This is a genomic window from Sporolactobacillus pectinivorans (genome assembly GCF_002802965.1).
Classification (GTDB): Bacteria; Bacillota; Bacilli; order Bacillales; family Sporolactobacillaceae; genus Sporolactobacillus; species Sporolactobacillus pectinivorans.
On the sequence record NZ_NXGA01000001.1, the window covers coordinates 1,117,786 to 1,348,471 of the forward strand.

Consider the following 230,686-nt stretch of genomic DNA (forward strand, 5'->3'; position numbering starts at 1 on the left):
TTTCGATGAGTTATTTCCGCATCATTTGGAAAGGATTCATAATACTTCAAGTCCACTGGATGAGAGAAGAATTGCAGCATCCTGCCTTATCTCTTTTGGATGCATTGACATTATAGTTGTTTCAGAACGAAGCCATGAGAAGCCCTGAACTGGCCAGTAACGGATTGGATGGGGACAATAACCTAACGGAATGAGACATAATCTTACCCGAATCGGGCACAACTCAGTTTAATCCGGACAAAACGAGAAAACATCGGCTCCACTATCACCAGGAAGGGAGTAAGGAATAAAATAAAAGCGAATATTGACAAAGAATAGTTATCATGTTTTAATTGTCATTAATCCTCTCGGAAGGGAAAATGACCGATGAAACACTGGCAAATGGCTCAATCATACTATTATAGCTTTTATTACTTTAGGTAGCGTTCGTATCCGGCCCTGGATACGGACGGAAACTTTCGTTTGTATCTAGAGTTGGAAAGCTATAATGGCCTGACCAACTAGGTATGAGATAATAAATCTAATTGGCTGCCATTACAATCCAGATTGCGCAATTCTTTATTTAACGATAGCAACCAGTCAGATTTAATGATCTGACTGGTTATTTTTTTAATCATTTTTTTAGCTTTATTAAACTTGTCTTTTGCTTTTCGCTCCATGCGCTTGCTGATCCGTAAGCCTCTGTGTACGGGGTCGCGCTTGGCTCGCTGTTCCGCAGGAGTCTCGCACCATCCGCTATCGACAAAGGAGCAACATCAACATCGAGCTTTAACATAGCCATATTTTAAAAAGGGGAGTAGAAAGGATGACAAAATCAAACAGGATCAGGCTAAGTTTCGTTTTATATCTGAATTATTTTGTTCATGGAATGGGATTATTAATCCTGACTCAAAATATGAAGGCTTTAGGCAATGTCTGGGGGACGCCATTAGCAACTGTTTCTTATGTAATTTCCGGTGTCGGGATTGGCCGGCTGCTGGCATACTATCTGCTTGGCAGTCTGTCAGACAGATACGGTCGAAAAAGTTTTGTATACGTGGGGATGCTGAGTTACCTGATCTTTTTTATTGGTATCATTCTAACTAAGGATTTCAGAGTAGCGTACTTATTAGCCATTTTGGCAGGGGTAGCCAATTCAGCACTTGATTCCGGCACGTATCCGACATTTCTGGAAATGAGCAGGGAAAATGGGGCGGCCAATATCCTGATTAAAGCCGCGATGTCCATTGGAGAATTTGTGCTGCCAATTTTCGTTGGTCTCAATGAAAATTTAGGCGGTTGGTATGGTTCAATCTTTATTATTGCCAGTGCAGTTTTGCTGATTAATTTTTTGCTGCTCAGTCGGACACAATTTCCCAAGCAAACGAGTTACGAAAAGCAAATCAGTCACCGTCTGATGAGTGGGAGTAAAATTTCAGGATCACGGATCAGTTTAATAGCCATCCTATCCGTTTATGGTTATACTTCCATGGCACTTATGATTCTTTATACTCAGTGGATCACTCTTTATGGAACGGATATTTTACACATGAATAACATGGAAGCTCACTTTCTGTTATCGCTCTACAGCATCGGTTCTATTGTTGGGGTACTGTTGATTTTCTTTATACTTAATCGTTCACTGATTAATGAAGTTAAATTAATCGTTGGTCTGAACAGTCTATCGTTATTCGTACTTCTAATCATTTGCTTTTCAGCCAACCATTTATTGATCAGCATTTGTTCATTTGTCTTTGGTATCACGGCTGCCGGCGGAATCATGCAAGTTGGTCTGAATATTTTTATTTCTCTATTTCCGCAGGCCAAGGGCCGTGTTACAGGAATCTATTTCTCATTCGGCAGCATTGCATCATTCACTGTACCGATTATTACCGGCAGGCTGTCTGAAATAAGTACAGCAACTGCACTGCGTGCCGACATTATCGTTGCTCTTGTTTCATTTGTTATATGGGCTATCGGCCAAAGATTAATGGCCGCTTCCACTGAGCCTTCAGGCTGCCAGAAAGAACGTAATCAGATTAATTTTATTGACTACTGGATCCTTAAATTACTGCAATGGCGTTTCAAATTAATCAGAACCATCGGTATTAAAAAAATGAACCAGAACGGCTCGATTTTTGATCCGGAACGTGAAAAACAGATTATGACAAAGATTGACCGCCAGATTGCGGATGCCGAGAACGTGAGTTATTACCAGGCTATTTACCAGACCATTTTAGCGAGTTCGAAGGAATATCAATCCCAGATACAAGAGAAAGGAAGAATCAGATGATTTACTTAACTGCAGGAGAATCACATGGACCGGAATTAACCGGGCTAATTGAAGGCTTTCCGGCCGGATTGAAATTATCGGTTGATCAAATAAATCACAAATTGAGAGAAAGACAAAGTGGTTATGGCCGCGGCTATCGCCAAAAAATTGAAAAAGATCAGGTAAAAATTACTTCCGGTGTGCGCCATGGTATCACTCTGGGATCCCCAATCACTTTACGGATTACAAACCTGGATCACGCTCACTGGAGTGAAATTATGGATCCTGTCAATGAACCTGATCAGGAAAATATTTTACGGCAAGTAAAGAATCCACGCCCGGGTCACGCTGATCTAGTTGGTGGCATGAAATATGGTCACCGGGATTTGCGCAATGTATTGGAACGTTCATCAGCACGCGAAACGGCTATGCGGGTAGCCATTGGTGCTGTTTGTATTCAGCTGCTGAATCAGCTGGGTATTCAAATTGCCGGATATGTACAAAAAGTAGGATCCATTGATGCTGATGCCGATCGATTATTATCACCCGGCCGGATTGAAGAGAAAATCAGCCAAAATGATTTGCGGATTGTTGAACAAGATAAAGTCCAGCCCATCCATGAGTTAATTGATCAGACGAAAAAGGACGGAGATACTTTAGGAGGCATCGTTCGGGTCGTTGTGCAAAATGTACCTGCCGGCCTGGGAAGCTATGTCAGTTGGAATGAAAAACTGGACGCCAGAATTGCAGCTGCTGTAGTAGGGGTCAACGCTTTTAAAGGTGTTGAATTTGGCGATGGTTTTAGTATGAGCGCCAAACCTGGCAGTCAGGTGATGGATCAAATCTACTGGGATCAGGATAAAGGCTGGTATCGCGGCAGCGACCATCTTGGTGGATTTGAAGGCGGCATGACTAATGGCATGCCAATCATTGTAAATGCTGCCATGAAGCCGATTCCCACTCTCTATAAACCATTACACAGTGTCGCTATTGACACGAAAAAAGAGCATAAAGCGAGCGTGGAACGTTCAGACGTTACAGCTATTGTTCCGGCTTCACTAGTGATTGAAGCTGTTGTTGCGATCGAACTGTGCCAGGCTATTTTAGATACTTTCGATAGCAGCAGCATGGAACGTTTGAAGAAACAATATCGCGATTATTGTAAAGAGATTAAAAACTATTAGAAGGTGTTCAAAAGGTCAGCAAATGATAAGCGGTGGTGAATCTCTTCATTGGCTGAAGCAGAGAAGGATCCCCCGGCCATTTTTCCCGGACTATCCGAACATCTCCTATTAAGGAGGCCTGTCCGTGATTATTCATACCCTTGGACCTGAAGCAACGGATAGCAATAGTGCCGCGCAGTATTATCTGCGGAAAAAAAAAGGTGTTAATCACATTGTGCTTCATGACTGTTTTGAAGCAATTATTAGCCATTTGAATGACTATCAGCGGGACTATTTGATCATTCCTGCTGCTTTCAAGTCTTTTCGCAATCACATGGATTGGGCCGATCTTCATTATGCCTATTTGGGCCGCCTGGAGCTCATCAACTGTTTTCGTCACCCTCTTAATCAGCTTGTTATCATCCGGCGGCTGACGGCAATCCATAATATTGCCTATACTCATCCGGCTACGGCAACATTGCTGAAAAGTTATTTGCAGGCCATTCATAGCCACGCGGTGATTGAGTATACAGACAGTAAGTATTTGGCGTATCAAAAATATAAGACGACTCAAGCGCATTTTGTCTTAACCAATCTCCAAAATGTTCAATTAAGTGCTGATGAAAAAATCGAACGTACCTACGCGCCCGATATGGTCTGGTGTGTTTATCAAATCTTAAATACGGCGAATCAGGTGAATATAAATTGAAAACATTAAAAACGAACATTCAAAAGGGACTGCACGGTGAACTGAGCGTACCGGGCGATAAAAGCATCTCCCATCGCAGCATCATTCTGGGTGCCATTAGTGCCGGCGAGACTGAAATTACTCATTTTCTTACATCAGAGGATTGCTTAACTACCATTCAGGCTTTTCTGGATATGGGGGTCAACATTGAACGCCAGCATGATCATGTCTTGGTGCATGGGGCTCGGATGAACGGACTGCGTCAACCGAAGCATCCCTTAAACATGGGGAATTCCGGAACGACAACGCGACTATTATTGGGATTATTAAGTGGGCAAAACTTCACTGCTGGGTTAATGGGTGATCGGTCATTAAGCAAAAGGCCTATGAGACGGGTAACCGAACCGCTCGCCCAGGCAGGAGCGCGATTCAAGGTCACTGGAAACGGATTATTGCCTATTACTATCTATGGCTCCCCTGATCTTAGCACCTTCAACTACCGGCTTCCGGTTGCCAGCGCCCAAGTTAAAAGTGCCTTGATTTTAGCTGCATTACAGGCCGACGGTGTTTCAACGATCGTTGAGAAACAACAAACCAGAAATCACACCGAATTAATGTTAAAGGCATTTGGCGGTGAGATTGAACAGCAAGGTTTAACAATCACAGTAACTGGAAAACCACATCTGATTGGCCAGAATATCACGATTCCTGGCGATATGTCATCGGCGGCTTTTTTTATCGCTGCGGCTACTTTACTGCCTAATAGTGCGATCAGGCTCAAAAACGTAGGCCTGAATCCTACCCGTATCGGTTTTTTAGACGTTCTAAAAAGAATGGGCGCGGACATTACAATTCAAAATAACGTGAATCACGCTGAAGCTTCCGGAGAGCTTTTGGTACGAAGGTCTGTGCTGCATGCGGTTCATCTTTCAAGTCGGGATATTCCAAGTGTGATCGATGAATTGCCGCTCATTGCCTTACTGGCAACTCAGGCTCGGGGAACAACTGAAATTACCGGGGCCGAAGAGTTGCGGGTCAAGGAAACGGATCGAATTGCGGTAGTTACTGCGGAATTGCAAAAACTGGGTGCGGACATTACCGAGTTACCTGATGGTATGGTTATTAACGGACCGACCCCATTGGAACCAAGGAGAACGGATGTCGTTGATACGCACGGCGACCATCGGATCGGGATGATGCTGAGTGTGGCTGCTCTGTTAACCAGAAGTGAACTGAAACTGGCCAATGAAACGGCGATTAATATCTCCTACCCGGATTTCTTCATTGATCTTGACCGGTTGATAGCGGCGAAAAGGTCCGTGATCTTATGAAAACGATCGTTATTGATGGCCTGGGGTTAATTGGCGGCTCGACCGCTTTAGCGATCCGGCAAAAATGGCCGGATCATCAAATCTTTGCTGTCGACGTCAATGATATCGCGTTAGAGTTTGCACAAAGTCACGGGCTGGTCGACGGTGGATTTGATCGAATACAGGATATTGCAGCCACGGCCGACTTCATTATTTTAGCAGCTCCCGTCAGCATTATTCTAGAGCATATGGAACAGTTGGCAGAAATGCAGCTAAAGCCGGATGTCATAGTGACCGATGTCGGCAGCACCAAACGACAAGTCATGGCCAAAGCGAAAATTTTAACAGATCAGGGCATCATTTTTATTGGAGGCCATCCGATGGCCGGTTCACACAAAACAACAGTTCTTGCAGCCAGAGCAGACTTATTTCAAAGTGCCTATTATTTTTTGATTTCTGATACGATCACGGATCAGCAACACCGGAGTGCAATTAAGAGTTTACAGTCACTATTATCCGGCCTAGATGTCAAATGGCAGCTGATTTCAGCACTGCAGCATGACAGAGTTGTAGCCCTAATCAGCCATTTGCCGCATATCATTGCTTCCGGATTAGTCAACATGTCGCAAGATGAATTGAGTCATTCACCATTATCTTTGAAACTGGCTGCGGGCGGTTTCCGGAGTATCACCAGAATAGCATCTTCCGATCCGGAGATGTGGACTGATATTCTATTAAGTAACAGTAATACTATCGGCGATAAAATCGAACACTTTGTCCGAATACTGCAGCAAGTCAGGCAAGCTATAGCTCAATCGGACCGCGATGCGATTTGGAATTATTTTTACAGTGCTAAAATCACAAGGGACAGTATAAATACTCAGGCGGGCAGGCACGTCCCGAATTTCTACGATTTATTTATCAACATTCCCGATCAGGTGGGGGCAATTGCTAAAGTCACTCATATTTTAGAAGAAGCAAAAATTAATTTGATTAATATTCATATTTTAGAAATCCGAGAAGAAACGGATGGGGTTTTGCAGCTATCTTTTTCAAATCAAAAAGATTTAATTGATGCAAAGGGTGAATTACAGCGGCGCGGACTGTCAGTAGTAGGGGGTGATTAAATGGCTAATATAGTACTGGTTGGCTTTATGGGCAGCGGCAAAACAACAATCGGGCGTTTATTAGCCGATTTCATTCACTGTCCCCATCTTGACTTGGACCATATCATTATCGAAGATTCAGGCCAATCGATTAACCAGATCTTCGCAGAACAGGGGGAAAAATATTTCCGCGAATTGGAATCAAAGACCCTTGTGTCAGCACTTTGCCGGGATGGGATTTTATCAACAGGTGGCGGCACACTGATCAGCCCAATCAATCGTCGCGTGTTAAATCAATCCGGTATTCCCGTTATTTTTTTAAAAACCTCTCCGAAAGTTATTCTGGAACGGCTGCAGGGTGATCAGACGAGACCTTTGGCTCGGGCGCTGGACGAAAAAAAGTTAATCGCGCTTTGTCAGGAACGGGATCGTTACTATGAACGATCTGCCGATATTAAAATTATCACTGACCAAAAAGCACCATTGGAAATTGTTCACGAGATCATAGAGAAAATCGGCGTCTACTTTTTGAACAGAATAAATATAGCCGAAAAATAAAATGTTTTTAACTCCATGCGTTATTATGCCGGTTCAAGTACAATTGATGAGTTTCTATGCTGTTTGACGCGGAACATGAATAAAACCCACTTTTTCATAGTGGGTTTAGTTCGTTTACGGTTTTTAAAAAGCGAATGGACAAATCAGTTATTTTTCATCAAATGCCACACAGGAAATCTCCAGCCTGGCACCCTTCGGCAGCGCGCAGATCTGCACCGCAGATCGGGCAGGGAGAACGCCTCCTTTGAAATATTCCCCGTAGACCTGATTGACTGCGGCAAAATCTTCGATATCGGTGAGAAAGACTGTCGCGCTGACGACATCGGGGAAACCGAGTCCGGCTTCTTCCAGAATGGCACTGATATTTTTGAAGATTCGTCCTGCCTGGGTTTTGATATCTCCCTCAACAATCGTACCTGTTGCCGTATCGAGTGGAATCTGTCCGGAAACAAAAATAAATCCGCCTGCGCCGACTGCCTGAGAGTAGGGGCCGACCGCCTGCGGTGCCTCTGATGTTGCGATTTGTTTTTTCATCATTTTCCACCTCATTTTTATCATTCAGCAAGAAACAACTGTTTTATTTGTCTCCTATTTTAGCACAGAGGTGCAGTATTGAAGAGAAAAAAAGAAGAGGATGAGAAATATGTGTCCCCATTTCGGAATCCCAGCCCCTACATATAAAGTGTAGGAGGTGATCATGATGGCAAACAGTACGATTGCGGCATCCGCATTTGTCTTAACGTTTGACGGCGGGAAGGATGGAAAGGGCAATCCTATTCTTCTGACCAAAGCTTTCCGCAATATCAAGCCTGCTGCGTCTTATGGCGCATTGCTGGCTATTGCCGGCAAACTGGCGCCGCTGCAGCAGCACCCGCTGGTTTCAGTCGAACGCAATGACACATCTGAAATCACTGCCTGATCAAAGAAATGATGGCAGAAAATTTCTTGGGAAAGGGGGATGGCCTATGAAAACACTCAATCTCGTATTTTTAAATGAGCAGGGTAAGAGTGTCACACTTTCGGTTAACGATCCGGTTGAACCTGCTGATCCGGCAGCTGTTAAGAGCGCCATGCAGGAAATTCTCGCGCAAAATGTGTTTATTTCTACCGGTGGTTTGCTGACTCAGATCAAGTCGGCCCGAATCTCTGAAAATAACGCTACACCGATTCCGGTCGACTGATCTGCGAAAAAATGAATGATGCGGAGCCGAAGGGAAAAGATCAATCATTCCCTTCGGCTCTTTTGCCATCAGAATCATCCGGCAAATCTGAAACTATTCTATGAAAGGAGACGGACCAGATGGACGTATGGCTTCCGATCATCAGGGATGTGGGCTTTCCGGCAGTCGTCACATTTTTTCTTCTCTACAGGATTGAAGGAAAACTGGATGAACTGATCCAGTCGGTTAGAGCACTCCCTGTCAGTCAGACGGCTGAGCGGGCAGATGACCGCTCGCTTCCGAAAATGAAAAAACAGGGATAACCTTTCAAACATCCGGTCCCTATCACCGGATGTTTTTCAGATATTTTTTAATGGATTCGAAAAAATGATTCTAATGAACGACAGAGCCATGGTAAAATGATTTCATACAGTTCAATGATCCTCAATCTTCAGAAAATGAAGTGAATCCCAGCGTTGAAGAACCTCGTGATCTTTGCCATCAGTTCAATCATTATTTTGATCGGCAGTATACTCGCAGCCCATCTGCGGATGAGAAATGAAGCAAAAACTGTTCAGATCTGCGGCTAAAGAAGGCTAGCCGCGGATTCGATGGTGCAGCCGGATTTGATGGAAAGGCATCTCACATTTATCACGATGAAAAAAGAGAAAGGCTGCTACAGACGCGAGTGAAGAACAGGAAACGGGTCGAAAACCTGCCACCACACCAAGGGCGATTAATAATCAGTGAAACAGCCATGGATCTGCCGTCACAGTGATGGCCAAAACAAATCCAAGTAAAAAGAGTGACACTTCAGTGAAAGATAAAGAAAATTCTACAGCCCCCGTTGCGGGTGGTATAACCGGGCCTGTGGTTGCGCAGACAAAACTTGCCTCCCGGACGCAGCAGATTGTTATCGTTGCGGCCTCCGGGAGCAACGCGCGTGTTACATTCTGGGAGAAGAGCGGAGGGACGTGGCGTGAACGGCTTTCCGCAAACGGGTACGTCGGGTCAAATGGCGTTGGCGCAACCAAAGAAGGAAGGTGCACAACACCCTATGGCGCTTACTTGCTTGGCCCGGCATTTGGAACGGAAAATCCAGGCACGTCACTTCCTTTCAGGCTGATTACACCGCAATCGTGGTGGGTAGAGGACAGCAAAAGTCTCAATTATAATACATGGCAGGAAGGCACACATTTTAACGCGCCAAGCGAGCATCTGGCCGATTATCCGGTTCAGTACCATTACGGAGTGGTTATCAACTATAATACAGCGCGAACACCTTATGCCGGGTCCGGTTTCTTTCTCCATTGCGACAACGGAGGCCCGACTGCGGGCTGCGTCTCCATCCCAACGGCGCAGATGCGCCAGTTGATGCAGATGCTCCGACCGGGCGCTTATATTGTTAATGTGAACAGTGAACGGGAGATCAGGAATTTCTGAAAATCTCCTGCTTTTTTACGGTTTATCTGATACATCAGCCCGTTCAGAAGCAGGTGTTGACGGACAATAAAGATGTTTCATTTTGATGTTGCACAGTAGAACACGTACTGCATCAATTATAAATATCCTTTCATTCTGATTACTGTACCATCACATTTGTCTTTAACTGTTTTCATCCCATTTTTCAAGTAGAATGAGAGTACTCGAACATTGCTTGGAGAAACCCGGAGGTGGTATTCCTTTACTCCGTACCCCTTAAAAAATTTCATCGAATACTGATGAAGTTCATCTGCTATTCCAAGTCCTCTTTTTTCAGGAATCAAGTAGTATAGATTTACATGACCTATTTTTTTTTCGCCATACTCGCGAATTGTGAGTTCAAGTTGACCAATAGGTTGCCCATCTTCAAGAGCCAGAACAAACCCACCAGGAAATTGAACTGATTTTTCTTTGACCCAAACTTCTCATCCGTTCCAAAACTAACGTTAAATGGTAAGCGTCAAATAATGGACACCTTTTCATGAATCAAGCGGTCATGCGATAATACCTCTGTCCATTAATCGAAGAGGATGATCCATGATACGAGCGGAGTTACATGAGTTCTCGCTGCCGTTCCAAAAAAATGAAAAACATCCTCTTAAGAGGACGCCTTCTTTTCTTGAAAAAAATATTGTAAGACTTGTTTACTTTATTGTCACTATAACAGTAAAAACAATAGTAAATATAAACGCAATTATTATTGATGCACGATACTGATATTTTTTAGTTAAAAATCTTTTACCAAAAGTAATAAGTAAAAGAGATATAAACCCTTGCACAAGAGCAATACAAATAATAAAAATATAACTTATAAATGGCTCAAATTTAAAATAAGTCGGAGACTCTTGAAAGATGGGAAGTTTAAATATAAACGGCAAAGATATTATAACAAGCAAATTCATTATTAGCACACCAATTGGTGATCTAACTAATAATGTGAACACACCGTACGCAAATACATAAACCACAATACCTGTAGTCAATGTTTTAGCATCGTATATATAAGCCTGAAATACACACCATGCATATAAAATAGCCACTACTAAATCATAGAACAGAGAGTTTCTTAATCTTTGAGAGTTAATTAATATCCCTCCCTTCTTTTATATATATAATAAATTATTAAAAATTCATTGTATACATATATTGTGTAATTGTAATATTTTTTTTTTTCGAATTTTTTTGACAATGTATGCACGTGATGATATACTTAAATTTGTAATATCTGTTGTTTTTTTACATAAAAACATAAACAAGAGGTGATTTAACCGTTTCTTACGTCTTTCAATTTAAACCTCGGGAGGTATTTTTGTGAAAGTAAAATCTAGTATTCTTAAAATATTTTTTAGTATTATGGTACTAACAGGGGTTTGGGGAACATATTCAAATTTTTCTGCTCACGCTCAAACAACCATACAACAAAATAATAGAGCAATAGTATTAGAATGGTCCCAAAAACATAATGTATCAGATGAATTTGCTGTACAAAATTCATTAAGTCTCATCTCTCCAAATTACATCCCAGGTAGTAGACAAGCCTATTATCCAAGGACAAACATACCTTGTAAACCAGGGGACATATTAATTACTAATCAGACAAGCTCTTCTGGTCTTACTGGTCACTCTGCCATTGTACTAGATATTCAAGGTGACGTTGCTGAAATTAAAGGATTAGGATATCACCCTCAATTTACATCACAATCCGATTTTTGGTCTACCAATAAATATAAGGTAATGGTTAAGCGTTATCCCAATGCTACAGATAGACAAAATGCTGCAAACTGGGCTACAAATTGGGTAAATAATCACCCTAGTGAAAAATATAAAATATACAGTATATGGATTACAAATCCATCTTATGGCACTTATTGCTCTAAAATAGTTTGGGATGCATTTTATTTCGGAAATAATCATAAAGTCATATTGAACTACTCCATGGGGTCAAGCTATTATTATGATATATGTGCACCATATGACCTTTCTGGTGATTCTTCAATGACTACAATGGTTAACTTTATGAAATGAATCTTCTCTGAATAAAATAAATTACTAAATATTTCTCTTTCCTGTCTGACAATTTTGGATAAAAAACATGCGATCACCGGGAATTTTTTCCTTTAGGAAATCATTCTCAGTGATCGCATGTTCAATGCCAAGAGGGTTCGGGTGCAATGAGTTCGTCAACTCCTAAATTCCTTCCGCTATCGATCTTTTGTTTTCTATACAGTTTGGTTGATTCACACATCCCACGTGAAGAGGGCAACCTCGTCCATTTTGCTTCGTTCTCCTAAGTACTTATTACCGGCAAAAACAAATCCACGCTCACGTTAAATGAATCTCTTCGAAATAACACAGTGTAATTTTTATGCAAACTAATATTAATAGGTTCAAAATGCATACGTGAAAGCCTCCTCTTCAATAATATGATTAATGTTTACTGCGCATCATCCGTCTACTGTTCAATATGGGCCGTTTATTGCTGATAATTTTAAACAACTTTATTTTGTAATGGAGTAATTTTACAGTATAGGAATGCAGCTTCATTTCTTCATTATTAAACAACTTTATTGTCACTGTACAACAGGTGCACCTTGATTCTTCTGACAGTTTAAGTTTTGTCACAGGGTGTGTGACAAAGTTAACATTAGTAGTTGTTGTTTCGTACGAAGGGGAGTCACTATAATAAAAGTGAAGGTAGAATGATCAGTCAATAAGGCGCCGACCCGTGAAATGTAAGCGCATACTATTTTGCCTTCCGCATAATAACATAACTTCTATTGTTGAGGAGGCGGAATTAAATGTCTGAAGGAAAAAGTCTAAAACTTGGAGTACAGAAGTTCGGCAATTTTCTCAGTTCGATGATCATGCCAAATATCGGCGCCTTTATTGCGTGGGGACTCATTACCGCGCTGTTTATTCCGGCAGGCTGGTGGCCAAATCAGGCACTGAGCGGACTTGTCAGCCCAATGGTTACCTACTTGCTGCCGATATTGATTGGCTATACAGGCGGCAAGCTGGTTTTTGGCAATCGCGGCGCTGTCGTCGGCGCGATTGCGACTGCCGGAGCCATTATCGGCACCAATATCCCGATGTTTTTAGGCGCAATGATTATGGGCCCTCTTGGTGCCTATCTGATTAAGAAATTTGATCAATTAGTCGACGGAAAAGTTAAACCCGGTTTCGAAATGCTCGTTGACAACTTCTCGGCAGGCATTCTCGGAGGGCTGCTGGCAGTTATCGCTTTTCTCGTCATCGGTCCGACAGTCGATGTAGTCAGCAAGGCGCTGGCAACCGGTGTCGAATGGCTGATCCATGCGGATCTTCTGCCGCTTGCCAGTCTGTTCATTGAACCAGGGAAAGTGCTTTTCCTGAACAATGCAATTAACCATGGTGTTCTGACACCGATTGGGATTGAGCAGGCCAGACAATATGGAAAATCGGTTCTCTTCCTGCTTGAAGCCAATCCGGGGCCGGGAATGGGTGTCCTGCTGGCCTATTGCTTCTTTGGCAAAGGAAATGCAAAAAAGACCGCTCCTGGAGCAGCAATCATTCATTTCATTGGCGGCATTCATGAAATCTATTTTCCATACGTATTAATGAAACCGCTCTTGTTGATTGCTACTATTATCGGCGGTATGAGCGGTGTATTCACGTTGATTACGTTAAAAGGCGGCTTAGTCGGACCGGCTTCACCAGGCACCATCATTGCCGTACTCGCGATGACACCTAAGTCCTTCACCAGTTTTACAGCAAACATCGCCGACGTACTGATTTCGATGACCGTTTCTTTCCTGATCGCTTCTTTTATACTTAAAGTGGATAAGAGCGGCAATGAGGATCTTGAAGGCGCTACGAAAAAAATGGAGGCACTGAAGGGGAAGAAAAGCAGTGTTTCCGGTGTGCTGGTCGGTGCAAGAGAATTCGACCCTGCCAAAGTTAAAAAAATTATTTTCGCCTGTGATGCAGGTATGGGCTCAAGTGCGATGGGGGCGTCGCTTCTGAAGAAGAAAGTTAAGGCAGCGGGGCTGAACATTTATGTTACCAACGCCGCGGTCAGTTCGATCCCAAAGGATGCTCAGATTGTCGTAACCCAGTCAGAGCTGACACCGCGGGCGAGAGATCATGCTCCGGAGGCCTATCACGTGTCCGTGGATAATTTCCTGACCAGCCCGGCTTATGATGAACTGATTGATCAGCTGAAGCACGGGGAAAAAATTCAGGCAGAAAAAGCGATTGAAAGCGAAGATATTTTTGAAGATGAGAAAATACTGAAAAAAGAAAATATATTCCTGAAAAAATCTTTCTCAAATAAAGAAGAAGCGATCCGTTTTGCCGGTCAGGCGCTTGTTGACAGCGGCTATGTTAACCCGTCTTATGTTGATGGTATGTTGGCGCGCGATCAGGATATGTCCACCTATATGGGCAATGAGATCGCGATCCCTCATGGAACAGAGAACGACAAAAAGGATGTTATCGCTTCGGGTATTGTGATTGTCCAGATACCGGGCGGCGTCGACTTTGACGGAAATAAAGTGCGCCTGCTGTTCGGTATTGCCGGTAAAAACAACGGCCACCTGACCATCCTTTCCAAGATCGCTGTTGTTTGCGCTGAAATGGACAATGTCAACCAAATGGTTGGCGCCCAGTCTGCAAATGAATTACTGGCAGTCATCAACCAGACAATCAAGCAACATGCGTGAAGGCGGGCGGTCCTCCACAGGAATCAAGTCAGAATAAGGAAAAAAGGAAATGGGCTGAGATTATGTTTATTACCAATAGAGAAAAAACCATAATCGAACTGCTGATCAAAACCGGCGGCAGGCATACCTCATTATCCATAGCTACCTATCTGCAGGTCAGTGTGCGTACGGTTCATCGCGACCTGAAAAAAATAGAGAAAACACTGAATCACTTTGACCTCAGACTGGTACAGAAAGACAACGACAGCCTTCATATTGAGGGACCGGACAAAGCCGTTTTCAGCCTGGCGCAAACGTTGTCAAAGCTTGAGCCGCTGGATCTTTCCATGAAAGAGCGAAAACTCTTGCTATTGCTTCAATTGTCAAAAACAAATGAACCGGTTAAAACGGGTCCGCTGGCCAAGGACCTCGGTATTTCGGTCACCACGATGCAGACCTATCTGGATGATCTGGCAGACTGGATTGAAGATTTTGAGGTCACGATCAACAGGAAACGAGGCGTCGGTATTCTTCTGGATGGTTCCGAAAGTGCCAAACGGAAAGCACTCGCCAATTTCTACCTCCTTTTTTTTAATGAAGAGATGATTGAAGCTATTTTTCAACTTTCCAGGCCTATACCCGCGGAAGAACGGCAAATTCTTCATTATTTCAAACAGGATTATCTGTGGGAAATCGATCAGGCGATCAAGCAAAATATCGGTTCCATGTACACTGAATTAGCAGACAGCGACTATGTCGGATTTCTGATCCAGTTCTGCATCACTGTGCAGAGATATGAATCGGGATTTGCCCTGGAAAACAGTCTTCTGATCGATCCACCCGGATCTGGACAACAAGAAGGCCTTCCTATCGTTGAAAAAATCAGCCAGATTATCAGTAAACATCTGTCCGTTGAGCTGCCGGAGCCGGAAAAGAATTTTCTGGCGATGATTCTTAAGGGTTCCAGACTTCAGAATGCTGAATCGGTCTATTTTGACAGTGTGATCACAGGAAGAACGATCAAAAAACTGATTTTGCAGATTTCAAAACAATTGAATGTTGACTTGACGGGTGACTTTTCCCTATTCCAGGGCTTAATGGCACATCTCGAACCGTCTTTGTTCCGGATTAGAAAGAACTTAGCAGCTTACAATCCGCTGACGGAGCAGGTGAAGGCGCAGTATCCTGCCTTGTTCGCCGTAATGGCCAACTGCCTGAAACAGGTTTTTACAAATATCGATTTCCCGGATGATGAAATCGCCTATGTTGTCCTCCATTTTGAATCGGCTCTGGAGCAGAGAAGGCAAGATGAAGAGGTACGCGTACTTGTTGTCTGCCCGACGGGAATCGGTGCATCCAAGATGCTGGCCACTCGGCTGAATAAGGAATTTCCTGAATTCTCATCGGTGTCGATCGCTTCAATCAGTGCCATGCATCAAACGGATCTGACAACCTATGATCTGATCCTGTCGACGGTACATCTGCCGAAGCAAAGCATTCCGTGCGTCTTTGTCAATCCGCTTCTGAGCAAAGAAAACATAGAGGATATTCATTCTGTGCTGCAGAGCTTGACATCTCGCAGGAAAACGATGCCTACCGCTTTTTCCGGAACCGCCGGGTCTGATGTACAGCAGAGTCCGAAAAATCATGCATCTTCATTGAAAAGATTTCTTGATGAGCTTGACCTTGTCCGTTTGTCGATTCAGGAGATTCTGGATCATTTTTCAGTGCAGCCAATGCAGCACGCTGAAAAGATGCAAGAAGTGATTCGATCAGCCACCGATCATCTTTTCAATCAATCTCTCGTTGGCGATCCGGATACGGTATATCAGAAATTAATCGCCCGTGAAAAACTGGCGGGGCTGGCCATTCCAGACACGAATATGGCGCTGTTTCATTGCACGGACCCATCAATTCAAACGATTATTTTTCAGATTGTCCATTCGGATTGCCAATTTGTAATGAGGGGAATGGATGGGTCGAAACTGGCTGTCAGTAATTTTTTGATTTTACTGGCACCCGAGCCGATGGATACGGTTCGCCGGGAAGTAATTGGAACCATCAGCTCCTCATTTGTCGAAGACAGGGAGAGCACACTGATTTTTGCTTCGGCTAATGAAAAAATCATTCATTCAAAGTTGGAAGATATTTTCTATAGATTTTTAGTAAATAAATTTTCGAAGGACTGATCAATAATGAAAACCGTTATACATTTTGGAGCAGGTAATATTGGAAGGGGTTTCATCGGCGGACTGTTTGCTGAATCCGGTTATCATGTAACGTTTGTTGATATCGCCGACCCGATCATCAATGCACTGAATGAGAAGAGCGCTTATCGTGTCAGAACGGCTTCCGAGCCTCAGCAGATCTTTGAAATCCACAATGTCTCCGGCATCAATAACAAAGAGCATCCGGACGAAGTTGTTGAAGCAATTAAAGATGCTACATTTATCACGACAGCGATTGGTCCGAAAGTATTGTCATTTATTGCGCCACTGATCGCACAGGGATTGTCGGAGCGGCTGAAAATATCCGATGAAAAGGTTTATGTGATCGCCTGTGAGAATCAGATTAATGCAACCGATTTGTTGAAAAATGATATTCTCGAATATCTGGATCAGGAAACGGTGCGGAAATTAACGGGCAGAGTCTATTTTCTGAATTCAGCGGTCGACCGGATCGTTCCTCTGCAGCATAATGAAGAACTGCTGGACGTATTGGTTGAAGACTATCATGAATGGATCGTTGAGTCTTCCACTCCGATACCGGAAGTCAAAGGCATGCAGACAGTTTCCGATCTTGCTCCTTACATTGAGAGAAAACTCTTCACGGTTAATACGGGTCATGCGGTGACAGCTTATCTGGGTTATCTGGCCGGAAAAAAGAAAATTCATGAAGTGCTGCACGATCCGGACATTTATCAGGATGTCAAAGGGGCGATCAAAGAAACCGGTGCCTATCTGATCAAACGATACGGATTCGAGCCTTCCGTCCATGAAAAATACGTTGAAAAGATTCTGCATCGTTTCCAGAATCCAATGCTTAACGACGACGTGACGCGTGTCGGCCGTTCACCGCTTCGCAAACTAGGCCCTCAGGACCGTTTGATCAAACCGTCCGTCGAAGCGGAGAAGTTCGGTTTATCATTCAATTATCTGGCGAAAGCGATCGCAGCCTGTCTCAGATTTGATGTGAAGACGGACAGCGAAGCCGTTGAATTACAGCAGAAGCTACGCGAAAGTGGAGTAACCGGTGTCCTTCTCGACGTCTGCGGTCTTGAAAAAGATGATCCGATCACATTGGCTGTTGCCGGTCAGTTTGAACAGGTAAAAGCGGCTAATCAATAATCAGTATGAAAAAGAAAAAATGCAGATAATAAACTGTACCTTGGTAAGCAGACACTAAAAAAATCTGCCATCTAAGGTACTTTTACGTATTATGTATTGTGTATCAGATAAAGCGAGAAAAAAGAGAATTCCTTCTGCAAAATCAAGACAATGGGATCAGTTCCTGTATAGTGAGGGCTTCCGGTGACGTTCCAAAATGTTTACTGTCGTGATTCAGAAGGAAATGGATATAAAAATCCGGTTTTCTTATTCACAAAGACTCTCTGCTTCTTTTACTAGAATCCCCCCTTAAATTTACCCGATGCCCAAATAGAAGACGCTGAGAAGCCAGCAGTTCAACGGATGAAGGCACAAAAAAGATAAAAAGTACAAATAAGAGACGCCCGATAAGCGTCTTTTATTCTGTGTTTTACGTGAACCACGCAACTTTTTTGCGGTAAGCACGCAAAAAGTTTACGGTGAAAAAAAGCAGAAAAGTGTTATAACTAACTATGGACATGTTATGTATGCTTGTTTTAATGACGTTTATTTTGACGAAACAACTACCTATGTCATATAATCCGGCGATAGATTCAGCGGTATCGCAGTGAAGCATGGTGTCACCGTTTCACAACTACAGTCATGAAATAATATTGCAGACTCTAGATATAATGCGGAGCAAGTATTGGTCGTTTAATTTTAGAAGATTACAGATGCCTGGGGAAGGGATACAAATGAAAAAGATCTTAATTATGTTGGTCGGTGTTCTGGTTGTGATTGGCGGACTATTATTCCTATTCAATTACAATCAGAGCTCGCCGCGTGGACATTCAGAAACAGCCTCCTCCCAAAAAGTTGAAGTTGCATCACGTCATAAGAGTGCAGCAGCAAGTTCAGCTTCCAGTTCATCAGCGGCGACGAATGTGCCGGCAAGTTCAAGCCTTTCGCCAGCAAGCAGTTCATCCATATCAACCGGTTCTAGCCAGCCGGCAAGTAGCAGCTCATCAACGTCTGTGGGCTTAACGAGTACTAATACGAGTTCAAGTTCAGGTACTGTCGGTCAAGTAGTGAATAGGCCGCAGGGTGCTTGGGTCAAAACCTTTGAGAAAAATTTTTACCGAGAGTATCATCTAACGCCCAGCCGTTACGTTTATTTTGGCGATGGTATTTGGGGTGTCTGGGTTAAAGAATTCGACACGGGGTATTTTCCAGAAGTGACGGTTGACCAAAAGGGCACGATCAACCCGGCTTCGAAGCCGCAGGGCGCTTGGGTAAAAACTTTTGAGAAAGATTTGTACCGCGGTTATCATGTAACGCCTGATCGCTACGTTTATATTGGCAGAGGTTATTGGGAAGTTTGGGTTAAAGGAATTAATACGGGTGAGTATCCCTATGTGACGGTGAACCAATACACGGGTAACTTTCACGGATAATAACTACAACATTACGTATTAACAAAGAAGTCCCTTTAATTTAATATCCTGAGATAGGCTCTCCTCTTTTGTTACTGCGAGCCTTTTTTTACAGATACTAACATGCGCAGCTTGCCCGCATCCTCCGCAAAAATTTAGTGGAGACATATAAACAACTAGGTTTTACCCATGGAAAATCTATACAAAACCAGAGAATGAAAAAGATCAAAACGTGAGTAAAAAGGGAACTTAACCCAGTTTGTTCACCTAATGATATTGCCGAAATCATTCGCTATTTCATTGATGACGATGATCAAAAGGGGAAAGGGTCATACATTATTTCAATTTGGTAGTCAATTTTAAATGAATAATCGGGTAATTTCAAAAGCTCGATGTGGTATTACTGAGTTAAGATGGAACTGTGGAATAATAACCTCTTTTTTGTAATGGATAAAAAATCATTTGAAGAGGGGATGACGGATTGATTGAAAGTTCCAGTGCTAAAAAGTGGAATTTAGATCTTTAGCCTTAAACTATTACTGCTTTTAATAAGCTACTTAGAATAATTAACGGGGGTTTTTTATGAAACGTATCGTTCCTTTATTGGGTGTGTTTCTTTTATTTGTCTTCGTCTCTGGGTGCGGTTCACACGCATTTAACGCTGAGTCGATGGATGCCGCTGGTGCAACAAGTTCATCCTCTAAAACAACTGGTACGAGTCATTCGTCATCTAAAAAAATGAATACACTGGATCGTTCAACGAGTGCGGGAAATACTGATAAAGATCAGAGTGCAGAAGGTCATTCATCTGGCACGAGTAATGTTTATATTTCTAGTAGCACTGAAGCTATAAACTACTTGCGGCATCAACTAAAATATGATAATGACAATGATATATTGTTTAGTGCCATGGATGGATCGCTGAATACAGATAAAAGAGGAGCATATTACACGATAGGATTAGTCTCTAAGTCTATGAGAGAACAGGGGGGTTCCGGAACATTAGGACTTTATAAAGTCTATCAAAATGGTGTATATGTTTTAATCAATCCGAGCGATGATCCGGAAAGTCATTCGAATTCTGCCGCGGGCAGCTTCCATATTTCCAACGGTACAGAAGCTGAAAAGTACTTAAGACATATTTTAAATGATGATAACAATGAAACTATAGTGTTTGACGATATGGGAGGTTCTCTAAGTAAGAGCAACAACGGATATGGTTCGTTTTATACGATTAGGATAATCGATAAGTCGAAGTTAGATAATGGGAAGAACGGTATGATCGGTATCTATAGGGTCTATGAAGCTGGAACATGCATCCCTCAAAAATGAACTTATAATTATAAAACATGGGATGATGGACGGACTACTGATTTATCTTTAGCAGGTATATATTTATATTTTGGGAAATGCTTAAGCCCGATAGCCCTTACACGCCACTCTTTGAGTGCTGTTGTTAAGGGCTTTAAAAAAATAAAACATATACATGTCCAAAGTGAAAGAACAGTGACAGATCCTGAGACGGAACGGTAAAATGTGAGCACCGGATATCGGTATGCTCATCGGAGAAGGGATTTTTGTCGTCGAGTCGTGCGCCCAACTTCAAAAAATAGAGGTGAAGACCGATGAAAAACGGCTGTGTTTCATAAACTGAGCAATGACGAATCTAGAAGAAAAAGGAGCTAAAAACGCTTCTTTAAAACTGTCTAAAAAAGTGATCGATACAAATGTGCACAGGTTTATTGACAGTTTCGTTCACATCAATAAATTAAATAAGCAATGGGATCAGTTACTTATCAATCCAGAACATATGCTACGGCCAGTCGGTTTAATGTTCTCAAATACTTTGAGGATAAAAGCCTGTGCATACAGCGACAGCTGTCAAAGATACGTAATATATTTAGTGGATCGTCAACTTTTTATAGCGAGTAAGAAAATTTTTAAAAGCCAGTGCAGCCGGGCTCATGTAATGATTCTTCAGATAGGCGAGGTAAATCATTCGTGCCGGTATTTTGTTGGTGATCTTCAGAATCTTCACATCAAATGTAGCCAAAGCTTTGATTTTCGGTATGATAGCAATACCGTAGTTGATTGAGACTAGTCCGGCCATCGCCAGGTCTTCTTCAACGATGCAGGCCATTTTCGGATGAATATGTAACGCTTTAAGCGTGTCGTGAATCAGAGGGTAGAGCCCGCTGCTCTTGCTGAAAAATACATAGGGGTAGGGCAAAGTCTGTTCCAGGTCGACCTGGTCAAATCTGGCCAGCGGATGGTTCTTTGCTGTAATCAGAACCAGTTCTTCCTTGTAAACCGGAATAAACGAAATTTCCGGATGATCCGGAACATAGGAGCAGATAGCCAGTTCACAGGATTCATCGGTCACTTTTTGTAGCACGTTATGGGTTGTCCCCTGATAAAAATTGAAACGGACTTGCCGCTGCTCTTCCCTTCCGGAAAACTGACCAACCATTTCCGGGACGAAGGAGGCACCCATTGTATAGATAAAAGCCAGTTCGATGATTCCGGAATGCGGATCGATTAAATTTTCAAGAGTCATTTTTCCCTTCTGAAGTTCACCCAATGCGTTCTGAACGTAAGGAAGAAAAATTTTCCCATATTTTGTTAAACGGATATTGCGGCCCTGCTTTTCAAACAGGAGGACGCCCAGCTCATGCTCAAGCAGCGCAATCGCGTGACTGAGTGTCGGCTGTGAGATGCTCAGCCGTTCGGAGGAATTTGTATAATGCTCTGTTTCAGCAAGATCCAGGAAGTAATAGAGTTGTTTTAAATTCATGATGAAACACCTCTGAAGAATATAATTGGTTAGCACGAAACTATAGAAAAAAGCTATAAATATTAACTGATAATTTTATTGTAATCAATGTAAGCGGATTCTACAATAAGTTTGTGAAGTAAATATCATAGTTTGTGAGTCAGGGAAAAAGAAGAATGTCTTAATATTGATTAATTTGTGAAATAAATAACAAAGAATTCCAGCAGTATTGGAAAGGGAGACAGATGATGGCAGATTATCCGATGTTATTCAAGCCGCTTATAATCAAAAGGATGACGATCAAAAATCGGATCGTTATGTCGCCGATGGGAACCAATTTTGCTAAACTCGATGGCAGTATGAGTGACGATCATCTTTCATATTACAAGGATCGCGCAAGGGGAGGCACTGGACTGATCATTCTTGAAAATGTCTGTTTGGATTTTCCGATGGGGTCTAACGGCACTACTCAGCTGAGGATGGACAACGACCAGTTTATCCCGGGCCTTTATAAATTTACGGAAACAATGCATGCTTATGGTGCCTGTGTTTCTGTGCAGATTAACCATGCCGGAGCTTCCGCCTATCCTGGCCGATTGAACGGCATCCAACCCGTTTCAGCATCGACTATCCCTTCAAAATCCGGGGGCGCCGTTCCACGATCACTGACGAAAGACGAGATACTGGAGATCGTTAAAAAGTATGGTGAAGCGGCACATCGCGCGCAGCGGGCCGGATTTGACTGTATCGAAATTCATGCCGGCCACTCCTACCTGCTCAGTCAGTTCTTGTCCCCCGTATACAATCAACGGACGGATGAATTTGGTGGAAACCCGGAGAATCGCTCCCGTTTCACGCGGCTGGTTATCAATGAAGTCCGTCGGCAGGTTGGCCCTCATTTTCCAATCGCACTGCGTTTCGGTGCTGAAGAGTTCGTCGAGGGAGGCAATACGTTGGAAGATACGCTGGAGCTGCTGGAATTTCTGACTGATGAAATTGACATTTTGAATGTATCTGCAGCACTGAATGATTCGATCCAATATCAGATCGATGAGATGTCGCTTGAAGACGGCTGGCGCGCGTACATGGCCGAAGCAGTTAAAAAAAAATTTAACAAAATCACCGTCACATCCGGAAATATACGGACACCGGGCATTGCCGAGAAGATTATTGAAAGTGGGCAGGCAGATCTGATCGCGATCGGACGTGGACTGCTGGCTGAACCCTACTGGGTCAATAAAGTCCGGTACGGGCAGGAAATGCTGATGAGAAAATGCATTTCATGCAATATCGGCTGCGCGGATAATAGAATCGCCCAGTCGAAACCCATTCGCTGCACGATTAATCCGGATCTGATCCACGGCGATGATTATAAACAATATCAGGTCAGCCGTCCAGTGCGCGTGACGGTGATCGGCGGCGGGACGGCAGGACTGGAGGCCGCATGCACGGCGGCGGAAGTCGGCTGTGATGTCCATTTGTTTGAGGCAAAGAGCTATCTCGGCGGACTGGCACGCGAGATTTCGAGATTGCCGGATAAGCGGCGTATCGCTGATTTTCCGGATTACCTGGAGAAAAGGGCGGATCGTTTGCCTAACCTGACAGTCTCATTGAATACTAGGGCTGATCTCGAAGCCATTAAACAGACCCGGCCGGACATTGTGGTCACCGCGAGCGGTGCAAAACCGCTTCTTCCGCCAATTCCCGGGTTGCATGAAGAATTAGGGAAAAACGACCGACATATATTCTCTGTTTTTGATCTTCTGGCCGACCTTCCGAAATTCAGCCTGTTCGAAGGCAAGACCATCGTTATTGTCGGAGGAGGCGCTGTCGGCCTGGATGTTGCTGAATATTTTGCAAAGCGCGGTGCAGGATCGGTATCAATTATTGAAATGCTGCCTGTGCTGGGGAAAGATCTCGATCTGGTCACGCGTGTGTCAATGATGGCGATGCTTGAAAAATACAAAGTGAATCAGCACAAGGAAACCGCACTGGTTAAAGTGAAGGCCGATCATTTCAATGTGAAAAAAGGTTCGGAGGAGACACAGATTCCATTTGACTATGGTTTTATCTGCTTGGGAATGCGTTCTTTCAACCCCTTGGCTGATGAACTGGGAACCTACTGCCGCGGAAATAGAATTGAATCTGTCACGATAGGCGACAGCAAAGCGGCACGCAGGCTGATTAACGGAACGAGAGAGGCAAGAGACATCCTTAAAACGATCAAAAAGGTCGACGCTCTGAAAACCGGTTCTCCTGTTGCAATCTGAATGGTCCAAAGATATAGTTATCCGTCCGTTCCACTTGCAGTTTTTATAAATTCACTGAAAATTATTTGAAGGGAAGATGCATCATGGCTGAAAGAATTAGTGGACACACCGAATTGATTGGACTGATTGCTACGCCGATCCGGCATAGCCTGTCACCGATTATGCACAATGAAGCTTTTGCAAAGCTGGGCCTTGATTACGTCTATCTGGCTTTCGAAGTCAATAATCAGGAGCTTCCTGATGTTGTCAAGGGATTCCGCGCGCTCAAACTACGGGGATGGAACGTATCGATGCCGAACAAGCGGCTGATCGGTAAATATCTGGATCAGCTGACACCGGCTGCCCAGCTGGTTGGTGCGGTTAATACGGTAGTCAATGACAATGGTGTTCTGACGGGAGATATTACTGACGGAACAGGCTACATGAGAAATCTGAAAGAAAACGGGGTCGATATTATTGGCAAAAAAATAACCATTGCCGGTGGAGGTGGAGCGGCAACCGCCATCTGCGTTCAGGCTGCGCTGGACGGGGTAAAAGAAATATCGATTTTCAATCGCAAAGACGAATTTTATGAGAATGCGCAAAACACGGTCGAGAAAATCAATACAAAAACTTCCTGCCATGCTCAGTTGTTCGATCTGGCCGATCAGGATCGACTGCGTGCAGAGATAGCTGGCAGTGTGCTGTTTGGCAACGCAACAGGTGTTGGCATGAAACCTCTTGAAGGACAGAGTGTTATTACAGATCTATCCATGCTGCGATCCAACCTGATTGTGACAGACGTTGTTTATAGTCCGAGACAATCAAAATTGCTCCATATTGCCGAAGCGCAGGGTTGCCGTTTTTTCAACGGGCTGGGCATGATGCTGTGGCAGGGGGCGCGCGCGTTTGAAATCTGGACCGGAAAACAAATGCCTGTCGACTACATCCGTTCGCTCCCATTCCTTGCCGGTGACGATTCGAAACAGTCTGCGTCAACGGCCAAATGATCTGTTATATGAGGTTACATTGCTGGAAAACATGTGAAATAAATCACAAAATATGCGATGGATTTGAATAAGAGTCCGGTAAGTTATTCGGAGAAAAGCATTACAGATTTCAGAGCTGAATAAGAACGGATGCTTTTTCAGTACATCCTCCGTTAAAAATTTGATCATTTAAAAAAGGGGTTGTCTCGGATGAAAAACAAATATGTGCCGACTGCGCTAGGTCTGTATATCAATTATTTTGTCCACGGCATGGGTGTCATTATACTGGCTCAGAATATGGATGCGCTGGCGAAACAATGGAACACAAATATCGGCGGGGTAGCGATTGTCATATCTGCACTTGGTATCGGGCGCCTGATCGTTCTGTTTGTTTCAGGGGTGCTCTCCGACAAGTTCGGGCGCAAACCGTTTGTCTACCTAGGACTGATCACATATATTAGCTTTTTTATCGGTATTCTGATCAGTCCGAATATTGCCGTGGCCTATATTTTCGGTATTCTTGCCGGAATAGCCAATTCTTTTCTGGACTGCGGAACCTATCCAGCACTGATGGAATCCTTTCCGGTATCGGCTTCGACAGCGAATATCATGCTTAAAGCCTTTATTTCCGGCGGACAGTTTCTTCTTCCGCTGATTATCAGCTTTTTTGTTGCCGCCCACATCTGGTTCGGTTGGTCGTTCCTAATCGCCGCCATCATTCTTATAGCCAACGCATTCTATCTTTTCAAACGCCCATTCCCGCTCATGTATTCGGCTGAGGATGCATCTGGCTTTGAAAAAAATGAGACGCATGACCATTTAATCGGCAAACCCAAGTTCTGGCTGGAGGGCATCTGCTTCTGCCTTTACGGCTATGTTTCACAAGCAACCTTCTATCTGGTCAGCCAGTGGCTGACCAAGTATGGCAGCAGTGTGGCGGGCATGGGTGACACCCCGTCACGTGTTTTGATGAGCTATTATGCGATTGGCTCGATTATCTGTGTTTTTGTGACTGCGGTTCTAGTAAAAAAATTTCATACGATCTTTTTTCTGGTCGGCTATACGTTTGTTTCAATGGCCGCACTCATTATCCTGGTCCTTTTCCCATCCCCGCTTGTCTGCATTCTCTTCTCATTTGTCATCGGCTATTCTGCTGCGGGTGGCGTGATGCAGCTGGCATTGGTGCTGATGGCCGAAGTCTTTCCGCGCGGCAAGGGAACGATCACCGGGACTTTCTATACTCTGGGGAGCATCGCCTCATTTACAATTCCACTGATCACAGGAAGGCTCTCAAATACAAGTATCGCAAGCATTATGATATTTGATGCTTGGATTGCGGCAGCAGGATTTGTACTTGCGCTGATCATCGCTTACCGGTATCGTAAAGTGGTGCGCATTGCAGCGACGACAGAAGTGGAAGCCTCATAATAAAAAAAGAAGCTGTTTTATGGCGCACCGAACCGGGAGGCGAGAAAGATGGAACGAAGAAATAGTTATTTGTTTTCAGCACTTTGCTGCTACACGATTTATTTTGCTTTTGGTATGGCCTATATCATCCTTGCGCAAAATATGACATTTTTGCAGCATCAGTTTCATACCGATTCTGCTGGTGTGAGCTTTATGATCGCAGCTTTTGGTTTTGGCAGGCTGTGCACAGTTTTTATTGATGGCATTCTTGTCGACAGGATTGGCCGCAAGCGCATGATTATGATCGGTTGTATTTTCATGGCACTGTTTCTTTTTGGCATTCCGCTTGCTCCCAGCTACTATGCGGCATTGTGCATCGCCATTCTGGGCGGGTTGTCCATTGCCTGCCTAGATACGGGCACTTATCCGTCGTTAATGGAATTTTTTCCAAAGTATGGCGGTTCTTCAACTGTCGTTCTCAAGGCCATCATTTCTCTCGGCTCTGCGCTGCTCCCGCTGGTTATTATTTTTCTCAGCAGGAATGGGCTTTTTTACGGACTGTCTTTCTTCCTGCCGGCTCTGATCTATGTTATTGCTTTTCTGCTGCTGACAAAGGCTCCTTTTCCGAAAAAAGAATCGGCAATTGTCTCGGGAGAAATTCCTCCCCATGCCCGTTTCAAAGGGAAGCCGAAGCTCTGGCTCGAAGGTTTGGCCTTTATCCTGATCGGTTTTACAGCTCCCGGACTCTTGTATATTATGGGTACTTGGCTGCCCACTTACGGGCAGAGCGTTATTGGAATGGGTCTTGACAGTTCGCTGAAGCTGGTCAGTTATTATAACATCGGTGCCATTATCTCAGTGGTTTTTCTGGCACTGCTGCTGATGAAGATCATCAGGCCGGTAACCATTCTGGCTGCTTTTCCGGTGGCGTCATTTCTGGCCACCGTATTATTCATGTTTTCACGGTCCGCCGTCCTGGCTGCCGTTTCCGCTTTTTTGATCGGCGTGTTCACAGCAGGAGTTTTTCAACTCTGCATCGCAGTGTTCTGCGAGTTTTTCTGGAATCGGAAAGGAACAGTCACCGGAGCAATTGATACAGCGACCGGCATTGCTCAGGCAGGCATTCCGTTTATAACCGGTGTCATCATCCGCTATTCGGATATACAAGGCGTGTTTGTCTTCTCACTTTGTGTTAATGGGCTCGGCATTCTGCTTGGGCTCTTTGTAAATTATCGCTATCGCAAACTGATTGCCCGTTCGGAGGATGAACCGGTTCAGGCAAACTCTGTGGCAAAATAAATTTCTGTGCAGGCGGAGAAGGGAGAGATGAAAATGAAAACGGTTAAAATTAAAAATGTGGAACTGGGCACGGGCATTCCGAAAATTGCTATACCGATTGTTGGCAGAAATTTGGAGGAACTGCGCCGGGAAATCGGCCTGCTGAAAGAACTGCCTGTCGATATTATTGAATGGCGCGCGGATTATCTTGACGCGGCAAATCGCTATGATGAAGTTAAGCGAATGGCTGCTGAGCTTAGAAGGATGCTGCCGGATCAACCCATCCTGTTTACCTTCCGGACATTGCAGGAAGGCGGAGAAAAAAAGATCAGTCCCGAATATTATGTGGCTCTGAATCATGAATTGATCAAAAGCGGATTGGTTGATCTAGTGGACGTTGAACGTTCCAGCGGCAATGAAACGGTGCGTGAAATTGTCGGAACGGCGCACCGCTATGGCACAAAAGTAATTATGTCGAGCCACGATTTCCATCAGACACCGAGTACGGAAGTTATTGTCAAACGGCTTTGCGAGATGCAGGAACAAGGTGCGGATATTTCGAAAATGGCTGTCATGCCGAAAACGGCAAACGATGTTCTGACATTGCTGAAGGCAACAGAACTGATGAACACAACCTTCGCCGACCGTCCGTTTATTACCATGTCGATGTCCGGAAAGGGTGTGATCAGCCGGTTGACCGGAGAACTCTTCGGGTCTGCACTGACTTTCGGATCCGCTGAGAAGGCCTCTGCACCGGGACAGATCAGGGCCGATAAACTGGCGGAACTCCTGAATTTTTTTCATGAACAGCAGGGGCATTAAAAAGGTTGAAACAAAAAAGCGGCTGAACTTATGATTCAGCCTTTTTTTTTGCATATATCCGATCCGGCCTCTGATCAACCAAGGCAGAGTCATTTATCAAAACGATATTGGTTTATGCTATAGTAGTGATGTGAAGTCGTGCATAATGCTGAACGAAGAGGGCTATTTATCGGATCAAAACTAACAGTATCTTTCAGCTTTTTTGACTGGAATGAGTGGAGGGTTGTCCATGGTTAATTATCACTTGAAAAATTTGATTTTGGAAGTGGTGGACAGGCAGTTGGCAGATAATGACCCTGAATGCACGCAGCAAACCTTAAAACGGTTAATGAAGGAAGGCTGCAGCAGGCAACGTGCAATAGAGATGATTGGTGGCGTGATTGCAGAAGAAATCTATAGACTGTCAAAAAATAAAGAAATATTCAATGAAGAACGATTTGCAGCCGGACTGGCAAAGTTATCTGATAACGAATAATCCAGGTACTGAATTCAGTCACTTTCCCGATTGTCTGAAAAAGAGAATAGGGAGATTCTCAATATATAAGGGCTTTAGTGTGATGACCAATCTGTCAAACGACTGAGGATTATCTGGTTTATTCAGCGCTGGAAGTGGCGAAGGTCCCCCTTTCACTGATCTTGGGGGCTATCCCGTGTAAAACAGAACTTCATTCGATAAAAGCAATTGCAGATCGGAACAATATGATCTGCTGTGGCACGAGGTGAATAAAAGGGCCTGAAATCTTTGATACAACAAGGATTTCGGGCTTTTGTATCGTTACTCCATCTGTTTTGTGAACGGGATTAGCAGGTAAAGGGTTGATTTAAAAGCACTTTGGATGATTTAAAGACGTTCCAACAAGGTTAAAAAGAGTTTGGATGGTGACGAGAAGATGCAAAGCAACATATTCTATACTCCTCTCCTTAGTATAAGCCGACCAATATCTTCTCTTACAGAATTCTCGAGTTGAACTTCAATGTCTGAGGGGTTCGCTCCGAATTTCATAATGGAACAGTCATAATAGGGTATTCGAAACAAACAAGCGGATGCTTGCTTAATTGTCCAGCTTGCAAATAGGCAGGTTCGGAACATGCACACAAATATAATGGGGCAAATGCAATGAGCAGACAATTTTGGTGGATGCGCACGCTAAAATTGTCTGCTTTTCAAATAATTGGATTCAATTGTTAAATCTTTTTTGACGCGATTAATAATTCATGCCTTTGAATTTTGTCCTTAAGCCGAGGATTATCTGCGATCAGCAACATAAAGATGGCTTCAATCGCCGTGACTGCGGATACTCTGGAAAAAAAATATTCTGACATAAAAATAGTACCCCTGCTGGCTGTAACCACATTATAGTCAGATAACGCGGCAAGGGGTGAACTATTATTATTAGTCAGGGCCATGACCTTTACATGATTCTTTTTCGCAATTTCGACTAATTGAATGAGCTGCCGGGATTCTCCTGAGTTAGAGATGACGATAACCACATCTGAATCAGTTAAGTTTAAAGTCTGCCCCATGGCAACTTCCCAGGAAGAAGCGGTAAACGCCAACCTCCCGATCTGATTAAACTTAAAACAAGCATCCAGAGCTACAGGAAACGTATTGCCTTCAGCCATAATCTGAATTAACCGGGCATCTTTAATGAGTTGAATGATGCTTTTCATCATTGTTTTATCAAAGCCCTCTAAAGTTGCCCGAATCTCATTTCCTTTATCGTTCATGAGTCTGTCTAATGTTTTGTCTTGACTATCCAGAGAGTCACCATCTTGAGACTCAACACTAGTTAATGAACTTTGTGCTAATAAAACTTTTAAATGATGAAACCCATTCAGATCGATTCTTTTGCAAAAACGTGATATGGATGCTTCACTGACGTTAGCTCGATGGGCTAGCTGTGAAATGGTCGCGTTGATCACAAACTGAGGGTCGTTGATCATTAAATCCACTATTTTTTTTTCGGATTTAGAAAAATGACCTAAATTTGAATAGATTCTATTGACAAATTCTTTAATATCAGATTCCATGCTGTGGTCCCTTTTTAATATTCGGTACGATCAAACGGGTATTTCATGCCCCATTGATTCCGTACATTGGTTAAGATATCCATGACATCCACGGATAATGCGAATTCGCCGTCATCATGGCCCTGTTCAATATATCTTTGCATATCCTGAACTTCGTATTGCAGGGCAAGGGATTCGTCTCCCGCAGTTAACACTTCATGCGTTTCAGTATGTGCATCTTTCGTATAGGTGATCTCGGCTTTTGTGGCCCGCGGATAATTGGAAATTTCAATGTATCCCTCAGTGCCAGAAATAACCCCGCGTTTGGGCTGCTTTGCACGCATCGACAAGGCCATAACCGCTAATTGATCATCCAGATTTTTTAAGATAATGCCTGATTGTTCATCCACCCCTGTTTCAAAATATTTGACGGTTGTCAGAATATTCGTGGGTTGCGTTTTTAAAAATGAACGCGCAAAGGCTGTAGCATAGCCACCGATGTCTAATAAGGCACCGCCAGCTAAATCTTTGTTAAAGAAGCGATTCTTGACATCGTAATCTTTTAAGCTGCCAAAATTGACCTGCACGAGATTAATATCGCCGAGTTCTCCGGAATTTATCAGCTGTTTTACTTTTTTATACAGCGGCATGTGTAATAACGTGAAGCCTTCTGTCACAATCAATCCTTTTTTATCAGCCAGTTCCTTTACTTTATTTAATTGTTGCGAATTGACCGTGATCGCTTTCTCGGCAAAAACATTCTTGTTTGCCTGTAGCGTTTTCATAATATAGCCATAGTGAAAATTATGCGGCGTTGCGATATAGATCACATCGACATTGGGATCTTTAAGTAAATCGTCAGGATTAGAGAACGTGCGCTGAATATTCTTTTCTTTGCTGAATGCCTGTAAGGCGGCTTCATTCACATCAGCTACGGCATAAATTTCTCCATTAACAGCATTTAACGCGTCAGCCATTTCGTGTGCGATCCATCCCGTGCCAATCATGCCCCAGTTATACTTTTTCATCATTTTCATCCTCTCATTAATTAAAATTTTATTTGAATCTGCCTAACCAATTTTAGAGACTAAATCTTTAAAGAGTGAGTAACTAAGAGCCTAACCTCCTTGCTGTCCTAAAATGAAAATTAATTCAACTTTTTAATTTCCTTTGAAACTAACTTCAATATAATCGTTCGAACCTTTTTTGTCAATAGAAATGAGACAGCAAAAAAAACAGCACTCATTGTTCTTTACAGAGGTGCAATATTAAAAAAGCCGTATATATTAAATAATCAGTTCTGATTGGAACACAATTACAGCGTTTCCAGCAATTTTAACTGTAACAGGCTCTGCCTGGTGTATATGAACTTCAATTTCTATAATGCCTGCTCGGCCAATTTTCTCGCCTTGCTTAGCTTTAAATGTAAATAATGAATCATTATGTTTAACCAGTTGATGATGGACAAGATAGGCTCCCAAAGGACCATTTGCATTACCCGTTACGGGATCTTCGTTAATTCCAATAGCCGGAGCAAACATTCTCCCATGAACCAATATATCCTGATCATCAGAATCAAGAGTGTAAACATAAAAACCATTGCATTTTATCACTTCGCTCAGTCTAGCCAGACGATCATAATTTGGTTTCAGCCGGTTTAAAATGTACTGATTTTTAATACCAATCATGACTTTGGAATGACCGGTTGACACAATCTCAATAGGATGGCCTTTTAATAATTCTCCTTTTGTAATACCTAAGGCTGATAAAATGACTTCTTTATTTTTTCCGTCAATGAATGGCCCGAATTCGATTTTTCCCTGGGTCATAACGATCTTATAGTCATTTTCTTTTTTTAATATCTCAACAGGTAAAATACCTGCCCCAATTTTATGGTATATTCTTGAAGTATCCAGTTTATTTTCCAAAGCCCGTGCATAGTGAGCGGCTATTGTGGCATGTCCACATGAAGGGACCTCTTTAAGAGGGGTAAAAAAACGAATGTAGGCTTCATAGGCGTCATTATCCGATGAAAATATAAACGCTGTTTCGGAATTATTTAGCTCACGAGCGATCCTTTGCATATCGTCTTCGGATAATCCATCGGCATTGGTTATGACTCCGGCCGGGTTTCCTTTAAATTGATCTTTCGTGAAGGAATCGATCTGATATAAATGGTATTTTTTCATGTTCTTCTCCCATCTTTCATTGTGAAATATAATCGTTTCAATAATGCTATATACTCATTATAGGTAAGCCAAAAAAGGGTACAAGTACGCACTTTTTGATAAGTCACTAACTGATTAGAAAGAGAGAGAAAGAATGGGCAAAAATTTTCTGAAAACATTTCCAAATCAGAATAAAAGGCAGAAAGACTTTCAATGTTCTATCGGGTTTACAATGACAGTAATAGGAAGTAAATGGAGAGCGATCATTTTATGGCATGTTTTGAAATCGCAGCCAATAAGATACGGGCAGCTCAAAAAATCAATTTCTAAGATCAGCCATAAGGTCTTAGCTCAAGAACTGCGTCATCTTGAAATGGATGGATTAATTGAGAGAATTGCATATGCAACAATTCCACCGAAAGTTGAATACATTCCAACGCCAAGAGGTAAATCATTGGAAAATATCCTTCAGGAATTATGTATTTGGGGGAAAAAATACTTTTAATAGTACAAATTATTAGCCTCTTAACTGTAAAATACGGGTTGCACAAAGCATCATCATACAACCTTCATGGATACTACAGAGGAACAGAGCAGAGCGGGGGTACAGTTGTGCGGGGCCAACTACGGAACAGAGCTATTCCCATTACAACCGATTTAGGGATATCTGAAGGATTTTTCATGAACCTTCGTCTTCAGGTATCAATGCTCAATCAGTCCATCCGCATTATGTTTAAAAGTAGCATAGGGTAACCAATGGTACAGTAAAACAATTGAAAAACTTATTGCTTTTCAATCGTCAGATGATAAATATGATAAAATAATGCTTCAGATATTTCAAAATGCCCATAGCGCAATCGTGAGCGAACGTCTTTCCATTCATTATATTGATTCAGTTCACTCAATGGTACTTCTCTAATAGAATTTCTATACTGTACATCTTTTCTATATGGGTGGAAATACAGTGACATTTCTACCTGATAGACTTCATCATTTATTATCATTCCACATGCCACTATTTTTTGGTAAGGTTCTTTGGATCTCATTTCTTTTTTCGGGGAGTAGTAAAGTAACTGATCACCAGATTTCATTCTGGAAAGCGGTGCTTTTTTACCATGACAGAGTTGACAAAAGCCTTCTTTTACACCACGCATCACATGGTCTTTAGAAGCCACACCAATCCAATATCTAGTCATTTTCTTCACCTCGAAGTAGTTCTTTTAATAAAGCATGAAAATGCTTTTCCTCTTTTCCTAATGTCAAAAAAAACTTTGCATCAATTTCTTCGACTATTGGAAGAGCTAAAGTGAGTATTTCATGCCCTTTATCAGTTAGATTAACCCATTTAGCTCGGGTGTCTTGGGAAGAAGTAGTACGTAGAATCCATTTTTTCTTCTCAAGATTCTTCAATATAGTAGAGACTGTCATCACATCCATATCTGCATTTTGGGCAACAAGAATTTGTGTCACTTCTTTTTGCTTTTGCAGTAGGTATCCAAGTGAAGCTAAAACAACATATTGAGGGTGAGTTAATCCTAATGTTTGTAATTGACTTTTAATTTGACGGTGCCACAAATTGTAAACGCGAATAAATAAAAAACCGATAGATGCTTCCGCATCTTCATGAAATCGCGATGGAAATGAATTCATTTGTAAGCATCTCTTAAGGCGAAGATAGAATGAGGAACATCTGCAAATACTTGTTGTAAAAAAGTTAGTTGTTCCTCTGCGTCCTCACCTGAGGAACTGATGAATTCTACAGAATGCCGAATAATTGTATAAGAATCCAGAGGGATTAACTCATGATTAAAATATAAATCTCCTATACCTGGTATAGCCGTTTTATCACAAAAGCTCCGGTTATCGGTCACTTCCACTAATTCATATTTTATTGGTGGTTGTCCTTCAAGGATCATCTCTCCACTGGATCCCGTAATAAAAGGACCTCCTAGCGAAATATGTTGAAGATCTTCCTCCCATTTGTACCAGTTTTCAATATTCGAATAGAGTGGCCAAATTTTTTCTGGTGCTAAGTTTGTTTTTAACTCAAAATCTAATTTCATTAAGTATACCTTCTTTCCTTTACTAAGTATAGTTATAATATAAGTACTTATATTATGTTTGTCAATATTTATATTATTGTATCGAAAAATCATCGCTGTCTTTACACTTGTACTGTACAATAACTGTAAAATCATGTATATAAAGAATCTGGTTGGAAAATTCTACAAATAGGATTTCAGTGGAAAGAGGCACTTTTTCTATTTGATTTTAGTAATCGAAGGAAAACGGGGCACGCCGGAAAAACGTCAGGGGGGAGATTTTATTGCTGCTTTCAACACTATTAGCACAGTCCAAAAAACCTGAGGGATGGCTGGGAAGAATAATGATGAGACTTTGGAATAAAGCTTATTTTTCAATGGCTAAATGGGGCCTTGGGTTTGTTAATATACCTCAAAAAGGAGCAATACTTGATGTAGGCGTGGGGAATGGGCTTACAACAAAATATATCGCTCAGAATGCCCCTTCAAGTCTTGTAATGGGCATTGATATTTCTGAAACAGCAATAACAATAGCAAGAAAAAATAATGCTGCTGATAATATCTCCTTTTCAGTGATGAGTGTAGACAATATGTCATTCCAAGATAATAGTTTTGATTTAATCACCGCATTTCAGACACACTTTCATTGGCCCTCATATATACGTGGATTAGAGGAGATTTATCGCGTTTTAAAATGCAATGGGCAAGTGATAATTGCTTGTGAAAAAGTGAAACTTAATTATTTTATGAGCAACGATAGAAATGGGGAATATACACAAAGAGTTGCGAAAAATATCGGTTTTCATAAGTTCGGCAAATATTATTATCTGGGTTGGCTATGCTATTATTTAGTAAAATAGAACTTTACTGCTACCCTGTAACAAATTCCTAATCAAGATTGATAACTGCGTCAGTCAACTCAGTATATTCATACAAACTTTGAACACTAAATGGGATCTGCAAAGACGGTTCGGATGAGTACATCCGAACCGTCTCTTTTCATGAGGGTATTCGAGCAGTATCAATCAGTTATGGCATAGCAAACACGCACTGCGCAACATAAAGAACATTAATCTAAAGTTATTTTACTATCAAAAAAAGTGTAAGTATCTGTTCTCACGTTCATTAGAACTCACTAACCTAAATTTGCAGTTAGTCAACACCTTAATCGACCCAATATTCGTTTTGAGAACATTGGCAACGATACCTTTACAGTTCAGATATTCGCTCGCCCACTCCATCAATGCTTTTAAGGATTCCGTCATAAGCCCTTTTTTTCGATGATTAGATGAAATACTGTACCCGACTTCTGAACAACCTTTTTCATCCGGTAATCCTTTATAACCGATAAAAACGATCCCGTTTTCTGTTTTCTTATCGATGATCAGCCAATACGTATACCAAGGATGAATGTCTTTATTGATGCCGCGCATTTTCTTGATTTTTTTCGCTATGGCTAATTGTACTGAATCAAGAATTGCTTCAGATTCAATAGGGGTAGCAAGATTATGCATTTCGTTTCCATTGATGAGTAAAAGCTCATTCAGTGACAATGCTTTGAGAAACAATCTCTCTGACTCCAATTTTACCTCGTTCAATCTGTTCCCCCCATTTTATGATCAGCGCCTCATTTGACAACGACCGCTGCCACTTTCGTAACTATGATTATTGCGCAGTAATCCATCAATTCTGCAACGAAATTATTTCCCCATTATAACTGATTCCGGGGTATCTGAATGGATTTTTCATGAACCTTTCTGTTCGGGGTATACCAGGGTCAAGATCTTGGACAAAAAAAGTTTAGTAAATTTAGTTTCGTTACAAAAATGGACTAAAACTATGGTCGTGTTATTTACAATCGTTGCTGTTGAAATCTCTTAGCAGTGCAATAAACATTTCCAGTTGGCTGTCACTCCATTTTGAAATGTGTTTATAAAAAATAGATTCTTTCTCTTTTAAAGCATTTATAGTTTTTTGCCTTCCAAGTTCAGTCAGAGATAACAGTACCCCTCGACGATCATCTGGAGGTGTTTCACTTTTCACATAGGCCAATCGTTTTAGATGACTGACAAGCCGGCTGACGGAACTGCGATCCATAGCTGTTGATTCCGCTAAAACTGTAGCACTGGTTGGACCAAATGAAAAAAGCCAACGAATAATGAGAAAAGCTGCGGGCTGTAAAGTTGAATCGAAACGTGCTGCAGTTCTGACATTGAGTGCATGTGAAGCACTAATAAGTGCATTTAGTTGTTTGCCGAGACTCAGCTCCAACTGTTGCCTGCTAGTATTTTTGTATTGAGAATCCTCCATAATTCACCTCAGTATATGTGACATAGTGTTTGACATATATCAATCAAAAACGTATAGTTGATATATGCCAATTATATGTCACCTGTCAAGCTAATGAAACAGTGACAATGTAGTGTCTAGACATCTTATATGGATTAATAACAATTATGCGAGGAGAATTACTATGCAGACTGACCCAATTGTTGTAATCACCGGTGCCACAAGTGGACTTGGACAACTTGTTGCGCTTGAATTAGCAAAGCGCGGTACTCATCTCGTCCTGACAGCTAGGAACAGAAATAGAGCTGAAGCAACTAAAAAATTGTTAAAAGATAGTGCATCAAAAGCAGAGGTAGACTTTTTTTTCGGAGACCTTTCATTGATGGAAGATGTAAGAAGAATTGGAAATGAGATTAAAGCCTCATATCCAAAAATTGATGCATTAGTGAATAATGCAGGATTACATGCATTTGAGCAGCGAATAACCTCAGAAGGCTTTGCGGAAATGACAGCAGTCAACTACTTGGCACCATGGTTATTGACACATACATTAAGGCAATCTTTAATAACATCAGGAAATGCAAGGATTGTCAATGTTGCATCTGAAGCTTCACGCAACCATGGTAAACTTAAATTGCCCGATGATTTAACAAATATGTCTAATTTTACTTCCAGAGGTTCATCTGCGCTTTATGGAAAAACTAAACTGCTTAATATTATGTTTACGGGGGAACTTGCACGCCAATTATCTAAAACTGGAGTCACTGTTAATGCACTTAACCCTGGTTTTAATGTTACAAGTCTTGGACGGGAACTTAGATTTGCTTCCACACTTGAACATATATTGAATTTTTTGCATATCGGCGATCCACGCAGAGGAGCTGATATTATTATTCGTTTAGTTGTAGCGTCGCAATATCAAGGAGTAACTGGTGGTTATTTCAACGTTGGGACAGGAAAATCCATTGTACCTATATACCCTGGCGGTGATATTCCTTTACAAAATCAATTGTGGAATGATACCAAAGAGTTATTACAGCAACGAGGCTTTATGGAATGATATAAACAAGCAATTAAACTCCTCCATGCTAAAACATGTGGATTCGGTCATAAACTCTGTGACTTAAAATCGCCATTTAAAATTGAAGTTTTTCTCCTGATTTGAAGGGAAGTGATTGGGCTGTCGTCCAATATATTTTTGGGGGGTATCCTCTTTTAGAACGTGCTGTCCGTGCGATCAATTTAGCATTTAACTCGTTTTCGCTAGATACATTCTAGATATGAAGTAAAAGACAAAATCTGAAATGATTGGACAGGAAGAGTTCACCTCTATCCGGGATTTTCATTTTTTCCCAGATTTAATCCAATAAACTTTATCTTTTTTCTCAGGCGGATGAAGTGGTTAGGGTACCAATCAGAATATCGTCTCTTTTGGGGTAACATGAAGCCTCTGTCAGGAGAGCAAACGGAATGAATGGCTGCACGAGCAAACTATTTTATTCATTGTTTCTCAATCAAACGGAGTGTGATAAAAATCGACGATGCTTAGCATTCTCCTTTATAAGAATGGTCGGGTTATTAATTTTTTATGGTCTTTGAGTTTAGCTGCTTTTTTTGTTCACTAAGGTTGTCCCGATTTTGCAGGATTTCTAACTGATTTTGTCGAAGTAATTTCCAAGAGTTTTGGAGGAAATCTCCAGTAAAAATCCTTGCATTGGGAGGATGAATTGCATGAAAAAAGATGTTGAAAATGAACTGGCACCAGAAATTTTACAGAGGAAAAGCGTCTCCCATTGGAACGGGGAAAAATGTTCAGAGGAGATATGGGACTTGCTCATTGAGGCGGCACGCTTAGCACCTTCATCATGGAATCATCAGCCTGCGCGGTATATTATCATTAAAGATGAGAAGAATATTCGAGCTCTCTCCCAATGTCTTCATCGTACAAATCAATGGGTTTCGGATGCTTCCGGATTAATCGTTCAAGTAGCTAAACAGGAAGATGATGATCGTACGGACGGCAAAGACTACTATTTGTACGATTGCGGTCTGGCAATGATGAGCCTTATCTATCAGGCACAAATCATGGGTCTGATGTGCAGACAGATGATTGGGTGGGATGAACGGCAGGTAAAGCAACGATTGGACATACCGGAACCTTATCGAGTGGTTGTCATCACTGCGCTGGGTTTTCCCTCTAAATCGGGTTTCCGGTCGACCGTACAGGATTTGAAACGGAATCTGACACAACAGAATAGAAGATACAAGGTGAATCAAGTTTTCTTCCGGGAAAAATGGAATGGGAAAACCAACCATGAATCGCATTGCGAATATGCTCCATCTTTCCTTTTATCACCCTCTACAAGGAAAAAGGTTCAACATGTTCGATTTTACACAGATATTATAGGCCTACTCGTCATCTACACGTTAGTCAATTCTTTCCGTTATCCGTTCAATGGATCATATCTATTTATACAATATTCGCTTGGGTTACGATTTTAACGATCGATCCTTCAAGGTTCCCCGATGCCGCAGCAACAAGACAAAATCAAAGAGAATCCTGGATTTATTTTTTCAGATATATTCTTTTATATGGCATTGTTTTTGGCGCCGTCTGGTATTTAGATAAGTCTCATGCGCTTAAGGCGCCAACTATCGGTAGTGCAGTCCAATTAATCGTCTTAGCATGCATGATAGAACTTTTTTATCGAAATATCTTACAAGTTAAGTTGAGGCAGTTTGGTTTCCCAGTCTATTTGTCGGTCACAATACAAAGCTTCTTTTTTTCCATACCTTTCTATATTTCCAATCATTCACTCGTAACTGCATTAGGTGCATTCATTATCGGGCTTATTAACGGACATATCGTGTACAAAACTCGGAGTATGTACCCGAATTTCATCACAACTATAGCATGGTTAATTTTTTTCCCAATTTACGGTTGACAGTAACACACGAACTACGCAATTACATTTGAAATTTTCATAATCCTATTGACAAATATGCTGAATAAATTATGATGACAGTATCAATTAAAAAGGTGGTGTCTGTTTGTCGGTTCTTTTATAAGATTATTGGAGATTACAATGAATTGCAGTGAGCGGTGAAAATCACCGTATTATTTGTTGTGCCCAAATCGTCTTATAGAGAACAGATAAGCGGATACTTGTTTGATTCGGAAGCAAGTGCGTTTATTTTGGGACGTGCTTGCTTCTTTTTCTGTAAATCGCGTTTTGGGCAAGAAGGGAAAGACTTAAAATGAAAAACTATCTTGATGCTGAATACTTAAAACAAAATATGATGGGACCGAACTCTGTAAAAATGTTAGCAGAACTTGTCCAGGGTTTAAAATTAGAAAATGCTACGCGAATATTGGACCTTGGCTGCGGTAGAGGATTAACTTCAATGTATCTTGCAGATAATTTTCCTGCGCCCATATTTGCTATGGATTTATGGATTTCTGCTTCAGAAAACAATAAAAGATTTCAAGAACTGGGTATGGAGAATAAAGTCATACCCATTCACGCAGATGCAACTTGTCCACCTTTTGCTGATGAATATTTTGATGCTGTGGTCAGCGTAGATTCCTATCATTATTTTGGCCGAGATGAGCAATATTTGGATTGTCATTTGGCCCCGCTTGTCAAAAAAGGCGGTGTAATAGCCTTGTGTTTCCCTGGACTTAAAAAAGAGCTGAGTATGGTACCTAAAGAGATGTCGTTATCTTGGACGTCTGAGGATATAGACACATGGCATAGTTGCACATGGTGGAAGGAAATGCTCTCACACTCTAAAATGATTGAAATTGTATCAATTTCAGAAATGAATTGTTTTGAAGAATGCTGGAAGGATTGGCTCTCAAGCGATAATCCTTACGCGGTTTCAGATCGTCGTGCAATGGAGGCCGGTGCAGGAAAATATATGAATTTCATTTCCGTTGTCTGTCGTCGAGTCTGACAAAATAAATTTATTATTATACGTTTGGACAGATGAGGCTGAGTCAATTAATCGACTGATGGACGACCTCATCTTTTTTGTCCATGGTGAGTCACAATTATCTGAATGATGAACAATTGCTGTTAACTAACAATAAAGATGTTAAATTATGAATAAAATCGTTTAAAATTACAATAAAGTTGTTTCATTTTGATGCTGTACAGTAATACACGGACTGTGAAGTTAATATAAAGGTGATGCAAGAGATATTTGCATCCTTTTCATCAAATGCAATTGTCCATTGCTCGTGTTCTTGTTATCTTCTCGGTAAGATGAGAGATGGGAGAGATATTATGACTATTGGTGAGAGGTTACAAAATCAGAGGAAAAAGCTTGGCTATACCCAACAAGAGATAGCAGGCAAGCTCCATGTATCCAGGCAGACCATTTCCAATTGGGAAGTGGGCAAGAACTATCCTGATCTGCAGAGCATTGTTGATCTTAGTGATATTTATAATATTTCTCTCGATCTGTTACTGAAAGGGGACGAAAATGTCATGGAGAAACTTAAACATGATACTGATGTTGTGAAGGCGAATCGTTTAGTGGCTACTTCAAATTTTATCGGTATTATACTCGCGTTATCTTTAATTCTTATCGGAGGTGTAGAAAGAATCGCTTTTGGAAACTGGATTATCCTGATACCGAGTGCCTTGATATTATTAAGCATTGGTAGTTTTTTCACGAAGGTTAAGTCGAACGCTGGTTTAAACATTTCCTGTTTAATCATAGGCATTGTTTATCTTCTGCTTGAATTTTTTACTTACATTGTTTAAATATCGATCAAAAAGCAATCAAAAAAAGCAGCGATCATGAGTAATCGTTGTTTTTACTTTTTGCAGTATCCGTCTACTTTTCGTTATAAGCTATTCATTAATGACGTTTTTAAACAACTTTATTTTTATAATGGCACAATTTTACGGCGAGGAATATGGTTTCACGGTCTCGTTATTAAACAACTTTATTGTCACTGTACAACTACATCACTTATGTTCTGAGAAGAAGTGTCACGGTTAATTATTATGATAATCGTACAGGCGCAAAGATTAGGGGTACAAAGACTTATGTTCTCCATCAAAACGATGCGTAAGGTGATAACGGTAAAACTTCGATTATAGCAATGCCTTGGGTTCGAATCATCAGTATGGATACAAGTACAATAAGAACAACAAGTTGACCTTCAGCATTTCCAACAAGTTTAAGGTTGCAGGAGATACAGCGGACTTGTGGAGTGAGGCTCCTTCAGTATATGGGACAAGTGGGAACAATGTCACCGTATTGATGGACAATGCATCTCAATCAGGGTATGCGAAGTCTGGAGACTACACTCAGTCAGATAGCTATCACTTCCCACAGGTTTATTCAGAACATGAAACGGGAGCCCTACATGCATCGAATCCGAGTGGTCAGTATGTCGATGGCGGACACGATTTCTACGCAACGATTTGGGTGGATCTGGCGAAGTATCCGGTGAATTATCAGTCAACTGCGATGGGCGTGAATGAGGTTTCAGTCGATCTTCAGGATTCATGGAATATTTACGCACAGATGTTTCTAACAATGGATTCAGAGACCAACAAGGCGAATCCGGGAGTCACAAACGCTGCTGATAAGTATGATGAGATCCTCTTTGAACCGGTTGATACAACGAACCCATTCCCTAATGGGGTACCAGCTGGGTGGAGTAATGCGGATGTTCAGGCTTTGAAGAGTGAAAAGCCTTTTAACTAAATAGGGGTATTTTAAACGGCACGAGCCCTTCAGAGGCACGCCGCTCGTTTTTTAGGAAGATGATCCTAATTCCCTTGAGTATGCTTCACTTTCCTTCCCATCATCCGTAATTCCCTGATAACCGCTCATTTGATGAAAGAGCGTCCACCCCAGCTGGAATCCCCGAATGAAGCTATCCAACGAAACTTCCCTTAATTGGAGATTCGTCTCATCCGTAAAATGGAGCACAGTAACGAAATCTTCCTTGTTCAGATGGCCTTTCAAAGCCTGATAATTTTCTTCAATCCGCTTGGCCCGTGGGGTATTTTTGGGTATCTTATAAAACTGCTGGTACAGTTTTTCAAGTGTATCATCCATTTGAACTCACCTCCCAGTGACACACAGTACCACAGGAGAGGCGATCTATCTATCAATTTCTAATGAGGTAATCAGTTGTTTTGTTGCACAATAGGGTCGAACTATGCAACAGAGCTAATAAAATTACCAAGGTATTATCGTCAGTTTATCCCACTTACAACGCCATTTTTCTGCCTTTTTCTCATATATCTCTTTTGTAATCATTTTTTTGTTTGGTCTAATGACCATAGAAAATAAATCATCAAGTTGATAAGGCGCATAGATGACGTAAGAGTCGTTCCCCTCCTTCCTGATGCCCAGGGAAGTGGCGGTAGTTGGCCAGCTATCAATTGCATTCTCTAAAGAAGTATATGGCTCAATTTGAAAACCAAATTTTTGTTTATACCAGAGATGAACACGTGCTTCATTTTTGACATCCAGTTTGAATGGGAATTCCCCTAGTTTCTCAATGAGCAGTTTTCGATATTTTTCCTCGTTCTCGATCGCTGTGTTTGTATCATCAAAATATACAACATCAACATCCGAAATCCCGTATGTAAGTGGATATTCCGATAGATCATTCCAAACTGTATCAGCAATACAGCCTGCCCCAATATAATAATCTCTTGGCAAGTCTGACTGTTGACAGACCTTCAGTAATTTTACAAGCGGTTCACTATTATTAATAATCTCAACCATTTGTTTCTCTAGATGTTCCAAATGTTCCCCTCCTTGCTGCACAGATTCGTCAACCACGCAACAGAACTATTTCCCCCTATAACTGATTCCGGAGAATTTAAATTGACTTTTCATCGGGTATCGTGGTTATCAGTTTATTACATTTTTTTTCATCGATCTGCATTTATTTTTCAAAATGGCTCGGAGCATCCGACCACGCTGGTCATTATTTCCTCAACCCTTAATCTCCAGCCATTTCCTCCCGATTCTGTAATGTTCGGCTTCTCTATCTGTCATTGAGCTTATTTCCTCTGTATTCGCTGAAAATTTTGGGAACAGTGCCTTCCTTTGAAGAATTGTTTGTCTCGCCTGAAAGCCTCAAGAAATTGATTGAAAAAGTTCGAAGACATAGAGAGTCGTTGTTCTCAGACTTTTCCTCTATTTAAGTTTTCTGTAGGATCTTCAGATAGTTCCATAATTTTTAATAACAAATACCAAGTTGTTAGTGATTAGAGTATTAATCAGAATAGTGTTCGGATATATCAAAGAGACGGTCCAGATGAGTGAGCAACACATCTGAGCCGTCTCTTTGGGGTATCTTGGGAACATTAATCAGCTATGATGCAGCAAAAACGGGCTGCGAAGTTCATATAATCATTTCAAAATTTTTTACATATACAGCATTTCCAGTAACTTCAACATCATAAGAAGTACCACTTTTTGAGATGTTTACCATAACCCGACCATCTTTTTTAATTTCATTTCCTTGTTCGATGATAAGATTTAAAGATGTATCAAAGTTATTTTTTTTAATATATTTAGCGTAAAATGCCCCCATTACGCCTGAAGCAGTACCCGTAACAGGGTCTTCTGTAGTACCTGAATAGGGTGAAGAAAAGTGTCTGCCATGCATATCTGCAAGAAAATCAAACGTTTTCAAGCAAAAAGGATGAATCGATGCTCGTGGTTCTTCTTTTAATAGAGATGGGAACGATGCGTTTTCTGGTTTCATTTTCTTAAAATCAGAAAGTTGATGGATCGGAACCAAAAGAGTCCAAGTCCCTGTACTCCCGTAAACGATGGGAAGATTGTCGTCAATATCGCTCTCATTTAATCCGATTAAATTTGCGAGGTCCTTCTTAGAACCCTTAAATTCTTTAAATTGTGGGGCAGCTTGTTGCATTGTAATGGTTATTTCATTATTTGCACTTGAATTAACTCTTATTGGCAAAATTCCTGCCATGGTTTCAACAGTTATTTCTTTGTTATCACCTAACATTCCTCTCGTTTTTAATGCATATAGGGTTGCAATAGTTGCATGTCCACAAAGACTCATTTCTTGACCTGGTGTAAAGTAACGTAGCTTGAGGTCAGCAACTGCAGATTTTAGGACAAATGCTGTTTCATTAAAACCCACTTTATGGGCAATGTTGTGCATCTCTTCTTCTGTCAGATTATCACTTTCAAAAACGATACCCGCTGGATTACCTTTATTGGCTTCTTTAGTAAATGCATCATAATGATAAACTTTTATTGATTTCATTTTTATAGCCCCTCTGCAAATGTTATTCCTAGAGGTTAAACTAGGAAGAAATCACTCAGGTTAAAAGGCACTAAACGATTTAAAATTATAGTAAACTATCCAATTTTTTTAATAATCCGTCATAGTGTCTCAGTGTATTTTTATCTTCCACTTTTTCACCGGATTGATAAAATGTAATTAATCCGGTTCCTCCACCAATTTGATGACGTGTTTCTAGTGTTCTTTTCAAATTCATTGCGGTTCCCATACTGCCATCGATAATATTTGTACCTTTTGGAAATGATTTCTCGATGATATCCTTAAAAAACGGAAAATGAGTACACCCCAGGACAACAGTACCGTACTGGTTCAAATCAAAAGGTTTCAGCTGCTCTTTTAAATAAGGTACAATCTGTTCTTCTTGAAAGTTAAAGGCTTCAGCAAAAGTAATGAGTTCCGGTAGCGGGAGACCATCAACAATATCATTCTTATCGATACGTTCAACCAGATGATGATACTTTTCTTCCTTAAGTGTCAACCTTGTTGCCAAAACCAGTACTTTTTTATTTTCTGTCTCACTCTCCAAAACAGCGGGTTTGACAGCAGGTTCAATGCCGATAATTGGAAATGAATAATTCAGTCGCAAATCTTCAATAGCTGCACTGGTCGCCGTATTGCATGCGACAACCAGTGCTTTAATATCATGACCAATCAGAAAATCAACTGCTTGGAAAATGTATTTTTTCAAAATTTCTTTGGACTTTTCACCGTAGGGGAGATGTGTTGTGTCAGCATAATAAATGTAATCTTCATTTGGCAATAATTTAATAGTCTGATGAAGAACTGTCATTCCACCTATACCAGAATCGAATACAGCTATTTTCATGAATGTCACTTTCTTTATATAAATTTGTTATTCATAGAGCTCAATTATATCACCTTTTAATTGCCCAGTATCCGTCAACGACGCAACAGAACTATTTCCCTCATTATAACGGATTCCGGGGTATCTGGATGGCTTTTCATTAACCATTCTGTTCGGGTATCGCAGTTTATCAGTCTATTTGCATTTTATCTTTTTTCCATCGATCTGCCTTTATTTTTCAAAATGGCCTGGCCTATGCAGCAATGCCGGGTTTTTCTTTCTCAACCTTTAATCTCCAGCCACATACTTTTAATCCCGTTACTTCCGGCTTCTTGATGGGCCACCGAGCTTATTTCTTCTGTATTCGCTGAAAACTTTGGGAACAGAGCCTCCCTTTGAAGAATTGTTCGTCTCGCCTGAAATCCTCAAGAAGTTCATCCCAAAAGCGCTCAGACCTCATTTGATGAAGTGGAGACAGGATAGCGTATCCGACATTCAGTTTCCCTTTTTCTCGCTGTGGGGTAGCCCATTCAGACCGCGCGCTTGGTGCGGTCGATGTTCTTTCCAAGGCTCATTCTTGAAATCCGTGCTGCACAAAAAGTGAAAGAAAATAATGCTTGATTCCGGACAGATCGCCTTCGCACCTGTCCGGTTTTTCACGTTTTCGTCCTTCAGTTTGCATCCATTAACTTCAGGACAGGGAGCGGTATTTATTCGGCAGCCGTGGATTCCAGCATGGTCAGTGGTTTTTGAAGGCCGTTATCTTTTGTCCTCGCAAAAAAGTGGAGGACAGAAAGTCAGTCATGAGGACAGACGGAAACCGGCTCTTCACAAACTTTTTCTGAATTTGAGGAGGTTTTCAAGATGAATTTTTACCAGCAATGTCAAAACAGCTATCGGCGATTGAAGCAATCCGAGGACTCGCAGGAGAAACGCGAAGGGCTCCGCACGATGGAAGCATTCCATGCCTATTTTCATGAGGGAACCTATACCCGTTTTCAGGACAAGCAAGTGGTTCTTGAAGATTGGAATCAACCTTTGTCTGAGGCAGCCCGAAAACTGGGGGTTCCAGATAAATCCTTAAACTGGGCACGGGCTCAGATCGTAAAGGATCTGGAAAACAAGCTCACCATGCATTTTTTGGAGGATCTCAAGGCGGAAGACTGGGTATCCGTCCAAGACCGGCTGTACCTGGCGGAGCGATTCTCTTTTAACATCGCCTATTTTGATCGACTGCTCATGACTTCATCCAGAAATCAATTCTACCGATGCGGCCAGAATTCGGGACACGGGCTCACCGTTGCGGATTGTGGGAAAGAGCTTCTGATGGTAAAGCACCTGTCCTGTCAGGAAGTGACGGAGACCTACAAACTATTGAGCTTTAAGGGTAAGACACGACTCGCTTATTTAATCAAGGTCATCACCGGAATCCGGGGATCACGCGCAGAACGCCATCAAATCGCTCAGTATTTCCGGCACAGTGATCGGAACAGTTCAACGAAAGGCAAGGGACAGGGGCATGAAAAGCCGTTCACGGATCAGGACTTGAATGACAGCAAAAGGAACGGTAACATGCACCTATCCCAAGGGTGAAGGGGATGCATTCAGTCATGACGAAAAAGGATTTAAAAGCCATCGGCTACTTTACGGACTACCAAGTTTCTGAGCTCATCCATCGGATTAAAAATAAAATAAAGGGAAAATTGCCACTGTACACCAACAAACGGCTTGGATTTGCTCCGACAATCGAGGTGTCATGCTGTCTATTTGGGGTATCCGATGATCCGGAGGATCCGGTCGCCGAATTCCATCAGCGTCTGATTGATTTGCCAGAGTTGACGGAGGAACTTCATTCTCGAAGCATCGCCAGGCAGATTATTCGAGAGGCACAGAAAGAAATGGTGAAAAAAGGCTGTGATTTTTATCGAAATGTTCGGCACTGGATTGTCCCACGGGCAGCAGTCGATCAAATCTTATTCGGAAATTCAAAGGAGGAGCATTAAATGCGCAAATACGATTTCCCCGATCTAATTATACAAAATGGCCATTATTCATTTACAGCGAGTCTGGGTAACGATCCCAAAACTGGGAAGAGAATCCAAAAACGACGGAGTGGGTTTCGTACGCAACGCGAGGCGGAAGCCGCTTATCGAAAACTGAAGGCGGATTGGGAGGCTCAACAGGCCGAGAGGGAAAAGGAGACAGCCGGGACTTCGCTGACCTTCGGCCAGTTTGTCACAGATGATTTTTTGCCCATGTATTCGGGCAGCGTTCGGCCGCAGACTTATCGTGGCCGTGTAGCGATGATTGACAAAAACTTTCAGCTTCTTTGGCATTTTCAACTCAACCGGATCTCGCCCCAGGACATCCTCAACTGGCGGCGGCAGTGCCAACGGTCCGGGTTTTCCAGCGACTATGTCCGGAAGATCTATGGACTGTGTGAGCGGATCTTCGCCATGGCGGTGAAGATCCATCTGATTCCTACGAATCCGGCGGCGATCCTGAAAGACTTTAAAATCAAACATGACGAGCCGGCGACGCTTCATTTTTGGACGCTGTCCGATTTTCAGAAGGTGGCCGATTCCTTTTCCCACGCCAAAATGCAGGACGAGTGGGGATTAACAATTCTTTTCTTTATGTTCATCTCTGCGCTCAGAATTGGGGAATGTCAGGCGCTGGAATGGAGTGATATCGACTTCTCCAATCACTATGTCGCTGTCAATAAAACATTGATTTACCGCAATGCGCATGACTTTCAGGCAACCCCACCGAAAACCAAGGCTTCGGTGCGTAAGGTCGCTCTGAGCCGTGATTGTCTCGCCCAGCTGAAACGCTGGCAGGAGCGCCAGAAACAAAGCCTGGGCGATTGCCGGTATGTCTTTTCCACCACAGGGATACCAATGAACCGCAATGCCGTAGAGAAACTGATCCGGCGTAAGGCCGAAGAGGTCGGGGTGCCTAGAATTCGGGTCCATGACCTGCGGCATTCTAGCGCGAGCTTATTGATTCATCAGAAGGCCGATCCCTTGCTTATCCGTGACCGTTTGGGACATTCCGATGTGAAGATCACGCTAGGAATCTATGGACACCTGTATCCGAACCGGGATCAAGAGGTGGCAGAGGATTTGGACGGACTGGTCCAACTGTCAGCCAGTGAAAAAAAGAATCGATTCAGCAATCCGACAAGAAACAGACAAAAAAAGAGGGCAACCGGAGCGACGGATCAGCGATAGATCGACCGACCTCGGAAAGCTGAAAAATCGGATCGTGACACACGCGTGACATTGTCAGTGACATTTTTATAGAGAAAGAGCCCGAAAGCCTTGGTAAATCAAAGCCTTCGGGCTCTTATGTGATTACCCCATCTGGATTCGAACCAGAACATCGCGGCCCCAGAAACCGCTGCCTTACCGTTTGGCCATGGGGTAATGAATCAGAACAAGAAATAGTATACCCAGTAATTTATGAATATGCAAGGGGTTGTATTAAAGTAAAAAGAATCGCCATGTTCTAAATTTTTACATAATTAAAAGAAACATTCTGTACATCCGTTCGGGGGAGATTCTGAATGAGATATCAGCTGGACAGATTCAGGACGGTTTCAATCATAGCTACATTAATCGTATGAGGTAAAATTGTTCAAAACGGCACAATGAAGAATTAAAGGCAAGAGAATAGATATGGGCAACCAGCCGGAAACGATTAATAGCTATCACGTATGCCAAAACAAACATAACCTCAAAGATGTCACGATATATATTCTGTACTTTTGCCGTACACTTGATCAGTAACAATCCCGGAATCTGTGCTGGATGAACCGTCGACCGGCCTCCATGTCCATGATATTGAAATTCTGATCTGCGTACTTGACCGTTTGATCGCTCAGGACTCAACGATCATCATTGATCATGATCCGGATTTGATAGCAAACAGCGATTATGATATCGACCTTGGGCCGGGCGACGGACCTTCAGGAGGTCGGATTGTCGCCGCATCGTGGCAGCTCGCCGGCAATCCTGAAAGCTTGACCGGCAGATATCTTTCCGGACGCGGCAGAATATGAAACTTATTGAACAGTGGAAGGATTTAGTGGCATAATAAAAGTTACTAGATTATTGGTGATCGAGTTGTTGATCAATTATCATTCAGGGAGAGATGAACATGCATTTGGTTTTATTATCCGGCGGTTCGGGCAAAAGGCTCTGGCCGCTGTCCAATGATGCGCGCTCCAAACAGTTTCTGCGCGTACTTGAAGATCGTCAGGATCATCTCTCGTCGATGGTTCAGCGCGTTTTTGGTCAGCTGAATACCATTGGGCTTGGCGGATCGACCGTAGTAGCGACGGGAAAGGCCCAGGTTGAAATGCTGCAGGATCAGCTCGGCACAGACGTGCCGCTGATTGTTGAGCCGGAGCGGCGGGACACTTTTCCGGCTATCGCTCTTGCTGCAGCATATCTTTACTCTGCCAGGGGCGCTGATCTTGATGAGGTCGTGGCTGTGTTGCCAGTTGATCCTTATGTCGAAGCGGCATTCTTCAGGCGCATCCTGGATTTGCAGACACTGCTGAGTGATACGGGGGCAGATTTGGCACTGATGGGAGTCAAGCCGACTTATCCTTCTGAAAAATACGGCTACATCGTTCCGGACAAAAGCGTCAACGAAGGATACATCAAAGTCGATCATTTTACTGAAAAACCTAAAGAAGAGCGTGCAAAGCAGCTGATTGAACAGTCGGCGCTGTGGAACTGTGGCGTTTTCGCATTCCGGCTTAACTATATTATTTCTAAACTTGAAGACCTTGGCTTACCCTTGAATTATGAAGAACTGTCGCAGCAGTTTTCAAAACTTCCGAAGATCAGTTTTGACTATGCGGTTGTTGAGAAGGCGAAAAATATTGTCGCTTTGCCCTACGAGGGGTTCTGGAAGGACCTTGGCACGTGGAACACGCTGACCGAAGAGATGGCCACCCACCAGATCGGCACAGGTATTATCAGCAAGGATTCCCAAAATACGCATCTGATCAACGAACTTGATCTTCCGGTGACCGTGCTCGGCGTCTCCAACGCTGTGGTCGCAGTCAGCCCGGACGGTATTCTCGTTTCCGACAAAGAGCAAAGCCCGCGGATTAAGGAAGTTATGAACGGATTTGACCAGCGCCCGATGTACGAGGAGCGGCACTGGGGGGCCTACCGCGTGCTCGACTATACAAGTTACTCGAAAAACAATGAAGAAGTACTGACAAAAAAAATCAACATCAAACTTGGCCGGAATCTCAGCTATCATTGCCATCATCTGCGCAAGGAGGTCTGGACAATCATCAAAGGACGCGGGCGTTATGCAGAAAATGGCGTCATTCGCTCGATCAAACCCGGTGATGTTGTCATTGTCCCCGCTGAAACGATGCACGCGATCATTGCCGACGAATCGATGGAATTGATCGAAGTCCAGTTGGGGAGCCAGCTGATCGAAGAGGACATCAAGCGTAAATATTTGACATGGGAAGATATTGAAAAAAACTGCTCATCAGTGAGAAGCTGAGTGCAGCATGAAATCCGGGTGCAGAATAGAATACTGGCACTCGGATTTTGCTATTCCATTCAACTTTTTAATGTTTCGGCAGGTTGTAACTCAATTCGAAGCAACTTGCGGAATGGTCGAGATTTTTCATCTCGTTAACGCTTAAGGATGTTAATTCGGCAGAGGATTCTTTTTTTTAGCGAGCTGCTGCTATTAGAGTGCGTTGTTTTCCCGGTCTTTTTGTCCGACAAAAATTTTGTGTTAAAATGGCACTATACAGCACGGAAGAAAATGACAGAAGGAAGGATCAACTGTATGAGTCAGAAAGTTAATGTCCCACCGGATAAGGACGACTTCCTCCGGGATTTGTCGTCACTGCTGGCCGTTAAAAGTACAAAAGACGCGGCAGCAACAAAAGAGGGTGCACCATTCGGGCCGGGGCCGCTCGCAGCGCTTAACCACATGCTGGAGCTTGCTCAAAAAGACGGTTTCCGCACGAAAAATCTCCAGGGCTATGCCGGATACATCGAATATGGGCCGGAAGATGCATCCGATTATATTGCGGTGCTGGGCCACGTTGATGTTGTTCCGGCGACCGGCAAGTGGGCACATGACCCTTTTACAGCGCATATAGAAAACGGCACACTGTTTGCGCGTGGCGCAATTGATGACAAGGGACCGACAATGGCTGCTTACTATGCTTTGAAATCATTGAGAGCATCGGAGCTGCCGATCAAAAACAGGATCCGTCTTATTATCGGTACAGATGAAGAAAGCGGCTGCGCCTGCCTGGTCAAATATAACGAACTGGAACCGATGTCGCTGTTCGGTTTCTCACCGGACGCTGAATTTCCACTGATTTTTGCTGAAAAAGGCCGGATTCACGTACAGTTTGATATTCCGGATAAAGGCAGCGAGGCTGCAGTACGGCTGGATACTTTTTATTCCGGCGAAAGAATCAATATGGTACCGGATCATGCGTATGCTGTACTGTCAGGGACTGAAGCGGAAAAGTGGACGAATCAGGCTCAAAAATTGCTTCAGGAAAAGAAGATCGTTTTTTCTGCTGAAAAAGAGGGTGCAGGTGTGAAATTGACGGTCAAAGGTCAGTCTGCGCACGGATCTGAGCCGGCGGGCGGCATCAATGCCGCTTTCCTGCTCGCCTCCGTTTTGAAGGACGTTCCTTTTTCCTCATCAGAAAAGGCGTTTATCGCCTTCCTCGCCGATACGCTGAACAATGACTTCGGCGGCAATCGGCTCGGCATTGCATTCCATGACGATATTTCAGGCGAACTGACTGTCAATGCCGGTCTGTCCCGCTTCAGCAGCAAAAAGGGCGGTTCCGTATCTTTGGATATCCGCTGCCCGATCAAGGCCGATCTCAGACAGATCACTGAAAAACTGACCTCAGCCGCGGAAGAACTCGGCTTTTCCATCGGCGAGCTTGGGACGAGCAAACCGCTTTACATGGATCCGAACCACCCGGGTGTCCGGATTCTGAAGAAAGTGTATGAAGATCATATGGGGTTGAAGGACGTTAAACTGATGACATCCGGCGGCGGTACATATGCACAGTATCTTGACGCCGGTGTTGCATTTGGCGCCTGCATGCCCGATTATCCGTATACCGGTCACCAGGTGGATGAGCACGTCAAAGTAGACGATCTGCTGCTGGCCTCGAAAATCTATGCCGATGCGATGTATGAATTGGGTAATCTGGAAAAATAAACGCCGGATCAGCCAATGAGGCCGATTAAATAGATTAGAGACAGAATGGCGGTTTGACGTAGTGACGGAAGTCGAATATATTGTTTGTAAAAGCTTTGCTTTCGGGAGAGATGAAAATGGGTAAAAAACCGGTCATTGGTGTAACTACCGGATTTGCCAAAAGAAATGAATTTTCGCAAGGGCCATATGTTCATCAGGATTACGAACAGTCCCTGTTCCTGACGGGTGCGGTACCCGTGCTGCTGCCTGTCGCTCCCGATGGACTGACCGATCATTACCTTGATCTGTGTGACGGGATTATTTTCAGCGGCGGCGGCGATGTTGATCCGCGTTTCTACGATGAACCGCCCTCTCCGTATATAGAGCCCTTTGATATTACAAGGGATCGGTTTGAAATCCTGCTGATGAAAAAAGCCGTTGAAGCAGGTAAACCCATCCTTTGCATCTGCCGCGGTATGCAGGTGCTAAATGTGGCCTTCGGAGGGACGCTGGTTCAGGATCTGGGCACAGAATGGAAACATCCGATTCAGCATGATCAAAAAATTGCCCGGATGAAGACAAGCCACAGTGTGCAGTTGCTTCATGGCAACCGCCTTTCCCAATTGCTGGAAGGCCAGGACTCGCTGTATGTCAACAGCCTCCATCATCAGGCGGTCAAGGAGCTGGCTCCCGGCTTTCGGGCAGCCGCCCTTGCACCTGACGGAGTGGTTGAAGCAATGGAACACGAAGCGAATGACCGCATTATAAGCGTTCAGTGGCATCCCGAATCGATGGCGGCGGGCGGTGATTCGCTGATGCGGCATCTGTTCCAATTTTTTGTGGTGCAATGCAGCTTGAGCGGAGAAAAAATGAGCTGATCAATGAACCGGAGTGGAGCATGTCTTCACTCCGGTTTTTTAGCCGTTACCTTTTGGACAGATTATCATTTACTATAAATAAAACAATCATTTGTTTTAAAGTGCAACTTGTTAAAAAAAAAAGCCGTGAACTGGTTACTTTTTTCAGTGGAACCTGATAGAATGTGATTATCGTCGAAGGACGGTCATATATTACGAAAAAGGCAAATGGGGTTCTTTTGCCCTGAAGTTTTCCGACGAGATCGATTGGATGCAATTTTATGTCCGGCGATGTATAACAGAGACGGGTGAGGTCATAGAACCGCGGGTGACAGGTCCGGCTAACGATGTTGATGATGGAAATAAACCATATATTTTGGAGGCTTAATTAACTGATGGCAAAAGGATTGGTCTGGCTGCTTGTGTCGGTGCTGCTGAACGCGTTTGGAAATGCTTTGACAGTTAAGGCTGCTCTTGGCTCTGCGCCATGGACGGCCGCAAGCCTGAATCTGTCTTCAGCGTTTGGAATCACTGTTGGCCAGGCATTGATTATCGTTGGCTTTATTGTACTGGTTGTGGATGATTTTCTGCGCGGACGCAGGAGTTTGTTGAAAGACTTTTTTAATTTTCTCTATGTCCTGACATTTGGCTACATGATCGATGCCTGGCTGCTCCTGATGCAGCATCTGGCCATGAACGGATTCATTCTGAGAGTTGCTGTATGTGTCCTTGGTATTATGTGCATCGGCTGCGCGCTGTCGATTTATTTCCGCGTCAATCTTGTCCTGCATCCTTTTGATGACCTGATGAAGATTCTCCGTGAGAAGTTTTTTCACGGGAACGTGGTGCTCGCCCAGCGTGTTTCGCTCGGTATTCCGCTTGCTGTCGGCCTGTCAATCGGTTTGGTACGCCACCAACTGATCGGCATCAGCGTTGGGACTGCGGTCAGCTTCCTCTGCATGGGTTACTTTATTTTAATGTTCGACAAGATTCTTAAACTGCACCTTGATCGGAAATGGCGTTTCAGACTGTCTGCGCAGCGTCACGGACACCATGTGCATGGTGTTTTGCACGCTCATTCAAAAGCGTGAAGCTGCTGATTGTCGGATCTATGCTTGACTTTTTATGAAAAACTGTTAATAATTAGAACAATAGATCAAAAGCGATGAAGAGAAGAAGTAGAGAGTGCAGTTTTTTCGCAGAGAGCTCCGACTGGTGAGAAGGAGCAAAAACAAACCCTCGAACATGGCCTCAGAGCTGCGCGGCTGAAAGTCAGTGATAAACTGCAGTAAGTCGTGACAAGTCAGGTTCTTGTTACAAAAACCAAAGTATAAGAACTGCCAGTCAGTTCCGTACTTGTTGAGACCGGCAATGTGAGTTGTCGGTGAATAAAGGTGGTAACACGAATCCAAACCTCGTCCTTAATATTAAGGACGGGGTTTTTTACTGTTCAGGAATAAAACATTTAAAAAGAGAACGGGCGGCTGCCCGAGACAAAAACAGAAGAAAAGGTGAAGGGTATGAAAAAAGCATTGGTTTTTCAGACGGATTTCGGATTAGTGGACGGTGCGGTTTGCGCTATGTATGGTGTAGCCAACACGGTGGATCCAAAGCTTCAAGTTTATGACCTGACCCATGATATTCCTCAATATAATATTTGGGAAGCATCTTATAGACTGCGCCAGACGATCAACTATTGGCCGGAAGGGACCGTATTTGTTTCGGTCGTCGATCCGGGTGTCGGATCCACACGCCGTAGTGTCGTTGCAAAGACCGACCGCAATCAATACATCATTACACCGGATAACGGGACGCTGACGCATATCAAGAAAGGGTCGGGGATCACCCATGTACACGTCTTTGATGAAAAAGCCAACAAGCTTCCAAGTGCGGGCGAATCTTACACTTTTTACGGCAGGGATATTTACGCTTATACAGGTGCACGTCTGGCGGCCGGACTGATTGATTTTGACAGCTTCGGTGAAGAGGCACCTGTGAAAACGATTGTGGATCTGCCTATCATTCCCTCATATAGAGAAGGCAGCCGCGTGGTCGGTATGATCGATGTGCTTGATGTCCGGTTCGGCAATCTCTGGAGCAATATTGATCATAAGCTTTTTCATCAGCTGGACGTAAGACACGGTGATAGGCTGGAGGTAAGCATCAGGAATGACACACGCAATGTTTATGAAAACACCGTGGTTTTTGCCCGCTCCTTTGCCTCGGTCGCCATCGGTGAACCGGTCATTTATATCAACTCGCTGGAAAATGTCGGCATCGCAATTAATCAGGGCTCCTTTGCGAAGGCGTACAGTATCGGGACAGGCAGCAACTGGCATATTTCGTTTAAAAAATTGTGAGAAAAATAATCGCTTTGAAAAGGAGGTGGTGCCATTCAGTTTTTAGAAGGAAATTTATTCTAGTTCCGTTCTGTTGTACATGTACAATATTTCTGGCTGATTATTTTTTATTGTTTTCAGAACTTATTCTTACATTTATCCGGTTTGGAGGAGAGTAGACATGAAAAAAGACTTATTAAGCATCCGCACGATTGTTGCTATTGGTGTTGGCGCCGCAATCTTTATTGTTCTTCGTTATATTTCTATTCCGGTCGGTATTGTTCCGAACACAACGCTGCAGCTTAACTATGTTTTTCTGGCGTTGATTGCAGCGCTTTACGGACCGGTTGCCGGCGGGTTAATTGGGCTGATTGGGCATTCAATCGGTGACGCACTTCAATATGGGTCCGTCTGGTGGAGCTGGGTCATTGTCTCCACACTTGTCGGTGTCGGATTTGGGCTGCTGTGGAGAAAATTGAAAATTTCAGAAGGCATTTTCGGATGGAAATCCATCGTTCTTTTTAATGCTGTGCAGATTCTTACTCAAGCAATCGGCTGGTTCCTAATCGCGCCGCTGGGCGATATTACGATTTATGGTGAACCGGCAAACAAAGTTTTTCTTCAAGGAATTGTTGCCGGTATTCTTGATATTATTACTGTTGGAATTCTCGGAACTTTGTTAATCTGGATCTATGCGAAAACCCAGACTAAAAAGGGAAGCTTGAAAAAAGAGTAAGTACTGCTATGCGAAAGGAAACTCATGAGCAAAGCGATCGTTTCGTTTGAACATTTCAGCTATAAATATAATAGTCAGGAAAGTCCGACTCTGATAGATATCAATCTGAAGATCCATGTGGGGGAGAAGGTGCTGATAACCGGGCCTTCCGGTTCGGGAAAGAGTACACTCGGCTACTGTATCAATGGACTGATTCCAGAGGCCTTTAAGGGAGAAACCGATGGATCTGTCAAAGTGTCCGGACATGAAACAAAAGCTTTGGGTATTTTTGATCTGTCAAAGATCGTCGGGACAGTTCTTCAGGATACCGATGCGCAATTCATCGGGCTGACGGTCGGAGAGGATATTGCTTTCGCGCTCGAGAATGACGAAGTGCCGCTGCCCGAAATGAAAAATCGGGTGTTACTGGCCGCAAAGCGGGTTGGCATGGAAAACTTTCTGGAGCAGTCGCCGCATGAGCTTTCGGGTGGCCAGAAACAGCGCGTTACCATGGCAGGCGTACTTGTTGATCCAGTGCGTGTCCTGCTTTTTGATGAACCGCTGGCCAATCTCGATCCGGCCTCCGGAGCACAAACGATGCAGCTCATTGACCGTATTAACAAAGAAAGCGGTCTGACCGTTATTATTGTTGAACACCGGCTGGAAGAAGTGCTGCAGATCAATCCCGACCGGATTATTGTCATGGCGGATGGCCGCATCGTCGCCGATGAACCGCCGGATCGACTGCTCTCAACTGACGTGCTGCAGCAGAACGGTATACGTGAACCTCTGTATCTATCGGCCGTGAAACGGTCAGGGGTGACAGTGACTCCTGACCTGCATCCGGCTGGTCTTGATCGGATGGAGATGGATAAGATCAGAGAGCCATTGAAACAATGGCTGAGTAAGACGATCCCGGACACTGAGCCAAATCAGTCGACAGAAATTCTGAATCTGGATCATCTCTCTTTTCATTACAGCACCGGCAACAACGTTCTCAAGGATGTCTCGTTCTCAGTCAAAAAGGGCGAGCGCGTTGCGATTGTCGGCAAAAACGGTGCCGGCAAGTCGACGCTGACAAAGCTTCTTTGTGGTCTGGAACGTCCTGATAGCGGCACATTGTCTTTTTTCGGCACGGATATGGGTGAATGGACAATTAAAGAACGTTCGCAGCATATTGGCCTGGTCATGCAGGATCCAAATCAGATGCTCTCGCAGCAAATGATTTTTGAAGAAGTGGCTCTTGGGCTGCGCATCCGCGGCATCGAACCGGATGAGATCAGGTGGCGAGTTCATGAAACTTTGAAAATCTGCGGCCTTTATCCTTACCGTAATTGGCCTGTTTCCGCTCTCAGTTTCGGTCAAAAGAAGCGTGTGACGATCGCATCGATACTTGTCCTTCGACCGGAAGTTATCATTCTGGACGAACCAACAGCAGGACAGGACTACTACCATTATACAGAAATCATGAATTTTCTGGATAGGCTGAACGAGCAGGGTATGACGATTCTCATGATCACACACGATATGCATCTGATGCTTGAATACACGGACCGTGCGATCGTGATGGCGGACGGAGCCAAGATTGCCGATGAGCTTCCGTCAGAACTTTTGTCCGACCAGACAATTGCAGAGCGGGCGAACCTGAGAACGACATCGCTTTTCGGGTTGGCAGAACGGGCGGGTATCCCGGATCCGGCCGCGTTTGTTGAACACTTTATCCTCAGTGAAAGAGAGGAGCGGTCTCATCATGAAAGTGCAGATGCTCAGCTACATTGACCGGCCGACCCCGATCCACAGGATGACCGGCGCCTCCAAGATGATCTGTTTTCTAATCTGGTCGATAATCGGGATGAGTACTTATGATACGTGGATACTGATCTTCATGGTGATCACAGGGCTTGCTGTTTTTAAATTGTCAAAAATCCGGTTCCGTGAAATTTCGTTCGTACTGGCTTTTATCCTAATTTTTCTGTTGCTTAATGACCTGGCAATCTATGGATTTTCACCGCAACAGGGCGTGCTGATCTATGGAACCCGGCATGTTATGCTGCAGCTGCCCGGATACTATTCTCTGACTTTGGAGCAGCTGTTTTATGAGTTTAATATCAGTTTAAAATATTTTTCGATGATTCCATTCGCACTTCTATTTATTGTTACAACACAGCCGAGTGAGTTTGCGGCTTCGCTAAATAAAATCGGCGTCAGTTACCGAATTGCGTATTCTGTTGCGATCACGCTCCGCTACATTCCTGACATTCAACGTGATTATTATGAAATCGCTCAGGCACAGCAGGCGAGAGGCATCGATCTTTCAAAAAAAGCAAAGATCGGCAACAGGATCAAAAATGCGGCAGCTATTATTCTTCCACTGGTTTTTTCCAGCCTCGGACGAATTGAAACGATCAGCAACGGAATGGAGCTGCGCGGTTTTGGGAAAAAAAAGAAACGGACGTGGTACAGTGCCCGGCCGTTTGCACTCCGGGATTATCTGGGTATCGGCTTTTCAGCTGCTCTGTTGATTCTCTCAGTTGTTCTGATGGTGCTCCGCAGCAGCCGCTATTACAATCCCTTTCAGTAATAAAAAGATCCTTTCTTTTTTTGGGGAAGGGATCTTTTTACGTCCGAACAATCAGACTGAGTATTTGTGTCGCACCTGTACCGTCAAGCTAAATATCCGCATTATCTATCCGCCGCGCACGATCATGACAAAAAATTAGAAACAAAGCTATATTCTGTTGCCACTTTAGACAATATCGAGCGGCACTTTATGTTCCGGGCGCGGAAAAGCACGATCGAGCGCCTGCTGTTCCTCGCTGGACAAGACTACGGCTGCGGCCTCTGCATTTTCGATCACGTGGGTGAGCTGCCCGGCTTTTGGAATTGCAATGACACCGTCTGATTCTGCCTGGTGGATACACCAGGCGAGCAGGAGCTGAAGTGGTGAAATTTGGTGTGCAGCGGCAATCCGGTTCACTGACGAATCCGAAACGAGACGGCGCTTGAGTGATCCGGCTTCGGCGAGCGGACAATAGGCCATAATAGGCATTTGGTGCGCACGCTGCCAGGGAAGAAGGTCCACTTCAATGCCGCGGGAGCCAAGGTGGTAAAGCACCTGATTAACAGCGCAGTTTTCACCATCAGGCCTGCCCAACAAGTATTTCATATCATCGTTGTCAAAATTTGAGACACCCCAGCGCAGGATTTTGCCGCTTTTTTTCAATGCCTGCATGCCCTTAATCGTTTCCTCGATTGGTATGGTACCTTTCCAGTGCAAGAGATACAGATCAAGATGATCGGTGTCCAGACGACGGAGACTATTTTCACAGGCTTCTTCCAGATCCTTCCGACTCCCGTGGCTCGGCAGTGCTTTACTGACGAGAAAAATCTGATCCCTCTGATCGCTTCACCGACGACATTCTCTGATTTTCCATACCCGTACAGTTCTGCGGTGTCGATTAAGGTCATACCAAGACGGACCCCGAGTCTCAATGATTCAACCTCTGCCTGACGCTTTGACGGATCGTCACCCATGTGCCAAGTCCCCTGACCGATCGCTGGTATACGCGTCCCGTCGGCCAGTGTCACAGTGCGGCCAAGTACCGCTTTCCTGATTTTTTCTACCTCATCTTTATTGATCTGAACCATCAGCCCTCATCTCCTGATAAATTTTTTCACTGAACTGGACCGGAAAAGGAAGCTGCTCATGAAACGGTTGAGTATTGGAATGTGCCTGTCAAATCTTCTCCCAGCGTATATGAGTTACTGATACCTGTTAATCCATTTCAGGCCCTCTCTCCGGCTGAGCGGCATCAGTTTGTGCGAACGAATAAACTGTTTGACGGTCTCCGGCGCTGTTTTTGAATATTCGCGCAGTGCCCAGCTGATTGCTTTCTGGAGGAAAAACTCATCTGAATGCGCATGGATCATAATATAACGGAAGAGCCGATCTTCATCAGTATCAGTTTTGTACTTAAGCTGAAAAAGAAGGGCTGTCCGGTTCAGCCAGATATTACGGTCCGCTATCCATTTCTCGGCATGCGTAACTATCAGCCTTTTCAGCATTGGAACATGCTCTGCATCCAGATTTTTTCCTAGTTTCCCCAAGAGATCAAGGCCGGCCTGCTGATATTCACGTTGAGGAAACGCCCACAGTGCAGCCATTACTTCAGGCAGTCGCTCAAAGTCCGGAAGCCCGTTATCTGATAAAAATTTCTTGAACAGCGCACGCCGCAGAGGTGTTTGGATACCTAAAAAAGCGAACTGATTACGCATATAGCGTGTCATCGGTCCGGCAAGATCCGGATTTTGGTTTTCTTCAAACAGCTGAACCAGAGGCTTGAGATAATCCGGCATCAGTCTTCCACCTTTTCCAAAGATTTTTTGCATACATATCGGCTGCAAAATGGGTGCGGCACCCGAATGGAGCATTTTCCGGCGAATCAATTTATTGATAGCCAGCTTTTTGCCGGCAGCACGGCTGGTTGAATAACAGAAATCTGCCTGATTTTATAGCCACCGGGTTTCGAAATTCTGCTGTTTCATGCATAATTAGAGTATAGCCCGTTTTTTAGATTACGAGAATCATTCGGGGCTTTTGCGTAAGGAGTCTGTCCATTCATGGTACCTGCCTGGTTAAAAAAAATATGCCGCTCGGATTATTTTAAGGTTTTTCTGCTCTGTCTTCTGACTTCAGGGTTGATGTTTCTGCCCTCAATTATAGCTAACAAGGGATTGTTTTCACTAGTTGGTGATTTTAATTATCAGCAGATACCTTTCAACATATTAAGCAACCGCGCAATCAAAAGCGGCGATATTTTTTGGAATTGGTACACGGATCTTGGGAGCAGTTTTATCGGGTCTTATAGTTTCTATACACTGGGCAGTCCGTTCTTCTGGCTCAGCCTGATCTTTCCTCCGTTTGCCTTTCCTTATATCGTTGGTCCGCTATTCATGCTGAAATTCTGTGTAGCGGGGCTGACGTCATACGCCTATATCCGCCGTTATGTGAAAAACGGAAATTATGCGATCATCGGTGCACTGCTTTACGCTTTCTCGGGATTTTCCGATGTCAATCTGATGTTCAACCATTTTCAGGACGTGATCGCGTTCTTCCCGCTGCTGCTTCTCGGGCTGGACCGGCTGGTTGCTGATAAAAAATCCGGTTGGTTTGCCTTGGCAGTCGCACTCAATGCCACTGTGAACTTCTTTTTTTTCATGGGCGAAATTGTTTTTCTGATCCTGTATTTCTGCATCCGTTTCCTGACTGAGGATTTTAGAAAAACGATCCGCAGGCTGCCTGTTGTGATTTGGGAAGGGGCGCTCGGAGTCGGTATGGCCTGTTTCCTTTTCTTCCCCGCCGTACTTTTCACACTCCAGAATCCCCGTCTGGATTCGTTCCTTTACGGACCGAGTGCGTTAACTTTTGACGGCGCCCGATACCTGGAAATCGTTAAGGCTTTTCTGATGCCGGCCGATATTATGCCTTATCAGTCGGTTATTTTTCCTTCCGATTTTACATCGAGCGGTGCCTATCTGCCGCTGTTCGGACCGGCAGCTGTTGTCAGCTTTATGCTCTGGAAAAGGAAAAGTTGGATGAGCCGGATGATGCTTGCTGCGGCGGTCATGGCTTGTGTTCCGCTGCTGAACAGCCTGTTCTACATGCTGAATGCGTCATACTATGCGCGCTGGTTTTACATGCCGGTGCTGATCATGGCGCTGATGACAGCCGTTGTTCTAGAAAAAAGGCAGGAAGTGAAAATCAAAAACGGCATTCTGGTCACCGGGGTGGCGAGTGCGCTCCTTGCCGCGTTTCTTCTGTTCTATCCGTGGAGTTTGAGCGAAAAAAATGCTGTTTTCCATCTTGACCTTTTTCTTTTCTATCTGCTCATGACAGCAGCCGGTTTGGCTGCTGCCTACTTTCTCGTCTGCCGTTTTAAAAATTTCAGGCACTGGATGCTGGTCACGATGGCGGCTGTTGGCTTTTTTTCGTCAGGATTGGGACTGTTTTACATTTCCGTTATCCATTCAGTTTATAATTACCAGGGGCCTCAGGAAACGTATAATACTGTTGTAAAAAGCGGGCAGATGCTGAAAAAAGTGCTTCCGAAGAGCGAAGATTACCGAATCGGCATCAGTGACGGCGGGTGGAATCTGCCGATGGTCTCCGGAACGCCGACAGTAAACTCATTTACAAGCATGGTTAACGGGTCTATTTTTCAATTCTATCAATCAATCGGCTCTCCGCGTGATGTGAAAACAGTGATTCCCGATGGTGCCGACGGGCTTAAACCGCTGCTCTCTGAACGTTTTTATATTGATACAGTGCGGCATACGGACATGCCGCTCTATGCTCAATTCAATAACGGGACGAACACTATTTATGTCTATGAAAATCAAAATGTCCTTCCGATTGGTTTTACATATGATAACTATATGACGGAAGCGCAGTTCAACAGCATTCCCGTGGAGAACAGGAATTTTGCCATGCTTAAAGCAGTTGTCTTATCCGGCAGTGAAGTGAAGCATGCCCGGAAAGTATTAAAGCCGATTTCCGATATGCAGCTCTATGAGATGAGCGGACAAAGTATCCGCCAGAGTGTTGCGGCACGGGGACGGGAATCTTCCAGCTATTTTCATCATGATAACCGAGGATTTACCTCCAAAATAAAAGCGGATCGGGCAAAATACGCATTTTTCAGCGTGCCTTATGACAAAGGTTGGAGTGCCGCAGTCAACGGCAAACCTGTCACGATTCTAAATACAGACGGATTTATGATTGTTCCTGTGAATAAAGGGAATAATTTGATTCGTTTTACTTATCACACGCCGGGTCTTGTGCAGGGATTGTTCTTGACCCTGCTTTCCGGTTCCTGCTTCTTGCTCTGGGTGTTCCGCGGTCAATTATTATTCAGACGAAAAATGACCCCGCCGGTTACCGGAAAAGATGAAGAAATTCAAACCTCTAAAATATAAACAAATGATTCTGCAGCTCAGCTGCAGATTATTTTTGAATTATTGGCATGAAACTTTCTTTTTTTTCATAAAATGCTTTAGCGATTAAACGCGTTCTATCGACAAAATAAAAAATTATTGATAAAATAGCAAACACAGGCCTTTCAGGCGATCAAAAAATAGAGACTGCAAACAGAAGGATGGAGAGTGTTGAAACTTGGTTGAAAAGAAAACAGAGAAAATCACCACGAAAATATTTGTTAACAATGTGCTGACGGGGCTGGCGATGGGTATCGTCGCCGGGCTGATCCCGTCGGCGCTGCTCAGTGAAATCTGCAAGGCGCTGCTGACCCGGATGCCGGTTTTTGGGAGCATTCTGCAGATTGTGACGACGATAACGGTTGCCGTGCCGCTCCTGATCGGTGCGGCGGTCGCTTACAGATTCGGGCTGAAACCGATTCCCCTTGTCGCTGTCGCTTCAGCAACATTCATCGGTTCCGGTGTATTGAAATTTACGCCGCAGGGCATCACTGCCGTTCCGATCGGCGACCTGATCAATGCGCTGATCACAGTTAGCCTGGCCGTTGGTCTGGTTTTGCTGATCGGCGACAGACTGAAAGCTTTTGCTCCGCTGCTTTTGCCGACCATTGTCTGTGTCGTCGCCGGAGGCATTGGGCTCGCTATTTTGCCTTATGTGCGGACGATTACGTTGGGTATCGGGCACGTTGTTGACAGTTATTTCGCTTTGGCGCCGGTTCTGATGGGGCTCCTTGTCGCTGTCAGCTTTTCAATACTGATTGTGTCGCCCATTTCAACCGTTGCGGTCGCAACCGCAATCAGTATGCATGGCGTGGCTTCCGGAGCCGGGAACCTCGGCGTCGTAGCTGCGGCTGTCGGGATGTTTATCGGCGGGCTGCATGTCAATCCGATAGGCCTTTCGCTTTCAGCGCTGCTCGGCACACCGAAAATTATGATCGCAGCGATTATCCGAAAACCGAAAATTGTGGTTCCGATCATGCTGAATGCAGCGCTGCTCGGGATCTTTGGTGTACTGTTTCAGATCAAGGGGACACCGATCAGCGCCGGGTTCGGATTTTCAGGGCTGGTCGGTCCGATCAATGCAGTAAAATTTATGCCGGGCGGTCCGACCGTTGCCAATCTGATGATCATTGGTCTGGTGTTCATTGTCCTGCCTTTTGCTGCCGGAATTTTCTTTGAGTGGTTCTGCCGTAAAGTCCTGCACCTCTACAAAGCCGAAGATTACGGAACACAGGGCTGAACCAGGGATCAAAATTAACTATTATTTACACAGGTCGTTAACTGAGAAAACTCGGTTTTTTATTGCTGAGATGAATCAGTGTCTCGGGCGACCCCCGTTGTAAAAAGGTGCTATAAAATTAATAATTAGCGAAAATCATGCGAACAAATAGCTTGAACAAGGGTTTGGAGCGAGCCTTGGGAAAAAGTTGTGACCTCTACTTCTTAGTTAAAAGACTAAGAAGCAAGTAAGCAACGTTCCTGGAAGCTCGGTACTTAAGTGCCGATGTAGTTCACTTTCACTGACCGCGGAGAAACCTTCCCGGTCTTTAAATTTGAAAACTTTTTGAACGACAGGGACAAAAAGGTCCGTTTATTCAGATTTTTTCTGAAATGATCTTTGTATTATCAGATATTTTATGTATAATTATTTTTGTAAACGATTAAATAAGGCCTATTAGCATAAAACACAAGCCTCATCTTCCCTCTTCTGAAGAAAGTTCCCTTGAGTCCCCATTGTCCGAACGAAATTCAATCATCTTATCAATCGGTCTGCTGCAGCTCTATTTTCGATCGAAAATGTTGATCCTGTGCCGCACCGGCTGAACAATACATCCGTTCCTGTTTCCATGAGAGGCCGAACGGAAATCATTCACCCACATAACCCATTGTAAAGGAGCAAAAAGATGGAAAAAGTGAACCAGTACATGATCAGGCAGGAGACGATGGCGCTATTGCCCCGTGATGCCGAAGACGGAAGCCTGCAAACTTATGTCATTGAAGAAGACCGCGTGATGATTGTTTCAAAGACACCGTTTGAAATCATTCAGAATTCATGCAGCTATTTCGGCGTGACTTATGCCGGCAGAAAGCGGGGCGCGGTGTCAATGGGTTATAAAAGCATGCCTCCGATCTGCATTTGCAGCGAGCTGGGTATTTATTTTTTCCCGCTGATGTCTGAAACGAACCGGAGCTGCATCTGGCTTTCTCATTCGCATATTGAAAACTGGCAGAATCTTGAGAAGAAAGGTGTGCTGGTACATCTGACCCATGGACGGATGATCAAAATGCCGTTCAACGTCAATGTTTTTAGAATAAAAGTAATGCGAACGGCGCAATATCGCCATCAGATGCGTGTGCGGGTGGCGCAGCCTCACGCTTTTATCAGCAAGGAACCTGTCTCCAAAGCATATCTGTCCGGTGAACTCATGGTGAATGAACGGGGCACGTACTTTGTCGGCCCGGCCCAGGAGAGTGGCGAGGCATAATCACGCCTCCATTCAAGGCGCGTTGCTTCGGTAAAATTTAAAAGATGGCCATGTTAAAGTTCAATGCTGGTTTCGCCACGCCGTTGATTGGAACGGAAGGTGCGCGACCCCCGCGGGAACAGTGAGCGCATGGAGCGAGAATCAATGGACTAGTTTAACAAAAAAAATACAAGGCAAGAACCTGATTAAGCCAGCCTGAACGGCCGAATGTTACCCGTGACAGGCTGGTTTTTCACTCTGTTGGTTGACACAAAACTCTTTAATCTCTTGATTTTTCTGGGCATTTGTTTAGAATTTTTATAAGAGAGCAATCGTTTAGTTACATATCAATACGATATTTTTCCCGGTTGATGGGATGATGCCCGTTTGTTCCTATAAACTTTAACCGAACTGATCGATCAGAGCAGGAGTTTCATGCGGCGGTGGTTTTCTCAGATCTCCGGTCTATAAACAAACTATTAATTTCCTCTGTTATAGATAATGTGCGCTCATTCTTCAATTGAAATGGATCTATGCCAATGACGAAATTACAAAAGAACGAAAAGGGCGGGCGCCGTGCGATGATTCGTATTATGGATCGGGTGATGCTTCCAGGCAATAATGTTTCAGCAGCTTTAAAAATTTCTCTGGTGGGAATCATTTATCTGTTGGCGGAGGGGCTGATTATGTTCCGCTCAGCCGACTGGTTTCTTGTCTGTGTCCTAATGCAGGGGCAGATGCTCATTTCCGTTTATCTGGCGCTGCGTTACATCCGGTCCGGATACATGGCTGCCCTCGGGTTAAATATCGTCGCCGTCATTCAGGAAATTCATCTGGTGATGATCAACCGGCCGAATGCAAGTTTTTTTTTCATATTTTACATAGACATCATTTTGGCGATATCCCTGATTACTTATTATGCCATGCGCAGCCATAAAATTTATCAGGAAGCACTTCGGCAGAAGGAGGAGATTTCTGTAGCATACTACCGGGCAGCGGTCTCCGAAGAACAGCTCTGGAAGAAAAACCGGGAGCTTGAATCCTCAAATCAGGTCATTAACCGGGACAAACAGGAGATGTACAGGCTGGCCAATATCGATCCGCTGACTCAGCTTCCGAACCGGCGGATGCTTCAGAGAAGGCTGGATGAAATAGGAAAAGAGGCGAAAGAACAAAACCGTTCGTTTGCTCTTGTCTTCATTGATCTTGACAACTTTAAAAATGTTAATGATACACTGGGCCATCAGGCCGGCGATGAACTGATTCGTTACATGGCCTTCAACCTTAGCAGACTGACACATACTGCCGACATGCTCGGGCATTTTGGGGGGGACGAGTTTGTACTGATTATTCGGCGCGCTCTTCAAAAAGAGGAAATTATGTCCTATATCCGCAGATTGGCTGCCATGCTGAAAAAACCGGCAGTTCTTGGTAACATGAAAATTGCTGTCAGTGCAAGCTTTGGCATCGCTATGTTCCCGCAGGATTCCCCCCATGTTTCTGAACTGCTGAGGTTTGCCGACTCGGCGATGTATCAATCCAAAAGGGATGGCAAGAACCGGATCCGTTTTTTTGAAAAATCGCTGCTTGACGACTTGATGAATGAAACAAAACTGGTCCAAGGTTTGAAATCTGCTATTCAAAACCGGGAGTTGTATCTTGTTTTACAGCCGCAGTATTTTGCGGAAGGTGGGGAGCTCAGGGGATTTGAAGTGTTAATCCGATGGAAATCCCTGAAATTTGGCTTTGTTTCACCGACGAGGTTTGTTCGGCTTGCCGAGAAAAACGGAATGATTCTGCAGATCGGCGAATGGGCGTTGAAACAAACATGTCTCATGATGAAAAATCTTGAGAGACAATATGGCTGCAGTGTTAAGCTTGCAGTCAATGTGTCAGCTGTCCAGGCGATGGAACCGGACTTTGTGGGGACTGTGGCCAGAATTCTGAATGAAACAGGATTTGATCCCCATCATCTGGAAATTGAAATCACAGAAACCGCCTTCTCCAACTCAATGAATCCGGTCCACCAGATGATCGCCGGACTTCATGAGCTGGGAGTCGTTGTTGCACTGGATGACTTTGGAACAGGATATTCATCACTCAGCTATCTTCAACAGCTGCCGTTCGATCTTGTGAAGATTGATAAAACGTTTATAGACAAAATTGGCCTTGATCTTCAAAGTAATCAGTTTGTCAGCACGATTATTTCCATGGTGCATCAGATGAATATCCCTGTCCTTGCCGAAGGCGTAGAGACTGAGCAACAGCGGGATTTTCTCAGACTTAAAAACTGTGACTTGATTCAGGGTTACCTTTATGGCAAACCAATGTCGGTCAGTTCAGTCCGCGAATTGTTGGACCGCCTTAAAAATAAGGCCACAAAGAAGTCGATTGATCAGAATTTTTCAGCTAAAAAGGACTGACTCGGGGCAGATTAAGGACATGTTGCCAAACTTTCATTACTTTGACATATTGGCTGCGTTTGCAAGACGAACCCGTCTCAATCCTTTTTGCTATACTGAATCTGTAATATAACAGATTGGAAAAAGGAGAATTATTGTATGACAAAACGATTCCTTTTTTTATCGGATTTTGATGGCACACTTTCAGAGAAAGATTTTTTCCATGTCATTATTGATCGTCATTTTCAAAAAGAGAGCGAGAAACTCTATGCGGATTGGGATAATAAAGTCATGACCGATCTGGAGTATCTGAGCCGTCTGTTTGGGTCAATCGGGCGGGATGAAGCCGGTATTGACGAGGATATCGATCAGATTCCGTTCGATCCGGATGCGAAAAGAGTGATTGAACATGTCCGGAAACTGGGCGGTGACTTTATTGTGATCAGCGCGGGCACCGATTATTACATCAAGCGGCTATTTAACCGCTACGGCATCCATGACGTGCCGATTATTTCTAACCCGGGTGAGTACAGGGATCGCGGTATCCGTCTGAATGTCGATCCTGCCGGACGCTATTATTCAAAACTGTATGGCATTGATAAGGAAAAAGTAGCGCACGATCTCATGAAGGATTACGATACAGTCTTTTTTGCCGGAGACAGCCTTCCAGATCTGAAAGCGGCGCTGCTTGCTGATACGATTTTTGCAAAAGGAAAATTACAGGGGCTGCTGGACAGCGAAAACCGGAGCTATGTTCCAATCTGCAGTTTTGCCGACATTGAAAATTATTTAGTCAGCCATGAGGAGGCATTAGAAAATGGCAGCCGATAACCATCAGATTGTCGTTCCGACGTTGCTTGATGTGAGAAAGGGAAATTTATCGGAAATCGGCCAGCTGCTTGGCCGTCATAACTTCAAGAAAGTGGTTGTTTTCTTCGGCCAGGGATTAACAGATCTTTTGGGCGATAAGGTTTTTCAGTCATTGAAGAAAAGCAGTATCGATGTGCTGAAGACCGCTGAAATCACTGATATTGACATTGACGATGTGGTCGATCATGCTTTTCAGCTGCCTTTTCAGACGGAAGCCGTCATTGGAATTGGAGGGGGAAAGGCGCTGGATGCGGCAAAGTATACAGCTTTGCTTAGAAAATGGCCGTTCATCAGTATTCCGACATCGATGTCAAATGATGGTTTTTCCAGTTCCAATACATCGCTGACCATCCACGGACGCCGGATATCAGTTCACGCCAAGATGCCTTACGGGATTCTCATTGATATTGACGTGATCAAGAGTGCACCGGAATGCTTTATTTATTCCGGTGTCGGTGATCTGGTTTCGAAAATTACCGCTGCCGAGGACTGGATTTTTGAGGAAAAAAACGGAAAGACGAGAGTGGATGATTGCGCGCTGATGCTGTCAAAGAAAGCGGTAAACAGTTTTGTACGTACCGATTTCGGCACGATCAAGGATGATCTCTTCCTGAAAGAACTGGCGGATTCGCTGACTATGGCCGGCATTTCGATGGAAATTGCAGGCAGCAGCGCACCGACAAGCGGCAGCGAACATCTGATGTCGCATGCACTGGATACGTATTCGAAGCATCCACAGCTGCATGGTGTCCAGGTGGGCATTGCAAGCTACCTGATGAGCAAAGTGCAGAATCATCGCTTTGAACGAATTACGAAAGTGCTGAAAGGCACCGGTTTCTTTGATTTTGCCAAAACAGTTGGCATGACAACAGATGATTTTGACTTGGCGATTGACAAAGCCCCGGAAATGAAACCGATGCGTTACACTTATCTCCATGTTCAGAATTATCGCGATCTGGCGCATAAAATTTTGCATGAGGATCCGATCCTTCAGGACGTTTTGAAATAAAAATGAATCTGTATTTGTTAGGTCTACGGGTGCATTGCAGAAAATCCCAATGCAGGGTATAATTTTCATTGGATCACTTGAGTTGAACAAAATGAAAGTCAGACTGGAGCTTTTTTTATGGTAATGTCAAAACATGGTGTGGCAGGAAAAAGAATCTGAAGCAGGCCTTTTCGGCTGTTTGGCTTTTTCGGTTACCATGGCGAGACGTTATCATGCTGAAATCAGTGACTTTTGAAAGTCTGCTGTGAGAGCATGTTTCATTGTGCCGGATCAGCAGGCTTTTTTGTGCCTTGCTGGTCCCCTTGAATAAAGAAACGGGGGCGTTTGATGATGAAATGGCGCGACTGGGATATCAACCTTAAAGTCCGTTTAATTGGGGAAGGCGTTTTTAATTTGCTGTTCTGGATGTTCTTCCCGTTTATGGCCATTTATTTTTCTGATCATTTTGGACAGCAGGCAGCGGGCCTGTTGCTTATTCTGTCGCAATTGTTCGGCACGGTGCTCGGTCTGTTTGGGGGCTATTGTGCTGACCACTTCGGCCGTAAGCGAATGATGATTTTCTCTGCTGCCGGCCAGGCAGTGTGCTTTGTCTTTTTTGCGCTTGCCAATTCCCCATGGCTTGTGTCTCCGATGTTGACATTTATCAGCTTTTCACTGCTCGGCCTGTTCGGGCAGCTGTACTGGCCGGCCAGCAGCGCGATGATTGCCGATGTTGTACCGGAAGAGCACCGTGCCGGAGTGTTTGCCATTTTTTATACATCGATCAACGTGACTGTAGTCATCGGCCCGCTTTTGGGCGGCATATTTTTCTTCAACTACCGCTTCTTCTTCCTGACAATCTGCTCAATTGTAAGTTTCATTCTTCTCTGGGTTTTGCAGCGGTGGATTCACGAAACGGTTCCGCTTACAGTCGATCAGCATCAACATCAGGAAGCAACTGGAAACTGGATTTTTTATCTGAAACAGCAGATGAGGGATTATGGCGTTATTTTCAGAGACCGTATTTTTCTGCTCTACATTCTAGCGGGGGTGCTCGTTGCGCAGACTTTCATGCAGCTTGATCTGCTGATCGCTGTCTATACGACAAATCAGGTGCCACGCCAGCTATTGACTTTTTTTGGCAATTTCTCGTTCGATCTGGACGGAAAAAATCTGTTCAGTGCGATGGTATCGTTGAATGGGCTTTGTGTCGCATTGTTTACTGTGATTGTAACGAAATGGATGACAAAGTTTAGAGAAGGCGGCGTCTTTATGGGGTCGGCATTATGTTATGGCGTCGCGATGATTCTAATGGGCTCGACCGTTAACATCTGGCTGCTGTTTTTTGGTATTGTGATGTTCTCCTGGGCGGAGCTGATGACTGTCGGCGTACAAGACAGTTTCGTAGCAAAGCTGGCACCGGAAGATTTGCGCGGACAGTATTTTGCAGCTTCCGGATTACGCTTTTCTCTCGGGCGGACGATTGCGCCGATCGCCATACCAATGACCGTCTGGCTCGGCTATTCCTGGACGTTCACGATACTCGGCATGGTTGCTTTTATGGGTATGGGCCTCTATGGCATTCTGTTTTCTATGTTTTATCGGAAACAACATTTTGTGACCTTGAATGAATGATTTTTATAGACTAAGGAAGAGTGGCAGCTGCCACTCTTCCTTTTCGTTCATCAATTGAAAAAAAGCTTGATCCATTTCTTACAAAAATAATCAGATAATTCTGATGTTTAAAGATGTATTTTTTATGTGCTATCCCTGAAAAGGTCAAACAATTTGGCACCATGACAGTTGGAATCTGCTATAATAGGCTCTGTTAGAAAGCGTTTGCAACAAATTTACTCAAATTCTTATGACTTGGAAGTGATCGGATGTATTTGGGAGGAATAGAAGCAGGAGGGACAAAATTCGTCTGTGCCGTAGGTGACGAGAACGGGAATGTTCTTGCCAGGGAAAGAATTGCTACAACAGATACAAAAACCACTCTAAGCGGAGTTGTTGATTTTTTTAAAAATTTTAAAATCGAGGGACTGGGTATCGGTTCATTTGGACCGGTCGATTTGAACCGTGAGAGTCCGACGTACGGATATATTACATCCACGCCAAAGCAGGGCTGGACCAACTATCCGCTGGTTCAGACAATGGAAGAGGCACTGCATGTACCGGTCGGTCTGACAACGGATGTAAATGCAGCTGCGCTTGGGGAATTATACAATGGCGCGGCAAAGGGGCTGGATGGATGCCTTTATATTACAGTCGGAACGGGCATTGGTGCCGGCCTTGTTTCCCAAAATCGCTTGCTGCAGGGACTTTCCCATCCGGAAATGGGGCATATTTTACTGCGCCGTCATCCGGACGATGATTTTGAAGGCATCTGTCCCTATCACCATGACTGTCTTGAGGGTCTGGCATCCGGCCCGGCGCTGGAGGCACGATGGGGAAAGCCGGCAAATGAATTGCCGGTGACCCACAAAGCATGGGAAATAGAAGCAGACTATCTGGCTCAGGCACTCATGCAGTATGTGCTGATTGTTTCTCCGAAAAAAATCATCATCGGCGGCGGTGTGATGAAACAGACGCAACTCTTCCCGAAGATCCGCGAAAAACTGCAAAAACTCCTTGCCGGATACATCGACCTTTCAGAGGTTAAAGAGAAGATTGATGAGTACATTATTCCACCGGCACTCGGAGACAATGCCGGGATTACCGGAGCATTGATCCTGGGCAGTCAGGTTTTGAAAAATAAGGGTATTTCGCAGTTCTAAAGATTAAAAAATGATTTTCAAAAAGGTTATCACTGCTTATATGAAATATACCTAAGTTCCTGCCTGAAAACAGGATCTTAGGTTTTTTAATAGTTCTCAAATTCGCCGAAAACTGCTTCAGGACACTTCTGATTTTTTGCAGGTATCATATTTGTGTTTTTTTCGGCCATTCACCGGTAAATTCGGATTCATCATAACTGAAGAAGCTGTTCAGATAATCCTTGTGGCTGTCGAAAAAAAGCTGATCGGCGACAGCAGATGCGATGGCGGGCAGACTGTATTTCATGCCCGAAAGTGCCGAGGCTGAGAGACCGCAGCTGACCATCGCCGAATAGTTAAAGGCAAAAAGGCCGTGCAGAAGCTTTTTCCCCTCTTCGTCACAGCCCAGCAGTGCAAAGCCGGAGCTCATGTAAGGGTGGGCGTCGAGCACAGGATTGGCAATCCCGGTTGGGGCTTTGTAACGGTCTTTCCAGCGGGCAATATGGCTTTCAACAAGTTTTAGCTCAGAGCGCAGCGCAGGATCGGTGCGCAGTCCGGTGCTGATAATCAGAAAATCGTAGCTGAATGTGCCCTGTGGCGTCGTCACGCGTGCACGGCCATCAGCTGCCTTGACATCAAGCCATGGTGATCTAAGATGAAGATAAAACTCCGGCCATGAAGAAGCACGTTTGAAAATATCATTGGTGGGCGGCTGATTGAGTTTGAAAAAATGGGCCATGACCGCATATTTTTCCGCATCATTCAATGTATGGAAGTGCTCGATTATTCCGGAGAGCTCCATCTGACGGATTGGGTTGATGCATTGGATTGCCTTGCGCCGGACAAAAACATGGACTTCCATTGCGCCTTTCTTCAGGGCGTAATTAGCATTGTCGAAGGCTGAAGCGCCACCGCCGAGAACGGCGATTTTCTTTCCTTTTAATGCATCGAAGTCAATCATTTCTGAAGTGTGGGCATAAAGCCGCTTCGGAAGTTTGTCTCTGATCATCGGCGGCACATACCATTGTCCGCCGCCCTGAATCCCGGTCGCCAGAATAACTTTGCGGGCCAGTAGTATATCTGTCGGCATTCCCTCTCCTGAAACATGCAGGCGATAGAGTCCATCTTCGGAAGGCTCGATCAAATTCAACTTCACTTTATTTCGGAGTGGCAGGTTGAGGACTTTACGATACCAGCGCAGATAATTCATCCAGTCACCGCGCGGGATTTTATCAAGTGTTTCCCAACCTTGCTGCCCGAATTGAGCCTCCCACCATGAACGGAATGTCAGAGAAGGGATACCGAAATCGATGGACGTCAGCTGTTTTGGCGTTCTAAGTGTTACCATACGGGCATAAGTGACCCACGGTCCTTCTTTACCTTCCTCATTTTCATCGATGATCAGAATATTAGAGATACGCTCACGCAGGAGGCCGAAAGCAATACCCAGGCCGCATTGTCCACCGCCAACAATGATCGCATCATAGACGTGGCCATCAGGGTGATGGATCGGGCGGATCCAGTCCGGACTGTCCACGACCAGGTAAGAGAGGTCTTTTTTTACACGTTCATTTAAAGCTTCCAGGCTCATACCTATGCAGCTCCTTTGATGTGGCATCCGATAACATCATTTCTATTAATCCTATCGTTTCTTCAGAAGCAGATCAATAATAAAATATCTAAATTTTCTTATTTTAGCTATACAAAGTCACCATGAATTATTCAACATTCAAAAATTGCTCAATATGCTCGGATTACAGTGGACAAATTCACCAAAACCAACGGGCTTTTTTGTTATAAATGTTCATGTCGGAATCGAAAGAAATGAGTTATTCTATAATTATTATGTCGGAAATATGGTCTTATAAATATCTAAAAATTATGATAATGGAGATGGAAAAATGGAACAGAGCCGATTTGGTGCCTTTATAAAGGATGATATGAATATAGAACCAGTTGGAAGCGGGATTCTTGATCATTTGCACTTTGCCGTCAAGGATGTTTTCGCAGTGCAAGGACATACGAACAGTGCAGGGAATCCGGAGTGGGAAAAGACCCATCAGCCTGCAGTCAAAAACGCCTGGACCATCGACAGGCTACTTGGAAACGGAGCAACGCTGCGCGGGATGACGGTTACCGATGAACTGATGTACAGCCTGAAGGGTGACAACGTCCATTTTCCGCCGACGATCAATCCCCGCCTCCCGGATTGTTTTACCGGAGGTTCATCAAGTGGTTCGGCGGTGGCTGTAGCAGGCAGGCTGACTGACTTTGCTATCGGTACAGATACAGGTGGATCGATCCGCATTCCTTCATCATATTGCGGCCTTTTTGGCATGCGGCCGACGCATGGAGTAATTTCCCTAGACGGCGTTATTCCTCTGGCACCCAGCTACGATACGGTCGGCTGGATAGCAGAAAATGCAGAGATTCTAGAGGCGGTGGGCAAATGTCTGCTACCCGGACAGGAGATGTATCCTTTCCGGCATTTTTATAAGTTGAGAGAAACGTGGAAGCTGCTTACATCGTCATCAGTCACATCGATTTTAAGAAGGGCTGTCTCCCGGATTTTTCAAGATACGCCGGTTCAGGACTGCCCTTTGCCATATAGCACACTTCCGGAACTCGTGGAAACCTTCCGCATGATTCAAGGCTGGGAGGCCTGGAAGTTGCATGGCCGTTGGATCGAAGAAAACGTTCCCCAATTCGGTCCCGACATTGCCGGTCGTTTTGAAGCAGCATCAAAAATAAAACAGGATGAGGCTTATCAACGTGCAGTGGAGATCAAAGCGCAGTTCGGCCGGGAGATGAGCAACTTTCTTGGCCAGGACGGTCTGCTGATCTTACCGACGACCTACGGATCGGCACCGAAACGTAGCGCTTCTGTCGAGGAAGCTGAAAAAGTGCGTGCACAGACGATGAAACTGACATGCATAGCCGGGGTTTCTGGTCTGCCTCAGATTACGGTTCCTCTCATCGATCACGATCATCCGGTGGGGCTCTCTTTTATTTCCGGGCGCGGAACAGACAGACAGTTACTGACATTTGTCCGCAACATTTCGGAAAAAACGTCCAAAAGCTAATATGCTGTCCAGTCCGTTCAGGATGGTTGTATAATCGACAAAAGATTCAAAAAATGTTTCAATAGAGTAAAGATGTTTGATCATTTTTTTACAGAGGCGCAGATCATCATGAAAGTTTCCGAGCTTTTCCAGATATCCCAGTTCCATGAGTTCAAACTTGCTGCCGGTGAAATGGGGACTGACAGGGAGGTGCGCAATGTGAATATGATGGATGCTCCGGATATCATCGACTACCTGAAGCCTGATGACTTGCTGATTACGACCGGCTATCATCTGCAGCATAATCCGCGGTTTTTTTATCAGCTGGTGGAACAGATGGCTGAGCGAGGATGTGCTGCACTAGGCATTAAAACCCGCCGTTTCATCGGCGGCATACCTGCCGAGGTTATCGAGCTGGCCAATAAACTTTCCTTTCCTCTGATTGATCTGCCCAACAGCCTGGCGCTGGTTGATATTGTCAATCAGACACTGACGATGATACTGGATGCAAGAACGAAGGAACTTCAGTTTGCCATCGATACTCATCAGCAGTTTACAAGGCATATCATGAGTGGGGAGAGTATCGGACGCCTACTCAAGCGGTTGTCCGACATGATCGGTTTTCCGGCCGTCCTTCTTGACTCCTACTTTAAAATTATAGATGCACCCGCTCATGAACAGACAGGTTCGAAAATTACAGTGCATCTGCCTGCAGTCGAACAGGCATTTTTTCAGCAGCAGAACGCCGGTTATTCATCCTTTTCCATCGTTGATACGCATCAGACCCTCTCTCTGTTCGTCCTTTATACTTATAAAAAGAAGCGGTACTTTCTTCTGATTGGCGGTTTTGTTCCGCAGACCGACCGATTGCTGACCTTGACCGTGGAACAGGCTTTGAATGTCCTTGCCTTTGAATTAATGAAAGATGAAGCATTAAAACAGTCCGACCGCAAAGTGCGCGATGCTTTCTTTTCAAACTTGGTGCTTGGGTCTTTCTCGACGGAAGAAGAAATTATCAGCCGGGCAAAAGAATTCGGGTTTAAGGACGGCCGGACGTTGGTCTGTATTGCCGGTGAACTTGATACGGTCAAAGAACCGATCAGTTTTATTCATTTTCAGATGGAGACGAATGATATCTATGAATATCTGGAAGGAGAAATCAGCACGCTGCCGTTTCCCGGGCATTTGTTTGTCAAGGACCATATTTGTGTCCTGATTGTTGAAATGATGACTTCTCAGGAGAACGGTTACCGGTTTCTGAAGCCTTATCTGCAGAAATTACAGGACCGGGTCAGGCATTTCTTTCCGCAGACGCTCTCCTTTGGGTTGAGCAATATTTTCAACGATTTGCCGGGAATTCCCGATGCATATCAGGAAGCCGTCGATGCTCTTCACGCCGGAATGCAGATCGGCCGCCGGTCATTCATTCAGGCCTATCAGGCACGGGGGATCGTTGATCTTCTGCACCGGATTCCGGCAGAAGATCTGCGCAAACTCTATCAGGAAACCCTGCAAAGTCTTGCCTTTCCCCAAAAAGAAGAAAACCAGGATCTGCTGCATACACTCTATGTTTATCTTGAATCAAACTGTCAGATTTCGGAAACAGCCAAGAAATTGTATGTCCACCGCAACACAGTCATTTACAGGATTGATAAATGCGAGCATATACTAGGAAGAGATCTGAAGGATCCGGACACGACTTTCCAGCTTCGCTTTGCACTGAGGCTTAAACCTTTGATTGACAATTCAGAAGGGATTTCAGACAGACGGAAACAGTAAGCGTGATATCACCCTGCGAATCCCTGATGAGGAGGAACTTTGGTGAACATTGAAATTTTGAATGAAGCAGATACTGAGCTGTTTGTTGAGGAATTAGACGGAATTTTTGAACATTCTCCATGGATTGCCCGTGAAGTTGTTGAAAAAAGACCTTTTTCCTCTGTTGATAACCTGTTTCAAACGTTGGCAAAGGTCGTCATGTCTTCTACGCAAGAACAGAAGGAAGCACTGATCAACGCTCACCCCCGTCTTGGCGGATCCGGTAAGCTGACAGAGCGTTCGGGCAGTGAACAGCAGCAGGCAGGACTCCATAATCTGAAGAAAAAAGAAGCTGCAGCGCTTGCCAAATTAAATGCCGAATACGAGCAGCTTTTTGATTTTCCGTTTATCATGGTCATCCGCGGCAGGAGCAAACAAGAAATTTATTCGGCGATGGAAAAAAGGTTGAAAAACAGCCAACAGAAAGAATTTGAAATCGCACTCGATGAGATTTTAAAGATTGCCCGTCTCCGTCTGGATGACTTATTTAAATCGGAATAAGCTGATCCGGAAAGAACAGACGGAATCGGGCGGCGGAAGGGGTATGTTCATGAAAGGACTGACCACGCACATTCTCGATTTGGCAAAGGGCAGGCCGGCGGCGAATGTTCGGATCGATGTGTTCGAAGCCGATGGGGCATCAATAAGATATATACGGAGCTGCACAACAAATCGGGATGGACGGCCGGATGATCCGCTGATCGAGGGATCGGCACTTCATGAAGGGACTTATGAATTGCATGTACATATCGGTGACTATTTCAAAAATTCAGGAAACGGTCCAAACAGTTTTTTTCTGGATGTCATCCCGGTTCGCTTCAGCATTGCTGACGGCTATGAGGGCTGCCATGTGCCGCTGCTTGTTTCCCCATTCGGTTATCAGATTTATCGCGGAAGCTGAACATTGATCATCAGGAAAAGAATTGCAGCGAATGAATCTTCTCATTCACGGCAATTCTTCTTTTGTAAAAATATTCTTCTGTTTCCGGTTCACCGCGCGACGCTCACTTTTACAAAATTGGTTGGATATTTTTTGATTAAGCGACACAGGGTTTTCAGGACTTGGCGGCGCTTGTTTCCGCCATTAACTGCTTGGACAGATGGGTGGCGTTTTCTTCTTCAGTGCGGCGCCCGGCATTAAAGATAAGATTCAGAATAAGGGCGGTAAAGCTGCCGGAGACAATGCCATTGTTGGTCAGGATCTGTATGAGTTTCGGGAACTTTGCAAATAAATCGGGCTGGACGGTGACGCCGAGGCCGACACCGACAGAGCAGGCGATGACTAGCAGATTTTCCTGACGCGAGAAATCAGTTTTGCCCAGCATCCGGACCCCGGAAGCAATGACCATACCGAACATGGCCAGCGTCGCGCCGCCGATCACAGCATTCGGAATTAATATCGTTACTGCTCCGATTTTCGGGATCAGGCCGAGCAGAACAAGCATGATGCCGCAGACAATAGTGACTGCTCTGGTTTTTACACGCGTCATCTGGACGAGACCGACATTCTGTGAAAAAGTGGTGTACGGGAAAGCATTGAACAGTCCACCAACCAGAATTGCCAGTCCTTCGGCGCGATAGCCGTGCTGCATCGCTCTCTCGCCAATCGGCTGCCCGCAGATTTCGCTCAGTGCCAGATAGACACCGGTCGTTTCGATCATGCTGACAATACCCACAATCGACATCGCAACAATCGCATCAGCATGGAATGTTGGCATCCCGAAGCTGAACGGATGGATCAGACTGAACCAGGCTGATCCGCTGACCGATGAAAAGTCGACCAAACCCATAAAATAGCCAGCAACAGTCCCGATAACGATACTCAGCAGTATGGAAATTGCCTGCATAAATCCTTTGAAAAAGCGGTTCATGAGTATGATCAGAACGAGTACACCGAAACCAAGTGTCAAATTCTGCACGCTGCCGAATCCTTTGGCTCCAACACCGCCGCCCAGATTGCTGACGGCGACCGGGATCAGCGTGATGCCGATGATCATAACGATCGATCCGACAACAACCGGCGGAAAAAGACTGGCAATTTTACCGAAAAATGTGGAAAAAATCAGCACCACCAGCCCGGCAACCAGAATTGCTCCACAGATTCCGGGCATCCCGTAGGACTTGCCGATGATCATCATTGGCGATACAGCGATAAAAGTACAGCCCATTACAATCGGGAGGCCGATCCCGAAAAAGCGGTTTTTCCAAGCCTGAAGCAATGTGGCGACACCGCAGGCTGCCAAATCGATCGACACAAGTAACGCAAGTTCCGTTCCTTTCAAACCGACCGCCCCGCCGACAATCAGTGGAACAATCACAGCTCCTCCATACATTGCCAGCATGTGCTGAATGCCAAGAGATAAAATCTTTCCGTATTTATGCATCGTTTCCATAGTTTTCACACTCCCATTTTTTGTATTATAGAGCATTATCACATGATCGGTATGAAATTCTGACTCAGCTGGCTTCGCCCTTCTCCTTTAAAGGGGTGCCATTGAAAGGCGTATTGCTCATTTTAATTGATTCGCTTGGGCAGCCTTCGAATGCATCGACGACATCGTCAAGGCATTCTTCAGGAATAGCCGCTGTTCCTTGATTGTCATCGAGCAGAACATGCGAAGTTCCGTCATCGTCATAACCAAAGATATCCGGAGCTGCACAACCGCATGCCCCGCAGGCAATGCAAGTATCCTTATCGACGATCACATATTTCATCAGGCTTCATCTCCTTATCTCGTCACCTTTAAGGTAGAAAGTCAATGATCATGTTTAGCTTGTATAGTGCTTTCCAAGGCCCATTTCTTTCAGCAATTTCCGGTAAGCGATCGATGTTTTGTCCGCCATAATGTGTGCTTCCGCCTGAAGGTCAAGAGGCAGTTCTTCCGGTTTCTGATTTTCAACCATTTCCCGGTCTTCATTAAAAATTTTCAGGTTGAAAGCGCAGGCATCCTCAATTGAGAGCTCTTTGTCGAAATTCTGGGCAATCGGACAGAAAAGCCTCGTTTTTCTCGCAGAAATCGGGCTGGCAGCATTCAATATCCAGAGCAGTTTATCATCCGGAAAATGAACGATCAGCCTAGCCGCGAGCGGCGAGTAGATGTCATATTCCCGCAGCCATTTGAAACCGGCCGGTGACGGATCCTTCATGCCCTTAGGATAGTTGCTGACCGTACTAAGATAGTCCGTGTGCAGTCCGCCGTCTGTCCTGGTGACTTTGTAACTCGGAACAAATGCATTGTTTCGGTCGGCGAAAGTGTCCGTGTGCACCCAGGCAAAATGGGCGACATCCAGAAACCCTTCTACCTGCCGGCCTGCCGATCCATTAATGTCGACAACCGGAGCCAGAAAAGAGATATAGCCCTCATTTTCCCAGGCAGGCAGCGGCGGGATTTTTTCTTCTTCGCCGGTGAGTGTTGTCCAGATCAGTCCGTAGCGCTCGACAGCGGGAAAGACCGTCAGGCAGAGACGCGGTGAAATCTTTGCTCCCGGATGAGCGGGGATGGAAACGCATTGTCCGTCTGAGGCATAGCTGAATCCGTGGTACGGACAGACAATATGATCATTTTCAACCCATCCCATGCTCAATGGTGTTCCCCGATGGATGCAGAGATCACGTGCCACTACCGGTTTACTATTCGCGCGGTAGACAACTAGTTCCACATCGAGCAGTTTGAGGGCAAGCGGTTTGTCGGTCACCTCTTCGCTTCTCGCTACCGGATACCAATACTGGGCCAACACATTCCAGTCTTCCGGGGTGAATGTGCAGTCCGTCGGATAAGGCGCACTCCTTTTGGTAAATACCATAGACATAGCGATTCCCCCTTTAATATTCATTTGATTCTTAAAAAGTTTATAATAAATCTGAAAATAACTGAACTAAAATGTTAGATGTTCTTACAATAACCAGCCTTTTTTGTAGCTAAAGTTCATGGACTGGTTTTCCTTTGTATGATTTGTCAAAAGTGTGAACATCGAGACGGACGACCACGATCGTTCTTCGTGCCTTATTCCTTATCACTGAATTCTTATTTAGGCGGATATGGTAAATCCGGGAAATTCTTAGCCATTATGACTAATGTATCAAAAGAAAATTAGATCATTTGCTGATGGTGTGGAAAGGTGAATTTGTTAGAATGATAATGTTCCTATCGGTGTTTGTTAGATGATCTAACAGGTAAAGAGGGAGAAAAGCGATGATCGATCAAGTCCCAACGACAATAAAAAATGAACTTCACGATTTAATCGAATGGCTGGCTGCTTTCGGAAAAACCGGACATGGCGGTGTCACCAGGCTGCTGTATGATACGGACTGGCAGAAAGCGCAGCATGCACTGAAGTATAAGATGGAAGAGATGGGCTTTAATACCCGCTTTGATGATGTAGGCAATCTGTTCGGCTGTATCAGGGGTACCGAAAATGAAGAGAAGGGGATATTGACCGGTTCCCATGTTGATACTGTTGTAGACGGAGGAAAATATGACGGTGCCTATGGCATCCTTGCTTCGATGATTGCTACGGCACGTCTCTTTCATCAATATGGTGCACCAAGAAAGACCATTGAAGTTGTATCGCTTTGCGAGGAAGAAGGTAGCCGGTTCCCCTTGTCATTCTGGGGATCAGGCAATATCACAGGAAAGTATCATGCGCAAGATGCGACAAGACTGGCCGACCATTCCGGAATGTCTCTGACAGATGCGATGCATGGTGCCGGTTTTGGCATAGGAAATTATCCGGATGCATTCAGAAACGACATCGCCTGTTTTCTGGAGATACATATCGAACAGGGAAGAACACTTGAGCTGGGGAAAAAAACATGGGCTCCCGTTAGCCATATCGTCGGGCAGCGGCGGTACACCATCTCTTTGACGGGAGAAAGCAATCATGCTGGTACGACACCGATGAACCAACGGCGGGATGCAGTCTATGCTGCTGCATTAATGGTATCTCATGTGATCAAAATGGCCGGTGAGCAGCAAAACGGATTGGTCGCCACGGTCGGGAGGATTGAAGCAGATCCGAATGTCGCAAACGTGATCTCAGGGAAATGCCGATTTTCATTGGATATCCGCCATCACGAAGTTAGTGTGCTCGACCGATTCAGCGAGGAAACCCTTGCTTTTTGCAAAGAAACGGCGGACAAAGCAGGAATACAGATCCAAATTAATAAATGGATGGATGTGCCGCCTGTGAAGCTGGATCAGAAGTTGATGGAAATGAATCTGAAACTGGCTGAAGACGCTGGAATTCCCTTCAGAAAAATGGTCAGCGGAGCCGGACATGATTCACAGGTATTCGGCACCTTTTGTCCGACTGCGCTGATGTTTGTTCCCAGCCATTTGGGTGTCAGCCATTCGCCGGCCGAGTATACGGGCCTTGATGAGTTGACCATCGGTGTGCATATGCTGATGAAGATGCTCTATCATCTGGCTTATGCTCCTGAAAAAAATAACGGAAAGTGTGAGTACGAATGACGGAAAATGTTGCAAGTTCATGGAAATTATCCGTTCCGCCGCGCACGATCATGACACCGGGTCCGGTTGAAGTCGATCCCCGCGTGCTGCGCGCCATGTCAATGCCGATTCTCGGACAGTTTGATTCTGCTTTTACAGCCATTATGAACGAAGTCATGGAGATGCTGCGGGAAGTTTTTCAGACTAAGAATCATTGGGCATACCCGATTGACGGCACATCCCGCGCCGGCACGGAGGCATTGCTGGCGGCTCTGATTGAACCGGGAGAGAAGATGCTTGTGCCTGTCTTTGGCCGTTTTGGTGATCTGTTTGTGGAAATCGGCGAACGTTATGGTGCTGAAATCCATACGATGTCCTGTCCATGGGGAACCGTGTTTGATCCGGAAGAAATCATTTCTGAAATAGAAGAAGTCCATCCGAAAATCGTGGCACTGGTTCATGGAGAGACCTCGACGGGAAGGATGCAGCCGCTGGATGCTGTCGGCCGCGCCTGCCGTGAGATGGGTGTGCTGCTTGTAGTCGATGCAGTCGCAACATTCTGTGGAGTGGACATCAAACCGGACGAGTGGTGTATCGATGCAGTGATCGGCGGCGCGCAGAAATGTCTTTCAATCCCGTCCGGTATTGTGCCGATCACCTACAATGAACGCGTCGAAAAAGAGATTTTGAAGCGCAAAAAAGTGGAACGCGGAATTGCAACCGATGCCGATAGAAAAAAAGCGGAGGGCCATCTGCCGATCCGCAGCAATTATTTCGATCTTGGTCAGCTGCAGGATTACTGGAGTGAGCGCCGGCTCAATCATCATACGGAAGCGACGTCGATGGAGTACGCATTGCACGAAGGCTTGCATTTGGTCCTTGAAGAGGGGCTTCAGAACCGCTTCGCCCGCCATAAATTGAATGCGGAAGCCTTGAAGGCCGGTATTGAAGGCATGGGGCTTGAACTTTTCGGCGATCCTTCCTGCGTAATGCCGACAGTGACCTGTGTCAGTGTGCCGGAACATGTCGACGCTGACGAAGTCCGCAATGTTCTGCTCAAACAATTTGGTATTGAAATTGCCGGCTCTTTCGGTTCGCTGCAGGGGAAAATCTGGCGGATCGGCACGATGGGTTACGGCTGCAGGCAGGATCATGTTTTGGCTGTGCTCGCCGGGCTTGAGGCTTCGTTGATCCGGTGTGGTGCAACGGTCAATCGCGGTGATGGCCTGCAGGCGGCAATGGACGTTTATGATCAGAATTCCGTTAAATGAGGGGATTAAAAGTAATAGAATTCAGCTGATTTTCTTACCTCTTTGACTAATACCTGCTGCTGGATGCTTCAAACAAAATATGCGAAAGGGTGCGACCAACATGTCTTTCGACCTTCTAATAAAAAACGGGTGCGCTGTATTGAAAGATGAAGTTAGAAAAGTGGACATCGGGATTAAAAAAGGCAAAATCGCGGCAATTGGTGATGCACTGACTGAACAGGCAGAGGAAGTGATTGATGCAGAAGGGCAAACCATTTTTCCAGGCATGATTGACGTCCATGTCCATTTTGATGAACCTGGGCGCACGGACTGGGAAGGCTTTGAGACGGGTTCTTCAATGTTGGCAGCAGGGGGATGCACGACCTATTTTGATATGCCGCTGAACGGGATTCCCTCTACTGTTGATAAAAAAGCACTTATTGAAAAAGTAAAAATCGGAGAAGACGCATCACATATTGATTTCGGACTGTGGGGAGGATTGGTGCCGGGCAATATCAGAGACCTTGAAGGGCTGCATGATTCCGGTGCTGTTGGATTCAAAGCTTTCCTCTCGCCTTCAGGAAATCCTTATTTTGAATCGGTTGACGATCATTCGCTGCTAGCAGGCATGAGACGAATTGCTTCGCTTGGAGGTATTCTCGCACTCCATGCGGAAAGCGCGCCGATCGTTACTTTTCTACAACAGGAAAAAGAAGCGCAAGGGCTAACCGGTTGCGATGATTACGCCGAATCCCGGCCGCCCCTGGCCGAAGCAGAAGCTGTCTCACGGGCACTGATGTTTGCCGAGCTGACCGGCTGTCGGCTGCATTTTGTCCATATCAGCACAACGGAAGCGGTAGATCTGATACAGCATGCGAAAAAGAGAGGGCAGGATGTCACGCTTGAAACGTGTGCCCATTATCTGCTATATAATCACGCTGATTTTTGCCGTCTGGGTGTAATCGGGAAATGTGCACCGCCGCTGCGCTCGGAATCCGAACGTTTCGGGTTGGTTGATAAACTGATTCACAATGAGATTGATATGGTGACTTCCGATCACTCGCCATGCGAATGGAAAGACAAACAGAAGGACAATTTGTTCGATGCCTGGGGCGGGATCAGCGGCGGCCAGTTCACGCTGTTGAGTGTCATCGAAATCGCACTGAAACATCACATCCCGTTGACCAAGGTGGCTGACTGGACGGCCGGGCACCCGGCCGAACGTTTCGGAATGGCTCCCGAAAAAGGTAAAATTCTTCAGGGCACGGACGCGGATCTGGCCATTGTTGATCTCCGTAAACCTGAAAAAGTAACGAAAGAACGCTTATTTCAAAAAAACAAGTTTAGTTTATATGTCGGGCATACTTTTCCATCCAGTATTCAAACGACAATTAACCGCGGCGTGATTGTCTATTCTGATGAAAAGATCAATACAGCGGCACGTGGGGAATGGTGCAGGCCTAAAATCTTAAACGTGTACCATTAAAAAATTGAATGCGATCAAAACACGAATGATAGGATAGAATGATGAAAATTTAATGGTCCCATACCCGGGCTTTTATCCGGGTATGGGATTTTGTCATGTTTTCTGACAACAGGAGATAAATTAATTTCAAATATTGGTTAATCTAATGAATTGCATCGATTCATTTTGGCTGTTTTGAACAATGACAAAAGTAACTATCAGAATTAATATTAAATTTGTAATGAATAGTCACATATTTTGTTAGTATTTCAGACATAGCTATCCGGAGGAGGCTGAAATCATTAAAAGTAGCTGATACAGCACAATGGCTAGGATATCATATGTATTTGAGTAGGTTCAGCGTTCTATTACTTTGTATAGGATATTCCAAAAGATCCGCCGTTTACGATTATAATAATCAAAAAATTGCGAATGAAGGAAGGGATTTACCATGGAAAGTGGCAATCATGATATTTTTACCGGCACGATTGAAAATGGAAGTGAACATCTGTACAACAAAGATCTGGCACCTGCAACAGAACGTCACTGGAGCGTTTACAGCCTGTTTTCAATGTGGATGTCGGATGTACATAGTATCGGGACTTATACTTTTGCCGCAGGTTTGTTTTTCCTGGGTTTGACTGGCTGGCAGGTTCTGATTGCCGAAATAATCGGCGCATTTGCTGTTTTCTTCCTGGCGAATATGACCGGTACGGCAGGAACAAAATTGGGCGTTCCGTATCCTGTTCTGTCCCGCATTTCGTTCGGTGTCTTTGGGGGTAATGTACCTGCAATGATTCGAGGGTTTATCGCTGTTTTCTGGTATGGCATTCAGACCTATCTGTCCTCCGTAGCCGTTGTAGCCATCCTTCTTCTGGTCTTTCCAGGCATGAAAGGTATGATGGGAACGACTTTTCTCGGGCTGTCTCTGCCGGGATGGATTGGGTTCTTATTTCTTTGGCTCCTGCAATTTTTAATTTTTCGTTATGGAATGGAATTCATCCGTAAGTTTGACAATTTCTGCGGGCCCGCAGTCTATGTGATGATGCTGATTATGATTGCCTGGATCGCCGTGAAGGCAGGCGGTAAAATCAACATCGGGATCAGTCCGGTTCGCGTCGCACCCGGCCAGGCCATTTTTCAGTTTTTCAGTGCAATCTCTCTGGTCATCGCTTATTTTTCTACGATTATGCTCAATGTCAGCGACTTTACCCGCTTTTCACCGTCCACAAAAACGACGAAGCTGGGGAATTTCTGGGGGCTGCCCATTAACTTTACTGCGTTCTCACTTGCCAGCGTCATTATTACTGCCGGAACGATCACAGTGTTTGGAAAAGCGATCACTGATCCTGTTTTGCTGATTCAAAAGGTGAATAATCCCTTCTTTTTGGTCGTGGGTGCGATTGTCTTCATTATCGCGACAATGGGGGTCAATATTGTGGCCAACCTTGTTTCACCTGCTTATGATTTTGCCAATGCCGCCCCCAAGCATATTGATTTTCGGCGCGGTGCCATGATCACATCCATTCTCGCCGTTGTGGTCATGCCGTGGAAAATCTACGGCAGCCCGGTGGCCGTTAACTATTTTCTGGGCGGACTCGGTGCTTTTCTTGGCCCCATCTTTGCTATCATCGTTGTTGATTTCTATCTCATCAAACGGGGAAAAGTCAATGTCAAATCCCTGTATCAGGTGGGCAGTGATCATGATTACTGGTACAAGAACGGGTACAATATGAAAGCATTTATTGCATTTATGATCGGTATTATTGTTACAGTTCCTCTTGCCCTTGTCCCGGCATTCTCGATTGTATCGCCGTTCTCATGGCCAATCGGTGTCGCTATTACCGGTATCGTTTATGGCTCGCTTATGCGCCGTGAACAGGTAGTAGTGCAAACAGAACCGGGTACACCAACGATTCAGTAGCTCGATAAATTTTCAAACAGCCTGTTCCTGGTTTTATCAGCGGCAGGCTGTTTTGCTATACTTGCCCCTCCTTTCCCTAAGTGATCCGAGTAATCATGCACCGCGGACGCACTGATATAGTGAGACGTTTTTTTAGATCACATTTAAGCAGCATCGGGTATGTGAACAAAGAAATAGCATGTAGTGGCAACGCTTTCAACTAAAGCATGCTATAATGGGAAAGGAAACTTATAGAAGAACGGGAGAAGTGAGCATGATGGACAGGACACCACTTTTTTTGCAGCCGGCGCTGCATGAAAAAATCTGGGGTGGAAAGAAACTGCGCGATTTGTTCGGCTATGATATTCCAAGTGAAACAACGGGCGAATGCTGGGGTATTTCAGCACATCCGAACGGACCTGCAGCGATAAAAAACGGTGCACTTGCCGGAAAAACTTTAGCCGAGGCGTGGGCGGAGCACCGCGAGCTTTTTGACAATTATAAAGGCGACGATTTTCCTTTACTGACCAAGATTCTTGATGCACAGACCGATCTGTCGGTTCAGGTGCATCCGGACGACGCTTATGCTCAAGCGAAGGAGCATGTTCCCTTTGGCAAAACCGAGTGCTGGTACATTATCGATTGCGATGAAGGATCAGAAATCGTATACGGGCATACAGCCCAGACACGCGAAGCTTTCCGCCAGGACGTTGCGGAGAAAAAATGGGACAGCCTGCTGCGCCGCGTCAAGGTAAAGCCGGGAGACTTTTTCTACGTCCCGAGCGGCACAATCCACGCAATCTGCGGCGGCTGCCTGATTCTTGAGACGCAGCAAAGCTCCGATACAACCTATCGCGTTTATGATTATGACCGTCCGGGGGGCGACGGGAAGCCGCGCCCGCTCCATATCCGCCAGTCGATTGAATGTGCCAATTGTCCGCACGTTGATCCTGAGCTGACCTATCACATCCATCAGGAAGCGCAGGCCAAGTTTACCGAGCTGCTCCGCGAAAGTCTCTTTACCGTTTCACACTGGGAAATTCGCGGGCATGCGGACCCGATTAAGAAAAACTGGCCATTCCTGTTGATGAGTGTTCTGGACGGCGAAGGTGCACTGGCTATCGGCAGCAAGCGGTACACTTTGAAAAAGGGCGATCATCTGGTTGTGCCTTCCACGGTAGGAGAACTGGTATTGGATGGTGCACTGGATCTGATTGTTTCGAATCCTGTCTAAGTAAGTGCCTGACTATAAACTAATTCCCACGGTTTCAGAATTACAATTTGCACGTGAAAAATGGGGAAAAAAGAAACGATAAAACGGGTTCCCGTTTACTGAGCACCCTTTACCCTAATTGAGGCCGTGCTGCCAGACTGCGGGAAGCGGCTGGTAGACTGAACAAATTCTGTTCAAGTAACCTGAAAAATCAGTACTAAGCGCTCAGATTGATCACATCGGACCACGAAAATATGCTCAAACAAATCCCCTGGAGAGTCAGTTAACAGTCCAGGGGATTTTCAATGGCACGCACCGAATTATTTCTTCAGTAAAGCGTAAATTGCAGCGAAATCGTACTCTCCTTCGCCTTGCTGTTTAACAAGGCCATAAAGTGATTTGACCAGGTTGGAAATCGGCAGTGCAAAGTTGTGTGCATAAGCTTCTTCCGAGGCAAGTTCCATATCTTTGTAGATGCTGCTGACTTTGAAATCCGCATTTTCAAAATCCTGATCCATGATTTTCTTCTGTTTGAAATGAAGAATCGGTGCAGCGGTCGGTCCGGAAAGGAGAGACTGGATCAGCGCTTCCTTTTCCAGACCAAGGCTTTCACCGAACGCAACGGCTTCCGAGAAAGCTGCGACCGTCTGGCCGAGCATTAGATTATTAACCAGTTTCATGGCTGTACCGCTGCCGTTCGCTCCTTTATGCTGTACAGATTTGCCCATAATATTGAGCAGCGGGCGTACTGTTTCTACGTCTTTGGCGTCGCCGCCGACAAAGAAAATCAGTTCGCCATTTTCGGCAGGAGCTGTCGACCCTGCAACCGGCGCGTCAAGAAAATGTATCCCTTTGTCAGAGGCCGCTTGGGCCAGTTTAATGGAGTGGGCGGGATTGATCGTGCTGCTGTCGACCCAGAGACTGCCGGGTTTCAGGCCATTCAATAATCCGTCTTCACCATAAGCGACCGCGTCGACAGCCTGCGGGGTGGCAAGCATCGTAAAAATAATGTCTGCCTGTTCGCCGACCGTACGCGGTGACTCGGCCCACTTGGCCCCCTTTTCAATCAGTGGATTGGCCTTGGACTTCGTCCGATTATAAACGACCAGCGATTCCCCGGCATTCTGCAGGCGGCCGGCCATCCGGCTGCCCATAATTCCGATTCCGATAAATCCAATCATCTGTTGTCTCCTCTTTTCACAGAACTCTCTTTTCAGCAAGAAAACATCCATTGCCAGCATAGCACAATATGCTCTGCAATCGAAAAAAACTGCTTGCCAAGTTAAGTTCGGTGAGCATACAAAGCTGACACCATCATGCTATAATAAAAAAGTTATAATGAAGAGCGGATACGGAGGTTTTTTCGTGATTAATATCATTGCAACCGCTGAGTCTGAGGAGCAGGCTGAGGCACTCTTGGATGCAGGTGTCGACACGCTTTATGTTGGCGGGCATCCGTTTGGGCTTCGCCTGCCGCGCGCGCTGGCACTTGATCAAATCGGAACCATCGTGCAAATGGCTCATGCGCGGGGGAAAAAGGTGATCGTTGCCTGCAATGCCTTGATGCATAACGAACAGATAGAAAAACTGGAGATGTATCTGTCGCAGTTGGCTGAAATGGGGGCAGACGCGATTACGGCAGGCGATCCCGGAGCTATTTTTGTTCTGGAGAAGCTGACCCTTCCCCTCCCTTATATTTACGATGCAGAAACACTGGTCACCTCTGCCGAACAGATCGAGTTTTGGCTGCAGCGGGGGGCCACCGGAGCTGTCGCTGCGCGGGAGCTGACCTTGACCGAGCTGGAAAAGATACAGAGCAAACTGGACAGACCGGTTGAAGTGTTGGCATACGGACCGACCTGCATTCACCAGTCCGGACGGCCGCTTCTGACTAATTATTATCATTACGCGGATCTGGATGAGCAATCGGACAATGACCGTGGGCTTTATCTCCGCGATCCGAAGAATCCAGACAGCCGGTATCCGATTTTTGAGGATGAAGACGGAACCCATATTTTTTCAACAGAAGACCTGTCCCTGATGGGTGAACTCCAAAGACTTTTTGACCATGGGCTCCATACGTGGAAATTGGATGGTGTACTGCTGCATGATGAGCGTTTCGTTGATATTGCCGCACTGTTTGTTGAGGCAAAAAAAGCGCTTGAATCCGGGACATTTGAATCTGCCGGGTTCAGCAACAGGCTTCGGGCATTGCAGCCTCAGTCGCGGCCGCTTGGCACAGGATTTTATCTGAAAAATCCAGATGACGTAAAATAGTCAGTTTATCAGTGAACTGATTATCGAAAGGATAACATGATGCGAAAAATAATGAATAAACCTGAAGTGCTGGCCCCGGCCGGCAATCTGGAAAAACTGAAAATGGCGATCCGCTATGGCGCCGATGCAGTTTATATCGGGGGACAGGCTTACGGTCTGCGTTCGCGCGCTGGTAATTTTTCTTATGATGAGATGCGCGAGGGCGTTGCTTTTGCGCACAGCCGCGGGGCCAAAGTATACGTTGCCGCAAATATGGTGACTCATGAAGGTGACGCGGAAGGCGCCGGTGATTTTTTCAAAACGTTAAAAGATATTGGCGTCGACGCTGTCATCATTTCTGATCCGGCGATGATTACGATCTGTTTTTCCGCCGCACCGGGACTGCCGATCCACCTGTCCACTCAGGCATCGGCGACGAACTACAAAACACTGGAGTTCTGGAAAAGTGTCGGCCTGGAACGGGTTGTGCTCGCACGTGAAGTAGGCATTGAAGAAATCCGTGAAATGCGGCGCCACACGGATATCGAAATTGAAGCGTTTGTCCACGGTGCGATGTGCATCGCGTATTCCGGGCGCTGCACGTTGTCAAACCATATGGTCAACCGCGATGCAAACCGCGGTGGATGCGCTCAGTCATGCCGCTGGAAGTATGATCTGTTTGAAATGGGTGGTACGGCGGCAAAGACTCTGATCCCCGAGGGTGCCGAACCTTTTTCAATGAGCGCTGTCGACCTGTCGATGCTGCGTCATCTCCCGGATATGATCGAAGCAGGAGTGAACAGTCTGAAAATTGAAGGACGCATGAAGTCGATCCATTATGTGTCGACCGTATCGAACGTTTACCGTACAGCAGTTGACGCGTATTGTGACGATCCTGATCATTTCACATTCGATCCGGCATGGGAAGATGAAATCTGGAAAGTCGCTCAGCGTGATCTGTCAACCGGTTTCTACTATCATGTGCCGACTGAAAAAGAGCAGCTGTTCGGCAAGCCGCGTAAAATTCCGAAGTACACGTTTGCCGCTCAGGTGATGAGCTATAATCCGGAAACAAAAATCGCTACACTGCAGCAACGCAATAACTTTGGCGTCGGTGAAGAAGTTGAATTCTACGGACCGGGTTTTGCGTATTTCAAACAGACCGTCCGCGATCTCTGGAACGAGGACGGTGAACCGATCGACCGCGCGCCGAACCCGATGATGACGGTAACGATGACCGTTGACCAGCCGGTTGAACCCTACTTTTTAATGAGAAAGAAATAAAGATAATACAAGGCCTCCATTGCTGTCCGGCAATGGAGGCTGTTTTTACACTTTAAGAAAGTATAAAATTTCAAGGATTAAAGTGTAAGTGCAACTANGGCTGTTTTTTTAAGAAAGTATAAAATTTCAAGGATTAAAGTGTAAGTGCAACTAGGCCTCTGGCATTGCCTAAAGGCTTGCCAATCGGCAAGTTTTCTTTAACTGTTGTTCACTATTTTCTGGTTCCGGATATCTCACTTCGCTTATCGAAAGTTGCGTATCGAATATCCTCCAATGGAGAGCAGACGTAAAATTCTCGCTGAAAAATCGCTATTTATGTGATCTCGTTCACAATTTGTCAAGGCCGGACCTTGAAATATTCTGATAAAAGAACTAAATTGTAATTAGCAGTCAAGCTCTGTCGGCGGCCAGTTTGCTTGTAAACGAGCCCCATGGATCAATCTTTCAGAAAATTGAAATCACTGAGTTAAGAAATTTAATTTATCAGTTTGAAACTAAACTGATAAGCTTTTATCAGTTAAATTCCGATGGTTTAAGTCGTCCATAACCTATGGGAACGGGATTCTGCCTTGGGCACTTTTTTATTCTGCCAAAGTGACCCATCACGAAACCGTTCTTCAAACAGCGCAGCATTCAATAGATTTTCTGATTGAAAAAATGACGGCTCCAGAGGGGCATTTGCGGCCAATCGGCAATCACAGCTGGTGCACGCATCGGCAACGAAGCCACTGGGATCAACAGCCGGTGGAAATCATGGCACTGGCTGCTGAAGAAGCAGCAAAGTCCCTGGAACCGAGCGATGTTTATGCTGACGTTATTGGAAAATGCCACGGCTGGTTCCACGGGGAAAATGATCTGCATCTGCCAATGGCTGATCCTGATCACGGCGGCGGCTATGATGGACTGGAAAGGGCAGGATCAACCACAACCAGGGTGCGGAATCGACGCTGGCCTATCTGCTTACTGAGCTGATTTATGCGAGAAATACGAGACAAAAAGATCAGTCGTTCTAACAAAAGAATCAGTCTTCACGGAAAATAATCGGTCGTTCTAACGAAAGAATCAGTCTTCACGAAAAACAATCAGCCATTGCGGTTCATTGGATTTTATTAGCTAAATGACACACCTCACTGCTGTTCCACGCAGCTCAGCATGACTCTGTATTTCTGTCTTTTATCATTCGAAAAATTGTCACGGGTTCATTGATTATCTGAAAATATGTAAGCGCATTACTAACTGCTTGAAAGTTGATCTTTTATAATAGAGATGAGCAGAATTATTATAGGAGGATTGAGAAGATGCAGTATGTCGATGTTGCAGAGGGTCTTAAGTTTTCTAAGGTGATTGCCGGCACCATGAGGGCAGCGCATGAAGGTCTGAGCGGCAAAAAAATGGCTGATTTTGTGAATCGCTGTCTGGATGCCGGAGTGACGACTTTTGATCATGCCGACATTTATGGATACTTTGAGAGCAGCCGTCTGTTTGGCGAAGCGGTGCTCAAAGACAATCCGTCATTGCGTGATAAGATCCAGGTCGTTACGAAATTCAACATCATCCTGCCCCGTGAGGAAAATGGTTATGCCCACTACTATGATTCATCAGTTAAGCACTTAAATGAATCGCTGAACAAATCGCTTGAAGTACTGCACACCGATTATGTTGATGTGCTGCTGATTCATCGCCTGGATCCGCTGCTGAATCCGAAAGCGCTCGCGGAAGGACTGGACGATCTGATTAAGCAAGGAAAGGTCAGGCACATCGGTATTTCGAATGCCAGTTATACTTATTTTGAAATGGTCAGCAAATATGTCAAAACGCCGCTTGTTACGAATCAGGTTGAAGTCAGCACGCTCTACACCGATACTTTTTTCAACGGTGTGATGGACAGCGCGCTGATCCACGATATTCCGGTCATGGCTTGGTCCCCGCTCGCCGGCGGTGCCCTGTTTCATCCGAAAACGGGTCAGCAATTCCGCGTCCGTGAAATTCTCGGACAAATGGCGAAAAAATATGAGGCTGATTCCATTGATAAAATCGCTTATGCCTTCATTAATAAACTTCCGGCTACGATCTGCCCGGTTGTCGGTTCGACCAAATTCGAACGCCTCCAATCAGCCATTGATGCTCAGAGTGTTGAGCTGACAAATAAAGATTGGTTCAAGATCCTCGAAGTATCGCGCGGGAAGGAAGTATTATAAGCTTTCGGCATAGTTCTTCAATGGATTCGTTTTATAAACATCATATGATATAAGCTTGTTTCCATCCATCCGTTCAGGCGTTTCGTACGTGGGACGGATTATTTTTTTGTCCTGTTCAGCTTTTGGACCCTCGTCCTTTTAATCAGTGATCCCCGAAGATATTTGGTTCTCCTGCCAATATCATTTTTTGACTAATTCCATGAGCTAGCATTAAAAAAACAGTGAAAAATTATAAAATTGTCTGCCAAACCGGAGATATGCAGCTTTCCGGCAGCCTGCCGGGTAAAACACCGGAATCTAATTCTTTGTCCCATGGCCGTCAACTATTATATGGACGCTTTTTATATCCTCATTCTCAGTCACAACTTCTTATCCTTCCGATGAATCTTCCATCAACGTAACCATGGACAGTTCAAAAAAGTACAAACTGATTTCTTCCGGGAAAATTCCCTTCAAATGGGACGTTTCTCATAGTTAAGTGTGTTTTCTCTATATGCTTTGAGATCATTGAAAGAGCGAAAGAAGGGTGTAGTATAAAACATGTAAGCGATACCAACGTTGGATTTAAAGCTATGCATAGTGCAACATATTGTCTGATGCTGTGAGAAAGCCATGCTACTCAAAAGATAACAGGGAGGTGATTCCTTTGATGCAAAAGATTCAACGCTTTGGCGGAGCGATGTTTACACCGGTTTTGCTCTTTACGTTTTCCGGAATCATTCTGGCGATATCGATTATGCTGACAAACCCATTGATCCTTGGAGGCATAGCCGCTCCCGGAACGCTTTGGACGCAGTTCTGGACACTGATTGAAAACGGCGGCTGGACGGTATTTAATCAGATGGAATTGCTGTTCGTTGTCGGTCTTCCGCTTGGCCTTGCCAAGGAAGCGAACGGACGGGCGGCAATGGAGTCGCTCATTACGTATTTGACGTTTAACTATTTTATCAACAGTATTCTGACCTTCTGGGGAAAGACATTTGGCGTTAATTTCTCTGTGGATATCAGCCAGCAGGCTGCCGGGACCGGATTAAAAATGATCGCCGGTATTAAAACGCTTGATACAAGTGTTTTAGGGGCGATCGTGATTTCAGCAGTTGTTGTCTGGATCCATAACAAGTATTTTAATAAAAAGCTGCCCGATTGGCTCGGTGTTTTTCAAGGATCCGCATTTGTCGTCATTATTGGGTTCTTCTTAATGGTTCCGATTGCCTTTTTAACCTGCTGGATCTGGCCCATTGTGCAGAGGGGCATTTCTTCTCTGCAAGGTTTTATGACGGCATCCGGTTTCATCGGTGTTTGGGTTTATGCTTTTCTGGAACGCGTTTTGATCCCAACAGGGCTTCATCATTTTATTTACATCCCGTTTATTTATGGGCCTGCTGCAGTTCCGGGGGGAACGATGAAATACTGGCTGGCTCATCTCCAGGAGTTCTCGCATTCGACTAAGCCGCTCAAGGTATTGTTCCCGCAAGGTGGTTTTGATCTGTTTGGAAATGATAAAATCTTCCCACCCATTGGGATTGCGGCAGCATTTTATGTAACGGCAAAAAAAGAAAAAAGAAAGCAGGTTCTCGCCTTACTGATTCCGGCTGGCTTAACTGCAATCCTGGCTGGTATCACTGAACCATTTGAATTTTCATTTCTGTTTGTTGCGCCGGTCCTGTTCGTCATTCACGCCATTCTGTGCGCAACAATGGAGACAACGATGTACCTGTTTGGTGTCGTTGGAGATATGCAGGATGGATTGATCGGAATTATGTCCAAAAACTGGCTGCCATTGTTCGCAAATCATTGGTCGACTTACCTGACTCAGATCATCATCGGTCTGATTTTCACAGTTATCTACTTTTTCTTATTCCGCTTCCTGATTCTCAAGTTTAATTTTGCGACACCCGGCCGTGAAGCTGACGATACCGATGCAAAGCTTTATACAAAAGCTGATTACAAGAAAAAAAAGGAACGTGAAGGATTCACGGAAAACAATCAATATACTGAATCCGCAGCCACTTATCTCGATGCACTGGGCGGTTATGACAATATCGAGGATGTCACAAACTGTGCAACCCGTCTTCGTGTAACAGTCAAGAATGAAAAAAGCGTACTGCCCGACGCGGCGTTTAAAGCTGGGGGAGCACATGGCGTTGTCAGACACGGCAAAGCATTCCAGGTCATTGTCGGATTGTCTGTTCCGCAGGTTCGTGAGGCTTTTGAAAGATTGATGAAACAAGGAATTAAATAATATAACTTGGAGGGATTTATAATGAAGAAATTTTCAATTGTGATTGCAGGAGGCGGCAGCACCTATACCCCGGGAATTGTCATGACGCTGCTGAATCATCTGGACAAATTTCCAATCCGTCAGCTTAAATTTTACGATAATGACGGTGAACGTCAGAAAGTGATTGCCGATGCATGTGAAGTGATTATCAGGGAGAAAGCGCCCGAGATCAAGTTCCTGGCGACTACGGATCCGGAACAGGGATTTACCGATGTGGATTTCGTTATGGCCCAGATTCGCGTCGGCAAATATGCGATGCGCGACAAAGACGAGAAGATTCCGTTGAAATATGGTGTTATCGGACAGGAAACCTGCGGGCCTGGCGGTATCGCCTATGGCCTTCGTTCAATTGGCGGCGTGCTCGAAATTCTCGATTACATGGAAAAATATTCGCCGAATGCATGGATGCTGAATTACTCGAACCCGGCATCGATCGTTGCAGAAGCAACCCGCCGCCTGAGACCGAACTCGAAAATCCTCAACATCTGCGACATGCCGGTCGGCATTCAGGAACGTATGGCAGCGATCGTCGGACTGAAGCAGTACAATGATCTGGAGGTTCGTTATTTTGGTTTGAACCACTTCGGCTGGTGGACGGCAATCCGTGACAAACAGGGCAATGATCTGATGCCGAAACTGCGTGAGTATGTTTCACAGCACGGTTATCTGCTTTCGGATAAAGAAGAAGTTAGCACGCAGCCGAGCTGGAAAGCGACATTCGGGATGGCGCAAAATACTTTTGCGCTTGATCCTGAGCGTTTCCCGAATACGTACCTGCAGTACTATCTGTATACAAAATACGAAGCCGACCACATGAACCCGGACTATACACGCACTGATGAAGTCAGGGACGGGCGTGAAAAATTTGTGTTCAGTGAATGCCGGCGAATCGCAGCCAATCAGTCCATCGAAGGACTAAAATTCACTCCAGACGAACACTCGAATTACATTGTCGATCTGTCGCGGGCCATTGCTTACAATACGCATGAACGGATGCTTGTTATTATTGAAAACGACGGAGCAGTTTCCAACTTTGAACCGGCAGCAATGGTCGAAGTGCCTTGTATCGTGGGCTCGAATGGTCCGGAACGCCTGGCCATGGGCAAGATCCCGCGTTTCCAGAAGGGGTTCCTGGAACAGCAGGTTGCGGTAGAAAAACTGGCAGTGGATGCATGGGTTGAACATTCCTATCTGAAACTGTGGCAGGCACTGACCCTTTCACATACGGTTCCAGATGCGAATGTTGCGAAAAAGATTCTGGACGATCTGATTGTGGCTAACAAGGAATTCTGGCCGGAACTGAAAAAAGATAAGAAAGAAGCAGAAGCGGAACTGAGCTTAAGCTGATTGTCATTTAACCATGACCCTGCTATTATTTTCAGTAGCAGGGTCATGGGCTATCAGAAACTTTTAAGCACTTGATTGGGTGTTCATGCATCCACTTATTTAGCACAAGTGCCGACAGTCCATTATCCTCTAAGAAGTCCTGCAGATGATTGCAGTTGGTAATTGCAATCATTTGTGAAAGCCTTTTCTTTATGCCGCTGGGTGACTTTTCCGGATAAGGAGTGTTGGCATTTGAAAATGGAAATGTTGATCAACAAATACTATGAACAACTGAATGAGAATGATTTGTCCACGTTGCACTATATCATTGAAAATAAGAAGAAGTGTTCCGAGCTGAGCATTACGGATTTAGCAAACAGCTGCAATATCTCAAAGTCCTCCGTTTTGCGTACGGCCCAGAAGTTAGGTTTTTCAGGATTCAGCGAATTTAAATATTCCCTGAAACTTGATATAGATCCGGAGGCAGGAAAATCGAAAAGTTATTTTCAGCAGACGATGGTCAACGTTAGGCGCACAATGGACTTTTTTGAAAAAGCAGATCTGTTACCCATTTATGAAAAGATAAAATTTGCGGATCATATTTACGCCTATGGCACAGGATGGGCGCAGCGCAATGCGATTGCCGAATTGAAGCGCAACTTCCTGAATTGCGGCAGAATGATCAATAATATAGAAGCTAAGCGTGAACTGGATATGGGTATTGGCTTTTTGAATGAACGCGATTTATTGATCATTATATCGTTGAGCGGTGATATTTCCGATATTATTGAAGCTATTCGCCTGCTCAGCGTTAAAAAAGTGCCCGTCCTGTCGATCACGAATGCTAATTTTGACCATAATGAACTGGCCAGTCTTGTGCCATACAATCTGTACTACCATTCCACAATGTATCCGTTGAAAAATAAACATCAAATAAAGGAAGATCCGATATCACTGGTCACCTTGTCTTTTTTATGTGAGGCTTTGTTTTTTGGCTATCTCTTTCAATATCCGGATAACAAAGAGGGAAGGGAGTGATTCTCTTGAGAAATATGCTGAGAACCGTGCTAACAGGCGGGCTTTCCGTCAGACGCATTTATCAGTTATTGACTGTTTTTACACTTCTGATTCCGGTTGTCTATGGAGCCTATCTTGTTGTTACAATGGCAAGACAGAACCTGTCCTTCAATACTTTACTGATCAGTCATCCGCTTTATTCTGTGATGTTTCTGGTCGTTCTGCTTGATGTGATCTGGAGTTATCTGATGTTTGTCGTCTCTGATGATTTCACTTCTCCGGAGGGCCGGAAATATATCTACGGTCTGCTGTTTCTGATGGCTGTTTCACAGCTTGCTATTGGCAATATTGTAATCGCTATCATGGCCGGATTTATTCTAGTTAACATGAATGGCACTCTGAGACAGGCGCTGGCACTGGCCACTTTCAAAAGACACAGGCTGTACAGTTTCTTTGCTGTCGGACTGGTATTCTTGTCTGCACTTTGCTGTTATGCGCTGATTCGCATCACTTTTTTTGTCTGAGTCCCACAGCGTTTGAAAAGTTGAAGGAGGCATTTGGAAATGTTCGGAAAACTATTTCAAAAACAAGCTATTAAAGAAGAAAAAATCTACGCACCGATTTCGGGAAAGTCTATGGTTATGACCGATGTCCCTGATCCCGTCTTTGCCGAAAAAATGATGGGTGAAGGCATGGCTGTCAATCCGGATATCCGGACACATACAATAGTCGCTCCGGTCGATGGTGAAGTGATCCAGCTCGCATCAACGAAACACGCATTTGGCATACGTTCAAAATTGGGCGAGGAAATTCTGGTGCATATCGGACTGGATACGGTGGAACTGAACGGATCGGGCTTTCAGGATCATGTTAAGGTCGGAGATCATGTCAAGGCCGGCCAGCCGATTATGGAAGTGGATTTTGATTTCATCAGTCAACAAGGCAAAGGCACAGTTGTACCGATTGTGATCACGAACAGTGCAGAAGACAGGTTCACGTTCGACTGGTCAAGTCCGGCCGACGTGGCCGCGGGTCAGACGGTGCTGTTCACTTCTTCATTGAAATGATGCGATTTTGGTGCCTATGCGAGCGGCTGCCTGATGTCTTCCTCCGGATCTATCAGCCATTACAGCCGAGTGAAAAGTGAACTAGAAATAGAAAAAAGCTGTCCAAAAGCCAAATTTGATCGGCTATGGACAGCTTTTCCTTATAGGAGCATTAATAAATCACGATTCTCTGATTTTTTGTATATGAAAAATTCAAATATGGGCAATATCTCCAGCGACTTATCCGAGACCATTTTCACAAATTCTTATCCATATTAAAGGTCAGTTTCGACAGAGACATGGAATCCATCGACAATTGCTGCAGAAGTTCACGCGTTTTGCTGAGCGCCAGTTCAGCATTGCGCGCGCTCGCTTCTGTTAAAATACTGGAAATGCGCTCTTTATCCGCACTTTTCGCTTCATCATCCGCTTTTTCCAAGTTGCTTAGAAACTGGCTGTGCAGCTGATCCTTGTAATCCATTACCTGTTTCAGGAAAGCTTCGTAATGCGGTTCGGCGATCACGGAAACCATTTTATAGAGCCAGTAAGCCGAGTCAAGACATAGTTTTCGTGGTCCGACCGCATAGCTCTTGGGTACAGATGTGATGTTTGTGTAAAACGGCACATAGGGACTAAAGGCACTGACAGCAAGCGACAGCCACTGGACGCCGGCAATTTCATCCGGGACATCCGGGCGAATCTGCAGAATGTGGGAATCCTGTGTCCGGTTAAGCGAAATGGCACGGAAAGCGGTCTTGTCTTTTTCACTGCCGTTTCCAAGCGGATCGTAGGGCGTCTCCTGATAGTGAGAACTCAGAATATAGGCGATATCTTCCACGCCGATTTTCCTGTTCGCTTTGCGAATAAACGGCAGATCGTCGGACATCGGGTCCTGATCAATCTCGGAATTCAGATACCGTTGTCCATACCAGACGCGCGGCGTGTTGTAATGATGATCAAGAACAGTCTGCGTGCCGAAAATATTTCTGAAATCGATCGAGTCAAAACTGGTATTCAGATGGTGCTTTTCAATGAATTCAAGCAGATGGGAACCCAGCAAAAAATTGTCCTTGTCATCCGGATCGATTTCCTGAATCGCCATCTGATTAGCGACCACTGCATACGAATCATCCGGTATGCGCTGAGCGACCCACTGGTGGCCGGTCGCGATCTCCATATACCAGACCTCGTCTTTGTCGGAAAAGAGCATACCGTTCGATTCGGCGGACCCATAAGTCTCTATAATTTTTCCGAGCCTCAAAACGCCGTCTCTGGCCGACGTAATATAGGGCAGAACAACCGTAACCATACTGTCCTCGGCAAGCCCGTTCTCAACAAGCGGATCATAACCCAAAACGCGCGGATTCCCATAAACACTCTCGGTCGCGCTCATCCCCACATTCAATTCATTGATTCCGGCATCCGGATAGGTCTCATAGCGATCTTCACCATCAGGCACTGAAGTGTAGCGGAGCCGTTCCCTCGGCAGTGTAATCTGAAAATGATTGCATGGCGAATCGTAATGCTCCTCCTGATCCAGAACCTCATGCGGATGAACGGTGAACCGCTTCGGAACGAGTACATCATAGCTGTCCCCATTGCGGGCGATCATCGTCGAGCCGTCCAGCGTCGCTTTTTTACCGACTAATACGGTCGTGCAGGCTGCGTGTGTATTGTGGTGCATTGTGTCATCCCTTACTTGTTTGGATTTAGAAAAAGTGAGTTTTCTTATATCATTATACATCCTGAGTTATTGATCTGGTCTCCAGTATCTGATCCCCTATTTTAATAAATGACAAAATCAGAGATTTAGTACAAAAAGTTTGAGAAATTAGTTTTATTTTAGAGGATTTCAGCAAAATGCGTAGAATTTACCTATTATATATCACGCAAAATTAAAGAAACGTGTCGAAAAGAGTGATAGTCATGCCGAAACAGTTTGTAGCGCACTATCGTGAAAGTGACAAACAACCGCAGACAGTAAAAGAACATTTGCTGGAAGTGAAAAAGCTAGCTGAATCATATGGAATTAACTTAAATGCTTCTCACATTACCGGACTGGCTGGCATGTTGCACGATCTTGGAAAATACACGGATGCATTTCAAAAGTATTTATGGTTGGCCGTCTTTCATCCAGAATCAGCACCTAGACGCGGTTCAGTTGACCATGCTTCTGCGGGAGGAAAACTGCTTTACGAAATCTTTCATGAAGCGATCCCTAAGTATCAATTAAAAATGATACTAGCCGAGGTTGTCGGTAATGCAATTATTTCTCATCATTCATATTTACATGATTTTCTTAATTCTGCAACCGAATCCCCTTATTACAATAGAGTCACTAAAAATGAGGATGTACTACCGGAATATTCGAAGGCGAAAGAACATTTTTTTAATGAGATTATGACAGTAGAAGAGCTGACTGATTATGTCGATTGGGCAGTCGCTGAACTCGAACACTACATAATGATTAATAAAGGTAATGTAATGGAAAAATTGACGCTATTAACCCGTTTTGTATTCAGTTGCCTGATTGATGCGGATCGGACGAACACGCGTTTATTTGAAGAAAAAAGGACGCTCACTGCAGTGGACAGCCATGAATTATTTAGCGTTTACTATAAAAAATTGATGAATTATCTAGATACTCGGAACCAAAAGCTACAGTCTAATACCCCGATTAATCAGTTGCGGGCGGACATGTCTGAGCAGTGTGAACGTTTTGCAAACAAGCCTTCGGGAATTTATACACTGTCCATACCGACCGGAGGAGGGAAAACACTTGCTAGCCTTCGCTATGCTTTGAAACATGCGCAATTGTTTGGCAAGAAGCAAATTATTTATGTCGTGCCCTATACAACCATTATTGAGCAGAATGCGAAAGTTATTCGCAGGATTCTGGATGATGATGAGCATATCTTGGAGCATCATTCAAATGTGGTCGAAAGAGAGGAAAAGGGTGATGAAGAAACAGAAGATGGGGCTTTAACTATTCGTGAAAAGCTGGAACTGGCAAAGGATAATTGGGATTGCCCGATTATTTTAACGACAATGGTTCAGTTTCTGGACACTTTTTACAAGCTTGGTTCGCGAAATATTCGTCGACTGCATCATCTGACTCAGGCGGTGATCGTTTTTGATGAGGTTCAAAAAGTGCCGATTCACTGTGTCGCCCTCTTTAATCACGCGTTAAATTTTTTAAATAAGTTCGGTCAAACAAGCATCCTGCTCTGTACCGCGACACAACCGGCGCTGGATTATGTCCATCATCGCCTGGAAACCAGTAGTAACGGAGAAATTGTCAATCAACTGAATCAAGTAGTGGACGCTTTTGAACGGGTGAAGATAGTCGATCGTTCATACCGTGAAACATTTGATAACGACAAGCTTGCCGATTTTGTCAGGAAACTATTGGGAGATGTTCGCAGCATTCTCATTATTTTAAATACACGCGCAGTCGTGCGGACACTGTATCAGAAGTTGAAAGATCGATATGAGGGTGTACAAGTTTTTCATTTAAGCACATCCATGTGTGCCGCACACAGAGAAAAGATATTGGAAGAAATAAAAACGTGCCTTGCTAATGGACAAAAGGTAATCTGCATCAGCACTCAATTGATCGAAGCAGGCGTCGACATTAGTTTTGAATGTGCAATCCGGTCGCTTGCCGGGCTTGATTCAATTGCTCAGGCGGCGGGGCGGTGCAATCGAAACGGTGAGTACAATGGGTTGCGCAAAGTCTATATCATTGATCATGATGAAGAAAAACTGGATTCACCTGCATTAGAAGAAATCAGTAAAGGCAAATTCGTCACGAAAAATATTCTGGCTGACCTGCATCACGACCCTTCTAGCTATGGTGGCAGTATGCTATCAAAATCGGCGATGGATTGGTATTTCCAAAAATTTTTCACAGAAATGGGTGCAAAATTGGATTTTAATATCCCTTATCTGGAAATAAACATGACACAGTTGTTGTACGCTGATCGGGAAAGCAGTTATCTGAAAGCTTATAAGGAGGTACATAACGGTAAAACTCTGCCACTTATCCTGCTTAGCAGCTTACGCACGGCTGCAGAAAACTTTTATGTGATTAAAAATACGACAAAATCCGTGATTGTGCCTTTTGGAGATGGAAAAGACCTTATTGTGCAATTGAGTAGTGCCGAATCCATTGAGGATTTGAATGAGCTGCTGAGGGAAGCCCAGCACTATTCAATTAATGTATACGATCAAGAACTGCAACGGCTGGAGCAGGGAGGACAGATTGCTTATTACTTAGATGGACAAGTTCTCGCATTGAAAGAATCTTCCTACAGTAACGAATATGGACTTGATGTTCAAGGGGAGAGTGGACTTAGCCTGTTGATAAATTAAAAACCTATTAAATAATGATAATAGGTTTCCAAAAACAAACAATATACTATATATTTCAATCCGCGCTGAATAACAGCGATTATTTTATTATAGCATTTATGAATTAAAATTATTCAATGATTTCTATTTTCTATAGTTGTTAAACCATATATTATATGAATTGCATATATAATAGATTAGTGGTATTCTGTTCTTATGAAATTAAAATAAGAAGGGGGTACTGTCATGCATAAAAGAAAGTTAATGCATTTTGAAACAGCGGTTTGTATAAATGAAAAGATTAAAGTAGTTGAGTATTACGAATTAGCCAGTATGTATACTATTCAGAAAATCATTTTAAAAAAAACAGGCTTTGAAATATCCTTTAGAGCTGTTCAGCGGTGGTCAGAGCAAGAATAAATTCAGTAAAAAAATTCATTATAGACTTTTGGCTTTTAAAAATTACTAAAGGGAGGATGATTAATATGGATGGTAAAAAATATCCTTGAAAATTTTATGAATGACATTTGTGAAATAAATGTATATCATTTCTACCGGAGGTGAGAAAGTGAAAAATTCATATGAATTCGTTGTATATGGACCCTATGCCCTTTTTACTGATCCGCTGACGAAAATAGGCGGAGAAAAGAGCACGTACCAAATTCCAACTTATCAGGCTTTGAAAGGAATAGTTGAAAGCGTTTACTGGAAACCAACAATCATTCATTACATTGATGCGGTACGGGTTATGAATGTCATCCGAATGGAATCTAAAGGTATACGCCCAATTGAGTACGGTGGGGGCAATACCCTGGCTAATTACACATATTTAAAAGAACCAAAATATATCGTCAAGGGTCATTTTGAGTTTAATATGAATCGACCGGATTTAGAATCTGATCGTAACGAAGGCAAACATAACAGCATCTTCCAGCGTGCGCTTAAAGCGGGCGGTCGCCGCGACATTTTCTTGGGAACGCGAGAATGTCAGGGATACGTTGAACCATGTTCATTCAACGAAGGTAGTGGTTTTTATGACGATAGGGAAGAAAAAATTTATTTTGGCACAATGGTTCACGGCATTTCCTATCCGGACGAAACAGGTAGGAATGAACTAGAAGTTCGGCTATGGCAACCGGTGATGAATAAGGGTGTTATCGAGTTTATTCGTCCGGAAGAGTGTTCGGAAATTAGAAAAGTGAAAGAAATGACGTCGAAGGAGTTTGTTTTGGCAGATATAGAAACGGCTGATTCATTGCTCGATGCCTTGGAAAAGGGGGCAATGCGATGAGCTGCTTAATGAATCTATATGAAACTTACGAAGCTAACAAGGATTTTGTCGGCAAAATAGATTATATGCATAGTGGACAGAGTTTTACACTTCTACCTGTTTCCCATACGACACAAACGGCCCATATAGAAGTCGCCGTTACAGAAGATGGATCATTTCATACTGCACATGTCATTGATAAAAATGACCGTGACACGATTATTCCCTGCACAGAAGATTCCGCCAGTCGGGCTGGGGCAGTAATTGCTCCTTATCCGCTTCACGATAAACTCAGCTACGTCGCCGGAGACTTTGTTTCTTATGGTGGAAAAATAAAAGATAAGGATCATGAACCCTTTTCAAGCTATATCAATAATTTGAAAAAATGGGCTGAATCGCCCTTCACTACATCTCAAGTCAAAAGTATCTATACCTATTTAAGCAAGAGACTATTGATAAAAGATTTGGTTGCAGAGAAAATTCTCTGGCTTGATGAAAATGGTCAATTAATTACTAAGTGGAATGATAAATATAAAGCTTTGTGTGGAGATAAAAAACCAGACATTTTTTCATCGGTCGCTTCCGGTCAGGACAGTGCGTTTGTCCGCTTTACCATTTATTCTAAAGGAAAGTCGCTTCAAAAAGTTTGGCTAGATAAAGAAATGTATGATTCATTTACCCACTTTTATAATGAACAGTTGAGTGAAAGGGATCTATGCTTTGTCTCAGGGCAGTGGCTCCCGGCAACAGAAAAACATGCAAATAAAATTAGGAATGCAGGAGATAAGGCTAAATTAATTTCTGCTAATGATACAAGTGGGTTTACCTACAGAGGACGATTTAATGAGAGTCATGAAGCAGCTAGTATCAGTTATGAAGTATCACAAAAAGCACACAATGCGCTAAAGTGGTTGATTCGTCGGCAGGCACGGATTGTTGATAATCGTGTTTTCCTCGTCTGGTCAATCCATAATGATAAGGTGATTAATCCTGAGGATGACATCTATGATATTTCCCATCTTAGCGCAGAAATGGAAGACCCAAGTGCATATACAAACAGTGAATTTGCTAATCAATTTAAAAAAGCTATGGATGGTTACCGGAATAAGCTGGATCCCAATGCAAAAGTCAATATTTTAATTCTCGATTCGGCGACAACCGGAAGGCTGGCCATACTCTATTACCGTAGTATGCAGCAGAATGTCTATCTGCAAAGGCTTGCTGACTGGCATTCGCAGTGTGTCTGGCAACATGATTATCGGAAGGGCAAAGACAAACAGTTACTCGCGTACTTTGGTGCCCCGGCAACCAAAGATATTGCGTATGCTGCCTATGGATCAAAAGCAAGCGATAAAGTGGTTAAAGGGCTGATGGAGCGTATGCTTCCTTGCATTGTTGATGAAAAAAGAGTTCCTAAAGATATTGTCCATTCCACTTTTTATCGGGCGAGGAATCCCGTTGCGATTGACAGGTGGGAATGGGAAAAAACGCTGAGTATTGCCTGTGCGTTGATCAACAGGCAAGAATATGAGAACAACAACGGGAGGGGATTTACCGTGGCATTGGATGAACAAAATATAGACAGGAATTACCTTTTCGGTCGCCTTTTGGCAATAGCCGATGTGCTTGAACATCGTGCACTTAAGTCGGAAGACTGGAGATTGAGCAATGCGACGCGCTACATGAATGAATTCTCCGAACATCCGGAGCGGACTTGGAAGACAATTCAATCCAGTTTGGTGCCATATCAGGCACGCCTTGGTCATGGTGGCCTGTATCTCACACAATTAATTGATGACGTGGCAGCCAAAATCAGTTATCAGGATTTTGATAACCAACCGTTAACTGGAAAATTTTTGCTGGGATTTTACAGCCAGCGCCATCAGCTTTATCAGAAGAAAAAAGATGCAGATTCTGTTACTGAAACAAATTAACAGCAAAATTTGTTTACGAATACACAAAAACTAATTATTAGGAGAGATTCACATGGCTGTTCTAGACCACAAAATTGATTTTGCAGTTATTCTGACTGTCAGTAAAGCTAATCCGAACGGTGACCCACTGAACGGAAACCGACCCAGGCAGAATTATGAAGGATTTGGAGAGATTTCCGACGTCGCGATTAAACGCAAAATAAGAAATCGTCTTCAGGACATTGAAGAATCCATTTTTGTGCAATCCAATGATAGGCAATCCGATCAATTCAACAGTCTTCGTGAGCGGGCGGAAGGAAATGCCGTATTAAAAGAAATGGTAAAAGATAAAAAGAAAACAAATGAGGACTATGCTGCGGCCGCCTGTAAAGAATGGATCGATGTAAGAAGTTTCGGACAGGTCTTTGCTTTCAAAGGCGGAGCAGGAAAAGGTGTGTCTGTTGGGGTTCGTGGACCAGTAACTGTACAAACAGCAGTGAGTGTGGCACCGATTGATATTTCCAGTATGCAGATTACGAAGAGTGTTAACTCTGAGCCGGGAGAGGGAAAGGGATCAGATACGATGGGGATGAAGCACCGTGTTGATTTTGGCGTTTATCGTTTCAATGGAAGCATTAATACTCAACTGGCGGAAAAAACAGGTTTCACCAATGAAGATGCCGAAAAAATAAAACAGGCACTGATTTCTATTTTTGAAAACGATGCCTCCTCTGCCCGTCCCGAAGGCAGCATGGAAGTTTATAAAGTTTACTGGTGGGCACATAGAAGCAAGCTTGGTCAGTACTCATCCGCAAAAGTACATCACTCCCTTGAAATAAAAGCTGTAAATGATACGCCAAAGAGATTAGAAGATTACGAGATTACTCTCGACAAATTGGAGGGACTGGAAGCCGAGGTTTTCGATGGCCGCTAATGAAAATGAAGAAGATAACTACTTAATGTTGTCAGGCATTCAGCATTTTCAATTCTGCAGGCGGCAATGGGCATTGATTCATATTGAACAACAATGGAACGAGAACGTCAAAACGGTAGAAGGACAGTTTCTCCATCGCCGTGCGGATGAACCTTTTGTGCGCGAAAAAAGAGGCGATAAACTTATTGTTCGTGCAATGCCTGTAAAATCACGGCAATTAAAAATTACAGGGATCTGCGATGTTGTCGAATTTGTGAGTGATGAAAAACAGGGTGTCCCCATCAATGGTATGGATGGAAAGTATGTAGCTTATCCTGTTGAATACAAGCACGGCAAACCGAAAGTAGATGATTCGGACGTCTTGCAGCTCGCTGCACAGGCGATGTGCCTTGAAGAAATGTTGCTCTGTGAAATCAATAAAGGATATATTTTCTACAATGAAATAAAACGTAGAATTGAGGTAGATTTAACCGATTCTATCAAATCAAAAGTAACATCCATGGTTTCTGAGATGCAGGATTATTATCAAAGACAATATACGCCTAAAGTTCGAGCAGGATCATTTTGTAATAGCTGCTCACTACAGAATGTTTGTCTGCCTGGCTTGATGAAGAAGCGGTCTGTAAAGAGTTTTATAGAAGGGAAAATCTATGAATGAAAAAACTTCTGAATACCTTATATATTACTCAACCGGATACCTACCTATCCTTAGATGGTGACAATATTGTCTTATTGAGGGAAAAGGAGAGAATCGGCAGACTACCTCTTCATAATTTGGAATCTATTGTTGCTTTTGGGTATACGGGTGCAAGTCCCGCTTTGATGGGTTACTGCGCTGAACGCAATATTTCAATTTCTTTTCTGACTATGCATGGTCGCTTCCTAGCACGCGTCATTGGAAAAAGCAGAGGTAATGTTGTCCTTAGGAAACAACAGTATCGTGTCTCGGATAACGAACAGGATTCGGCTACAATTGCCAAAAATTTTATTGTAGGGAAAGTATATAATCACAAGTGGATTTTGGAACGAATGACTCGTGACTACCCCCTGAGAATCAATGTTTTCGATTTTAAAAAAGTTTCGGGAGATTTATCGCTGCTCATTAAAGAAATACGTGAATGTGATGACTTAGAACGGTTGAGAGGACTGGAAGGACAGGCCGCAACTAGTTATTATACTTTATTTGACAATATGATATTGCAGCAAAAAGATGATTTCATTTTTAAAGGGCGATCGAGGAGACCGCCGCTGGACAATGTGAATGCTATGCTGTCATTTGCCTATACACTGTTGGCTAATGATATGACTTCTGCGCTTGAGGGCGTGGGACTAGACGCATATGTCGGATTCTTGCATCGGGATCGTCCGGGTAGAGCATCACTCGCACTTGATACTATGGAAGAGCTTCGTGGTGTATATGCGGATCGATTTGTTCTGTCTCTGATTAATAAAAAGGGAGTCCACGGTGATGACTTTTTGAAGAAAGAGAACGGAGCGGTTATCATGACTGAGGAGGCCAAAAAGAATTTTTTAAAAGCGTGGCAGAATAAAAAGCAAGAAAAAATTACCCATCCTTTTCTAGGAGAAAAAATTTCATGGGGTTTAGTGCCACATGTTCAAGCCTCATTACTCGCTCGTTTTTTGAGAAATGATTTTGATGAGTATCCGCCATTTTTATGGAAGTAGGTGCTGGGAGTTGTTGGTGCTTATTACTTATGATGTTAGCACAGTAACGGGTGCCGGACGAAAGAGATTGAGAAAAGTGGCTAAGATCTGCCAAAATTATGGACAACGGGTCCAAAATTCAGTTTTTGAGTGCATCGTTGATGCTACCCAATTTACTAGCCTTAAAATAGAACTCGCCAACGTTATTGATGTATCTCGGGATAGTCTCAGATTTTATCAATTAGGTAAGAACTATAAAAATAAGGTTGAACATATTGGTGCCAAAGAATCGGTTAACTTAGAAGGGCCGCTACTTTTCTAGTGCGAATGTTTAGCTCACAGATTTTTTGGGGAACATTCGCACCAATTTTATCTCATAAAAAATGGATATATTTACAAAAATATCTATTTACATTTAGTTTACTGAGTTTATTAGCGCGATTTTCGTGAATTTTCAACTTAATTTTCTTTACATTCATCGAAAATCGCCGTCGCACTCTACATGAGTGCGTGGATTGAAATATGCTACGTGGAACAGGAGTATCTGGATCCGGATCGTCGCACTCTACATGAGTGCGTGGATTGAAATAGCGCCGATGTCTACATAGATCTGATGTGTCTGTGTCGCACTCTACATGAGTGCGTGGATTGAAATAGGGCATCAACGGTATTGCACTATATTTGACCGGTCGCACTCTACATGAGTGCGTGGATTGAAATTTCCGGAGTCACTTTAAAAGCTGCGCATGTCTTGGTCGCACTCTACATGAGTGCGTGGATTGAAATCAGCATTGACTAAATCAATCTCGGTGAATGAATCGTCGCACTCTACATGAGTGCGTGGATTGAAATCTTGAGTACCGTGACTACCAGATTATTTAAGGATCGTCGCACTCTACATGAGTGCGTGGATTGAAATTTTATACGTATCCGAACTTTATTAAAACGTATGGTGTCGCACTCTACATGAGTGCGTGGATTGAAATGGGACTCCATCTCGTAGGGCTTGGGAAGTTGCCGGTCGCACTCTACATGAGTGCGTGGATTGAAATTTTTTTAGCAAACGATCAATCGTGCGCAGCGACAGTCGCACTCTACATGAGTGCGTGGATTGAAATTAATGCTTCTTTCGGCCATACGAACCCGGACATGTCGCACTCTACATGAGTGCGTGGATTGAAATTCCGGTGCAATCGCGCGCCAGAGTAAAGAGCGGCAGTCGCACTCTACATGAGTGCGTGGATTGAAATACACCGGATGGGTTCTTCTTCGCCGGATTTCAACGTCGCACTCTACATGAGTGCGTGGATTGAAATAGGTGCAAAGTCAACCTGCAAGTCCCGGGGAAGGTCGCACTCTACATGAGTGCGTGGATTGAAATCGACATCATGCCTGCCATGTCAACCGCCTGCCTGTGTCGCACTCTACATGAGTGCGTGGATTGAAATAGGCCCGGTTAATGCAAACATCACAAATGATAGCTTGTCGCACTCTACATGAGTGCGTGGATTGAAATGGCAATATGCCCGCGATGAATAGGAGCAAGGTTAAGTCGCACTCTACATGAGTGCGTGGATTGAAATAATACCGAGAAGTTGTGTGATAGCTCCCTTTGGAAGTCGCACTCTACATGAGTGCGTGGATTGAAATCCGCAGCAAGATCAATCGGGCCGCTAATCTCCGGTCGCACTCTACATGAGTGCGTGGATTGAAATACTGAAAGGCAATGAAGGGATTGGGAATAAATGTCGTCGCACTCTACATGAGTGCGTGGATTGAAATCGGTCAACCGACAGTCAATCTCGCCGCGGGGACGGTCGCACTCTACATGAGTGCGTGGATTGAAATCGGTTCGGGTTTCTAACCACGGCGCGGCTAATGTGTCGCACTCTACATGAGTGCGTGGATTGAAATTTACAAGTGGAGCGGGCCGGGCAACTTTTCAAACGTCGCACTCTACATGAGTGCGTGGATTGAAATCGGTCAACCGACAGTCAATCTCGCCGCGGGGACGGGTCGCACTCTACATGAGTGCGTGGATTGAAATGCAGAGATTCACCCTCTTTTACTAATACGACATAGTCGCACTCTACATGAGTGCGTGGATTGAAATAATACCTGAACAAGCCGTGACGTTTAATCATTATGGTCGCACTCTACATGAGTGCGTGGATTGAAATAATCGCTCCTTTTGTAAGTCTTTATGATTTTCCCAAGTCGCACTCTACATGAGTGCGTGGATTGAAATATATGATCTATAAGGAGTCGCGGCCATGTGTGGTACGTCGCACTCTACATGAGTGCGTGGATTGAAATTAAGTAAAAACGGAATGGCGTTGCTCTTAGTCGCCGGTCGCACTCTACATGAGTGCGTGGATTGAAATAGGCCCGGTTAATGCAAACATCACAAATGATAGCTTGTCGCACTCTACATGAGTGCGTGGATTGAAATAGCTTGCTGATGGAGTTGATCTGTGTCCGCTTTAGCGTCGCACTCTACATGAGTGCGTGGATTGAAATTTCAAGCACATCATTGTCTGATGGCGGCCCCACAGCGTCGCACTCTACATGAGTGCGTGGATTGAAATAGCGCCGATGTCTACATAGATCTGATGTGTCTGGTCGCACTCTACATGAGTGCGTGGATTGAAATCGTTAATATCGCGAATACTCCGGGCGTTCAGGTGCGTCGCACTCTACATGAGTGCGTGGATTGAAATTATTGTAGATTATATTCACATAACAGAGCAGGCGTCGCACTCTACATGAGTGCGTGGATTGAAATAGGGCAACGGTTTTCCAGCAAATTCTGGAGCAAACGTCGCACTCTACATGAGTGCGTGGATTGAAATTGTAATTAATCAAGTTCAGGCTAATAGCAGTCTCGTCGCACTCTACATGAGTGCGTGGATTGAAATGGAGTAGGGCAACCCGCTCCCGCGGCCATCCGCGCGTCGCACTCTACATGAGTGCGTGGATTGAAATACAGACAGCGGATGAAGCATGTTCAGCGGAATATGTCGCACTCTACATGAGTGCGTGGATTGAAATTTGAGAACAAAGTATATGGGCGGGAAGAATCCTGGTCGCACTCTACATGAGTGCGTGGATTGAAATTATTTTGCCATTTTAAAGCCCGGAAAAGGAATGCGTCGCACTCTACATGAGTGCGTGGATTGAAATAACTCCATAAGGGAAGCCCTGTTCGCTCGCGCGGTGTCGCACTCTACATGAGTGCGTGGATTGAAATACCAGTGAGTAGTAAAAATAACTGCCCAGCAAATGGTCGCACTCTACATGAGTGCGTGGATTGAAATTAATGCTTCTTTCGGCCAGACGAACCCGGACATTGTCGCACTCTACATGAGTGCGTGGATTGAAATCGCATTTGCTTTCTTTAATGAAACAAGCGGACATGTCGCACTCTACATGAGTGCGTGGATTGAAATTTTAGCATCAACGCTCTCATCCGGAACAATGGACGTCGCACTCTACATGAGTGCGTGGATTGAAATATTAATCCTCTTCCCAATATTTGCTTGTCAAAAAAGTCGCACTCTACATGAGTGCGTGGATTGAAATAATTTGCCATCTTTGATTTCAATCGAATTAATTTTGTCGCACTCTACATGAGTGCGTGGATTGAAATATGGTTCCAGCTGTGAGCGGACTAATGTTTTGCGGTCGCACTCTACATGAGTGCGTGGATTGAAATAAGAAGAATCTGGCTTTAATCCGAATGCGGTCGGGTCGCACTCTACATGAGTGCGTGGATTGAAATCCTTATGGAGTTGAATTTCCATGGACTTTTTAACCGTCGCACTCTACATGAGTGCGTGGATTGAAATCGGTCAACCGACAGTCAATCTCGCCGCGGGGACGGTCGCACTCTACATGAGTGCGTGGATTGAAATTATTGTAGATTATATTCACATAACAGAGCAGGCGAGTCGCACTCTACATGAGTGCGTGGATTGAAATAGCCTTGGTGGACGCCCATCGCTATTTTTAGCAGTGTCGCACTCTACATGAGTGCGTGGATTGAAATAGGCTAATAGCAGTCTCACGCTGCCAACGCAGCGTCGCACTCTACATGAGTGCGTGGATTGAAATGTATCGGTTGGCGCAGGACGTTCCGGAGCAGGAGCGTCGCACTCTACATGAGTGCGTGGATTGAAATAAGAAGAATCTGGCTTTAATCCGAATGCGGTCGGGTCGCACTCTACATGAGTGCGTGGATTGAAATAATTCGGAAGGCTCCATCCTCCCTCACCACCTGAGTCGCACTCTACATGAGTGCGTGGATTGAAATATCGAGTCCTGCCACCGTCTGCGCTTGCATCGTTGTCGCACTCTACATGAGTGCGTGGATTGAAATTATTAAAATAATAGCCCAATGACCGCGCGAGCGAGTCGCACTCTACATGAGTGCGTGGATTGAAATATCCTCGGAGCTTCCATATTTATATGCATAAAGAGGTCGCACTCTACATGAGTGCGTGGATTGAAATGACACGAATTTATTCGATTGCTGGCCGTCGATCACGTCGCACTCTACATGAGTGCGTGGATTGAAATCGGTATCGGTGTCGTTGCAATCACGGTTGGTGCCTGTCGCACTCTACATGAGTGCGTGGATTGAAATAGCAAAATATAGAGCCTTGTTTTGATATTATGCGTCGCACTCTACATGAGTGCGTGGATTGAAATTATTAAACCCGTGGATATGAAATCAAAAATCAAAGTCGCACTCTACATGAGTGCGTGGATTGAAATACGAGAAAGGCGATATGAACGTTTCATTCTCGCGTCGCACTCTACATGAGTGCGTGGATTGAAATGTGGCTGCGGGACGGACGCATAGTAAAGCGCATAGTCGCACTCTACATGAGTGCGTGGATTGAAATTGCTCCTGATGCAGCTTGATGAGCGCTGCCGTCGCGTCGCACTCTACATGAGTGCGTGGATTGAAATTAGCTGACCGGAAGGAAAATGCTGAAACGTATGAGTCGCACTCTACATGAGTGCGTGGATTGAAATTCCGATTCCCGGAGAAGTGGAGAAGCCGAATTCGGTCGCACTCTACATGAGTGCGTGGATTGAAATACAATACCGCCTTGCGGGTCAATATAATCCTTGCCGTCGCACTCTACATGAGTGCGTGGATTGAAATCGGTTACCATTAGCGGCACGCCGAATGTTAATGCGTCGCACTCTACATGAGTGCGTGGATTGAAATAGCGTAAAGCGTAGTAAATGCGTCGTCTGCCGAAGTCGCACTCTACATGAGTGCGTGGATTGAAATACCAGTGAGTAGTAAAAATAACTGCCCAGCAAAGTCGCACTCTACATGAGTGCGTGGATTGAAATAAACGGACGGTGTCGGGCGCGTCATTCCGGAATAGTCGCACTCTACATGAGTGCGTGGATTGAAATTTCTTGAACAATGGCTTCCGCAATCCACGCGGGTAGTCGCACTCTACATGAGTGCGTGGATTGAAATTAACCGAGGACAATTTTATTTTAGATCAAGATAATGTCGCACTCTACATGAGTGCGTGGATTGAAATATAGCAAGACAAAGTCTATAAACAGCAGGGCTCTGTCGCACTCTACATGAGTGCGTGGATTGAAATTTGGCTAATATCCGAAGTAGAACGACTGAGAGCGGGTCGCACTCTACATGAGTGCGTGGATTGAAATTATTTTGCCATTTTAAAGCCCGGAAAAGGAATGCGTCGCACTCTACATGAGTGCGTGGATTGAAATATGCCGATATGACCGAAGATAATCTGACGTGGGCGTCGCACTCTACATGAGTGCGTGGATTGAAATAATTCGGAAGGCTCCATCCTCCCTCACCACCTGGTCGCACTCTACATGAGTGCGTGGATTGAAATCCGAATTTTGGGAAAATCATAAAGACTTACAAAGTGTCGCACTCTACATGAGTGCGTGGATTGAAATTTGGAGGCATTTTGCTGGTGTGGCTTGGAATTACCGTCGCACTCTACATGAGTGCGTGGATTGAAATTTTCCTGATTGTTCGGCTGCAAGGTCGAGCCATTGTCGCACTCTACATGAGTGCGTGGATTGAAATTGCGCCCGGATGATCGCCGTGTACTGAATCATGATCGTCGCACTCTACATGAGTGCGTGGATTGAAATAATTAGTGGTGTTCCATCCTGATGCTCTTTAACGTCGCACTCTACATGAGTGCGTGGATTGAAATAAGCCCTTCTCGCGAGCGGCTTCACGCTCACGAGTGGTCGCACTCTACATGAGTGCGTGGATTGAAATGCTTATTCTTCTTCTGCTCGTTTTGACCAATTATGTCGCACTCTACATGAGTGCGTGGATTGAAATAGGTGTCGGCGCAGAACAACTTGGGTGAGTCAGCCCGTCGCACTCTACATGAGTGCGTGGATTGAAATATGAGCATAATCCCTACATCTTAAAACGACATCTGTCGCACTCTACATGAGTGCGTGGATTGAAATTGCTCGTTTTGACCAATTATAAATTGATCTCCGGGTCGCACTCTACATGAGTGCGTGGATTGAAATAATCTCCGCAAAGAGTGCTTCTTTTTCTTCGCCTGTCGCACTCTACATGAGTGCGTGGATTGAAATCGAACCTTGCCGGACTTTCCACGGTACAGGTTATGTCGCACTCTACATGAGTGCGTGGATTGAAATTAAAAAAGAAAGGATTGATTTTATGCCTACACAGCGTCGCACTCTACATGAGTGCGTGGATTGAAATTCCGGGCGAGCCGCCAGGATGGCCGGATTCGCCTGCGTCGCACTCTACATGAGTGCGTGGATTGAAATGGTTCCGTTTTCCGAAGGGATGGGCGATGTACCCTGTCGCACTCTACATGAGTGCGTGGATTGAAATTTACAACTATGATATACATTCCGCTTATCCTTATGTCGCACTCTACATGAGTGCGTGGATTGAAATGATGAATGGGACGCGCGTCCCGCAGGATATGGATAGTCGCACTCTACATGAGTGCGTGGATTGAAATACGAACAAGAATCATGCCGATGCGTATATCTGGCGTCGCACTCTACATGAGTGCGTGGATTGAAATCTGAAAAGAGAAGCGGCAGCCGAATGGGCTGCCGGTCGCACTCTACATGAGTGCGTGGATTGAAATACTCGGCTTGCCGACCACTATTTTGTCGCATTATGTCGCACTCTACATGAGTGCGTGGATTGAAATCCCAACTTTTGCCATGACGGCAGCCGGACTATTCGCGTCGCACTCTACATGAGTGCGTGGATTGAAATATGCAACGTGCGATGTATTACATTTTCGTGCTCAGTCGCACTCTACATGAGTGCGTGGATTGAAATTCCTCTTTCTCATCCTCCTGATTCTCTTTGCTTTTGTCGCACTCTACATGAGTGCGTGGATTGAAATAGTTCCTGCTCAAGCCAGCTTTCTAATGCCTTCCGGTCGCACTCTACATGAGTGCGTGGATTGAAATTCTAAACAAGACGGTATCACCCGTTTCAACTGCTTGTCGCACTCTACATGAGTGCGTGGATTGAAATACTTTATGCTGAGACACCGCTGCAACAATGTTTTCAGTCGCACTCTACATGAGTGCGTGGATTGAAATAAGATAAAAAGCCGCTTGTTTAAGCTATGGAACTCGTCGCACTCTACATGAGTGCGTGGATTGAAATAATAGCGATTCGCCAATTTAGCCTCGACAGAGCCGGGTCGCACTCTACATGAGTGCGTGGATTGAAATTACGAAAACCCGATGCCGAAACAGCATGCAAGGAGTCGCACTCTACATGAGTGCGTGGATTGAAATATTTATGCCGGCAGTATCCATGACCTAGCCAGCCGTCGCACTCTACATGAGTGCGTGGATTGAAATATCGCGCTCCTTGTGGATCTTCGAGAAGAAATAAGTCGCACTCTACATGAGTGCGTGGATTGAAATTAAGGACGCTTATTGTCATGTCGCAGGCAATGGAAGTCGCACTCTACATGAGTGCGTGGATTGAAATCACTATCGTCTCTCAATTTCCCGAGAATGATTTTCGTCGCACTCTACATGAGTGCGTGGATTGAAATCCTGCATCTGCTTGTTTGCCGCATCAACCGTGCTAGTCGCACTCTACATGAGTGCGTGGATTGAAATGAAACTCGGATCTATCGTCCTGACTTTAAATCAGTCGCACTCTACATGAGTGCGTGGATTGAAATAATGCACAGCAATTAGCAAATTCTTTGAAGATCTGGTCGCACTCTACATGAGTGCGTGGATTGAAATATCTCTACGATCAAAGCAGCTGGCTATCAGAACGTGTCGCACTCTACATGAGTGCGTGGATTGAAATTACTCTCAACGAGCATGATCTTTTGTGCCCGGATGTCGCACTCTACATGAGTGCGTGGATTGAAATAACCATCATAAACGTATCAAAAACTTCCCCTGCTGTCGCACTCTACATGAGTGCGTGGATTGAAATCTTAAGAGGAAGGAAGTGAAAATTTGAATAAATTGTCGCACTCTACATGAGTGCGTGGATTGAAATTGGCCATGTTTGATGATAGCAATTGGCTTCAGGGTCGCACTCTACATGAGTGCGTGGATTGAAATTCTGATTGCCGCCTTTTTAATCGCTGGTGGGACATGTCGCACTCTACATGAGTGCGTGGATTGAAATTGCTTTCCCGCGTCCATGAGTTGCGCTGCCGCTTGTCGCACTCTACATGAGTGCGTGGATTGAAATCATTTGACTAAAAAATTAATCGCCAGCCGTCCAAGTCGCACTCTACATGAGTGCGTGGATTGAAATGGTCAAAATTCCATCTGTACACCTATCAACCCAGTCGCACTCTACATGAGTGCGTGGATTGAAATGTTTATGTGTGGCTGGCTTTTTGCGCACTTATGGGTCGCACTCTACATGAGTGCGTGGATTGAAATTCAATATGCCCAGCAATATGAAAAAAATCTTCCCGTCGCACTCTACATGAGTGCGTGGATTGAAATCGGACGCGAGGTTGACCGTGGGATTGCCCTGTAGTCGCACTCTACATGAGTGCGTGGATTGAAATGCTTTCGTTTTCCGAAGGGATGGGCGATGTACCCTGTCGCACTCTACATGAGTGCGTGGATTGAAATAAACTCGAAAATGTTTTATCGCAATTGGAATGGGTCGCACTCTACATGAGTGCGTGGATTGAAATTTTTTTAGAAGAATGCGAGATTATAAGGTTCCGTGTCGCACTCTACATGAGTGCGTGGATTGAAATTGCTTTGTGTCTAAAGGCATAAAGGATCATCCTTGTCGCACTCTACATGAGTGCGTGGATTGAAATTGATTTTGCATCAGCTTGGATTACCAGCGTCTGCCGCGTCGCACTCTACATGAGTGCGTGGATTGAAATTGTTCCGTCTCTGCCACAAATGACGATCCCGGAGTCGCACTCTACATGAGTGCGTGGATTGAAATAAGATCGTTCGCCATTTTTAGATCATGCCTGACCATGTCGCACTCTACATGAGTGCGTGGATTGAAATAAAACCGCTGGTCGGAGCAAGCGTACTCGCGCTGGTCGCACTCTACATGAGTGCGTGGATTGAAATAGAAAAATTTATTGGATCGTATCGATACCAATCTTGTCGCACTCTACATGAGTGCGTGGATTGAAATCAAACAAACGCATAAACATCAGGTTCAAAACCATAGTCGCACTCTACATGAGTGCGTGGATTGAAATCGCTAAAGCTCCATTACGTCGCAGCTACTGCCCTGTCGCACTCTACATGAGTGCGTGGATTGAAATACTTACGCACGAAACATTTCTTGCATATTTTTAGTCGCACTCTACATGAGTGCGTGGATTGAAATAAGAGATAACAGCGGAACGGATGTAAGTCGAGAATGTCGCACTCTACATGAGTGCGTGGATTGAAATCACAGCTGCTGGATCCGATTTTATGACGACGACGGTCGCACTCTACATGAGTGCGTGGATTGAAATATTCCGCTGCGCCTTCTTTCAGCAGGGACGGATTGTCGCACTCTACATGAGTGCGTGGATTGAAATACATTATCAGGGCACCGTTGATTTTAGAAAAGTTGTCGCACTCTATATGAGTGCGTGGATTGAAATCTCAAACCATGCCCAGGAAAGAATGCCGGTATCAAGTCGCACTCTACATGAGTGCGTGGATTGAAATATCAATACTAAAAGGCTCAACGAGAGGGGTAAAGGTCGCACTCTACATGAGTGCGTGGATTGAAATACTCCCTTTCCTTCCTTTTCGCGCGCTTACTATGCGTCGCACTCTACATGAGTGCGTGGATTGAAATTGGTCGGGCTGATCGTGATTATTTTCGGCCTGGCGTCGCACTCTACATGAGTGCGTGGATTGAAATATAGGAGGAAAACAGATGATACGAGGCTTCGACCGTCGCACTCTACATGAGTGCGTGGATTGAAATCCGTCGGTCATCTTTCAGGCACTTGGACTTTTCCGTCGCACTCTACATGAGTGCGTGGATTGAAATGTATCGACCACGTTTAGGAGCGGATCCGGGCCAAGTCGCACTCTACATGAGTGCGTGGATTGAAATTTTTCTCACCTCTTTTCTACTCTTTTATTATATCGTCGCACTCTACATGAGTGCGTGGATTGAAATTGCTCTGGGATGCGCTGGTTGTTGGCGACAATGATGTCGCACTCTACATGAGTGCGTGGATTGAAATATACTATTGTCGATCCCGGCTAAAAAGCTGCCGAGGTCGCACTCTACATGAGTGCGTGGATTGAAATATGTAGATGCTGGGGGCGCCACCGTTTAGAATAAGTCGCACTCTACATGAGTGCGTGGATTGAAATAATAAATGCGCCAAACGCTCCAAACGCCGTTTGTGTCGCACTCTACATGAGTGCGTGGATTGAAATAGGTTTAATCTTTTCATGTTATGGGAAGTGATATAGTCGCACTCTACATGAGTGCGTGGATTGAAATCATATTGTGGCGCGTCTGTTCCGACAATTCCGCTTGTCGCACTCTACATGAGTGCGTGGATTGAAATCAGTTAATATCTATACCGCTCCCTCTTATGTTTAGTCGCACTCTACATGAGTGCGTGGATTGAAATCGCAAGATGCTTTATGATGCTCAAATAAGGTTTCGTCGCACTCTACATGAGTGCGTGGATTGAAATGTGCCAACCTCGATAAGGATAAAGCCGAAGACGACGGTCGCACTCTACATGAGTGCGTGGATTGAAATTTCTCTTTCTTCTAATTCCCAAAGCTTTTTTGAAGTCGCACTCTACATGAGTGCGTGGATTGAAATATGCGCTCACGCTCCTTTTTGGCAAATAAAAAAGGTCGCACTCTACATGAGTGCGTGGATTGAAATTAAAAACCCGTTGTTTTCTGAACATGATCTCAAAGTCGCACTCTACATGAGTGCGTGGATTGAAATCGAAGCATCATAGCGCCGTCAAACGCCAGTAATAAGTCGCACTCTACATGAGTGCGTGGATTGAAATGGAGCGGGCTTAGGCGCAATCGTCGTTTTGCTTGGTCGCACTCTACATGAGTGCGTGGATTGAAATACGCTGAAAGCGATCAATTTTGGAACCGTTTTCTGTCGCACTCTACATGAGTGCGTGGATTAAAATTTGGTGAACGTGAAGAACGGCTAATAACAAATCTGTCTTACTCTTATTATGAATTGGTTATTCTAAAAATCGGTCCAGCTGTTTTTTAATCAAACAGCTGGACCAGTAACCTATTATAAAAACCTATTGTCACATTCTCAACAAAATTGGACTGTATTTCAAATGAAGATTCATTAATTGATGCCACAGGAAGAAACATCCATTCAGCGTATTCTGAAAATAAAACATATTTATTTCCATTTTTCAGCTGGTGCGCACCAACTGGGTGGAAGTCCAACTCCATCACCCCTCAGCATCCACCCAGACTTTCTTCGCTGTATCGACAACCAATTTAATCTTTGCCCATTGCTGCTCTTCGGTCAGTTTGTTGCCTTCCTCAGTCGAAGCAAAGCCGCATTGTGTTGACAGGCACAGATGATCCAGTGGCACGTATTGGGTCGCCTCTTTAATCCGTTTTTGAAGCAAGTCCGCGGATTCCAGTTCAGGAAATTTCGAGGTTACAAGGCCTAATACTATTTTTTTATCTGAGCTCTCGGTAAAAATAGCGCCAAGCGGTGAAAAATCGCCGGATCGTTCATTGTCGTATTCCAGAAAATAACCGTCAATGGTGAGCTGCGACAGGTATTGAGCAACAGGACCATAGCCGCCGGAGAAGAGAAAAGTCGATCGGAAGTTGCCGCGGCAAATATGCATTGTAATCGTTAAGTCATCAGGGCGATTCTCCAGTGCGCCGTTAATGATCGTTACGCTGTCCTGTGCGATCTGTTCATATTTTTCTTTTTCCTCAGCATCCTTTGCGTTAATAATCTGGTCAATCAAAAAAGCCCAGGTTGTATCATCAAGCTGCAAATAGCGGCAGCCTAAGTCGTAGAAATGCCGGATCGTTTCGCGGTAGGCCTTCGCCAGATCAGTTAAGAAATCCTCGTGCGTATCGTAATAGTTTACGGCGTTATCGCTGCGGTGGTCGCGGAAGTAGAGCGAAGGGCTTGGAATCGTTTGTTTGGCTAAAACACCTTCAGGCACAATGCTGTTCAAGTATTTAAAAGCGGTGAAAAAAGGATGATCCGGATTATAGGAAACCTTGCCGGCAAACCGGACATTAGTGTCGCGCGTCTTAGCGCCATGAAACTTATAGCTTGCATTCTGTGAATATGTTTCAACACCGCCCAGTCCGGCCAGAAAATCCAGATGCCACCAGCTGCGGCGAAATTCACCATCCGTTACAGCTTTCAGCCCTGATTCAACTTGCTTGTCAACAACCTTTTTGATTTCTTCATCTTCCACTTGAGTGAGCGCGGCTTGGTCGATTGCTCCTGAAGCAAATTTTTCGCGTGCTGATTTCAAATTTGCCGGCCTCAGTAAACTTCCCACCTGATCAAACCTGAACGGGGCTTTCTTTGCAGTGATTGTTCCCATTTTCTATTCCTCCATTTAAAATCATTGTGAAATGATCATCAAACAAATAAGCGCCCGTTCATTACTTCCATTTCTGAAAGTAAAGGACGAACGCTTTCATTCGTGTTACCACCTTAATTTGAGAATCCCTCACGAGATTTTCCTTGTCGAGTACGTGCTAAATAATATAGCGGCAAATACTCTTGTGCGTTAATGGGCACACCCATCATCGTTTTATCCTGGGGACTCAACCATGCTGCTTGAAGGCCATCTTCGGGAAACTGTTCTATTATCGCCTTTCACTAGCAGCGACTCTCTTTAAATAGCGCAGAAACCTACTCTTCTTCTCATCGCTTTTTAATTTTCAATTTGAGCTTAAAGACATGATACACTAATTAAGAAAATAATCAAGGGGCCGGTTGCCTGAGCTAACTGCTTGGCAAGTTCTTTTGTAAAAGTAAAACTGCAGAAATATGATGAAAACCGCCGCCAGCCCTTTTACCGTCTGCTCTGGTTAAAGAGATAGGCAAGAATCAGAAATAAAAGGATCGGATGACCTTTGCGCGTACGCGAACGGCGGGTCAGCAGCCATAGAAGAAAGACAATCAAGAAAATCAGAAAAAAGGTTTTCATAAAAAGGCCTCCGAAGCTGAAAATAAAATGAAAGCTGGCAAAGCGATAAAAATTTCCGGTCGAAAAATTAATTTTCGGGACCATCCTGTCGAATGGTGGCTTATTTTTCTAAGTTAAAATGTACCACAAAATCGCAAAAAGGTCTTTGTTAACTTTTTAGTCGTATGTTTTGTCGAATGATGAAACTCAAGCCATTCATCTGGGGAGGGTTCCCCATTAGCGGTAAAAGTTGAGCTTTGCTATAATAGGCACTGTTGGTTGGGGTATTTATATATATTTGTTTGAGCCTGCGCTGAAGAAGCGCTCTTCGGAATGGAAAAGCCCTGAATCACGCACCGGGCGATGTCGGACAGTTTATAGGGACAGCTCGTATACAACCCTTTTTGACGGGACATGCTGTGTTTGTTGCACGTTTTTTTCCTAATGTAGGCCATACGGCGGTCTTGGAAATTAGAAAATAAAAGGAATGATTCAGATATGTTATTTGGTAAATTTCATTTTTCAGAAAAGAAGATGACTATGACGGATCGGTTCATTAATATTTATCGCAGCAACAGAAAACATGAATCGATCATTACTTCGGTGAAAAATGCCTATCGGAACAGTAAAATGATTGAGGCGTCTCTCAAAAGCGGTGAGAGCAGAAATTAATTGTTCTTTGAGGAGCTTGAAACGGTGCGCCTGAACCTGTCCGGCGAACAGTTTTTACAGCGAAAATGAACCGGATAAAGAGAATTTTGATCAGGGATCAATGAATTTAAGTGATGATTGCATTCTTTTGCCGGCGCGTACAAGACCCGGATATTCTTTCAGAAATGTCATAGAGAAATATGCAGTCGGAAAGACCAGGAGGAGATCAGGTGGATCAGAAAATTGCCGGCCGGGCCATTAAAGAGTGGATCACTGAATTTCCGATTCTGAAAAAGATTATGGCCAAACAGGAAATGTTATGGCTCAATCCAGAGTATGGAAAATCTGTTTCTGATCGAGTAACTGCCCGGGATGTGGCCGATGCAGAAGACCGTTTGCGCCGTTTTGCGCCATACATTGAAAAGGCATTTCCTGAAACGGGCGCATTACATGGTCTGATTGAATCACCGCTGTATGAGACGCCGAAGTTGAAAAAGTTTCTGGAGCAGGCGACAGGTGTGGCTGTTCCCGGGCGGTTAATGATGAAGGCGGACAACGAACTTCCAATTTCCGGATCTATCAAAGCGCGCGGCGGCATTTATGAAGTACTGAAAACGGCTGAACAGCTGGCTGTCAGCCATAATCTTCTGAAATTTTCAGACGATTATTCCGTGCTGGCGGATGATGCTTTCAAAAAGTTTTTTTCACAGTATTCCATAGCGGTCGGCTCAACGGGCAATCTTGGTCTGAGTATTGGCATAATCGGAGCCAAGCTGGGTTTCCGTACGACAGTGCATATGTCGCGCGATGCGCAGCAATGGAAAAAGGATCTGCTCCGCGAAAAAGGGGCTGAGGTCTGTGAGTACGATGCGGATTACAGCGTAGCCGTTGCTGAAGGACGCAGGCTGGCTGCACAGGACGCTCGCTGCCATTTTATCGATGATGAAAATTCGAAAGATTTGTTCGTCGGTTACGCAACTGCCGGAAACAGGCTGAAGGAGCAGTTTAATGAACAAAGTATCCCTGTAGATGCCGATCATCCTTTATTTGTCTATCTGCCTTGCGGTGTTGGCGGCGGACCGGGCGGCGCGACATTTGGTCTGAAGCAGGCATTCGGTGAAAATGTGCATCCCTTTTTTGTCGAGCCGATGCATGCCCCGTGTTTCTTGCTTGGGCTGCTGACCGGCCTGCATGATCAGATCTCCGTGCAGGATTTTGGACTTGATAACCAAACGGTAGCGGACGGGCTGGCTGTGCCGAAGCCATCGGCATTTGTCGGGAAGGCGGCCGGACATCTGATTGCAGGATGCCTGACGGTTAACGATGAACGGCTTTTTCAATTTCTGAAGGGGCTTGTGGATACGGAAAACATGTCGGTTGAACCGTCCGCGGTCGCCGGGCTGATCGGTCCAAAGATGCTGCTTGGCACGGAAGAGGGGCTCGACTTTCTGTCAGCACGCCAATTGCAAGATAAACTGCCTGCTGCTGCGCACCTGTTTTGGGCGACAGGCGGAGGTATGGTGCCGGAAAAAATCCGGGCCGCCTATTATGAAAAAGCGGCTCGGATCTAGACCAATAATTCGTTTTTTTTCATAAATAGATTGTCCCTTGTGTTCATCGCTTGCAGACACGCAGCTGAACAGATCGCGAGCAGTAGGTTTCACATAAAATTGAGATCGTGCAGTAATCCTGAAGATCATTTCTTTCTCTGCCTGCGTCTCCAAATATTATGCTTGTTGTCACTCAGTTCCATGTAATCCTGGAGCCTTTGAGATTAATCCGGCCGCTTTCATCAGCCGATATAAGTCTGAGCACTTTTTCTCTAAGTTGCATGATCCTTGTCTGCAGCTCATCATAAGCTATTAATTAACTGATGTTTTACAACCCGTCGATTAGTGATTATGCACAATAACAATTTGGTCAGCGTTTTTCACAATGTAAACCCATGGAAATACCTTTTATTGCAAAGCTTCCTGTGTCTGAACGATCTCCAGTGTTTCCTCTACTTCAATTGCGCCCTTGACGGACTGGGCGATCGTGCAGTTTGTGTAGACGTGATTGAACAGTCTGCGAATGAGCTTCTCATCGAGATTGCTCCCTTTTAATGTAACGTGGACGTCGACCTTTTTGATGGGCTCCGGTTCTTCTTTTGCTTGCACTTTGTCCGTTTCAATAGACAGATCGCTGTAGTTTATGCCCCGGTTGGTGAGCAGACGTTTGAAGACGAGCCCGCTGCAGGCACCGATTGATGTTTCAAGAAGGTCCCCGGGCCTGAAATCGTCTGCTTTGTTAATTTTCATTGTTCCGTGCTCACTGGTCAGTGTAAATCCTTGATCATCCGCTCTGAGTGTCATTTGTTTTCCCCCTTTCTTTGAAACTACCAAGCTTTTCTTAATTTGTCAAAAGGTCTGCTTTTACATGATTGAAAAGGAGAATGTCCGTAAAAATCTGCAAAATGCCAATCAATCTGCGCTATAATGAGAAAAGTGTTAATAAACTGTAAATTTGAACGACAAAAAATCTAGCAAGAAGGGTGGAGGATGTCATGCTGAAAAATCGCAAAACTTTCTGGGTCTGGATGGTGTTGATTATCCTGATGATCGGAATAATTTACAAAGGCTCGTCCATGCCCTATTCCCAGCAGGATATTCAGCCGTTTTTAAAAGCACATTTTCAGTGGACCTCTGAAACCTTTCCTCACATTAATTTCAATTATGGTGGGCAACTGATCACGTCGAACGATCCGTACGCTCTCTTCGAGTTTGTAGTCCGCAAGGCGAGCCACGTCTTTGAATACGCTCTGCTCACGTTTATGATCACCAACCTATTTATGACGACTGTGATCCTCCGTCTGCTTTGTTATTTATGCGGCCCGGCGGTGGCGCTTTGTTATTCGATTTTTGACGAATGGCATCAGACTTTTATCGCAGGCAGAACCGGCCATTTAATCGATGTGCTTACGTTCGACCTGGCGGGAATGGTTGCGGCAATGATGCTGGTATTTCTGCTCGATGTGTATGTTCACTTTCTGTATACGGGAAGCAATCATAAGCGTCACGCTCATGCCCAGTTTCATGGATAATTTAAAATAATAACTATGATATCGGATGTTTAGCTGCGCAGCAACCTGCAGCTTTTTGGGTCAAAATTCCGATGTTTAAAGACCGACATCATATCTTTACATTGTTAATAAAATATCCGGATCAGCCGATAAAGAGTATGAGCATGCTTGTGAAGACGAGTTGTCAAGAGCGGTTTGTTCCCTACAGATTTGAAGGGTGGATGTAGAAATGGCTTCACTGACGAATGGCGCGGAAGGTGCCGTAAACAAGACAGGGTTTTTCTCACTGCAGCGGATGTTACTTGTCATATACCTGGCAGTTGTTGTTGTGCTGGCTTTTTTGTTTTTTATATGCGGGAGTAAAGAACTGGTTCTTCCGGCGGCAATTTTGCTGGTTCTGACTCTCATTGTTAACTGGCTTGGTCTGACGTATATTTTCAATTCTTATAATAAAAGAATCCATGCAATCAAGCTGGTTGTGGCAAAGGCCGAAAATGGTGATCTGAACGGCCACTGCGAGATTCGCGGTCGGGACGAACTGGCTGTTCTGGCTCATGGGGTGAACAGTATGATCAGCATGAATCGAAAAATGCTGGAGCATATCAGCAGAGTTTCGGACAAGGTCGGTGATGCAGCCCAGTCACTGGTTTCCAGTGTTGAAGAACATACGGCGTCCTCTAACGAAATTGGCTCGACCATGTCGGAAATCGCTGCGGGGGCTTCAGATCAGGCGGGACTGATGGCCAAGAACAAAGAAGCGGCGGATGCGTTTGACCAGCATATGGAAGGTATTGCAGAGCACACGGATTTGATGAAAGAGGGCGCTGAGGCACTGGCGAAGGCATCGGAAGGTAATCAGCATTCCGTTGTGCAGCTCAGGGATCATTCGGAACGCACGATCAGCGCAACCGCTGATATTATAGACGCTATTTCATCGCTTGACGGACGTTCGAAAAATGTTGGCCGGATTATCGAAACGATTTCAGACATTGCCGGCCAGACCAACCTGCTGGCGCTTAATGCAGCAATCGAGGCAGCGCGCGCAGGCGAGCAGGGGAAGGGTTTTGCCGTTGTTGCCGACGAGGTCCGCAAGTTATCTGAGCAGACCGACCGGGCTCTGAACGAAGTTTCAGAATTAATCATCGGCATTCAAAAAGATACAGCGAGCACCGTATCTTTTGCCGGAAACACGAGCAAAGTTCTGGAGGAACAGTTTGTTGTAGTCGCTGATTTTGAAAAGAACGCTGGGCTGATTGCCGGGGCGGTTGCTGAAAACAATGAACGAATTGCGGGCATCGTCACTTCGATCCGGGAAATGGTTGAACAGAATAAACGGATTAAAGACAATATGAACGGCATGATGGAAATCAGTGAACAGACAGCGGCAGGAACTGAGGAAGTCACGGCTTCGATTGAAGAACAGACAGCCGGGATGGAGCAGCTGTCGCATCTTGCATCAGACCTTGAAGACGATGCATCAGATCTCCGCAGACAGCTGGCCGGATATAAATTAACTTGAATTCTTCCCAGACTTTCATTTTTACCAGATACATAATCAAGAAAAGAGCTGCTCGAAAAGGCGACTTTTTGAACAGCTCTGGAAAGGTGAGGACATTTGTCTATGAAGAAGGAAGAGCAGCAAGGCAGTAAGCAGCAGGCCGGAGAAAAAGCACCTGTAAAAAATGCCTTGAAAAAAGACAAGGGGCTTCGCCTGAGCAGTGCAGGAACACTTGTAAGTCGTTCATATGCCAGGTTGGCGAAGGCTGTACAACAGTCATTTATTGGAAAAATTCTACCTGGCAATCTTTTGAGGAACGTCAGCATCAGAAAACAGCTTTTGATCCCTTTTATTACATCTATTGTCATCATCGGGCTCATCGGTGGGCTGTTCAGCTATTTTTACGGTGCAAAAATGACGCAGGATCAGTTAACGCAGTCTACAATGGCGCAGATCAAATTGACCGACCAGAATTTTGAAACATATTTTCAGGATGCCGAATCGGTCGTGCGTCAGTTCACGGGCAGCAGCGTATTGAACAATCCGTCAAAAAATCAGGATCAGATTAACCAGACTTTTCAAAATGTGCTTGATGCAAATCAGAAATATATGGCGCTGACGTATGGGGCGGCAGATAAAACAGCGATACGCGCGCCACTTTACTTTTTCCCTCAAGGGTATGACCCGATGAAAGATTCTTGGTACAAGGCGGGTGTGAGTGGACATGGCCGGCCGGTGTGGACCAATCCTTATATGGATAATGTGATGAAAGAATATATAGTCAGTGTGGCGCAATCAGTGGTATCCGGCGGTCAGGTCAAGGGCGTCGTGAAGCTGGATCTTTATATTCAGTCGATTATCAATCAGGCGAATAGTGCAAAGTTCGGCAAATCCGGTTATGGCATCGTTCTTGATCCGTCTGGCACGTATATCGCTGCTCCAAGCAATCAGTTGATCGGGACCAGTGTTGCCAAGCAGCCATTTTATCAAAAGCTGAAAAAGATGGGGAGAAGCGGCAGTTTCTATGCGAACGTTAACGGCCAGAATAAACTGATTTGTTTTGAACGGGATGCAACGACCGGATGGACGCTGCTCGGTCTCATTAACAAGAGCGAGATTTCGAATCAGGCAAATCTGATTGCACTGCCTTCCGCTATTACTGTACTCCTGATTCTTCTGATTGCCATTTTTGTAACTAATTTCCTGATGAAGAAAGTGGTTATCCGTCTGAGAAATATTCAGCACGTGGCTAAGCAGGTAGAACAGGGCGATATGACCGTATCGGTACCGGTAACAGGCAATGATGAGCTTTCGGAACTGACAAAGAGCATCAACGCGATGGCCGGGGCAAACCGGGATGCATTCAAAAAATTGACCGATGTCACACAGCAGGTTGCTGGAGCTTCACAGACACTGGTTGCAAGTGCCGAAGAGAATGCGGCTACGGCGAATGAAATCAGCGCAACGGTAAATGAAATTGCTGCTGGCGCATCCAACCAGTCCACAGCGCTTGATGAAGGGCAAACTTCACTCCAATCCCTTGTCGAGGAAATTAAGAAGATGGAGGCCCGCAGCAAGGAAGTGCTTGAAGGCGTGAATCAAATGAATGAGACGTCCAAGGGCGGCGAGAAAAAAATGAGCCATTTGTCCGCTCAGTCCAAAGTTTCTGCTGAGACAACGGGGCAAATTATACGTGCTGTAACTTCACTTGATAAACATACGCGGGATATTAATCAGATTATTGATGTGCTGGACAGCATTGCGCGCCGTACGAATCTCCTGTCGCTGAATGCCAGTATTGAAGCCGCGCATGCCGGAGAACAGGGCAAAGGCTTTGCGGTGGTCGCCAGTGAAATCCGCAAACTGGCGCAGCAGACGAATGATTCATTACGGGAAGTCACTGAAACAATCAGTGCCATGACAGAAGAAACGGCGCACGCTGTTGCGCTGTGCGAGCAGACAAGCAGCACGGTTCAGGCTCAGGGCGCGGCAGTTGAGGAGACTGGAAAAGCATTTAAGCAGATTGAAGCGACAATTGAATCCAACGTTGCCGGTATCCGGGCGATTGCCGATGCGGTTCGCAGGACTCAAGAGCATATTGAGGAAATCAGCCAGGGAACGCAAATGATTGCCTCCACGAGTGAGGAAACAGCGGCAAGCACGGAAGAAGTGAGTGCATCTGTCGAAGAACAGACAGCCGCTATGGAAGAATTGAACAAACTTGCCGGTGACTTGGATCAGCAGGCGCAGCTGATGCGGGACGCGATCAGCCACTATAAAATTTAAACGGCAACACTAATAAAATGACAGAAAAGCCATGGGCACTTTGTGCGCCCATGGCTTTTCTAATTCAATGGCAAACTGTAAACTTGGTTAAATCACCCAGCTTCCCTTTCTGAAAATAGGTGTCAGCTGACCATCCGGTGTCTCACCGTCAATATCCAGTTCACCTGAACCTACCATGAAATCAACATGAACCAGGCTGGCATTTGCGCCTTTGTCTGAGAGTTCTTGTGCACTCATTTGACGCCCGCCGCGGTAATTGAAAGGGAAGGAGGTGCCAATTGCCAGATGGCACGATGCATTTTCATCAAATAGCGTATTGTAGAAAATCAGATGGGTATCTGAAATCGGCGAATGGTGGGGAACCAGTGAAACTTCACCGAGATAATGAGATCCCTCATCGGTTTCGATAATCTGTTTCAGTGTTTCATACCCCTGCTCCGCGCTGAAATTGACAATTCGTCCATCCTTGAAAGTCATAGAGAAATGATCAACCAGATTGCCGTCGTAATTCAGCGGTTTCGTGCTGGCGACCGTGCCGTTGACCCCTGTTTTCAGCGGCATGGTAAAGATTTCCTCAGTCGGAAGGTTCGGACGGAAGGGAACCCCTTTATCATTGGCCATTTCACCGCTGATCCACAGGTGTTCTGCCGGAAGCTCAATAATCAGATTCGTTCCTGGCGCTCGATAATGGAGCTTTTTAAAACGCTTTTCATTGAAAAAATTTACCTTGTTCTTCAGCGACTGAAGATGTTCTTTCCAGGCCTGTACCGGGTCTTTTCGATCCGCTCGGGTAATGGTAAAAATTTGTTTCCAGAGCGCTTCAATCTGCTCCGCAGTATCCAGATCCGGGAAAACTTTTGCCGACCAGGAAGCTGTAGGTACTGAAACAATCGTCCAGCTCACTTTGGCACCTATTTTAGCGTCAGAGAACTTTTTATTGGCTTTGGCGTCTGTTTTTTGGGCATTGGCAATGCGCACAGGATCGATACCGTCCAGCAGTTCCGGATTTGGCGAATAGATATAAAGAAAAGCTGCGTTCTCGTTCGACAACTCCTCATATTCCCGCGCTCGCCATGACGGATAGCTTTCAAAAGATTCGTCGGGAGCCAGATCAAAACGGGTGCGTGTCACGGCCTCATCCGTCCACTCGACGAACACATTTTTTGCACCGGCCTCATAGGCTTTCTTAACGGTCTTGTGCACGAAGGCAGGTGATTCGACAGGAGCGAAAATCAGGACATCCTGCCCTTTTTGCACGTTCAGGCCGACATGGACGGTAATGTCGGCATAGTTATCAAGCAGTTGTTCAAAGTGATTCATTCATGAGCCCCCTTGGTACATCCAACTTTTGGTATACAGTTTCTATTCTAGCACGTCCGGAACAGCCGAACATCAGAATTATCTTCAGGTGGAAAATTCGGGAGGACGATATTTGGGCGCACGCATAGAATGATACAGATATCTTTGTGGAGGTGGCGATCGGCATGGGTGCTCCGGAAAAGGTCAGGAATAATTCAGGATTTGCACTGGTGGCTGTGCTATTTATTCTTTTAATTATCATTGGCGCAATTTGGTTCTATTGATGCATTTCTGCCCGAATTCCCGAATTGTTGATTAAAAATTTTCCCTGATTTTACTTGATTCGGTTCATTTTCGAAATTTCGGTTCGAGTGAGCAACGACTTGGTTCGTGTTTTTTCGGTTTTGTTTCGAATTTTATCATTAAATAAAAATTTTTATGGGAGGTACGTACATTTAAAAAATTAGAATTTGTTTATCGACGATCGGAACGCGCGTGATGATGTCGGATTTGCCCTGCTTATCTGTCAATGCTTTTTCCGCAGGCTCATGTGGATCTTTTTCCAGCGCTCTTTTTCTTTCAGCATAGCCAGCTTGTCGGTTTTGCGCTTAAGAAAAGCGAGTTCGCGCTGCAGCTTAATATAGCTGTCAAAGCGTGCCCGCTCCAGCCGTCCGCTCGCAAGGGCTGCCCGAACTTCGCATCCCGGTTCACCGCTGTGCGTGCAGTCCCGAAACCGGCAGTCTGCGGCGAGCGCTTCGATATCTGCAAAACTTTGCCCTACTGACTGATTGGAAGCCGTCCAGAGCTGCAGCTCGCGCATCCCTGGTGTGTCAATGACTACGCCCCCTGTTGGAAGAACAACGAGTTCGCGATTGGTCGTTGTGTGACGGCCCCGGTCGTCATCCTCGCGCACGCTATTAACGGTTTGCAGTTCCCGCCCGTACAGCCAGTTGGTCAGCGTTGATTTTCCGGCGCCGGAAGATCCGAGAAAGACGACCGTTTTACCTTTTCCAAGATAAGTCTTCAGCTGTTCTTTACCGCTGTCATGAACGGCGCTTACTGCATGGATCGGCACGCCAAACGCAATTTCTTCAACTTCGGATACTTTTTCATCGATATGATCACATAAATCAGATTTACTCAGCACGATGACCGGGTTTGCCCCGCTCTCCCACGCCATGGTCAGGTACCGTTCCAGCCGGCGGACATTGAAATCATGGTTCAATGCCATGACCAGGAAAACTGTATTAATGTTGGCTGCGACAATCTGTTCTTCCGTCGTCAGGCCGGCCATATTTCTGGAAAATTTGCTGAAACGAGGAAGAATTCCTCTGATTGTTGCCTTCATGTCTGCCGGACGCTCATCAACAGAGACCCAGTCGCCGACCGCCGGATAATCTTCGCGCCTCAACGCAAGATGACGCATTTTTCCAGAAACCTCGGCGAGGAAAAAACCGTGTTCAGATGCAATTTTGTACTGTCCTTTATATTCGGAAACGACGCGGGCGATCGATCGTCCGTCTTCAAATTTGTTTTTTGCCAGTTCTTCAAGTGACGCATTCCATCCGTAATCGATTAAGTTCAATGTTTTTTCCTCCAGTTGATTTGGTCTTGGGACAACAAAAAGAGACCGTTGCACACGGTCTCTTTCTATCGCAGTGAGAAAACAGCCCTGTGAAGGCCATCTGCCCCAAAACATTCAAATCAGCTGAAAGACAATGATCCGGATGAGGAGGACAGACGGCTAATATCAATGAGATTGCCTGAGGTCTTTCGATTGATGATGGCCATAATACATGTCCCCCTTCCTTTAATTTGAAACATATTAAGTTTAAACAAAAACGAATGAATTGTAAAGGGGATTGATGCGTCATGGACGGGACAGGCATCGCATAAAATGGTGGGGACGGGATGAAAAAGGGGGGAGCCGGGTGGTAAAAAAAATAATCGACAGCCTGCAGATTGCGGCAGCTTTCATTGGCACGGTTGTCGGAGCCGGATTCGCTTCCGGCCGCGAAATCATCCAGTTTTTCTCACAGTATCAGGCATGGGGGATGATTGGGGCAGCCATCAGCGGCCTGCTGATGGCCTGGATTGGAACCAAAATGATGGTGTACGCCCGACGGATCAAAGCATACTCGTTCAATGAACTGGTAACCCGGTTGTTTGGTGAACATTTGGGAGCGATGATTCAGTGCCTGATTTTTTTAATGATGCTTGGTATTACCGGTGTCATGCTGGCCGGAGCTGGAGCTGTTTTCAAGGAACAGCTCGGCTGGCACAGGCTGCTGGGGATGGCTCTTTCCATAGTAATCTGTCTGCTTTTCCTCGTAAAAGGTTCCCGCGGCCTGCTTTGGATGAACTCAATCGTTGTCCCTGTTCTGATCATGCTTTTCCTCATCCTTTTCTTCACGGACAAACCCGGCTCTGTTTCCACTTCAAATCCCCAGTCTGCCTACTGGATTGCGTCTGCAGTTAGTTATGCTTCATTCAACATAATGACGGCCATCGTTGTTCTTGTTCCGCTGGCGCGTGACATTGATGACGAACGGGTGCTGAAAGTCGGCGGACTGGCAGGTGGAGTAGGATTCACTTTACTGCTCCTGCTTTCCAATCTGATGATTTTGAACCATCCGTCTGTGATGTTATTTGATATGCCGATGGCTGAACTGGTCAGGCCGCTGGGATTGATCATGCACCTGATTTTTGTCATCGTGATATTCGGTGAGATACTAACTACCTTCGTTGGCAACATATTCGGCCTTGCACGCCAGATGCACAGCGCATTTCCACATTTTTTATCCCCGGAGAGATCGATTATTCTGCTGATTTTCAGTTCTCTGATCCTCGGACAGGCCAGCTACGGCTCACTGATCCGCGTACTCTATCCACTTTACGGATTCATTTGCACGGCCCTTTTTGTCTACTTATTTTTCGCCAGACTGCCGCAAAAATAAATGACGTGCTTTACCTTATTACATCATGATACCCGATGACACCCGGTTTCGGTATGCTTTTAAGCTCATTTCCGCTAATCATGTAATCTATTATTTTGAAAACGGTTGATTGTAAAATTCTTATGAAAATTGTTTTCTTCGGTTGCATTTTGTAGGTAAATATCGTATGTTAATTGTAGCAGGATGTTTCTCTAAGGAAACAAATATTCATAAAGCGAATAGGGGATGGTTAAATGCCTGGTCGGCAGGAGGAGCGGATACAGGTTCAACTGATTGAGGGTGACACTCTTGCCGGGAGTGTGCCGAAGATAAAAAGCGAACATTCCCAGTCTTTTCAAAGCGCGGTCGGAGAGGCGAGAGGGTGGCGGCAGCTGCTGCCTTTTATCGGCCCCGCTTTTATCGCAGCTGTCGCTTATATAGATCCGGGCAACTATGCAACGAATATTCAAGCCGGATCTCAATTCGGCTATATGCTGCTCTGGGTGGTTATTATTTCAAACCTGATGGCCATTTTGATTCAAATGCTATCCGCAAAACTGGGGATTGCAACGTCACATAACCTGCCCGAAATTGTGCGTCAGGAATGGCCAAAAAGTGTATCGATTTTTTACTGGCTGCAGGGAGAGATTATGGTTATGGCCACGGATCTCGCTGAATTTATCGGCGCGGCGCTGGGCTTTCATCTTGTTTTCGGTCTGCCGATGATTCCGGCAGCGATTCTGACGGCGATTTGTGCGATGGTTATTTTAGCATTCCAGGTCAGGGGTTTCCGCCCGCTGGAGATGGTCATTGCTTCTATGGTTTTCGTTATTGTCATTTCATTCAGCTTTGAAACTTTATTTGCCTTGCCCGCTTTTAAACCGCTCATGAACGGTTTTGTACCGCGATTTCAGGGAACGGACAGCATTTTGCTTGCTGCCGGCATTTTGGGGGCAACGGTAATGCCCCACGCCATTTACATGCATTCGGGCCTGACGTGCAGAAGGGTTATTGGCCAAACGCCGGAAGAAAGGAAAAAGATTTTCCGTTTTGAGCAGGTGGACATTTTAATTGCCATGATCATTGCCGGGTTTATTAATGCAATTATGCTGGCTGTTGCAGGCTCCACTTTCTTTGGCAAGGAAGTGATCTCAGATCTTACTGTCGCTTTTCATGGCTTTGGTTCATACATCATGCCGAGTGCTGCGCTTCTGTTCGGAATTGGGCTACTGTCGGCAGGATTGTCCAGCTCATCAGTTGGCACGCTGGCCGGTGATATCATGATGCAGGGCTTCATTCACAAAAGCATTCCGGTATTTTTAAGAAGGGTATGCACGATGCTCCCACCGTTGATCGTGATTATTTCAGGCGTCAATGCGACCAAAGCACTTGTTATGAGCCAGGTGATCCTTTCGTTCGGCATTGCTCTCGCCATTATCCCTCTTGTTGTTTTTACGAGCAAGAGGAGGATCATGGGGCTGCTGGTCAATCACCGGCTGACAACAGCCGCAGCCTGGGGCGTAGCCACAATTGTTATCTGTCTGAATATGTTTCTGCTTTATCAGACGTTTGCTGGTTGAACAATAAAATTAAAAGCAGAATAGATACAGCAAAGTAATAATCCCGAAAAAGGGATTTTTTTGTTGCCTCGGAAATTATAAAATATCGACTTGTGGAACTGTCCGTTGAACGTGTAGAATGCTTAAGGGGGTCGCCTGAATCGGCTGATATACTACACTCTGTCGAACTTTACTTGATTCGGTTCGTTTTTTTATAGCCTAAATCATTTAGAATTAAATGTTCAGTTGAGCCCAATAGAGCCGGAATTCAGTCCAATGTCGAAGGTTCAAACCAGTCAAACAAGCTCAGCACAAATTGATGTTATAAGAAAAAAAACATTTGCGTCCAATTACTGCGCGTCTCAGTTTAAAGAGATTGGAATTGAGGGCTTTTTCCGATTAAAAACAAAGCTTTTTTTCTTTTCGTGTTCCATATTACTATTTTGCATTTCAAAGAAGTTTTACTAACAACCATAATGAGATGAGAATCCTGAGGCGAAACAAATATCACTGTGTTCGCACAAAAATCATTGTCACAAAAAGAGATCTAAAACTTTGTTCACATATTTATTGAAATTGGCAAATTGACTTTGCGACAGAAAGTGACGTAAAATGGAGATTGTGAGAGAAAAGCGGCAGGCATTCTGAACGGTAATGATTGCTCCAATTTTGCCGGTTGTTTGCCGGTTGTGTATACGCGGTGCATGATGGCACCCAAAATTTTAGCTGTGGAGGAATAATAATGGTTAAACTGCAAAAGGGCAAGTTTCAGTTTCTTGAAAAGCTCTCCAACGACGAAGGTATTATCGCTGCACTCGCTATTGATCAGCGCGGTTCTTTGAAGAGAATGATCGGTGCTGCTCAAGGCAAAGATGCTACGGATCAGGAACTGATCGATTTCAAATCTCTGGTATCCGAAGAATTGACAAAATATGCAAGCGCAATCCTGCTCGATCCGGAATATGGTATTCCTGCCGGCAAGAAGCGCGCTGCGACTTGCGGCCTGCTGACTTCTTATGAAAAAACCGGTTATGACGCAACGGAACCTGGCCGTATTCCTGACCTTCTTCCTAACTGGTCAGCAAAACGGATCAAGGAAAATGGCGGTACTGCTGTTAAATTGCTTGTTTACTTTGACCCTGATGAACCTGATGAAATCAACGATATTAAAAAAGCATTTGTTGAACGCGTTGGTTCTGAATGCAAGGCCGAAGATATTCCGTTGTTCTTTGAAATCGTAACTTACGACGAAAAGATCACTGATAAAGTTGCTTATGCAAAAGTTAAACCTCAGAAGGTTCTTGATTCGATCAAGATCTTCACGCAGCCTCGTTACGGCATCGACGTGCTGAAGCTTGAAGTTCCTGTTGACATGAGCCGTGTTGAAGGTGTTGGCGACAACGAACCTGTTTACACAGCTGAAGAAGCTAAGAAGTATTTCCAGGAAGTTGACAAAGCAACGACTGTTCCTTACATCTGGCTGAGTGCAGGTGTTTCAACTGAACTTTTCCAGAAGACTCTCGTGTTTGCTCATGACGCTGGTTCCAAGTACAACGGCGTTCTTTGTGGCCGCGCAACATGGCGTGACGGCGTTGAGGCTTATGGCAAAGGCGGAGAAAAGGGCGCTATTGAATGGCTGCAGACTGAGGGCAAGAAGAACGTTGACGAATTGAATGCAATTCTTGCTGAGAACGCAACACCTTGGTATGAAAAATTTGGCGGCAAAGACAAGATTGAAGTTGTCGACTGATTGATACTTGTACTGAAATAAACGGAGCGGGTGCGACGGACAATGTCTGTTGCACCCGCTTTTGTATACATAGAATTTTTTATTGCTGAATCAAGGGAGGGAAGTGAAAATAAGATATATTAGTTTGTTTTCCGTAATACTCAAAGCGAGGTCAGAGCGTTCATGACAGACCGGAGCTGCAGCCTGCCAGGTGATCGTCTGTTAAGCTTGATTTGGCGATTATCTTGTGTCAGCTTAACGTCGGGCATTTCCTGGTGTATAGGAAGTATCCTCTTTTTCATTGACCGGTGGGCGTGTGAAAAAAAGGTAGTATTAAAACTCCTTATCTGCTGTAGATTCGATCGGAAAACAATAGCGCAGATTACGGATAAATTCAGTCAGATTCGAGCTGGTCAGGAGCCATTGCGCGGCGCTGTCCGAAACAAGGTGCGCCTGTTCACCATGGATGAAAACAGTCAGATCAGGGAAATCAGATCTGAGTTGTATCAGCATATTGCGAATGGAAAAAGCATGGTGCCGGTCATAAAGAGAGACAGCAAGATACTTGGCATCTTTTCTGTGGATCAACTCAGTGATCATATCTATCTCAGCATGATCACTGAGGTAATAAGTTTTCCAACCATTGATTTTCAGAAGATCATTGACCATTCTCATTTGCAGGAATTCATTCTCGGCATTCAAATCCGCAACAACGATTTTGCCCATCACCGGATCAAGATCCCGGGCAATTCTGAGCATCTTCCAACTGAGCAGCCTCATAAGAGTCGTCGTTGCGATCAGAAGATCGGAACGATGGTAATGTGCCGCTCTAAAATCTGAACGAATCTCATCCTGTGCTTTTTCAAACAGATCAATGAAAATGTCTTCAATTCTTTTACCGTCTGATAAGTGATCCATGTATTTCATTGCTTTTAAAGGATTGCCGTCAATGATGAATCCGATGAAATCTTTCCATGCCTGTCTTTGCTGTATTTCAACATGGCTGTTGTCCCATCCGCTCACCTTTTTAATCGTCACCGATAAGTCACTGGGAAGCTGGATCACACGGTCCGTGATCTGCAGCCTGACTTTTGGGAGAATATCCGCTCCATTGGGATTGGCGATGACTGTCCCCATTTTATTATTCGACAGTAACACCTGTGTCGCCGGCGGGTAAATGTGCAAAAAATTAATAAAGCTGAAGCTGGTTTGAAGATCAAAATGCTGTGGATGAATGCATGAAGACAGGATGTTCTGCAGAGCTTTGGTTGCATGCATTGGATCCCGATAAGACCTTTTCAGCGTCAAAGCTGAATAAACATCGGCAATCATCATGAATATCAGATCGCTGTCTTTCTCACAAAGAATCATTTTATCCGGATAGCCTGATCCATCCATCCGTTCATGATGTGACCGGACAATCCTGCAAGTCTCCTTTGGAAAACCTAATTTTTCCAAAAGAGCGAATCCATCTGCAGCATGCCGGGTGATTCGAATATATTCCCGTTCGGTCAACTTGCTTTTTTTTAAAAGAATGGATCGCGGGATACAAAGCTTCCCTATATCATGGAGGAGACAGCCAAGCATGAAACCGTCAGGGAATTTCTCATGGGAATTCCGGTTGAAAAGGCTGCAAAAAAACAAACACATCAATAGAATGAATGTAGCAGACGGGATCCCACTGCTTCAGGCTGTCCATAAGCAGGCGGACGGCTGGATTTGAAAAAAAATGAAGATATATTGAACGCAGCCACTGATAAGAAGACTCGGAATGGAGAATGTGGCCGCAACGCAATTCATTAGCGATGGGTTTCATATCATTCTGAAATCTTTCTTTTAATGTCCTTAATTTATTTGAAGAAATATGCCGGTCATCCCAGTCCTGATATAAAAGGGCAGAATCGCTGTTTACAGCGACTTCGCCAATGTCCAGTTCCAGAAGATTGTAAATGAGTGCCGGAGTAACGTATGTTCCGGCCTGGAAAAGCACGCCTGAATTTATATAGATATCTCTGGCCAGAATATCGCCGTCGGCCAGATTCTCCGTTTTCACGATCTTCGCCATATTTGCTGCTCACCCCCAGCCCGATTTACCTGCTGAACTCATTGAATAATGTACTTTTCAGTTCAAAATAGAAAAGAGCAAAATCTGAAAGTAGATCTGCTGTGAACTTCATATAGCAAACGATTCGATAAGAAGAGCACCCGCCAAAAGAAGCGATACGCCAAAAATCGACACCGGTTACAATCCTCATTTTACCAATTGTGATAAAAAAGTGAAAGTAAATAAGCATGTTCGATCTTGATGGCGTCGTGGAAACGATGATAAAAATAGGCAGACATCAGATAAATCAAGAGATTACAAACATTAGTATCTTGTGCAAATCAGTTTTCATTATCTCTTTTGGCATTGTTCTATTCAACTTCTTTATCAATGAGCCGATAATATTTAAGTAGAGTAATAGAGCTGAAAGGGTTGACTTACATGGACGTTGCAACAGTTATCGGCTTGTTTCTCGGCGTATTGTCCTTAATTATCGGTTTTACGCTGGAAGGGGGAACGCTGGGCGCACTGCTTCAGGTGACTGCGCTATTGATTGTACTCGGTGGCACGGCGGGAGCGGTCGTTGTCAGTTTCCCTGGGAAAACGCTGAAAAAAATACCTTTTATTATAAAATATGCTTTTGTAAAGCCCAAAGCGGATCCTGGGGAGACGATTGAGAAACTGATTGGTCTTGCCAACGTATCCAGGCGCGAAGGTTTGCTGGCTCTTGAAGGTCGTCAGGATGAATTCAGTGAGGACAAGTTTATGTCAACCGGAATTCAGATGGTTGTCGATGGGGTGGATTCCGATGTCATCGATGACATTCTCAATCGGGATATCGAATTGTATGAACAGAAGATTCTGTCAATAGGCAGAATGTTTGAAGCAGCCGGCGGGTTTTCCCCAACTATGGGTATTATCGGGACGGTCATGGGGTTGGTACATGTGCTGGGTAACCTAAGCAGTCCGAGTTCCCTTGGTCCATCCATTGCGGTGGCATTTATTGCCACACTGTATGGTGTTGCCGGAGCCAATGTTATTTATCTACCGATCTTTAACAAAATAAAGGCCAATCTCCAGCAGGATGTGCTGATCAGACAGATCAAGGCGGAAGGTATTTTATCAGTGCAGTACGGAGAAAATACGATGATTTTGCGTCAGAAACTTTTCGCGTTTTTAAGCCCGGAAGAACGGTTGAAAGCTGAAGAGAGGCTGGGCGTATCAAACGATCAGAGCGGATCGGAATTTGCCGGAGGCCAATACCAAGAGGTTGGCAGCCATGAATGATCCGCGGAAAAAGCGCCGTTTGAAAAAAATTGAAGAGCATGACGATTCAAACAGGTGGATGATCACCTATTCCGATCTGATCACTCTGCTTCTTGTTTTTTTTATTGTCATGTTTTCAATGAGCACGATTGAGAATCAGCAGTTTAATGCACTAGTTTCCTCACTCAAAATATCTTTTCAGGGGAACTCCATTCTCAAGGGAATGGGCTACCTAAGCGCTAACAAGGGTCAGACAGCGCCGGCAGTCCCGGCAGTCCCAACGGTCAAAACAAGTAATCTGACAAATAAAGAAAAGAATAAGGATGCTAAAAAGCTTGATGCGCTCTATGTCAAGCTTGATCAATACATAAAAACAAATCATCTCAGCCCGGAAGTTTCGCTGGTCGAAACGCCAAGAGGAGTGCAGCTGACTTTTCGCGAAAAAATTCTTTTTGATCTGGGGAGCGCAGATTTAAAACAGAATGCGGGTCCGGTGCTGAAAAAAATCGGAGGTATGCTGGGCGGCGTGCCGAACGATATCAGTGTCGCAGGGTACACAGACAATACGCCATACGCTAATAGTCATTCGGCGATCCATTCCAACTGGGAGCTCTCCGGAATGCGCGCTCAAAACGTAATGAATTTTTTGATCAGCTCCGATCATTTGGCACCGCAAAGGTTTCATTTTGTCGGTTATGGCGAATATCACCCGGTCGTTAAAAATGATACACCGGATCACAAAGCGATGAATCGCCGTGTTACCATTGTTATCCTCAGGGAAAACAATGGAATTCTGGACGAGTGATCCAAGAATTTGTTACGGGGGATTGACTGACCCTCGAATAAATTTTATGGTGAACTTTGCCTTTTTTTGAACTTTCTGTGCTAAAATCATAATCAGTAGATGTATTATGATTTTGAGGGTGAAATTTTGAAAAAATTTTGGCTGGTTGTCGCAATAATTGTGTGTATTACAGCGGTTCTTGGTGGAAAAATCTATTGGGATCACAAAATCGGACAGATTTCGTCATCAAGCCGGCTTCAGACAGGCGCGGAGTCAATTTCAGGCAATGCGGCTGATTTTTCAGGGGTCGGATCAGATCGTGCGTTCAGTCAGCAAATCACCAAATTGCCCAAGTCCCTTCAAAAGACTGCAGCGCTGGCATTTAAAAATAACGGACAAGTTCAGATTGTCATGGTAGGCAGTGATAATGTACAGGCACTTGCTTTGCTTCTGCAGCACCAGCTTGACCAGACATTCGGTTCTCTCTTTTTTAAAGTGACTGCTGTCGATGTTGGACAAATGACTTCACTTGATCTCAATCAGGTAAAAGTCGAAAACTTATTTCAGAATTTAAGTGCGAAGCCGGATGGTGTAATTTTTACACCGCTGCTTTATAATGATGATCATAAAGTCAGCTCTGCTGATACGCAAACAGTAACCGGTTTATTTGAAGAAAAGGTCAGAATTAGCTATCCGAAGGCCGCTTTCTTTATTTCTCTTCCTGACTATTCCTCTGTTGCACTCTACATGAATAGCCGCATTGACAGCCTCAGTTCTTATATCACTGATCAGAAGATGTCAAATCTCGATTATTTGTCACAGTGGCCAAAGGGATCGCAGCGTAAGAACGTGGTAAGTTCCGATGGGCATACAATGAACAGCTCCGGTCAGAACATCTGGATTAATTATATGATTAAGCAGTGGGGTTTAAAAAAATAGAGCTCTCTTTAAATAGAATGTAATAGCGGAGGCAGTTTCATCATTTGATAATGAAACTGCCTCTGATTTTTATTTGCGAAATTTTTCTGCCAACGTCCAGACACGCGCGACATTTTCACCGGTTCGGATCAAATTCTCCCGGGCTGACCGCAGCGCCTCTTTGAGTGGAATGGCACCGGATACAATCGAGAAAAATGCATCGATGCCATGATCGTATACGGCACCGCACCCCTCTGCCAGCGAACCGGCAAACGCAATTACCGGAATGTGCTGGTTCTTCGCAGCTCGCGCGACACCGACGGGTGCTTTTCCGTAAATAGTCTGGCCGTCAATCTTTCCTTCGCCGGTAATTACAAGCGAAGCGTGATGCATTTTTTCCTCAAGTTTTGTTTCTTTTATTACCAGATTGATCCCTGGAAGGAGAGTACCTTGGAGGAAACAGAGTGCCCCGGCACCGAGTCCGCCCGCTGCCCCGGCACCGGGCACATCGTCAATTAATCGATTCAAATCACGCTTCACAATCTCGGCATAATGTTTAAGGCCGCGATCAAGCAGTGCGACATCTTCAGGGGACGCCCCCTTCTGCGGGCCGAAAACGGTGGAGGCTCCACGTTTGCCCGTCAGCGGGTTTGTGACATCTGTGGCGATTTCAAAGGTTGTTTCGGCAATCCGCGGGTCATAATCTGTCATGTCGATGGTTTCAAGATCACGCAGCGCAGCGCCTCCACGACCGATTGCATGGCCGTGCTTATCAAGCAGCCTGGCGCCGAGGGCCTGTGCCATACCGCAGCCGCCGTCATTGGTTGCGCTGCCTCCCAGTCCCAGAAGAATATGGCGGGCCCCGCGGTCGAGAGCCGCGCGGATCAGTTCACCGACTCCATAAGTCGTGGCTTTCATGGGATTGCGCTTTTCCGGTGGAACGTATTCCAGACCCGCGGCTGCAGCCATTTCAATCACAGCCGTTTTCCCGTTACCAAGAAGGCCGAAGAAACCAGAAACGCGCTGTCCCAATGGACCACACACTTCCTGATTAATCCGTGTGCCTCTGGTCGCATCAATCAGGGACTGGACCGTTCCTTCACCGCCGTCTGCCATCGGAACAAGAACAAATTCAGCTTCCGGCCAGACCTTTTCTAATCCTTTTTGTATGGCTTCAGCCGCCTCAAGCGCACTCAACGATTCTTTAAATGAGTCGGGTGCGATCACAATTTTCATTTTCTCAGTATGCATTTATATTCATCCTTTGAAGTTACTCTATTTATAATGTATGACCTGCAGCAATAGAGACACAATTCTTCTTATCTATCATACCGTTAAAAAATTTCCCGGGCAATAACTGACGATTAATGAAAAATTATGGCGATTGGTGCGGAATAGTTTTATAGAAAACAGTGATTACATCCTGATAAGAGGTGAATCTGCGTTTGTCGAGGTGCTCTTTCATTTGAGAGAGTTTGAACTTCTGGACTAGCTGCTGATTGGCCAGAAAAGGACAAAAAACAGTCGGGAAATTCTGAAAACCTCGATCACGGCGCATGGTCCAATAAAAAAAGCCGTACTTCGAATCGGAGCACGACTGATCTTCCAATATTATTTTGACAAAATCGATTCGATCCGCTCAAGAGTTTCCGAACCCAGCCCGATGTCTGCAGCTTTGGCGTTGTCAACAATCTGCGCCGGTTTGCTTGCACCGACCACCGTACTGGCGACGTTGTCCTGGCGAAGAATCCAGGCGAGTGCAAGCTGAGCCATGCTGACATCCAGTTCGATAGCTATCTTTTTAAGTTCAGCCACTTTTTTCAGATTATTCTCGGTCAGGAATCTCTGTATGCCGCCTTTTTGTTCAGCGGCCCGGCTGCCCGCCGGCAAATCGTCAATGGAAGTATACTTTCCGGTCAGTACACCTTGAGCGAGCGGCGACCAGCAAACCTGGCTGACACCATGTGCGGTGCTCGCTGGAATGACTTCGTTCTCAATACTGCGGTAAAGCATGCTGTACTGTGACTGGTTGGCAACAAAATGATTGAGCAATTTTTCATCGGCGATGTGTGCGGCTTCCGTAATCTGGGCAGCCGTCCATTCGCTGACTCCGATGTAGTTGACTTTACCTTGATGGATCAGATCATCGAAGGCACGCAGCGTTTCTTCAATCGGTGTTTCCGAATCGAAGCGGTGGCAGTAATAGAGATCGATATAATCGACATCCAGCCGCTTCAGGCTTGCCTCGGCCTGCTCCATGATATGTTTTCGAGAGAGACCGTGATCATTCGGACCATCACCCATTGGGAAGAAGACCTTCGTGGAAAGGACGATCGATTCGCGTGGAAACGACTTGATCGCTTTGCCAACGACTTTTTCGGCTTCTCCGCGCATATAGACGTTTGCTGTATCAAAGAAATTAATGCCCAGATCATAAGCTTTGAGGATCGTATTCACCGCGTTTTCGTTGGCAACATAACCACCGTATGTCAGCCAGCTTCCGAGACTCACCGTACTGACTTTCATGCCTGTATTTCCGAGATGACGATATTTCATCAAAAAGCCTCCTCGTATTCTAATAATACCTGCACAAAAAGCGAAGGAAGACTTCAGCGCCATAGCAGCATGTCCTTCGCTTAGTACTCATCACCTGACATTTTTATTATTCTCAGCCATGTAGCTTTCAATTTCATCCGTTGTTCTCGGCAGCCCTTTTGTCAGAACTTCATAGCCATTTTCAGTAACGAGAACATCATCCTCAATGCGCACGCCGATACTTTCTTCCGGTATATAAAGCCCTGGTTCGTTCGTAATCACTTCACCGGGAACAAGTTTGATTTCCCGATAATTGCCGACATCGTGTGTATCAAGCCCGAGAGAGTGGCTGACATGATGGAAGTAATACTTCCGCAATTCTTCCGGCCTGCTGATCAATCCGATATTCAGCAATTCTTCAGTAAAAAATCTGATTGTAAAATCATTCAGGTCTTCAAAAGGGACACCCGGCTTAACCATTTTTGTGACCGCCTCGTTGCAGCGGAGCACGATATCATAGATCGTTTTCTGCCGCGGCGTGAATTTGCCGTTGACCGGGAAAGTATAGCTAATGTCACCGTTGTAATATTGATACTGGGCCCCCAGATCCAGCAGCACGAGGCTGCCGTCCGCAGCGGTGCCGGTATTTGCCGAATAATGAAGCACAGTGCCGTTATAGCCGCTTGCCAATATGGTTGGAAAAGCAAATTCGGTGACACCGCGGCTTTTCAGGACAAAGTTGAAATAGGCTTCAAGCTCGTATTCTTTCATGCCCGCTTTCGCATTGGAAAGCACGTTTTTGATACCTTCAGCCGTGATTTTACCGGCTGCCCGAATAAGTTCAATTTCCTCAGGTGATTTAACCACACGAAAATTACTAAGCACGGGGTAGAGATTGTGGATTAAAAGATAGGGATATGTGACGGCGGCTTTAGCTGCGAATTTGTTGGCTGGTTTAGCCGGAAATTCCCACGATTTGGCTTCCAGATCCATATACAGATGTTTGTAAACCCGGCCGTCAAACTGTCCGCGGATAAAACTGTCCAGTGTGTCCAGCAGCTCGACGGCTTCAATACCGGAAGCATCCTGAGCTTCATTTGGAGTGATTGTTTCACCATACCATCTGGCCATCCACGGATCGGCGCGCTGAATGAAGAGCGTCTCGGTCACTTTACCACCGAATTTTGCGGCAACAAAAACAACTTTTGGTTCGGTAATGCCCGTTAAGTAGTAAAAATTGCGGTTCGGATAAAATGGATAGCTTTCGTCAGCTGACTGGTGCGCCGCTTCACCGGCAAACAGGATCGTCAGCGACTGATCTTCAAGCGTTTCATAAAGTTTGCTGCGATTGCGAATAAAAAAACTTTTATCCATAAAGATCCTTCTTTCGTGATGTTGTCGTCCCCATATATTCTAACATTATACGAACAGGAAGTAGCAGATTGTTCACGCAAAATGGTCGTTTTCCAGGCGAGCAGTTTGTGTCAGGCACACGGGTTAAAAACTTATTTGCCGCGGTGGACTTTCATTCGGATCACGGTTATAAAAAACTGTAGATGACCGACAACATTACGTTTCCACATCCGTCTTGGCTCAAGGATCATCCGGAACAGCCACTCAAGATTCATCCTGCGCATCAGTTTGGGCGCCCTTGGTTTCATGCCCGAAGCAAAGTCAATATAGCCGCCGCCGGCTATTCGGAGCAGGGGGGAGAGTTTTTGATCGTTGCTGTCAATGAATTTTTCCTGCAGCGGCATTCCCATTCCAACGAGCAGTACCTTTGCACCTGATCGGTTGATGGCTTGCACCATATTTGATGCGGATCTGAAATAGCCATGGTGATACCCGGCAACAATCAGTTTTGTGAAATCCTGACTGATTCGGGCTGCCGCTGCTTTGACTGCAGGTTTTGAAGCGCCCAGCAGGAAAACCGGCCAGCCTGCTTTCTCGCATCTTTTTAATAGGGAAGGAATCAGATCAGTCCCATTCAAATTTTCTTTAATATCAATATCCCAGATTTTAGCGCCCAATTTTATTCCGATTCCGTCGTTCAGCAAATAATCCGCCCGGTTCAAAGCACGCAAATAGTCCGGATCCTTCTGGGCAATGTTGAAGCCATGATCGTTGAGAAAATATAAGTTCACCTTCTTATGACCTGCTAATTTCTCCGTACAGGTGTCGATGACCTCTCTCTGGGAATTAAAAATGTTCATATATATATTGCCGATCAATTTTTTGCCGGGCAAAAAAAATCCCTCTCTTCAACGCTGGTTCTTTTATTATAACACGTCCGCTTTGCCAGGTATTCCAACATTCTGGTGGCTTGACACAACCGATGGAACATCGGAATTTTTCCTCATTACGGCAGTTGAAAAGTCAAAAATTTACCGATATTCATCCACTGAAATAAGAGTATCGTAAACTCATATTAATGTTAAATATGATAGATTGAGAAATTGTTAAGAAATTAGTGGCATCGTCTTTACAATGTGTTATAATTTCCCTTGAATAAAGGGGGAGTTTTATAGAATTGTATTTTCATTGTTCCCTGAGTGTATGGCGCTTAAAGCTGTGCAATGAACTGATTAATACAAAGGCGGTCTGAAGAAATGGTCTATGTGACTTTTTTCATTTGTTTTCTTGCTGCGGCAGGATTGACACCCCTGGTTAAAAAGCTGGCTGTTCGTGTTGGTGCAACGGATGTCCCGAACGCTCGCAAAGTACACACAAAAATCATGCCAAGGCTTGGCGGCCTGGCTTTCTACCTGGCATTTGTTCTCGGCATGCTGATTCTTCGTCCCGATAGCAGCTATACAATGCCGCTTCTGATCGGAAGTGTGATTATCATCATTACCGGCATTCTTGATGATATTTTTACACTTTCTCCAAGGGTAAAGATTATTGGCCATATTATTGCTGCACTGGTGATTGTTCAAGGCGGAATCAGTGTTGCTTTTATCAATCTGCCATTTAATGGTGTCCTTTATCTGCACTGGTTAAGCATTCCTTTGACCATGCTCTGGATCATAGGCATCACGAACGCTATCAACCTGATTGATGGACTGGATGGTCTGGCGGCAGGTGTATCGAGCATTGTACTGTTGACCATTGCGGGGCTGGGGCTGACGGAAAGCAATATGTTTGTATTCGCTGTCAGCACGGTGATGCTTGGAAGTACGCTGGGTTTTCTGCCCTACAATTTCCACCCGGCAAAAATTTTCATGGGCGATACGGGAAGCAATTTTCTTGGATATGTAATATCGGTACTTGCGCTGCTTGGTTTCAAAAACGTCACACTGTTCTCACTCGTTGTGCCGATTGTGATTCTGGCTGTGCCGATTTCTGATACGTTGTTTGCAATTGTCCGCAGGCTGGTTAACAGGCAGCCTTTAACTGCGCCGGACAGATCGCATCTGCACCATTGTCTGCTGCGGTTCGGCTTTACCCAGGGTCAAACGGTCGTGCTCATCTATGGTATGAGCGCTCTATTTGCACTGGCTGCAATTCTGCTTTCAACGTCAACACTGCTTGGTTCGCTGCTTATCATTATTGGCGTGATGTTGGTGATCGAGCTTGTTGTGGAGGGTGTCGGTCTTGTGAGCGCCACCTACAAACCACTGCTGAATACGTACAAGCGCATTGTCAGTTTTGGCGGGAGAGTCAAATAAAATTGCTTTAATAGATGGAGTCCACTGGAAAAGTCGGCGGAGTGATTCACTGCTTATTATTCGTCTGTATTTCAAGAGGCCTTTAGTCATTTCTATTGAAGCAATTGATCCGGGATCTGAGATTGGGTTCCGGTTTTTTGTGCGCCATAATTTAGATTCAAATAAAGTGACCAAGCCTTCGCTAATGTTCAAAAAGTTTGGCTAAAATATGAACCAAACTGAATGTGGAGGAAAAGTTGGGTCGAATAGCTTACTGAAAAATACTGCTCGCTGTTCACGGTTCCCCAGCTGGCTGCTGAAGATAAAGTTCTTCCAGCTTTTCAGAGCCGGCGCGTCCATTCGTCAGATCGTTGACCCAATTCAGAAAAAATTTACTTTCTTCCTGTCTGGTATAAATCTCGTAGAAAACTCTGTCCATATATTGAATATTTTTAATGATGTAAGGCGATTCACGAAGCTTGTTGTCGAAAGTGCCGCTCAGGTGATAATCAACAGAGATTTGCCAATGATCGGCCGGTACCTGATCGACCACTTCTGCGGCGGCTAGACCGATACCGGCAGCGTGGGCATAAGCCCGGATCAGACCACCTGCGCCCAGTTTGATGCCGCCAAAATAGCGGGTTACGATGACCAGCACATTGCATACTTTTCTCCGTTTCAAGACCTCTAGAATTGGAACGCCGGCTGTCCCGGTGGGCTCTCCGTCATCACTCGCTTTCTGAACTTCCTGCTTCTTGCCAAGAATGTAAGCGAAACAATGGTGATTGGCTTTCCAGTCTTCTTTGCGCTTGGCCTGGATCACGTTTTCAGCAGCGGCCTCGTCGGCAACCGGACAGACACTGGCTATGAAACGGGATTTTCGGATTTCGAATTCTGATACTCCAGCTTTTCTGACAGTCCGGTATGGTAAAAGTTCCAAGAAAATCAGCTCCATTCAACAGCGGTCAATGAGTCAAATACTGAATCTATTTTAACAGAAATGACCGCTTCGGCCACATAATTCGAAAACTATAGACGAATATATTATATAATATAGAAAAACTGGGGAGATTCGCCTTTAAGTACAGCCATAGTTCAATTAGCGTTGCTCAGTATTTTTATATCTAAAGAAAATTAAACCTTTTCCTGTAAAAAAAATCTGCCATTTTCGGGCAAAGCATGATTCAATCTACTAAATGTTCCGGATTGGTATCTTTTTCAATTGCATCAGGTTTACAAAAACTCATAAAATGGGAATAGAAAGAGAAAAGGAATTGGTTCTTTTGCACTAGTGAGAGATAGGCATAAGGTGTCTAGTAACAGTTGTCCCGTTCGGCTACAGTGAGTATGGAGGGAAAATATGTCAGTCGGCAATTCGAATGTAACGTCGCTTGATGAAAAGCATCTTGACAAGATTATCAACAGCATGATTGAAAATGTCAGCGATAGCAAAAGTCAGATTTTTGACATCGGCGAAGAGTCAAGAAAAGAATTTGATGCTCTGACAAAGGAACTTCATCTGGTGAAACATGAACTGACTGGCATTATTGAGCGCAGCGACAAGCTGGAAACTGATGCCAGAAAATCGAGGGGCCATCTGGCTGAAATCAGCAGGGCGTTTGATAAGTATGGAGAGCAAGACATTCGTACAGCTTATGAGCAGGCGAATGTGATCCAGAATGATTTGTCAATCGTCCGCCAGATGGAGAAACAAATGAAGGCCAGAAGAAATGAGCTTGAACGCCGACTGGTCCAGCTTAAATCAACAATCCAGAAAGCGGAAAATCTGGTTGGGCAGGTAACAGTTGTGCTCAATTATTTGAACAGTGATTTGAAACAGGTGGGGGAAGTGGTGGCAAGTGCTCGGGAGCAGCGCGCGCTCGGGCTGAAAATCATCGAGGCACTGGAGGAAGAAAGAAAGCGCTTGTCCCGGGAAATCCATGACGGACCGGCGCAGACGCTGGCCCAAGTGTTGCTTGGCTTGGACGTTGTGGAACGTGTCGGTAAGCGGGAAGGGGACGAGGCCGCGCGACACGAACTGCAGAAATATCGGGTCATGGTTCAGGATGCATTGGCTGAGGTCAGAAGGATTATTTATGATTTGCGGCCAATGAGCCTCGATGATCTGGGGCTGGTGCCGACACTTCAGAAATATTTTCACCGTCTGGACAGCGACTTTTCGTCCATCAGTATCAGTTTTAAAAGTCTGGGCGAAGAGAAACGCTTTCAATCGCGGATCGAGGCCGCGCTGTTCCGGCTGATTCAGGAAGCCGTTCAAAACGCCTGCATCCATGCGGATCCGTCTCATATCCGCATTCGCATGGATTTCAGAAAAGACGAGGTCGTTATCCTTGTGAAGGATGACGGCGCAGGTTTTGATCAGTCCGTTAAAAAAGAGGGGAGCTACGGATTGATTGGCATGAAAGAGCGCGCCGATCTTCTGAACGGTACGTTGACGATCAATTCCAAACCGGGCCACGGCACTGTTATTCTAGCCGATATCCCACTTCAGCCAGGAGATATACTGGATTCATAAAATATATTTAATATTTAGTAAAAATAATATCGGATGCCTGCGTGTCCCGCGCATCATCTTTATTTATGATCGATAAAAAGAGAGGTGAGTCTACTGCTGCAATTCGGGACGCACAGATCAGGAACAAATTGAAAACATACTTTAGTTAAGGAAAACGGTCATTATTTTTAACTATTGCTGAATCGGCAGTGTTCAGTTTACAGTGTCGTGCCGCGACTTTGTAAAATTCGGCGGCAGCCTGATTTTTAATGAATGATGATTTGTGTTTCTGCAGCAGGATACCGTGACAAATGTTCGACCTAAAATTACAACGATTGCATTAATTGACGACCACCGCCTGTTTCGTGAAGGTGTTAAAAGAATACTTGATATGGAACCCGACTTTGAGGTGGTTGCCGAGGGAGATGACGGCAGTACAGCTGAAAAACTCATCGAAGAAACGAATCCGGATGTCGTGCTGATGGACATCAACATGCCGAAACTGAATGGTGTCGAGGCAACGCGGCAGTTGATCAGGAATCATGCGGGATTAAAGGTAATTATCCTGTCGATTCACGATGACGAAAGTTACGTAACACATGTGTTAAAATCTGGCGCGCTGGGCTATCTGCTCAAAGAAATGGATGCCGACTCAATGATTGAGGCAGTACGGATTGTTGCGCAGGGCGGCGCCTATATCCATCCCAAGGTCACACACAATCTGGTCAACGAGTTCCGCCGCCTGGCTTCGCAGGGCTATAGCAGCGAGCCGTCGGGATTTCGCGACCTTGAGTATCGCCCGCCGCTCCATATTTTGACACATCGGGAATGTGAAGTACTGCAGCTGATGGCTGACGGCAAGAGCAACCGGTCGATTGGCGAGCAACTTTATATTAGCGAAAAAACCGTTAAAAACCATGTCAGCAACATTCTGCAGAAAATGAATGTAGACGACCGTACACAGGCCGTCGTCCTTGCAATCAAGAATGGCTGGGTCAAAATTAATTAATTGGTTGGTTATAAGCTTTCAGAAAAAGAACTTTTTTTCGCGGTCTGCGAGGAAAAGTTCTTTTTTGATGGATGACAGAAGCCGCCGGCAAAGAGCCAGATTCACCATAAATTTTCCGCAAAAAGAAGGACTGTGTGGCTTGAGCAGAGAAATAATAAAGGTCACATAAAAATAAACCTCAATATTAAACCGTTTTGTTTTTGCCTCCCTGCTTTTTTGCCTATCCCAATTTAATTTTGTCGTCTGATTTATTATCAATGAACTGTTTCTGCATTCTTCCACCGACTCAAACCCCGAAAGAAGGCCTGTCCATGATGCTTTTATCTCGCCAAGTCCCGGCAAGTGCGCATTTCAGCAAAGAATTGCAGCAATTTTTATATGGCAGAGAATATCCACTCGAAGAAATACCCTTTCCGGAGCACGTTATCCGAAATCATGCCAAAGCAGGATGGGTGACACTGCGAAACGGGATTGATAGGTCCGATGATGGTTTCTTTTCATCGATTACCGGCAGAAAAAAGTGGACGTGCCGGCGCTGCGGCAATACGGATTCCACAGCCTTTGCTTCCTGTTCTTGCGGCCGCTGCGGCAGGGAGTGCATCTACTGCCGCCACTGCCTCAACATGGGCATTATTCGTTCCTGCACGAAGCTGGCAATGTGGAGCGGCCCGGCACCTGACCATGCCGTTCCACAAATCACGCAGACAGAAAGGCTGTGCACGTGGGCTGGGAAGCTGTCGCCGGAACAGGCAAATGCTGCAGCGAAGCTGGATACGGCTTTATCTGCCGGAGAATCATTTCTCATCTGGGCAGTCACCGGCTCCGGCAAAACCGAGCTCCTTTTTCCGGCTATTGAACACGCACTTCTGCGCGGTGATATCGTTGTGCTGGCTACACCGCGCACGGACGTTGTGCGGGAACTGTATCCAAGAATGAAAGCCGCTTTTCCGAAAGTGCCGATCAGTGCACTGTACGGCGGGAGCAGGGAGCGGCTGCCTGCCGCGCCGCTCGTCATTGCGACAACGCATCAGCTGGTCCGGTTTCACTGCTACTTTGACCGTGTTTTTATTGATGAAGTAGATGCCTTCCCTTTTCATTTTGATCCGATGCTGGCTTATGCTGTCGGAAAAGCTGCTAGGCAAGGTGCCCCTGTTGCGTATCTCAGTGCCACACCTCCTGCTAATCTGAAAAATGATTTTCAGTCCGGAAAACTGTGTGGGGTCAAAATAGCCCGCCGCTATCATGGCTATCCGCTGCCTGTGCCGCAATACCGGTGGGCGGGCGATTGGCTGCAGTCAGTCAGGAAGGGCGTCCTGCCGCATGCTTTTCTCGAATGGATCCGTGAAAAAAATGCAGCGGCCAGACCGCTTTTTTGCTTTGTCCCTTCAGTCGCACTTTCCAGAAATGTGACGGAACTGCTTCAGAAAGAAGGTTTTGCTTCTGTCGCCGGCGTACATGCTCAGGACCCGGACCGGCATGAAAAAGTTTCCTCATTTCGCGAGGGGAAGATCCATATTCTGGTCACTACGACTATTTTGGAACGAGGGGTGACGATTCCCGGCGCGGAGGCGGCCGTTTTCGGGGCAGATGATCCTGTATTCGATGAGCGTGCGCTCGTCCAGATTTCAGGACGGGTGGGCCGTTCGGCCGACTGCCCGGACGGAGATATTCTCTTTTTTCACAACGGAAAAACGCTTGAGATGGTACGGGCACGTCACCATATTGAAAAAATGAACAAGGAGGGTGGATTTTGAATGGGCTGAAGTGCTTGATATGCGGGGCTGACCGGCGGGAGCCGCTTACTTTCCGGACACTGTTGTCACCCGAAACACCGCCGGGTTTCTGCCGGCCCTGCCGGGAAAAAATGGCACATATTATCCCTGGAGACAGCTGCAGGCTCTGCGGACGTGATCTTGGACTGCTTGACGGGAAGTTCATCCGCGACTCAGTATGCAGCGATTGCGTGCGCTGGGAAGAGGGCAACAAAAACGGCTGTTACGACCGGAATTTTGCTCTGTTTAGTTATAACAACTGGATGAAGGAAGTTATCACGACCTATAAATTCCGGGGTGATGCGGCGATTGCCGAAGGTTTCAGAGCCGATTTCCGAACCGCGGGCAGGAAAATTATCGGAAAGGATCCGCAATCCCGCTGGAAACGTATTAAAGAAGGAAAATGGGGTGCACGTGAGGACTGGGCCATTGTGCCGATTCCGATTAGCGTAACTCGTTTAAAAGAACGTGGGTTCAACCAGGCGGAGATTTTGGCAGAAATGATTGGTGAACCTTTAGTCCCGGCATTGATCCGCCAGGGCGATGAACGTAAACAAAGCAAAAAGGGCCGCCGAGAGCGCCTAGTATCGAACAATAATCCCTTCATCCTGGATGAAACGCATGTATCTTTGGTTCATGGAAAGCAAGTCCTGCTCGTTGACGATATTTATACAACAGGCGCGACGCTTCGGCGGGCTGCGGAGGCACTCAAGAAGGCGGTTCCACGGCGCGTTGTCTCTCTAACACTGGCTCATGGATGAGATAGCAAGTCCTGCCTGATCTGGGTAGGAAAAAGAAGGACACAGATGAAAGTACTGTCCTTCTTTTTGATGTTTTCCATTTTAAAGGATAGGAAATCTCGTGTAGGAGATTGCCTGTCCGCCCATCTGTTTCCACGCCTGAATAAAATCCTGCCTGTTTGCTTGTTCGTTTTTACTGCCCAGCGGATCGTTAAAATAAACAGTGTTCCGGTCAAAGCCGGTAATCAGAACAGCATGCTCCAGATGTGTAATTCGCACGGATCCGGAATCCGTGTGCCAGGTTTCGAAATCGCTGTCCGGAAGTGGCTTGAAAGTAACGTTAATGATCACGACAACCGGTCTTCCGTCATCAACACTGTCGGAGACGGCGCTGAATGGTTTGCCCGTCAGATCTTCAATGCGGAACGGCAGAAACTTTTGGGCCAGATCAGCCAGTGGCTGATGATAGACACCATAGCCGGGACTGTCCATCTGATACATACTGCCGACGAACCCCTCTTCCGGATTTCCATAATGTCCTTTCTGTTTGTATGGTACTTTTTTAAGCTTTTCCGCCAGCTCCATTTTATTCGTTTTCACGCCGGCCTGTTCCAGCATCATTGCCAGTGCTGTTACTTCACAGCCACGCGGCAGTTCAGGATTCTGGCTGATCTGCGGTGCCTGAATCAAGACATGGGTCGTGCTTTCTTTTGGACGGTCAGTGACTCGGACCACTTTTTCACCGGTTTGTTGCAGGTCACTTTCTGTGCTGGAGAAAAATGTGGTGATTGCTTTTATCATTGAAGGGCGGCCGGTTCTGACGAGATGATCATTATAATACGAGCCGGCAATCACTGCAGTCAGCATTAGATCAAGTACAAAAAAACCGACGAGCCAATGTTTGTTGAAAAGATGCAAAACGAAATCTCCTTCCAGATTGTATCGGAATTTATATCCAATTTCACTGAAATGTTTCATGCGTTTATTTTGTACCCAGGCGACAAAGTCAACCAGATTTTTTATCCGGTACTTAAGCATTTTACCATGAAACAGGAGGTAATCAGCCGAAAAAAGAATGTTGAATGTGACGAACAGCCTAAAATTAATAATAAAACAGGCCGATAAATAATTACAGAATGTCGGGAACCATTATTTTGTTTATAATTAAGAAAGCAGTCAAAAAGGAGGGTTCGCTGTGGCAGAACTTGCAAATTGTAAAAGCTGCGGCCGGCTGTTTGTGCGGGTATCATCACCGTATTGTCCGGAATGCCTGAAAGAACAAAATAAAAAATTTGATGTTGTTTACAATTATATACGCCAGCAGGAGCACCGGATGGCTTCGGTTCCCCAGGTACATGACGCGACCGGGGTCGAAACGGAATTGATTTATCAGTGGGTACGGGAAGGAAGGCTGGTGACGACCATGTTTCCAAACCTCGGGTACCCGTGTAAATCCTGCGGCAAGGTGATTAACGAGGGCGTGCTGTGCGACGATTGCCGGAATAAAATCAAGGGGGAACTGCACAGGGAAGATCTTGAAGAAGAGGCCCGATTGAATGCCAATCGCAGGAAAACGTACCACACCTAATTCGATCGATACTATTGTCTCAATACATTACTGCGCTAAACTTTAAGTGATCTAATCCGATATTATATATAGAGTGATCGACATTTATCTTGCAACATATCTCAGATGGAGAATAGTGGACTGCCGGATATAAATAGAATCTCAACAGAAAAGGAGTGAGACAGATATGAAAATAGACGGATATCAGCCCGTTCAGCCTTATGCGAACTATAGTCAGCCTAAATCGGCAGATCAGCCGCAAAACGTCACAGCAAAGAGCGACAAGGTTGAAATTTCTTCCGCGGCAAAACGACTGCAGGGTGCTCAGAAGTTTGAAGATGCCCGGAGCGAAAAAGTGCAGCAAATCAAGTCCCAGGTTAACGCAGGAACTTATAATGTTTCTTCCGAGGATATCGCAAAAAAAGTGTATGCTTACTGGAATAATTTTTGATGAACCACTGGGCTTCTATTCATTCAGTCAGGAGGCGTGAAGGTGCCGGTCGAAATGATGAAAGAAATCGTCAGGAAATTAGTCAGTGCTCATCAAAAGCTGTATGAAATTGCCTTGAAAAAAAAAGAAGCCATTAAGACCGGTGATGCACAGTTGGTCGGTCGACTTACGCTTCAGGAAATGCCGCTGATTGATGAAGTGCGTTCACTCGAAGATAGGAGAGCAGAACAGGTTAAAAGAGATCTGCCATTCGCAGCGGATACGCCAACTTTCAGAGAGTGGGAGGCTGCGGCGGTATCGGATGCCGAACAACCGGAGTGGCACAATCTTTATCTTGAACTGGCAAATAGTGTTCTGGTGCTGAAGCAGGCCAATCGGTTGAATCAGGATCTGCTCAGGCAATCACTTCAGTGGGTCAGACTGAGTATGAATTTGTTCCAGCCGCCAAGTCAACCGGCAAATTACGGGGATCCGCGAAGCAATCAAGTATCTGCTTCAACATACAGTTTCCGGATTGATTCCCGGGCCTGAAGAACGATTGATCAGATCATACGTTAAAGTTATACAAAAATGCGGGCTTTTCTAGACGATGTAACATAGACGGAGGTTTCAGAGAATGATTCCAATTTTTTCAACCTTGAACATGATGCAGCGGGCGCTGGAAGTGACTCAGACCGCGATTCAGACGACAGGAAACAATATATCCAATGCCAATACTCCGGGCTACTCGCGCCAGCGTGTGAACCTGTCAACATGGATTCCCTATCCTGCTACAGGCATTAATCAGCAGGGTGGAGCGGGGCAAATCGGTACCGGCGTAAATGCCGATTCTATTGTGCGGATTAATGATCAGTTTGTTAATCAGCAGGTCCGGGACAATACGAACCAGAACGGCTACTGGTCAGCCGTAAACAATGCATACAACCAGATGGAAAACATTGTGAATGAACCGTCGGACACGGGTATTTCTTCCGTACTCAATAACTTCTGGCAGTCCCTGCAGGATATGGCAAGCAATTCGGGAACAAGCGGAACTGGATCTGTCGTACTTCAGAATGGTGCGGAAGTCGCTGATACCTTCAATTATCTTTCCACTTCGCTTGGAAAAGTTCAGAGTAATCTGCAGTCACAAATTACGGAAGATACGAGCCAGATCAACAATTATGCCGATCAGATCAACTCATTGAATCAGGAGATCAATCAGGTGGAAGCTAACGGCCAGCTGCCCAACGATCTCTATGATCAGCGGGATCAACTGACACAGGAGCTGTCTCAGCTTGCCAATATCAAGGTTACCAACGTGCCGAGCAACGGCAATCCTTCACCCTTGGCAGATGGAAAATATACCATTGAGATTGTGCAGCAGGACGGCTCTTCATTTACACCTCCGGCAACTCTGGTCGATGGTACAAATTTGACGGACAATCATCTGCAGACGGCGATTGACGATACGGATCCAACAGCGCCAACGGTGAATGTGTCTGTTGTCACTACCGGTTCAACGCCGACAACCGTTTCCAATTTGACAGATGCGACGGGCACTACACCTTTTTCAGGTGAACTGCAAGGTCTCATTGATTCATATACGAAAGACTTCCCTGAGGTTTTCCAAAGCCTGAATAATATGGCAAGCACGCTGGCGGCGCAATTTAACACGGCTTATGAAAGCACGGCGGGATATAATACTGCAAAAGGCACCTTTTTTCTCGGAGATGCTTCTGGAACGTTAACTGCCTCAAATATTAACGTGAACAGTGCATTAACAGGCAGTGATGTTGTATCCAATGCGAACGGGTCACCAAGCGGTGACAATTCAGGTGCTCAGGCCATGGCCGATGTTATTGCTGTAAATACTTATCCGGTCGATGGCGCGTCAAGTAAGCCAACCACGTTGCTGAATTATCTTGAGGGGCTGGTGGGGCAGATTGGTGTTAACGCTCAATCTGCGAGCCAGTTCACTTCCAACACAAATGCACTGCTTCAGGCGGCTCAAAACCGTCAGTCGTCGATCAGCGGGGTATCGATGGATGAAGAAATGACTAATTTAATCCAGTATCAGAATACGTACAGTGCGGCAGCTAAAGTGGTTACGACTTTAGATACCATGCTTGATACGCTGATTAATAAGATGGGGGCGTAACTTATGCGCGTAACTCAGGGAATGGTGACCAATAATATTTTACAGAACATTTCTAATGGCTACGGGAAAATCGCAGATTTGCAGAACCAGCTTTCGAGCGGCAAGAAGATTACTCTTCCCTCTCAGGATCCGGTTGTTGCCATGATGGGCGTCTCTTACCGGACCGATGTCAATCATATTCAACAATATCAGACAAACGTGTCAACGGCCCAGAACTGGATGAACAGTTCGGATAGCACACTTAATCAGGTCGATTCGATTCTTCAGAACGTTCGTGATCTGGTGACGGAAGCGAGCAATGATACCTATACTTCAGGTCAGCGTGCAGATGCGGCGCAGCAAGTTGATCAGCTGACTCAGCAGCTGGTGACTCTTGGAAATACACAAGTTGGCGGACAGTATATTTTCAGTGGAAGTGATACAGCGAACCCGCTTTTGACTCAGGATCCTTCTACAGGGGCAGTAACCGTCAACAGCACAGCGCTGAACAATCCAAACCTAACTATTAATGTCAACGATGGTGTCAAGATGCCGATCAATGTAGCTCCAAATCAAGTCTTTACATCGACAATGTTTCAGGATCTGAACGATCTGAAGAACGCTCTAAACAGCTCTTCTTCGACGTCAGTCGATATCAGCGGCTTTACAAGTAAAATCGATTCGGCTTTGGATTCGGTGACTAATGCGCAGGCGGATCTTGGTGCGAGAGAGGACCGAATGACGATGATCAGCAACTGGCTCGGCACCCAGCAGACGACTGCAACGCAGATCATGGCGAATAATGAGGATGTTGATTATCCGACTGCGATTGTTAATTTGAATCAACAACAGAATGTATTTAATGCTTCACTTTCTGTCGGAGCCCGGATTATTCAGCAATCTTTGGTTAACTTTCTGCAATAAGTACAAGCAGTGCAGCTGAAATGGGCACCGTGAAAAAGTTTTTTTCACCGGAATGTTATTATTTAATGGGGCCCGGGCAGCGGACGCTCATAGTCAGGAAAGGATAGAAACAGCGCATGAAAATTCAAACAAAGTATTACGGCGAACAGGAAATTAATGAATCGGAAATTTTTTCGTTTCCTGCCGGGCTTCCAGGATTCGAAGAGAATAAACGATTTATTCTTCAGCCCTTTGGCGAAGCTTTTTCAGTTCTTCAATCTATTGATGAAATGAATGCTGCTTTTATTGTAACGTCGCCGTTCTTTTTTTTCAGTCAGTACAGTGTGGATCTGGCGGATACTTTTGTCAGTCAACTGTCAATAGAATCTGAAAAAGATGTCTCAGTTTGGGTCATTGTCAATGTCCAGAATCCTTTTACAAAATCAACCGCTAACCTTAAGGCACCGGTTATTATTAATATTTCTAAGAAACTCGGCAAACAATACATACAGGATCATTCCTCCTATTCACTCACTGAGCCGTTGGTTCAAAGAGAGAAAATGAAAAGGGAGTGATCTAATGCTTATTTTGACACGCAAACTTGGTGAATCGATCCATATTGGCGATCAGATTGAAGTCAGAATTGTCGCGATTGATGGAGATCAAATAAAACTGGGCATAAACGCTCCACGGGAAATCGATGTTCATCGGAGTGAAATTTATGAGTCGATTCAGAAAGCAAATAATCAAGCTGCATCTGAAAAATTGCCGGAAAATATTTTACGGGCGATAAAAGCAATGAAAAAGGGAAGACAGGATGAGTGAAGCTCAATTTGATATATAATTTTTTAGCCTGCATGAGTCATATCTGTGCAGGCTTTTTATACATTTAAATTGAGCGATTAATGATTTTGAAATTCAACAAATCGGCAACATTTTATTATAATTACATAAAACATATAAAATTAGTTGGAATAATGATTGACTTTTCATTCCAATTTTCATAAACTCAATATAACAGAGGTATTCTTATCAAGAGTGGTGGAGGGACCGGCCCTGTGAAGCCCGACAACCAGTCCCTGCAAAGGGGTATGGTGTCAATTCCGGCAGATGCAATCTGGAAGATAAGAATGGGAAATGAGTCAGGAAGTTCTCTCTTTAGTAAGGGGGCGGTAGCTTGACTTCTATTTTTTCAAACAGATAGCATCCTTTTTCCAAATCACCCGGTTTATTTAATTAACACTCGGCCCCATGTGTGTTGATCAGATATTTCGGATGCGATCAGGAATGAAGGAAAGTGATCACATGACGATCGATCAACTGGATGCTTTTCTGGCTGTGGTTAAGTATCAAAGCTATCGCGTGGCTTCGGAGAAGCTTTTTCTGTCGCAGCCATCGATTTCATCACGGATTCAGGCCCTTGAAAGGGAACTGGGTGCCGATCTCTTCATCCGGAGCGGCAGGGGGGTCGCTCTTTCCGAACAGGGCAGGATTCTTGTCCCCTACGCGAAACGAATGATTGGCGTATACAAGAAAGCGTGTATTGATCTGCATTCGGAATCCGGTTCCAGCTAATGAAATTCTCTAGCTGTTGACAAAAATCATATTGCACGGTAAAATTAATTCAATTAAATAAAACTTATCTAGAGTGGCGGAGGGACTGGCCCGATGAAACCCGACAACCAACACATAAAAATGTGCATGGTGTCAATTCCAGCAGAGTAAATCTGAGAGATAAGGAAAATAAGTCGAACGGCTACAGCGATTATTTTTCTCGATCTTTAGAAAAATGGTCGCTTTTCATATTTTTATTGAAAGCTGGCTGACAATTCTTATCAAGAGAGTCGGAGGGACCGGCCCGACGAAGACTCAGCAACGGGCTCTACAAGTACCGTGCTAATTCCGGAATGAAGATAAGAAGGAGTTTTTAGTATGTTGAATCAGGCGAAATACGCACAAATTGATAATTATCTGGATCTTTATCGTTTCGCAGGAGAATTGAATGACACTGAATGGCAAAATGAAATACTGGGGCTTCTAGCTGAGTTGCACCAGGATCATTCAGATTCCGAAAATCAGAAAAACCTCCAGCAGCAATTCATGGAGGTCAACCGCCAGATCTTGACACTCTATCAACGGTTGCGTTGTCATACATTGGAAGCGACGGATAAAGTGACAAACAGGCTTTATGCCCTAAAGCAGAGAAGGCTGGAGCTTGGGCGGGAGATTGATGCGCTGAAAAGTGGACATCAACAGTTTTGCCGCTGATCGCTTTTAATAGATCTTTTTTATGAGTTAAATACGAAAAATGGCGTGAGATCAACTGCCCACGTCTTTTTGGCGTCCATCCAATTTTCAAAACGGCAAATAAGCTTTGTCGGCGCTCAAAATCCATGGTAAATTAAGGGTGTGGAAGAGCTGGCATGCAGCGTATCAACAGTCATGCAGGAGCATTTTCCATAAAAACAAAATTCGGAGGGATTTTTATTATGGAAAAGATGGACATGATGAACAAGTCAATGATGATGCCGATGAACATGATGATGATGATGGAAATGGACAAGATGATGTGCGAGATGAAGTGCATGCATATGATGATGGAACGAATGTCCGGCATGGATATGAGTATGATGAAAGACATGGACAAGATGATGAACAAGGATGAAATGATGAGCTGTATGCACAAATGCGATGAGATGATGTCATCAATGATGGACATGATGGGGAAAATGAACTGATATATCAAGGATCTTGGTTCATTTGAAGCCTGGAGTCGTAAAAAAAGTCTCCAAAAATGTTCATTGATGCTCAATAGTTTCATAACTTTACTTTTTTCATGATGCCTTTCAGATATCCATGATTTTCTGGGAGGCATTCTTTTCATTTTATGGGTAACATCTGTGTAGATTTCAATCGTCGTTTTCATGTTCTTGTATTCTATACGTTGGATGGCTCATGAAATTTTTGGGGATGCAAAGTATGGCTTTGATCCGCTATAATAAGGGAGCTGGTCTCCATATGAAGTTACATCTTCAATTTTTCTAGACTCTTTAGCAGAACTTGGACCGGTAAAGTTAGATTCCTTGCTTCCTCCATTTTCCTATCCCCTATGTACGCCGCATAAGTAGTAAATTGAATGTCATAAATCATTTTCTAATGAGCGCCAGTATGCCGGCAACAATAATCAGCAGCCCGCTCAAAAATCCATAAAAGCTGATGAGCACGATATTCAGAACGCCACAAACTAAGATAATAATGCCAAAAACGACTCGCGACTTATTGATCATACAAGAAAATATAATGACTGAAGCCGAAATGATAATACAAGCAACGCCAAGCCCAATAATTTCGCCGGCTCCTGTTTTGAGTGCGCCAATAACCACAGCGAGGACTATAGGCAAAATGCCGCCAATGATGCCAAATGATCCTCCGATGATGCCGATAAACATTTCGTCAAAGCGGTTAGTTATGCTTTTCTCCGCCATAATGAACCCCCCATAGTTTGTTCTGTTAATAGGAGAGTAGGATACGATCGAAAACCAGGATTCTATGTCCTCTATTTTAGCTAAATTTTCAAAAAGAAATAAAGCCAATAAGCTCCAAACGAGATGATTAGACCAATAACAGAAATCTGAAGACCTCTTTTTCTAAACAATTCCTTCTTTTTGTACCTTTTTGAGTATCGAAGCCATATGCCAGTGAACATAATTAACAGACCAACGGCTTGTATCCATATAGTGTACATGTGATTTCCTCCAGAATCAGACAAGCCATATATATGCCACTAAAGAGGCTAATAATTGCAGATTTTTATGAAAACTAAATGAATAAACATCAACTTTCATGCTTTAGGAAAGGTCAATTATTCTTTAATACTTTAAATCCATCCCAACAGGGTTGTTAAGACAACGACGATAATTGAGATAAGTACAAACCCTATTCTTTCAACTTTTTTGTTAACTGGCTTCTTCAATTTATACTGATAAGCCTTGTAAGAGAGACTCCAGATAAAAATGAACACCCAAATAGATAATATTACAAATAGATCCTTAAGAAATGCCACTTGATAGCCTCCTATTCAAGTTCCCCGTATATTGTGTTTTTTCTTTCGGGGAGGTTATGCGGTTCGACTGATTCGGTGCTCTCCATGTTATGTACGCCGCATAAGCGGCAATTTGAAGCTTTATGTTAAACTACGAAAATCTGCTTTTTTTCGGCACAATTCTGCCCGGCAATAATCCTGTCATTAAATCGGTTTGATTCATTTACGAACGAGAGCCAGCACACCTGAAACAATAATTAACAATCCACTTAAAATACCAAATCCGCCAACAAAAATCATGTTAAGAACGCCACAAACCAAGATGAGGATGCCGAACAGTATACGATTTTTATTTATAATACATGAAAATATGATGGCTAGAACTGAAGCTATGATGCACGCTGTTCCTTGACCATAAAATGATCCGGTTCCTCCTGCTTTCAGCGAATCTCCCAGATAACCAATGGCCATCACGAAAATGCTGGCAATGATCCCAAGCACGCCTCCAATAATTCCCAGTACCATTTCAGCGACTCGGCTTGTAGCTTTTGGTGCAGTACTGTTTACTTCTGTTTCCATAGCTCAATCCCCCAAATATTTTTTATGTAAACTCAATTAAGAGTTGGTATCAGTTTGATTTTTTAAGTCTATTTTTTTTTGCACCGCTACTGAAAATTATGATCATTTATCTTAATTTTTTCAGAACAAAGAGGATATTGAAAGATTTCAGTATTGATTGATCTTCGAACCTTCATGCTCAAAATGGTTCTTGGCTCATATTTGCTTATGAGCATCTAACCACCTCATTCATATAGTACAGCGAAATATAGACGTAAACAATGTGTAATCGACCAATATTTACAATTTTCTTTCATCATATGGCAAATTATTGCATTATTTACCACTATTAATGTGTTAAAGTCATAGGTTCATTTTCAGCAATAAATTGATTTCTTCTATACAAGTAAAATTAAAACTGCTGAACTGAGTTCGGCAGCTGTTTTTTGTAAATAAAGAAAACCTCGGGGTGATGCTGATCCCGAAGTTTTTCGAAAATTATCTGTTTTCAAGATGGAAAGAGACGCTCAGTTCCAGCGGTTCGCCGGGTTTTACATAAAGCAGGCTATCCGGATCTTCATTGAGCGCATTGGTTTTGGCCGTCCACGGTTCGACGCAGACAAACGGCTGATCGCCCTCTACCCACAGTACATCATAACGAAAATGCTCATCCTGCTCAATCACGAGCTTCTTCGTATCATTAAAAGATACCTCGATCCGCCCATCTGATCCGCCAGGCAGAACCACCGATTCCTTCAAACCTTTCAGATCAATCGTTCCTTTAAATGGTTTGACTTGGTTGTCATTGTAATCAAGATATCTTGTCGCTTTGCTTTTCAGATGCACCGTCTTATTGCTGATGTTAAAGTAAGGATGATAGCCAGGATAAACGGGCATCGAATCGTTCGAAAGGTTTGAGATTTTCTGGCCAATGCTCAGCTTGCCATCTAAGAGTGTGTAAGTAAGAAATACTTCAAAGTCAAAAGGATAAGACATCCTGGTTTCCTCACTGCTTTGGAAGGAGAGGACTAGTTCAGCATGCATTTCATCGTTAACTTTTTTGGAAACCGTCCATGGCCGCGTCCGCGCCAGTCCATGATTGGCCATTTTATATACCGTATCTTTCCACACATACGTTTTATCCGTCAGCTGTCCGGCAATAGGAAAGAGTACAGGAATACCGCCGCGCACATTTTTGCTTGTATCAAAAAGTGTATCCTGATTCATAAAAAGGACATCTTCGCCATCAGAATGAAAAGCCGTCACTATGCCGCCACGTTCCGGGGAGATATCAATGAATGTATTTTCATTTTTCAGCCGTAAGAAGTGTAAACTCTGCCTGTCAAATTCTTCAATCTGGTACATCGTTTATCCCTCGATTGTCACTAATAAGTATGGCTTATGCGCCATTTCAAAAACTATTATACATGAAAATCGATCACTATTGATAGCGCTTCAAAAATTTATTTCGAAATTTCGACTTTTCAAAAGTTTGGATGGCACGCCAGTTAGGGGGCAAAAGGATGGTGAAGAAAAAATAGGTAGAAAATATAGACAATCTGTCATTTATGATTCCTTATCAAATAACTGTAAAGACTGTGGCTGAAGCAGTAACAACTGTAGAAAAACAGCGCATCTGTCGATCAATTTAGAAAATCTTGAACGATTTGTACCATTGTCTCCATATCGGCCTCGTTGTAACGCTGGTCAACAGGCAGCGGAACCAGGTCTTTTGCGAGGCGGTACTCAAAACTGTCGGCCGGAACACGTGCCATCACTTCTTCCCAATAATCGTTAACGTAGATGCCATGTTCCATTAAGAATTCTTTTAATTGTTCGCCACAGTCAGTCAAGAACGGATAACACATCGGTCCTGATAAATCGCTGAAAGCCATTTCCAGCTGATTGAATTGACTCATTTGCCCGTGTAAAAACAGGAAATTTTGATTTCTTTTCGTCATTACTTGCGGATAGTCGATGCTCATCATCAGCCGCTGTGTCAAGCGCGACATCGTCTGCAGGCCGCATCGGTCTAGATATGCTTCGTTCTCATTGAAAAGCGCAGCAGCCGCTGCGCTGCCCATGTCAATTTGTTTCAGTAAGGCATCGCAGCGATAGTAAGATGCATCCTGTTTTAGATTGAGCCGTTTATCAGCACCGGTATATAAATAGCCGCCGTCCGGTACACCGAAGAACTTGCGCGGCGAATAGATCGTATCAGTGTTCGCCAGCGCCTGGTCAAAAAAAGCCTGAGTATTGTCAATGATAACATTCTTCAGATTGTGGCAGATTTTTCGGACATTTGCGCCATTCAGGCCGAAATAGTTTATGTAGAGAAGGCAGGTATCATCCTCTGGTACTGTGTTGAAAATGGGTGCGAAATCTTCTCCAATACGATAGAAGGCGTAATCAACGTTCAGACGCCTTACCGGTTGAAGCATGCTGTCACAGATATAGGCAGGCAGATAAATTTTCTTATAGTTTTTGACGCACAGTAAATATTCAAGACAATAGCGTGCACTGTTCAGGTGCAACGCCCGTTGGTGGTATTCCTCCCGGATCGGCAACTCAAATGAAAAAAACCCACCGATTGTTCTTTGTCTTTCTGTCATATGATCACCTAATTGTTGCCCTTCCGAATTGTGGGAATGGTTGGTTATTACTTTCTATATAACTGCAATGTTGAGCGATTTTTTTAAAACCGTCAAGCGAGGATAATATGCGGACGCTGACATGAAAAAAAGTCTGTGAAATTTTCTTGATTGAGGCAGGTAACTCTTGATATAACCGAAAAGCACCGTAAACCATTGTCGGAGTTGAGTCATCATTTTCTTGATCTCTTTCTTCATATCGGATAAAGAATTATGAAAAATACTGATCAGCTGCGTCAGCGCGACCATCCAGTATGAAAAAGTACTGTTAAAGAAAAACAGTCTATCATATTAGTTATGAAATGGGAAAGTTGATTTATTTGTGTTTATTTACTATTCGAGCCGGCACGCCTGCAATGGTAATATAACTTTCATTGAAACCTTTATTAACGACTGAATTGGCACCAATTTTGACATAGTCTTTGATCTGGATATCGTTGAATATTTTTGCGCCCGGTCCAATGAAACAATGATTACCGATCGTAGGTGCTTTTTTATTTGGGCTGCCGCCGATATTAACACAAGAGTGTATGGTGCAGTATTTTCCAACTTTAGCATGGCGGCTAACGACGATGCTCCCAAAGTGACCGATGCACAGCCCCTCTTCAAAAACGTTAAGGGGGATACTGAAACCAAGCTGTATACTAAGCGTTTGATATTTCTTTTTCAGCAGCCAGATGTACGGCTTATAAATTGGACGGGATTTGCAATTTGTCCAGTACTCCAGCTTTCTCATCAGTCTTTGAAACTTCCAGCAGGGATCGGTCAATAATATCATAATATTATCTGCAAGAATCGGATGCTTCGTATATGCTCCTAATGCCCTTTGATCTTCCTTTAAATAATAAAGGTAATCTTTTCTATTTTTTATCATTTTTTACACCTTTTTCCTATAGATGAAGCCTATGTATTCCAAAAATAATGTATGGTTATATTTGATTGTTGTCAACCAATGATTGGGAATTTGATACAGTACATCAAAAAGCAATGCAAATTGATAAGAGCTCTAAAAAACTTTTAAAAGCTCTAAACATCTTTCTCCCAGTGACGATATATACAATGTAGGGTGAGCGGGAAGGCGCCTTCCCGCTCACTGAACAAACTTTCCACATGGATGTGGGACAGACACAATTCAGGGAGGAAATTATTATGATTATCAACGACAATCTTGGTGCACTGAATACGTTAAATCAATTGACGAAAAACAATAATGCAGTGCAGAAGTCTTTGCAGCAGCTTTCATCAGGTCTGCGCATCAACAGCGCAGCTGACGATCCGGCTGGTCTCGCTATTTCACAAAAGATGCAGGGCCAGATCAACGGTCTCAATCAGGCCTCTTCGAACGCTCAGGATGCGAACTCACTGATCCAGACGGCTGATGGTTCATTAAGTGAAACACAGTCTATTCTGCAGAACATGCGTGAACTGGCAGTTCAGGCAGGCAACGACACGAATACAGCTTCCGACCGCCAGCAGCTTCAGCAGGAAATTAATCAGTATACATCAGAAATCAACGGCATCAGCAACACGACTCAGTTCAACACACAGAATTTGCTCAACGGCAGCCAGGATGCTTCAACCGCTGTAACCGGCGTCGAAAGTTTTAAGCTCAATGGCACGCTTAATGTTGGTGACACGGTACAGATCGGCAACCAGACGTTCACGGCTGTTGCCAGTGGTGCGACTATTCCTGCTGGTTCTTCAGGAAGTCAGTTCAAACTTGCTGGTACCGCGTCAGGTATCGCTACTAATTTGGAAGCAGCAATTGGTAACAACGCAGTTCTGAACGGTGAATATACTGCTACAGGTGCAGCTGGTACGATTACTCTGACTCAGACAACGGCCAATACTTTGATGGCAGGCATTGCCGGCACGGGAGTTAACGCAAATTCAGTGCAGACGGTTACGGCCGGTGTTTCTGCAGGAACGGGCAAATCGCTGGTGTTCCAGATCGGCGCCAACCAGAACCAGAGCCTTGCTCTCAACATTGGCAATATGAGTGCGTCTGCTTTGGGCATCGCTTCAACTACTTCGGGCAACGGTTTTTCGACCGGCTCACAAAATGTAACGAATGGCACAAACAATACGAACATTCAATTTGGCTTGGATATTACGTCGGCCAGCGGCGCAGCGAGTGCCGTGACTACGATTCAGAGTGCTATTGACATGGTTTCTTCTCAGCGCTCCGTGCTAGGCGCTTATCAGAACCGTCTGAATTCCACGGTCAACAACCTGACGACATCATCACAAAACCTGACATCAGCTAAGTCCGGCATTACCGATGTCGACATGGCCGCTGAAATGTCGAATTTCACGAAGGAAAATATCCTGAGCCAGGCTGCTACATCAATGCTGTATCAGGCTAACCAGCTGCCGCAGAACGTACTGAAATTACTCCAGTAATTTAATTTTGCAGCAGAGATTTGAAATGAAGCGGGTTCCCATCCAGGGGATCCGTTTTTTTGTTTATAAGCATTCATCCTAAGAGGCCAGCGATCCTGTAAAATTTCTATCATATTCCGATATAGTACATATAAAGAAAAATTTTTAAGAATGTGGGGGGAGATTTGTCTTGATTTTCACCATAAATGATCAGAAACAGGAACTGAACAATCCCTCCGTGCAGCAAATCATGGAGAAAATCAATCGGCGTTTGGATGCAAATACATATTACAGTCATCTTGTTGTTAACGGAAAGGCTGTATACGACGATTGTGAGACTTACTTGAAAGAACATCTTTCGGATATCAACGAACTTGAAGTCGTGACTCAGTCAATCGAAGTGTTGATTTATAGCAATCTGAACACTGCAAAACAGTATCTTGATCGGGTGCTTCCTGTTATTCCTCAGCTTTCAGATAATTTTTATCAAAATCCTTCAGCTGAGGACTGGCAGATGTTCAATGATTTGTTGCAGGGAATGGAATGGCTCGGGAAATTGGCAGCAGCGATTGGCCAAAACAATTCACGTCCAAACCATTGGGGGCAATACCTGCTTGCTTTTTCACCGATTCAGGAGAACTTGAGTGAATTGGAAACAGCTGTAAAGGAAAAGGATACGGTTCTGATTGGTGACCTGATCCAGTATGAGCTCCAGCCACACCTGAGTGTCCTTAACGGTGAAATTGGCAAAACAATTGACAAAGAGGAAAAGCATTATGATCTTAATTGAGAACCGGAATTATCTGCGTTTCCGCAACCGCTCTTTGATAACCAGACTATCAACCTTAGAGAACAGTCCATTGTCAAACGCTGTTGTTGAGCCTTCCAGAAGCGGGGAGCCAACCTTGAAAGTACAGGTAAATCAGTCGTTTCAGTATGTACATAGCAGATATAATCCAGTAAGAGAGGCTGAAAGTCTGGTTTCGAGGATGGGAGATATGGAAAATTATGACCATATCTTGTTTATTGGTGCGGGGCTGGGTTACGCGGTTAAAGCATTCGCTTCAGCCTACCCAAAAAAGAAAATTTCCCTCTTTGAGCCGGATAAAGAGGTGCTGATTCAGTTTCTTTCTTACCAGAAGCTTGATGAGGGCTGGGCGGATCAGCTTACGTTTATTTCTGATGATGCAAATGAGGCGATGGCCCAGGTAAAACAGCGTATCGACAAAAATGGAGAACGTTTTTTCTTTTTTGTGTTACCCTTTTATGAAGAAAAATATCCGGAGCAAATTTGCCAGTTTCTCGACGTTCTTAAAGAATCGCTAATAGAAAAAAAAGAGGGATTGATTACGGATTTGTCTTTCCAGCAAAGATGGATTATCAATGCCGTGAAAAATTTTCCGAAGTTGATCGCAACGCCGAATATTCTGCAGGACATCGACAAAACACTTTTCAGGGCTAAACCGGCAATTATCGTCTCCGCGGGTCCTTCGCTTAACGATGAGTTTGACCATCTGAGGCAGATTAAGCAACAGGGATCCGCCTATATTTTTGCGGTCGGATCGGCAATTAACGCTTTGATTAAACAGGATATCATGCCGGACGCTGCCTGCACATATGATCCAAAACCGCAAAATTATCGTGTGATTCAAGTCATAAAGGATAAGAAGATAAAGTCTCTGCCCTTAATTTTTGGAAGCACGGTTGGTTTCGAAACGTTGGCTGACTATGATGGACCTATGCTCCACATGATCAACAGTCAGGATACTGTTTCCCCGTTATTATTGAGGAGAGCAAACTTTCTTCCTACTGAAACGGTAAATGATGCCCCGTCAATTGCCGTTATTGCTTTCCAGATGCTGCTCAAGCTTGAAGCTGATCCGATTATTCTAGTCGGCCAGAATCTTGCATACTTGGACGACAAGTTTTACGCTTCCGGTATCTCTTATGAGAACAGATCTGAAAATTTAAATGAGAATGATGAAAAGAAAGCGATGAATGTCAAGAGTGTCGATGGGAAAGACGTGATCACGAATCAAGTTTTTAATACGATGAGAAAACAACTGGAAATGTATATTCAGCTGAATCCTGACAGGCATGTGATTAACACAACAAAGGGTGGCGCGGCGATAGCTGGTGCAGCTTTTATATCGCTTGACAAAGTGATTAAGGGAAGCTTGGTACCAGCAACGGTGGTGCCGAATTGGTACAAAAGTAAAAATCAATATATGCGCTCCATGATTTCAAAGAAGGTTAGTAATCTAGCGGGCTATGGAAGAGATTTAAGCCGTCTCTTTGAAAAGCTGATAAAGTCCTTAAGGCATCTGAAGGAAGCCGCCTCTCATTATCAAAATCCTGTCCAGCTTTCAAATGAAATAGACAAGGTCAATCATGATCTGCAAAAAGTGCAAAAAAATGCCTTCTATAAAAGTCTTGTGGTTCCGATGATGAAAGTTCAGGTCAGCAATTTTAATAAAAAAAGCGAAGCAATAAGAGCAGAGCGTGATGTATTTAATAAGACGCAGATGATTTTAAGGGAAATGGAAATCTTTCTGAATGAATGTTTCATGAACTATAAAGCAATCTATCCATCAGTTGAGGAACTGACGGATAGATGTAAATGAGTGAGAAACAAATGAAAAACAGGGTGATCTTATGAAGTATTTAACAATAATACCCGCGCGCGGGGGATCAAAGGGCGTACCTTATAAAAATATAAAAATGATAAATGGAAAACCGCTGATCTGCTGGAGTATCGAGCAATCACTTGCCTGTGAATTGATTGACCGGACGGTTGTTTCGACTGATTCTGAAGAAATTGCGGCTATAGTAGAAAAAAGCGGTGCCGAAATTCCATTCCTGCGTCCGGCATATTTGGCTGAGGATGAAACACCTACTGAACCTGTTTTGATTCATGTCCTTGACGAGCTCTACAAGAAGGAACATTACCGGCCGGACGCGGTAATACTGCTCCAACCTACGTCACCCGTCAGAAGAAAGAACAGATTGTATGAGGCAATAAAGTTATTTGAAGATCAAAACGCGGACTCATTAGTAAGCGTTTGTGAAAACCATCATTTTTTTTGGAAGAATCATCAGGCTCCCCTGCCTTTATATAATTATAAAGCTCGTCCCCGCAGGCAGGAAATTAAAGAGGAGGAGCGATGGTATCGGGAGAATGGTTCGATTTACATTACAAAACTCAGTACTCTGACATCCGGACAAAACCGTCTGGGAGGGAAAATTGCCATGTTTGTTATGGATGAAGATGAAAGTTATGAGATTGATTCCGCAATAGATTTTAAAATGGCGGAAATCCTTCTTAAGGAGCATGAACATGATTATCGATAAAAATTTAAGTACATATATAGTAAACGGAGAAAGCAGCGTGATCAGTGCTTTAAATAAAATCAGTGAAAATAAGCAGGGGATTATCTTTATTCTGGACTATACAGGTACAATGGAAGGCACCCTGACTGATGGAGACTTCAGGCGATGGATCGTGAAGCAGAAGACCATTGATTTGTCCTGCCCGGTTTTCGATATTGCCAACAAATCTTTTATCTCGATGAATCAGGATGAATTGAACGATAACCGGAAGGCGGATTACTTATTCGCAGAAAACAAAATAACCCATATTCCTGTTTTAGATGATAAAAAACGCTTGATTGCTATTGTAGAGAAAGAAACGTCCGGTCTGAAAATAGGGAAGCACGTCATTGATGATCAATCACCTGCTTTTGTCATTGCAGAAATAGGAAACAATCACAATGGCGATATCCGTCTGGCGAAGCAATTAGTCGATGAAGCGATAGCGGCGGGTGCGGATTGTGCGAAATTTCAAATGAGAAATCTGGATACGCTTTACAAAAATCATGGGAACGCGAATGACGACAGTGAAGATCTTGGGTCGCAGTACACCCTGGATCTCCTCAGCAAATTTCAGTTGACGAATAAAGAAATGTTTGACGTATTCGATTATTGTAAGTCTCGCGGAATTATTCCGTTGTGTACACCTTGGGACATAGAGAGCTTTAAGGCTTTGGAGAGCTATGGAATGGATGCTTATAAAGTGGCGTCAGCGGATTTAACCAATCATACGTTGCTAAAGGAAATGGCAAAATCCGGAAAACCATTAATTTGTTCAACGGGAATGTCCAAAGAAAACGAGATCAGACAGGCTATGGAAATCTTGCAGCAGCTGGGTGTCAATTATATCTTTTTACACTGCAACTCCACTTACCCCACACCTTTTAAAGATGTGAATTTGTCATATATGGAACATTTGAAAAAGTTCAGCAATGGTCTGGTCGGGTACTCTGGCCATGAGCGGGGAATTAACGTGGCGATTGCCGCTGTTGCAAAGGGAGCTAAGGTCATCGAGAAACATTTGACACTTGACCGTTCTATGGAAGGAAATGATCATAAAGTAAGTCTGCTTCCTTCAGAGTTTAAAGAGATGATTCAGGCTATCCGGGAAGTTGAATTAGCAACAGGCACACTAAAGAAAAGAGAAATGTCGCAAGGAGAAATTATTAATCGGGAAAATCTTGCTAAGAGTATTGTAACAAATTGTGCGATAGAAAAGGGAGAAATCATCACCCGGAATATGTTGGCTATTAAAAGTCCCGGGAAAGGGGTTCAACCTAACCGCATGAATGAAGTGATCGGACTGGTTGCCAGAAGAAGCTTCGGCCCGGGCGATTTTATTTATGATTCAGATTTAAAAAATGATTTTGTCCAACCGCGGGACTACAGTATCCCGCTTCAGTGGGGGATTCCGGTTCGATACCATGATTATCGAGAAATACTGAACAAAACAAACCCGAAACTGCTTGAATTTCATTTAAGTTATAAGGATCTTGACGAGAAGATTGAAGACTATTTTGATCAGCAGCTCGATTTGGACCTGGTGGTACACGCGCCTGAATTGTTTGCCGGTGATCATTTACTGGATCTCTGCTCCATGGATGAAGCTTATCGTCAGCATTCCATCTCCGAGTTGCAAAGGGTCATTGACATGACAAGGGAACTGAAAAAATACTTCAAGAGAGCGACTCGCCCTTTCATTATCACAAATATGGGGGGATCAACGAGCAATGCGCCTCTGGCACCTACTGAAAGAGCAAAATATTATGAGCTGATTTCTAAAAGCTTGAATGAACTGGACAGGGAAGGTGTGGAAATTATCGCTCAGACTATGCCACCGTTTCCCTGGCATTTTGGTGGACAAAGATATCAAAACCTGTTCATGGACTACCGGGATACAGTTGAATTTTGCCAGGAAAATCAATTAAGAGTATGTTTTGATACATCACATTCCAAGCTGGCCTGCAATAATTTTAAATGGTCATTTAAAGCGTTCATCAAGGATTTGGGACCCTATATCGCGCATATGCACATTGTTGATGCCTCGGGGGTAGACGGTGAGGGGCTTCAGATCGGTGAAGGAGATATTGACTTTGGCATGCTGTTTGATGAAATACAGGAATATGCACCGAATGCTTCATTTATACCGGAAATATGGCAGGGGCATAAAAATGACGGTGAAGGATTTTGGGTTGCCCTTGACAGATTAGAAAAAGTAACAAATATGAATAGCCTGATTAATTGAACAACATTTTTATAAAATGGGCTCGTCGCTTAACCTTGGTGAAGACAGCGCATGATTCTATTTAATTCACAATGACACATCAATCTGTACTTTAAATGTTTAAACAAAATTGGGAGATTAATCTATATGAATATGTTGCAAAAAAAGCTGAATAATCATGACGGAGTTATAGACTATTATCAGAAGTGTATTAGTATTGCCAGAACACAGAAAGAAATCGTTGTTTTCGGTGTTGGCAGGGGTGGAAGAAATGTCTATAAACTGCTTAAAACAAACGGTTTAAAAAATATTAAAGCTTTTTGTGATAATAATATAGCAAAACAGGGAGAAAAGTTTGCTGAATTTGAAATTCTTTCTCCTAGAGAGGCTGCTGTAAGATATCAGGATGCCTGCTTTGTAATCTCCTGCGTTGATAACGTTAATGTGAAGAAACAATTGTTGTCACTTGGAATTCCAGAAAGTTATATCAAGACTTTTGATCTAACATGGTGTGATTTTGGACAAACGGATTTTAACTATATCATGCAACATATAGATGAATTTAATGAAGCATATGAGATGATGGCAGATAACATATCGAAAAATGTCTTTATTGATTTACTTAATTATAAAATGACGCGTGATAAAAAATATGTTCAAAAAGCATACAATTCACTAGAAATCCAATATTTCGATACATTTGTGCCATTCTCGCAAGGACAAGTCTTTGTCGATGTTGGCTCATATACAGGCGATACTGCGGAAAATTATATAAAATGGTCAAAGGGAAAATATGGGAAAATTATTTGCTTCGAGGCGAATAAAGATAACTTTGAAAGATTAAATAAAAATATTGAAAAGAACAAATGGAGCAATATAAAAACCTATTGCATGGGAATATCTGATCAAAAATCCCTGCTTTCTTTTAATACTGTTAGTGCAGGCGGGGGCTACCTAACGGAAACGGGTGAAAACAAAATTGAAGTTGACTCACTAGACCATATGTTAAATGAAAGAGTCGATTTTATAAAAATGGACATTGAGGGAGCTGAATACAATGCATTAATAGGTGCACAAGAAATTATTAAAATGTATAAACCCATATTGGCCTTTTGTGTTTATCATAAAAAAGATGATTTCTTTAAACTGACTCATCTTGTCAAAACTATCTGTCCTGAGTATAAATTTTATCTCAGACACTATAGTTTAACAGAAGGCGAAACAGTATGTTATGCAATAATTTAAGGAAGACGCGGGTTTTGTTGTGCACGTTCGGCAGTTCTGAATGATAAGAAATTTTTATTTTAAAGGTTTTGTTAAACTAATCTGTTGTTTTTCGCTCCAATCGACGGGGTGGCAAAACCAACATTGAACTTTAACATAGGCATTTTAAAAATAACCATAGGTAATAATATTCTTTCTACTGTCTTTTCTTAGTTCACTCATCGAGTCCGTATTGGGAGACTGTAGCACCTGGTTATAGACCAATTATCATTTGCTATATTTGATCTAAATCATTTTCGAGAGATCCTGTTCTTAAACTTTCTACTCAAAAGTCCGATATTTATATTAGGTTGGGGAAGTCAGCTATTTTCAGGAGAGGGAGGAAGCATGGATGCCGAATCTAGAGGCAGGTATTTCTTTCATCTATGCAGACCCGCATGACTCCGGCAACTAACAAGACCCGTCCGATTCGACAAATATCGTGATACAGATGGAGAAAATTTTTTGTGACAAAACTGAATCCATTTGGTTTGCAAGTGAGAGTGGTCCGGGAAATGCCACCCAGAGATTTCTCGACTGATATGGCAATGCCACAATTATGGAAAAATTAGTGATGATTTTTGAGCAGAGTCTCAATCAGCTAAAAAGGGGTGAAAACAGTGACAAGTATAAGCAGTTTAACAACGAGCACAGCAACAAATACGAACAGTTCTACCAGTTCTACCAGCGCTACAAGTCCGAGCTCCTCAAGTGTCACCATTCAGGAAATTAATAGCTTAATTGGTTATACGAATACAAATTCTGTCAGCGGACTTGTGAGCGGTATTAACACCGACAGCATAGTGGCTCAAATGATGGAGTCCGAGGCCGAACCGCTCATTAAATTGGAACAGACTCAGCAGACGATGGAGTGGCAGCGCGACGGTTACCGGTCAATGAACACATTGCTGCAGACGTTGCAGACCAATGTTCAGACGATGCAGCTGCAAGGGACCTTTTTGCAAAACACAGTTAACTCAAGCAATTCGTCGGTAGCAACCGCTACTGCCGGACCGACCGCCGGGAATACAAGCTATACGCTGTCCAATGTGTCGATGGCGACATCGGCATCGATAAACGGTGGGAAGATAGCAAGTTCCGGCTTTGATCCGACAAAGAGCTTGTGGAGCCAGGCATCCAATTTGACGAATGGCGTTTCTTGGACGGCGAATGCTGTGACTGGTGAAGCGACCAATGTGTTGACAGCAGGCAGTACTTTTCAACTGAAGAATGCTTACGTTGACAGTAGTCAGAATACGTCTGTTTCAATAGCCGATGGTTCGGGAAATACGACAGCTACTTATTCAACCGCTGCCGGAAATCTGTTTTTTGGAACGTCGGCAGCTTCCAATGTTGCTGCCGGCACGGCTTACATTAATACGACGACCGGGCAGATAACGTTTGGCAGTCAGATTGCCCAGGGATCGACGATTACGGCAAATTACAGCTATGATACGGCCAACCTTTCAATTGCCACGTATGATTCGAATGGCAATGCCCTGCCCGCGCAGAATTTTTCATTCAGCCCCAACACATCGCTGAATGATATGCTGACACAAATCACGCAATCCAATGCCGGCGTTAGCGCTTTTTTCGATTCGACGACCGGAACCGTTTCGATGACGCGAACTGATACAGGGCAATTGAGTCCGAGTGGAGGACAGGCAATAAATGCTTCAGGCAGTGCACAATCAATAGATTTTTTTAATAATACACTTGGTCTTGGAACAGGTTCTTCTGGCGCAACATACGTGGCCGGCAGCAATGCCCAGTTTACAATTAACGGGCTGGCTACATCGCGCGCCAGCAATACATTCACAATCGGCGGGACGACGATTTCCCTTCAGGGGAATACGACCGGGTCGGTAACCCTGAACGTGACCAACGATACCAATTCGGTCACAACGGCAATTAACAATTTTATCAGCACATACAACAGTACTATCAGCCAGATCAATAGTACAATTGATCAGACACCGAATCCGAATTATCCGCCGTTGTCCAGCATTCAGCAGTCACAGATGTCAGACACGGATATTGCCAACTGGAATGCACAGGCGCAGCAGGGGTTGCTTTCGAACGATAGCATCCTGAGCGGTGCGTTGTCGCAGATGCGTCAGGATCTGTACGCACCAGTCAGCGGAACAAGTGATTCAAACATGCAACAATTGGCGCAGATTGGCATTACAGTAAGTACAGATTACACACAACATGGAGCGTTGGTCGTTTCTAATCCGACGTTGCTTCAGCAGGCAATCAGTTCCGATCCACAGGGGGTTATGGAACTTTTTACAAATCAAAGTACCGACCCTGCATCACAGGGCATTATGCAGCGATTGAGTACAACAATTACAAATACGATGAATCAGGTGGAACAAAAAGCCGGAAATACGAGTATGGCCGATGCCCAGTATTTCCTCGGACAGAATATTGATAATTTAAATACGCAGATCGCTGCGGAGAAGACTAAACTTAGTGATGTCGAAACTCGCTATTACAGTCAGTTTGATGCTATGGAGCAGGCGATACAGCAGGCAAATGCGCAGTCATCTTACCTGCAAAGCTTTGCAAGTAGTAATGGATGATTTTTACAGAAGGTGGTCTAGCAATTGTCTGCAGATGCATATAAAACGTATCAACGTAACACTGTATTAACTGCCCCTCAGGGAGAATTGATCCTGTTATTGTTCAACGGCTGCATTAAGTTTATCAGGCAAGCAAGGGTTGCCATAAATGGTCAAGATATGAGCGGTAAAAATACTTATTTGCAGAAAGCGCAAGCGATCATTCGCGAATTGATGGTCACTCTGGATCAGAATCACCCAGTTTCTGAAAATATTATGATGATGTATGATTATATCCATCGAAGGCTCATCGAGGCTAACATGAAAAATGATCTGAAAATCCTTGATGAAGCAGAGCGGCTTGTCATTGAATTTCGCGACACATGGAAGCAGGTCAATGAAATTACGAAAAAAAAGCAACCACGACGGGATCGAGCATAATTGAATATGCGTGCTATTTATGATCAGACAGTTCAACTCAAAATTTTACTTGATCATTACGACCGAACGAATCGTGAAAAAATGATTGAGGAAATAAAAAAATTATTAAATGCACGTCAAGCCCAGTTGGCTCTGCTGAGCGGCAAGCGCAGCGATGAGGACAAAGCTTGGGGCGAAAAAATTACTGCTTTGAATCAGAAAATTGACGTTGCTCTTGAAAATATTAAACAAGATATTGTAAAAGATATGCATCATTTGAACAAAACAAAGAAAGTGATTAAAAAGTATCGCAATCCATATCAGGGGCCGACGAAAGACGGGATGTTTTTAGATAAGAAAGAATGAGAAAATCACTGAAAGCCGTCAGTGATTTTTTTATTCCCCATTTTTGATTGTCTAAGAAATTATAAAATATCGATCTGTGGATGGCTGACCATTAAACGATCTGTAGAATCGAAATCAGAAATCGGCTGATACATCCCGCTTAGCAGTTGAAACAAAACGTAAAAAAAGTAGTGATAAACTGCTGTAAAAGCGGAATAAGCAGTCGTGTTTTTTTATTCATTCAAAATAAAGCGGCCCATCGGATCACGAATGATCGGATGGGCCTCACATTTTTATTAGATGCTTATTTGTCAGTCAGCTGCAACTGCTGCAACTTTTGTTTGTTCAGCGTTTAAACTTGCCAGAAACTGCAAGTAATTATACGTAGATTCTTTCTCGTCTTCATTGAGCTTTTCAAATAATTCAACGATTTCTTCTTTTTTTACAGACATTTTGAAGTCTCCCTTTTCGAGATATTATCACCGTCTCGGTGCAAACTTCGTGAAAATCATCACAAACTTGTCACCAAAATCAAACTTTTATTTTATCACGACACACCCATTAAAACCTGTGAAAGTGATCACTAACTAATGCAATTTTCTCTTTGTGTAATTTATTATATGAGCTATTCAGAGCACGGTCAATACAAAATGGCGCTTTTAACGCCCGTCTTTCGATTGAAGTTTTGCATGCTATTGGTACTTTTTTTGCATGAATATTTGCGAACGCACGAATGGTATATTTGTGTCGGATTTATGTTGTTGAAAACGCTTTTTGTAAAAATATTTTGAAGTTTGGGAAGGAATCGGGACAGGAATGGCGAAAATATATAGTATCGAAGGGAGGCTTTCTCATGAATCTGAACATTCGAGGAGAAAATATTGCTGTAACACCATCTCTGCAAGAATATGCGGAGAAAAGGATTGGCAAGCTGGAGAAGTATTTCAGTTCGCCGCTGACAACAAGCGCCCGTGTAAATATGCGGGTACACAACAAAGAACAGGTGATTGAAGTTACGATTCCGGTTCAGGGGCTCCTCCTGAGAGCAGAAGTTGGTCAGGAAGATATGTACACAGCGATTGATCTGGTCGTTTCCAAGCTGGAACGTCAGATCAAGAAGTATAAAACAAAGCTCAACCGTAAAACCCGTCAAGACGCACGCCAGGCCATTCAGGCTTCTGGCAGTAGCACAATGACAAAGCCTGCTGAAACGGAAACCGTTGAGGATGCGCTTGAGATTGTCCGGAGAAAAAGTTTTGTGTTGAAACCGATGACAGCTGAAGAGGCAATTTTGCAGATGGATATGCTGGGCCATACGTTCTTTGTATTCAATAATGCGGAAAATGGCGGCATTAATGTTGTCTATCAGCGTAAGGATGGCCGCTACGGCCTGATCGACCAGGAATAACGAACCTTGCAGTTGAAAAGAAATGTCCGGGAGATTCGCATTTTGTGAATCTCCTTTTAAATTGAAGATTTTTGGCGAAGTTAAAAATGGATACTTTAAAATGCAGTTTTGGGGTCGGAAAAATCAGCTGACCCGGTTCTGCTTTGATTTTCTCAACTATTTCCAAGTTTTTCGTTTTAGCGTATAATGATAATTGTTTGTTTTTAATTGGTGCCGGGGTGTTGCGGGATGGTATCTGTTTTGTCGGTGCAGCCTGCCCCCGTAAATTTTGATTCCGCCTGCGAATGATTTAGTGATTCTGTTCCAGACTGACTTTTTTTATTTTCGCATGGCTGATCTCCAAGAAGTGATCCGTTGCCACAGCCCTTGAAGATTGCTACAATAAAGGGACGTATAACGGTGAGCAGTATTGGGATGGACATTTACTATTACTATGGAAGTATTTGATTATGAAAAATGCTGATTGAAGAATGGAAAGATACAAATACCCCGCATGCCGACAGGGCACAGCGTGGAAGTCTAAATGAGGTGTATGCAGGCATGATAGGAATGCTTAAAAAAGTGTTGGGAGATACAAGCCTACGCAAACTCAGCAGGATGGAGAAAATGGCCCACGCGATTGATCATATGGCTGATGATATGAAAAAGCTGAGCGATGATGAACTGCAGGCGAAAACGCCGGAGTTTAAGAAGCGTCTGGAAAATGGTGAGACGCTGGACGATCTGCTTCCGGAAGCTTTCGCCGTTGTTCGTGAAGCATCGACGCGTATACTTGGCATGACTCCTTTTTATGTTCAGCTGGTTGGCGCTATTGCCCTGCATGAAGGAAATGTGGCTGAGATGAAAACTGGTGAAGGTAAAACACTCGTTGCAACGATGCCGCTTTATCTGAACGCACTGGCAGGCAAAGGCGTTCACCTGATTACGGTCAATGACTATCTGGCTTCCCGTGACGCGAATGCACTTGGACCGCTTTATAATTTTCTTGGCATGTCCGTCGGTCTGAATTCATCCGGCATGAACCCTGAAGAAAAAAAGGTCGCCTATGAGGCGGACATCACATATGGCACGAATGCTGAGTTTGGTTTCGATTATCTGCGTGATAACATGGTGCTCTATAAAGAAGAAATGGTTCAGAGACCGCTGAATTATGCGATTGTCGATGAAGTTGACTCCATTCTGATCGATGAGGCGCGTACACCACTGATTATTTCTGGCAATGCAGAAAAGTCGACAGATCTCTATGTGCGGGCGAATCAATTTGCCCGGTTGCTGACCGAGAAGCAGGATTATACCGTCGATCTGAAGACGAAGTCGGTTCAGCTGACTGAGGAAGGCATGACTAAGGCGGAAAACTTTTTCCACATTAAAAACTTGTTTGATTATTCGAACGTCCTGCTCAATCATCATGTGAGCGAAGCTTTGAAAGCCCACGCGATCATGCATCGCGACACAGATTACGTTGTTCAGGATGGCCAGATTATCATTGTCGATCCGTTTACCGGTCGTCTGATGCAGGGGCGCCGTTACAGTGAAGGATTGCATCAGGCGATCGAAGCAAAGGAAGGTCTTGAAGTTCAGAGCGAGAGCAAGACCCTCGCTACGATCACGCTGCAGAACTTCTTCCGCATGTACAGCAAACTGTCGGGTATGACTGGTACGGCAAAAACGGAAGAGGAAGAATTCCAGAGCATTTACAATATGGACGTTATTGTCATTCCGACGAATAAACCGATGGTTCGTATGGACAATCCGGATCTGATTTACAAGACAAGGGACGGCAAGTTCAAAGCGGTTGTTGAAGAAATTACTGAACTGTATCATCGCGGCCAGCCGGTGCTCGTTGGTACGGTTGCCGTTGAGACATCGGAACTGATTGCAAAATTGCTGAAAAGACGCGGGATCCCGCACAATGTCCTGAACGCGAAGAACCATGCGCGTGAAGCAGAAATTATTGAGAACGCAGGCCAGGTCGGATCCGTCACGATTGCAACGAACATGGCCGGACGTGGTACGGATATTAAGCTGGGCGATGGTGTGCCGGATCTCGGTGGATTGTTCATTCTTGGCACGGAACGCCACGAATCACGGCGTATTGATAACCAGCTGCGCGGCCGTTCAGGGCGTCAGGGCGACCCAGGCGAATCAAGGTTCTATCTCTCACTGGAAGACGATCTGATGCGCCGGTTTGGCTCTGACAAGATGAAGAGCATGATGGAACGGCTCGGCATGGACGATGATCAGCCGATTGAAAGCCGGATTGTCAGCAAATCTGTTGAGTCAGCGCAGAAGCGTGTTGAAGGCAATAACTTCGATGCCCGTAAACAGTTGCTGAAATTTGATGATGTCATGAGGCAGCAGCGCGAAATTATTTATAAACAGCGCATGGAAGTTATGGAATCGAAGAATGTTCGCCCAGACATTGAGAATATGTTAAAAACGATGATTGAAAATGAAGTTAAGGCGCATACACCGGATAATGAAGTACCGGAAGAATGGGATTTGAGTGCGGTCATCGATTATCTGAATGGAAAGCTGTTTGATGATGGTGTTCTGAAAGTCAGTGATCTCGATGGTAAAGATCCGGAGGAAATGACTGATTTTCTGTATGAGAAAGCCATCGCTCGCTATGACGAAAAAGAAGAACGGTTTACATCGGAGCGGATGCGCGAGTTTGAACGCGTGATCATGCTGCGGACCGTCGATACCAAGTGGATGGATCACATTGATGCAATGGAGCAGCTGCGCGAAGGTATCTATCTGCGTGCATACGGCCAGGTCGATCCTTACCGCGCTTACCAGGTTGAAGGGTTCAAGATGTTTGAAGAGATGATTGCCAGCATTGAGGAGGAAGTAGCGAGCTTCCTGATGAAGGCGGAAATCCGTGAAGAACCGATTCAGCGTGAGCGTGTGACACACGGGTTGCGCGTGATTTCAGGCGGCCAGGACGATGAACCTAAGAAACAAAAACCGTTTGTCCGCAAGGCACATGTCGGACGCAACGATCCTTGCCCATGCGGGAGCGGAAAAAAATATAAAAACTGCCACGGCAAATAAGCCGGGTATATTGGAAAGTAGGATGAATGATGGATCTACCGGAAATGAAACACGAAATTGACGAGATGGAAAACAATCTCCAAAAATTTAGGGGGTCTCTTTGACTTAGATAGCAAAAAAGCCCGGATTGCCGAACTTGATGAAAAGATGACAATGCCGGGTTTCTGGGATGATAATAACAAAGCCCAGAAAGTGATCGATGAGTCAAATGATCTGAAGGCCAAGGTTGACAATCTTGGCGAACTGGAATCCAGGTTTGACGATCTGCAGGTCGCTTACGAGCTCGTCAAAGAAGAAGACGATGCGGATCTGAAAAAAGAACTTGAGGGGTCGCTCACCGAGGCAAGCAGGGCATTCAATCAGTATGAAACGCGTCTCCTGCTCAGCGGTCCGCATGATAAGAGCAATGCGATTCTCGAACTGCACCCGGGTGCTGGTGGCACGGAAGCCCAGGATTGGGCGTCGATGCTGCTGCGCATGTATACCCGGTGGGCGGAGAGCAAGGGTTTTACAGTTGAAACGCTCGACTATTTACCAGGTGACGAAGCGGGAGTAAAGAGTGTGACGCTTCTGATCAAGGGGTTGGACGCCTATGGCTACTTGAAAGCTGAGAAGGGCATTCACCGGCTGGTACGCATTTCGCCGTTTGACGCTGCGGGCAGGCGTCACACCTCTTTCGTTTCATGCGAGGTTACACCGGAGCTTGACGACGATATCGACATCGAAGTCCGGCCGGAGGATGTTAAAATGGACGTTTTCCGTTCCAGCGGTGCCGGTGGCCAGCACATTAACAAAACATCATCTGCTGTGCGTCTGACCCATATTCCAACCGGCATTGTCGTTAGCTGCCAGTCGGAACGTTCACAGTTTCAGAACCGCGACCAGGCAATGAAGATGCTGAAATCACGCCTGTATCAGCTGGAAGAAGAGAAAAGGGAAGCGGAAAAAGCGGCACTCCATGGCGAGCAGAAAGAAATCGGCTGGGGCAGTCAGATCCGCTCTTACGTTTTCCACCCGTATTCGATGGTTAAAGACCACCGGACCAACGTTGAAATGGGTGATGTCAACCGTGTGATGGACGGTGACCTCGATCCGTTTATCGACGCCTATTTGAGATTGAATCTGTAATTAAAAGTGTTGTTAAAGGAAGAAGCCCGATAATGGAGCTTCTTTTTTGGTACACTTACCCAGGCCTGCACCCTATTGATCCGGTGATAAAGAAAGTCTTCCATTTTTGGAATCTCCTTTTTTCGAAGCACTTTCTCAGTAGAGAAACCGGCAATAGTTAGCAAGTATTACAAACGATCATCTCCTTATATATGATTACTATTATAATGATTGTTGTTGCTGAATGAAACTCGGTTTATATCAGTTTGACCGCCAGCCGTTCATACATTAGAATAATCACATTGTGCTATTTTGAACGTACAGAAGGAGAATGTATATGGCTTTGTTTTGGAAGAAAGACAAGCACGCTGCTGCCCCGCGCGGGTGGCGGGCGATTGTGCTTGACTATTTTTATGTTGTCATTGGTTCGGTGATACTGGGTATTTCATTTAACCTTTTTCAACTGCCGAACCGGATTGCCGCTGGCGGTGTCAGTGGAATCAGTATTATCCTGCACTATACACTGGGCTGGGAGCCCGCTTATGTAATCTGGGGGCTGAACATTCCTCTTTTTATTTGTGGTATCCTGATTCTCGGGCGGAGCTTCGGTTATTTTGATTACGCATTGAAAACACTCATTGGCACGCTGTTCCTGCCGCTTTCTGTTTATTTGACAGCGGGCTGGCCGGTGGTGACACACAATGCCCTGCTGGGTTCGCTGTATGGCGGCATAGGTGTTGGGTTTGGCCTTGGCATTGTCTTCCGCGGCCGTGGTTCAACCGGAGGTACGGCACTCGCCGGGCAGGTCTTCCAGAAATTCACCGGACTCTCGCTTGGAATTTGTGTCTCCGCTATCGACGGGATGATTGTGCTGGCTTCGGCGTTCTTCCTGTCACCGGAATCTGCACTCTACGCACTGATCAGCATTTACCTGCAGGCGAAAATGATTGATGTCGTGCAGCTCGGCTTTAATACAGAAAAAATGGCACTGATCATATCAGATAAGGAGACCGTGATGCGCCAGGCTATTCTGGATGAAATCGACCGCGGTGTGACACGGATTACCAGCCAGGGCGGATACACCGGCGACAATCGCCCGATGCTGATGACCGTCGTTTCACAGAGTGAATTAACCCATCTGAAACAGCTTGTCCGCGCGATTGATCCAGATTCCTTTTTTATCATCACCAATGCGACGGAAGTATTTGGAAAAGGATTTTACACCAGAACCTGATGGTCGGTTCATCGGGTTGTAAATATATTTTAAATCTTGATTTGATCTCGAAAAAATCACTTTCTGTCGAATTTTGAAATTTAAATGTAATATTTTTCATACGGAATGGGCCGGGTGAGAATGGTATAATGAAAATTGTTTAAGTTGTTAAAAGATTGAGGAACAAATACATAGTACCGCGAATGGGCCATCGAGGTGGCATGTTTAGCAAAATTGCGTGACGAAATGACTAAGGATAATCCAGGAGAGAACGAATATCTGGCTGATTGGAACCGACTGATATTTCGTCTGCGGGCGAATGGTTTTTAAAAGTGGGTATGGCCGGATAAGTCTTCAGTGCTTGGGCCAAATCGGTGCAAAAGGAGCAGAGAAAAGTAAATTATGGATGACATGATTGTGATGCAGAATGTCTGGAAAGCTTATCCCAACGGTGTGATGGCACTGAACGGCATCGATCTGTCGGTAAAAGAGGGCGAATTCATCTATGTTGTCGGGCCGAGTGGTGCCGGAAAATCGACATTTATCAAGATGATTTTCAGAGAACTGAAACCAACTAGAGGAAAAATCCTGGTTAATCATAAAAATATTGCGAATCTGAGAGAACGTCAGGTGCCCTATTTCCGGCGTAAAATTGGGGTGGTCTTTCAGGATTTCCGTCTTCTGCCAAAATTAACAGTTTACGAGAATGTGGCGTTTGCCCTCGAAGTGATTGAAGAATCTCCGCGGGTGATTAAGCGCCGCGTCATGGAAGTACTGGATCTTGTCGGACTAAAACATAAAATACGTTCTTTTCCCGATCAGCTGTCAGGCGGCGAGCAGCAGCGCGTCTCAATCGCGAGGTCAATCTGCAACAAGCCCCCGGTTCTAATCGCTGATGAACCGACAGGAAACCTTGATCCGGAGACATCTTGGCAGATAATGGACGTGTTCAAACGAATTAATGAGCAGGGCACGACGATCGTCATGGCAACGCATAATCGGGATATTGTCAACACGGTGAAACACAGAGTGATTGCCCTCGAAGGCGGCATGATCGTGCGCGACGAAGAAGAGGGGGCATATGGTTATGAGGCTTAGGACTCTGGGCAGGCATGTCAATGAAAGTTTCAAAAGTCTGGGGCGCAACGGCTGGATGACTTTTGCATCGGTCAGTGCGGTGACTGTATCGCTCATTCTTGTTGGACTTTTCATGATGGTGCTGTTTAACTTGAATAAAATAGCCGGAGACATTGAAAATGATGTTGAGGTTCGTGTCTATGTCGACCAGTCGGCGACAAAGGCTGATCAGGACCAGCTGGCAAACAGCCTGAGGCAGGTGAAGAACGTTCAATCTGTCCAGTATGAGTCGAAAACTCAGGGGCTGAACGACTTAATGAAAAGCCTTGGAAGCGATAAGAGCACGTTTGAAGATCTTAAAAATCAAAATCCGCTCCCGAATGCTTTTATTTTGAAAACGAAGCAGCCGCAACAGACTGTCAGCGTCGCTGCCCAGGTTAAAAGTCTGCCGCATGTATCAGATGTGCGGTACGGAAAAGGCACCGTTGAAAAAATGTTCCGGATCGTTAATATAGCGAGAAATGTCGGTATTGTTTTGATTTTGGGGTTGCTGTTCACCTCGATTTTCCTGATTGCCAATACAATCAAGCTGACTATCGTAGCGCGCCGCCGTGAAATTGAAATCATGAAGCTGGTTGGGGCGACCAACGCTTTTGTCCGCTGGCCTTATTTTATCGAAGGTTTGATTATGGGCGTGCTTGGCTCGGTTATTCCGGTTTTTCTGGTTGTTATCGTTTATCACTTTGCCTATTACAATCTTGGAGGAAACTTATCCCAGATGTTCATCCGGCTGATTCCATATCAGACGATGACGACAAATCTCAGCCTGCTCCTTGTTGGCATTGGAGCGGTGATCGGTGTCTGGGGCAGCTTGAGTTCCGTCCGTAAATTCCTGAAAGTCTGAGGTTCTCCGGAAGCGGGGAACCTTGATTTTTCTTCTGTTGTTTGGGAACGCTAGAAGCAGGCAATTACAAAGAGAAAATGCAGCACTGCCTTTTTCAAAGACATAATGGACCTGCAGTCGCTCTGAGGAGACAAACTGTCTAAAGTACGGTATTATAGTCACTAAGTTTTGTTTAATGATGCCACTGGTGTCCTGGACGATTGGTGACACTAATGGAGGAGGCAATTTTTATGAAAAAGTTCAGCGTCAAAGTAGTCGTGCTGCTCATGGCGCTTTCCCTGATTGTTGGAGCAGCCGGTTCGTTTGCAGTGTTCAGCTTTGCTCAGGGCCGTCCGGAACCCCGGACGGCGGCTGTTGCAACAAGTTCGGCAGCGTCCGGGGACACCGCTAAAATAAAAGCCATCCATGATCTGATTGAGAAAGATTACTTTCAGAAAGTCAGCAGCAGCAAGCTTTATGACGGCGCCGTACAGGGCATGATCGATGCACTTGGCGATCCTTTTTCCAGCTATATGAATGCCCAGACAGCCTCGGATTTTACACAATCGCTGTCATCTTCATTCCAGGGAATCGGCGCCGAGGTGCAAATGGTTGGCAATCAGCTCACCATCTTCTCATCGATTAAGGGTTCTCCGGCTGAAAAAGCGGGACTCAAGCCTAATGATCAGATTGTTGCGATCAATGGCAAGACGACGGCAGGCCTTGATATTAATACGGCGGTCAACAGGATTCGCGGTAAAATAGGGACGACGGTCCAGATCAAGATTAAGCGCCCGGGTGTCAGCAATGAACTGACCTTCTCAATCAAGCGTGATAATATACCGATTCAGACGGTTAACAGCCGGATGATTCATCAGAATGGCCAACCGATTGGTTATATTGCGATTACCCAGTTCAATGAAAATACGGATCAGGAATTTTTTAAAGCACTGACTTCACTGCAGAATCAAAAGATGAAGGGCCTGATCATCGATGTTCGGGGCAATCCCGGTGGCTATTTGCAGGCCGTGGAAAAAATGGCCAATCTGCTGGTTCCGGATCAAAAACCGATTGTCCAAATTGAGGATCGGGCCGGGCAGAAACAGCCGTTTTATTCGACACTTAAGCAGAAGAAAAGTTATCCGATCGTTGGTCTGATTGACGGAGGGAGCGCGTCGGCATCGGAAATTCTTGCAGGAGCGCTGAATCAGGCCGGAGGCTATCCGTTAGTCGGTGTCAAGTCATTCGGCAAGGGGACAGTTCAACAGGGTATTGAACTGTCTGACAAAAGTGAGCTGAAACTGACCACTGACAAATGGCTGACACCAGACGGCGACTGGATTCATAAAAAGGGTATTCAGCCAACGTACAAAGTAAATCAGCCGGCATATTTCTATGCGACGCCACTTAATTTGAACAAGGGTCAGACATTGAAATTTGATCAGACCGGTCCAAATGTCGCGGATGCACAGAAAATGCTGGTTGCCGCCGGCTTTAATCCGCAGCGTTCGGATGGCTATTTCAGCAAAGCAACGCAGCAGGCTGTTTCAGCTTTCCAAAGTTCTGACAAACTGAAACCAACCGGAATAATTGATCAGAAAACGGCGGAAGCACTGCAGGTTGCTACCTTGAATGCTATTGCTAATCCAAAGAACGACAGCCAGCTGAATATGGCGATCAAAGTCATTGAAAAAGCGATTAAATAAATATAGAAAGCAAAAAGCCGGAGTAGGTGCTCCGGCTTTTTCCATGTTTATTTTTCATAAAAATCAAAGTTACGAAAAACGTTCATACAGCTCGAATAACGTCCATTGTTTGGCTGGGCAAAAAATTCGGATTGGAGACGGATTTTGTAATTATGCGGTTCACAGATAAGGTGCACTTGCTGTATTCTTAAGATATTGGAATATTTATCAGCTCATCGAATTTGGGGGAACAGCATATGGCGGACATCTTTCATTCAATTCTGCTCGGTATCGCATTTTTTTTCTGTAATCCGGTATTATACCTTCTGCTGATCGGTCTGTTTCTGTTCAGTGCGCAGCGTGTGAGGCGTGAGCGGCGTTCGTTCCGCGTCAAGGATTACGGGATGTTCAATATTATCTTTGCCAGCATTGTACCGGGCCTGCTTGCTGGCGTGGCTGGATCCGCTGTACTGCTACTTACTGGCGTGGCGTTGCCTTTTGGAGTGATCGTGCTGTTTTCCTGTGCCTATCTGGTCGTTATGCTGACAGCGCGGCTCCGCTTCCTTTCACCGGCCGTTGCCGGAGGTCTGGTGCTGGCTGTGACATATTTTATGCCGGATGTACGTACTCCCTACGCCATTGTTAATAAGTGGCTGGCCGATATCCACCATGTTAACTTTTTTTCGCTAGGTATTTTCATTGCCGTTGGAATGCTGGCAGAATGCCTTCTCGTATATATATGGGGAGCTAAGCAGCCGTCTCCCCGTTTGATTAACAGCCGGAGAGGCGGCATGGTCGGTGCTCAGGAGGCAAGCGCGCTGTGGATTGTTCCGCTGTTTTTCCTTGTCCCTTCTGCCGGTCCGATCGGCCATATCGGAATCTGGCCGGTCATTCAGGGTGCAGGAAACTCGTTCGGTTTTGCTTTGTTCCCGCTTGGTGTGGGCATTGCACAGCTAGTTACGCATTCGCTTCCTAAACCGGCTATTCGGGTCACCGGGCACTGGCTGCTGATGACCTCGGGTGTATTTCTTGTTTTTTCCGGTCTGGGCGGCTGGCTTCACCTGCCTATTTTAATAGTAGCCGGCGGTGTATTCGCTCTGGTCAGCCGGATCGTACTGCTATGGTATCATCACGAACTGCGCGAAAAACGTCCGTTTTATTTTATCAGGCCAAATAAAGGCATTCGTGTTGTCGGAGTGATTCCACACTCTCTCGGTGATAGAATGGGAATCTTGCCAGGTGAGGAAATCTTGCGCGTCAACGATATTGATGTTAGCAGTACCTACGATTTTTATCAGGCACTGCAAAAACATGTGGCTTATTGCAAGTTGGAAGTAACCGACCGGTTTGGCGAGCCAAGGTTTGCAAAGGGCCCGGTTCACGAAGATGATGGGCATAAGCTTGGTTTGCTGCTTCTGGAATCAGATCATTGGACTGGAAAACTAAAGACAAAACCATGATTTTTATGTCGAATAATATTTGTGGAACGTGATCCGGCATAAAGAGACTGCCCGGCGCTTTTTCCAGCTTATGAAAAGTATGGAATTCAGCTTTGAGGAGTGCGCTGCCCGCAGGTTCTGAAAGCGAGAGCCGGGGGGGCTTAATTTCCCGGATGTTCCATTAAATTTACTGGTTGCATATTTAAGTATGTAAAAAAAGAGTTATTTATTATTGATTTTTGTTAATTGTGTTATGCTTACTTTAAGAATTGAGACATATTAGGAAAGGAGCAAAAAATTAGGATATGAAATCAACAGGCATTGTACGCAAAGTCGATGAATTGGGCCGAGTCGTTATTCCGATTGAACTGAGAAGGACCATGAATATCAAAGAAGGCGATCCGCTGGAAATTTTTACAGAAGATGACCGCATTATCTTTAAAAAATATATTCCGAGTATGGCCTGCCAGATTACTAATGAAGTCTCACCGGACAATCTAGTTCTGGCGAATGGCAAGTTGATTCTCAGCCGGAAAGCAGCTAAATCTGTTGTTGAAGAAATTGAGAAATATATGGGTGAAGATGCACATTTGTAATTTAAAAAAGCTTCCGTGTCGTTTCGGCATGGAAGCTTTTTTTTATGTAAAGAAATATAATAGTGAAAACTTCAACTCAGTTCAGGGGACTCCGGCTAAAAGAAACTTTGGTTAAGAACGTCCTGTGCACAATGCCGAAGTTGTCACACCCTGCGGAAGAACGTCTTTTGGCCTGGCTGGTACCGGGTTGTACATGGTCGTCATGACTAAGGGCTATCCTGCAGCTTGGCCTTTAACAGGTTTTCTTTACAGGAATACGCCCCGTGTGCTTACGCCAGATTTCATGTCCAGTGGGAGCTGAGAATATCTGTTCGCTTTTTCTGCCTTTTTAGGGGGAACATGTGTTATAATTATACTTAACGATTCTTGTGATTTGGAGGGCGAATGAATGGACTTTCAGCTTGTTTCCAATTATCAACCGCAGGGGGACCAGCCTGAGGCGATCCGAGCGCTGGTGAACGGAATTGAAAGCGGCAAAAAACACCAGACATTGCTCGGTGCAACCGGGACAGGCAAGACATTTACGATGTCCAACGTTATTAAGGAGGTCCAGAAGCCGACGCTGGTCATTGCGCATAATAAAACGCTGGCCGGCCAGCTCTACAGCGAATTTAAGGATTTTTTTCCGAATAACGCGGTCGAATACTTTGTCAGTTACTACGACTATTATCAGCCGGAAGCGTACATTCCGCAGACGGACACCTATATTGAAAAAGATTCAAGTATTAACGACGAAATCGATAAGTTGAGGCATTCGGCAACCAGCTCGCTGTTCGAACGGCGCGACGTAATTATTGTAGCCAGTGTTTCCTGCATTTACGGTTTAGGCTCTCCGGAAGAATATAAGTCGCTCGTTGTTTCGCTGAGGCCGGGAATGGAAAAAGACAGGGATGCAATGCTACGGCAGCTGGTTGATATTCAATATACGCGCAACGATATCAATTTCACACGAGGCACTTTCCGCGTACACGGGGACGTGGTCGAGATTTTTCCGGCATCGCGCGATGATCATTGCATTCGCGTTGAATTTTTTGGTGATGAAATCGAGCGGTTGACCGAGATGGATCCGATGACCGGAGAAATTGTCGGTGAACGTGACCATGTTGCAATCTATCCGGCTTCCCACTTTGTCACGGGTCAGGAAAAGATGAAGAAGGCGATCAAGAACATTCAGGCTGAACTTGAAGAGCGGCTGAAAGTGCTGCATGATAGTGGCAAGCTGCTGGAAGCCCAGAGACTGGAACAGCGCACGCGTTACGATTTGGAAATGATGGAAGAGGTCGGTTTCTGCTCGGGTATTGAAAACTATTCCCGCCATCTGACATTCAGGAAGGCAGGTGAGGCGCCGTATACGCTGATGGATTATTTCCCGGATGATTTTCTGATCATGGTGGATGAATCCCATGCTACGCTGCCCCAGGTCCGGGCGATGTACAATGGCGACCAGGCACGGAAAAATGTGCTGGTGGACAATGGCTTTCGTCTCCCTTCAGCAAAGGACAACCGACCGCTGAAGTTCGAGGAATTTGAAGAAAAGGTCAATCAGGTCGTCTTTGTATCGGCAACGCCGGGCGATTATGAACTGGAACATTCCGACAAACCGGTGGAACAGATCATCCGACCGACCGGGCTGCTCGATCCGCTGATTGAAATTCGGCCGATCAAGGGGCAGATAGACGATCTTTTTGATGAAATCAACCTCAGAGTCAAACGGCATGAACGGGTGCTCGTCACGACACTGACAAAGAAAATGGCGGAAAATCTGACGGATTATCTGAAAGGAATGGGCGTTAAAGTACGCTACCTTCATTCAGAGGTCAAAACACTGGACCGGATCGAAATTATCCGCAATTTGCGCCGCGGTGAATTCGATGTGCTGGTCGGAATCAACCTGCTGCGCGAGGGCCTTGATATTCCGGAAGTCTCACTCGTTGCGATTCTTGACGCCGACAAGGAAGGCTTCCTTCGCTCAGAACGCTCACTGATTCAGACGATGGGACGCGCGGCGCGCAATGAAAACGGCAAGGTGATCATGTATGCCGACCGTGTGACGGATTCGATGCGAGTGGCCATGGATGAAACTTCACGGCGGCGAAAAATTCAGAACATGTTTAATGAAGAGCACCATATCACGCCGAAAACAATTAAAAAGTCGATACCGGATTTGATCAAAGCGACCTATGATGTGGAAGATGAAGAAAAAGCCGGCAAGAAAAAGAAACGCAAACTGACAAAGACGGAACGAAAAAAAACAATTCTAAACATGGAAAGCGAAATGAAGAAGGCGGCCAAGTCGCTTGACTTTGAACGGGCAGCCGAGCTCAGAGACATAATCTACGAACTGAAGGCGGAGGGGTAAAAGATTTATGGTATTGGAAAACATTGTCGTCAAAGGTGCTCGCGAACATAATCTGAAAAATGTCAATGTAACGATTCCGCGTGACAAAATGGTTGTTGTTACCGGACTCTCCGGTTCCGGAAAATCATCACTGGCTTTTGACACCATCTATGCCGAGGGGCAGCGCCGCTATGTTGAATCATTGTCGGCCTATGCCCGCCAGTTCCTCGGCCAGACGAATAAACCGGATGTCGATGCCATTGAAGGGCTGTCTCCGGCGATTTCAATCGATCAGAAAACAACGAGCCACAATCCGCGTTCGACGGTCGGAACGGTTACGGAGATCTATGATTATCTTCGCCTGCTGTTCGCTCGCGTCGGTCATCCTTTCTGCCCAACACACGGAATCGAGATCACTTCCCAGACGGTGGAGCAGATGGTAGACCGCGTGCTTGCTTATCCGGAGCGGACGAAACTGCAGATTCTTGCACCGCTTGTTTCCGGAAGAAAAGGAACTCAGGCGAAAGTTCTTGAAGAGATCAAGAAAAAGGGCTATGTCCGGGTTCGCGTTGACGGTGAGCTGCATGAAGTAAGTGAAGAAATTAAACTTGAAAAGAACAAGAAACATGATATAGATGTCGTTATTGACCGGATTATTATCAAATCCGGAATCGAAGGGCGGCTGGCAGATTCTCTCGAAGCTGCCTGTAAGCTGACTGAGGGCCGCGCCGTTGTCGATGTGATCGGGGGGGAGGAGCTGCTTTTTTCCGAGCAGCATTCCTGCCCGTATTGCGGTTTTTCAATCGGTGAGCTTGAACCGCGTCTTTTTTCATTCAACAGTCCGTTTGGCGCCTGCCCGGATTGTGATGGATTGGGGTCGCGGATGGAAGTGGATCCCGATCTTGTCATTCCGGACTGGACGAAGACGCTGGCCGGGGGTGCGATCGCGGCCTGGGAACCAACCAGTTCGCAGTATTACCCGCAGCTGCTGAAAGCTGCTTGTGCGCATTTTGGCATCGATATGAATGTGCCGGTGGAGAAGCTGCCTAAGGATCAGATACAGATTATTCTTCACGGAGCGGGAACGGAGAGAATCCATTTTCATTATGAGAATGAATTTGGCGATGTCCGCGACAAGGAAATGTACTACGAAGGCGTTCTACCGAATATCGGGAGGCGCTACAAGGAGACGACTTCTGATTTTATCCGCGAACAGATGTCGGAATACATGATGCAGAAACCCTGCCCGACTTGCCATGGTTACCGGCTCCGCCCTGAAGCGCTTGCTGTCAAAATCGGCGGGAAACATATCAGTGAAGTGACAGAGATGCCTATCCGGATGACGCTGCAATTTTTCACCCAGCTGGAACTAACGCCTAAAGAACAGATCATTGCCCGCCTGATTTTGCGCGAGATCAAACAAAGAACTGAATTTTTGATTGACGTCGGTCTGGATTATCTGACACTGAGCCGGGCGGCAGGAACGCTTTCCGGCGGTGAGGCGCAGCGAATAAGGCTGGCGACGCAGATCGGATCACAGCTGATGGGTGTGCTTTATATTCTGGACGAGCCATCCATCGGGCTTCATCAGCGTGACAATGACCGATTGATCCATACATTGCTTAATATGCGTGATCTTGGCAACACACTGATCATTGTCGAGCATGATGAGGACACGATGCTCGCCTCGGATTACATCATCGATGTCGGCCCGGGCGCCGGCGAGCACGGTGGCCAGATTACCGCTCAAGGCACGCCTCAGGAGATCATGAAGAATGAACATTCACTTACCGGCCAGTATTTGTCCGGAAGGAAGTTCATACCGATTCCATTAAAACGCCGGAAGGCCACGAAACGGGCGATTAAGATAGTCGGTGCAAAGGCGAATAACCTTAAAAATGTCAATGTCAGTTTCCCGCTCGGCATCATGACGGTCGTTACCGGTGTGTCCGGCTCAGGGAAAAGTACGCTTGTCAATGAGGTACTGTTCAAAGCCCTGGCCCAGAAGCTGCACGGCAGACGGGACGCCCCCGGGGAATTCAGGCAAATTAAAGGAATCAGTGAACTTGACCGCGTCATTCAGATTGACCAGTCCCCGATCGGCCGTACACCTCGTTCCAATCCGGCAACCTATACGGGTGTTTTTGATATGATCCGCGAGGTTTTTGCTGCAACGAACGAAGCCAAAGTGCGCGGATACAAAAAAGGCCGTTTCAGTTTCAATGTCAAAGGCGGGCGTTGTGAAGCTTGCAGCGGTGATGGCATTATTAAGATTGAGATGCACTTTCTTCCGGACGTCTATGTTCCCTGCGAAGTCTGCCATGGCAAGCGCTACAACAGAGAGACACTGGACGTGACTTATAAGGGGAACACCATCGCCGATGTACTTGATATGACAGTGGAGGAAGGGCTCGAATTCTTTAAAAATGTGCCGCGAATCAGGCGGAGGCTGGAGCCGCTGTTTGACGTCGGGCTCGGGTACATCCGTCTCGGGCAGCCGGCCACGACACTGTCAGGCGGCGAAGCGCAGCGTGTCAAGCTGGCTTCCCAGTTGTACCGGAGAACCAAAGGGCGCGCGCTGTACATTTTGGACGAACCGACCACCGGCCTGCATACGGACGATATTGCCCGTTTGCTTCGTGTGCTGCAGGCGCTTGTCGATAGCGGTGACAGCGTGCTGATCATTGAACATAATCTTGATGTGATCAAATGCGCTGATTATCTGATTGACCTTGGACCTGAAGGCGGCGATGGCGGCGGAACCATTGTGGGAAGCGGAACGCCTGAAGAAATTGCTGGAACTGAAGGTTCGTACACTGGAAAGTATTTAAAACCGGTTCTTGAAAGAGACCGGAAGCGGATGGCTGAGCACCTTACCGAACAGAGGCTTGCTGCGGGAAAAGCTGAATAAACAGCAATGAAAATTTTTCCGCCTCTTGCTTTGATTTGGCCGGATTTTATCATTATGGCTTGTTATACAAGCCAAGAAGAGGGTATAGTGAAAAGAGATTAGCCACTCAGGAGGTTTACTATGAAAAAAAGACTGTACCGTTCCCGTGATAATCGGGTAGTTGCAGGTATTCTCGGCGGCATCGGGGAATATTTTAATGTCGATCCGACAGTGATCAGAGTAATTTTTATTGTTCTGCTGGTCGCCAGCTTCTTTTTCCCATGCACGATTGGCTATATTCTTGCTTACTTTATCATTCCTGAACAGGGGGAGTGAGTAAGTTGTTTAGAAACTGGTTTGCCAATTCGCTGCTTAATATCATCACCAACATGATTATTCTTATGACACTGGCGGGGTACCTGCACACGATGGTTCATCTGTCAGGTGTTGGCGCGGCCTTCGCGACGAGTGTGGTTCTTGCTATCCTCAATCTGTTTGTCCGGCCGGTGCTGATTCTGTTTTCGCTTCCAGCTACGATTCTTTCACTTGGATTTTTTATATTCGTGATCAATGCCTTGATGCTTCTTCTGACATCAGCCATTATGGGCCCGGCCTTCAGGCTCGACAGTTTTGGCAGTGCACTGATTGTTGCGATAATTATGGCGCTTTTCCAGATGATTATTCGGACGTTTATCATCAGGCCGCTAAGAAGAGGCTGACCGTTCATCCTGTTTTTTTGTGGAAAAGACGATCATTGATGCTGCCGATGTATGGTAAAATGAAGAAAATATGATGACAGCCGCGGACGGATCCTCCATTGGCGTTTGCCCGCGCCTTGATTGAAATAAGCTTTCGGGAGCGCCGGGCCTGGCAGTGCGGCGCAATGACAGACAGAATGGAGGGAGCATCTCTCCCGGAAGTATGTACGCCTTGCTGGGACGGAATTAACGCTTTCAGAGTGCATGCCAGCCTGCCACGCAGGTGCACGTTGAAGAAGGAACCGGGTGTGGCTTGCCCGGGCAGCTGCTATCGCTTATGGATAAGGTGCGCGTCAGTGAACTGATTGAACATTTTAATTTAAAATTGGTCAGTGGTGAAAAAGGAACCGGACGCGAAATTATTGTCAGTGATATTTCACGTCCCGGGTTGGAGATTGCCGGTTATTTTACTTATTACCCCAGGCGGCGGCTGCAGCTGCTCGGTCGAACTGAACTGTCTTTTTTTAATGAGCTGAGTACGGACGAGCGTTACAAACGTACATCACAGCTTTGCACCGCACAGACACCCTGTATTGTCATTTCACGCGGTATTGAAGTTCCTGAGGAATTTATCATTTCATCGAATAAACGCAATGTTCCAATTCTGCAGTCGAAGATGAAAACGACTCGCCTGAGCAGCATGATTACCAATTACCTTGAATCAAGGCTGGCCCCGATGACTTCTGTACATGGCGTTCTCGTCGATGTGTACGGAGTCGGTGTGCTGATCACCGGTGAAAGCGGCGTAGGAAAAAGTGAAACCGCACTTGAACTGGTTAAACGCGGGCATCGGCTTGTGGCAGATGACTCGGTGGAAATCCGGCAGGAGGGCGAATCTGAATTAGTCGGTAATGCGCCTGAACTGATCCAGCATTTGCTGGAAATCCGCGGACTCGGCATCATCAATGTGATGACCCTGTTCGGTGCCGGTGCCGTTCGGAATTACAAACGGGTTTCACTTGTCATTCACTTGGAACTCTGGGATCAGAATAAGGTCTATGATCGCCTGGGACTTGACGAAGAAAGAACCAAGCTGATTGATACAGAAATCCCACGCCTTGTGCTGCCGGTGCGCCCCGGACGCAATCTTGCCGTAATTATTGAAGTGGCGGCGATGAACTTCCGCCTGAAGAACATGGGCTATCACGCGGCACAGCAATTTTCTGACCGTCTGAATGATACACTGAATGAACGGTAGCAAGTTTGTCCACTATCAACTTCTGATAAGGGGAAATCCAGGGATTGCCCCTCAACTAAGATCATTTTTACATCTGAGAAAAAGGTAAGGTGAGAATACAATGGATCAATCAATTTACCCATTGAATCCGATCGCGCTTCATCTGGGGCCCATTCACATTTACTGGTATGGTATTATTATAGCCTGCGGCGCATTGCTCGGCCTGATGCTGGCCATGCGCGAAGGCAACAGGCGGGGGCTTCCCAAGGATACATATGTTGACCTGATCATGTTTGCCGCACCGATTGCCGTGATCTCTGCGCGCATCTATTATGTCGCTTTTGAATGGTCCTTTTATTCACAACATCCATCGCAGATCATTGCCGTATGGAATGGTGGCATTGCCATCTATGGTGCGCTGATAGGCGGTCTGCTGACAGCGATCATTTTTTGCAGGGTTAAGCATCTGTCATTCTGGAAAGTGGCAGACATAGCTGCCCCGAGTGTGATTCTTGGACAGGCGATCGGACGTTGGGGGAATTTTATGGATCAGCAGGCGCATGGCGTTGCGACGACTCGCGCGGTTCTGGAAAATATGCATCTACCAACTTTTATCGTCAATCAGATGCTGATCAATGGTACATACTATATTCCGACTTTTCTTTATGAATCGGTCTGGGATTTTGCGGGCTTTGTTCTCCTGCTCATTCTCAGAAGAGTCAACCTGCGGCGCGGAGAACTTTTTTTGTCTTATGTTATCTGGTATTCGCTCGGCCGTTCGTATATTGAAGGATTGAGGACAGACAGCCTGATGCTTGGTCCACTGCGTGTATCGCAGTGGCTTGCCGGTGTGCTGGTCATTCTCGGGGTAGGCTTGATTCTGTACTGGAGACTTAGGAAAGAAAAACGTCCCCATTACCTGGATGCCTGATCTTTTTGTGCCGCACCGCAATTTACGGGGCGGCATATTATATTTTTCAAAATGACTGGAGGATTTGGATTGATTCAAACTGTTTTATTCGACCTGGACGGAACACTGATCAACACAAACGATTTGATACTCGCCTCTTTTCAATACACACTTGATTGTTATTTTCCGGGAAAATACACGAAAAAAGATTTAGTTCCTTTTATTGGCGAGCCGCTGGAACTCAGCTTTGGCAGTGTTGATCCTGTGAAAAGGGATGAAATGATTGAGGTGTACAGAGCGCATAACAGCCGGTTCCATGACCGTCTGGTGACCGAATTCCCCGGGGTAAATGAAACGCTGGCAAAACTTTCCGAAGAGGGCTGTAGACTCGGTGTCGTCTCAACGAAAAAAAGGGATATGGTTGACCGCGGGCTTGAATTCACACACATTGCCGGATACTTTGACACGGTTGTGACGAGTGATGATGTCGCTCGCCTTAAGCCGGATCCGGAACCTGTTGAGAAAGCAATGTCGCAGTTGTCGGCAAAGGCCGAATCAACACTAATGGTTGGTGATAGTCCTTCCGATATACTGGCAGGTTCGGGTGCGCATGTACGCACTGCAGCTGTTGGCTGGTCAATGAAAGGCCGCTCTGTTCTGGAAAAACTGCATCCTGATTATTTGATCGATAGTATGAGCGATCTTCTGCAACTTGTGCGCGCCGCTGAAAATACATCTTTTTGACAGATTAAACCTTGATATAAAATTACGGGAAAAAAATAAAAATTGACTAGAATTTATGTGACTTCAATCACATAAATTCAAATGGAAAGGAGGTATATATTAATTGAGTGATGCAAATCACTTTTTGCTTCCCTATTTATGAAAACGCTTAAATTTGATTGGGGGCCGGCATCATGGTTAAATGGTTGCGAACAAGCAAAACGTCTTCAGTTATCTTACTTCTTTTGCGTTTATGGCTCGGTTGGCAATGGACAACGGACGGGTTTCATAAAGTTTTCGGCGCGAAGCCTTTTGATGCATCGGGATTCATGCAGGGCGCGATTGCTCATCCGGTTACGGGACCGACAGGGAATGTGCTCTATGGACCGTTCAATGCGTTTCTGCAGCACATTGCTCTTCCTGCATCGCCTTTCTTCAGTTTTCTGGTCAAATGGGGCGAATTATTGGTCGGCATCGGGCTAATTCTCGGGACACTGACAACAGCAGCTGTCTTTTTTGGCCTGCTGATGAACTTTATGTATATGTTCGCCGGGACAGTTTCAACAAATCCGCCCTATGTCTTGATCGGTGTAATTATTCTTTTTGCCGGATTTAATGCAGGAAAACTGGGTGTGGACTACTGGGTCATTCCGTGGATTCGCAAAACAGTGGGAGGCTGGTTCGGTAAATCGGTTGCTAAGGGGGAAACGGTCTGACGTTCCGCAAAAATTATTAACTTTGAAAAAAGGCTCAGTGATTTGGTCGCTGGGCCATTTTTACGATCGAAATGCGGGTCGGGATGGCACTGCGGCGTCATTCGCGAGGGAGATACCTCTGGAGCAAACAAAAACTGCACTTCCTCTGTCGTCTGCCCGGCAATTTTTTTCAAAGGCGGAAACAAATATGCTATACTGAATTTTGCGGAGAGAAATCAGGGTTGCAGAGGAAGAAGGATTGTATGAGTAAAGGTGATCATTCGCAAAAGAAACAGGTTATTTCCCTTCGCTATGATGGCGATTTTTTCTATCAAAAAGGGATGACCTGTTATCAGAAAGGCGATCTCGAGCGTGCAAGCAGATATATTGATCGCGCTCTGAAAATAAAACCGAATGAAGTGGAGTATCTTTGTCAGCAGGCGGCGATTCTGTCCGAGCTGGAAGATTACACTTCATCTATTGACTTGCTCAAAAAAATTGTTCACGAGCTTGATGCGCAAATGACTGAATGTTATTTTTTTATGGCAAATAATTATGCTTATCTCGGCGAATTTGACGAAGCGCTCGCTGAAGTAAGAACATATATGGCCCTTGAGCCGCATGGAGCTTTTGCTCATGAAGCCCGGGAATTATTTGATATGCTTTCATCAGAGACTCAGGATATGGACGAGTACGAAGAGCCGCCTTATATCAGTCTTCATGAGAGAGGCAGGGCAGCTCTGGAGCACGGACGATTTGAGGAATCCATTTATTTTTTTAAAAAAGTAATCCGCGAGGAACCGGACTATCTTGCTGCTCAAAATAATCTGATGATCGCATATTTTTCAACGGGTGCCACTGAAGAAGCGCTGGCTGCTGCTGAGGCCGTCCTGGAAAAGGATCCGGGAAATATTCATACGCTGTGCAACCTGGCGACTTTTTTTTACCAACTCGGGGATGATGATAATCTTCAAAAGATTATGGGCCGGCTGGGCAATATTTACCCGATCCTGCCGGAACATTGCGGGAAAATCGGCTCAACCTATCTTTTTATCGGCGACTATGAAAAGGCCTATTACTGGTTGAAAATTGCTGAACGGAGAGGTGTCCGCAGCGATCAGGTCTTTTGCTTCTGGATGGCGCTTTCCGCTTATCATATGAATCATCAGGAACAGGCCGAAAGATACTGGGAGCAGGTGGATTATTTCAGTAGCAAACCGTTTCATCCTTTCAAGTACACGAAAATTCAGGATATGATGTTCGAGACCGGGGCGGAAAAGAACTTTATGATCGGCGATCTGCTCCGGGAGGAAATTTGGGATGGCAGCCGCGGTTATCAGCTTTTTTCATTGTTTTATCTGGCACGGAGTGAAAGCGTGGCCTTGCTCGAAGAGATTTATCAAAAAGGCCCGGATGCACAGATCAAAGGGTTGGCAGGCCGTTTTATTTTAGAAAGGCAGTCGGGGCAGCCAGACGCTAGAATACGGATCATGAGAATCGTTGAGGAGCTCATTGGTGGAGAAAAAGAAGCTATGAAACATCCCGAGTTGTACAGCTTCTGGTTCGTCGTTGATCCCTTGATAGGCTTGGTCCAAATAGATTGCTCAGGTTGGGCTGCTGCGCTCTTTTATTTATGGAAAAAAGAATTCGGGATGCGCATGTCTCAGAAAGCAGCTGCAGATCTGGCCGGTACGACGGTTTACCGCATCCGCAAGCACGTGACGGAACTGACTCGTTCACTTGACAGCAAGTGGGAAGAAAAGCTGATGAACTGACCCCCGGGGTGACAGAAGATGAACTGTTTTGTTACCGAGCAGTTTTCTGGACTTTAACTCTGCCATTCTTTAGCATAGAAGTATCAATTAAGCAGATAATAATTATTACAATTAACAACAATCAGGGAGGATGGGATCAAAGGTGGCAGATGAAGACAAAATTTATGACGTGATTATAGCAGGTGCCGGTCCTGCCGGGATGACGGCAGCAGTTTATGCGGCCCGGTCCAATATGGACACGTTGATGGTTGAGCGCGGTATCCCGGGCGGACAAATGGCAAACACGGAAGCAGTTGAGAATTACCCTGGATTTGAATCAATTTTGGGTCCAGAACTTTCTAATAAAATGTTTGAACACGCAAAAAAATTCGGCGCTGTTTATGCCTATGGCGATATTAAGGAAATCAAAGATGGAAAAGATTTCAAAACGGTTGTCTGCGGAAAAAAGGAATACAAAGCGCGCACAGTCATTGTGACGACCGGTGCCGAATACCGAAAACTGGGTGTCCCCGGTGAGAAAGAGCTGGCAGGCCGCGGTGTTTCTTATTGCGCAGTCTGTGATGGCGCTTTTTTCAAAGAAAAGAAGCTTGCTGTAATTGGGGGCGGAGACTCGGCAGTTGAAGAGGGCACTTATCTGACCCGTTTTGCTTCCAATGTGACGATTATTCATCGCCGAGATCAGTTGCGTGCACAGAAAATCCTGCAAACACGCGCGTTTAACAACGAGAAAGTTGACTTTATCTGGAATACAGTTTGCACGAAAATCAACGGAACAGATGGTAAAGTTTCAAGCCTGACGCTCAAAAATACTAAAACGGGGGAAGAGACCGATTTTCCGGCAGACGGTGTATTTATCTATGTCGGCATGAATCCTCTCACCAAGGCGGTTGAAGCTCTTGGCATCACCGACGAACAGGGTTACATCGTTACCAATGAAAAAATGGAGACCCGCATTCCGGGGATTTTTGCAGCTGGGGATGTCCGCCAGAAGGAACTGCGCCAGATTGTGACGGCGACCGGTGACGGAAGCATTGCAGCAGACAATGCACAGAAGTACGTTGAAAAAATGAAGGACGCGTCGACTGTCGGTTAAGTGTAAATAGATGTGTAACTTTTGTCGTAGGTATCAGGTTATCAATCAGCTCCATTTTTAACCATACTTAACCTCTGCGTAACTATTCTGAAATAAAAGAAAGTTATACTAAAATAGAAATTGACCCCCCTTTTTAGATATTATAATTAATTTAGCGGCGCGTTAAAAATAACGTGCCGTTTTTTTGCAATAAATAAGTTATCTCCAAACTCATTTTTTGACTATCTGTGCGGAATGTGACTCAAGAAGTTTTGGTGTATCCTTTTTGAATTACTTTCTGATCGACTGGTTTTCGAGTATACTGTAAAGGGAAGGCGGCAGTAATGGTGAAATAGATTTGTGGCTCAGGCCCTGCCAGAGACTTGGCTTTGCCAAGTGTTCTTTAGAATTTGCCACATGATTAGAAATTTACAGGTGACGGGACGGGAGAAAGATGAAAGACATCCAAGTGGTGATCATTACAGGAATGTCAGGTGCAGGAAAGACGGTCGCAACGCGTATTTTTGAAGATATGGGCTATTTCTGCATTGATAATCTTCCTCCGACCCTGATGCCGAAATTTATCGATTTGATTGAAGACTCGGACTCAGATAAACTGAATAAACTGGCATTGGTTATGGACCTGCGCGGGCGAGAGTTCTTTGACTCACTGTTCAAGTCACTGGATGCCTTCAGCAAGGCAGAAAAAATCAGGCCTAAAATATTGTTTCTGGATGCTAACGATCAGACACTTGTCAGGCGTTATAAGGAAACACGCCGTTCACATCCGCTCTCGCCTAAGGGACGCCCGGTTGAGGGGATCCGGCTTGAACGGAAGAAACTGGAAGAAGTCAAGGGGCTTGCCCAATACTATATTGATACTTCAGATCTGTCGACACGGCAACTGCGGGATCAGATCATCAGTGATTTCGGCAGTGAAAGCGAATCATTTCGCGTCAATTTGCTCTCGTTCGGTTTTAAGTATGGACTGCCGATTGATGCAGATCTCGTCTTCGATGTGCGTTTCCTTCCAAACCCATATTATATTATGCATATGCGTGAACGGACTGGGCTTGACCCTGACGTGTCAGAATATGTGCTAAAATGGACTGAAACGCAGCAGTTTCTACAGAAATTGATGGAGCTCCTGAAGTTCATGCTTCCACAGTATAAACGTGAAGGTAAGGGGCAGCTGGTGATTGCAATCGGCTGTACCGGCGGCAAACACCGGTCTGTCGCACTGACAGAATGGATTGGCAAAGTGTTGTCTGTCGACTACCCGACAAGTGTGTCGCACCGGGATATTGAGAGAGGATAATCGAAAACAATGACAGATCAGAAAAAAGTTGTTGCCATTGGAGGGGGAACAGGACTCCCTGCAGTGCTCCGGGGTTTGAAAAAATGCCCAGTGGATATTACTGCAATTGTGACAGTAGCGGATGACGGTGGAAGCAGTGGTATGTTAAGAAATGAATTGCAAATTCCTCCGCCGGGGGACATACGCAACGTGCTCGTTTCTTTATCAGATGTTGAGCCGGTATTTGAAAAACTTCTGCAGCACCGATTTAAAACAGACAGTGGGCTGAATGGGCACTCGCTAGGCAACCTGCTTATCGCTGCCCTGACATCGATCACCGGAGATTTTGTCAAGGGTGTCAGGGAAATGAGCCACATCCTGAATGTACATGGCCAAGTGCTGCCTGCAGCCGATCAGAGCATCGTGCTGGGCGCTGTCATGAGTGATGGTTGCATTGTCGAAGGCGAATCAAGTATTCCCATGGCCAATAAAAAGATCGAGCATGTTTTTCTGAAACCTGCAGACATTCGACCGCTTTCGGAAAGTGTGATGGCAATCAGGAAAGCTGATCTGATCACTTTCGGACCGGGCAGTCTTTACACCAGTGTTATCCCGAATCTTCTCGTTCCGGAACTGGCTGCGGAGGTCATTCTTTCCAAGGCAAGAAAAGTCTATGTTTGCAATGTGATGACTCAGAAGGGCGAAACAGACGGATTTTCCGCTTCAGATCATATTATGGCTATTAACCGTCATGTCGGATGCTCTTTTATAGATACAATTATCGCGAACAATCAACCGATTGTGCCGTCAATTCTCAAACGCTATGCTGCGGAAGGAGCAGAACCTGTGTCTGTTGACCGTGAAAAGCTTGAGGCACAGGGACTGAATGTGATTACAGCTCCGCTGATCAAGACGGCGGGTGGCGTCATCCGTCACAATGAGGCAGCGATCGCGAAGCTGCTGATGACATTGTTTACAGAAAAAAAAGTTTGAAGTTCAGGAGGCCTTGCGATGTCATTCGCCGCAGATACCAAAAGAGAACTGACTATGCTGGAAGTTGATGATTGCTGCGCGCGTGCTGAACTGGCGGCTTTGACCCGGATGAACGGGTTCGTATCGATCAGGAGCAAACGTATTGAGCTCGATATAGCAACTGAAAACGCGGCTATCTCGCGGCGAATCTATCGGCTGATCAAACAGGTTTACCACTATCAGATTGAAATCCTTGTCCGCAGAAAAATGCGGCTAAAAAAAAATAATGTCTACATCGTCAGGCTTAAGGAAACAGCGGGACCTTTTCTTCGTGATCTAAGAATCATTGATCAGAGCAGCCAGTTTACACGTGAAATTGCTCCGGAACTTGTAAAAAAGAAGTGCTGCAGGCGCTCATACCTTCGCGGAGCATTTCTTGCCGGTGGCTCCCTGAATCATCCGGAATCCTCATACCACCTTGAAATATTTTCTAATTATGAAGAACACACGTATTCTTTGGCTAAACTGATGAATACGTTTGACTTGAACGTCAAAGTGCTGTCCAGAAAAAACGGGTATATCATTTATATGAAAGAAGGCGAGAAAATCACCGATTTCCTAAGTATTATCGGTGCGAATAAGGCACTCTTCTATTTCGAAGATATCCGGATCGTGAAAGATATGCGCAACTCCGTGAATCGGCTGGTCAACTGTGAAACGGCCAATCTGAACAAAACAGTCGGTGCGGCCATGCGGCAGATGGAAAATATACACCTGATTGAGAAAAGCATTGGACTTGATGAACTTCCGGAAAAACTGCGCGAAATAGCCGAGCTCAGACTGCAAAACCCTGATGTTACACTTAAAGAACTCGGCGAGATGGTCGGAGGTGAACCAATTAGTAAATCAGGCATCAATCACCGCTTCCGAAAAATTGATCTAATTGCCAACCGGATTCGTCAGGGTCAGTAAATAATTGAATCTGCAAAAGCGGTACAATGTGAGGAGGTGAGGGGGATGATTAAAAAAATTGTAACTGTTCAGTTGAAAGATGGCCTCCAGGCGCGACCTGCGGCCTTATTTGTTCAGGAGGCCAGCCTGTTTTTGTCACAAATTACATTGGAAAAAGGTGGAAAAACAGCAAACGTGAAAAGCATTATGGGCGTCATGGGTATCGCTCCGGCCTTCGGTGAACAGTTTGTACTAAAGGCCGATGGACCGGATGAAAATGAGGCCATTGCCGTACTTGCGGGACTGATTGAAAAAGCAGGCTGATCATAACATTTTTGTAAGCGCTGTTATTGACGATTGTTTAACGTATAAGCTTTTAACTTAGAAAGTTCATCCGAAGCGGGCAAGTTTAACCGCAAAAGATGAAAGTTAACTCGAAATAAAAATTTAACCGAAACGTAGATCGACCATCCTAAAATAGAAAATCTTTAATCCAATCTGGAAGAGTGAAATGTAATTTATTTTAATCGAGCCTAAATTGATATTAGTAGGGCCCAATCAGTAAAAAATCGGCCTGAGATCTAACGGTTGTGTGAATTTCAAAATTGAACGAAAAAATTTGAATGAAAAAACCCGGAGCGCGTGCCCCGGGTTTTTTTCTTAACACTTTTTTATGCTTTTGATTTTGGTGCGGTCATAATATCGTCAATCAGGCCATACTTTTTTGCTTCTTCTGCAGACATAAAGTTGTCGCGGTCGGTATCGCGTGCAATGACTTCATATGGCTGGCCGGTTCTCTCAGCATAGATATGATTCAGCTTTTCACGGATATAGAGGATACGCTTTGCGTGAATTTCCATATCGGATGCCTGGCCCTGCATTCCGCCGGATGGTTGGTGGATCATGATTTCACTGTTCGGCAGCGCGTAGCGTTTGCCGATTTCCCCGGCCATCAGCAAGAAACTGCCCATCGAGGCAGCCATGCCGATGCAGATGGTCGATACTTTCGGCTTGATAAACTGCATCGTATCATAAATGGCCATACCGGCTGTAATTGAACCGCCCGGGCTGTTAATATAAAGCGAAATATCTTTTTCAGAATCTTCCGCAGCGAGAAAGAGCAGCTGCGCGACAACGGCATTGGCGACATTATCGTCAATTGCCGTTCCCAGCATAATGATTCTGTCTTTCAGTAAGCGGGAATAAATATCGTACGCACGTTCTCCACGGTTTGTCTGCTCAATGACTGTAGGGATTAAAGGCATTGAACCTACCTCCTTTTATTCGTATATGAGTAACTTTTATCTAACCAAGGACAATAATACATTAAAGGTCAATATAGGTCAAATTTTAAGCTATTGAAATCAGGATTAAAAAATTTTTTCGGGTGTTTAAAATGTAATCGCTCGGCAGCGGCTGGTTCGAACACGTTATAGAATTATTTTATGTTTTTCAAAATATACCGCTGATCACGAGTGAACAAGCCAAATGATATTCCAGAAGCAGTCAGGAGTCAGTATCGCGGGTAAAAAGGCTTCATTCTAGGTTATTTTCCAAAAAATGCTGTTAAAATTAAAAATCATGCGCAGATTACCCCGTTGCATGGCTTTTGAGTGTGCATGCCGCCTGAATCATTAAAAAGTAGAGATAGGCAGCAAAAACGCCCGCAGCTTTAAGCTGTGAGCGTATTTTTGCTAAGGCGGCTCGCCGCGTGATGCGCTCGAAGGGATTCGAACCCCCGCCACATGGTACCGGAAACCATTGCTCTATCCAGGCTGAGCTACGAGCGCATATTATTAACTTGCTTGCTTCACTGACATTTGTTTATTTTAAGCGATTGTCGTCCATTTTGCAAGGCTAATTATGGAAACATGTTTTCTTTTTCGGGAAAATCTAAGTGGGCAGTACCATATGAATCTTTTGCTCAAGGCGTTTACCCGCCCAAATTCGGGCTTTGCGAAAAAATTAGGTGTTCTCATTAGTGCAAGGCTATTCCCCAGCTCATAGGTTATTAGTGTACTTAAAATTACGAGGAGGAACAAATATGGAGGTTTCACCTTACTCAAATAAGCCGGTGCCCACAAATCCATACGCACCGACCAGTCAATATCCTAGTATGAAACCGGAACCGAAGATGCCCGCATGGAATCCAGCGAGCACCGGGCCAGTCGCAACAATGACAAAACCGGCAATGAGCCCATGGGGAAAAACATCGGTCGGGGGGATTGGAAAATGTCCTGTTCCTTCGCCGGGACCTTGCCAGACACTTCATTGCCCGCCGCGGCAGGCTGGTGCGATTTACGATCCGCAGAGCGTCAATGTTCAGGACATCTATAAACCGGTCGTTGTTCAGCATATTCACCCGATGCACACCGAGATCAGGACCCATTATGTTTATGAACATCAGCATTATTATCCGCACACACTTTCCCAGACTTGTGATGAAAGGCATTTTGATGTGCAGTGCGGGCGTCCGTGCTTTCCGATGCCGCACTGCTGAGCACCATCCGATAAAAAGGACCTTCTGCCTTAAGAAGCAGAAGATCCTTTTTTTACTTGCATGGGTTCCGAACAGTGGGGAAGTGTCTGGAAGGAATCCGTGCGCGATTAATCATAGCTTTATCGACTCAGTCAATGCATCGTAAAACAACCGAGACTTCCGTATTTCATACAATTATTTAAAAACCTGAGATGAAATGAGATTTTTATTAAAAAAACTCCTTTTGCGAAAACCGTCGAAAATTGAAAATGAAAGCGTAGCCAGCAGTGCGTTTGATTGATATAATAAATAATAAGAGGTGAGCGGGATGGGACTGGCACTGGTTCAGAAACAGGCGTTGAAACTGAAAATGGCACCGGCATTGTTTCAATCGGTAACTTTGCTTCAGTTCAGCAACGAGCAGCTGTCCGATTATATCATGGGTAAAGCCATGGAGAATCCGCTGCTGAACGCTGAGAGAAGTGATTTTCGGCCGGCCGGTCAGGAATTTGTTTCATCCTTTACACAGGCGGGAGATGGATCGCGGAGCACTTCAGACGTGATTGAGGAGACCGTCGCTTCTTCAAGCGATTATCATGAAATGCTCCACAACGATCTCCATCAGCTCCATCTTGACAGAATCTGCATGGCTGCTGCCGATCTTTTAATCGACAACCTCAATGACAAAGGCTATTTTGACGATGACCCTGTGGAACTGCTCAACGGATATGGACTCGACCCGAAAGTTCCGGAAATGGCGCTAGAAGCCGTGCAGTCATTGGATCCGGCAGGTGTCGGAGCGCGCACACTTTCTGAATGCATTCTGCTTCAGCTGAAAAGGATGATCCCGGCTCAGTCGCTTGCGGAGCGCATCATTTCCGAGCATAGTGATTTCTTTTTGTCTGGCAGCTGGGACGAACTGGCTGAGCGTTTGGAAACAACAGAAAAGAAGATCCAGGCAGCGGTCGGAGTGATAAGAGGACTCAGTCCGAGTCCGGTCAGCTCTATTCAGGATGAGGCGCCGCAATATATCATCCCCGATGTAACAATCAAAAAAAGCGGCGACGGATTGAGCTGTGAGCTGGAAGACCAGTACTTGCCAAAAATCGAACTGGACAGCAGAAATTATGAAAGTTATCTGGAAAGCGCAGACAGTGAAACGCGGCGGTATCTGCGCGAGAAAAAAGAAGAGGCTGACTGGTTGATCGCTGGAATTTCCCGGCGGAAACAGACGCTGATGCAACTGACTGAAATGTTGATGAAAGAACAGCAAGTTTACTTTGAAAATGGAAATCACGACCTGCTCCGGCCTTTTACTATGAAAAACGCCGCAGAACGACTGTCTGTCAATGAATCAACGGTCAGCCGGGCCGTTGCTAACAAGTATATCCAGACACCCTATGGCATGTTTCCAATGAAAAAGTTCTTCGTACGCGCTGTGAAAACGATTCACGGCGAAGTCTCTTCTTTTCAGATTCTTTCGAGAATCAAGTACTGGATAGGCAGGGAGGACCGTGCGGATCCATTCTCCGACCAGAAGCTTGTTCAGCTTCTTTCGGATGACGGGCTCCATTGTTCGAGAAGGGCTATTGCCAAATACCGTCAGGCATCTGGCATCGGTTCTACAGTGCAGAGAAGGTCAAGATAAAGAATGAATGACATGCGACATATTGTCGCGGCAGGCAATGAGAAATGGATCACAAGTCAAACACCGCTTGGCACGTGCTAAGCGGTTTCAATGGCTGGCTTAGGGACAGCTATTGTCCCTTTAAAAAGTGCCATGAGAATGAAAGTGCTGTTCAGACGTTTTATTCTGTTAAATCAGGGGAATACTCAACATGCGAAACAGACACAGGGAACCGGCGACAGAAGAAACGGGTGATGTCAGGAAAAGTGATACTTTTCGAAATTTGCAGACAGTTGTCAGCCTGAAAAAAACGCGTGACATCAACATTTTCTTTACATGTGACCAATTTGTGTCTGAAAGAAGATCACACAAAAGATTTACATGTTATTGCTTGTAAAGGCAGCTGAAAGTTGATATTATGTACGTGGAGCAGATGGGACATAAAATGACTTATGTGGGACATTTTCAGACCGCTTCAGGGTCGATCGAGGGGAACGCTGTGGAACACTTGCTTGATCTTCAGAAAAAGCTCATCCCTGATGTCTTAGACATAATGTCCAGCCGCTACCGTATTCTTCAATCCTTGCACTTTCTTCAACCAATCGGCAGGCGCAGTCTATCATCCCATTTAGGTATGACCGAGCGTGTCCTGCGCGGAGAGGTCACTTTTCTCAACCAGCAGGGTCTCATCCAGATGGCGTCAAGCGGCATGTATCTGACGGAAAATGGGGAGACCATTGTTAGGGACATGGGGACTGTGATGAAGAACATCTCCGGATTGAAGGAGATGGAGAAACAATTGGAACGCGCTCTTGGTGTTTCAAAAGCAGTTATTGTATCCGGCGACAGTGATCAGTACGCGTTGGTCAAGAATGAGATTGGGCTCGCCTGTGTCAGGGAGATTGAACGCTGCCTGGGTGCGGAGAACATCATTGCGATTACCGGCGGTTCCACGCTTGCGGCAGTCGCTGACATGATGCATCCGCTCAGAAAGACACCTCAGGAACTCCTGTTTGTGTCTGCCAGGGGCGGCCTTGGCGAGGAAGCTGAAAATCAAGCGAACACGATCTGCGCGAAAATGGCTGAGAAGGCTGAAGGACACTATCATCTGCTCCACGTTCCCGACCAGCTCAGTGATGAATCTTATCACAGCTTGATGGAAGAACCCAGTGTTCACCGGGTTTTGCAGCTTGTCCACAGCGCGACGATGATCGTTCATGGGATAGGCAGTGCAAGAACAATGGCGATTCGCCGCCATGCCGGTGAAGAAGTTCTCAGACAGGTCGACACGGAACATGCTGTGGCCGAGGCTTTTGGCTATTTCTTTGATCAGACGGGCCGTGTGATCCACAAGGTTCAGACGATTGGGCTCCAATGGGAAGACCTTTTTGGTGCACGTTCCGTGATTGCCGTAGCCGGGGGCAAGTCTAAGGCTGAGGCAATTAAGGCTTATTTCAAGAGGGGTCCCGATTCCGTACTAGTGACGGATGAGGGCGCCGCGCAAGAGATTTTAAAAAATTTTTAAACCATTTAGGAGGTCATCTTCGTTATGACAGTAAAAGTTGGTATTAACGGTTTCGGACGTATCGGTCGTTTGGCTTTCAGAAGAATTCAGAATGTTCCTGAACTGGAAGTTGTTGCAGTTAACGATCTAACAGATCCGGCAATGCTTGCAAACCTGCTGAAATATGATACAACTCAGGGTCGTTTCGACGGCGAAGTTAAGGTTGAAGAAGGCTACTTCGTTGTTAACGGCAAAAAAGTAAAGGTTCTTTCACAGCGTGACCCGGCAGAATTGCCATGGGGCGAACTCGGCGTTGATATCGTTCTGGAATGCACCGGCTTCTTTACTTCTAAAGACAAAGCAGAAGCTCACCTCAAAGGCGGCGCTAAGAAAGTCGTTATTTCCGCACCTGCTAAGGGCGATATGAAGACAATCGTATTCAACGTTAACCATGATACATTGGACGGCTCGGAAACAGTTATTTCCGGCGCATCCTGCACAACGAACTCTTTGGCTCCGGTAGCTAAAGTTCTGAATGATCATTTTGGTATTGAAAAAGGCCTGATGACAACGGTTCACGCTTATACCGGTGATCAGATGACATTGGACGGCCCGCACAGAGGCGGCGACCTTCGTCGTGCACGTGCCGCTGCTGAGAACATCGTGCCTGCTTCTTCAGGTGCTGCACAAGCAGTTGCACTTGTTATCCCTGAACTTAAAGGCAAATTCAACGGCTCTGCTCAGCGTGTCCCTGTTAAATCGGGTTCAACAACGCTGCTGTATGCAACGCTGGAGAAGAATACTACTGTTGAAGAAATCAACGAAGCTGTGAAAGCAGCAACCAACGAAACCCTCGGCTACAATGAAGACCCGATCGTTTCTTCAGACGTTATCGGCATCACTTACGGTTCTCTGTTTGATTCAACTCAGACGAAGGTTCTCGACGTCGACGGCAAGCAGCTTGTTCAGGTCGTTGCGTGGTACGATAATGAAATGTCCTACACTTCACAGCTTGTAAGAACTCTGGAATACTTTGCAAAACTTGCAAAATAATTCAGCAAGAAATTTTTGAATAGCACCTGAATAGCGGAAACAAAGTTGTTTCCGCTATTTTATCATGATACGAAATCAGTCCAGACACCTTTGTTTATAGATTTAGGCGAATTTTGTATCGAAATAAAGTGGAAAGAGGGTTTTGACATGGCAAAGAAAACCATTCGTGACATTGACGTTAAAGGCAAGAAAGTTTTTTGCCGCGTTGACTTCAATGTTCCGCTAAGCGGCAGTACTGTTACAGATGATACGCGTATTCGTGCCGCTCTGCCGACGATCAACTATTTGATCGAAAACGGTGCCAAGGTAATTTTAGCTTCGCACCTCGGCCGCCCGACGCCTGAAAACAAAGAATCACTTCGCATGAATCCCGTCGCTGCCCGGCTGAGTGAACTACTCGGCAAACCGGTTGCAAAAACTGATGAAGTTGTCGGACCGGAAGTTGAAGCTGCCGTTGACAAGCTGAAAGAAGGAGACGTCCTTCTGCTTGAAAACGTCCGTTTTGAAAAAGGCGAAAAGAAGAATGATCCGGAACTTGCCAAGGCTTTTGCCGCACTGGCTGATGTTTATGTCAATGATGCGTTCGGATCGGCCCACCGCGCCCATGCTTCAACGGAAGGCATTACTAAATATCTGCCTTCTGTTGCCGGTTTCCTGATGGAAAAGGAACTGAAGATACTCCTTGCTTCACTTGAGAATCCGAAACATCCTTTTACAGCAATTATCGGGGGAGCTAAAGTTACCGACAAAATTGGTGTCATTGAAAACTTGCTCGACAAGGTTGATACACTAATCGTCGGTGGCGGTCTCTCCTATACTTTTGTCAAAGCTCAGGGGTACGGCATCGGCACATCGCTGCTTGATGCGGACAAGCTGGACATGGCAAAGAAATTTATGGAAACAGCCAAGGAAAAAGGCGTTAAATTCCTGACGCCGATTGACACGGTTATTGCCGATAAGTTCGCAGCTGATGCCAATGTCAAGACTGTAGACATCGACAAAATGCCGGAAGGCTGGCTTGGCGTCGACATCGGACCAAAGACGGTTGCTCTCTACACCGATGCCATCAAAACGTCCAAACTGGTTGTCTGGAACGGGCCGATGGGTGTATTTGAAATGGACCCGTTTGCGAAGGGAACTGAAGCAGTTGCCGAAGCGCTCGCTGAAGCAACTGACGCAACAACGATTATTGGCGGCGGCGACTCTGCTGCAGCTGTTGAAAAATTCCATCTTGCAGACAAAATGAGCCACATCTCTACAGGCGGCGGCGCTTCTCTTGAATTAATGGAAGGCAAGGTACTTCCTGGCGTTGCTGCACTGGATGACGCTGAATAAGAGAACTAAGAAAATAATTGCAAGAAAGGATGAGTGTCTTACATGTCACGCAAACCGATTATTGCCGGCAACTGGAAGATGAACAAGACGGTTAAGGAAGCACATGAATTCGTTGAAGCGGTCAAGGACAAGGTTCCTTCATCGGATGTTGTGGATTCTGTGATTGCCGCTCCGTTTCTTGCCCTTGACCGCATCGTTGCCGATGCAAAGGGTTCCGATCTGAAAATCGGAGCTGAAAACGTACACTTTGAAAATTCAGGTGCTTATACGGGAGAAGTCAGCCCTGTTATGCTTGAAGAACTTGGCGTTGATTATGTTGTGATCGGCCACTCTGAAAGAAGAGCTTACTTCGCAGAAACCGATGACACGGTTAATAAAAAGGTTCTCGCTTCGCTCGCACATCATCTTATTCCGATCTTCTGTGTCGGCGAATCACTGGATGAACGGGAAGGCGGAAAATGGCAGTCCGTGATCAAGAATCAGGTAACCAAGGCATTTGCAGGTGTACCTGCGGATCAGGCTCCGTCCGTTGTTGTGGCTTATGAACCGATTTGGGCGATCGGAACCGGCAAATCTGCTACTGCAGATGATGCCAACGAAGTTTGCCACTTTATCCGTGAAACGATTGCGGGGTTGTACGGAGAAGCAACTGCCGAGAAAGTCCGCATTCAGTATGGCGGCAGTGTAAAGCCTGCCAACATCAAAGACTTTCTGGCTCAGTCTGATATTGACGGCGGTCTGGTCGGTGGTGCAAGCTTGCAGCCTGAATCGTTCCTTGCACTGCTTGACGGTGCTAAAGCCTGAACTTTCGCATGATGCGATGATTTCGAAGACTGAAGTACGGCTACATCGTATTTTTCCCGCACCGGACCCTGCTCTTTGTCCGGACATTGGCTGGTTTCCGGCTGCGGCATTTAAAAAAATAAGACAAAAATAAGGAGAGATACAGATGTCTCAAATTACAGATGTTTACGCTCGTGAAGTCCTTGACTCACGCGGCAATCCTACTGTTGAAGTTGAACTTACCACAGATCTCGGCGGCTTTGGCCGCGCACTTGTGCCAAGCGGTGCATCAACCGGCGAACACGAAGCTGTTGAACTTCGCGATGGTGACAAGAGCCGTTTCGGCGGCAAAGGCGTTCTAAAGGCTGTAAAGAACGTTAACGATATTATTGCCCCTAAGGTTATCGGCCTGGAAGTTTCCGAACAGGTTGCTCTTGATCAGGCTATGATCGATCTTGACGGCACAGAAAATAAGGGTAAATTGGGTGCCAACGCTATTCTTGGCGTTTCATTGGCTGCTGCAAACGCCGCTGCTGATGAACTTGGTATTCCGCTGTACCGTTACCTTGGCGGTGTGAACGCAAAAGTTCTTCCTACGCCAATGATGAACATTCTGAATGGCGGCAAGCATGCTGACAACAGCGTTGACTTCCAGGAATTCATGATTATGCCTGTCGGCGCAGATTCAATCAAAGAAGCTGTTCGCATCGGTGCCGAAGTTTATCACGCACTGAAATCTGTTCTGTCAGCTAAGGGCCATCTGACTGCTGTCGGTGACGAAGGCGGTTTTGCTCCTAACCTGAAGAACAATGAAGAAGTGCTTGACACAATCCTTGAAGCTATCGAAAAAGCGGGTTACAAACCAGGCGTTGACGTTAAACTGGCTATCGACCCAGCTTCCTCTGAATTGTTTGAAGACGGCAAGTACAACTTTAAAGGCGAAGGCGTTGTCAGAACAACTGACGAAATGATCGAATACTACACGAAACTGGTTGAAAAGTACCCGATCATCTCGATCGAAGACGGCCTTGATGAAAACGACTGGGAAGGCTGGCAGAAACTGACCAAGGCTCTTGGCGACAAGGTTCAGTTGGTCGGCGATGACCTGTTCGTTACGAACACGGACTACTTGAAGAAAGGCATCGACCTTGGCGTTGCCAACTCGATCCTGATCAAGGTTAACCAGATCGGTACATTGACTGAAACACTGAACGCGATTGAAATGGCTCAGAAGGCCGGTTATACGGCTGTTGTTTCACACCGTTCAGGTGAAACGGAAGATACTTCGATTGCTGATATCGTTGTTGCAACGAACGCCGGTGAAATCAAGACTGGTTCTCTCGCTAGAACAGACCGTATCGCTAAGTACAACCAGTTGATCCGGATCGAGGATGGTCTCGAAGGATCCGCTCAGTATCTTGGCAACGATTCATTCTACAACATTAAATAAACAAAGATTCGGCTTAAGCAGTTCTGAAAAACGGAACGGACTCCAGAAGGGGGTCACGCTCCGTTTTTTATTGCCATTTTTTAGATTACGTGCTACTCTCAAGGTTGAAAATCACACAAGTTTATTTCAAAAATCAGCAATAGCAGTTTGCTATAAAGGGATGATCGTGTGATCCACTATTCAGAAGAGAATTTTATGAAAAATCAGCAATTTCCATTCTGCATCAGTGTTGAGGAACTTCAGGGCGGGGAAATTTCAGACCGGCATGACTATGACTTTTCCGAAATCATTTATGTAGCCAGCGGTAGCGGGACCTATTTGTATCGTGAAACGACTCTTCAGATCGCCAAGGGGGATGTTTTAATCATACAGCCAGGGCTTGCTCATGCCTATGGCGCACATCCGGATTCGAATCTGCGGATCTACCGCGTTATGTTCCAGCAACGTTTACTGAATCGTGAATGGCCGGCGTTAAACCACGCTGCCCCTTTCATTGACCCTATTTTTATTGATCCGTTTTTCTGTGGAAACAAACAATTAAAGTCCCATATCTCTTTAAAAACAAAAGAACAAATTGAACTGACTATACTGCTCGACCGCATGGTAAGCGAGTATTTGCAAAAATCGTGGGGTCACCACTGCATGATCCGGATGCTTCTCGTGGAGATTTTTCTTTTTCTGGGAAGATGGTCAAAGGATGATCGAGGGCTGGATTCAGACACGGCGGGTACGAAAAAGGATGTGTTCAGTAACGTATGCGTCTTTATCAAGCAACATTACATGCAACAAATCAGCCTGGAAGAAGTCCGCAATATGTGCGGCATGAGCCAGTCTACGTTTACAATGAATTTTAAAAAGATGACGGGCTTTTCTTTTATTGACTACCGGAACAGGGTTCGTATACGGGCGGCAAAGGAGCTGCTTGAAAATACGGATCTGGCGATTATTAACGTTTCCCAGAAAGTCGGTTTTGATGATCTCAGTAACTTTGACCGAACATTCAAGCGCTTTGAAGGTCTTTCCCCATTAAACTATAGAAAAAGTAAATCGAGTCTTTAAACCTGTATCTGTCCCACGTTTGCATTTCTTCTCTATCTTGTTAAAAAATAATTTATCATTATTCAAATTATTGCCCAATTATCCCCCTGATTTTAGCGGATATGCTGGATTGGTCGGCATATCTGCACAGCTTTTCTACGACAAAGGACTTACTATTCGATATGTAAAAACAATTTGTTATCATACTACAATAAAAAAGTCTGGAAAGTGGGGGAGATTAGTGGCAAGTCCTAATGTTTTTAACACCTTTCATTTTATGGTTCTTCATTTCCCAATTGCCTTGATCGTGGTAAGCTTTCTCTGCGACTTGGTTGCTTCTTTTGTTAAAAAGTCGAAATGGAACGGCATTCTGAAAAAAGCAGGATTCATTACTCTGGTGTTCTGCGCTGTGACCGGCATCGTTACGTGTTTGGCAGGCCTTATCGCTGCGGTATCTCTGCATCTGCTTGGAACGATCGGCGCGCACGCAACAAAGGGTATTGAATTCACGATTTATGTGACGCTTCTGGCTGTTGTGAGACTCGTATTCGCAAAAACAAAGAAAATCGATATTGGAGACAATCTTTTTTATCTGATCTTTTCTCTGGTTGGCGCGATTCTGGCTTTCACACTCTTCAAAATTTACCGTTATCCGCACTGGGGCGTTCTTCAATTCACGGTACCGTTTGTCATCACCGGTTTTTTGGCAGATATAGCTGCGCTGATCTGGAAAACGAAGAAGTGGGCTAAAAGCCTTCAGGAAATCGGCTACACTTTCCTGATTCTTGGCACAGTCACCATTATCGGAGCCGTCATCACAGGTTACATGAGAGCCGCTGAAATGCCGGCGCTGATGCAGGCGGATCCGAAAAAAAATTACTACAACCCGGCTGCACTTCATATTCATGAAATTTGGGGCGTCATTACGATGATCGCTTTCATTGTACTTAGTGTCATCCGTTCTTTCTATCACTTTAAGTTTGAAGCTACAAGCTTGGTAAAGGGCAAAACAATCTTCATTGTTGGAGCAGTTATCGGCATTGCCATCATTTCAGTTGCTTCGCATCTGGGCGGTACAGTTGCCCTGTTTCCAGGGCTGTTTGGTAAATAACAGCCTGCACTGAAATAATGAGGAAGTCCGAGCCCGGGCTTTCTCTTTTTTAATTAAGCTGTCGTACAATCTAAAACCATTTTTGTCTGATCTTTACATTTGAAAAACTTATATTTTAATACAAACCACGATGCATGTATGTGATTAATGTCATATTCAACTTGTCTGAAAGCTATTAAAATTTAACATAAATGTGAAATTTAACTGACTTATAATTATTCATAATTGATTGATCGGCCGTTCAATTTATCGCTTACGAGCAGAAGACAACTTATAGAGGGGAAGCGAATCACTTGAAAAAGGGTGAACCGACGATTTATGAAAGCGTATTACAGCAAGGTTACTCGCGACGAACTTTTCTGAAGATTTGTGCAACATTGGCGGCAGCAATGGGGCTGGATTATTCACAAACCGGAACCGTCGCCCATGCGCTGGAAACCAAGCAAAGGATCCCGGTGATCTGGCTGCAGATGCAAGACTGTACCGGCTGCTCAGAATCATTTATTCGTTCATCCTACCCCAAGACTGAGAGTGTCATTTTTAATATGATATCTCTTGAATATATGGAACTCCTGACTGCTGCTGCCGGTTTCCAGACTGAGGAAGCGGAACAGAATGTTTTGAAGAAATATAAAGGAGAATACGTACTTGCAGTGGAAGGCAGCGTCCCGCAGGAAGCAGGTTACCTTACCATCGGTGGCCGGTCGGGAGAGGATCTGCTGAGGGAAGCCGCACAGAACGCCAAGGCAATCCTTGCATTTGGCACTTGCTCCTCATGGGGCGGGATTGCCAAGGCAAAACCCAACCCGACCGGGGCCCAGCCTATATCGGCTGTGTTGAATGGATTCCCGATTATACGCGTGCCTGGCTGCCCCCCTATTGCGGAGGTTATGACCGGAGTACTGGCGCAGATTGTAACTTTCGATCAACTGCCGGAAACGGACATGTTTGGCCGCCCCAAGGCTTACTATCGCCACCGCATCCATGATAAGTGCAATCGCAGAGCTTACTTTGACGCCGGCCTGTTTGCAGAATCCTTCGATGATCCGAATCTGAAAGCCGGATACTGTCTATACAAGCTCGGGTGCAAGGGCCCGACCACTTATAACTCGTGTGCCGAACTGCGCTGGAACGGCGGTGTCAGTTACCCGATCCAGTCCGGCAATCCGTGCATTGGCTGCTCTGAAGCCGATTTTTGGGATAACGGACCGTTCTATTCACATTTTGCCAAATTGCCATTGACACAGACGACGATCAATCCGGAGAAGTGGGGTGCTGCAATTACCGGAGCGGCACTTGTCGGTGTCGGGGCGCATGCCGGAATAACAGCTGCCGTAAAGCATCATAAAGAAAAGCAGCAGGATAAGGGTGATCAGAATGAGTAAGCGGGTAGTTGTCGATCCAATAACGAGAATAGAGGGGCACCTGCGTATTGAGGCAGATGTTCAGAATGGAAAAATTACCGATGCGTTCAGTTCCGGGACGGCGATCCGCGGTATTGAGCTGGTTGTCAAGAATAGAGATCCCCGGGATGTCTGGGCTTATGCGCAGCGCATCTGTGGCGTGTGCACAACGGTTCATGCACTGGCAAGCATCCGTTCGGCGGAGGATGCACTGGGCATTCGCGTGCCGCAGAACGCGAACCTGATCCGCAACATTATGAACGCAACGATTATTCTTCATGATCATGTGGTCCATTTTTATCATTTACATGCGTTTGACTGGGTTGATGCACTCAGCGCGTTGAAAGCGAATCCGAATGAAACAAGCAGAATTGCGCAGTCCATTTCACCGTGGCCGAATACTTCACCTGGCTATTTCAAAAGCGTCCAGCAAAAAATTCAAAAAGTTGTCGACAGTGGACAGCTCGGTGTGTTCGCCAACGGTTACTGGGGACATCCGGCTTATAAATTACCTCCGGAGGTCAACCTGCTTGCTGTCGCCCATTATCTTGAAGCACTGGATTGGCAAAAGGAAATCGTTAAAATTCATACGATTTTCGGCGGAAAAAATCCTCATCCGCATTACTTAGTTGGCGGTATGGCAACACCGCTGGATATTAACATGGATAACGGTATTCATTCAGAAAAGCTGGAACAGATTGATCAGCTGATTTCACAGGCTCACGATTTTATCAATCAGGTTTATTTGCCTGATCTTCTGGCTATCGGTTCTTACTACAAAGATTGGGGGAGTAGAGAAGTTGGCGGCGGCTTGAACAACTATCTCTGCTATGGAGATTTTTCGACAAAAGACATCCATGATACTCAGCTGTACAGGGTACCAAGAGGAATCATTCTGGGCGGCAATATCAACGAGGTTCTGGACGTTGATCCCCGTGATTCGAACCAGGTCAGCGAACTGATTGATCATTCATGGTATACCTATGACGGCAAGGGAGCCGGCGGCCGCCACCCGTGGAAGGGCGAAACGACCATGAATTATTCAGGTCCGAAACCGCCGTTCCAGCATCTTAATATGAATGAAAAGTACAGTTGGGTCAAATCCCCGCGCTGGAAGGGCAATGCGATGGAGACAGGCCCGCTTGCCCGGATTCTTGTCGGTTATGCCGCCGATAAAGGGGACTACCGCGCTATTGTCGACGACACATTGAAAAAACTTGGCCTTCCTGTTTCAGCGATGCATTCGGCACTTGGGCGGACGGTCGCACGTGGATTGGATGCACAGATGGTTGTCGGATGGCTTCGTGATGATTTTAACAGTCTGATGAATAACATTAAAAATGGTGATCAGACGACTTTTGATAACTCGAAATGGGAACCGAAAACATGGACCGCTCACGCATTGGGCGTCGGCACCGTCGAAGCTCCGCGAGGTGCACTCGGTCACTGGATTGAGATAAAAGATGGAAAGACGGCGAATTATCAGGCTGTTGTTCCGACGACGTGGAATGCATCCCCGCGTGATGATGCAGGAAACATCGGAGCCTATGAATCTTCGCTGAAAAATGTTCCGGTAGCCGATGTGAATAAACCGCTTGAGATTCTTCGCGTGGTTCATTCATTCGATCCGTGCCTGGCCTGCGCTGTCCATCTGACGGATCTGGAGAATCAGAAGCTGACCTCGGTTCACGTGGAATGAAAGGGGAAAAGCAATGAAAACTCTGACGGACATTCCGCCGGCCATCCGGCGGAAAATGGAGAAAGAACGACTTGAAGACAGAAAAACGGAAATGGCTGCGCAGCGTGCTGTAGATGCCCGTGATCGGAATTCAGTCTATGTCTGGGAACTGCCGATCCGCATTTTCCACTGGGTCAACGCGGGTGCAATCATGATCCTGATGATTACCGGAATCTATATCGGCCACCCTTTTATCACACCTGCAAATAATGGTGAAGCTTACTATAATTTTCTGATGGGATGGGTCCGGGACATCCACTTTTTCACGGCGTTTATTTTTACTGCCAATCTGATTTTTCGCTGCTACTGGACATTCAGGGGCAACCATTATGCTAAATCTCAGATTTTGCAGAAGAGTTTCTGGACCGGGCTGATTGAGACAGTGAAAGGTTATCTTTTTATCCCTAATCATAAACCGCACTATATCGGGCATAACCCGCTGGCTCAATTCAGCTATTGGCTTTTTGTCGGTGTTGGATCCGTGATCATGGTATTTACTGGTTATTACCTGCTCTTTCAGCCGCAGCCGGATACCATCTATGGCAAAGCATTTGCCTGGGTTCCTTTTGTGTTCGGCGGTTCGGATTTTACTGTGCGGTCCTGGCATCACCTTGTGGCATGGGGTTTCATGCTTTTTGTGGTCATTCATGTGTATATGTCGATCCGTGAAGACTGGCTCAGCAAAAACGGAACGATGTCGTCGATTTTTACCGGCTATAAATTTGAACCGGCGCATCGCGCTGAAGAAAGGGCAAATGCTGCGGTACCGGTCCGGACTATGACGGCCGCAATTGTTGACGAAGCGCGGAAGATTACGGTTCTCGGCATTGGAAATGCGCTCTATACCGATGAAGGACTGGGCGTCCAGATTCTTCCCCGTCTTGAATCAGCGCTTAAAGGCGTTGCAGATATTGAGTTCATTGATGGAACGACTGAAGGCATGCAGCTGCTTGGGCCCGTTGAAGCCACTCAGGCACTGATCGTCATTGACGCGATTAATGCCGGTAAAGAACCCGGGACATGCATCAAGTTGGAAAAGAAACAGATTCCATCTTTCAACGGGATTAAGATGTCCGTGCACCAGATCGGTTTTCAGGAAGTGTTGTCAGCAGCGCAATTGCGTGACCGCCTTCCAGAGAAAATGGTCATGATCGGCATACAGCCGGCATCATTAGAACTCGGTACCGAAATGAGCCCAACCGTGCAATCAGCTATACCGGGCCTGATCAAGCAAGTCAAAAAACAAATTCATGAATGGCGTGATGACTGATGGATCGTCGTTCTTTTATAAAAGAGCTTGCCCAGAGCCTGACAGAAACCGGAAAAGAGATTATTTATCCTTTTTTTGAAGATGATATCGGCAAGCTTGAGCGGGCGGCTAACATTCTGAACGGGATTAGCTGGCACCCCCTTGAGACCATCAGCTCCGGCTATCAGGAACAGTTCTGCGGAGGAGAAATCATCTGCCTTTACCTGTCGGGAAATAGTCTTACTGCATGCAGTAAGAGATGTCCCGACTGCTGTGAAACATTGCAATGGCTGGCCTATGAACAGCGGCTGGCATGCGCCGCCTGCGGACACAACTATTCTTTCCTCAATAAGGAGGGCTCACTACGGCCTGATATCTTTTCTGTAAAAAAAGAAGAGGAGTCCTGGTGGGTGGCACTCCCGGACAAGGGAGTTTCCGCGCATGCATGAAATGGGACTGATGGAAGATGCGCTGCAAATGGTTTCTGAGGATGCGGAAAAGCGCGGCATAGAGCGTGTTGACAAGATTTCGCTGATCGTCGGTGACCTGAGCAACGTGCTGCCGGATGCGCTGCGGTTTGCCTTTGAGGCCTTCAGACAGACGGAGGAAATCCCGCGGATCAGCACGCACACCTGTCTTGAAATCATCAAGGAGAGGGGGCTCGCCAGATGTGTGCTCTGCGGTAAAGAATATGAACCGACGGAATATCTTGCTTTGTGTCCCGATTGCGACATGCCTTTTGGCGTGATTCAGTCCGGAGAGACGTTTAAAATTGAATCCTATGAAGGGAGCTGAGATGATGAAAATTACACTTGAAAAAGATGTGATGGAGAATAACGACCGCGCAGCCGAATTCAACCGGCAGCTGTTTCAGAAGACCGGGACGCTGGTCATTAATATCATGAGCTCGCCCGGTTCCGGAAAAACAACGATCCTTGAAAAAACGGCTGCAGCGTTGTCGGATCAGTTCAGAATTGCCGTGATCGAGGGCGACATTGCTACAGAACGTGACGCCGACCGGGTTCGCAGGGCGGGCGTAAGGGCCGTGCAGATTGCAACCGAAGGGGAGTGCCATCTTGATCCGCGGATGATCGCCAAAGTGCTCCCGGAGATTGATCTTGATCATACCGATATCCTTTTTATAGAAAATGTAGGCAATCTCGTCTGTCCGTCCGAATTTGATCTCGGACAAAATCACCGGATCGTTGTGCTGAGTACCCCCGAAGGGAACGACAAAATTCCCAAGTATCCGCTCATGTTTCACGTCACGGAACTGGCTCTGATCAATAAGATTGATCTAATTCCTTATGTCTCGTTTGACATGAATAAAGCGCGGGAGGATCTGCACGCGATCAACCCGTCTTCGCGGATCATGCCTGTCTCGGCGAAAAACGGCGAGGGTTTTGATGCCTGGCTGGACTGGGTGAAGAAAGCGTACCGGGATTGTCTGAAGCAGTAAAAGTCATTGTCAGGGGGCGGGTCCAAGGCGTCGGATTCCGTCCGTTTGTTTATCAAATTTCCATGGAAGAAAATCTGGCGGGAACAGTTCAGAACAACATGGACGGCGTCCGTATTACCTGGGAAGGCAGCCGCGTTGCCGTACGGCGGGCTTTGAAAAGGCTTGAGACGGAAAAACCGCGCCTCTCCAGAATTGATGAACTGGCAGTTCACGCAGCCGCAACAACCGGAAGAAAGGGATTCCAGATTATCGACAGCGACCGTTCAGGTAAATCCTCGCTGGTCATTCCTGTCGATTCAGCCGTGTGTAGCGACTGCCTGAAGGAGATGCATGATCCGTCGAATTTCCGTTACCGCTATCCGTTCATCAACTGCACACAGTGTGGCCCGAGATACTCGATCATTGATGAGCTGCCCTATGACCGGAAATACACGTCAATGGTGGATTTCCGGATGTGCAGCAAATGTGAGAAAGAGTATCGGGATCCGCTCAACCGTCGCCATCATGCCCAGCCGATCGCCTGTGATTCCTGCGGGCCGCATCTTTCGCTGCGCTCCTCCGATGGAGAACTTCTCGGGGAACGTGAGGATGCCTTGGCCCTTGCCGTTCGCGGCCTGGAAAAAGGCAGGACTGTAGCAGTTAAAGGAATCGGCGGATTCCACCTGGCCTGCGATGCCTCAAATTCGGAAGCTGTTGCCAGGCTCAGGCGGTGCAAAAACCGGCCGGATAAACCGCTGGCCATTATGGCAAGGTCCATGGAAGAAGTGCGGCGAATCGCGGCCATTTCGGATCGTGAAGAAAATGTGCTGCGTTCACCGGAGGCGCCGATCGTTCTTCTTGAAAAGAACAAAGCATTTACAGATCTGCTGCCTGGAGCACTTGCACCGGGCATTCGGACAATCGGCGTCATGCTGCCTTACACACCGCTGCATCACCTGCTTTTTGATGATGGAAAATTTTCATTTCTGGTGATGACAAGCGCCAATCCGTCGGGGCTGCCGATTTTATACCGGGATGACTGCGCTGTTCATTATCTGGGCGGTATTGCCGATCAGATTCTGACCCACAATCGGCCGATTCTTCATGCGGTTGATGATTCGGTCGTGCGTGTTGGTAGATCTGTTCCTTTTTTCCTGAGACGCTCCCGGGGTTACGCCCCCGATCCGATCAACAGCGAACGAAATGTAGACGGCATTGCAGCGCTCGGCAGCCAGATGAAAAACACATTCGCAATCGGGCGCGGCGATCAGATTTTTGTCAGCCCGCATCTGGGGGATCTGACAGCAATGGAAAGCATGGATCATTATCAGGCGACGCTGGCTCACGTGATGAAGTGGACGGGGGTCACGCCCAGGGCCATTGCCATTGATAAGCATCCGTACTACAGTACCCGCGAAATTGCTGCCAAACTGGGCAAACCGATCGTCGAAGTGCAGCACCATCATGCTCATCTAGTTTCATGTATGGAGGATAACGTACTGAAGGGAAAATGTATTGGCGTGATACTTGACGGAACCGGATATGGAGCGGACGGCAATGTCTGGGGTTTCGAAGTGTTGTACGGCGGTACTTCCGGATATCAGAGACTGGCGCATCTTCGCTATACGCCGCTTCCCGGGGGCGATCGGGCGGTGACTGAACCGTGGCGCAACGCAACAGCTATGCTGATCAGCCTGCTCGGAGACGAAGGGCGAAGGCTGGCGGCCCGGCTTTTCCCCGACCAAAGCGCCGGCCTGCGGGTGATCGATCGCATGACGGGGATGAAGCTGAATAGCCCCATGGCAGGGACATGCGGCCGTCTGTTTGATGCCGTCAGCGCGATCATCGGTCTCTGCAAGGTTTCAACCTATGAGGGGGAGCCAGCCATTCTGCTGTCGGAATGCGCGGATGAGGGGAACGGGCAGGTTGAGCCCTATCCTTACCGCGTTACTTGGGAAGAAACAGCCGAAATTGATTTTTCACTGACACTGAAACAGATCGCCGAGGATCATCTGCATGGTTTATCTGCAGCCCGGATCAGCCGCCGTTTCCACGAA

General features: G+C 45.1%; 193 protein-coding genes, 2 tRNA genes, 2 pseudogenes, 1 CRISPR repeat array, 3 riboswitches and 1 other annotated feature (1 of these 202 cut by a window edge). Of the genes and pseudogenes, 151 read left to right on the plus strand and 46 right to left on the minus strand.

Annotated elements, in window-relative coordinates; translation table 11 throughout:
* Positions 1–805 precede the first annotated feature (805 nt).
* From COP04_RS05440 to COP04_RS05465, 6 genes are all read left to right on the plus strand, one after another.
* Entirely contained in the window at positions 806–2,272 is a 1,467-nt protein-coding gene (locus COP04_RS05440) for an MFS transporter (protein WP_100487056.1), read from the plus strand.
* Positions 2,269–3,435, plus strand: coding sequence for a chorismate synthase (gene aroC / locus COP04_RS05445; protein WP_100487057.1), 1,167 nt, complete (start codon positions 2,269–2,271; stop codon positions 3,433–3,435). Before COP04_RS05440 ends, aroC begins: the two co-directional genes overlap by 4 nt.
* A 124-nt stretch (positions 3,436–3,559) precedes the next feature.
* Positions 3,560–4,123, plus strand: a complete 564-nt coding sequence (locus tag COP04_RS05450) for a hypothetical protein (RefSeq protein WP_100487058.1) — start codon at positions 3,560–3,562, stop codon at positions 4,121–4,123.
* Positions 4,120–5,433, plus strand: a complete 1,314-nt coding sequence (gene aroA / locus COP04_RS05455; protein ID WP_100487059.1) for a 3-phosphoshikimate 1-carboxyvinyltransferase — start codon at positions 4,120–4,122, stop codon at positions 5,431–5,433. Before COP04_RS05450 ends, aroA begins: the two co-directional genes overlap by 4 nt.
* Positions 5,430–6,539 carry a prephenate dehydrogenase gene (locus COP04_RS05460; RefSeq protein ID WP_100487060.1) on the plus strand — a complete coding sequence of 370 codons (1,110 nt, stop codon included), beginning with the start codon at positions 5,430–5,432 and terminating at the stop codon, positions 6,537–6,539. Before aroA ends, COP04_RS05460 begins: the two co-directional genes overlap by 4 nt.
* A complete protein-coding gene (locus COP04_RS05465) occupies positions 6,540–7,076 on the plus strand; it encodes a shikimate kinase (protein WP_100487061.1) in 537 nt (178 codons plus the stop codon). It abuts the gene before it with no gap.
* A gap of 147 nt (positions 7,077–7,223) precedes the next feature.
* Here the strand turns inward: COP04_RS05465 and COP04_RS05470 are convergent, their stop codons facing one another.
* Entirely contained in the window at positions 7,224–7,610 is a 387-nt protein-coding gene (locus COP04_RS05470; protein ID WP_100487062.1) for a RidA family protein, read from the minus strand.
* A 166-nt stretch (positions 7,611–7,776) separates the two neighbouring features.
* Here COP04_RS05470 and COP04_RS05475 point away from each other — a divergent pair, with 166 nt between their 5' ends.
* The 4 genes from COP04_RS05475 (at position 7,777) to COP04_RS05490 (ending at position 9,679) form a co-directional block, all read left to right on the plus strand.
* Positions 7,777–7,995, plus strand: a complete 219-nt coding sequence (locus COP04_RS05475) for a DUF1659 domain-containing protein (protein ID WP_100487063.1) — start codon at positions 7,777–7,779, stop codon at positions 7,993–7,995.
* A 46-nt stretch (positions 7,996–8,041) separates the two neighbouring features.
* Positions 8,042–8,257: a DUF2922 domain-containing protein gene (locus COP04_RS05480; protein ID WP_100487064.1), complete on the plus strand. Its 216-nt coding sequence runs from the start codon at positions 8,042–8,044 to the stop codon at positions 8,255–8,257.
* A 119-nt stretch (positions 8,258–8,376) separates the two neighbouring features.
* Entirely contained in the window at positions 8,377–8,559 is a 183-nt protein-coding gene (locus COP04_RS05485; RefSeq protein WP_100487065.1) for a YvrJ family protein, read from the plus strand.
* A 493-nt stretch (positions 8,560–9,052) separates the two neighbouring features.
* Positions 9,053–9,679: a L,D-transpeptidase family protein gene (locus COP04_RS05490; protein WP_239984772.1), complete on the plus strand. Its 627-nt coding sequence runs from the start codon at positions 9,053–9,055 to the stop codon at positions 9,677–9,679.
* A 116-nt stretch (positions 9,680–9,795) separates the two neighbouring features.
* On the opposite strand, the pseudogene COP04_RS20705 reads toward COP04_RS05490, so the two are convergent.
* Positions 9,796–10,098 (minus strand): annotated as a pseudogene (locus COP04_RS20705) (GNAT family N-acetyltransferase); the annotation flags it as partial.
* A gap of 931 nt (positions 10,099–11,029) precedes the next feature.
* On the opposite strand from COP04_RS20705, the gene COP04_RS05505 reads away from it, so the two are divergent.
* The 6 genes from COP04_RS05505 to COP04_RS05530 all read left to right on the plus strand — a co-directional run bounded on the left by COP04_RS05505 (position 11,030) and on the right by COP04_RS05530 (position 20,467).
* Complete coding sequence (locus COP04_RS05505) at positions 11,030–11,743, plus strand: hypothetical protein (protein ID WP_100487068.1); 714 nt, start codon at positions 11,030–11,032, stop codon at positions 11,741–11,743.
* A 773-nt stretch (positions 11,744–12,516) separates the two neighbouring features.
* Complete coding sequence (locus COP04_RS05510; RefSeq protein ID WP_100487069.1) at positions 12,517–14,418, plus strand: PTS mannitol transporter subunit IICBA; 1,902 nt, start codon at positions 12,517–12,519, stop codon at positions 14,416–14,418.
* Between the two features lie 62 nt (positions 14,419–14,480).
* Entirely contained in the window at positions 14,481–16,586 is a 2,106-nt protein-coding gene (locus COP04_RS05515) for a BglG family transcription antiterminator (RefSeq protein WP_100489546.1), read from the plus strand.
* 6 nt (positions 16,587–16,592) lie between these two features.
* Complete coding sequence (locus tag COP04_RS05520; RefSeq protein WP_100487070.1) at positions 16,593–17,744, plus strand: mannitol-1-phosphate 5-dehydrogenase; 1,152 nt, start codon at positions 16,593–16,595, stop codon at positions 17,742–17,744.
* 713 nt (positions 17,745–18,457) lie between these two features.
* A complete protein-coding gene (locus COP04_RS05525) occupies positions 18,458–19,156 on the plus strand; it encodes a hypothetical protein (RefSeq protein ID WP_193437390.1) in 699 nt (232 codons plus the stop codon).
* Positions 19,157–19,717: 561 nt separating this feature from the next.
* Positions 19,718–20,467 (plus strand): hypothetical protein, encoded by a 750-nt coding sequence (locus COP04_RS05530; protein ID WP_100487071.1) that lies wholly within the window; start codon positions 19,718–19,720, stop codon positions 20,465–20,467.
* A gap of 568 nt (positions 20,468–21,035) precedes the next feature.
* Here the strand turns inward: COP04_RS05530 and COP04_RS05535 are convergent.
* Positions 21,036–21,929 (minus strand): LysR family transcriptional regulator, encoded by an 894-nt coding sequence (locus COP04_RS05535; protein WP_100487072.1) that lies wholly within the window; start codon positions 21,927–21,929, stop codon positions 21,036–21,038.
* Positions 21,930–22,156: 227 nt separating this feature from the next.
* Between COP04_RS05535 and COP04_RS05540 the strand changes: the two genes are divergently transcribed.
* From COP04_RS05540 to COP04_RS05565, 6 genes are all read left to right on the plus strand, one after another.
* On the plus strand, positions 22,157–24,178 hold the full coding sequence (locus tag COP04_RS05540; protein ID WP_193437391.1) for an NAD(P)/FAD-dependent oxidoreductase: 2,022 nt from the start codon (positions 22,157–22,159) through the stop codon (positions 24,176–24,178).
* Between the two features lie 83 nt (positions 24,179–24,261).
* Positions 24,262–25,167 (plus strand): shikimate dehydrogenase, encoded by a 906-nt coding sequence (locus COP04_RS05545; protein ID WP_100487074.1) that lies wholly within the window; start codon positions 24,262–24,264, stop codon positions 25,165–25,167.
* Positions 25,168–25,356: 189 nt separating this feature from the next.
* Positions 25,357–26,574 carry an MFS transporter gene (locus tag COP04_RS05550; protein WP_100487075.1) on the plus strand — a complete coding sequence of 406 codons (1,218 nt, stop codon included), beginning with the start codon at positions 25,357–25,359 and terminating at the stop codon, positions 26,572–26,574.
* A gap of 48 nt (positions 26,575–26,622) precedes the next feature.
* Positions 26,623–27,852: an MFS transporter gene (locus COP04_RS05555; RefSeq protein ID WP_100487076.1), complete on the plus strand. Its 1,230-nt coding sequence runs from the start codon at positions 26,623–26,625 to the stop codon at positions 27,850–27,852.
* A gap of 33 nt (positions 27,853–27,885) precedes the next feature.
* Complete coding sequence (gene aroD / locus COP04_RS05560; RefSeq protein WP_100487077.1) at positions 27,886–28,653, plus strand: type I 3-dehydroquinate dehydratase; 768 nt, start codon at positions 27,886–27,888, stop codon at positions 28,651–28,653.
* Between the two features lie 229 nt (positions 28,654–28,882).
* Complete coding sequence (locus COP04_RS05565; protein WP_100487078.1) at positions 28,883–29,128, plus strand: hypothetical protein; 246 nt, start codon at positions 28,883–28,885, stop codon at positions 29,126–29,128.
* 710 nt (positions 29,129–29,838) lie between these two features.
* Here the strand turns inward: COP04_RS05565 and COP04_RS05570 are convergent.
* The 3 genes from COP04_RS05570 to COP04_RS05580 form a co-directional block, all read right to left on the minus strand.
* The gene (locus COP04_RS05570; protein ID WP_100487079.1) at positions 29,839–30,684 is read right to left on the minus strand and encodes a MurR/RpiR family transcriptional regulator; all 846 of its coding nucleotides are present in this window, start codon (positions 30,682–30,684) and stop codon (positions 29,839–29,841) included.
* A gap of 14 nt (positions 30,685–30,698) precedes the next feature.
* Complete coding sequence (locus COP04_RS05575; protein WP_100489547.1) at positions 30,699–31,691, minus strand: Gfo/Idh/MocA family protein; 993 nt, start codon at positions 31,689–31,691, stop codon at positions 30,699–30,701.
* Positions 31,692–31,949: 258 nt separating this feature from the next.
* On the minus strand, positions 31,950–32,852 hold the full coding sequence (locus COP04_RS05580) for a PhzF family isomerase (protein WP_100487080.1): 903 nt from the start codon (positions 32,850–32,852) through the stop codon (positions 31,950–31,952).
* A gap of 133 nt (positions 32,853–32,985) precedes the next feature.
* Here COP04_RS05580 and COP04_RS05585 point away from each other — a divergent pair, with 133 nt between their 5' ends.
* On the plus strand, positions 32,986–33,336 hold the full coding sequence (locus tag COP04_RS05585; RefSeq protein WP_100487081.1) for a winged helix-turn-helix transcriptional regulator: 351 nt from the start codon (positions 32,986–32,988) through the stop codon (positions 33,334–33,336).
* A 277-nt stretch (positions 33,337–33,613) separates the two neighbouring features.
* Here the strand turns inward: COP04_RS05585 and COP04_RS05590 are convergent, their stop codons facing one another.
* Genes COP04_RS05590 through COP04_RS05600 form a run of 3 tightly spaced genes read right to left on the minus strand, consistent with a single transcriptional unit; the run spans position 33,614 to position 34,894 of the window.
* Positions 33,614–34,027: an EVE domain-containing protein gene (locus tag COP04_RS05590; RefSeq protein ID WP_100487082.1), complete on the minus strand. Its 414-nt coding sequence runs from the start codon at positions 34,025–34,027 to the stop codon at positions 33,614–33,616.
* Positions 34,020–34,481, minus strand: coding sequence for a MarR family winged helix-turn-helix transcriptional regulator (locus COP04_RS05595; RefSeq protein WP_100487083.1), 462 nt, complete (start codon positions 34,479–34,481; stop codon positions 34,020–34,022). Before COP04_RS05595 ends, COP04_RS05590 begins: the two co-directional genes overlap by 8 nt.
* Entirely contained in the window at positions 34,478–34,894 is a 417-nt protein-coding gene (locus tag COP04_RS05600) for an SRPBCC family protein (RefSeq protein ID WP_100487084.1), read from the minus strand. The genes COP04_RS05595 and COP04_RS05600 overlap by 4 nt, the downstream gene beginning before the upstream one ends.
* Positions 34,895–35,157: 263 nt before the next feature.
* On the opposite strand from COP04_RS05600, the gene COP04_RS05605 reads away from it, so the two are divergent.
* On the plus strand, positions 35,158–35,733 hold the full coding sequence (locus COP04_RS05605; RefSeq protein WP_100487085.1) for a class I SAM-dependent methyltransferase: 576 nt from the start codon (positions 35,158–35,160) through the stop codon (positions 35,731–35,733).
* Between the two features lie 231 nt (positions 35,734–35,964).
* Here the strand turns inward: COP04_RS05605 and COP04_RS05610 are convergent, their stop codons facing one another.
* Positions 35,965–36,471 (minus strand): GNAT family N-acetyltransferase, encoded by a 507-nt coding sequence (locus COP04_RS05610; RefSeq protein ID WP_100487086.1) that lies wholly within the window; start codon positions 36,469–36,471, stop codon positions 35,965–35,967.
* A 250-nt stretch (positions 36,472–36,721) separates the two neighbouring features.
* The gene (locus COP04_RS05615; protein WP_193437392.1) at positions 36,722–37,183 is read right to left on the minus strand and encodes a MarR family winged helix-turn-helix transcriptional regulator; all 462 of its coding nucleotides are present in this window, start codon (positions 37,181–37,183) and stop codon (positions 36,722–36,724) included.
* Positions 37,184–37,346: 163 nt separating this feature from the next.
* On the opposite strand from COP04_RS05615, the gene COP04_RS05620 reads away from it, so the two are divergent.
* From COP04_RS05620 to COP04_RS05640, 6 genes are all read left to right on the plus strand, one after another.
* Positions 37,347–38,222: an SDR family NAD(P)-dependent oxidoreductase gene (locus COP04_RS05620; RefSeq protein ID WP_100487088.1), complete on the plus strand. Its 876-nt coding sequence runs from the start codon at positions 37,347–37,349 to the stop codon at positions 38,220–38,222.
* A gap of 671 nt (positions 38,223–38,893) precedes the next feature.
* The gene (locus COP04_RS05625; protein ID WP_162297080.1) at positions 38,894–39,664 is read left to right on the plus strand and encodes a nitroreductase family protein; all 771 of its coding nucleotides are present in this window, start codon (positions 38,894–38,896) and stop codon (positions 39,662–39,664) included.
* A 152-nt stretch (positions 39,665–39,816) separates the two neighbouring features.
* The gene (locus COP04_RS20710) at positions 39,817–40,107 is read left to right on the plus strand and encodes a CPBP family glutamic-type intramembrane protease (protein ID WP_420852779.1); all 291 of its coding nucleotides are present in this window, start codon (positions 39,817–39,819) and stop codon (positions 40,105–40,107) included.
* A 313-nt stretch (positions 40,108–40,420) separates the two neighbouring features.
* Positions 40,421–41,119: an SAM-dependent methyltransferase gene (locus COP04_RS05630; RefSeq protein WP_100487090.1), complete on the plus strand. Its 699-nt coding sequence runs from the start codon at positions 40,421–40,423 to the stop codon at positions 41,117–41,119.
* Positions 41,120–41,451: 332 nt separating this feature from the next.
* Positions 41,452–41,934, plus strand: a complete 483-nt coding sequence (locus COP04_RS05635; protein ID WP_157800191.1) for a helix-turn-helix domain-containing protein — start codon at positions 41,452–41,454, stop codon at positions 41,932–41,934.
* Positions 41,935–42,382: 448 nt separating this feature from the next.
* Positions 42,383–42,889, plus strand: coding sequence for a hypothetical protein (locus COP04_RS05640; RefSeq protein ID WP_157800192.1), 507 nt, complete (start codon positions 42,383–42,385; stop codon positions 42,887–42,889).
* A 51-nt stretch (positions 42,890–42,940) separates the two neighbouring features.
* On the opposite strand, the gene COP04_RS05645 is transcribed toward COP04_RS05640, so the two are convergent.
* The 4 genes from COP04_RS05645 to murI all read right to left on the minus strand — a co-directional run bounded on the left by COP04_RS05645 (position 42,941) and on the right by murI (position 46,311).
* A complete protein-coding gene (locus COP04_RS05645) occupies positions 42,941–43,246 on the minus strand; it encodes a DUF6809 family protein (protein ID WP_100487093.1) in 306 nt (101 codons plus the stop codon).
* Between the two features lie 123 nt (positions 43,247–43,369).
* Positions 43,370–43,945, minus strand: a complete 576-nt coding sequence (locus tag COP04_RS05650; protein ID WP_204988027.1) for a nucleotidyltransferase family protein — start codon at positions 43,943–43,945, stop codon at positions 43,370–43,372.
* A gap of 604 nt (positions 43,946–44,549) precedes the next feature.
* A complete protein-coding gene (locus tag COP04_RS05655) occupies positions 44,550–45,446 on the minus strand; it encodes a PhzF family phenazine biosynthesis isomerase (RefSeq protein ID WP_100487094.1) in 897 nt (298 codons plus the stop codon).
* A gap of 85 nt (positions 45,447–45,531) precedes the next feature.
* Positions 45,532–46,311: a glutamate racemase gene (gene murI, locus COP04_RS05660; protein WP_100487095.1), complete on the minus strand. Its 780-nt coding sequence runs from the start codon at positions 46,309–46,311 to the stop codon at positions 45,532–45,534.
* Positions 46,312–47,154: 843 nt separating this feature from the next.
* Between murI and COP04_RS05670 the strand changes: the two genes are divergently transcribed.
* Genes COP04_RS05670 through COP04_RS05680 form a run of 3 tightly spaced genes read left to right on the plus strand, consistent with a single transcriptional unit; the run spans position 47,155 to position 49,523 of the window.
* A complete protein-coding gene (locus tag COP04_RS05670) occupies positions 47,155–47,883 on the plus strand; it encodes a hypothetical protein (protein WP_100487097.1) in 729 nt (242 codons plus the stop codon).
* Between the two features lie 17 nt (positions 47,884–47,900).
* The gene (locus COP04_RS05675; RefSeq protein ID WP_157800193.1) at positions 47,901–48,293 is read left to right on the plus strand and encodes a DUF3173 family protein; all 393 of its coding nucleotides are present in this window, start codon (positions 47,901–47,903) and stop codon (positions 48,291–48,293) included.
* On the plus strand, positions 48,294–49,523 hold the full coding sequence (locus COP04_RS05680; protein WP_100487099.1) for a site-specific integrase: 1,230 nt from the start codon (positions 48,294–48,296) through the stop codon (positions 49,521–49,523).
* 123 nt (positions 49,524–49,646) lie between these two features.
* Here the strand turns inward: COP04_RS05680 and COP04_RS19450 are convergent.
* A tRNA-Gln gene (locus tag COP04_RS19450) sits at positions 49,647–49,718 on the minus strand.
* Between the two features lie 377 nt (positions 49,719–50,095).
* On the opposite strand from COP04_RS19450, the gene COP04_RS05685 reads away from it, so the two are divergent.
* The 9 genes from COP04_RS05685 (at position 50,096) to COP04_RS05725 (ending at position 60,006) form a co-directional block, all read left to right on the plus strand.
* Positions 50,096–50,353, plus strand: a complete 258-nt coding sequence (locus COP04_RS05685; RefSeq protein WP_100487100.1) for a hypothetical protein — start codon at positions 50,096–50,098, stop codon at positions 50,351–50,353.
* Between the two features lie 98 nt (positions 50,354–50,451).
* Positions 50,452–51,828 (plus strand): sugar phosphate nucleotidyltransferase, encoded by a 1,377-nt coding sequence (locus COP04_RS05690; protein WP_100487101.1) that lies wholly within the window; start codon positions 50,452–50,454, stop codon positions 51,826–51,828.
* A 294-nt stretch (positions 51,829–52,122) separates the two neighbouring features.
* Positions 52,123–53,535 (plus strand): dipeptidase PepV, encoded by a 1,413-nt coding sequence (pepV, locus tag COP04_RS05695; protein ID WP_100487102.1) that lies wholly within the window; start codon positions 52,123–52,125, stop codon positions 53,533–53,535.
* Positions 53,536–53,651: 116 nt separating this feature from the next.
* On the plus strand, positions 53,652–54,392 hold the full coding sequence (locus COP04_RS05700; protein WP_100487103.1) for a gamma-glutamyl-gamma-aminobutyrate hydrolase family protein: 741 nt from the start codon (positions 53,652–53,654) through the stop codon (positions 54,390–54,392).
* Between the two features lie 374 nt (positions 54,393–54,766).
* On the plus strand, positions 54,767–55,462 hold the full coding sequence (locus COP04_RS05705; RefSeq protein ID WP_239984773.1) for a YczE/YyaS/YitT family protein: 696 nt from the start codon (positions 54,767–54,769) through the stop codon (positions 55,460–55,462).
* 65 nt (positions 55,463–55,527) lie between these two features.
* Positions 55,528–55,797 (plus strand) — a binding site (T-box leader).
* 94 nt (positions 55,798–55,891) lie between these two features.
* Complete coding sequence (locus tag COP04_RS05710) at positions 55,892–56,731, plus strand: SAM hydrolase/SAM-dependent halogenase family protein (RefSeq protein ID WP_100487104.1); 840 nt, start codon at positions 55,892–55,894, stop codon at positions 56,729–56,731.
* A 160-nt stretch (positions 56,732–56,891) separates the two neighbouring features.
* Complete coding sequence (locus COP04_RS05715) at positions 56,892–57,446, plus strand: ECF-type riboflavin transporter substrate-binding protein (protein ID WP_100487105.1); 555 nt, start codon at positions 56,892–56,894, stop codon at positions 57,444–57,446.
* Positions 57,447–57,470: 24 nt separating this feature from the next.
* Positions 57,471–59,204, plus strand: a complete 1,734-nt coding sequence (locus COP04_RS05720; RefSeq protein ID WP_100487106.1) for an ABC transporter ATP-binding protein — start codon at positions 57,471–57,473, stop codon at positions 59,202–59,204.
* Positions 59,176–60,006 (plus strand): energy-coupling factor transporter transmembrane component T family protein, encoded by an 831-nt coding sequence (locus COP04_RS05725; RefSeq protein WP_100487107.1) that lies wholly within the window; start codon positions 59,176–59,178, stop codon positions 60,004–60,006. The genes COP04_RS05720 and COP04_RS05725 overlap by 29 nt, the downstream gene beginning before the upstream one ends.
* Before the next feature lie 165 nt (positions 60,007–60,171).
* Here COP04_RS05725 and COP04_RS05730 read toward each other — a convergent pair.
* Together COP04_RS05730 and COP04_RS05735 are read right to left on the minus strand one after the other, a co-directional pair.
* Positions 60,172–61,073, minus strand: a pseudogene (locus COP04_RS05730) (aldo/keto reductase).
* A 114-nt stretch (positions 61,074–61,187) separates the two neighbouring features.
* Positions 61,188–61,781 carry a DNA alkylation repair protein gene (locus COP04_RS05735; protein WP_100487108.1) on the minus strand — a complete coding sequence of 198 codons (594 nt, stop codon included), beginning with the start codon at positions 61,779–61,781 and terminating at the stop codon, positions 61,188–61,190.
* Positions 61,782–62,045: 264 nt separating this feature from the next.
* Between COP04_RS05735 and COP04_RS05740 the strand changes: the two genes are divergently transcribed.
* The 8 genes from COP04_RS05740 to COP04_RS05775 all read left to right on the plus strand — a co-directional run bounded on the left by COP04_RS05740 (position 62,046) and on the right by COP04_RS05775 (position 73,920).
* Entirely contained in the window at positions 62,046–64,400 is a 2,355-nt protein-coding gene (locus tag COP04_RS05740; RefSeq protein WP_100487109.1) for a YfhO family protein, read from the plus strand.
* Between the two features lie 196 nt (positions 64,401–64,596).
* Complete coding sequence (locus COP04_RS05745) at positions 64,597–65,658, plus strand: PTS sugar transporter subunit IIC (protein WP_239984774.1); 1,062 nt, start codon at positions 64,597–64,599, stop codon at positions 65,656–65,658.
* Between the two features lie 664 nt (positions 65,659–66,322).
* A complete protein-coding gene (locus COP04_RS05750) occupies positions 66,323–66,904 on the plus strand; it encodes a competence protein ComK (RefSeq protein ID WP_100487110.1) in 582 nt (193 codons plus the stop codon).
* A gap of 518 nt (positions 66,905–67,422) precedes the next feature.
* Positions 67,423–69,306: a putative bifunctional diguanylate cyclase/phosphodiesterase gene (locus COP04_RS05755; protein WP_239984775.1), complete on the plus strand. Its 1,884-nt coding sequence runs from the start codon at positions 67,423–67,425 to the stop codon at positions 69,304–69,306.
* 138 nt (positions 69,307–69,444) lie between these two features.
* Entirely contained in the window at positions 69,445–70,116 is a 672-nt protein-coding gene (locus COP04_RS05760) for an MtnX-like HAD-IB family phosphatase (protein ID WP_100487111.1), read from the plus strand.
* Entirely contained in the window at positions 70,103–71,164 is a 1,062-nt protein-coding gene (locus tag COP04_RS05765; protein ID WP_100487112.1) for an iron-containing alcohol dehydrogenase family protein, read from the plus strand. Before COP04_RS05760 ends, COP04_RS05765 begins: the two co-directional genes overlap by 14 nt.
* 330 nt (positions 71,165–71,494) lie before the next feature.
* A complete protein-coding gene (locus tag COP04_RS05770) occupies positions 71,495–72,778 on the plus strand; it encodes an MDR family MFS transporter (RefSeq protein ID WP_100489551.1) in 1,284 nt (427 codons plus the stop codon).
* A 248-nt stretch (positions 72,779–73,026) separates the two neighbouring features.
* A complete protein-coding gene (locus tag COP04_RS05775) occupies positions 73,027–73,920 on the plus strand; it encodes an ROK family protein (protein WP_100487113.1) in 894 nt (297 codons plus the stop codon).
* Between the two features lie 145 nt (positions 73,921–74,065).
* Here the strand turns inward: COP04_RS05775 and COP04_RS05780 are convergent, their stop codons facing one another.
* Entirely contained in the window at positions 74,066–75,490 is a 1,425-nt protein-coding gene (locus tag COP04_RS05780; RefSeq protein WP_100487114.1) for an NAD(P)-binding domain-containing protein, read from the minus strand.
* 310 nt (positions 75,491–75,800) lie between these two features.
* On the opposite strand from COP04_RS05780, the gene COP04_RS05785 reads away from it, so the two are divergent.
* The 4 genes from COP04_RS05785 to uraH all read left to right on the plus strand — a co-directional run bounded on the left by COP04_RS05785 (position 75,801) and on the right by uraH (position 79,680).
* Positions 75,801–76,982, plus strand: a complete 1,182-nt coding sequence (locus COP04_RS05785; protein WP_100487115.1) for an amidase — start codon at positions 75,801–75,803, stop codon at positions 76,980–76,982.
* A gap of 108 nt (positions 76,983–77,090) precedes the next feature.
* A complete protein-coding gene (locus tag COP04_RS05790) occupies positions 77,091–78,740 on the plus strand; it encodes a PucR family transcriptional regulator (RefSeq protein WP_100489552.1) in 1,650 nt (549 codons plus the stop codon).
* Between the two features lie 42 nt (positions 78,741–78,782).
* The gene (uraD, locus tag COP04_RS05795) at positions 78,783–79,280 is read left to right on the plus strand and encodes a 2-oxo-4-hydroxy-4-carboxy-5-ureidoimidazoline decarboxylase (protein ID WP_100487116.1); all 498 of its coding nucleotides are present in this window, start codon (positions 78,783–78,785) and stop codon (positions 79,278–79,280) included.
* Positions 79,281–79,329: 49 nt separating this feature from the next.
* Positions 79,330–79,680 (plus strand): hydroxyisourate hydrolase, encoded by a 351-nt coding sequence (gene uraH / locus COP04_RS05800; RefSeq protein ID WP_100489553.1) that lies wholly within the window; start codon positions 79,330–79,332, stop codon positions 79,678–79,680.
* Between the two features lie 154 nt (positions 79,681–79,834).
* On the opposite strand, the gene COP04_RS05805 is transcribed toward uraH, so the two are convergent.
* From COP04_RS05805 to COP04_RS05815, 3 genes are all read right to left on the minus strand, one after another.
* The gene (locus COP04_RS05805; protein ID WP_100487117.1) at positions 79,835–81,172 is read right to left on the minus strand and encodes a nucleobase:cation symporter-2 family protein; all 1,338 of its coding nucleotides are present in this window, start codon (positions 81,170–81,172) and stop codon (positions 79,835–79,837) included.
* Between the two features lie 64 nt (positions 81,173–81,236).
* Entirely contained in the window at positions 81,237–81,494 is a 258-nt protein-coding gene (locus COP04_RS05810; protein WP_100487118.1) for a 4Fe-4S domain-containing protein, read from the minus strand.
* A 54-nt stretch (positions 81,495–81,548) separates the two neighbouring features.
* A complete protein-coding gene (locus COP04_RS05815; RefSeq protein WP_100487119.1) occupies positions 81,549–82,589 on the minus strand; it encodes an aromatic ring-hydroxylating dioxygenase subunit alpha in 1,041 nt (346 codons plus the stop codon).
* A gap of 383 nt (positions 82,590–82,972) precedes the next feature.
* On the opposite strand from COP04_RS05815, the gene allC reads away from it, so the two are divergent.
* The 5 genes from allC (at position 82,973) to manA (ending at position 90,081) form a co-directional block, all read left to right on the plus strand.
* Positions 82,973–84,250, plus strand: a complete 1,278-nt coding sequence (allC, locus tag COP04_RS05820) for an allantoate deiminase (RefSeq protein WP_100487120.1) — start codon at positions 82,973–82,975, stop codon at positions 84,248–84,250.
* Entirely contained in the window at positions 84,247–85,500 is a 1,254-nt protein-coding gene (locus COP04_RS05825) for a pyridoxal-phosphate-dependent aminotransferase family protein (RefSeq protein WP_193437393.1), read from the plus strand. The genes allC and COP04_RS05825 overlap by 4 nt, the downstream gene beginning before the upstream one ends.
* Positions 85,501–85,600: 100 nt before the next feature.
* Positions 85,601–86,965: an allantoinase gene (locus COP04_RS05830; RefSeq protein WP_100487121.1), complete on the plus strand. Its 1,365-nt coding sequence runs from the start codon at positions 85,601–85,603 to the stop codon at positions 86,963–86,965.
* A gap of 430 nt (positions 86,966–87,395) precedes the next feature.
* Complete coding sequence (locus tag COP04_RS05835; protein WP_100487122.1) at positions 87,396–88,868, plus strand: NCS1 family nucleobase:cation symporter-1; 1,473 nt, start codon at positions 87,396–87,398, stop codon at positions 88,866–88,868.
* Between the two features lie 256 nt (positions 88,869–89,124).
* Positions 89,125–90,081, plus strand: coding sequence for a mannose-6-phosphate isomerase, class I (gene manA / locus COP04_RS05840; RefSeq protein ID WP_100489555.1), 957 nt, complete (start codon positions 89,125–89,127; stop codon positions 90,079–90,081).
* A 299-nt stretch (positions 90,082–90,380) separates the two neighbouring features.
* Here the strand turns inward: manA and COP04_RS05845 are convergent, their stop codons facing one another.
* A complete protein-coding gene (locus COP04_RS05845; protein ID WP_338062837.1) occupies positions 90,381–91,301 on the minus strand; it encodes an NAD(P)-dependent oxidoreductase in 921 nt (306 codons plus the stop codon).
* Between the two features lie 127 nt (positions 91,302–91,428).
* Here COP04_RS05845 and COP04_RS05850 point away from each other — a divergent pair, with 127 nt between their 5' ends.
* The 9 genes from COP04_RS05850 (at position 91,429) to COP04_RS05890 (ending at position 101,489) form a co-directional block, all read left to right on the plus strand.
* Complete coding sequence (locus COP04_RS05850; RefSeq protein WP_239984955.1) at positions 91,429–92,337, plus strand: peptidase U32 family protein; 909 nt, start codon at positions 91,429–91,431, stop codon at positions 92,335–92,337.
* A gap of 39 nt (positions 92,338–92,376) precedes the next feature.
* The gene (locus COP04_RS05855; protein ID WP_100487125.1) at positions 92,377–93,600 is read left to right on the plus strand and encodes a peptidase U32 family protein; all 1,224 of its coding nucleotides are present in this window, start codon (positions 92,377–92,379) and stop codon (positions 93,598–93,600) included.
* A gap of 678 nt (positions 93,601–94,278) precedes the next feature.
* Positions 94,279–94,572, plus strand: coding sequence for a hypothetical protein (locus tag COP04_RS05860; RefSeq protein WP_162297081.1), 294 nt, complete (start codon positions 94,279–94,281; stop codon positions 94,570–94,572).
* 326 nt (positions 94,573–94,898) lie between these two features.
* Positions 94,899–95,798 (plus strand): aldo/keto reductase, encoded by a 900-nt coding sequence (locus COP04_RS05865; protein ID WP_100487127.1) that lies wholly within the window; start codon positions 94,899–94,901, stop codon positions 95,796–95,798.
* Between the two features lie 646 nt (positions 95,799–96,444).
* Positions 96,445–98,040, plus strand: a complete 1,596-nt coding sequence (locus tag COP04_RS05870; RefSeq protein WP_100487128.1) for an alpha-glucoside-specific PTS transporter subunit IIBC — start codon at positions 96,445–96,447, stop codon at positions 98,038–98,040.
* A gap of 21 nt (positions 98,041–98,061) precedes the next feature.
* Positions 98,062–99,426 carry a 6-phospho-alpha-glucosidase gene (locus tag COP04_RS05875; protein ID WP_100487129.1) on the plus strand — a complete coding sequence of 455 codons (1,365 nt, stop codon included), beginning with the start codon at positions 98,062–98,064 and terminating at the stop codon, positions 99,424–99,426.
* 237 nt (positions 99,427–99,663) lie between these two features.
* Entirely contained in the window at positions 99,664–100,443 is a 780-nt protein-coding gene (locus COP04_RS05880) for a MurR/RpiR family transcriptional regulator (RefSeq protein ID WP_239984956.1), read from the plus strand.
* Positions 100,440–100,946 carry a hypothetical protein gene (locus tag COP04_RS05885; RefSeq protein WP_100487131.1) on the plus strand — a complete coding sequence of 169 codons (507 nt, stop codon included), beginning with the start codon at positions 100,440–100,442 and terminating at the stop codon, positions 100,944–100,946. Before COP04_RS05880 ends, COP04_RS05885 begins: the two co-directional genes overlap by 4 nt.
* 39 nt (positions 100,947–100,985) lie before the next feature.
* Positions 100,986–101,489, plus strand: a complete 504-nt coding sequence (locus tag COP04_RS05890) for a PTS sugar transporter subunit IIA (protein ID WP_100487132.1) — start codon at positions 100,986–100,988, stop codon at positions 101,487–101,489.
* A gap of 235 nt (positions 101,490–101,724) precedes the next feature.
* On the opposite strand, the gene COP04_RS05895 is transcribed toward COP04_RS05890, so the two are convergent.
* Entirely contained in the window at positions 101,725–103,152 is a 1,428-nt protein-coding gene (locus COP04_RS05895) for a C69 family dipeptidase (RefSeq protein WP_100487133.1), read from the minus strand.
* A gap of 242 nt (positions 103,153–103,394) precedes the next feature.
* Here COP04_RS05895 and COP04_RS05900 point away from each other — a divergent pair, with 242 nt between their 5' ends.
* The 8 genes from COP04_RS05900 (at position 103,395) to cas2 (ending at position 111,925) form a co-directional block, all read left to right on the plus strand.
* A complete protein-coding gene (locus tag COP04_RS05900) occupies positions 103,395–105,842 on the plus strand; it encodes a CRISPR-associated helicase/endonuclease Cas3 (protein ID WP_100487134.1) in 2,448 nt (815 codons plus the stop codon).
* A 225-nt stretch (positions 105,843–106,067) separates the two neighbouring features.
* Entirely contained in the window at positions 106,068–106,241 is a 174-nt protein-coding gene (locus COP04_RS19455; protein WP_157800194.1) for a hypothetical protein, read from the plus strand.
* A 148-nt stretch (positions 106,242–106,389) separates the two neighbouring features.
* Complete coding sequence (gene cas5c / locus COP04_RS05905) at positions 106,390–107,112, plus strand: type I-C CRISPR-associated protein Cas5c (protein WP_100487135.1); 723 nt, start codon at positions 106,390–106,392, stop codon at positions 107,110–107,112.
* Positions 107,109–109,025 (plus strand): type I-C CRISPR-associated protein Cas8c/Csd1, encoded by a 1,917-nt coding sequence (cas8c, locus tag COP04_RS05910; protein WP_100487136.1) that lies wholly within the window; start codon positions 107,109–107,111, stop codon positions 109,023–109,025. Before cas5c ends, cas8c begins: the two co-directional genes overlap by 4 nt.
* 52 nt (positions 109,026–109,077) lie before the next feature.
* Positions 109,078–109,938 carry a type I-C CRISPR-associated protein Cas7/Csd2 gene (gene cas7c / locus COP04_RS05915; RefSeq protein WP_100487137.1) on the plus strand — a complete coding sequence of 287 codons (861 nt, stop codon included), beginning with the start codon at positions 109,078–109,080 and terminating at the stop codon, positions 109,936–109,938.
* Complete coding sequence (cas4, locus tag COP04_RS05920) at positions 109,928–110,596, plus strand: CRISPR-associated protein Cas4 (RefSeq protein WP_100487138.1); 669 nt, start codon at positions 109,928–109,930, stop codon at positions 110,594–110,596. Before cas7c ends, cas4 begins: the two co-directional genes overlap by 11 nt.
* On the plus strand, positions 110,593–111,624 hold the full coding sequence (cas1c, locus tag COP04_RS05925; protein WP_100487139.1) for a type I-C CRISPR-associated endonuclease Cas1c: 1,032 nt from the start codon (positions 110,593–110,595) through the stop codon (positions 111,622–111,624). Before cas4 ends, cas1c begins: the two co-directional genes overlap by 4 nt.
* Positions 111,625–111,634: 10 nt before the next feature.
* Positions 111,635–111,925, plus strand: coding sequence for a CRISPR-associated endonuclease Cas2 (gene cas2 / locus COP04_RS05930; RefSeq protein WP_100487140.1), 291 nt, complete (start codon positions 111,635–111,637; stop codon positions 111,923–111,925).
* A 168-nt stretch (positions 111,926–112,093) separates the two neighbouring features.
* Positions 112,094–123,284: direct repeats of the CRISPR family, unit length 32 nt; unit sequence GTCGCACTCTACATGAGTGCGTGGATTGAAAT.
* 85 nt (positions 123,285–123,369) lie between these two features.
* Here cas2 and COP04_RS05935 read toward each other — a convergent pair.
* From COP04_RS05935 to COP04_RS20435, 3 genes are all read right to left on the minus strand, one after another.
* Entirely contained in the window at positions 123,370–123,561 is a 192-nt protein-coding gene (locus COP04_RS05935) for a hypothetical protein (RefSeq protein WP_162297082.1), read from the minus strand.
* 5 nt (positions 123,562–123,566) lie between these two features.
* Positions 123,567–124,700, minus strand: coding sequence for a vitamin B12 independent methionine synthase (locus tag COP04_RS05940; RefSeq protein ID WP_100487142.1), 1,134 nt, complete (start codon positions 124,698–124,700; stop codon positions 123,567–123,569).
* A gap of 477 nt (positions 124,701–125,177) precedes the next feature.
* A complete protein-coding gene (locus tag COP04_RS20435) occupies positions 125,178–125,312 on the minus strand; it encodes a hypothetical protein (protein ID WP_275656857.1) in 135 nt (44 codons plus the stop codon).
* A 477-nt stretch (positions 125,313–125,789) separates the two neighbouring features.
* Between COP04_RS20435 and COP04_RS19460 the strand changes: the two genes are divergently transcribed.
* Together COP04_RS19460 and COP04_RS05950 are read left to right on the plus strand one after the other, a co-directional pair.
* Positions 125,790–125,963 carry a hypothetical protein gene (locus tag COP04_RS19460; RefSeq protein WP_157800196.1) on the plus strand — a complete coding sequence of 58 codons (174 nt, stop codon included), beginning with the start codon at positions 125,790–125,792 and terminating at the stop codon, positions 125,961–125,963.
* Positions 125,964–126,142: 179 nt separating this feature from the next.
* On the plus strand, positions 126,143–127,513 hold the full coding sequence (locus COP04_RS05950) for a D-serine ammonia-lyase (protein WP_100487144.1): 1,371 nt from the start codon (positions 126,143–126,145) through the stop codon (positions 127,511–127,513).
* 387 nt (positions 127,514–127,900) lie between these two features.
* On the opposite strand, the gene COP04_RS05955 is transcribed toward COP04_RS05950, so the two are convergent.
* Positions 127,901–128,296, minus strand: coding sequence for an OsmC family protein (locus COP04_RS05955; protein WP_100487145.1), 396 nt, complete (start codon positions 128,294–128,296; stop codon positions 127,901–127,903).
* Between the two features lie 191 nt (positions 128,297–128,487).
* On the opposite strand from COP04_RS05955, the gene COP04_RS05960 reads away from it, so the two are divergent.
* From COP04_RS05960 to COP04_RS05970, 3 genes are all read left to right on the plus strand, one after another.
* On the plus strand, positions 128,488–129,024 hold the full coding sequence (locus COP04_RS05960) for a VanZ family protein (protein ID WP_100487146.1): 537 nt from the start codon (positions 128,488–128,490) through the stop codon (positions 129,022–129,024).
* Between the two features lie 208 nt (positions 129,025–129,232).
* Positions 129,233–130,522 carry a methyl-accepting chemotaxis protein gene (locus tag COP04_RS05965; RefSeq protein WP_100487147.1) on the plus strand — a complete coding sequence of 430 codons (1,290 nt, stop codon included), beginning with the start codon at positions 129,233–129,235 and terminating at the stop codon, positions 130,520–130,522.
* Between the two features lie 102 nt (positions 130,523–130,624).
* Entirely contained in the window at positions 130,625–132,787 is a 2,163-nt protein-coding gene (locus tag COP04_RS05970) for a methyl-accepting chemotaxis protein (protein ID WP_100487148.1), read from the plus strand.
* An 87-nt stretch (positions 132,788–132,874) separates the two neighbouring features.
* Here the strand turns inward: COP04_RS05970 and COP04_RS05975 are convergent, their stop codons facing one another.
* The gene (locus tag COP04_RS05975; RefSeq protein ID WP_100487149.1) at positions 132,875–134,107 is read right to left on the minus strand and encodes an aminopeptidase; all 1,233 of its coding nucleotides are present in this window, start codon (positions 134,105–134,107) and stop codon (positions 132,875–132,877) included.
* A 164-nt stretch (positions 134,108–134,271) separates the two neighbouring features.
* Between COP04_RS05975 and COP04_RS05980 the strand changes: the two genes are divergently transcribed.
* Positions 134,272–134,370 (plus strand): YjcZ family sporulation protein, encoded by a 99-nt coding sequence (locus COP04_RS05980; RefSeq protein ID WP_100487150.1) that lies wholly within the window; start codon positions 134,272–134,274, stop codon positions 134,368–134,370.
* Between the two features lie 242 nt (positions 134,371–134,612).
* Here the strand turns inward: COP04_RS05980 and rsgA are convergent, their stop codons facing one another.
* On the minus strand, positions 134,613–135,671 hold the full coding sequence (rsgA, locus tag COP04_RS05985) for a ribosome small subunit-dependent GTPase A (protein ID WP_420852738.1): 1,059 nt from the start codon (positions 135,669–135,671) through the stop codon (positions 134,613–134,615).
* Between the two features lie 346 nt (positions 135,672–136,017).
* Here rsgA and COP04_RS05990 point away from each other — a divergent pair, with 346 nt between their 5' ends.
* The 3 genes from COP04_RS05990 to lacD all read left to right on the plus strand — a co-directional run bounded on the left by COP04_RS05990 (position 136,018) and on the right by lacD (position 140,331).
* A complete protein-coding gene (locus COP04_RS05990; protein WP_100487152.1) occupies positions 136,018–137,043 on the plus strand; it encodes a YkvI family membrane protein in 1,026 nt (341 codons plus the stop codon).
* A 233-nt stretch (positions 137,044–137,276) separates the two neighbouring features.
* Positions 137,277–138,602: an Nramp family divalent metal transporter gene (locus tag COP04_RS05995; protein WP_100487153.1), complete on the plus strand. Its 1,326-nt coding sequence runs from the start codon at positions 137,277–137,279 to the stop codon at positions 138,600–138,602.
* 721 nt (positions 138,603–139,323) lie between these two features.
* Positions 139,324–140,331: a tagatose-bisphosphate aldolase gene (gene lacD / locus COP04_RS06000; RefSeq protein ID WP_100487154.1), complete on the plus strand. Its 1,008-nt coding sequence runs from the start codon at positions 139,324–139,326 to the stop codon at positions 140,329–140,331.
* Positions 140,332–140,643: 312 nt separating this feature from the next.
* On the opposite strand, the gene COP04_RS06005 is transcribed toward lacD, so the two are convergent.
* Both COP04_RS06005 and COP04_RS20190 read right to left on the minus strand, forming a co-directional pair.
* Complete coding sequence (locus tag COP04_RS06005; protein ID WP_338062838.1) at positions 140,644–141,960, minus strand: HD domain-containing phosphohydrolase; 1,317 nt, start codon at positions 141,958–141,960, stop codon at positions 140,644–140,646.
* Positions 141,917–142,375 carry a hypothetical protein gene (locus COP04_RS20190; protein WP_239984777.1) on the minus strand — a complete coding sequence of 153 codons (459 nt, stop codon included), beginning with the start codon at positions 142,373–142,375 and terminating at the stop codon, positions 141,917–141,919. The genes COP04_RS06005 and COP04_RS20190 overlap by 44 nt, the downstream gene beginning before the upstream one ends.
* Positions 142,376–142,795: 420 nt before the next feature.
* On the opposite strand from COP04_RS20190, the gene COP04_RS06010 reads away from it, so the two are divergent.
* From COP04_RS06010 to COP04_RS06020, 3 genes are all read left to right on the plus strand, one after another.
* Positions 142,796–143,641 carry a flagellar motor protein gene (locus COP04_RS06010; protein WP_100487155.1) on the plus strand — a complete coding sequence of 282 codons (846 nt, stop codon included), beginning with the start codon at positions 142,796–142,798 and terminating at the stop codon, positions 143,639–143,641.
* Positions 143,634–144,425, plus strand: a complete 792-nt coding sequence (locus tag COP04_RS06015; RefSeq protein ID WP_100487156.1) for a flagellar motor protein MotB — start codon at positions 143,634–143,636, stop codon at positions 144,423–144,425. Before COP04_RS06010 ends, COP04_RS06015 begins: the two co-directional genes overlap by 8 nt.
* Positions 144,426–144,551: 126 nt before the next feature.
* On the plus strand, positions 144,552–145,343 hold the full coding sequence (locus COP04_RS06020) for a hypothetical protein (RefSeq protein WP_100487157.1): 792 nt from the start codon (positions 144,552–144,554) through the stop codon (positions 145,341–145,343).
* A 69-nt stretch (positions 145,344–145,412) separates the two neighbouring features.
* On the opposite strand, the gene COP04_RS06025 is transcribed toward COP04_RS06020, so the two are convergent.
* The 4 genes from COP04_RS06025 to COP04_RS06040 all read right to left on the minus strand — a co-directional run bounded on the left by COP04_RS06025 (position 145,413) and on the right by COP04_RS06040 (position 150,103).
* Positions 145,413–146,558: a glycerate kinase gene (locus tag COP04_RS06025; RefSeq protein ID WP_100489556.1), complete on the minus strand. Its 1,146-nt coding sequence runs from the start codon at positions 146,556–146,558 to the stop codon at positions 145,413–145,415.
* A gap of 375 nt (positions 146,559–146,933) precedes the next feature.
* Positions 146,934–147,878 carry an aldo/keto reductase family protein gene (locus tag COP04_RS06030; RefSeq protein WP_100487158.1) on the minus strand — a complete coding sequence of 315 codons (945 nt, stop codon included), beginning with the start codon at positions 147,876–147,878 and terminating at the stop codon, positions 146,934–146,936.
* Positions 147,879–147,968: 90 nt separating this feature from the next.
* On the minus strand, positions 147,969–149,231 hold the full coding sequence (locus tag COP04_RS06035; RefSeq protein ID WP_100487159.1) for an aminopeptidase P family protein: 1,263 nt from the start codon (positions 149,229–149,231) through the stop codon (positions 147,969–147,971).
* Between the two features lie 131 nt (positions 149,232–149,362).
* Positions 149,363–150,103 carry a WecB/TagA/CpsF family glycosyltransferase gene (locus tag COP04_RS06040; RefSeq protein ID WP_239984778.1) on the minus strand — a complete coding sequence of 247 codons (741 nt, stop codon included), beginning with the start codon at positions 150,101–150,103 and terminating at the stop codon, positions 149,363–149,365.
* A gap of 363 nt (positions 150,104–150,466) precedes the next feature.
* On the opposite strand from COP04_RS06040, the gene COP04_RS06045 reads away from it, so the two are divergent.
* Positions 150,467–151,525: a glycosyltransferase family 4 protein gene (locus COP04_RS06045; protein ID WP_100487160.1), complete on the plus strand. Its 1,059-nt coding sequence runs from the start codon at positions 150,467–150,469 to the stop codon at positions 151,523–151,525.
* A gap of 274 nt (positions 151,526–151,799) precedes the next feature.
* On the opposite strand, the gene COP04_RS06050 is transcribed toward COP04_RS06045, so the two are convergent.
* Positions 151,800–152,444: a YigZ family protein gene (locus tag COP04_RS06050; RefSeq protein ID WP_100487161.1), complete on the minus strand. Its 645-nt coding sequence runs from the start codon at positions 152,442–152,444 to the stop codon at positions 151,800–151,802.
* Between the two features lie 420 nt (positions 152,445–152,864).
* Here COP04_RS06050 and COP04_RS06055 point away from each other — a divergent pair, with 420 nt between their 5' ends.
* The 4 genes from COP04_RS06055 to COP04_RS06075 all read left to right on the plus strand — a co-directional run bounded on the left by COP04_RS06055 (position 152,865) and on the right by COP04_RS06075 (position 157,561).
* Complete coding sequence (locus tag COP04_RS06055) at positions 152,865–154,040, plus strand: sensor histidine kinase (protein ID WP_100487162.1); 1,176 nt, start codon at positions 152,865–152,867, stop codon at positions 154,038–154,040.
* 283 nt (positions 154,041–154,323) lie between these two features.
* Positions 154,324–155,028 carry a response regulator gene (locus COP04_RS06060; protein WP_193437394.1) on the plus strand — a complete coding sequence of 235 codons (705 nt, stop codon included), beginning with the start codon at positions 154,324–154,326 and terminating at the stop codon, positions 155,026–155,028.
* 311 nt (positions 155,029–155,339) lie between these two features.
* Positions 155,340–156,782, plus strand: a complete 1,443-nt coding sequence (locus COP04_RS06070; protein ID WP_239984779.1) for an ATP-dependent helicase ComFA — start codon at positions 155,340–155,342, stop codon at positions 156,780–156,782.
* Positions 156,779–157,561 carry a ComF family protein gene (locus COP04_RS06075; RefSeq protein WP_239984780.1) on the plus strand — a complete coding sequence of 261 codons (783 nt, stop codon included), beginning with the start codon at positions 156,779–156,781 and terminating at the stop codon, positions 157,559–157,561. Before COP04_RS06070 ends, COP04_RS06075 begins: the two co-directional genes overlap by 4 nt.
* An 81-nt stretch (positions 157,562–157,642) precedes the next feature.
* On the opposite strand, the gene COP04_RS06080 is transcribed toward COP04_RS06075, so the two are convergent.
* A complete protein-coding gene (locus COP04_RS06080) occupies positions 157,643–158,458 on the minus strand; it encodes a C39 family peptidase (protein WP_239984781.1) in 816 nt (271 codons plus the stop codon).
* A 277-nt stretch (positions 158,459–158,735) separates the two neighbouring features.
* Between COP04_RS06080 and COP04_RS06085 the strand changes: the two genes are divergently transcribed.
* From COP04_RS06085 to COP04_RS06130, 10 genes are all read left to right on the plus strand, one after another.
* Positions 158,736–159,128 carry a TIGR03826 family flagellar region protein gene (locus tag COP04_RS06085; RefSeq protein WP_100487165.1) on the plus strand — a complete coding sequence of 131 codons (393 nt, stop codon included), beginning with the start codon at positions 158,736–158,738 and terminating at the stop codon, positions 159,126–159,128.
* Between the two features lie 166 nt (positions 159,129–159,294).
* Positions 159,295–159,558 (plus strand): flagellar biosynthesis anti-sigma factor FlgM, encoded by a 264-nt coding sequence (gene flgM / locus COP04_RS06090; protein ID WP_100487166.1) that lies wholly within the window; start codon positions 159,295–159,297, stop codon positions 159,556–159,558.
* Positions 159,559–159,600: 42 nt separating this feature from the next.
* Positions 159,601–160,089 (plus strand): flagellar protein FlgN, encoded by a 489-nt coding sequence (locus COP04_RS06095; protein WP_100487167.1) that lies wholly within the window; start codon positions 159,601–159,603, stop codon positions 160,087–160,089.
* 85 nt (positions 160,090–160,174) lie between these two features.
* Complete coding sequence (gene flgK / locus COP04_RS06100; protein ID WP_100487168.1) at positions 160,175–161,698, plus strand: flagellar hook-associated protein FlgK; 1,524 nt, start codon at positions 160,175–160,177, stop codon at positions 161,696–161,698.
* Between the two features lie 3 nt (positions 161,699–161,701).
* A complete protein-coding gene (gene flgL / locus COP04_RS06105; RefSeq protein ID WP_100487169.1) occupies positions 161,702–162,601 on the plus strand; it encodes a flagellar hook-associated protein FlgL in 900 nt (299 codons plus the stop codon).
* A 116-nt stretch (positions 162,602–162,717) separates the two neighbouring features.
* Complete coding sequence (fliW, locus tag COP04_RS06110; RefSeq protein ID WP_100487170.1) at positions 162,718–163,155, plus strand: flagellar assembly protein FliW; 438 nt, start codon at positions 162,718–162,720, stop codon at positions 163,153–163,155.
* Between the two features lie 4 nt (positions 163,156–163,159).
* On the plus strand, positions 163,160–163,405 hold the full coding sequence (csrA, locus tag COP04_RS06115; RefSeq protein ID WP_100487171.1) for a carbon storage regulator CsrA: 246 nt from the start codon (positions 163,160–163,162) through the stop codon (positions 163,403–163,405).
* Positions 163,406–163,606: 201 nt separating this feature from the next.
* A riboswitch (SAM riboswitch) is annotated at positions 163,607–163,711 on the plus strand.
* A gap of 156 nt (positions 163,712–163,867) precedes the next feature.
* Positions 163,868–164,155 (plus strand): helix-turn-helix domain-containing protein, encoded by a 288-nt coding sequence (locus COP04_RS06120; protein WP_239984782.1) that lies wholly within the window; start codon positions 163,868–163,870, stop codon positions 164,153–164,155.
* A gap of 61 nt (positions 164,156–164,216) precedes the next feature.
* Positions 164,217–164,321: riboswitch (SAM riboswitch) on the plus strand.
* 88 nt (positions 164,322–164,409) lie between these two features.
* A riboswitch (SAM riboswitch) is annotated at positions 164,410–164,500 on the plus strand.
* A gap of 12 nt (positions 164,501–164,512) precedes the next feature.
* A complete protein-coding gene (locus COP04_RS06125; protein WP_100487172.1) occupies positions 164,513–164,848 on the plus strand; it encodes a hypothetical protein in 336 nt (111 codons plus the stop codon).
* 221 nt (positions 164,849–165,069) lie between these two features.
* The gene (locus tag COP04_RS06130) at positions 165,070–165,318 is read left to right on the plus strand and encodes a hypothetical protein (protein WP_239984783.1); all 249 of its coding nucleotides are present in this window, start codon (positions 165,070–165,072) and stop codon (positions 165,316–165,318) included.
* A 408-nt stretch (positions 165,319–165,726) separates the two neighbouring features.
* Here COP04_RS06130 and COP04_RS06135 read toward each other — a convergent pair whose 3' ends face one another.
* From COP04_RS06135 to COP04_RS06170, 5 genes are all read right to left on the minus strand, one after another.
* Positions 165,727–166,065 (minus strand): hypothetical protein, encoded by a 339-nt coding sequence (locus COP04_RS06135; protein WP_100487173.1) that lies wholly within the window; start codon positions 166,063–166,065, stop codon positions 165,727–165,729.
* A gap of 776 nt (positions 166,066–166,841) precedes the next feature.
* Positions 166,842–167,201 (minus strand): DUF4064 domain-containing protein, encoded by a 360-nt coding sequence (locus tag COP04_RS06150; RefSeq protein ID WP_100487176.1) that lies wholly within the window; start codon positions 167,199–167,201, stop codon positions 166,842–166,844.
* Between the two features lie 477 nt (positions 167,202–167,678).
* Positions 167,679–168,545 carry an aldose epimerase family protein gene (locus tag COP04_RS06155; RefSeq protein WP_100487177.1) on the minus strand — a complete coding sequence of 289 codons (867 nt, stop codon included), beginning with the start codon at positions 168,543–168,545 and terminating at the stop codon, positions 167,679–167,681.
* A 278-nt stretch (positions 168,546–168,823) separates the two neighbouring features.
* On the minus strand, positions 168,824–169,792 hold the full coding sequence (locus COP04_RS06160) for a hypothetical protein (protein WP_239984784.1): 969 nt from the start codon (positions 169,790–169,792) through the stop codon (positions 168,824–168,826).
* Between the two features lie 355 nt (positions 169,793–170,147).
* Entirely contained in the window at positions 170,148–170,705 is a 558-nt protein-coding gene (locus COP04_RS06170) for a serine O-acetyltransferase (RefSeq protein ID WP_100487179.1), read from the minus strand.
* A gap of 275 nt (positions 170,706–170,980) precedes the next feature.
* Between COP04_RS06170 and COP04_RS06175 the strand changes: the two genes are divergently transcribed.
* The 9 genes from COP04_RS06175 to fliT all read left to right on the plus strand — a co-directional run bounded on the left by COP04_RS06175 (position 170,981) and on the right by fliT (position 182,419).
* Positions 170,981–172,234 carry a flagellin N-terminal helical domain-containing protein gene (locus COP04_RS06175; RefSeq protein ID WP_100487180.1) on the plus strand — a complete coding sequence of 418 codons (1,254 nt, stop codon included), beginning with the start codon at positions 170,981–170,983 and terminating at the stop codon, positions 172,232–172,234.
* A gap of 169 nt (positions 172,235–172,403) precedes the next feature.
* Complete coding sequence (locus COP04_RS06180; RefSeq protein WP_100487181.1) at positions 172,404–173,003, plus strand: DUF8042 domain-containing protein; 600 nt, start codon at positions 172,404–172,406, stop codon at positions 173,001–173,003.
* Positions 172,990–174,837 (plus strand): motility associated factor glycosyltransferase family protein, encoded by a 1,848-nt coding sequence (locus COP04_RS06185; RefSeq protein WP_100487182.1) that lies wholly within the window; start codon positions 172,990–172,992, stop codon positions 174,835–174,837. The genes COP04_RS06180 and COP04_RS06185 overlap by 14 nt, the downstream gene beginning before the upstream one ends.
* Positions 174,838–174,868: 31 nt before the next feature.
* Complete coding sequence (locus COP04_RS06190; protein ID WP_100487183.1) at positions 174,869–175,564, plus strand: acylneuraminate cytidylyltransferase family protein; 696 nt, start codon at positions 174,869–174,871, stop codon at positions 175,562–175,564.
* Positions 175,551–177,827, plus strand: coding sequence for an N-acetylneuraminate synthase family protein (locus COP04_RS06195; RefSeq protein ID WP_100487184.1), 2,277 nt, complete (start codon positions 175,551–175,553; stop codon positions 177,825–177,827). Before COP04_RS06190 ends, COP04_RS06195 begins: the two co-directional genes overlap by 14 nt.
* A 126-nt stretch (positions 177,828–177,953) precedes the next feature.
* Positions 177,954–179,051, plus strand: a complete 1,098-nt coding sequence (locus COP04_RS06200) for an FkbM family methyltransferase (RefSeq protein WP_100487185.1) — start codon at positions 177,954–177,956, stop codon at positions 179,049–179,051.
* A gap of 638 nt (positions 179,052–179,689) precedes the next feature.
* On the plus strand, positions 179,690–181,654 hold the full coding sequence (gene fliD / locus COP04_RS06205) for a flagellar filament capping protein FliD (protein WP_100487186.1): 1,965 nt from the start codon (positions 179,690–179,692) through the stop codon (positions 181,652–181,654).
* 24 nt (positions 181,655–181,678) lie between these two features.
* Positions 181,679–182,074: a flagellar export chaperone FliS gene (gene fliS / locus COP04_RS06210; RefSeq protein WP_100487187.1), complete on the plus strand. Its 396-nt coding sequence runs from the start codon at positions 181,679–181,681 to the stop codon at positions 182,072–182,074.
* A 6-nt stretch (positions 182,075–182,080) separates the two neighbouring features.
* Positions 182,081–182,419 carry a flagellar protein FliT gene (gene fliT / locus COP04_RS06215; RefSeq protein ID WP_476749552.1) on the plus strand — a complete coding sequence of 113 codons (339 nt, stop codon included), beginning with the start codon at positions 182,081–182,083 and terminating at the stop codon, positions 182,417–182,419.
* Positions 182,420–182,709: 290 nt separating this feature from the next.
* Here fliT and COP04_RS19465 read toward each other — a convergent pair whose 3' ends face one another.
* The gene (locus COP04_RS19465; RefSeq protein ID WP_157800198.1) at positions 182,710–182,850 is read right to left on the minus strand and encodes a hypothetical protein; all 141 of its coding nucleotides are present in this window, start codon (positions 182,848–182,850) and stop codon (positions 182,710–182,712) included.
* A 401-nt stretch (positions 182,851–183,251) separates the two neighbouring features.
* On the opposite strand from COP04_RS19465, the gene hpf reads away from it, so the two are divergent.
* The 23 genes from hpf to COP04_RS06335 all read left to right on the plus strand — a co-directional run bounded on the left by hpf (position 183,252) and on the right by COP04_RS06335 (position 210,745).
* Positions 183,252–183,806 carry a ribosome hibernation-promoting factor, HPF/YfiA family gene (hpf, locus tag COP04_RS06220; RefSeq protein WP_100487189.1) on the plus strand — a complete coding sequence of 185 codons (555 nt, stop codon included), beginning with the start codon at positions 183,252–183,254 and terminating at the stop codon, positions 183,804–183,806.
* Positions 183,807–184,346: 540 nt separating this feature from the next.
* Positions 184,347–186,863 carry a preprotein translocase subunit SecA gene (secA, locus tag COP04_RS06225; protein ID WP_100489564.1) on the plus strand — a complete coding sequence of 839 codons (2,517 nt, stop codon included), beginning with the start codon at positions 184,347–184,349 and terminating at the stop codon, positions 186,861–186,863.
* A 29-nt stretch (positions 186,864–186,892) separates the two neighbouring features.
* Positions 186,893–187,991, plus strand: a protein-coding gene (gene prfB / locus COP04_RS06230) for a peptide chain release factor 2 (RefSeq protein ID WP_100487190.1) whose coding sequence is annotated in 2 segments (ribosomal slippage) — positions 186,893–186,955 and positions 186,957–187,991 — 1,098 coding nt in all. Because the reading frame shifts where the segments join, the coding sequence is not laid out codon by codon here.
* 316 nt (positions 187,992–188,307) lie between these two features.
* Complete coding sequence (locus COP04_RS06235) at positions 188,308–189,204, plus strand: YitT family protein (RefSeq protein ID WP_100487191.1); 897 nt, start codon at positions 188,308–188,310, stop codon at positions 189,202–189,204.
* 390 nt (positions 189,205–189,594) lie between these two features.
* A complete protein-coding gene (ftsE, locus tag COP04_RS06240) occupies positions 189,595–190,281 on the plus strand; it encodes a cell division ATP-binding protein FtsE (protein WP_100489565.1) in 687 nt (228 codons plus the stop codon).
* Positions 190,271–191,164: a permease-like cell division protein FtsX gene (gene ftsX, locus COP04_RS06245; RefSeq protein WP_100487192.1), complete on the plus strand. Its 894-nt coding sequence runs from the start codon at positions 190,271–190,273 to the stop codon at positions 191,162–191,164. Before ftsE ends, ftsX begins: the two co-directional genes overlap by 11 nt.
* Before the next feature lie 230 nt (positions 191,165–191,394).
* Positions 191,395–192,849, plus strand: coding sequence for a S41 family peptidase (locus tag COP04_RS06250; RefSeq protein WP_100487193.1), 1,455 nt, complete (start codon positions 191,395–191,397; stop codon positions 192,847–192,849).
* A gap of 236 nt (positions 192,850–193,085) precedes the next feature.
* Positions 193,086–194,288 carry a PDZ domain-containing protein gene (locus COP04_RS06255; RefSeq protein ID WP_100487194.1) on the plus strand — a complete coding sequence of 401 codons (1,203 nt, stop codon included), beginning with the start codon at positions 193,086–193,088 and terminating at the stop codon, positions 194,286–194,288.
* A gap of 284 nt (positions 194,289–194,572) precedes the next feature.
* Complete coding sequence (locus COP04_RS06260) at positions 194,573–194,863, plus strand: AbrB/MazE/SpoVT family DNA-binding domain-containing protein (RefSeq protein WP_100487195.1); 291 nt, start codon at positions 194,573–194,575, stop codon at positions 194,861–194,863.
* A 388-nt stretch (positions 194,864–195,251) separates the two neighbouring features.
* Positions 195,252–197,222: an excinuclease ABC subunit UvrB gene (gene uvrB, locus COP04_RS06265; protein WP_100487196.1), complete on the plus strand. Its 1,971-nt coding sequence runs from the start codon at positions 195,252–195,254 to the stop codon at positions 197,220–197,222.
* A gap of 7 nt (positions 197,223–197,229) precedes the next feature.
* On the plus strand, positions 197,230–200,112 hold the full coding sequence (gene uvrA, locus COP04_RS06270) for an excinuclease ABC subunit UvrA (RefSeq protein ID WP_100487197.1): 2,883 nt from the start codon (positions 197,230–197,232) through the stop codon (positions 200,110–200,112).
* Positions 200,113–200,232: 120 nt separating this feature from the next.
* Positions 200,233–200,427: a PspC domain-containing protein gene (locus COP04_RS06275; protein WP_100487198.1), complete on the plus strand. Its 195-nt coding sequence runs from the start codon at positions 200,233–200,235 to the stop codon at positions 200,425–200,427.
* Positions 200,424–200,810 carry a phage holin family protein gene (locus tag COP04_RS06280; protein WP_239984785.1) on the plus strand — a complete coding sequence of 129 codons (387 nt, stop codon included), beginning with the start codon at positions 200,424–200,426 and terminating at the stop codon, positions 200,808–200,810. The genes COP04_RS06275 and COP04_RS06280 overlap by 4 nt, the downstream gene beginning before the upstream one ends.
* Before the next feature lie 316 nt (positions 200,811–201,126).
* On the plus strand, positions 201,127–202,047 hold the full coding sequence (gene hprK, locus COP04_RS06290; RefSeq protein WP_100489566.1) for an HPr(Ser) kinase/phosphatase: 921 nt from the start codon (positions 201,127–201,129) through the stop codon (positions 202,045–202,047).
* A 100-nt stretch (positions 202,048–202,147) separates the two neighbouring features.
* Positions 202,148–202,957, plus strand: coding sequence for a prolipoprotein diacylglyceryl transferase (gene lgt / locus COP04_RS06295; RefSeq protein ID WP_100487201.1), 810 nt, complete (start codon positions 202,148–202,150; stop codon positions 202,955–202,957).
* 69 nt (positions 202,958–203,026) lie between these two features.
* Entirely contained in the window at positions 203,027–203,680 is a 654-nt protein-coding gene (gene ppaX / locus COP04_RS06300) for a pyrophosphatase PpaX (RefSeq protein ID WP_100487202.1), read from the plus strand.
* 173 nt (positions 203,681–203,853) lie between these two features.
* Positions 203,854–204,375: a DoxX family membrane protein gene (locus COP04_RS06305; RefSeq protein ID WP_100487203.1), complete on the plus strand. Its 522-nt coding sequence runs from the start codon at positions 203,854–203,856 to the stop codon at positions 204,373–204,375.
* A gap of 242 nt (positions 204,376–204,617) precedes the next feature.
* Entirely contained in the window at positions 204,618–206,129 is a 1,512-nt protein-coding gene (locus COP04_RS06310) for a tetratricopeptide repeat protein (protein ID WP_100487204.1), read from the plus strand.
* 130 nt (positions 206,130–206,259) lie between these two features.
* Positions 206,260–207,222 carry a thioredoxin-disulfide reductase gene (gene trxB / locus COP04_RS06315; protein WP_193437396.1) on the plus strand — a complete coding sequence of 321 codons (963 nt, stop codon included), beginning with the start codon at positions 206,260–206,262 and terminating at the stop codon, positions 207,220–207,222.
* A 433-nt stretch (positions 207,223–207,655) separates the two neighbouring features.
* Positions 207,656–208,519: an RNase adapter RapZ gene (gene rapZ, locus COP04_RS06320; protein ID WP_100487205.1), complete on the plus strand. Its 864-nt coding sequence runs from the start codon at positions 207,656–207,658 to the stop codon at positions 208,517–208,519.
* Positions 208,520–208,528: 9 nt separating this feature from the next.
* Entirely contained in the window at positions 208,529–209,491 is a 963-nt protein-coding gene (locus COP04_RS06325; protein WP_100487206.1) for a gluconeogenesis factor YvcK family protein, read from the plus strand.
* A gap of 18 nt (positions 209,492–209,509) precedes the next feature.
* Positions 209,510–210,442: a DNA-binding protein WhiA gene (whiA, locus tag COP04_RS06330; protein ID WP_100487207.1), complete on the plus strand. Its 933-nt coding sequence runs from the start codon at positions 209,510–209,512 to the stop codon at positions 210,440–210,442.
* Positions 210,443–210,487: 45 nt separating this feature from the next.
* Entirely contained in the window at positions 210,488–210,745 is a 258-nt protein-coding gene (locus COP04_RS06335; protein ID WP_100487208.1) for an HPr family phosphocarrier protein, read from the plus strand.
* 347 nt (positions 210,746–211,092) lie between these two features.
* On the opposite strand, the gene clpP is transcribed toward COP04_RS06335, so the two are convergent.
* Positions 211,093–211,686, minus strand: a complete 594-nt coding sequence (clpP, locus tag COP04_RS06340) for an ATP-dependent Clp endopeptidase proteolytic subunit ClpP (protein WP_100487209.1) — start codon at positions 211,684–211,686, stop codon at positions 211,093–211,095.
* Between the two features lie 450 nt (positions 211,687–212,136).
* Positions 212,137–212,211: transfer RNA gene (locus COP04_RS06345), tRNA-Arg, on the minus strand.
* Between the two features lie 254 nt (positions 212,212–212,465).
* On the opposite strand from COP04_RS06345, the gene COP04_RS06350 reads away from it, so the two are divergent.
* The 16 genes from COP04_RS06350 to hypF all read left to right on the plus strand — a co-directional run.
* Positions 212,466–212,921 (plus strand): CotD family spore coat protein, encoded by a 456-nt coding sequence (locus COP04_RS06350; RefSeq protein WP_100487210.1) that lies wholly within the window; start codon positions 212,466–212,468, stop codon positions 212,919–212,921.
* Between the two features lie 307 nt (positions 212,922–213,228).
* Entirely contained in the window at positions 213,229–214,548 is a 1,320-nt protein-coding gene (gene rpoN / locus COP04_RS06355) for an RNA polymerase factor sigma-54 (RefSeq protein WP_100487211.1), read from the plus strand.
* Positions 214,549–215,026: 478 nt separating this feature from the next.
* Positions 215,027–216,052, plus strand: a complete 1,026-nt coding sequence (locus COP04_RS06365) for a sugar-binding transcriptional regulator (RefSeq protein WP_100489568.1) — start codon at positions 215,027–215,029, stop codon at positions 216,050–216,052.
* A 24-nt stretch (positions 216,053–216,076) separates the two neighbouring features.
* Positions 216,077–217,084, plus strand: a complete 1,008-nt coding sequence (gene gap / locus COP04_RS06370; RefSeq protein WP_100487213.1) for a type I glyceraldehyde-3-phosphate dehydrogenase — start codon at positions 216,077–216,079, stop codon at positions 217,082–217,084.
* Positions 217,085–217,231: 147 nt separating this feature from the next.
* Positions 217,232–218,419, plus strand: a complete 1,188-nt coding sequence (locus tag COP04_RS06375) for a phosphoglycerate kinase (RefSeq protein WP_100487214.1) — start codon at positions 217,232–217,234, stop codon at positions 218,417–218,419.
* Between the two features lie 42 nt (positions 218,420–218,461).
* Complete coding sequence (tpiA, locus tag COP04_RS06380; protein WP_100487215.1) at positions 218,462–219,223, plus strand: triose-phosphate isomerase; 762 nt, start codon at positions 218,462–218,464, stop codon at positions 219,221–219,223.
* A gap of 145 nt (positions 219,224–219,368) precedes the next feature.
* A complete protein-coding gene (gene eno, locus COP04_RS06385; RefSeq protein ID WP_100487216.1) occupies positions 219,369–220,652 on the plus strand; it encodes a phosphopyruvate hydratase in 1,284 nt (427 codons plus the stop codon).
* A 195-nt stretch (positions 220,653–220,847) separates the two neighbouring features.
* Positions 220,848–221,711, plus strand: a complete 864-nt coding sequence (locus COP04_RS06390; RefSeq protein WP_239984786.1) for an AraC family transcriptional regulator — start codon at positions 220,848–220,850, stop codon at positions 221,709–221,711.
* Positions 221,712–221,931: 220 nt separating this feature from the next.
* Complete coding sequence (locus tag COP04_RS06395; protein ID WP_100487218.1) at positions 221,932–222,801, plus strand: DUF2231 domain-containing protein; 870 nt, start codon at positions 221,932–221,934, stop codon at positions 222,799–222,801.
* A 293-nt stretch (positions 222,802–223,094) separates the two neighbouring features.
* Positions 223,095–224,186 (plus strand): hydrogenase small subunit, encoded by a 1,092-nt coding sequence (locus COP04_RS06400; RefSeq protein ID WP_100487219.1) that lies wholly within the window; start codon positions 223,095–223,097, stop codon positions 224,184–224,186.
* Complete coding sequence (locus tag COP04_RS06405; RefSeq protein ID WP_100487220.1) at positions 224,179–225,903, plus strand: nickel-dependent hydrogenase large subunit; 1,725 nt, start codon at positions 224,179–224,181, stop codon at positions 225,901–225,903. The genes COP04_RS06400 and COP04_RS06405 overlap by 8 nt, the downstream gene beginning before the upstream one ends.
* Before the next feature lie 13 nt (positions 225,904–225,916).
* A complete protein-coding gene (gene cybH / locus COP04_RS20715) occupies positions 225,917–227,212 on the plus strand; it encodes a Ni/Fe-hydrogenase, b-type cytochrome subunit (RefSeq protein ID WP_100487221.1) in 1,296 nt (431 codons plus the stop codon).
* Positions 227,212–227,640, plus strand: coding sequence for a Rieske (2Fe-2S) protein (locus tag COP04_RS06415; RefSeq protein ID WP_100487222.1), 429 nt, complete (start codon positions 227,212–227,214; stop codon positions 227,638–227,640). The genes cybH and COP04_RS06415 overlap by 1 nt, the downstream gene beginning before the upstream one ends.
* The gene (locus COP04_RS06420; protein WP_100487223.1) at positions 227,633–227,986 is read left to right on the plus strand and encodes a hydrogenase maturation nickel metallochaperone HypA/HybF; all 354 of its coding nucleotides are present in this window, start codon (positions 227,633–227,635) and stop codon (positions 227,984–227,986) included. The genes COP04_RS06415 and COP04_RS06420 overlap by 8 nt, the downstream gene beginning before the upstream one ends.
* Before the next feature lie 4 nt (positions 227,987–227,990).
* A complete protein-coding gene (gene hypB / locus COP04_RS06425) occupies positions 227,991–228,650 on the plus strand; it encodes a hydrogenase nickel incorporation protein HypB (RefSeq protein WP_100489569.1) in 660 nt (219 codons plus the stop codon).
* On the plus strand, positions 228,635–230,686 hold the 5' portion of the coding sequence (gene hypF / locus COP04_RS06430) for a carbamoyltransferase HypF (protein ID WP_100487224.1). 243 nt of this gene lie beyond the right edge of the window; the window shows 2,052 of its 2,295 coding nt (coding positions 1–2,052); it begins with the start codon at positions 228,635–228,637; its stop codon lies off the right edge, out of view. The genes hypB and hypF overlap by 16 nt, the downstream gene beginning before the upstream one ends.

Excerpts from the sequence above, each read along its gene's own strand:
- COP04_RS05440 (WP_100487056.1), top strand. The coding sequence starts at position 806 with ATGACAAAATCAAACAGGATCAGGCTAAGTTTCGTTTTATATCTGAAT.
- aroC (WP_100487057.1), top strand. The coding sequence starts at position 2,269 with ATGATTTACTTAACTGCAGGAGAATCACATGGACCGGAATTAACCGGG.
- COP04_RS05460 (WP_100487060.1), top strand. The coding sequence starts at position 5,430 with ATGAAAACGATCGTTATTGATGGCCTGGGGTTAATTGGCGGCTCGACC.
- COP04_RS05465 (WP_100487061.1), top strand. The coding sequence starts at position 6,540 with ATGGCTAATATAGTACTGGTTGGCTTTATGGGCAGCGGCAAAACAACA.
- COP04_RS05470 (WP_100487062.1), bottom strand. The coding sequence starts at position 7,610 with ATGAAAAAACAAATCGCAACATCAGAGGCACCGCAGGCGGTCGGCCCC.
- COP04_RS05475 (WP_100487063.1), top strand. The coding sequence starts at position 7,777 with ATGGCAAACAGTACGATTGCGGCATCCGCATTTGTCTTAACGTTTGAC.
- COP04_RS05480 (WP_100487064.1), top strand. The coding sequence starts at position 8,042 with ATGAAAACACTCAATCTCGTATTTTTAAATGAGCAGGGTAAGAGTGTC.
- COP04_RS05485 (WP_100487065.1), top strand. The coding sequence starts at position 8,377 with ATGGACGTATGGCTTCCGATCATCAGGGATGTGGGCTTTCCGGCAGTC.
- COP04_RS05510 (WP_100487069.1), top strand. The coding sequence starts at position 12,517 with ATGTCTGAAGGAAAAAGTCTAAAACTTGGAGTACAGAAGTTCGGCAAT.
- COP04_RS05515 (WP_100489546.1), top strand. The coding sequence starts at position 14,481 with ATGTTTATTACCAATAGAGAAAAAACCATAATCGAACTGCTGATCAAA.
- COP04_RS05520 (WP_100487070.1), top strand. The coding sequence starts at position 16,593 with ATGAAAACCGTTATACATTTTGGAGCAGGTAATATTGGAAGGGGTTTC.
- COP04_RS05525 (WP_193437390.1), top strand. The coding sequence starts at position 18,458 with ATGAAAAAGATCTTAATTATGTTGGTCGGTGTTCTGGTTGTGATTGGC.
- COP04_RS05530 (WP_100487071.1), top strand. The coding sequence starts at position 19,718 with ATGAAACGTATCGTTCCTTTATTGGGTGTGTTTCTTTTATTTGTCTTC.
- COP04_RS05535 (WP_100487072.1), bottom strand. The coding sequence starts at position 21,929 with ATGAATTTAAAACAACTCTATTACTTCCTGGATCTTGCTGAAACAGAG.
- COP04_RS05540 (WP_193437391.1), top strand. The coding sequence starts at position 22,157 with ATGGCAGATTATCCGATGTTATTCAAGCCGCTTATAATCAAAAGGATG.
- COP04_RS05545 (WP_100487074.1), top strand. The coding sequence starts at position 24,262 with ATGGCTGAAAGAATTAGTGGACACACCGAATTGATTGGACTGATTGCT.
- COP04_RS05550 (WP_100487075.1), top strand. The coding sequence starts at position 25,357 with ATGAAAAACAAATATGTGCCGACTGCGCTAGGTCTGTATATCAATTAT.
- COP04_RS05555 (WP_100487076.1), top strand. The coding sequence starts at position 26,623 with ATGGAACGAAGAAATAGTTATTTGTTTTCAGCACTTTGCTGCTACACG.
- aroD (WP_100487077.1), top strand. The coding sequence starts at position 27,886 with ATGAAAACGGTTAAAATTAAAAATGTGGAACTGGGCACGGGCATTCCG.
- COP04_RS05565 (WP_100487078.1), top strand. The coding sequence starts at position 28,883 with ATGGTTAATTATCACTTGAAAAATTTGATTTTGGAAGTGGTGGACAGG.
- COP04_RS05570 (WP_100487079.1), bottom strand. The coding sequence starts at position 30,684 with ATGGAATCTGATATTAAAGAATTTGTCAATAGAATCTATTCAAATTTA.
- COP04_RS05575 (WP_100489547.1), bottom strand. The coding sequence starts at position 31,691 with ATGAAAAAGTATAACTGGGGCATGATTGGCACGGGATGGATCGCACAC.
- COP04_RS05580 (WP_100487080.1), bottom strand. The coding sequence starts at position 32,852 with ATGAAAAAATACCATTTATATCAGATCGATTCCTTCACGAAAGATCAA.
- COP04_RS05585 (WP_100487081.1), top strand. The coding sequence starts at position 32,986 with ATGGGCAAAAATTTTCTGAAAACATTTCCAAATCAGAATAAAAGGCAG.
- COP04_RS05590 (WP_100487082.1), bottom strand. The coding sequence starts at position 34,027 with ATGACTAGATATTGGATTGGTGTGGCTTCTAAAGACCATGTGATGCGT.
- COP04_RS05595 (WP_100487083.1), bottom strand. The coding sequence starts at position 34,481 with ATGAATTCATTTCCATCGCGATTTCATGAAGATGCGGAAGCATCTATC.
- COP04_RS05600 (WP_100487084.1), bottom strand. The coding sequence starts at position 34,894 with ATGAAATTAGATTTTGAGTTAAAAACAAACTTAGCACCAGAAAAAATT.
- COP04_RS05615 (WP_193437392.1), bottom strand. The coding sequence starts at position 37,183 with ATGGAGGATTCTCAATACAAAAATACTAGCAGGCAACAGTTGGAGCTG.
- COP04_RS05620 (WP_100487088.1), top strand. The coding sequence starts at position 37,347 with ATGCAGACTGACCCAATTGTTGTAATCACCGGTGCCACAAGTGGACTT.
- COP04_RS05625 (WP_162297080.1), top strand. The coding sequence starts at position 38,894 with ATGAAAAAAGATGTTGAAAATGAACTGGCACCAGAAATTTTACAGAGG.
- COP04_RS05630 (WP_100487090.1), top strand. The coding sequence starts at position 40,421 with ATGAAAAACTATCTTGATGCTGAATACTTAAAACAAAATATGATGGGA.
- COP04_RS05635 (WP_157800191.1), top strand. The coding sequence starts at position 41,452 with ATGACTATTGGTGAGAGGTTACAAAATCAGAGGAAAAAGCTTGGCTAT.
- COP04_RS05645 (WP_100487093.1), bottom strand. The coding sequence starts at position 43,246 with ATGGATGATACACTTGAAAAACTGTACCAGCAGTTTTATAAGATACCC.
- COP04_RS05655 (WP_100487094.1), bottom strand. The coding sequence starts at position 45,446 with ATGAAATCAATAAAAGTTTATCATTATGATGCATTTACTAAAGAAGCC.
- murI (WP_100487095.1), bottom strand. The coding sequence starts at position 46,311 with ATGAAAATAGCTGTATTCGATTCTGGTATAGGTGGAATGACAGTTCTT.
- COP04_RS05670 (WP_100487097.1), top strand. The coding sequence starts at position 47,155 with ATGAATTTTTACCAGCAATGTCAAAACAGCTATCGGCGATTGAAGCAA.
- COP04_RS05675 (WP_157800193.1), top strand. The coding sequence starts at position 47,901 with ATGACGAAAAAGGATTTAAAAGCCATCGGCTACTTTACGGACTACCAA.
- COP04_RS05680 (WP_100487099.1), top strand. The coding sequence starts at position 48,294 with ATGCGCAAATACGATTTCCCCGATCTAATTATACAAAATGGCCATTAT.
- COP04_RS05690 (WP_100487101.1), top strand. The coding sequence starts at position 50,452 with ATGCATTTGGTTTTATTATCCGGCGGTTCGGGCAAAAGGCTCTGGCCG.
- pepV (WP_100487102.1), top strand. The coding sequence starts at position 52,123 with ATGAGTCAGAAAGTTAATGTCCCACCGGATAAGGACGACTTCCTCCGG.
- COP04_RS05700 (WP_100487103.1), top strand. The coding sequence starts at position 53,652 with ATGGGTAAAAAACCGGTCATTGGTGTAACTACCGGATTTGCCAAAAGA.
- COP04_RS05705 (WP_239984773.1), top strand. The coding sequence starts at position 54,767 with ATGGCAAAAGGATTGGTCTGGCTGCTTGTGTCGGTGCTGCTGAACGCG.
- COP04_RS05710 (WP_100487104.1), top strand. The coding sequence starts at position 55,892 with ATGAAAAAAGCATTGGTTTTTCAGACGGATTTCGGATTAGTGGACGGT.
- COP04_RS05715 (WP_100487105.1), top strand. The coding sequence starts at position 56,892 with ATGAAAAAAGACTTATTAAGCATCCGCACGATTGTTGCTATTGGTGTT.
- COP04_RS05720 (WP_100487106.1), top strand. The coding sequence starts at position 57,471 with ATGAGCAAAGCGATCGTTTCGTTTGAACATTTCAGCTATAAATATAAT.
- COP04_RS05725 (WP_100487107.1), top strand. The coding sequence starts at position 59,176 with ATGAAAGTGCAGATGCTCAGCTACATTGACCGGCCGACCCCGATCCAC.
- COP04_RS05735 (WP_100487108.1), bottom strand. The coding sequence starts at position 61,781 with ATGCCGGATTATCTCAAGCCTCTGGTTCAGCTGTTTGAAGAAAACCAA.
- COP04_RS05740 (WP_100487109.1), top strand. The coding sequence starts at position 62,046 with ATGGTACCTGCCTGGTTAAAAAAAATATGCCGCTCGGATTATTTTAAG.
- COP04_RS05750 (WP_100487110.1), top strand. The coding sequence starts at position 66,323 with ATGGAAAAAGTGAACCAGTACATGATCAGGCAGGAGACGATGGCGCTA.
- COP04_RS05755 (WP_239984775.1), top strand. The coding sequence starts at position 67,423 with ATGACGAAATTACAAAAGAACGAAAAGGGCGGGCGCCGTGCGATGATT.
- COP04_RS05760 (WP_100487111.1), top strand. The coding sequence starts at position 69,445 with ATGACAAAACGATTCCTTTTTTTATCGGATTTTGATGGCACACTTTCA.
- COP04_RS05765 (WP_100487112.1), top strand. The coding sequence starts at position 70,103 with ATGGCAGCCGATAACCATCAGATTGTCGTTCCGACGTTGCTTGATGTG.
- COP04_RS05770 (WP_100489551.1), top strand. The coding sequence starts at position 71,495 with ATGAAATGGCGCGACTGGGATATCAACCTTAAAGTCCGTTTAATTGGG.
- COP04_RS05775 (WP_100487113.1), top strand. The coding sequence starts at position 73,027 with ATGTATTTGGGAGGAATAGAAGCAGGAGGGACAAAATTCGTCTGTGCC.
- COP04_RS05780 (WP_100487114.1), bottom strand. The coding sequence starts at position 75,490 with ATGAGCCTGGAAGCTTTAAATGAACGTGTAAAAAAAGACCTCTCTTAC.
- COP04_RS05785 (WP_100487115.1), top strand. The coding sequence starts at position 75,801 with ATGGAACAGAGCCGATTTGGTGCCTTTATAAAGGATGATATGAATATA.
- COP04_RS05790 (WP_100489552.1), top strand. The coding sequence starts at position 77,091 with ATGAAAGTTTCCGAGCTTTTCCAGATATCCCAGTTCCATGAGTTCAAA.
- uraH (WP_100489553.1), top strand. The coding sequence starts at position 79,330 with ATGAAAGGACTGACCACGCACATTCTCGATTTGGCAAAGGGCAGGCCG.
- COP04_RS05805 (WP_100487117.1), bottom strand. The coding sequence starts at position 81,172 with ATGGAAACGATGCATAAATACGGAAAGATTTTATCTCTTGGCATTCAG.
- COP04_RS05810 (WP_100487118.1), bottom strand. The coding sequence starts at position 81,494 with ATGAAATATGTGATCGTCGATAAGGATACTTGCATTGCCTGCGGGGCA.
- COP04_RS05815 (WP_100487119.1), bottom strand. The coding sequence starts at position 82,589 with ATGTCTATGGTATTTACCAAAAGGAGTGCGCCTTATCCGACGGACTGC.
- allC (WP_100487120.1), top strand. The coding sequence starts at position 82,973 with ATGATCGATCAAGTCCCAACGACAATAAAAAATGAACTTCACGATTTA.
- COP04_RS05825 (WP_193437393.1), top strand. The coding sequence starts at position 84,247 with ATGACGGAAAATGTTGCAAGTTCATGGAAATTATCCGTTCCGCCGCGC.
- COP04_RS05830 (WP_100487121.1), top strand. The coding sequence starts at position 85,601 with ATGTCTTTCGACCTTCTAATAAAAAACGGGTGCGCTGTATTGAAAGAT.
- COP04_RS05835 (WP_100487122.1), top strand. The coding sequence starts at position 87,396 with ATGGAAAGTGGCAATCATGATATTTTTACCGGCACGATTGAAAATGGA.
- manA (WP_100489555.1), top strand. The coding sequence starts at position 89,125 with ATGGACAGGACACCACTTTTTTTGCAGCCGGCGCTGCATGAAAAAATC.
- COP04_RS05845 (WP_338062837.1), bottom strand. The coding sequence starts at position 91,301 with ATGCTGGCAATGGATGTTTTCTTGCTGAAAAGAGAGTTCTGTGAAAAG.
- COP04_RS05855 (WP_100487125.1), top strand. The coding sequence starts at position 92,377 with ATGCGAAAAATAATGAATAAACCTGAAGTGCTGGCCCCGGCCGGCAAT.
- COP04_RS05865 (WP_100487127.1), top strand. The coding sequence starts at position 94,899 with ATGCAGTATGTCGATGTTGCAGAGGGTCTTAAGTTTTCTAAGGTGATT.
- COP04_RS05875 (WP_100487129.1), top strand. The coding sequence starts at position 98,062 with ATGAAGAAATTTTCAATTGTGATTGCAGGAGGCGGCAGCACCTATACC.
- COP04_RS05880 (WP_239984956.1), top strand. The coding sequence starts at position 99,664 with ATGGAAATGTTGATCAACAAATACTATGAACAACTGAATGAGAATGAT.
- COP04_RS05890 (WP_100487132.1), top strand. The coding sequence starts at position 100,986 with ATGTTCGGAAAACTATTTCAAAAACAAGCTATTAAAGAAGAAAAAATC.
- COP04_RS05895 (WP_100487133.1), bottom strand. The coding sequence starts at position 103,152 with ATGCACCACAATACACACGCAGCCTGCACGACCGTATTAGTCGGTAAA.
- COP04_RS05900 (WP_100487134.1), top strand. The coding sequence starts at position 103,395 with ATGCCGAAACAGTTTGTAGCGCACTATCGTGAAAGTGACAAACAACCG.
- COP04_RS19455 (WP_157800194.1), top strand. The coding sequence starts at position 106,068 with ATGCATAAAAGAAAGTTAATGCATTTTGAAACAGCGGTTTGTATAAAT.
- cas8c (WP_100487136.1), top strand. The coding sequence starts at position 107,109 with ATGAGCTGCTTAATGAATCTATATGAAACTTACGAAGCTAACAAGGAT.
- cas7c (WP_100487137.1), top strand. The coding sequence starts at position 109,078 with ATGGCTGTTCTAGACCACAAAATTGATTTTGCAGTTATTCTGACTGTC.
- cas4 (WP_100487138.1), top strand. The coding sequence starts at position 109,928 with ATGGCCGCTAATGAAAATGAAGAAGATAACTACTTAATGTTGTCAGGC.
- cas1c (WP_100487139.1), top strand. The coding sequence starts at position 110,593 with ATGAAAAAACTTCTGAATACCTTATATATTACTCAACCGGATACCTAC.
- COP04_RS05940 (WP_100487142.1), bottom strand. The coding sequence starts at position 124,700 with ATGGGAACAATCACTGCAAAGAAAGCCCCGTTCAGGTTTGATCAGGTG.
- COP04_RS20435 (WP_275656857.1), bottom strand. The coding sequence starts at position 125,312 with ATGAAAACCTTTTTTCTGATTTTCTTGATTGTCTTTCTTCTATGGCTG.
- COP04_RS19460 (WP_157800196.1), top strand. The coding sequence starts at position 125,790 with ATGTTATTTGGTAAATTTCATTTTTCAGAAAAGAAGATGACTATGACG.
- COP04_RS05950 (WP_100487144.1), top strand. The coding sequence starts at position 126,143 with ATGCAGTCGGAAAGACCAGGAGGAGATCAGGTGGATCAGAAAATTGCC.
- COP04_RS05955 (WP_100487145.1), bottom strand. The coding sequence starts at position 128,296 with ATGACACTCAGAGCGGATGATCAAGGATTTACACTGACCAGTGAGCAC.
- COP04_RS05960 (WP_100487146.1), top strand. The coding sequence starts at position 128,488 with ATGCTGAAAAATCGCAAAACTTTCTGGGTCTGGATGGTGTTGATTATC.
- COP04_RS05965 (WP_100487147.1), top strand. The coding sequence starts at position 129,233 with ATGGCTTCACTGACGAATGGCGCGGAAGGTGCCGTAAACAAGACAGGG.
- COP04_RS05970 (WP_100487148.1), top strand. The coding sequence starts at position 130,625 with ATGAAGAAGGAAGAGCAGCAAGGCAGTAAGCAGCAGGCCGGAGAAAAA.
- COP04_RS05975 (WP_100487149.1), bottom strand. The coding sequence starts at position 134,107 with ATGAATCACTTTGAACAACTGCTTGATAACTATGCCGACATTACCGTC.
- COP04_RS05980 (WP_100487150.1), top strand. The coding sequence starts at position 134,272 with ATGGGTGCTCCGGAAAAGGTCAGGAATAATTCAGGATTTGCACTGGTG.
- COP04_RS05995 (WP_100487153.1), top strand. The coding sequence starts at position 137,277 with ATGCCTGGTCGGCAGGAGGAGCGGATACAGGTTCAACTGATTGAGGGT.
- lacD (WP_100487154.1), top strand. The coding sequence starts at position 139,324 with ATGGTTAAACTGCAAAAGGGCAAGTTTCAGTTTCTTGAAAAGCTCTCC.
- COP04_RS06005 (WP_338062838.1), bottom strand. The coding sequence starts at position 141,960 with ATGTGTTTGTTTTTTTGCAGCCTTTTCAACCGGAATTCCCATGAGAAA.
- COP04_RS20190 (WP_239984777.1), bottom strand. The coding sequence starts at position 142,375 with ATGGCGAAGATCGTGAAAACGGAGAATCTGGCCGACGGCGATATTCTG.
- COP04_RS06010 (WP_100487155.1), top strand. The coding sequence starts at position 142,796 with ATGGACGTTGCAACAGTTATCGGCTTGTTTCTCGGCGTATTGTCCTTA.
- COP04_RS06015 (WP_100487156.1), top strand. The coding sequence starts at position 143,634 with ATGAATGATCCGCGGAAAAAGCGCCGTTTGAAAAAAATTGAAGAGCAT.
- COP04_RS06025 (WP_100489556.1), bottom strand. The coding sequence starts at position 146,558 with ATGAAAATTGTGATCGCACCCGACTCATTTAAAGAATCGTTGAGTGCG.
- COP04_RS06030 (WP_100487158.1), bottom strand. The coding sequence starts at position 147,878 with ATGAAATATCGTCATCTCGGAAATACAGGCATGAAAGTCAGTACGGTG.
- COP04_RS06035 (WP_100487159.1), bottom strand. The coding sequence starts at position 149,231 with ATGGATAAAAGTTTTTTTATTCGCAATCGCAGCAAACTTTATGAAACG.
- COP04_RS06045 (WP_100487160.1), top strand. The coding sequence starts at position 150,467 with ATGGTCTATGTGACTTTTTTCATTTGTTTTCTTGCTGCGGCAGGATTG.
- COP04_RS06055 (WP_100487162.1), top strand. The coding sequence starts at position 152,865 with ATGTCAGTCGGCAATTCGAATGTAACGTCGCTTGATGAAAAGCATCTT.
- COP04_RS06070 (WP_239984779.1), top strand. The coding sequence starts at position 155,340 with ATGATGCTTTTATCTCGCCAAGTCCCGGCAAGTGCGCATTTCAGCAAA.
- flgM (WP_100487166.1), top strand. The coding sequence starts at position 159,295 with ATGAAAATAGACGGATATCAGCCCGTTCAGCCTTATGCGAACTATAGT.
- flgK (WP_100487168.1), top strand. The coding sequence starts at position 160,175 with ATGATTCCAATTTTTTCAACCTTGAACATGATGCAGCGGGCGCTGGAA.
- flgL (WP_100487169.1), top strand. The coding sequence starts at position 161,702 with ATGCGCGTAACTCAGGGAATGGTGACCAATAATATTTTACAGAACATT.
- fliW (WP_100487170.1), top strand. The coding sequence starts at position 162,718 with ATGAAAATTCAAACAAAGTATTACGGCGAACAGGAAATTAATGAATCG.
- csrA (WP_100487171.1), top strand. The coding sequence starts at position 163,160 with ATGCTTATTTTGACACGCAAACTTGGTGAATCGATCCATATTGGCGAT.
- COP04_RS06120 (WP_239984782.1), top strand. The coding sequence starts at position 163,868 with ATGAAGGAAAGTGATCACATGACGATCGATCAACTGGATGCTTTTCTG.
- COP04_RS06125 (WP_100487172.1), top strand. The coding sequence starts at position 164,513 with ATGTTGAATCAGGCGAAATACGCACAAATTGATAATTATCTGGATCTT.
- COP04_RS06130 (WP_239984783.1), top strand. The coding sequence starts at position 165,070 with ATGGAAAAGATGGACATGATGAACAAGTCAATGATGATGCCGATGAAC.
- COP04_RS06135 (WP_100487173.1), bottom strand. The coding sequence starts at position 166,065 with ATGGCGGAGAAAAGCATAACTAACCGCTTTGACGAAATGTTTATCGGC.
- COP04_RS06150 (WP_100487176.1), bottom strand. The coding sequence starts at position 167,201 with ATGGAAACAGAAGTAAACAGTACTGCACCAAAAGCTACAAGCCGAGTC.
- COP04_RS06155 (WP_100487177.1), bottom strand. The coding sequence starts at position 168,545 with ATGTACCAGATTGAAGAATTTGACAGGCAGAGTTTACACTTCTTACGG.
- COP04_RS06160 (WP_239984784.1), bottom strand. The coding sequence starts at position 169,792 with ATGACAGAAAGACAAAGAACAATCGGTGGGTTTTTTTCATTTGAGTTG.
- COP04_RS06170 (WP_100487179.1), bottom strand. The coding sequence starts at position 170,705 with ATGATAAAAAATAGAAAAGATTACCTTTATTATTTAAAGGAAGATCAA.
- COP04_RS06175 (WP_100487180.1), top strand. The coding sequence starts at position 170,981 with ATGATTATCAACGACAATCTTGGTGCACTGAATACGTTAAATCAATTG.
- COP04_RS06185 (WP_100487182.1), top strand. The coding sequence starts at position 172,990 with ATGATCTTAATTGAGAACCGGAATTATCTGCGTTTCCGCAACCGCTCT.
- COP04_RS06190 (WP_100487183.1), top strand. The coding sequence starts at position 174,869 with ATGAAGTATTTAACAATAATACCCGCGCGCGGGGGATCAAAGGGCGTA.
- COP04_RS06195 (WP_100487184.1), top strand. The coding sequence starts at position 175,551 with ATGATTATCGATAAAAATTTAAGTACATATATAGTAAACGGAGAAAGC.
- COP04_RS06200 (WP_100487185.1), top strand. The coding sequence starts at position 177,954 with ATGAATATGTTGCAAAAAAAGCTGAATAATCATGACGGAGTTATAGAC.
- fliT (WP_476749552.1), top strand. The coding sequence starts at position 182,081 with ATGCGTGCTATTTATGATCAGACAGTTCAACTCAAAATTTTACTTGAT.
- COP04_RS19465 (WP_157800198.1), bottom strand. The coding sequence starts at position 182,850 with ATGTCTGTAAAAAAAGAAGAAATCGTTGAATTATTTGAAAAGCTCAAT.
- hpf (WP_100487189.1), top strand. The coding sequence starts at position 183,252 with ATGAATCTGAACATTCGAGGAGAAAATATTGCTGTAACACCATCTCTG.
- secA (WP_100489564.1), top strand. The coding sequence starts at position 184,347 with ATGATAGGAATGCTTAAAAAAGTGTTGGGAGATACAAGCCTACGCAAA.
- COP04_RS06235 (WP_100487191.1), top strand. The coding sequence starts at position 188,308 with ATGGCTTTGTTTTGGAAGAAAGACAAGCACGCTGCTGCCCCGCGCGGG.
- ftsE (WP_100489565.1), top strand. The coding sequence starts at position 189,595 with ATGATTGTGATGCAGAATGTCTGGAAAGCTTATCCCAACGGTGTGATG.
- ftsX (WP_100487192.1), top strand. The coding sequence starts at position 190,271 with ATGAGGCTTAGGACTCTGGGCAGGCATGTCAATGAAAGTTTCAAAAGT.
- COP04_RS06250 (WP_100487193.1), top strand. The coding sequence starts at position 191,395 with ATGAAAAAGTTCAGCGTCAAAGTAGTCGTGCTGCTCATGGCGCTTTCC.
- COP04_RS06255 (WP_100487194.1), top strand. The coding sequence starts at position 193,086 with ATGGCGGACATCTTTCATTCAATTCTGCTCGGTATCGCATTTTTTTTC.
- COP04_RS06260 (WP_100487195.1), top strand. The coding sequence starts at position 194,573 with ATGAAATCAACAGGCATTGTACGCAAAGTCGATGAATTGGGCCGAGTC.
- uvrB (WP_100487196.1), top strand. The coding sequence starts at position 195,252 with ATGGACTTTCAGCTTGTTTCCAATTATCAACCGCAGGGGGACCAGCCT.
- uvrA (WP_100487197.1), top strand. The coding sequence starts at position 197,230 with ATGGTATTGGAAAACATTGTCGTCAAAGGTGCTCGCGAACATAATCTG.
- COP04_RS06275 (WP_100487198.1), top strand. The coding sequence starts at position 200,233 with ATGAAAAAAAGACTGTACCGTTCCCGTGATAATCGGGTAGTTGCAGGT.
- hprK (WP_100489566.1), top strand. The coding sequence starts at position 201,127 with ATGGATAAGGTGCGCGTCAGTGAACTGATTGAACATTTTAATTTAAAA.
- lgt (WP_100487201.1), top strand. The coding sequence starts at position 202,148 with ATGGATCAATCAATTTACCCATTGAATCCGATCGCGCTTCATCTGGGG.
- COP04_RS06305 (WP_100487203.1), top strand. The coding sequence starts at position 203,854 with ATGGTTAAATGGTTGCGAACAAGCAAAACGTCTTCAGTTATCTTACTT.
- COP04_RS06310 (WP_100487204.1), top strand. The coding sequence starts at position 204,618 with ATGAGTAAAGGTGATCATTCGCAAAAGAAACAGGTTATTTCCCTTCGC.
- trxB (WP_193437396.1), top strand. The coding sequence starts at position 206,260 with ATGGGATCAAAGGTGGCAGATGAAGACAAAATTTATGACGTGATTATA.
- rapZ (WP_100487205.1), top strand. The coding sequence starts at position 207,656 with ATGAAAGACATCCAAGTGGTGATCATTACAGGAATGTCAGGTGCAGGA.
- COP04_RS06325 (WP_100487206.1), top strand. The coding sequence starts at position 208,529 with ATGACAGATCAGAAAAAAGTTGTTGCCATTGGAGGGGGAACAGGACTC.
- whiA (WP_100487207.1), top strand. The coding sequence starts at position 209,510 with ATGTCATTCGCCGCAGATACCAAAAGAGAACTGACTATGCTGGAAGTT.
- COP04_RS06335 (WP_100487208.1), top strand. The coding sequence starts at position 210,488 with ATGATTAAAAAAATTGTAACTGTTCAGTTGAAAGATGGCCTCCAGGCG.
- clpP (WP_100487209.1), bottom strand. The coding sequence starts at position 211,686 with ATGCCTTTAATCCCTACAGTCATTGAGCAGACAAACCGTGGAGAACGT.
- COP04_RS06350 (WP_100487210.1), top strand. The coding sequence starts at position 212,466 with ATGGAGGTTTCACCTTACTCAAATAAGCCGGTGCCCACAAATCCATAC.
- rpoN (WP_100487211.1), top strand. The coding sequence starts at position 213,229 with ATGGGACTGGCACTGGTTCAGAAACAGGCGTTGAAACTGAAAATGGCA.
- gap (WP_100487213.1), top strand. The coding sequence starts at position 216,077 with ATGACAGTAAAAGTTGGTATTAACGGTTTCGGACGTATCGGTCGTTTG.
- COP04_RS06375 (WP_100487214.1), top strand. The coding sequence starts at position 217,232 with ATGGCAAAGAAAACCATTCGTGACATTGACGTTAAAGGCAAGAAAGTT.
- tpiA (WP_100487215.1), top strand. The coding sequence starts at position 218,462 with ATGTCACGCAAACCGATTATTGCCGGCAACTGGAAGATGAACAAGACG.
- eno (WP_100487216.1), top strand. The coding sequence starts at position 219,369 with ATGTCTCAAATTACAGATGTTTACGCTCGTGAAGTCCTTGACTCACGC.
- COP04_RS06390 (WP_239984786.1), top strand. The coding sequence starts at position 220,848 with ATGAAAAATCAGCAATTTCCATTCTGCATCAGTGTTGAGGAACTTCAG.
- COP04_RS06405 (WP_100487220.1), top strand. The coding sequence starts at position 224,179 with ATGAGTAAGCGGGTAGTTGTCGATCCAATAACGAGAATAGAGGGGCAC.
- cybH (WP_100487221.1), top strand. The coding sequence starts at position 225,917 with ATGAAAACTCTGACGGACATTCCGCCGGCCATCCGGCGGAAAATGGAG.
- COP04_RS06415 (WP_100487222.1), top strand. The coding sequence starts at position 227,212 with ATGGATCGTCGTTCTTTTATAAAAGAGCTTGCCCAGAGCCTGACAGAA.
- COP04_RS06420 (WP_100487223.1), top strand. The coding sequence starts at position 227,633 with ATGCATGAAATGGGACTGATGGAAGATGCGCTGCAAATGGTTTCTGAG.
- hypB (WP_100489569.1), top strand. The coding sequence starts at position 227,991 with ATGAAAATTACACTTGAAAAAGATGTGATGGAGAATAACGACCGCGCA.